Source organism: Streptomyces sp. NPDC058872 (assembly GCF_042743065.1).
Classification (GTDB): domain Bacteria; phylum Actinomycetota; class Actinomycetes; order Streptomycetales; family Streptomycetaceae; genus Streptomyces.
On record NZ_JBHYMK010000010.1, the window covers coordinates 1 to 166,609 of the forward strand.

149 protein-coding genes, 4 tRNA genes, 1 pseudogene and 1 riboswitch are annotated in these 166,609 nt (G+C 69.9%); of the genes and pseudogenes, 80 read left to right on the forward strand and 74 right to left on the reverse strand.

The genetic code is table 11. The features are described 5' to 3' along the window. Positions 1 to 325: 325 nt before the first annotated feature. The 5 genes from ACFW22_RS08395 (at position 326) to ACFW22_RS08415 (ending at position 3,872) form a co-directional block, all read left to right on the forward strand. The gene (locus ACFW22_RS08395; RefSeq protein ID WP_384879201.1) at positions 326 to 490 is read left to right on the forward strand and encodes a hypothetical protein; all 165 of its coding nucleotides are present in this window, start codon (positions 326 to 328) and stop codon (positions 488 to 490) included. Between the two features lie 9 nt (positions 491 to 499). Then, a complete protein-coding gene (locus ACFW22_RS08400) occupies positions 500 to 793 on the forward strand; it encodes a Dabb family protein (protein ID WP_384879198.1) in 294 nt (97 codons plus the stop codon). A 211-nt stretch (positions 794 to 1,004) separates the two neighbouring features. After that, entirely contained in the window at positions 1,005 to 1,853 is an 849-nt protein-coding gene (locus tag ACFW22_RS08405) for an RNA polymerase sigma factor SigF (protein ID WP_386400582.1), read from the forward strand. A gap of 235 nt (positions 1,854 to 2,088) precedes the next feature. Continuing rightward, on the forward strand, positions 2,089 to 3,003 hold the full coding sequence (locus ACFW22_RS08410; protein WP_386400584.1) for an RNA polymerase sigma factor SigF: 915 nt from the start codon (positions 2,089 to 2,091) through the stop codon (positions 3,001 to 3,003). A gap of 62 nt (positions 3,004 to 3,065) precedes the next feature. After that, positions 3,066 to 3,872 carry a hypothetical protein gene (locus ACFW22_RS08415; protein ID WP_386400586.1) on the forward strand — a complete coding sequence of 269 codons (807 nt, stop codon included), beginning with the start codon at positions 3,066 to 3,068 and terminating at the stop codon, positions 3,870 to 3,872. Between the two features lie 142 nt (positions 3,873 to 4,014). Here ACFW22_RS08415 and ACFW22_RS08420 read toward each other — a convergent pair whose 3' ends face one another. Further along, on the reverse strand, positions 4,015 to 4,248 hold the full coding sequence (locus tag ACFW22_RS08420) for a hypothetical protein (protein WP_384879186.1): 234 nt from the start codon (positions 4,246 to 4,248) through the stop codon (positions 4,015 to 4,017). A 158-nt stretch (positions 4,249 to 4,406) separates the two neighbouring features. On the opposite strand from ACFW22_RS08420, the gene ACFW22_RS08425 reads away from it, so the two are divergent. Continuing rightward, positions 4,407 to 4,850, forward strand: coding sequence for a MarR family winged helix-turn-helix transcriptional regulator (locus ACFW22_RS08425; protein ID WP_386400589.1), 444 nt, complete (start codon positions 4,407 to 4,409; stop codon positions 4,848 to 4,850). Positions 4,851 to 4,865: 15 nt separating this feature from the next. Next, entirely contained in the window at positions 4,866 to 6,488 is a 1,623-nt protein-coding gene (locus ACFW22_RS08430) for an MDR family MFS transporter (protein ID WP_386400590.1), read from the forward strand. A 114-nt stretch (positions 6,489 to 6,602) separates the two neighbouring features. On the opposite strand, the gene ACFW22_RS08435 is transcribed toward ACFW22_RS08430, so the two are convergent. The 10 genes from ACFW22_RS08435 to ACFW22_RS08480 all read right to left on the reverse strand — a co-directional run bounded on the left by ACFW22_RS08435 (position 6,603) and on the right by ACFW22_RS08480 (position 18,793). After that, complete coding sequence (locus ACFW22_RS08435; RefSeq protein WP_386400592.1) at positions 6,603 to 7,382, reverse strand: TetR/AcrR family transcriptional regulator; 780 nt, start codon at positions 7,380 to 7,382, stop codon at positions 6,603 to 6,605. Positions 7,383 to 7,409: 27 nt separating this feature from the next. Then, positions 7,410 to 8,927: an MFS transporter gene (locus tag ACFW22_RS08440; RefSeq protein WP_386400855.1), complete on the reverse strand. Its 1,518-nt coding sequence runs from the start codon at positions 8,925 to 8,927 to the stop codon at positions 7,410 to 7,412. 93 nt (positions 8,928 to 9,020) lie between these two features. Further along, positions 9,021 to 11,258, reverse strand: a complete 2,238-nt coding sequence (locus ACFW22_RS08445; protein WP_386400594.1) for an ArnT family glycosyltransferase — start codon at positions 11,256 to 11,258, stop codon at positions 9,021 to 9,023. Next, positions 11,255 to 12,547, reverse strand: a complete 1,293-nt coding sequence (locus ACFW22_RS08450) for a glycosyltransferase (protein WP_386400596.1) — start codon at positions 12,545 to 12,547, stop codon at positions 11,255 to 11,257. Before ACFW22_RS08450 ends, ACFW22_RS08445 begins: the two co-directional genes overlap by 4 nt. Before the next feature lie 288 nt (positions 12,548 to 12,835). Then, positions 12,836 to 14,290, reverse strand: coding sequence for a sensor histidine kinase (locus ACFW22_RS08455; RefSeq protein WP_386400598.1), 1,455 nt, complete (start codon positions 14,288 to 14,290; stop codon positions 12,836 to 12,838). Positions 14,291 to 14,340: 50 nt separating this feature from the next. Then, positions 14,341 to 15,084 carry a response regulator transcription factor gene (locus ACFW22_RS08460; RefSeq protein WP_386400600.1) on the reverse strand — a complete coding sequence of 248 codons (744 nt, stop codon included), beginning with the start codon at positions 15,082 to 15,084 and terminating at the stop codon, positions 14,341 to 14,343. A 190-nt stretch (positions 15,085 to 15,274) separates the two neighbouring features. Continuing rightward, the gene (locus ACFW22_RS08465) at positions 15,275 to 16,123 is read right to left on the reverse strand and encodes an amidohydrolase family protein (RefSeq protein WP_386400857.1); all 849 of its coding nucleotides are present in this window, start codon (positions 16,121 to 16,123) and stop codon (positions 15,275 to 15,277) included. A 280-nt stretch (positions 16,124 to 16,403) separates the two neighbouring features. Beyond that, positions 16,404 to 17,270, reverse strand: a complete 867-nt coding sequence (locus tag ACFW22_RS08470; RefSeq protein WP_386400602.1) for a DUF2797 domain-containing protein — start codon at positions 17,268 to 17,270, stop codon at positions 16,404 to 16,406. Between the two features lie 186 nt (positions 17,271 to 17,456). Continuing rightward, entirely contained in the window at positions 17,457 to 18,275 is an 819-nt protein-coding gene (locus tag ACFW22_RS08475; protein ID WP_386400604.1) for a BRO family protein, read from the reverse strand. 152 nt (positions 18,276 to 18,427) lie between these two features. Continuing rightward, positions 18,428 to 18,793, reverse strand: coding sequence for a PH domain-containing protein (locus ACFW22_RS08480; RefSeq protein WP_384879204.1), 366 nt, complete (start codon positions 18,791 to 18,793; stop codon positions 18,428 to 18,430). A 146-nt stretch (positions 18,794 to 18,939) separates the two neighbouring features. Between ACFW22_RS08480 and ACFW22_RS08485 the strand changes: the two genes are divergently transcribed. The 5 genes from ACFW22_RS08485 to ACFW22_RS08505 all read left to right on the forward strand — a co-directional run bounded on the left by ACFW22_RS08485 (position 18,940) and on the right by ACFW22_RS08505 (position 24,249). Next, the gene (locus ACFW22_RS08485) at positions 18,940 to 19,887 is read left to right on the forward strand and encodes an RNA polymerase sigma-70 factor (RefSeq protein WP_386400607.1); all 948 of its coding nucleotides are present in this window, start codon (positions 18,940 to 18,942) and stop codon (positions 19,885 to 19,887) included. A 101-nt stretch (positions 19,888 to 19,988) separates the two neighbouring features. Beyond that, positions 19,989 to 21,200 (forward strand): NAD(P)/FAD-dependent oxidoreductase, encoded by a 1,212-nt coding sequence (locus ACFW22_RS08490; RefSeq protein ID WP_386400609.1) that lies wholly within the window; start codon positions 19,989 to 19,991, stop codon positions 21,198 to 21,200. Between the two features lie 296 nt (positions 21,201 to 21,496). After that, positions 21,497 to 22,687 (forward strand): ThiF family adenylyltransferase, encoded by a 1,191-nt coding sequence (locus ACFW22_RS08495; RefSeq protein ID WP_386400611.1) that lies wholly within the window; start codon positions 21,497 to 21,499, stop codon positions 22,685 to 22,687. After that, entirely contained in the window at positions 22,684 to 23,289 is a 606-nt protein-coding gene (locus ACFW22_RS08500; RefSeq protein ID WP_386400614.1) for a GNAT family N-acetyltransferase, read from the forward strand. Before ACFW22_RS08495 ends, ACFW22_RS08500 begins: the two co-directional genes overlap by 4 nt. Before the next feature lie 237 nt (positions 23,290 to 23,526). Next, on the forward strand, positions 23,527 to 24,249 hold the full coding sequence (locus ACFW22_RS08505) for a hypothetical protein (protein WP_386400616.1): 723 nt from the start codon (positions 23,527 to 23,529) through the stop codon (positions 24,247 to 24,249). Between the two features lie 289 nt (positions 24,250 to 24,538). Here the strand turns inward: ACFW22_RS08505 and ACFW22_RS08510 are convergent, their stop codons facing one another. After that, positions 24,539 to 24,805 (reverse strand): hypothetical protein, encoded by a 267-nt coding sequence (locus ACFW22_RS08510; RefSeq protein ID WP_386400618.1) that lies wholly within the window; start codon positions 24,803 to 24,805, stop codon positions 24,539 to 24,541. Between the two features lie 236 nt (positions 24,806 to 25,041). On the opposite strand from ACFW22_RS08510, the gene ACFW22_RS08515 reads away from it, so the two are divergent. Continuing rightward, positions 25,042 to 26,025, forward strand: coding sequence for a tetratricopeptide repeat protein (locus tag ACFW22_RS08515; protein WP_386400620.1), 984 nt, complete (start codon positions 25,042 to 25,044; stop codon positions 26,023 to 26,025). A 111-nt stretch (positions 26,026 to 26,136) separates the two neighbouring features. Here ACFW22_RS08515 and ACFW22_RS08520 read toward each other — a convergent pair. Then, positions 26,137 to 26,209 (reverse strand) — tRNA-Arg (locus ACFW22_RS08520). Positions 26,210 to 26,520: 311 nt separating this feature from the next. Next, positions 26,521 to 26,611 (reverse strand) — tRNA-Ser (locus ACFW22_RS08525). Positions 26,612 to 26,864: 253 nt separating this feature from the next. Here ACFW22_RS08525 and ACFW22_RS08530 point away from each other — a divergent pair. Both ACFW22_RS08530 and ACFW22_RS08535 read left to right on the forward strand, forming a co-directional pair. After that, on the forward strand, positions 26,865 to 27,290 hold the full coding sequence (locus ACFW22_RS08530) for an SSI family serine proteinase inhibitor (protein WP_386400622.1): 426 nt from the start codon (positions 26,865 to 26,867) through the stop codon (positions 27,288 to 27,290). 110 nt (positions 27,291 to 27,400) lie between these two features. Further along, the gene (locus tag ACFW22_RS08535; protein ID WP_386400625.1) at positions 27,401 to 31,117 is read left to right on the forward strand and encodes a PAS domain-containing protein; all 3,717 of its coding nucleotides are present in this window, start codon (positions 27,401 to 27,403) and stop codon (positions 31,115 to 31,117) included. Between the two features lie 175 nt (positions 31,118 to 31,292). Here ACFW22_RS08535 and ACFW22_RS08540 read toward each other — a convergent pair whose 3' ends face one another. The 11 genes from ACFW22_RS08540 to ACFW22_RS08590 form a co-directional block, all read right to left on the reverse strand. Continuing rightward, entirely contained in the window at positions 31,293 to 32,945 is a 1,653-nt protein-coding gene (locus tag ACFW22_RS08540) for a long-chain fatty acid--CoA ligase (protein WP_386400627.1), read from the reverse strand. A 146-nt stretch (positions 32,946 to 33,091) separates the two neighbouring features. Next, positions 33,092 to 33,637: a SigE family RNA polymerase sigma factor gene (locus ACFW22_RS08545; protein WP_386400629.1), complete on the reverse strand. Its 546-nt coding sequence runs from the start codon at positions 33,635 to 33,637 to the stop codon at positions 33,092 to 33,094. A gap of 230 nt (positions 33,638 to 33,867) precedes the next feature. Next, positions 33,868 to 35,184: a DUF1906 domain-containing protein gene (locus tag ACFW22_RS08550; RefSeq protein ID WP_386400631.1), complete on the reverse strand. Its 1,317-nt coding sequence runs from the start codon at positions 35,182 to 35,184 to the stop codon at positions 33,868 to 33,870. A gap of 52 nt (positions 35,185 to 35,236) precedes the next feature. After that, the gene (locus ACFW22_RS08555; RefSeq protein ID WP_386400633.1) at positions 35,237 to 36,403 is read right to left on the reverse strand and encodes a lipid-transfer protein; all 1,167 of its coding nucleotides are present in this window, start codon (positions 36,401 to 36,403) and stop codon (positions 35,237 to 35,239) included. Beyond that, positions 36,400 to 36,798 (reverse strand): MaoC family dehydratase, encoded by a 399-nt coding sequence (locus ACFW22_RS08560; protein ID WP_386400635.1) that lies wholly within the window; start codon positions 36,796 to 36,798, stop codon positions 36,400 to 36,402. The genes ACFW22_RS08555 and ACFW22_RS08560 overlap by 4 nt, the downstream gene beginning before the upstream one ends. Then, positions 36,795 to 38,021: an acyl-CoA dehydrogenase family protein gene (locus ACFW22_RS08565; protein WP_386400637.1), complete on the reverse strand. Its 1,227-nt coding sequence runs from the start codon at positions 38,019 to 38,021 to the stop codon at positions 36,795 to 36,797. Before ACFW22_RS08565 ends, ACFW22_RS08560 begins: the two co-directional genes overlap by 4 nt. A gap of 1 nt (position 38,022) precedes the next feature. Beyond that, complete coding sequence (locus tag ACFW22_RS08570) at positions 38,023 to 39,066, reverse strand: bifunctional MaoC family dehydratase N-terminal/OB-fold nucleic acid binding domain-containing protein (protein WP_386400639.1); 1,044 nt, start codon at positions 39,064 to 39,066, stop codon at positions 38,023 to 38,025. Next, positions 39,063 to 40,229, reverse strand: a complete 1,167-nt coding sequence (locus ACFW22_RS08575) for an acyl-CoA dehydrogenase family protein (RefSeq protein ID WP_386400642.1) — start codon at positions 40,227 to 40,229, stop codon at positions 39,063 to 39,065. The genes ACFW22_RS08570 and ACFW22_RS08575 overlap by 4 nt, the downstream gene beginning before the upstream one ends. Positions 40,230 to 40,414: 185 nt before the next feature. Continuing rightward, positions 40,415 to 40,720 carry a hypothetical protein gene (locus ACFW22_RS08580; RefSeq protein WP_386400644.1) on the reverse strand — a complete coding sequence of 102 codons (306 nt, stop codon included), beginning with the start codon at positions 40,718 to 40,720 and terminating at the stop codon, positions 40,415 to 40,417. A 447-nt stretch (positions 40,721 to 41,167) separates the two neighbouring features. Then, positions 41,168 to 41,686, reverse strand: a complete 519-nt coding sequence (locus tag ACFW22_RS08585; protein ID WP_386400646.1) for an O-acetyl-ADP-ribose deacetylase — start codon at positions 41,684 to 41,686, stop codon at positions 41,168 to 41,170. A gap of 127 nt (positions 41,687 to 41,813) precedes the next feature. Beyond that, positions 41,814 to 42,011, reverse strand: a complete 198-nt coding sequence (locus tag ACFW22_RS08590; RefSeq protein WP_386400648.1) for an antitoxin — start codon at positions 42,009 to 42,011, stop codon at positions 41,814 to 41,816. A 634-nt stretch (positions 42,012 to 42,645) separates the two neighbouring features. Here ACFW22_RS08590 and ACFW22_RS08595 point away from each other — a divergent pair. Next, entirely contained in the window at positions 42,646 to 43,890 is a 1,245-nt protein-coding gene (locus tag ACFW22_RS08595) for a hypothetical protein (protein ID WP_386400650.1), read from the forward strand. Between the two features lie 115 nt (positions 43,891 to 44,005). On the opposite strand, the gene ACFW22_RS08600 is transcribed toward ACFW22_RS08595, so the two are convergent. Both ACFW22_RS08600 and ACFW22_RS08605 read right to left on the reverse strand, forming a co-directional pair. After that, on the reverse strand, positions 44,006 to 44,305 hold the full coding sequence (locus ACFW22_RS08600; protein WP_386400652.1) for a hypothetical protein: 300 nt from the start codon (positions 44,303 to 44,305) through the stop codon (positions 44,006 to 44,008). 521 nt (positions 44,306 to 44,826) lie between these two features. Continuing rightward, positions 44,827 to 44,997: a hypothetical protein gene (locus ACFW22_RS08605; RefSeq protein WP_386400654.1), complete on the reverse strand. Its 171-nt coding sequence runs from the start codon at positions 44,995 to 44,997 to the stop codon at positions 44,827 to 44,829. Positions 44,998 to 45,430: 433 nt separating this feature from the next. On the opposite strand from ACFW22_RS08605, the gene ACFW22_RS08610 reads away from it, so the two are divergent. Continuing rightward, positions 45,431 to 45,964, forward strand: coding sequence for an NUDIX hydrolase (locus tag ACFW22_RS08610; protein WP_386400656.1), 534 nt, complete (start codon positions 45,431 to 45,433; stop codon positions 45,962 to 45,964). Here the strand turns inward: ACFW22_RS08610 and ACFW22_RS08615 are convergent. Beyond that, on the reverse strand, positions 45,942 to 47,291 hold the full coding sequence (locus ACFW22_RS08615) for a hypothetical protein (RefSeq protein WP_386400658.1): 1,350 nt from the start codon (positions 47,289 to 47,291) through the stop codon (positions 45,942 to 45,944). The genes ACFW22_RS08610 and ACFW22_RS08615 overlap by 23 nt on opposite strands. 323 nt (positions 47,292 to 47,614) lie before the next feature. On the opposite strand from ACFW22_RS08615, the gene ACFW22_RS08620 reads away from it, so the two are divergent. From ACFW22_RS08620 to ACFW22_RS08635, 4 genes are all read left to right on the forward strand, one after another. Then, positions 47,615 to 47,944: a hypothetical protein gene (locus ACFW22_RS08620; protein WP_386400660.1), complete on the forward strand. Its 330-nt coding sequence runs from the start codon at positions 47,615 to 47,617 to the stop codon at positions 47,942 to 47,944. Between the two features lie 193 nt (positions 47,945 to 48,137). Further along, positions 48,138 to 49,262 carry a radical SAM protein gene (locus ACFW22_RS08625; protein WP_386400662.1) on the forward strand — a complete coding sequence of 375 codons (1,125 nt, stop codon included), beginning with the start codon at positions 48,138 to 48,140 and terminating at the stop codon, positions 49,260 to 49,262. Continuing rightward, positions 49,259 to 49,423 carry a hypothetical protein gene (locus ACFW22_RS08630; RefSeq protein ID WP_386400664.1) on the forward strand — a complete coding sequence of 55 codons (165 nt, stop codon included), beginning with the start codon at positions 49,259 to 49,261 and terminating at the stop codon, positions 49,421 to 49,423. Before ACFW22_RS08625 ends, ACFW22_RS08630 begins: the two co-directional genes overlap by 4 nt. An 88-nt stretch (positions 49,424 to 49,511) precedes the next feature. Beyond that, positions 49,512 to 50,378 carry a GNAT family N-acetyltransferase gene (locus ACFW22_RS08635; protein ID WP_386400666.1) on the forward strand — a complete coding sequence of 289 codons (867 nt, stop codon included), beginning with the start codon at positions 49,512 to 49,514 and terminating at the stop codon, positions 50,376 to 50,378. A 241-nt stretch (positions 50,379 to 50,619) separates the two neighbouring features. Here ACFW22_RS08635 and ACFW22_RS08640 read toward each other — a convergent pair. Further along, a tRNA-Ser gene (locus tag ACFW22_RS08640) sits at positions 50,620 to 50,704 on the reverse strand. 573 nt (positions 50,705 to 51,277) lie between these two features. Between ACFW22_RS08640 and ACFW22_RS08645 the strand changes: the two genes are divergently transcribed. Then, a complete protein-coding gene (locus ACFW22_RS08645; protein ID WP_386400668.1) occupies positions 51,278 to 51,817 on the forward strand; it encodes a hypothetical protein in 540 nt (179 codons plus the stop codon). 105 nt (positions 51,818 to 51,922) lie between these two features. Here the strand turns inward: ACFW22_RS08645 and ACFW22_RS08650 are convergent, their stop codons facing one another. Further along, complete coding sequence (locus ACFW22_RS08650; RefSeq protein WP_386400670.1) at positions 51,923 to 53,401, reverse strand: S1C family serine protease; 1,479 nt, start codon at positions 53,399 to 53,401, stop codon at positions 51,923 to 51,925. 201 nt (positions 53,402 to 53,602) lie between these two features. Between ACFW22_RS08650 and ACFW22_RS08655 the strand changes: the two genes are divergently transcribed. The 3 genes from ACFW22_RS08655 to ACFW22_RS08665 all read left to right on the forward strand — a co-directional run bounded on the left by ACFW22_RS08655 (position 53,603) and on the right by ACFW22_RS08665 (position 56,300). Beyond that, positions 53,603 to 54,424 (forward strand): glycerophosphodiester phosphodiesterase, encoded by an 822-nt coding sequence (locus ACFW22_RS08655; RefSeq protein ID WP_386400672.1) that lies wholly within the window; start codon positions 53,603 to 53,605, stop codon positions 54,422 to 54,424. Positions 54,425 to 54,615: 191 nt separating this feature from the next. Further along, a complete protein-coding gene (locus tag ACFW22_RS08660; RefSeq protein WP_386400674.1) occupies positions 54,616 to 55,131 on the forward strand; it encodes an ATP-binding protein in 516 nt (171 codons plus the stop codon). Between the two features lie 191 nt (positions 55,132 to 55,322). Beyond that, on the forward strand, positions 55,323 to 56,300 hold the full coding sequence (locus ACFW22_RS08665) for a DUF5926 family protein (RefSeq protein WP_386400676.1): 978 nt from the start codon (positions 55,323 to 55,325) through the stop codon (positions 56,298 to 56,300). A 220-nt stretch (positions 56,301 to 56,520) separates the two neighbouring features. Here ACFW22_RS08665 and ACFW22_RS08670 read toward each other — a convergent pair whose 3' ends face one another. Both ACFW22_RS08670 and ACFW22_RS08675 read right to left on the reverse strand, forming a co-directional pair. Then, complete coding sequence (locus tag ACFW22_RS08670) at positions 56,521 to 57,117, reverse strand: hypothetical protein (RefSeq protein WP_386400678.1); 597 nt, start codon at positions 57,115 to 57,117, stop codon at positions 56,521 to 56,523. Between the two features lie 249 nt (positions 57,118 to 57,366). Continuing rightward, entirely contained in the window at positions 57,367 to 58,047 is a 681-nt protein-coding gene (locus ACFW22_RS08675; RefSeq protein ID WP_384872291.1) for a bifunctional DNA primase/polymerase, read from the reverse strand. Positions 58,048 to 58,568: 521 nt separating this feature from the next. Between ACFW22_RS08675 and ACFW22_RS08680 the strand changes: the two genes are divergently transcribed. Then, the gene (locus ACFW22_RS08680) at positions 58,569 to 60,020 is read left to right on the forward strand and encodes a PP2C family protein-serine/threonine phosphatase (RefSeq protein ID WP_386400680.1); all 1,452 of its coding nucleotides are present in this window, start codon (positions 58,569 to 58,571) and stop codon (positions 60,018 to 60,020) included. A 229-nt stretch (positions 60,021 to 60,249) separates the two neighbouring features. Then, on the forward strand, positions 60,250 to 61,710 hold the full coding sequence (locus tag ACFW22_RS08685; protein ID WP_386400682.1) for an aminopeptidase P family protein: 1,461 nt from the start codon (positions 60,250 to 60,252) through the stop codon (positions 61,708 to 61,710). Positions 61,711 to 61,813: 103 nt separating this feature from the next. Here ACFW22_RS08685 and ACFW22_RS08690 read toward each other — a convergent pair whose 3' ends face one another. Beyond that, positions 61,814 to 62,278: an ATP-binding protein gene (locus tag ACFW22_RS08690; RefSeq protein ID WP_386400684.1), complete on the reverse strand. Its 465-nt coding sequence runs from the start codon at positions 62,276 to 62,278 to the stop codon at positions 61,814 to 61,816. A 420-nt stretch (positions 62,279 to 62,698) separates the two neighbouring features. Here ACFW22_RS08690 and ACFW22_RS08695 point away from each other — a divergent pair, with 420 nt between their 5' ends. From ACFW22_RS08695 to ACFW22_RS08735, 9 genes are all read left to right on the forward strand, one after another. Then, entirely contained in the window at positions 62,699 to 63,466 is a 768-nt protein-coding gene (locus tag ACFW22_RS08695; RefSeq protein ID WP_386400686.1) for a hypothetical protein, read from the forward strand. Between the two features lie 112 nt (positions 63,467 to 63,578). Then, positions 63,579 to 64,343: a YcnI family protein gene (locus ACFW22_RS08700; protein ID WP_386400688.1), complete on the forward strand. Its 765-nt coding sequence runs from the start codon at positions 63,579 to 63,581 to the stop codon at positions 64,341 to 64,343. 36 nt (positions 64,344 to 64,379) lie between these two features. Further along, the gene (locus ACFW22_RS08705; protein ID WP_386400691.1) at positions 64,380 to 65,099 is read left to right on the forward strand and encodes an SCO family protein; all 720 of its coding nucleotides are present in this window, start codon (positions 64,380 to 64,382) and stop codon (positions 65,097 to 65,099) included. Next, the gene (locus tag ACFW22_RS08710) at positions 65,096 to 65,581 is read left to right on the forward strand and encodes a copper chaperone PCu(A)C (protein WP_386400693.1); all 486 of its coding nucleotides are present in this window, start codon (positions 65,096 to 65,098) and stop codon (positions 65,579 to 65,581) included. The genes ACFW22_RS08705 and ACFW22_RS08710 overlap by 4 nt, the downstream gene beginning before the upstream one ends. A gap of 24 nt (positions 65,582 to 65,605) precedes the next feature. Beyond that, positions 65,606 to 67,630 carry a copper resistance protein CopC gene (locus ACFW22_RS08715; protein WP_386400695.1) on the forward strand — a complete coding sequence of 675 codons (2,025 nt, stop codon included), beginning with the start codon at positions 65,606 to 65,608 and terminating at the stop codon, positions 67,628 to 67,630. 5 nt (positions 67,631 to 67,635) lie between these two features. Continuing rightward, entirely contained in the window at positions 67,636 to 68,901 is a 1,266-nt protein-coding gene (gene efeB / locus ACFW22_RS08720) for an iron uptake transporter deferrochelatase/peroxidase subunit (RefSeq protein ID WP_386400697.1), read from the forward strand. A 123-nt stretch (positions 68,902 to 69,024) separates the two neighbouring features. Further along, positions 69,025 to 69,960 (forward strand): prephenate dehydratase, encoded by a 936-nt coding sequence (pheA, locus tag ACFW22_RS08725; RefSeq protein ID WP_386400702.1) that lies wholly within the window; start codon positions 69,025 to 69,027, stop codon positions 69,958 to 69,960. A gap of 483 nt (positions 69,961 to 70,443) precedes the next feature. Continuing rightward, a complete protein-coding gene (gene serS / locus ACFW22_RS08730) occupies positions 70,444 to 71,733 on the forward strand; it encodes a serine--tRNA ligase (RefSeq protein ID WP_386400704.1) in 1,290 nt (429 codons plus the stop codon). Then, positions 71,730 to 72,536, forward strand: coding sequence for an HAD family hydrolase (locus tag ACFW22_RS08735; protein ID WP_386400706.1), 807 nt, complete (start codon positions 71,730 to 71,732; stop codon positions 72,534 to 72,536). The genes serS and ACFW22_RS08735 overlap by 4 nt, the downstream gene beginning before the upstream one ends. A gap of 127 nt (positions 72,537 to 72,663) precedes the next feature. On the opposite strand, the gene ACFW22_RS08740 is transcribed toward ACFW22_RS08735, so the two are convergent. Together ACFW22_RS08740 and lpdA are read right to left on the reverse strand one after the other, a co-directional pair. After that, positions 72,664 to 73,299, reverse strand: coding sequence for a rhomboid-like protein (locus tag ACFW22_RS08740; RefSeq protein WP_386400708.1), 636 nt, complete (start codon positions 73,297 to 73,299; stop codon positions 72,664 to 72,666). 88 nt (positions 73,300 to 73,387) lie between these two features. Beyond that, positions 73,388 to 74,791 (reverse strand): dihydrolipoyl dehydrogenase, encoded by a 1,404-nt coding sequence (gene lpdA / locus ACFW22_RS08745; protein WP_386400710.1) that lies wholly within the window; start codon positions 74,789 to 74,791, stop codon positions 73,388 to 73,390. A 126-nt stretch (positions 74,792 to 74,917) separates the two neighbouring features. Between lpdA and ACFW22_RS08750 the strand changes: the two genes are divergently transcribed. Beyond that, on the forward strand, positions 74,918 to 75,604 hold the full coding sequence (locus ACFW22_RS08750) for a FadR/GntR family transcriptional regulator (protein ID WP_386400712.1): 687 nt from the start codon (positions 74,918 to 74,920) through the stop codon (positions 75,602 to 75,604). A gap of 124 nt (positions 75,605 to 75,728) precedes the next feature. Here the strand turns inward: ACFW22_RS08750 and ACFW22_RS08755 are convergent, their stop codons facing one another. Genes ACFW22_RS08755 through ACFW22_RS08770 form a run of 4 tightly spaced genes read right to left on the reverse strand, consistent with a single transcriptional unit; the run spans position 75,729 to position 79,294 of the window. Beyond that, positions 75,729 to 76,448 (reverse strand): ABC transporter permease, encoded by a 720-nt coding sequence (locus ACFW22_RS08755; RefSeq protein WP_386400714.1) that lies wholly within the window; start codon positions 76,446 to 76,448, stop codon positions 75,729 to 75,731. 14 nt (positions 76,449 to 76,462) lie between these two features. Next, on the reverse strand, positions 76,463 to 77,371 hold the full coding sequence (locus ACFW22_RS08760) for an ABC transporter ATP-binding protein (RefSeq protein WP_386400716.1): 909 nt from the start codon (positions 77,369 to 77,371) through the stop codon (positions 76,463 to 76,465). Between the two features lie 49 nt (positions 77,372 to 77,420). After that, complete coding sequence (locus ACFW22_RS08765) at positions 77,421 to 78,323, reverse strand: ABC transporter permease (RefSeq protein WP_386400718.1); 903 nt, start codon at positions 78,321 to 78,323, stop codon at positions 77,421 to 77,423. Beyond that, positions 78,320 to 79,294, reverse strand: a complete 975-nt coding sequence (locus ACFW22_RS08770) for an ABC transporter ATP-binding protein (protein WP_386400860.1) — start codon at positions 79,292 to 79,294, stop codon at positions 78,320 to 78,322. The genes ACFW22_RS08765 and ACFW22_RS08770 overlap by 4 nt, the downstream gene beginning before the upstream one ends. A 262-nt stretch (positions 79,295 to 79,556) precedes the next feature. Between ACFW22_RS08770 and ACFW22_RS08775 the strand changes: the two genes are divergently transcribed. The 6 genes from ACFW22_RS08775 to ACFW22_RS08800 all read left to right on the forward strand — a co-directional run bounded on the left by ACFW22_RS08775 (position 79,557) and on the right by ACFW22_RS08800 (position 85,989). Then, the gene (locus ACFW22_RS08775) at positions 79,557 to 80,390 is read left to right on the forward strand and encodes a M24 family metallopeptidase (protein ID WP_386400720.1); all 834 of its coding nucleotides are present in this window, start codon (positions 79,557 to 79,559) and stop codon (positions 80,388 to 80,390) included. Next, positions 80,390 to 82,177, forward strand: coding sequence for an SDR family oxidoreductase (locus ACFW22_RS08780; protein WP_386400722.1), 1,788 nt, complete (start codon positions 80,390 to 80,392; stop codon positions 82,175 to 82,177). Before ACFW22_RS08775 ends, ACFW22_RS08780 begins: the two co-directional genes overlap by 1 nt. A gap of 223 nt (positions 82,178 to 82,400) precedes the next feature. Next, a complete protein-coding gene (locus ACFW22_RS08785) occupies positions 82,401 to 83,363 on the forward strand; it encodes a MerR family transcriptional regulator (protein WP_386400724.1) in 963 nt (320 codons plus the stop codon). Between the two features lie 91 nt (positions 83,364 to 83,454). Then, positions 83,455 to 83,997, forward strand: a complete 543-nt coding sequence (locus ACFW22_RS08790; RefSeq protein ID WP_386400862.1) for an RNA 2'-phosphotransferase — start codon at positions 83,455 to 83,457, stop codon at positions 83,995 to 83,997. Positions 83,998 to 84,053: 56 nt separating this feature from the next. Continuing rightward, complete coding sequence (locus ACFW22_RS08795; RefSeq protein ID WP_386400726.1) at positions 84,054 to 84,506, forward strand: hypothetical protein; 453 nt, start codon at positions 84,054 to 84,056, stop codon at positions 84,504 to 84,506. A gap of 619 nt (positions 84,507 to 85,125) precedes the next feature. Beyond that, positions 85,126 to 85,989 (forward strand): Cof-type HAD-IIB family hydrolase, encoded by an 864-nt coding sequence (locus tag ACFW22_RS08800; protein WP_386400728.1) that lies wholly within the window; start codon positions 85,126 to 85,128, stop codon positions 85,987 to 85,989. A gap of 155 nt (positions 85,990 to 86,144) precedes the next feature. Here ACFW22_RS08800 and ACFW22_RS08805 read toward each other — a convergent pair whose 3' ends face one another. The 4 genes from ACFW22_RS08805 to ACFW22_RS08820 are packed head-to-tail and all read right to left on the reverse strand — an operon-like array spanning position 86,145 to position 93,996. Then, on the reverse strand, positions 86,145 to 87,863 hold the full coding sequence (locus tag ACFW22_RS08805) for a GAF domain-containing sensor histidine kinase (protein ID WP_386400730.1): 1,719 nt from the start codon (positions 87,861 to 87,863) through the stop codon (positions 86,145 to 86,147). A 12-nt stretch (positions 87,864 to 87,875) separates the two neighbouring features. Further along, complete coding sequence (cydD, locus tag ACFW22_RS08810) at positions 87,876 to 91,436, reverse strand: thiol reductant ABC exporter subunit CydD (protein ID WP_386400732.1); 3,561 nt, start codon at positions 91,434 to 91,436, stop codon at positions 87,876 to 87,878. Positions 91,437 to 91,467: 31 nt separating this feature from the next. Beyond that, positions 91,468 to 92,469 carry a cytochrome d ubiquinol oxidase subunit II gene (cydB, locus tag ACFW22_RS08815; protein WP_386400734.1) on the reverse strand — a complete coding sequence of 334 codons (1,002 nt, stop codon included), beginning with the start codon at positions 92,467 to 92,469 and terminating at the stop codon, positions 91,468 to 91,470. An 18-nt stretch (positions 92,470 to 92,487) separates the two neighbouring features. Then, complete coding sequence (locus ACFW22_RS08820; RefSeq protein WP_386400736.1) at positions 92,488 to 93,996, reverse strand: cytochrome ubiquinol oxidase subunit I; 1,509 nt, start codon at positions 93,994 to 93,996, stop codon at positions 92,488 to 92,490. Between the two features lie 202 nt (positions 93,997 to 94,198). Here ACFW22_RS08820 and ACFW22_RS08825 point away from each other — a divergent pair, with 202 nt between their 5' ends. Continuing rightward, positions 94,199 to 94,579 carry a cyclophilin-like fold protein gene (locus ACFW22_RS08825; RefSeq protein WP_386400738.1) on the forward strand — a complete coding sequence of 127 codons (381 nt, stop codon included), beginning with the start codon at positions 94,199 to 94,201 and terminating at the stop codon, positions 94,577 to 94,579. Here ACFW22_RS08825 and hisC read toward each other — a convergent pair whose 3' ends face one another. Next, on the reverse strand, positions 94,580 to 95,674 hold the full coding sequence (gene hisC, locus ACFW22_RS08830; protein WP_386400740.1) for a histidinol-phosphate transaminase: 1,095 nt from the start codon (positions 95,672 to 95,674) through the stop codon (positions 94,580 to 94,582). Positions 95,675 to 96,064: 390 nt separating this feature from the next. Here hisC and ACFW22_RS08835 point away from each other — a divergent pair, with 390 nt between their 5' ends. The 3 genes from ACFW22_RS08835 (at position 96,065) to ACFW22_RS08845 (ending at position 99,519) form a co-directional block, all read left to right on the forward strand. Beyond that, the gene (locus ACFW22_RS08835) at positions 96,065 to 97,171 is read left to right on the forward strand and encodes a LacI family DNA-binding transcriptional regulator (RefSeq protein ID WP_386400742.1); all 1,107 of its coding nucleotides are present in this window, start codon (positions 96,065 to 96,067) and stop codon (positions 97,169 to 97,171) included. Between the two features lie 270 nt (positions 97,172 to 97,441). Next, positions 97,442 to 98,722: a metallophosphoesterase gene (locus tag ACFW22_RS08840; protein ID WP_386400744.1), complete on the forward strand. Its 1,281-nt coding sequence runs from the start codon at positions 97,442 to 97,444 to the stop codon at positions 98,720 to 98,722. Positions 98,723 to 98,880: 158 nt separating this feature from the next. After that, on the forward strand, positions 98,881 to 99,519 hold the full coding sequence (locus ACFW22_RS08845; protein ID WP_386400746.1) for a hypothetical protein: 639 nt from the start codon (positions 98,881 to 98,883) through the stop codon (positions 99,517 to 99,519). Between the two features lie 96 nt (positions 99,520 to 99,615). Here ACFW22_RS08845 and thiC read toward each other — a convergent pair whose 3' ends face one another. Then, a complete protein-coding gene (gene thiC, locus ACFW22_RS08850; RefSeq protein WP_386400748.1) occupies positions 99,616 to 101,406 on the reverse strand; it encodes a phosphomethylpyrimidine synthase ThiC in 1,791 nt (596 codons plus the stop codon). Beyond that, a riboswitch (TPP riboswitch) is annotated at positions 101,400 to 101,546 on the reverse strand. (Overlaps the previous gene by 7 nt.) 72 nt (positions 101,547 to 101,618) lie before the next feature. Between thiC and ACFW22_RS08855 the strand changes: the two genes are divergently transcribed. Then, positions 101,619 to 102,941 (forward strand): YibE/F family protein, encoded by a 1,323-nt coding sequence (locus tag ACFW22_RS08855; RefSeq protein ID WP_386400750.1) that lies wholly within the window; start codon positions 101,619 to 101,621, stop codon positions 102,939 to 102,941. 4 nt (positions 102,942 to 102,945) lie between these two features. On the opposite strand, the gene ACFW22_RS08860 is transcribed toward ACFW22_RS08855, so the two are convergent. From ACFW22_RS08860 to ACFW22_RS08875, 4 genes are all read right to left on the reverse strand, one after another. After that, the gene (locus ACFW22_RS08860) at positions 102,946 to 103,386 is read right to left on the reverse strand and encodes an SsgA family sporulation/cell division regulator (protein ID WP_384872435.1); all 441 of its coding nucleotides are present in this window, start codon (positions 103,384 to 103,386) and stop codon (positions 102,946 to 102,948) included. Positions 103,387 to 103,524: 138 nt separating this feature from the next. Then, complete coding sequence (locus tag ACFW22_RS08865; RefSeq protein ID WP_386400752.1) at positions 103,525 to 104,295, reverse strand: IclR family transcriptional regulator; 771 nt, start codon at positions 104,293 to 104,295, stop codon at positions 103,525 to 103,527. A gap of 235 nt (positions 104,296 to 104,530) precedes the next feature. Further along, entirely contained in the window at positions 104,531 to 104,749 is a 219-nt protein-coding gene (locus ACFW22_RS08870) for a DUF5326 family protein (RefSeq protein WP_384872397.1), read from the reverse strand. Positions 104,750 to 105,040: 291 nt separating this feature from the next. Beyond that, on the reverse strand, positions 105,041 to 105,358 hold the full coding sequence (locus tag ACFW22_RS08875; protein WP_384872401.1) for a cupin domain-containing protein: 318 nt from the start codon (positions 105,356 to 105,358) through the stop codon (positions 105,041 to 105,043). Positions 105,359 to 105,408: 50 nt separating this feature from the next. On the opposite strand from ACFW22_RS08875, the gene ACFW22_RS08880 reads away from it, so the two are divergent. The 5 genes from ACFW22_RS08880 (at position 105,409) to ACFW22_RS08900 (ending at position 109,050) form a co-directional block, all read left to right on the forward strand. Continuing rightward, the gene (locus ACFW22_RS08880) at positions 105,409 to 105,786 is read left to right on the forward strand and encodes a phage holin family protein (RefSeq protein ID WP_384872403.1); all 378 of its coding nucleotides are present in this window, start codon (positions 105,409 to 105,411) and stop codon (positions 105,784 to 105,786) included. Between the two features lie 9 nt (positions 105,787 to 105,795). Continuing rightward, positions 105,796 to 106,287, forward strand: coding sequence for a low molecular weight protein-tyrosine-phosphatase (locus tag ACFW22_RS08885; RefSeq protein WP_386400755.1), 492 nt, complete (start codon positions 105,796 to 105,798; stop codon positions 106,285 to 106,287). Then, positions 106,284 to 107,420, forward strand: a complete 1,137-nt coding sequence (locus ACFW22_RS08890; RefSeq protein ID WP_386400757.1) for a cystathionine gamma-lyase — start codon at positions 106,284 to 106,286, stop codon at positions 107,418 to 107,420. Before ACFW22_RS08885 ends, ACFW22_RS08890 begins: the two co-directional genes overlap by 4 nt. Positions 107,421 to 107,638: 218 nt before the next feature. Then, a complete protein-coding gene (locus ACFW22_RS08895; protein ID WP_386400759.1) occupies positions 107,639 to 108,535 on the forward strand; it encodes a LysR family transcriptional regulator in 897 nt (298 codons plus the stop codon). Between the two features lie 35 nt (positions 108,536 to 108,570). Then, complete coding sequence (locus ACFW22_RS08900) at positions 108,571 to 109,050, forward strand: NUDIX domain-containing protein (protein WP_386400761.1); 480 nt, start codon at positions 108,571 to 108,573, stop codon at positions 109,048 to 109,050. Here ACFW22_RS08900 and ACFW22_RS08905 read toward each other — a convergent pair. Together ACFW22_RS08905 and ACFW22_RS08910 are read right to left on the reverse strand one after the other, a co-directional pair. Next, on the reverse strand, positions 109,047 to 110,240 hold the full coding sequence (locus tag ACFW22_RS08905) for a globin domain-containing protein (protein ID WP_386400763.1): 1,194 nt from the start codon (positions 110,238 to 110,240) through the stop codon (positions 109,047 to 109,049). The genes ACFW22_RS08900 and ACFW22_RS08905 overlap by 4 nt on opposite strands. 105 nt (positions 110,241 to 110,345) lie before the next feature. Then, complete coding sequence (locus ACFW22_RS08910; RefSeq protein ID WP_386400865.1) at positions 110,346 to 110,999, reverse strand: HAD family hydrolase; 654 nt, start codon at positions 110,997 to 110,999, stop codon at positions 110,346 to 110,348. Between the two features lie 112 nt (positions 111,000 to 111,111). Between ACFW22_RS08910 and ACFW22_RS08915 the strand changes: the two genes are divergently transcribed. Continuing rightward, positions 111,112 to 111,972: a GNAT family N-acetyltransferase gene (locus ACFW22_RS08915; RefSeq protein ID WP_386400765.1), complete on the forward strand. Its 861-nt coding sequence runs from the start codon at positions 111,112 to 111,114 to the stop codon at positions 111,970 to 111,972. Between the two features lie 31 nt (positions 111,973 to 112,003). Then, on the forward strand, positions 112,004 to 112,456 hold the full coding sequence (locus tag ACFW22_RS08920) for a GNAT family N-acetyltransferase (protein ID WP_386400767.1): 453 nt from the start codon (positions 112,004 to 112,006) through the stop codon (positions 112,454 to 112,456). A gap of 69 nt (positions 112,457 to 112,525) precedes the next feature. Here the strand turns inward: ACFW22_RS08920 and ACFW22_RS08925 are convergent, their stop codons facing one another. From ACFW22_RS08925 to dnaB, 3 genes and pseudogenes are all read right to left on the reverse strand, one after another. Next, positions 112,526 to 113,908: a serine hydrolase domain-containing protein gene (locus ACFW22_RS08925; protein ID WP_386400770.1), complete on the reverse strand. Its 1,383-nt coding sequence runs from the start codon at positions 113,906 to 113,908 to the stop codon at positions 112,526 to 112,528. 210 nt (positions 113,909 to 114,118) lie between these two features. Further along, positions 114,119 to 114,343, reverse strand: a pseudogene (locus ACFW22_RS08930) (TetR/AcrR family transcriptional regulator); the annotation flags it as partial. Positions 114,344 to 114,377: 34 nt separating this feature from the next. Beyond that, positions 114,378 to 115,859 carry a replicative DNA helicase gene (gene dnaB / locus ACFW22_RS08935; RefSeq protein WP_386400772.1) on the reverse strand — a complete coding sequence of 494 codons (1,482 nt, stop codon included), beginning with the start codon at positions 115,857 to 115,859 and terminating at the stop codon, positions 114,378 to 114,380. 424 nt (positions 115,860 to 116,283) lie between these two features. Here dnaB and ACFW22_RS08940 point away from each other — a divergent pair, with 424 nt between their 5' ends. Beyond that, positions 116,284 to 117,621, forward strand: a complete 1,338-nt coding sequence (locus ACFW22_RS08940; RefSeq protein ID WP_386400774.1) for an MATE family efflux transporter — start codon at positions 116,284 to 116,286, stop codon at positions 117,619 to 117,621. Between the two features lie 91 nt (positions 117,622 to 117,712). On the opposite strand, the gene rplI is transcribed toward ACFW22_RS08940, so the two are convergent. The 4 genes from rplI to rpsF form a co-directional block, all read right to left on the reverse strand. Further along, positions 117,713 to 118,159 carry a 50S ribosomal protein L9 gene (rplI, locus tag ACFW22_RS08945; protein WP_386400776.1) on the reverse strand — a complete coding sequence of 149 codons (447 nt, stop codon included), beginning with the start codon at positions 118,157 to 118,159 and terminating at the stop codon, positions 117,713 to 117,715. Positions 118,160 to 118,177: 18 nt separating this feature from the next. Beyond that, positions 118,178 to 118,414: a 30S ribosomal protein S18 gene (rpsR, locus tag ACFW22_RS08950; protein ID WP_005315025.1), complete on the reverse strand. Its 237-nt coding sequence runs from the start codon at positions 118,412 to 118,414 to the stop codon at positions 118,178 to 118,180. Between the two features lie 56 nt (positions 118,415 to 118,470). Further along, positions 118,471 to 119,058: a single-stranded DNA-binding protein gene (locus ACFW22_RS08955; RefSeq protein WP_386400778.1), complete on the reverse strand. Its 588-nt coding sequence runs from the start codon at positions 119,056 to 119,058 to the stop codon at positions 118,471 to 118,473. Positions 119,059 to 119,131: 73 nt separating this feature from the next. Continuing rightward, the gene (gene rpsF / locus ACFW22_RS08960; RefSeq protein WP_015034882.1) at positions 119,132 to 119,422 is read right to left on the reverse strand and encodes a 30S ribosomal protein S6; all 291 of its coding nucleotides are present in this window, start codon (positions 119,420 to 119,422) and stop codon (positions 119,132 to 119,134) included. A 284-nt stretch (positions 119,423 to 119,706) separates the two neighbouring features. Here rpsF and ACFW22_RS08965 point away from each other — a divergent pair, with 284 nt between their 5' ends. The 3 genes from ACFW22_RS08965 to ACFW22_RS08975 all read left to right on the forward strand — a co-directional run bounded on the left by ACFW22_RS08965 (position 119,707) and on the right by ACFW22_RS08975 (position 122,482). Continuing rightward, positions 119,707 to 120,021, forward strand: coding sequence for a hypothetical protein (locus tag ACFW22_RS08965; protein ID WP_386400780.1), 315 nt, complete (start codon positions 119,707 to 119,709; stop codon positions 120,019 to 120,021). 240 nt (positions 120,022 to 120,261) lie between these two features. Beyond that, positions 120,262 to 121,380 carry a lipid II:glycine glycyltransferase FemX gene (locus ACFW22_RS08970; protein WP_386400783.1) on the forward strand — a complete coding sequence of 373 codons (1,119 nt, stop codon included), beginning with the start codon at positions 120,262 to 120,264 and terminating at the stop codon, positions 121,378 to 121,380. Between the two features lie 70 nt (positions 121,381 to 121,450). Beyond that, positions 121,451 to 122,482: an alanine racemase gene (locus ACFW22_RS08975; protein ID WP_386400785.1), complete on the forward strand. Its 1,032-nt coding sequence runs from the start codon at positions 121,451 to 121,453 to the stop codon at positions 122,480 to 122,482. Positions 122,483 to 122,497: 15 nt separating this feature from the next. Here the strand turns inward: ACFW22_RS08975 and ACFW22_RS08980 are convergent, their stop codons facing one another. Both ACFW22_RS08980 and ACFW22_RS08985 read right to left on the reverse strand, forming a co-directional pair. After that, positions 122,498 to 124,078 (reverse strand): glycosyltransferase family 87 protein, encoded by a 1,581-nt coding sequence (locus ACFW22_RS08980; RefSeq protein WP_386400787.1) that lies wholly within the window; start codon positions 124,076 to 124,078, stop codon positions 122,498 to 122,500. 125 nt (positions 124,079 to 124,203) lie between these two features. Beyond that, entirely contained in the window at positions 124,204 to 126,948 is a 2,745-nt protein-coding gene (locus tag ACFW22_RS08985) for a transglycosylase domain-containing protein (RefSeq protein ID WP_386400789.1), read from the reverse strand. Positions 126,949 to 127,319: 371 nt separating this feature from the next. On the opposite strand from ACFW22_RS08985, the gene ACFW22_RS08990 reads away from it, so the two are divergent. The 3 genes from ACFW22_RS08990 to ACFW22_RS09000 all read left to right on the forward strand — a co-directional run bounded on the left by ACFW22_RS08990 (position 127,320) and on the right by ACFW22_RS09000 (position 130,466). Next, positions 127,320 to 128,000 (forward strand): helix-turn-helix transcriptional regulator, encoded by a 681-nt coding sequence (locus ACFW22_RS08990; RefSeq protein WP_386400791.1) that lies wholly within the window; start codon positions 127,320 to 127,322, stop codon positions 127,998 to 128,000. Positions 128,001 to 128,048: 48 nt separating this feature from the next. Next, positions 128,049 to 129,131, forward strand: a complete 1,083-nt coding sequence (locus ACFW22_RS08995) for an inositol-3-phosphate synthase (protein WP_386400793.1) — start codon at positions 128,049 to 128,051, stop codon at positions 129,129 to 129,131. Positions 129,132 to 129,206: 75 nt separating this feature from the next. Continuing rightward, entirely contained in the window at positions 129,207 to 130,466 is a 1,260-nt protein-coding gene (locus ACFW22_RS09000) for an MFS transporter (RefSeq protein ID WP_386400796.1), read from the forward strand. A gap of 84 nt (positions 130,467 to 130,550) precedes the next feature. On the opposite strand, the gene ACFW22_RS09005 is transcribed toward ACFW22_RS09000, so the two are convergent. Continuing rightward, the gene (locus ACFW22_RS09005; RefSeq protein WP_386400798.1) at positions 130,551 to 131,993 is read right to left on the reverse strand and encodes a CCA tRNA nucleotidyltransferase; all 1,443 of its coding nucleotides are present in this window, start codon (positions 131,991 to 131,993) and stop codon (positions 130,551 to 130,553) included. A 181-nt stretch (positions 131,994 to 132,174) separates the two neighbouring features. Between ACFW22_RS09005 and ACFW22_RS09010 the strand changes: the two genes are divergently transcribed. The 7 genes from ACFW22_RS09010 to trxA all read left to right on the forward strand — a co-directional run bounded on the left by ACFW22_RS09010 (position 132,175) and on the right by trxA (position 141,951). Beyond that, the gene (locus ACFW22_RS09010) at positions 132,175 to 134,592 is read left to right on the forward strand and encodes a DUF6049 family protein (RefSeq protein WP_386400867.1); all 2,418 of its coding nucleotides are present in this window, start codon (positions 132,175 to 132,177) and stop codon (positions 134,590 to 134,592) included. 45 nt (positions 134,593 to 134,637) lie between these two features. Further along, positions 134,638 to 136,860 carry a murein biosynthesis integral membrane protein MurJ gene (murJ, locus tag ACFW22_RS09015; RefSeq protein ID WP_386400800.1) on the forward strand — a complete coding sequence of 741 codons (2,223 nt, stop codon included), beginning with the start codon at positions 134,638 to 134,640 and terminating at the stop codon, positions 136,858 to 136,860. 117 nt (positions 136,861 to 136,977) lie between these two features. Next, complete coding sequence (locus ACFW22_RS09020) at positions 136,978 to 138,702, forward strand: protein kinase family protein (RefSeq protein ID WP_386400803.1); 1,725 nt, start codon at positions 136,978 to 136,980, stop codon at positions 138,700 to 138,702. 107 nt (positions 138,703 to 138,809) lie between these two features. Continuing rightward, a complete protein-coding gene (gene sigM, locus ACFW22_RS09025; protein WP_386400805.1) occupies positions 138,810 to 139,520 on the forward strand; it encodes an RNA polymerase sigma factor SigM in 711 nt (236 codons plus the stop codon). Beyond that, positions 139,517 to 140,470, forward strand: coding sequence for a hypothetical protein (locus tag ACFW22_RS09030; RefSeq protein ID WP_386400807.1), 954 nt, complete (start codon positions 139,517 to 139,519; stop codon positions 140,468 to 140,470). The genes sigM and ACFW22_RS09030 overlap by 4 nt, the downstream gene beginning before the upstream one ends. Before the next feature lie 139 nt (positions 140,471 to 140,609). After that, positions 140,610 to 141,575: a thioredoxin-disulfide reductase gene (trxB, locus tag ACFW22_RS09035; RefSeq protein WP_386400809.1), complete on the forward strand. Its 966-nt coding sequence runs from the start codon at positions 140,610 to 140,612 to the stop codon at positions 141,573 to 141,575. A 43-nt stretch (positions 141,576 to 141,618) separates the two neighbouring features. Beyond that, positions 141,619 to 141,951, forward strand: a complete 333-nt coding sequence (gene trxA / locus ACFW22_RS09040; protein WP_386400811.1) for a thioredoxin — start codon at positions 141,619 to 141,621, stop codon at positions 141,949 to 141,951. Between the two features lie 102 nt (positions 141,952 to 142,053). Here trxA and ACFW22_RS09045 read toward each other — a convergent pair whose 3' ends face one another. From ACFW22_RS09045 to rpmH, 9 genes are all read right to left on the reverse strand, one after another. Beyond that, positions 142,054 to 142,671 (reverse strand): GNAT family N-acetyltransferase, encoded by a 618-nt coding sequence (locus ACFW22_RS09045; RefSeq protein ID WP_386400813.1) that lies wholly within the window; start codon positions 142,669 to 142,671, stop codon positions 142,054 to 142,056. 163 nt (positions 142,672 to 142,834) lie between these two features. Next, on the reverse strand, positions 142,835 to 143,863 hold the full coding sequence (locus tag ACFW22_RS09050; RefSeq protein ID WP_386400815.1) for a ParB/RepB/Spo0J family partition protein: 1,029 nt from the start codon (positions 143,861 to 143,863) through the stop codon (positions 142,835 to 142,837). Beyond that, positions 143,860 to 144,936 carry a ParA family protein gene (locus ACFW22_RS09055; RefSeq protein WP_386400869.1) on the reverse strand — a complete coding sequence of 359 codons (1,077 nt, stop codon included), beginning with the start codon at positions 144,934 to 144,936 and terminating at the stop codon, positions 143,860 to 143,862. The genes ACFW22_RS09050 and ACFW22_RS09055 overlap by 4 nt, the downstream gene beginning before the upstream one ends. A 236-nt stretch (positions 144,937 to 145,172) precedes the next feature. Beyond that, complete coding sequence (rsmG, locus tag ACFW22_RS09060) at positions 145,173 to 145,889, reverse strand: 16S rRNA (guanine(527)-N(7))-methyltransferase RsmG (protein ID WP_386400817.1); 717 nt, start codon at positions 145,887 to 145,889, stop codon at positions 145,173 to 145,175. Between the two features lie 117 nt (positions 145,890 to 146,006). Next, the gene (locus tag ACFW22_RS09065; protein WP_384875253.1) at positions 146,007 to 146,519 is read right to left on the reverse strand and encodes a protein jag; all 513 of its coding nucleotides are present in this window, start codon (positions 146,517 to 146,519) and stop codon (positions 146,007 to 146,009) included. Between the two features lie 29 nt (positions 146,520 to 146,548). Further along, on the reverse strand, positions 146,549 to 147,880 hold the full coding sequence (yidC, locus tag ACFW22_RS09070; RefSeq protein ID WP_386400820.1) for a membrane protein insertase YidC: 1,332 nt from the start codon (positions 147,878 to 147,880) through the stop codon (positions 146,549 to 146,551). A 3-nt stretch (positions 147,881 to 147,883) separates the two neighbouring features. After that, a complete protein-coding gene (yidD, locus tag ACFW22_RS09075) occupies positions 147,884 to 148,210 on the reverse strand; it encodes a membrane protein insertion efficiency factor YidD (protein WP_384875257.1) in 327 nt (108 codons plus the stop codon). Continuing rightward, complete coding sequence (gene rnpA / locus ACFW22_RS09080) at positions 148,207 to 148,578, reverse strand: ribonuclease P protein component (protein WP_386400822.1); 372 nt, start codon at positions 148,576 to 148,578, stop codon at positions 148,207 to 148,209. Before rnpA ends, yidD begins: the two co-directional genes overlap by 4 nt. 20 nt (positions 148,579 to 148,598) lie before the next feature. After that, entirely contained in the window at positions 148,599 to 148,736 is a 138-nt protein-coding gene (gene rpmH, locus ACFW22_RS09085) for a 50S ribosomal protein L34 (RefSeq protein ID WP_015659252.1), read from the reverse strand. 396 nt (positions 148,737 to 149,132) lie between these two features. Between rpmH and dnaA the strand changes: the two genes are divergently transcribed. The 9 genes from dnaA (at position 149,133) to ACFW22_RS09130 (ending at position 161,549) form a co-directional block, all read left to right on the forward strand. Beyond that, on the forward strand, positions 149,133 to 150,905 hold the full coding sequence (dnaA, locus tag ACFW22_RS09090; RefSeq protein ID WP_386400824.1) for a chromosomal replication initiator protein DnaA: 1,773 nt from the start codon (positions 149,133 to 149,135) through the stop codon (positions 150,903 to 150,905). A gap of 818 nt (positions 150,906 to 151,723) precedes the next feature. Then, positions 151,724 to 152,854, forward strand: coding sequence for a DNA polymerase III subunit beta (gene dnaN, locus ACFW22_RS09095; protein WP_386400826.1), 1,131 nt, complete (start codon positions 151,724 to 151,726; stop codon positions 152,852 to 152,854). Between the two features lie 110 nt (positions 152,855 to 152,964). After that, positions 152,965 to 153,843 carry a phosphogluconate dehydrogenase (NAD(+)-dependent, decarboxylating) gene (gene gnd, locus ACFW22_RS09100; RefSeq protein WP_386400828.1) on the forward strand — a complete coding sequence of 293 codons (879 nt, stop codon included), beginning with the start codon at positions 152,965 to 152,967 and terminating at the stop codon, positions 153,841 to 153,843. Between the two features lie 59 nt (positions 153,844 to 153,902). Then, positions 153,903 to 155,024 carry a DNA replication/repair protein RecF gene (gene recF, locus ACFW22_RS09105; protein WP_386400830.1) on the forward strand — a complete coding sequence of 374 codons (1,122 nt, stop codon included), beginning with the start codon at positions 153,903 to 153,905 and terminating at the stop codon, positions 155,022 to 155,024. A 5-nt stretch (positions 155,025 to 155,029) separates the two neighbouring features. Beyond that, on the forward strand, positions 155,030 to 155,581 hold the full coding sequence (locus ACFW22_RS09110; RefSeq protein ID WP_386400833.1) for a DUF721 domain-containing protein: 552 nt from the start codon (positions 155,030 to 155,032) through the stop codon (positions 155,579 to 155,581). Between the two features lie 449 nt (positions 155,582 to 156,030). Further along, entirely contained in the window at positions 156,031 to 158,064 is a 2,034-nt protein-coding gene (gyrB, locus tag ACFW22_RS09115) for a DNA topoisomerase (ATP-hydrolyzing) subunit B (RefSeq protein WP_386400835.1), read from the forward strand. A 41-nt stretch (positions 158,065 to 158,105) separates the two neighbouring features. After that, complete coding sequence (gene gyrA / locus ACFW22_RS09120) at positions 158,106 to 160,703, forward strand: DNA gyrase subunit A (RefSeq protein ID WP_386400836.1); 2,598 nt, start codon at positions 158,106 to 158,108, stop codon at positions 160,701 to 160,703. A gap of 106 nt (positions 160,704 to 160,809) precedes the next feature. Beyond that, entirely contained in the window at positions 160,810 to 161,373 is a 564-nt protein-coding gene (locus ACFW22_RS09125; RefSeq protein WP_386400839.1) for a DUF3566 domain-containing protein, read from the forward strand. A gap of 99 nt (positions 161,374 to 161,472) precedes the next feature. Further along, a tRNA-Ile gene (locus ACFW22_RS09130) sits at positions 161,473 to 161,549 on the forward strand. A gap of 55 nt (positions 161,550 to 161,604) precedes the next feature. Here the strand turns inward: ACFW22_RS09130 and ACFW22_RS09135 are convergent. The 4 genes from ACFW22_RS09135 to ACFW22_RS09150 are packed head-to-tail and all read right to left on the reverse strand — an operon-like array spanning position 161,605 to position 164,699. Beyond that, positions 161,605 to 162,762: a tyrosine-type recombinase/integrase gene (locus ACFW22_RS09135; RefSeq protein ID WP_386400841.1), complete on the reverse strand. Its 1,158-nt coding sequence runs from the start codon at positions 162,760 to 162,762 to the stop codon at positions 161,605 to 161,607. Then, positions 162,762 to 162,947 carry a helix-turn-helix domain-containing protein gene (locus tag ACFW22_RS09140; RefSeq protein ID WP_386400843.1) on the reverse strand — a complete coding sequence of 62 codons (186 nt, stop codon included), beginning with the start codon at positions 162,945 to 162,947 and terminating at the stop codon, positions 162,762 to 162,764. The genes ACFW22_RS09135 and ACFW22_RS09140 overlap by 1 nt, the downstream gene beginning before the upstream one ends. Further along, complete coding sequence (gene repSA / locus ACFW22_RS09145; protein ID WP_386400846.1) at positions 162,940 to 164,370, reverse strand: replication initiator protein RepSA; 1,431 nt, start codon at positions 164,368 to 164,370, stop codon at positions 162,940 to 162,942. The genes ACFW22_RS09140 and repSA overlap by 8 nt, the downstream gene beginning before the upstream one ends. After that, positions 164,367 to 164,699 carry a hypothetical protein gene (locus tag ACFW22_RS09150; RefSeq protein WP_386400848.1) on the reverse strand — a complete coding sequence of 111 codons (333 nt, stop codon included), beginning with the start codon at positions 164,697 to 164,699 and terminating at the stop codon, positions 164,367 to 164,369. Before ACFW22_RS09150 ends, repSA begins: the two co-directional genes overlap by 4 nt. Before the next feature lie 207 nt (positions 164,700 to 164,906). Here ACFW22_RS09150 and ACFW22_RS09155 point away from each other — a divergent pair, with 207 nt between their 5' ends. Both ACFW22_RS09155 and ACFW22_RS09160 read left to right on the forward strand, forming a co-directional pair. Further along, complete coding sequence (locus ACFW22_RS09155) at positions 164,907 to 165,680, forward strand: GntR family transcriptional regulator (protein ID WP_386400850.1); 774 nt, start codon at positions 164,907 to 164,909, stop codon at positions 165,678 to 165,680. After that, a complete protein-coding gene (locus tag ACFW22_RS09160; protein ID WP_386400853.1) occupies positions 165,677 to 166,234 on the forward strand; it encodes a GNAT family N-acetyltransferase in 558 nt (185 codons plus the stop codon). The genes ACFW22_RS09155 and ACFW22_RS09160 overlap by 4 nt, the downstream gene beginning before the upstream one ends. Positions 166,235 to 166,609: the final 375 nt, after the last annotated feature.

Consider the following 166,609-nt stretch of genomic DNA (forward strand, 5'->3'; position numbering starts at 1 on the left):
GGCCCGGCGGGGGGGCGCGGCCGGGGCCTCTTCCGTGGGACGGGGGGAGCGGCATCGGGGGGACAAACCGCTCCCCCCGATGAGAACCGGACCTACCGGTCCACGCCGCAGTCAGGGGGAAGGTGCGCGGCGCGGACCCCGCAGTGCGGGCCGGTTCCAGGAGCCCGGTGGATTCCTGCCAGATCCGCTGGGCTCGACATCCATCCTGCGGGCCCGTCACCCTTCCGGGGGGCGGCGAAAGACCCCGATCGACGGGCCCTTGGTCCATAAAGGCTCGGTTAGAGTGGCGCGGTCGTACGGCGGGGGAACCGGGGAGGGCTGGGCAGTGGCGCAAGCGAAGAAGATCGCGCTGTACGCGGTCGTGGTCTTTGTGCTGTACACGATCATCAACTCCCCCGCCCGGGCCGCCGATCTGGTGCAGGTAGGGTTCGAGGGCATTTCCAGCGCCGCCCAGGGTGTCGGCGAGTTCATGACCGAACTCATCAACTAGGAGCCCTCCGTGATCCGCCATCTCGTCCTCTTCAAGCTCAATGACGGCGTCTCGCGCGACGAGCCGCGCGTGGTCGCCGGTGCCGAGGCGTTCCGTGCCCTCGGCGGGCAGATCCCCGAGCTGAAGTTCTGGGAGTGCGACTGGAACATCACCGACCGGCCGATCGCGTACGACTTCGCGATCAACTCGGCCGTGGAGGACACCGACGCGCTCCAGCGCTACCTGGACCACCCCGCGCACCAGGCGGGCGTCGCCCAGTGGCGCGAGTTCTCCACCTGGGTGATCGCGGACTACGCCTTCTAGGACTTTCACGCGTGAGGCCCCCCGCCGCTCCGGTGGGGGGCCTCACGGGCTTCTGGCCTCTGCTTTTTCGCCCCTCACGCCCTCAACACGTCACTATGCGGTGCTTGCACACAGTGGACATGTCTTGTGATGCTATGACCGCTTTTGACGGATGAGTTGACCGTAGTTGACCCGGTCGACCAGCAAGACCAGGCGAAGGGGTGGCGTGAACGTGCCGGCCAGTACAGCACCTCAGGTCCCGCCCCAGCACGAGGCGGGCGGGGCCGTGGACGCCCCTCGCGCCCGACCGCAGAGCAGTCGGGGCGCCGACACCCGGGCCCTCACCCAAGTCCTCTTCGGCCAACTCAAGGACCTCGAACCGGGAAGCCCCGAGCACCACCGGGTGCGCGGGGCGCTCATCGAGGCGAACCTGCCGCTGGTGCGGTACGCGGCGGCCCGCTTCCGCTCCCGCAACGAGCCCATGGAGGACGTCGTCCAGGTCGGGACCATCGGCCTGATCAACGCCATCGACCGCTTCGACCCGGACCGGGGCGTGCAGTTCCCGACCTTCGCCATGCCGACGGTCGTGGGCGAGATCAAGCGGTACTTCCGCGACAACGTCCGCACGGTGCACGTGCCGCGCCGGCTGCACGAACTCTGGGTCCAGGTGAACGGCGCCACCGAGGACCTGACGACCGCCCACGGCCGCTCGCCCACGACCGCGGAGATCGCCGAGCGGCTGCGGATCGGCGAGGACGAGGTGCTCGCCTGCATCGAGGCCGGGCGCTCGTACCACGCCACCTCCCTGGAGGCCGCGCAGGAGGGCGACGGACTGCCCGGGCTGCTCGACCGACTCGGCTACGAAGACCCCGCCCTGGCCGGGGTCGAGCACCGCGACCTCGTGCGACACCTGCTGGTGCAGCTTCCCGAGCGCGAGCAACGAATCCTGATGCTGCGCTACTACAGCAACTTGACCCAGTCTCAGATCAGTCAGGAGCTCGGCGTCTCGCAGATGCACGTGTCAAGGCTCCTCGCCCGCAGCTTCGCACGCCTGAGATCCGCAAATAGGATCGAAGCGTAACCAGAACGGGTAGACCGCTTCGGACTAGTCTCACGGCCCCTCAGAACCCTTACACCCCTTGCTTCCTGCGGATATGTGCTTCCTCTGTGTCGACAAGTCACTACAGCGTGTTGCCGACATGTGACATTCTGCTGGAACCGAGTTTGCCGCAGCCCCACCGCCGGTATTCAGGTGGAGGCTGCGTTCCTCAGACGGGCGCGGCCACCGCGACCGTCCGCGACCTCAAGGGGGTGGCATGTCCACAGAACTGGGCAGCTCGAAGGTGCTCACGCTCACGCCCGTTCCCGTGCCCACGCAGACGACGGCGTCGACCGCGACCGACACCGCGGAGACCGACGCGACCGCCTCTCCGCCGATGGTCGCCACGTCCGGATCGCTCGACACCCGCACTCTGTCCCGCTCGCTGTTCCTGCGACTGCGCGCGCTCGACGCCGAGGGTGCCGCCGCCGACAGCCCCGAGCGGACCTACGTCCGCGACACCCTCATCGAACTCAACCTCCCCCTCGTGCGGTACGCGGCGGCCCGCTTCCGCTCCCGCAACGAGCCCATGGAGGACATCGTCCAGGTCGGAACCATCGGCCTGATCAAGGCGATTGACCGCTTCGACTGCGAACGGGGCGTGGAGTTCCCGACGTTCGCCATGCCGACGGTGGTCGGCGAGATCAAGCGCTTCTTCCGCGACACCTCGTGGTCGGTGCGCGTCCCGCGCCGACTGCAGGAACTGCGGCTCGCCCTCACGAAGGCCAGCGACGAGCTCGCCCAGCGGCTCGACCGCTCGCCGACCGTTCCCGAACTCGCCGCCGCCCTGGGGGTGTCGGAGGAAGACGTGGTCGACGGCCTGGCCGTCGGCAATGCGTACACCGCCTCCTCCCTGGACTCGCCCTCGCCCGAGGACGACGGCGGCGAGGGATCGCTCGCGGACCGCCTCGGCTACGAGGACTCGGCGCTCGAAGGGGTCGAGTACCGCGAGTCCCTCAAGCCGCTCCTCGCCAAACTGCCGCCCAGGGAACGGCAGATCATCATGCTCCGCTTCTTCGCCAACATGACGCAGTCACAGATCGGCGAAGAGGTGGGCATCTCCCAGATGCACGTCTCGCGGCTGCTCACCCGCACCCTCGCCCAGCTGCGCGAGGGCCTGATCTCCGACTGACTCCCTCCTGACTTCCTCGAAACCCCAGTCTGACTGACGATCCGTCAGTCAGACTGGATCGCATGAGGCGAAAGAAGCCGGGACTGGTGGCGGTGGCGCTCTGCCTCGGCGGGGCGCTGACCGCGTGCGGCGGCGGGGACGGCGAGGGGTACGCGGCCGTGGGCGCCGGCCGTCCCCCCGAGGGCGCGGCCGGCCCGTCGGGCGCGGTCGTCCTGGTTCCCCTGGAGAGCCCCACGGACCCCGCCCTCACCTCCAGCACCTCCTCCCCGTCACCCGCGCCCCCGGGGGCGTCACCGTCGACGGACGGGGCCGCCCCGGCTCCTTCCGGGGCCTCCGCGCCCCGGGGGTCCTCCCGCGCGGCCCCGGGCGCGGAATCCGGTGCGGGCACCACCACGGGCGGCGGCCCGACCACCGGGCCCGGGAGCACGGGCCCCGGCCGCGGGACCGGGAGCACGGCTCCGAGCACGGGCGGCGGCACCCCGCCCCGCACTCCCTCCACCACGCCCGGACCCACCTCCCCCGGCACGCCCGCGCCGTCACCCACGCCGACCACCGCACCCGGGCCCGCCGTGCTCACCGTCTCCTCCCCCGTGCTCGCCGACGGTGACCGGCGCTGGTGCGAGCGGGTCACCGTGACCTTCCGCAACACCGGTGGATCGACGGCCGCTTCGGGAACGGTCACCTTCGCCACGCACGTCATCGGCGTCCTCGGGACCGATTGGGCGACCGTCACCACCCGGCAGCCGCTACCGGCGCCGATCGCGGCCGGGGCGGCGCGCACCCACACCTACACGGTGTGCGTGGACTCCTGGCGCGTGCCCCTCGGCATGCGGGTGGAGACCCGCAAGGTCACCGCCGTCTGGCAGTGAGCCCCCCTTCACCGGCGGGTGCGGGGGCGATGCGGGGGCGAAGGGCCCGCTGCGCTGCCGCCCCGCCCCTCGGCCCGGGAAAAAGGGCGGGCCGGCTCCGCGGGGTGCGGAGCCGGCCCGTCGGCCTCGGGATGCGGAGCGGTCAGCCCAACGCCAGCCAGGCGACGGCCGCCAGGACGACGACCACCGCGACGACACCTGCGATCAGGCCGACGCGCGGGCCGCTCTTCGCGGCTGCGACCTGCGACTCCTGTCGCTGCCGGGTGCCTTCGTCGACGAAGGCGCGGAACATCTGGGTGCTGCCGGCCGGGTCGTAGTCCTCGGGCCCCTGGGGGCTCTGGCCCTGGCCGTACGGTGCTTGGGGGTTGTGTGCCATGGCCCGGACACTAGCGAAAGCGGGGCACGGCCCCCAACCCCCCGGTCCCCCCGCTCTCCTTTGCCGATTCTTTAGCGCCGTTTGACCGATTTAGTTTGCCTGGAGCAACCAACCATCTCTATGGTTGCCCTAAGCAACAAGATGAACGGGGGTGCCCGATGGAGACACGGAGCCGGTACGAGGACCTCGCCCGTTCGGTGAGCGCGATCGGAGCCGTGAAGCGCGGCCTCGCCCGCGCCCTGCCCCTCGAATGCCAGGGCGGCCCGGCGGCCGTACTCGCCCTGGTCAAGCACCACGGCGACATGCGCATGAGCCGGCTCGCCGAGCACATGGCGGTCGACCTGTCCGTGTGCAGCCGCCACGTGGCCCACACCGTGGAGCACGGCTGGATCGAGCGGCTGCCCGACCCGGACGACAAGCGCTCCCGCATCCTGCGGCTCACGGAGTCAGGTCACGCGATGCTCGGCGAACTCGACCGCCGAGTGACCGAAGCCTTCTCCCGTCACCTCGCGGAGTGGTCCGACGACGACGTCGAACTCCTCACCCACCTGCTCGCCCGCCTCCGCGACTCCTTCGGGGACTGTCGGGCCCACCACGCTTGAGAACAAAGGAAGTCCATGGCTACGACCACGCCCGACACCGGTGTGCGGGACGGCCTCGCCGACGGCGGAGGCGGCGACACCGCTCCGATGACCCACCGGCAGATCATGGAGGCGCTGTCCGGGCTGCTGCTCGGCATGTTCGTCGCCATCCTGTCCTCGACGATCGTCTCCAACGCCCTCCCCCAGATCATCACCGACCTCGGCGGCGGACAGTCCGCCTACACCTGGGTGGTGACCGCCGCCCTCCTGGCGATGACCGCGACCACCCCGCTCTGGGGCAAGCTCGCCGACCTCGTCTCCAAGAAGCTGCTCGTCCAGATAGCCCTGATCATCTACGTCGCCGGCTCGGTCGTCGCCGGCCTCTCGCAGAGCACCGGCATGCTCATCGCCTGCCGGGTCGTCCAGGGCATCGGCGTCGGCGGTCTGACCGCCCTCTCCCAGATCATCCTGGCCGCGATGATCTCCCCCCGCGAGCGGGGCCGCTACAGCGGCTACCTCGGCGCGACCTTCGCCGTCGCCACCGTCGGCGGCCCGCTGCTCGGCGGCGTCATCACCGACACCGACTGGCTCGGCTGGCGCTGGTGCTTCTACGTCGGCGTGCCCTTCGCGATCATCGCGCTGATCGTCCTGCAGAAGACCCTGAAGCTCCCCGTCGTGAAGCGCCGGGTGAAGGTCGACTGGGCCGGCGCCCTCTTCATCAGCGCCGCCGTCTCCCTGCTGCTCATCTGGGTCACCTTCGCGGGCGACAAGTACGACTGGATGTCCTGGCAGACGGCCGTCATGGTCATCGGTGCGGTGCTGCTCGGCGCGGTCTTCGTGCTCGTCGAGTCGAAGGCGAGCGAGCCGATCATCCCGCTCCGGCTGTTCCGCAACCGGACCATCTCCCTGGCCTCGCTCGCCTCGCTCTTCGTGGGCGTCGCGATGTTCGCCGGCACGGTCTTCTTCAGCCAGTACTTCCAGTTGGCCCGGAACGAGTCGCCGACCATGTCCGGCGTCCTCACCATCCCGATGATCGCGGGCCTCTTCGTCTCCTCCACGGTCTCCGGCCTCATCATCACCAAGACCGGCCGGTGGAAGGCGTGGCTGGTCACCGGTGGCGCCCTGGCCGCCGGCGGCCTCGGCCTGCTCGGCACGATCCGCTACGACACGGAGTACTGGCACATCGCGCTCTTCATGGCGGTCCTCGGCCTCGGCCTCGGCATGATGATGCAGAACCTGGTGCTCTGCACCCAGAACCAGGTGGCCCCCGCCGACCTCGGCGCCGCCTCCTCCGTCGTCACCTTCTTCCGCTCGCTGGGCGGCGCGGTCGGCGTCTCGGCGCTCGGAGCGGTCATGGCCCACCGGGTCACGACCTACGTCCAGGAGGGCCTGACCGAGCTCGGTCCGAAGGCCGCGGGCGCCCTCGGCGGCGGTGGCGGCGGCATCCCCGACATGGACAAGCTGCCGGCCCCGATCCGCACGGTCATGGAGGACGCGTACGGCCACGGCGTCGCCGACGTCTTCCTCTACTCGGCGCCGTTCGCGCTGCTCGCCTTCGTGGTGACGCTCTTCATCAAGGAGGTCGCGCTGAAGTCCAACGCGGCGAAGGCCCCCGAAGGGGAGCCGGCCGCGGTGAAGGCGGCGACGACGGGCGGGTGAGAAGCTCCCGGTCGCACTTCGAGCGGAGGCGCGACCGGGTCGGGAACGGAGCGGCGGGCAGGGGACGGCCCGCCGCTCCGTCACGTCTGTCGCTCCGTCACGTCTGTCGCTCCGTCACGTCTGTCGCTCCGCGGCCTCGCGCGCCACCATGACCTCGATGCCGGCGACGAGCACGTCCAGGGCGTAGGAGAAGTCGCGGTCCCAGACGACGCTGAGGCTGCCGTGCGAGATCCGCTCGTCGAGGACCTCCCGCAGGCCCTCGATCCGCTCCCCGAAGCCCGGCTCGTCCCGGAAGGCCTTCACCGAGTCCGCGTAGAAGTCGTCCTGTGACATCCCGGCCTCCGCGGCACGCCGACCGAACCGGGACTCCAGCGTCCCGTAGCCGTAGACGAACTGGAACACCGCGGACATCGCGCTCGGCCGCCGTTCCAGGGAGAGGCCGGTCTCCCTGATGGTGTCGTGGATCTTGTGCCCGACGGCGATCGCCTGCGGACCGATGTTGAGGTACTGGCCGGCGCTCGGCGACATCCACGCGTGGCGGACCAGCATCTTCCGGTACTCCAGGGCCAGCACCCGGATCCGGGCCCGCCAGTCCTCGGCGGCGTCGACCGCCGCGAGGTCGATCTCTCCGTAGACGCTGTCCATGGCGTACTCAAGGATGTCGTCCTTGGTGTCCACGTACCAGTACAAGGACATCGCGGTGACCCCCAGCTCGGCCGCGAGCTTGCGCATCGACAGCTTGCCCAGGCCCTCCTCGTCGAGGATCCGGATCGAAGCGGCGACGATCCGGTCCCGGTCGAGCCCGGCCGGACCACCACCGCTGCGGGCGGCCCGGCTCTCCAGCCAGACGCTGGAACGCGCCGGGTCCTTGGCCCGATCGGCTGCCTTGACCATCGCGTTCCTCCGTCTGTCAGCGGTTCGTCACCATGCTAGGCAGCGACCGGCCGCTCGGGGCCCCTCTCCTTCTCCCCCGCGCTCGGCCCGCCGGAGCAGGAACGCCGCGAGCAGACCGCCGGCGAAGACGGCGACCGCACCGACCAACTGACTGGTGCGGAGCCCGGAGGCGAAGGCCCCGGCGATCTCCGCCCGCTCCGCCGCGCCCCCGACCGCTGCGAGGGCCGCCGGCAAGGAGGTCGCGGTGACGGCGACGAGGGCGGCGAAGCGGGCGTTGAGCACGGCCCCGAGGACGGCGACGCCCAGACCGTTGCCGAACTCGGCCAGCGTGCCGTTGATCCCGGCGCCCACGCCCGCCTTCTCCGGCGGGATCGCGCTCATGAGCGCACTGGCCATCGCCGGATTGGAGACGGCGATGCCGCCGCCCATCAGGACCAGGCCGAGCAGCACGCCCCCGTAGCCGCCGTCCGTGCCGCCGCCGAGCAGTGCGATCGAGGCGAGCCCCGCGGCGACGAGGGGCATGCCGAGGGCGACGGTGCGCGGGACGCCCAGTCCGATGACGACCTTCGGTCCGATGCCGCTCAAGTTGAGGGCGACGACCGTCAGGGCGAGCGGCGCCATCCGGAGACCGGCTTCGAGCGGCCCGTAGCCGAGGACGAACTGCAGGTGCTGGGTGAGCAGGAAGAGCGAACCGCCCATGCCGAAGACGACCAGGATCGAACCGCTGACGGCACCGACGAACTCCTGGTTGCGGAAGAAGCGCATGTCGAGCATGGGGTGGGGGGTGTGCAGCTCCCAGCGGGCGAAGGCGCCGAGGCCGAGCAGTCCGACGGCCGCCGGGACCAGGACCCGGAGGGAGAGCCAGCCGTGTTCGGGGCCGGTGATGATCGCGTACACCAGGGCGGTCATGCCGAGGGTGGAGAGCAGCGCACCGAGCAGGTCGGGGCGCTCGCCCCGGCTGTTCTTGGACTCCGGCACGAGCCTGAGGACGGCGACGAGCGCGACGAGCGCGACCGGAATGTTGACGAGGAAGATCATTCCCCACCAGAAGCGGTCGAGGATCACCCCGCCGATCAGCGGCCCGCTGGCGAAGCCCAGCGAGGCGACGGTGGACCAGAGCGCAATGGCCTTGACCCGCTCGGAATCGTCGAAGATCTGCATGACGACGGCGAGGGTCGTGGTCATCAGGAGCGCGCCGCCGACTCCCATCCCCGCGCGGGCGGCGATCAGCTGGGTCGTGGAGGCGGCGAGGCCGGCGGCGAGCGAGCCGAGGCCGAAGAGCACGAGGCCGACGGCGAGGAGCTTCTTGCGGCCGTAGCGGTCGGCGGCGTTGCCCGCGCTGAGCAGCAGGCCCGACTGGACCAGCGAGTACGCGTTGATCATCCACTGGATGTCGCTGGTGGACGCGTGGAGCTCGGAGGTCAGCGAAGGGATGGCGACGCCGAGGACGGTGTTGTCGAGCAGCACGGTGAGTTGGGCGAGGCAGATGACGCCGAGGATCAGCCAGCGCTGCGGATGGCTGCGCGTGGCGGTCGGGGCGGTCACGGTGGTCGACGCCGTCACGGCAGACCTCCTTGTACGGTGTACGGGACCAGGTCTCGTACACCGTACAAGAATCTCTCGTACGCTGTATGGGGATTACTTCCGGGACGTCAGGTCATAGAAGGTGGAGCTGCCGAGGGTGACCTCCTCGAAGGTCTCCGACACCCAGGTGGAGATCTCCGAGTTGCCGCCGCGACCACCGCCGGCTCCCCCTCCGCCACCGATGAAGTAGTGGATCTTCCCCTCGGCGACGTACTGCTTGAACTGGTCGAGCGTCGGAGACGGATCGCTGCCGTTGAACCCGCCGATCGCCATCACCGGCTTCTCGGTGGCCAACTGGTAGCTGGCGGCGTTCTGTGCGCCGACCGTGGCCGCGACCCAGGTGTAGTCGTCGGCGTCCGCGAGGAGGGCGCTCTTCGCCTCCTCGTCGACACGGGCTCCGTTGAGCAGCCCGCCCATGCCGCCCCCACCGGTACCGGCGTCCCGCGCCGCACCCTGCGGCAGGCCCTGCTGCTGCATGCCCGGGGGAAGGCCCTGGGGCGGATTGCCACCGGGCACACCGCGCCCCTGGCCCTGGCCCTGACCCTGACCACCGGGCAGCTGACCGCCCGGAATCTGACCGCCCTGACCCTGACCGCCCGGAAGCTGACCGCCCTGACCCTGACCGCCCGGAATCTGACCGCCCTGACCCTGACCCTGGCCGCCCGGCGGCATCATCCCGGCGCCGCCGAAGGGCCGACCGGCCCCCGGCCCCCGGCCCCCTTGGGCGCCGCCCGCCGGACCCGCCGTCACGATCGAGCCCTGGTGGGCGGTGTTCACCGTCTCCACGGTGTACGCGAAGGGAGCCGCGAGCCCCGCCACGAGGCCGAGTCCCGCGAACCCGAGCCCCCACCGCCGGTCGACCCGGCCCACGAGGAGAAGGCCGAGGGCGGCAACGGCACCGGTCACCAGAACCACCCACCGCAGCCACGGCAGCCAGTCCGGCGTACGGCCGAGCAGCGTCCAGGCCCACCAGGCCGTCACCGCCACCGTCACCGCGAGCACCACCGGGGCCAGCCCGTGCGCCCGCTCCTCCCACAACACGGCCGCACCCATGCCGATCAGCGCCGCCAGGTACGGGGCCAGGGCCACCGTGTAGTACTCGTGGAAGATGCCGGCCATGAAGCTGAACACCACGAGCGTCATGAGCAGCGCGCCGCCCCACACCAGGAACGCGGAGCGCGCCGTGTCGGTCCGCGGCGCCCGCCAGGTGATCACGAGCCCCGCGACCAGCAGGATCAGCGCGGCCGGCAGCAGCCAGGAGATCTGACCGCCCACCGCGTCGCCGAACATCCGGCCGATGCCGGTCTCTCCCCAGCCACCACCGGGTCCGCCTCCGCCGCGAGCGGGCAGGTCCATGCCGGCCGGCAGGTTCTCGGCCATCCCACCGGGACCGCCGCGCCCCCCGCCGCCGACGCTCCCGACCTCGTTGCCGTTGATGCGGCCGAGTCCGTTGTAGCCGAAGGTCAGCTCCAGGAAGCTGTTGTCCTGCGAGCCCCCGACGTACGGACGGGAAGACTCCGGCCACAGCTCGACCAGGGCCACCCACCACCCCGCCGAGACCACCATCGCGAGCCCGCCCAGGGAGATCCGGCCGAGCCGCCGGCCCAGACCACCGGGCGCACACACCACGTACACGAGCGCGAGGGGCGGAAGGATCAGGAAGGCCTGCAGGGTCTTCGCCAGGAAGGCGAACCCGAAGGCCACCCCCGCCCACACCAACCACCGTGCGCTGCCCCGCTCCTGCTCCAGGGCACGCAGCACGCAGTACACGGCGACCGTCATCAGCAGCGCGAGCAGGGCGTCCGGGTTGTTGAAGCGGAACATCAGCGCGGCGACCGGCGTCAGCGCGAGGACCGCGCCGGCGATCAGCCCCGCGCCCGCACCGAAGCGGCGGCGTACGGCCGCGTAGAGCACGGCGACCGTGCCCACGCCCATCAGGACCTCGGGCAGGAGGATCTGCCAGGAACCGAGCCCGAAGAGACGGACCGAGAGGGCCATCGGCCAGAGTGCGGCCGGCGGCTTGTCGACGGTGATGGCATTGGCCGCGTCGAGGGAACCGAAGAAGAAGGCCTTCCAGCTCTCGCTGCCCGCCTGCACGGCGGCCGAGTAGAAGGAGTTGGCGTAGCCGGAGGCGCTCAGGTTCCACAGGTAGAGCAGTCCGGTGGCGACGAGCAGGCCCAGAAAGGCGGGCCGCACCCAGGTGGCGTCCTCGGTGCGCCCGCGCCAGAGCCGGGCGAGCCAGCCGCTTCCGGGTCCGGCGTGGGCCGGGGGCGTGGTGGGCGAGGTGGTCATCGTTCGTCGTTCCTTGAGGTCGGCCGCTCGGGGAAGACCCAGAGCCGGAAGAGGAGGAAGCGCAGGACGGTCGCGGCGAGGTTGGCGACGATCAGGACGGCGAGCTCGGTGGAATGGGCCGGATCACCGGTGGCCGCGCCGAGGGCGGCGAGCGAGCCACTGGTCAGGGCCAGCCCGATGGCGAAGACCACGAGTCCCTGTGCCTGGTGGCGGACGGCCCGGTCCCGGCCGCGCACGCCGAAGGTGAGGCGCCGGTTGGCCGCCGTGTTGGCGATCGCGGAGAGCAACAGGGCAGCTGCGTTCGCGAGTTGCGGCCCCAGGCCGAGTCGGAAGGCCGAGTACAGCGCGAGGTAGAAGAGCGTGGACAGGGCTCCGACCGCGCAGAAGCCGACGAGCTGGCGGGCCAGCCCGCCCGGCACCCCGCTCAGCTCGCGGTCCCGGGGGTCGTCCCCGAAGGGCCGGGCGAGTCGGTCGAGCGGCAGCGAACCGGTCGCGAGGGCCCGCCCCACCCGCCAGACGCCCTTCAGGTCGTCCGTGGCGGTCCGCACGATGTGCACGGTCGAGTCGGGATCGTCGACCCAGTCGACGGGCACCTCGTGGATGCGCAGCCCGGCCCGTTCGGCGAGGACCAGCATCTCGGTGTCGAAGAACCAGCCGGTGTCCTCCACCATCGGCAGGAGCCGCTCGGCGACCTCGCGCCGTATCGCCTTGAAGCCGCACTGGGCGTCGGAGAACCGGGCGGCGAGTGAGGACCGCAGGATCAGGTTGTACGCACGCGAGATGAACTCCCGCTTCGGCCCCCGCACCACCCGCGAGGAGCGGGAGAGCCGGGAGCCGATCGCCAGGTCGGAATGACCGGAGATGAGGGGGGCGACCAAGGGGAGCAGCGCATTGAGATCGGTGGACAGGTCCACGTCCATGTAGGCGAGGACGGGGGCGTCCGAGGCCGACCACACCGTCCGCAGCGCCCGACCGCGCCCCTTCTGCTCCAGCCGCACGGAGCGCACTTCGGGCACTTCGGCGGCGAGGGCCGCGGCAACGGCGGGGGTGGTGTCGGTGGAGGCGTTGTCGGCGACCGTGATGCGGAAGCCGTACGGAAAGGTCCTGAGGAGGTGCTCGTGGAGCCGGCGCACGCACGGCTCCAGGTCCTTCTCCTCGTTGTAGACGGGAATCACCACGTCCAGGACGGGCCGTCCGGCGACGTCCACCGGCAGGTGCTCCCGGGCGGGGAGGGCATCGGGCCTTCCGGAGGCCGTGGACGCGGGCCCCGCGATCATTGGAGTTCGCATGCCCTCGACACTCGCCGGGGCCGCTGTCACGGCTGTGTGATGAGGCTGTGCCCCGCCTGTGAGTCCCGCCGCGGGGCGCTGCCGATGGGGCCCCACGGCCCCTGCGGTGCATCCTCCACGGGTCCCGCCGGTGGGTTCGCGGGCCCACCGGTGGGACCCGTACCCGAGTCCTGCCGGTGGGTTCCGCCCCTGAGCCCCGGTGGTGGGCCCCGGGGCGGGACCGCCCGGTCAACCGTACGGACCACCCGTGGTCGGGTGCCGTGTGCGCCCCGTCGGCCGGTGCTCCGGTCAGACCCGGGCCATGGGCAGCCGGACGGTGAACACCGTGCGTCCCGGGGCGCTTTCGACGTCCACGTCCCCGCCGTGGGCGAGCACGACCGCCCGGACGATGGCGAGGCCGAGGCCGGTGGAACCGGCGTTCCGGGAGCGGGAGGCGTCGCCGCGTGCGAAGCGCTCGAAGACGGCGGGCAGCAGCTCGGGCGGGATGCCCGGACCGTCGTCCTCCACCTCGACGACCGCCGTCGAACCCTCCGTGCGCACCCGCGCGGTGACCTTGGTGCCGGGCGGGGTGTGGGTGCGGGCGTTGGCGAGGAGGTTGACCAGGACCTGTTGGAGCCGAGCCCCGTCGGCGGGCACGACCGTTCCGTCGGCGGGCAGTTCGAGGAGCCAATGGTGGTCGGGGCCGGCGACCCGGGCATCGCTGACGGCGTCCACGACGAGCGGGACCACCTCCGTGTCCCCGTACGACAGGGGACGACCGGCATCGAGCCGGGCGAGGAGCAACAGGTCCTCGACCAGTCCCGTCATCCGGGTCGCCTCGGACTCGATCCGGCCGAGCGCGTGCCGGGTGTCGGGACCGCACTCCTCGCGACCGCGCCGGGTGAGCTCCGCATAGCCGCGGATCGAGGCGAGCGGGGTGCGGAGTTCATGGCTGGCGTCCGCGACGAACTGTCGGACCCGGGTCTCGCTCTGTTGGCGTGCGTCTAGTGCCGAGTGGACGTGGTCGAGCATCCGGTTGAGGGCCGCACCGACCTGGCCGACCTCGGTCCGCGGGTCGGCCTCGGCCTCCGGAACCCGCTGGTGGAGCGCCACCTCTCCGCTGTGCAGCGGAAGCCCGGTGACCTGGCGGGCGGTGGCGGCGACCCGCCGGAGCGGACGCAGGGCGACTCCCACGAGCACGGTTCCGGCGAGCGAGGCCGCGACGAGTCCGGCCCCGGTGAGGCTGAGTTCGACGAGGACGAGGGTCGAGAGGGCGTCCTCCACCTCGGTGAGCGGAATCCCGACGAGGAACTCTCCGTGGACGCCGGCGGTGGGCTCGACCCGGTAGGAGCCGAGCCCACCGGGCATGTCCACGGTGTGCGGGCGACCGTCGCGGGGGACGGCGGCGAGGGCGGAGCGCTGTGCCCCGTCGAGCTCGGCGATCCGGACGTTCCGCTCGTACGGGCCGCTGTCCACGGCCTCCGCCGAATATCCGGCCGCCGTCGACTCGCCGTCCACGAGGACCGCGCCGAGGGTTCCTATCGGGGTTCCGGGGGCCTGCAGGAAGGCCAGTGGTTCCTTCGGACGGGCCGCATCGGGCGGGCGGAACGCGGAAGGTCCGGCGACCGGCGGCCCCGACACCCGGTCCGCGACGACGCGGAGCTGTTCGTCGGCCTGGTCGTACAGGTACGACCGGAAGGCGATGGTCGTCACCGTCCCGATCACGGTCGCGACGACCGCGATCAGCGCAACCGCCGACACCACCAACCGCGTTCGCAGCGACCACGGCCGCCTCGCGCCTCCGAGCACGGACGCTACTCCCCCGGCTTGATGAGGTAGCCCGCCCCGCGCCGGGTGTGGATCATCGGCGAGCGACCGGCGTCGATCTTGCGGCGCAGATAGGAGATGTAGAGCTCGACGACATTGGCCTGGCCCCCGAAGTCGTACGACCAGACCCGGTCGAGGATCTGCGCCTTGCTGAGCACCCGTCGCGGGTTGCGCATGAGGTAGCGCAGCAGCTCGAACTCGGTCGCGGTGAGGTGGATGGAGTCGCCGCCCCGGGTGACCTCGTGGCTGTCCTCGTCGAGGGTGAGGTCCCCGACGGCCAGCAGCGACTCACTGCGCGTCTGCGCGGCCCCGGACCTGCGGATGAGGCCCCGCAGCCGGGCCACGACCTCCTCCAGGCTGAAGGGCTTGGTGACGTAGTCGTCGCCACCGGCGGTGAGCCCGGCGATCCGGTCCTCGACGGCGTCCCTCGCCGTCAGGAACAGCACGGGCACATCGGGCAGCTCGCGGCGGATCGAGCCGAGCAGGCTCAGCCCGTCGACGTCCGGGAGCATGACGTCAAGGATGACGGCGTCGGGCCGGAACTCGCGCGCGGAGCGCAGGGCGGAGGCCCCGTCCCCGGCGCTGCGGACCTGCCAGCCCTCGTAGCGCAGGGCCATGGACAAGAGCTCGGCGAGCGAGGCCTCGTCGTCGACGACGAGGACCCGGACGGCGGTTCCGTCGGCGCGGAGCATGTCGGCGTGGGTGCCGGTGCGGCGTGTGGTGACGGTCATGACGCCCACGTTCTCGGCCACTGCTGAGAGGCCCCTTGCCCTTTCCTGTGAATTCCCTGAGAAAGGCGCGGGGGCCTCACGGAGGTGCGAAGGCGCGGCCGAGACCGCCCGGTCCCGTCTTCGGCTCCACGGCTCCACGGCTCCACGGCTCCACGGCTCCAGAAGATCACGGTTTCACGGCTCCAGAAGATCACGGTTTCACGTGAAACATCGCGGCACCGTTCTCGTAGAACACCTTCCGGAGCCAGTCCTCGCCGAGGCCGAGGCGTTCGAGGGCGTGGAGCTGGTGGGCGTACGGATACGGGATGTTCGGGAAGTCGGAGCCGAGGAGGATCCGGTCGCCGAGGGCCAGGAGCCGCTTGCGCTCCTCCTGCGGGAAGGGCGCGAGCCGCTCGCTGAAGTCGGTGAAGGCCATGGTGGTGTCGAGACGGACGCCCTCGTACCGCTCGGCCAGGTCGAAGAAGTCTCCGTACTCGGGCATCCCCATGTGGGCGACGATCAGCCGCAACCGGGGGTGCCGGGCAAGCAACCGCCCGGTCGGCACCGGCCCGGTGAAGTTCCCCGGGGCCGGTCCGGAACCACAGTGGATGACGACCGGCGTACGGCGGTCGGCGAGGGTGCCCCAGACCGCGTCGAGCATGCTGTCGGACGGGTCGAAGCCGCCGACCTGGAGGTGCACCTTGAAGACCCGGGCGCCGGCCTCAAGCGCCTGGTGGACATAGGCGTCGACCCCCTCCTCGGGGAAGAAGGTCGCCGTGTGCAGGCAGTCGGGGGTCCGGGCGGCGAAATCGGCCGCCCAGGAGTTCAGCCAGGCGGCCATGCCGGGCTTGTGCGGGTAGAGCATCGCGGTGAAGGCGACCACCCCGAACCCGCGCAGCAGGGCGAGCCGACGGTCCTCCTCCTCGCGGTAGGTGATGGGCCACTCCGTGCCAGTCAGAGGGCCTACGGCGTCGAAGTAGGCCCAGACCTTGTCGAGGACGTTCTGCGGCATGAAGTGGGTGTGCACGTCGACGAGCCCGGGAAGCCCGAGCCGCCGCATCAGTCCGGCACCGTCTCCATCGGGCTTTCCTCCCCCGTCGGTGGACCGCACGCCGTCCCGGGGGAGCCGTGGGTCGCCCGCCGCGGGCCTTTCGCCGTCACTCGTGCTCACAACCGTCACTCCGCTCGACCCTGCCGATGGGGATGCCGCAACCGCCGTACCCGCGCTTCCGCCCGCGCCCGGAACTCCGGCTGCGCGGGGTGGAGGTGCCGGGGTCCGGAAACCTCCGGACCCCAGGAGCACACGGCGGTGACGACTCTACGAAGCGCGCCCCGGGCCTTCAGAAGAGGCCCTCCTGGGCGCCGGCGACCGCTCCTCCCCACGGCCTCAGCGGCACCGAGAGCACCCGTTCCCCAGCGGCGGCTTCGAGGATCCATCCGCCCATGAGTCGGGCGTCAAGGACGAGACAGCGTCCGTCGGGGGCGAGGAGGTGCAGATCGGGACCGGCGGCGGCGAGCAGCCGTCCGGTGACGACGCCGTCGCCGACGAGTTCGGCGACCACGCCGTCGAGCGGTGGCAGCCCGTCGAGGTGGAACGCTCCGGCGTGGTCCCGGACCGCGCACTCCAGCGCTTCCAAGGTCTCGGCCCAGCCGTCGACCGACCGGGCCCGTCGGTACAGCTCCTCGACCTCCCGGGCCCGGTCCGCAGTCGGCGGCAGGGCGTGCCGGGCGCCCCGCTTCCGGTCGTAGGGCACCCGGTCGGGCACCCCGAGGGCCTGCCGCAGGATCTCCTCGGTGCGCCGGGCGGCCATCAGCGGACCCCGACCGAGCCAGCTGAACGCGACCGCCCCCTGCTCCAGCAGCCGGGTCGCGCCGCGGGCTTCTGCGGTGATCCCCACCTTGGTCAGGCCGGGCCCGAACCAGGCCAGGTAGACGCGGTAGGGCTGCGGGTCGTCGACGAGGGTGTCGGCTGCGACGGAGTGGGCCCGGTCAAGCCGTGCGCACTCCGGACAGCGGCCTCCGGTGGCCCGCCCCGGCACGGCGGCCTCCAGCGGGCAGGGATTCCCCCGGGCCCCGGGACACCTCCGGACCCCGACGGCCCGGAAGGCGAGCTGCTGGCCGTACGCCAACGGACTGGCCCTCCCGCCCCGCCACCGCAGCTCGGGCGCCCCTCCTCCCCAGCCGATCCCCCGGCACCACCACTCCACGGCCCGCACGCTCCCTCAACCCGCTTCGACCTCCAGTCTCCGGCACGTCCGCTTCGGCCCGGAAGCCCTGCGGGGCCCTCACGCCCGGGCGTCCCGAGGGAGTGCACGGCCCCTCGACGCGCGACCGGAGTCGGCAGCCCCGGATCCTGCCCGCGGGCGGCCACCGGAGCTCGGTGGGCCGGGTGGTCACGGCAGGACGTAGACCCGGGAGCCGTCCGCGGCGGGGGCTCCCACCTCGCGTATGCAGCCGCGTTCGAGGAGCATCCGCAGGCAGTCCCGGACGCGCTCGGGAGGGAGGCCGGTGCGGAGGGCGACCTCCTGGGCCCGGTAGCACGCCCCGCCCCTGACCAGGGCGGGGGCGAGGAAGCAAGCGACCGTCCGGACGTCCCCGGTGATGGCCCAGGAATCGACGAGCTCCTGCGGAGTGAGGGGGACGGCGACGCCGGTGCGTTGGCGGGGTACGGCGAGCCTCTCCAGGGAGTCGACGACCCTGGAGAGGCTCTGCCGGGTCTCCCGGAGCAACTCCGCGTACCCGGTGTGCCCGGCCTGCGCGGCGGCCCGTTCGTCGAACCGCCCTTCAAGGCGTACGAGGGCGTCGACCAGTTCCGGTGGCAGTACGTACCCGTTCGACACCGGCGAGGGTTCGAGTCCGTACCCCCCGTAGCGCTGGACCGCCGCCACGACGCCCGCCGTCCATGCCCGGAACGGCCCGGCCTCGGGTCTCCGGCACGCTCCGACGATCTGGACCAGCCCTTCCAGACTGACCATCCGGGTCGACCCCCGGATTCCGCGCCGGCCGCGGAATCCGACGGAGAGTTCCCGTGCGGAGGCCAGGCACTCCGCGGGCAGCGTCACGGTCCGCAGCGCCTCCCGGCTCCCCGCGTACCCCAGCCGTCTGGCCACGTCCACCAACGGGAACCAATGGGCACCGTCCGGCGCGGTCAGCCTGCGCAGCCGGGATCCGGTGGCGACGTGCACCAGGTCATCGATGTCGATCGCGTCCATCGACCATCACCTCCGCCACGCAAGCTAGGTCGAAGGCATATTCAAATGACATGCACATCAGATGAGTTCACCCAAAAGGGGAGAACCCCGGGCATGTCCCGAGGGCCCTCCCCTCCGCTCCCGCCGTCCGGGCGGCTCGGAGCCGCTCCCGGCTACTTGGCGACGAACTGGGTGAGGATCGCCTGGACTTCGTAGATGTCGACCCCCTTGGTGAAGGTCTTCTGGATCGGGGTGGCACTGCCCGAGATCCAGATCTTCAGCTCGGCGTCCAGGTCGAAGGTGCCGGCCGTCTCGACGGCGAAGTGCGTGATGCTCCGGTACGGGATCGAGTGGTACTCGACCTTCTTCCCGGTGATGCCCTGCTTGTCGACGAGCACGAGCCGCCGATCGGTGAAGAAGATCGTGTCCCGGATCAGCAGGTACGCGGCGTGCACCTGCTCCCCCTGGCCGAGCAGCCGTGCGTAGTCCTGCTGCGCCTGCGCCGGATCGACCGTGTGTGCGTTCCCGAAGAGTGCCATGCCCCAAACCCCCCTGTTCGATGCGGACGAACGATCATCCGACCCTAACGCCCGCACCGAAGCCCCCGCCATGACACGGCCCCTGCGGAAACGGCACGCCCCCGGCGCCCTGCCACTGCGCACCCACCCGGACTAGGATCCGGACCATGCCGCTGACCGTGCAGGACGTGGATCGGTTCGAAGCCTCCCGACCCCGTCTGGAAGCGATCGCCTACCGACTCCTCGGTTCCGCGAGCGAGGCCGAGGACGCCGTGCAGGACACCTTCCTGCGCTGGCAGGGGACCGACGTCGACCGCATCGAGGTCCCCGAGGCATGGCTGACCAAGGTGCTCACCAACCTGTGCCTCAACCAGCTCACTTCGGCCCGTGCCCGGCGCGAAACCTATGTGGGCCAGTGGCTCCCCGAACCGCTCCTCGCCGGCGACCCGATGCTCGGCCCCGCCGACACCGCCGAGCAGCGCGAATCGGTCTCGTACGCGGTCCTCACCGTCATGGAGCGCCTCTCCCCCAACGAACGCGCGGTGTACGTCCTCCGGGAGGCCTTCGCCTACCCGCACCGGGAGATCGCCGAGATCCTGGACATCAGCGAAGCAGCAAGCCAGCAGATCCACCACCGCGCCAAGAAGCACCTCGCCGACGGCAAGACGCGCACCGAAGTCGACGAGGCCGCCGCCCGGCAGATCGTCGAGGAGTTCCTCGCGGCCGCCACCAGCGGCCGCACCGAGCCTCTGGTGCGACTGCTGACGGGTGACGCCGTCGCGGTCGGCGACGGCGGCGGGAAGATCCCGGCGCGCACCAGGGCGTTCGAGGGAGCCCTCGCGGTCGCGACCTTCCTGCGCGGCCTGTTCAAGCCGAGCAAAGCCAAGCGCGCCCTGGCCGGCGGATCGCCCGAGATCCACGCCACGACCGCCAACGGTGTCCCCGCCGTCGTGGCGGTGCTCGACGGCCGGGTCATCGGCGTCATGTGCCTGGAGGTCACGTCCGAGGGGATCAGCGCCTGCCGCAGCCAGGTCAACCCGGACAAGCTGGAGCGCGCCACCCGACACTGGTCGGCCTCCGCACACGGAAACCCCCTCGTGGAGGCCGCCTTCTAAGCCCCCGTCCGCCATGTGATCCAGCTCACGCCGCACACCTGTCAGGAATCGACGGGCCGCCCGGTTCAAGGGGCGAAACCGCGCGAGACAGGAGCAGGCACATGCAGCAGCACCGCATCATCGTCCTCGGGGCCGGCTATGCCGGAGCCACCGTCGCCGGACGCCTCGCGAAGCGGCTCCACCGCGAGGAGGTCGCCATCACCCTCGTCAATGCCGAGCCCGACTTCGTCGAGCGGGTCCGGCTGCACCAGGTGGCCACCGGGCAGGAGCTCGTGCGCCGTCCCCTCGCCGAGATGTTCGCGGGCACCGGCGTCACGCTGAGGACCGCCGTGGTGACCGGTGTCGACGCCGACCGCCGGACCGTCACCGTCACGGCCGGGGACGGTGCCGAGGAGCTGGCGTACGACACCCTGGTGTACGCCCTCGGCAGCGGTTGGAACCCCCGGGGCGTTCCCGGCACCGCCGAGCACGCGCACGAGATCTCCAGCCGCCCCGGAGCACTCCGGCTGCGCGAGCGCCTGGCCGTCCTGACGCCCGGGCAGTCCGTGGTCGTGGTCGGCGGGGGCCTCACCGGCCTGGAGGCCGCAACCGAGATCGCCGAGGCCCGCCCCGACCTCGACGTCGCCCTCGCCGCTCGCGGCGGCCTCGGCGACTGGCTCTCGCCCAAGGGCCGGCAGCACGTGCGGAAGGTCTTCGACGGCCTCGGCATCACCGCGCACGAGCACACCGCCGTCACCGGTGTGGAGGCCGACCGGGTCACCACCGCCGACGGCGGATCCGTACCGGCCGCGGCCACCGTGTGGACCACCGGCTTCGCGGTGCACCCGATCGCCGGGGCCAGCACCCTGGACGTCACCGACACCGGTCAGATCGTCGTCGACGGGACCATGCGCTCGGTCTCCCATCCGGACGTGTACGCCGTCGGGGACGCGGCCCTGGCCATGGGCGCCCACGACAAGCCGCTGCGGATGTCGTGCGCCTCGGGCACCCCCATGGCCTGGCAGGCGGCCGATGCCATTGCGGCCCGCCTGACCGGGGCCAAGGTGCCGAAGACGACGCTGCGCTACTTCAACCAGTGCATCTCGCTGGGCCGCCGAGAAGGCCTCATCCAGTACGTCACCGCCGATGACCGCTCCGTCCGGGCGGCTCTGACGGGACGGCTCGCCGCCGGTTACAAGGAGCTCGTCTGCAAGGGCGCGGCCTGGGGCGTGGCCAACCCGACGCTCGGTGTCCCCACCCGCCGTCGCCGGGTCCTGCCCCAGCAGGCCCCCGAGGGCCGGCCGCAGTCCTCCCGCCCGAAGACCACGGCCTGACGGCGCGCGGGGGACTCCGGGGCGCGTTCGGGGGGGGCGCCCCGGGGCCCGAGGCATCGGGCCCGGTGACGGGGGGCGGACGACGGGTGGCGGATGACCGGTGACCGGTGACGGATGACCGATGGCCGGACACGCCGTCGGGGATCCGCACGGTCTCCGACGACAGGAGTGCTCCAAGGGGGCGCGCGCACGCACAGGGGTAGTGAAAGGAGCGAAAAGGTCGCGCATCAATTCGAGCGTGCGCTCCGGTGTGACAAGGGCTTTCCAAGATCGTCTGACTGCTAGCTTCCCGTTCCGTGACCCATTCAGAGACCCCTCCCGAGGACGGCTCCCGCTTCCCTTCCCCGTCGGCTTCCCCGTCGATTCCCTCCCCGGTGTCCACCGGGGAGGACGCCCCGCACCCCCTTCTCATCGACCTCACGGCACCCGGGGGAGAAGCGACCCTGACCGCGCTGCTGGATTCGGGCGCCGTGCGAGAAGTCCACGACCGCATGGACGAGCAGCTGGAGGAGTTGGTGCGCTGTCTGCGGCCCGGAGAGCCGCTGGACGCCCGGGCCCTCGAAGCCGCCGTCGCCGACGTGCACGCCGGGACCCCGCGCCGGCACTACGGCACCTGGGTCTGGTACCCCTGGTCGGGACGGCTGGTGCACCTGCTGCCGGTCGAAGAGTTCCGCCTGGTCCGCACCGACCGCAACCGGGACAAGATCACCCGTGCACAGCAGCAGGGCCTGCTCGGCCGCCGCATCGGCGTGCTCGGTCTGTCCGTGGGCAACAGCGCTGCGCTCACCTGCGCCATGGAAGGCGTAGGAGGATCGTTCCGCCTGGCGGACTTCGACCGCTTGGGCCTGTCCAACCTGAACCGGCTGCGCGCCGGCGTCCACGACCTGGGCGTGGAGAAGACGGTCCTCTGCGCACGTCAGATGTACGAGATCGACCCGTACCTCGACATCGAGATCCACCGCGAAGGGATCACGGAGCAGAGCATCGAGGAGTTCTTCGGCACCGGTCCCGGCTCGGGGCTCGACCTGCTGGTCGAGGAATGCGACACCCCATGGGCCAAGTTCGCCGCCCGCGAGCACGCCCGCGCGCACCGCATCCCGGTCCTGATGGACGCCAACGACCGGGGCCTGCTGGACGTGGAACGCTTCGACGAAGAGCCCGACCGGCCCCTCTTCCACGGCCGGACCGGCACGACCACCTCCCGGGACGTCCGCGCGCTCGATGCCGCCGCATCGCTCGACCTGCTGCTGCAGATCGTGGACGCGGACCGGCTCAGCCCGGCCATGACCGACGCCATCGGCCGGATCGGCCGCACCCTCACGAGCTGGCCACAACTGGCGAGCGGCATCATGCTCGGCGCGGCCCTGGTCACCGACACCGCCCGGCGCATCCTCCTGGGGGCTTCCGTTCCCTCCGGGCGCTACTACACGGACCTGGAAGCCCTCATCAGCGCCGACCGCACCGTCCTCCTCGGAGCCGCGTCATGACGCACCTCCCCGAACTGCACGGCGACCACCTCTGGTTGCGCGAACTGCGGGCCACCGACCTCGCCCCCTTCGAGCGCATCCACACCCACCCCGTCCTGACCCGCTACCTCGGCATCGACCGCATGGACGCCCGCCAGGCACAGGACGCCTTCGCCCAGTGCCTCGCCCAGCCCTACACCCACCCGCGCCGCAGGCACACCCTCGCCATCTGCGCACCGGGCGACGACACCATGGTCGGCACCATGGGGCTGCTGGTCGAGGAGTACGGCAGCAATGCCATGCTCACGGGACTCGTCCTGCTGCCCGACGCCCCCGTCCGCGGTCACGGCCACGAAGCCGGGCGCCTGCTGATGGCCTACGGCTTCGGCCCGCTCGGCCTACACCGCATCTGGGCCGGCCACCGGGCCGACCACACCCGCATGCGGGACGTCATGCTCGCCGCCGGCCTCCACCCCGAGGCAACGCTGCGCGAGCTGTTCCGCACCGGAGGCCGCTGGCACGACGTCACCACGTACGCCGCCCTCGCCCCGCAGTGGCAACGCTCGGCGACCCCGGCCGAACGGGCCGTCCTCACCGGCGGACACCGCCTCCAAACGGCCTGACCCCCCGGCCCGCCCGCCCCGACGCGCCCCGGGCTTCCGGGACCGGCCGGTGCCAGCGGCCGACGGCGATCAGCGCCCTCGCACCGCTCCCCCGCGCCACACACCCCCACGGCACGAGGGGCCCGGACACGTGTCCGGGCCTCCCGTCCGCGCACACCCGACCGGATACCAGCCCGCGGCCCACCGCTCGGTAGGTCTGGCGGGATCGGTGCCCGTCGCCCATGCCATCATCCTGACGTGCTGAAGATCCCCGGATACGAAGGCGGCCCTCTGGTTCAGGGCTCTCCCCACCTGGACGACCCGTTGTTCTGGCCGGTGCACCTCGGCACCTCCCTGCGCGGCGAGGACGCACAACGAGCCGCGTTCGGCGCCGACTGGGACGCGGCCACGGACTTGTACCGTGCGCTGTCCGCTGAACACGAATGGCCGGTGTTCAGCGTGCCCCTGCGCTCCGGGCACACCATCCACGTCGTCTACCGCAACCTCGACGGAGAACGCGGGGTGGACTATCTGATGCACCACCCGGCATGGACGGCGGCGGAGACCGTCGCCGTGGACGACGGTCACTTCATGGGGCCCGGAATGGCCTGGCCGGAACTGCTGTCCGCCGCCCGGCAACCGGCAGCGGAGGGCGTCGACGACGTCCACGCCCGTCTCTTGCTGCTCTTCCCCGCGCTCGGCGACGCCCTGCTTCCCGAGGACGCGGGCATCGCCCTCACCGCCGCACTCGCCGCCCTCACCGTGATCGAAGAGCCCGCCGAAGTGGCGAGCATGCTCCTCGAGAACCAGGGCCCCTGGGCTCCTGCCCGCTGGAGCCGGGTGGACGGTGTCTGGATCAACGACGGAGGACACTCCCACCGCAACCCCCGCAACGCCTTCGCTCTCCCCCAGGACCGTCTTCTGGAGATCGGTAACGCCTTGAACGGCGGGGGAGCCACGGCTCAACGGACGCCCGGCTGAAGCCGCGGGCTCGGGGAGCTCGGCGTCGACCACGAGGGAAGAGGACGCCGACCGCGAAGGGGGGTGTCAACCACGGGGAGGAGAGGGGCCGGACCTCGGCTTGGAAACCGCCGATCTCGAAAACCGTGGTGGCGTGCGCCTCCGCGGGGGCACGTCCCCCATCCACCGCCGGGTGGAACGAGCCGTGACCGGCTGGATCGCTCAGGGGTCCTTCACTTCTCCGGGTGGTTCCGCAGCACGGTTCCCCGTGGCACTCTGCCTGGCCGGGCACGCGAGGGGCTCGTCCGGGTCAGCCCCGAGACACCCGCTCGAACGTCAGGGGTGCCGCCGATCCAAGGTCGATGGTGTCTCCGTCGTCCTCGGAAAGAGCCTCATCGGGGTGGTCGGCGGGCACCACGACCAGCATCGTGTGAGGGCGGGGAAGCCAGCCCACGTCCTGCGGAGGGTCGTAGCGGCCGATGTCGCCGATCCGCACCAGCGTCTCGGGCACGCCCACCAGACAGCCGTCACCGACGCGCAGGTGCCACGGTTCGGGATCGGTCTTGAACAGGCTCATGGCCCGTTCCGGGGAGTCGGGTGACGTCCCGAAGGCCCTCCGACCGTTCCACCGGATCTGGGACTGCGGATCGATCTCGGCCCATGGCCACTCGACCGAGACGTGGAAGCGGGACGCCGCGGAAAGGGCACCGGCCCCGATGTGGGGGCGGGCCCGCCACCCCGGATCCGCACCTCGGCTGCACCACCGTGTGGGCAGAGGGCGCCCTGGCCTTTGGCCATGGCTACTCTCCAGTGATGGAGAATCAGTCAGTGACCGCGGGAGTCGCACTCGCCGGCGTGATGGCGCACTGCGGCGGTAGCCCGGTCCGCGCCGTACGGTTCCTGGTGGGGGCCATAGCCTCCGCACCTGCCGCCCCGGAGCCCTATGCGGCCCTCGCCGAGTTGTGGCAGTCACGGGGCCCGGAGTTGAAGGAGGGCCTCGAAGGGGACGGCTCCTTGAGCTCGGTGCTGGCGCAGGCGTACTTCCTGTTCCTCGACGGGGACGTGGACGACGCGGTGATGGCCCTCGGCTCGGTCACGGGGGCGCGACCCGACGTGGCGTGGGGAGCGGCCCCGTGGTTCGGCGATGCCCGACTGCTCGACGTGGTGAGCGCCGAGGCACTGGCCGAGGCGTGCCTGCGGACCTTGGACTACGGCCACGACCTGGACACCGAAGAGATGCGGGAGCGGTTCGCTCCTTGGTTCCACGCCCTCGACGTGGTCTCCGAACGCAGTCCCGTGCCGGAATCACTGGCCGCCATGGCCCGACTTCCCCGGGCCTGCGGCCGGTACGAACTGGCTCTCGCCCTCTGCGACCGCGCCGATGCCGTCGATCGGGTCATGTGGACCGCGGTCGCGCGAGCGAGCACGTGGCGGGCGATGAACGACCTGGACCGGGCGGCGGCGGCCTTCGAACAGGCCCTGGCACTGGACGCCACCAACTGGTCCCTCTACCTGGACCTCGCCGACGTACGAGCCCTGCAGGGCGACTTCGCCGCGGCGGTGGCCCTCGTCGAACGGGGGCTGCAGCACGAACCCCACGAGACCTCCCTGCGCGCGGCGGGTGCCGCCTATCGCGCACGCCTGTCCGGATCGTCCGACGATCTGCGGGCACTGATCGGCCTGGCACCGGAACTCGTGAACGCCTCGTACCGGAACCTACTGATCGACTACGCGTGCGCGGGACCGGGTCTGCCCCGGAGCCTGGTGGCCGAGGCCCGCCGCATCGGCACGCGCTGAACACGGCGTGCCCAGCCCTTGCCGTGCGCCCGGGCCGAACTCCGTGTCCACGGCGGTCGTCCACCCCACAACGCAAGAGGCCCGGACTCTCGTCCGGGCCTCTTACCTGTGTGCACTCGGCAGGATTCGAACCTGCAACCTTCTGATCCGTAGTCAGATGCTCTATCCGTTAAGCTACGAGTGCTTGTTTTTAGTTTTTGCCTTCGCTCCCCGGCCTTTCGGCCCGCTCGCGGCGACAGGAAGAACATTACATGACTGCCGCCGTCATGTGAAATCCATTCCCTCCACCCATTGTGACCTGCGAAAACATCGACCGGGAGGGGGAGGCGGGAGAGGTGGGCGGGGCGGGACGGGACGGTCTCTCAGGGCGAAAAACGCGGGAAAGAGACCGGGGTCACACCTTGCTCGGCGACGACTCGCGGACGGCGCCCCGGGAGGGTTCGCGGTCCGGGAACGGCCGAAGCCCCGGCCGTGGGGCCGGGGCTTCGGTAGGGGCGGAGGCGGAGGGATTTGAACCCTCGATGGGCTTTAAGACCCAAACCGCATTAGCAGTGCGGCGCCATAGACCGGACTAGGCGACGCCTCCTCGCACCGCGCGCCTATGCGAGTGGTGCGTGCAGATGATGACACAGGCGAACCGGCTGTCACCAATCGATTCTCACCGTACTAGTTTTTCGGGGTCCAGGGCAAAGCCCCGGGCGCCGGCCGTGCCGTCCCGGAGTCCGCCCCCCGGGCCGGGGCGCGCCCCGCTTGCGCAACGCCACGGCGCCCGGAGCGTTAGAGGGGGCGGGCGCGGTGCACCCGCGCCCGCCGTCATCCCCGTGCTCCTGGAGATCCGCATGCTGCGCAGTCTCGTCCTCGCCGCCCTCGCCACCACCGCCGTCGGGACCGGCGGCCTCGGGCCGCTTCCGCCGCTGAACCTGTTCGCAACACCCGACGCGTTGACCGTGGTCGTCGACAAGAGCGGCAATCCGCAGGCCGACGGCACCTTCGAGGTGACCTGCGGGGACCGCGCCGAGGGGAGCCACCCTGCTGCCGCGGACGCCTGCAAGCGCCTGGGCCAGCTCGCGAAGGAGCGGGCGAATCCCTTCCTGCCGGTGCCGCGGGACCAGATCTGCTCCCAGGCGTACGGGGGCCCCGTCGTCGCCCACGTCACCGGCACCTGGCAGGGCCGCAAGGTCGACGCCCGTTTCTCCCGGGCGAACGGCTGCGAGATCAACCGTTGGGAAAATCTGGAGCCTCTCCTTCCCCTCGTCCGGGGGTGACGCACGGAAGCTCCCTTAGACTCCCCTCAGTGACAGGCCGCGGCCCGCGGGGCAAGATGGGGCCGGCCGATGAACCAGCACGTGCAGTGCGTCAGGGAGGAAGCGTCGTCGTGAGCAGCAGGCCATCCCGAGGCGCTGCTCGCCTCGCAGCCATACTCGACGCCCTCCCCGACGGCCTGGTGCTCGTCAATTGCAACGGCACGGTCGTCAACGCCAACACCATCGCCCTCGGCATGTTCGAGACGCCGGGGACCGCACTGGTCGGGCGCGGGCTGCTCGATCTGCTGCCCGCCTTCGACTCGCGCCTCATCCCGGGCTCCATGCGCCGCCCGGAGGGCGCCGACGAGCGGGGCCGCACCAAGCCGAACCGGATGATCGCCCGCCGCACGGACGGCAGCGAGTTCCCCGTCGAGGTGACCAGCGCCAGCCTGGAGGACGGCCGCGAGGCCTACGACTCCTACGGCGGTTACACCGGTGACGAGCTGCTCATGCTCGTCGTGCGGGACCTCACGGGCACCCTCGACACCGAGGCCGAACTCGCCCGCTCGCAGCGCCAGACCGAGATGATCCTGCGCGCCGCGGCGGAGGGCGTCGTCGGCACCGACACGGACGGCCGGGTCGTCCTCGTGAACCCCGCCGCCGCACAGATCCTCGGCTATCGCGCCGGCGAACTCGGCGGCCAGGAGCTGCACCCGCTGATCCTCGCCAAGCGCTCCGACGGCGACCCCTTCCCGTACGAGGAGTCCCCGCTCGCCGACACCCTCAAGTCCGGCCGCAAGCACCGGGTGCGCGGGCAGGTGCTGTGGGCGAAGAAGGGCGACCGGGTCCCGGTCGACCTGACGACCGCTCCGGTGCGGGACGGTGACCAGCTCGTCGGCGCGGTGATGACCTTCACCGACCGCAGGCCGTACGAGGAACTGGTCGAGAAGCACGCCGCCGAACTCGCGGACCTGGCCGAGCGACATGCGGCGGAACGCGAGCAGCAGGCCGAGAAGTACGCCTCCTTGGCCGCTCGCCACGAGCAGCTGACCGCCGTGCTCGCGGAGTCCTTGCGCGGGCCGCTGGAGGAGCTGCGGACCGAGCTGGGCACCCTCGCCGCCGACGACGCCGGACAGCTGTGGCCCGAGGCCAACCAGGTCCTGCACCACCTGGCCGCCGGGTACGCGCGGATGACGGCGCTCGTCGACAACGTCCTCGGCTTCCAGCGGCTCGACGCCGGCGTGGAGGAGCTCGACAAGGACGTGGTGCTGCTCGACCGGATCGTCACCGGCGGCATCGACGCGGCCGTGGAGCTGATCGGCCCGGGCCGCGTCCAGTTCGCCGTGCACACCCCGCCCATCGAGGCCGAGGTGGACGCGGCCCGGCTGACGACCGCGCTCGCGCACCTGGTCGCGGACGTGGCGGGGGTCGACGCGACCGGCAAGAACAAGGCCGACCGGGCCCCGAGCGACTCCACGATCGTCGTCGCGGCGGCGCAGCGGGGTGACGTCGTGCGGATCGAGGTCCGCGGGCCGCACGCGGGCGGAGACCCGGTCCACGGGCCCGTGGTGCGCGGGATCGTGGCGGCGCACGGCGGTGTCGTGCAGACCCACGAGGTGCCGGGGACGAACGGCAGCGCGTACGTGCTCGAAGTGCCGCTCGGTTCGGGTCGGGGCACGGTTCCCCCGCCCGCACCCGAGGACACGGCTCCGAAGGGGGGCCGCGAGGCGCTCGCGCTGCCCGCGCAGGCCTCCGCTCCGGCCCCGGTTCCCGGCCCCGGTCCTGACGGGTCCTCCGACGGCGGGGCATCGGCTGCGGTCGCCGAGGCGGCCGGCGGAGGACGACGCCGGGCCCGGCGCAGTTCCACGGACGCCTTCCTGGAGAGCGCCGTCGCGACCGGGGCGGAGGCGCCCCCCGTCGAGCCCAGCGGGCGCCGCCGGGCCCATGCGGCCGAGGTGACCGCTCCCGCCGAGTTGATCCCCGCCCAGCAGAACGGGGCGGTGGCCCCCTCCGTGCCGACCCCCTCCGCCCCGGTCCCCTCCGCCCCGGCGCTCTCCGCCGTACCCGCAGAGCCCACCGGGCGTCGTCGGGGCCGGCCCGCCGAGGGGTCCGTCGTGACCGCCGCCGAGGGCGCACAGGGACGTGCCGCGCTCGGTGCGGCCGTGCCCCCGCAGGGCGTCGCCGTCGATCCGGCCGGAACCCATGCGCCGGCCCCCCACGCGCCGGCCCGTGCGCTGCCCTCCGTGGCCTCCGCGACTCCCGAGGACGCCCCCGCACAGCCGAGCGGGCGCCGGCGGCGGGCGCTGGCCGCCGCACAGGAGCGGGCGGCCGCCGCCGAGGCCGGGCCCCGAACCCCGTTCGCGCTGCCGCCCGCCGATGCCGAGCGCGCCACCGGGACGAACCCGCCCGCCGCGCAGGACGGGCCGCTGCCGGTCTCCGACGAGGGGCGCCACGAGGCCGTGCGGGGCGTCCCGGGCGCCGACCACACCCCGCCGCAGCCCCATCCGCACGTGGAGCCGCAGGTCCCCGCCCGGGGCGCGGTGGCCGTGGAACCGACCGGTCGCCGCCGGGCCGTGGCGGTTCCGCCGCCGGAGCCCGCACCGCAGCGGCCGACGGAGTCGACGCCGCAGGACAGCACCGGTTCCGGGACGGGCACCGGTTCCGTGCCGCTGCCGCCCGCCATGCCGATGCCGATGCCGATGCCGACGGACTCGACCGAGGGTCGCGCCTTCAGCGTCCGGAGCCTCGGGCAGGGCGTTCCCCTCGTTCCCCCGACCGGGCCCGCGGTGCCCCCGACCGGGCTCGCGATGCCCGCAGCCGAGGGTGCGTCCGGCGCGCCCTCCAACGGCTCGGGGCGGCGGCGCAGGCTCGCCACGCCGCCCGAGATCGACCCGCCGGTTCCGGCCGCGCTCCCCGAACCGGTCGCGGCCGGGCCGCACCCGGAGCCTTCGGCGCCGGTCTCCGCCGCGGCCCTCGCCCAGCCCGAAGCCGCGCCGGAGGGCCGGGCGTACGCGATAGGGGCACCCGCCGAGGGTTCCGCGGAAGGGCCCGAGCCGCTCGACGGCCCGGGCGGCGCGGTCGAGGTCGCCAATCGGCCCGCACCGCGGCCCGTCGACGACGAGCTGCCCCCGGAGCCCCTCGACAACCCGCGCCGGCTGCTCGTCTGGCCCGCGCCCGACGTCTCCACCCAGCAGGCGCTCAGCGACCGCGGCTACCGGCCGGTGATCGTGCACTCCCGCGAGGAGGTCGACGCGCAGATCGCCGCCTTCCCGGCCGCCCTCTTCGTCGACCCGCTGACCGGTCCCATCACCCGTACCGCCCTCCAGTCGCTGCGTCAGGCGGCCGTCGCCGCCGAGGTTCCGGTGTTGTTGGCGGCCGGGCTCGGGCAGGCGACCCGGGAAGCGGCGTACGGCGCCGACCCGGCCGTGCTCCTCAAGGCGCTCGCGCCCCGGGACAGCGAGCAGCACCCGTCCCGCGTCCTGCTGATCGAGGAGCACGGGGCCATCGCGGAAGCGATGGCGGCGGCCCTGGAGCGGCGCGGGATGCAGGTGTCGCGGGCCGCCACGGACACCGAAGCGGTCGCGCTGGCCACCCAGAGCCGGCCGAACCTGGTGGTGATGGACCTGATGCAGGTGCGTCGCCGTCGGGCCGGAATCATCGACTGGCTGCGTGCGAACGGGCAGTTGAACCGCACCCCGCTCGTCGTCTACACCTCGGGCGACCTGGTCGAGGAGGAACTGCCGAAGCTCGCCTCCGGCGAGACGGTCCTCTTCCTCGCCGAGCGGTCGAACAGCACCGAGGTCCAGGCCCGGATCGTCGACCTGCTCGCGAAGATCGGCACCAACTGATCGGCGCCGACTGATCGGCCTGGTTGACCTGGTTGACCTGGTTGACCTGATCTACCTGATCGGCACCACCCGACCAGAACCGACCGGGGCGTGTTCCGAAGGCTTCTCCGGCCACCCGGAGGAACCCTCGAAACACGCCCCGGCCCCGTGGGGCCCGTGGGTGTCGGAGGGGGAGCTACAACCGGGTCACGTCCAGCTCGCCCTGCGCGTACTGCTTGCGGATGACCTTCTTGTCGAACTTGCCGACGCTCGTCTTCGGCACCGCCGGCACGACCGCCCACCGCTCCGGCAGCTGCCACTTCGCGATGCCGCCCTCGTCGGCGAGGAAGGCCTTCAGCGTCTCGTAGTCCGTCAGCGCGCCCTCCTTGAGGACGACGGTCGCGAGCGGACGCTCTCCCCACTTCTCGTCCGGCACCGCGACGACCGCGGCCTCGGCGACCTCGGGGTGCGCCATGAGCGCGTTCTCCAGCTCCACGCTGGAGATCCACTCGCCGCCGGACTTGATGACGTCCTTGGCGCGGTCGGTGAGGGTGAGGAAGCCGTCCGGGCTGATCACCCCGACGTCACCGGTCTTGAGCCAACCGTCCTCGCTGAACTTGTCGGCGGGACGGATCTCCTCGGCGTCGATGCCGCCGAAGTAGGCGCCCGCGATCCAGGTGCCGCGCACCTCCAGCTCGCCGGCCGACTCGCCGTCCCACGGGAGGTGTTCGCCGCCGGGGCCGACCAGCCGGGCCTCGACGCCGGCGGGGAAGCGGCCCTGGGTGATCCGGTACGGCCACTCCTCCTCGGCGCCCAGTCCGGCCGGCGGATGGGCCATCGTGCCCAGCGGGGAGGTCTCGGTCATGCCCCAGGCGTGGCAGAGGCGGACGCCGAGCTTGTCGTAGGCCTCCATCAGGGAGGGCGGACAGGCGGCGCCGCCGATGGTGACCTGGGTCATCGAGGAGAGGTCGCGGGGGTGGGCGGTGACCTCCGCGAGCAGGCCCTGCCAGATCGTGGGGACGGCAGCCGCATGGGTCGGCTTCTCGCGCTCGATCATCTCGGCCAGCGGGGCCGGCTGGAGGAAACGGTCCGGCATGAGCATGTTGATGCCGGTCATGAAGGTGGCGTGCGGCAGGCCCCAGGCGTTCACGTGGAACTGCGGCACGACGACCAGGGTCGTGTCCCTGTCGGTGAGGCCCATCGATTCCGCCATGTTCACCTGCATGGAGTGCAGGTAGATCGACCGGTGGGAGTAGACGACGCCCTTGGGGTCACCGGTGGTGCCGGAGGTGTAGCACATGGCGGCGGCGGTGCGCTCGTCGAGCTCGGGCCAGTCGTAGCTGGTCGGGCGGCCGGCGATCAGCTCCTCGTAGTCGTGCACGCGCGGGGCCGTTCCGTCCAGTGCGGAACGGTCGCCGGGGCCGGCGACGACGACGTGCTCGACGGTCGGCAGGTGCGGCAGCAGCGGGGCGAGGAGCGGGAGCAGGGAGCCGTTGACGATCACGACCCGGTCGGCGGCGTGGTTGACGATCCACACCAGCTGCTCGGGGGGCAGACGGAGGTTCAGGGTGTGGAGCACCGCGCCCATGGAGGGGATCGCGAAGTACGCCTCGACGTGCTCGGCGTTGTTCCACATCAGGGTGGCGACCCGCTGGTCGCCGGTGACGCCGAGTTCGTCGCGCAGGGCGTTGGCCAGCTGGTGCGCGCGTGCTCCGGCTTCCGCGAACGTGCGGCGCTGCGGCTCGGGCTCGCCCGTCCAGGTGGTGATGGTGGACCTTCCGTGGATCGTCATCCCGTGCTTGAGGATGCGGCTCACGGTGAGTTGTACGTCCTGCATGGTGCTGTACACGGGGCGTCCTCCCGATGGGCGCTACGTGGCAGAAGGGGTGGGGAGATTCTGCGCACGTACCGCGCGGTATGTCACTACCCGGGAGTACGTAAATTGCCAGTGATTACTGGCGGAAGCCCACCACGGGCCCCGACGGTTCCGCGCGCCTACCGCACGGGGGTCAGCTCCGGGTCCTCGCGGAGCTTTCCGAGCGCCCGGGACACGGCGCTCTTGACGGTTCCGACCGACACCCCGAGCACTTCGGCCGTCTGGGCCTCGCTGAGGTCCTCGTAGTACCGCAGCACCACCATCTGGCGCTGCCGCTCCGGAAGCTTCAGGACCGCCCGCCACATCGCGTCGTGCAGCACCTGGTGCTCCGCCGGGTCCGCGTCCGGGAGGCCCGACGGCTCCGGCAGCTCCTCGCAGACGTACTCGTCGACCTTGCGCTTGCGCCACTGCGACGTGCGGGTGTTCACCAGGGCGCGGCGGACGTAGCCGTCCAGGGCGCGGTGGTCCTCGATGCGCTCCCAGGCCATGTAGGTCTTGGCGAGCGCGGTCTGGAGGAGGTCCTCGGCATCCGAGGGGTTGGCGGTGAGGGAGCGTGCGGTCCGCAGGAGCACGGGGCCGCGCGCCCGGACGTACGAGGTGAACGTCGGGTACGACGCGTACTGCGAGGCACCGGCGCAGACGGGGCCAGAAGGTGGCGGGGTCATGACTCCACGCTAGGAGCGGACCGGTACCCGCGGATCGGCCCCAGGTCCCGAACCGCCGTCCGCCTCAGGTTGTAGGGGCACGGACGCTCCCACCTCCTCTGGGTGGAGGCCCCCGACCCCCCGGTCAGGGTCCGGGGGTCGGGGCCCGAGCCCGGGGCGCGGGGACGGCGTCCGGGCCTCGCCACGGGCGCGGTGCTGCCGGGGACGTCAGGGGCGGTGGTGCCGGGCCGTCAGGGGCGGTGCCCCTCGACGAACCTCAGGGGGACCGGGACGTGGGGCGCGAGCCGGCTGGTGGTCGAGACCCGCGCGACCGGTGCGTCCATCGCATTGCGGTCGATGACCATCGTGCGCCCGCCGTACGACTCGGTGACGTTCCCCGCGTACTGGTGGATCCGGGCGTTCGGGGTCCATGCCTGCGGCTGCAGCACCGGCTCCGTGAGCAGTGCAGGCTGGCCCCGCCAGCGCGCGAACCACATGACGTCCGGGAGGTCCGCCGTGCCCGCCCTGCGCTGCGCCTCGATGTCCCGCACCCCCGTCTCGGCGCTGCTGTAGAAGCCGGGCAGGTAGCCGAGGCGCCGGACCTCCCGGTTCCACGCCCGGACGAAGGAGAGGGTGGTCGCGGCACAGTCCGCGTCACCCTGCCGGTAGGCCTCAATGTCCAGGTAGAGCGGGCTGCTCGTGCCGATGCCGAGGGCGCGCGCCGCCTCCACCGCATCGCCGCCCTCCTGGGTGCCCTGGCTCCAGGGCGTGCTGCCGATCGCGAACTTCCGCTTGGCCGAGGAGTCGACGCACGGCGCCTGCGAACCCACGAAGAGCGGCAGCAGCCGCCAGCCCATCGCGTGCGCGGAGGCGACCCAGGCGGGGGTGAGCTCCTTCTGGACCGGGCAGCCCCGTCCCCGGCCGCCGAAGTAGATCCCCACGGCCCCGTACGGCGAACTGCGCCAGGCCTGCATCACCGCGAGGGACGGCGCCTCACAGGTGTCGAAGGCCTTGCCGGCGAAGTGGACGGGACCGTCGGAGGCGGAGGCTCCGGAGGCCGCGACCGGGGCCGGTACGACGGACGCGAGGGAGAGGGACGCGGGGGAGACGGACGCGAGGGACGGGAACTGCACCGATCCGGCCGGCACGAGGGGCGGGACCGGAACCGTGAGGGGCGGGACCGGAACCACGGGGGACGGGACCGGAACCACGGGGGACGGGACCGGAACCACGGGGGACGGGACCGGAACCACGGGGGACGGGACGGCCGTCGTTCCGGCGGGTGCGGCGGCCTCCCGTTCGGCCCTCGCCACGGCGGGGGACGGGGCGTTGAGGAGGACTGCCCCGGCGAGGGCCAGCAGCACGGCGGCGACCGTGGTCCGCGCTCCGGGAGGAGGCGCGGACCGCGGCCGGGGCGGTGCGGAGGGCGGTTCCGGCCGGGGCTGCGGCGAGGCCCCCGCCACGGAGGACCGGGCGGGGCCGGAGACGGGCGGGTGGCCGGGCGCGGAAGCGGGGCCGGAGACGGGCGGGTGGCCGGATGCGGAAACGGGCGGGTGGTGAGTGCTCATGGCGCGAGTGAAGAACCGCTCGGCCCGCCCGGCCACCGCTCAGGCCCTCGCCTCAGCCGTCCGTGCCCAGGATCAACCCGGACGTGGGAACCCCGGTGCCCGCCGTGACCAGGGTCCGGCCCGCGCCGGCGACCTGGTTCGCCGAAGTCCCGCGGAGCTGCCGCACCGCCTCCGCAATGCCGTTCATGCCGTGCAGATAGGCCTCCCCGAGCTGCCCCCCGTGGGTGTTCAACGGGAGCGCGTCGGCCGCGACGAATTCGGCCGCCTCGCCCGGCCCGCAGAAGCCGAACTCCTCCAACTGCATGAGCACGAAAGGGGTGAAGTGGTCGTACAGGATGCCCACGTCGATCTCGGAGGGCGTGAGCCCGGACGTCCGCCAGAGCTGCCGGGCGACCACGCCCATCTCCGGCAGCCCGGTCAGGCCGTCCCGGTAGAAGCTGGTCATCGCCTCCTGCTTCCGCCCGGCGCCCTGGGCAGCGGCCAGGATCACGGCGGGCGGGCGCCGCAGGTCGCGGGCGCGCTCGACCGAGGTGACCACGACCGCCTGGCCGCCGTCGGTCTCCTGGCAGCAGTCGAGGAGCCGGAGCGGCTCGACGATCCAGCGCGAGGCGGCGTGGTCGGCGAGGGTGATCGGCTTGCCGTGGAAGTACGCGGCGGGGTTGCGGGCTGCGTGCCGCCGATCGGTGACGGCGACGTGGCCGAAGGCGTCCGGCGTCAGCCCGTACGCATGCAGGTACCGCTGGGCCGCCATCGCGACCCAGGAGGCCGGGGTGAGGAGCCCGAAGGGCAGCTGCCAGCCGAGCGCGGCGCCCTCGGCGGAGGGCTCGCGCTGCTGGACCCCGGAACCGAAGCGACGGCCCGAGCGCTCGTTGAACGCCCGGTAGCAGACGACGACCTCGGCGATCCCGGCGGCGACGGCGAGCGCGGCCTGCTGCACGGTGGCGCAGGCGGCCCCGCCCCCGTAGTGCACGCGGGAGAAGAAGGACAGTTCGCCGATTCCGGAGGCCTGGGCGACGGTGATCTCGGGGTTGGTGTCCATGGTGAAGGTGACCAGGCCGTCGACGTCGGACGGAGCGAGACCGGCGTCGTCCAGGGCCGCCCGGACGGCCTCCACCGCGAGGGAGAGCTCACTGCGGCCCGAGTCCTTGGAGAACGCGGTCGCCCCGATGCCCACGACGGCCGCCCGGCCGCCGAGCCCGTCCCGGGTGCGGAGGCTCATCGCGGCACCTCCAGGGTGACCGTGACCGTTCCGGTGACGTGGTGTCCGAGGCCGTTGGCGCCGGTGATCCGGACGCTCGCCGTGGCTCCGGACACCTCCGTGACCGTCCCGGTCAGGACCATGGTGTCGCCGGGGTGGTTGGGGGCGCCGAGCCGGATGGCGACCTTGCGCAGGACGGCCCGGGGGCCGAAGTGGTCGGTCACGTACCGACCGACCAGGCCGTTGGTGGTGAGGATGTTCATGAAGATGTCCGGGGAGCCCTTCTCCCTGGCCAGTTCGGCGTCGTGGTGCACGTCCTGGTAGTCGCGGGAGGCGACCGCGCCGGCGACGATCAGGGTGCGGGTGATCGGGATCCGCAGCGGCGGCAGTTCGTCACCGGGTTTCACGGCGGTCATGCCGGTTCTCCCCTCGTGGGCGGAACGGTGAGCGGGGCGGTGAGCGGGGCGGTGAGCGGGGCGGTGAGCGGGGCGGTGAGCGGGGCGGTGAGCGGGGCGGTGAGCGGGGCGGCGGACGACCGGGCGGACCCGGCGGACCCGGCGGACCGGGCGGGAACTCCAAGGGGGAGCTCGGCCGCGGACGGTTCGGCGAGCAGGTCGCCCAGTTCGGCGAGGAGTTCGGTGCCGCAGCCGAGGTACGCGTCCAGTTGTCGGCCCCACAGGAAGTGCCGGTGGACCGGGTGGTCGAGGTCGGCTCCCGCGCCGCCGTGCAGGTGCTGACCGGTGTGCACGACCCGCTTGCCCGCCTCGGAGGCCCACCACGCGGCAGTCAGTGCGGCGCCGGCCGCATCGAGGCCCGCGTCGAAGCGCCAGGCGGCCTCGTAGGCCGTGACCCGGATGGCTTCGGTGTCCATGTGGGCCTCGGCGGCGCGCAGTTGCACCGCCTGGTGGGTCGAGAGCGGCCGGCCGAACTGTTCCCGTACGGACGTGTGCTCCACCGCCCTGGCGAGGGAGCCGGCGCACACGCCGGCCTGGAGCCCGGCGAAGGCGGTCCGTGCGGCGATGAGGACGTCCCCGTGGGCCCCGGGGCCGCCGGTGCCGAGCCGCTCCGCGGGGGTTCCGTCGAGGACGAGCCGGGCGGCGGCCCAGGGTGCGGTCAGCTCGACGGCCTCGACGGCTGCCGCGTCCTCCGTCCGGACCAGCCACAGGGTCCGGTCCCGGTCCGGCACGAGGACGTGGTCGGCGTCCCGCAGCCACGGCACCCCGTCGGCGACCCCGCTGAGGCGACCGCCACCGGCGCCGCCGCCCGGGGTGATCGTCCCCGTCCCCGTCCCCGGGAAGGCTCCCGTCATCACCGTCGTACCGGCCCTGAGGCCGGGCAGCAGCCGGGCGCGCTGCTCCTCCGTGCCGTGGCGGGACACGGCGAGGATCCCGTACGCACAGCTGGCGGCGAACGGCACCTGGGCCGTCCTGCGCCCCTGTTCCTCCAGCAGCAGGACCAGACCGAGGAGCCCGACCTCCTCGACGGCGCCGGGGAGACCGGCCGCGCAGAGCGCCTGCCAGAGTTCGACGTCCGTGCCGGTCCCGGCGGCCCGGAGCCGCTCGTGGGTGGCGAGGTCGGCGAAGACGCGCGCGGCCAACTCCCGGGCCGCCTGCTGCTCCTCGGTGGGCGTGAAGTCCATGTCACTCCTCCCCTGCCACGCGGAAGACGGGGAGCTCCAACTCCTCGTCGACCCGCAGGAACTCCAGCCGCACCGGCATCCCGATCCGCACCCCGTCGTGCGGCACGCCCACCACGTTGCTGACCATCCGTACGCCCTCGGCGAGTTCGACCAGTCCGACCGCGTACGGGGGGTCGAAGGCAGGGAAGGACGGATGGTGCACCACCACGTACGAGAAGACCGTCCCGGCACCGCTCGCCTCGACCGTGTCCCACTTCCCGGAGCCGCAGTCGGCACACCCCGGCAACCAGGGGAAGCGCAGGCTCCCGCAGCCGGTGCAGCGCTGGATCAGCAGCCGGTGCGCGGCCACGCCCTCCCAGAAGCCGGCGTTGTCCCGGTTGACGACCGGCCGGGGGCGGCGGGGCCCGGACTCCGGCCCGGAGGGGCGGGTCCCTTCGGGCGGGGCGGTGTCCGTTCCGACCCCGGGGTTGCGGGTCGGGGCCCGCTCGGCCCCGATCGTCGCGGAGGCGGAGGCGGAGGCGGAGGCGGCGCGGTGCGGCCGGGCGGCGGGGGCGTACTTCAGGATGCGGAAGCGGTGGGTGCCCACGAGCACGTCGCCCACCCGGACGTCCGTGCGGGTGGTCACGAAGTATCCGGTGCCGAGCTTGGTGGACTTCCGTCCGGACACCGCCTCGATGACCGTGTCGAAGCGGATCTCATCGCCCGGACGGAGCGGATGCAGGTACTCCTGCTCGCAGTCGGTGGCGACCACCGAGGTGTACCCGGCCCCGTCGAGGAGGGCGAACAGCTCTTCGTACGCGGACGACCGGTCCGCGTGCCCCGAGAGGCCGCCCATCGTCCACGCCTGGAGCATCGTCGGCGGCGCGACGGCGTCCGGCCCGGCGTAGGCGGGGTGGGCGTCACCCATCGCCTCGCACCAGTGCCTGATCATGGGCAGGTTGACCGGGTCCTTGCCGGTCCCGGCGGTGGCGGCGGCCCGGCCCACGTGGACCGCGAGCCGCTGCTGCAGCAGGTCCGGCCCCCGGGGCTCCTCCGTGCCGCTCATCGCCGCCCCCTCCCCTTCATGCCGAGCCGCATCCTGGCGACGATCTCGCGCTGCACCTCGCTCACCCCGCCTCCGAAGGTGTTGATCTGTGCGGCGCGGTTCATCCGCTCCAGCTCGCCGCCGTCGAAGGCACCCGGCGATCCGGCCCGTACCGTGCCCGCGCCGCCGGCGATCTCCTGGCAGATCCGGTACACCTCGACCGCCGATTCGGTTCCCGCGAACTTCACCCCGCTGGCGTCCCCGGGGGCCAGCCGGCCGGCGCCCACGTCTCCCACCAGGCGCCAGTTCAGCAGGCGGGTCGCGGCCAGCCGGGCGTGTGCCTCGGCGGCCCGGAGCCGGACCCACGGCTCGTCGATGCGACGCCGTCCGGTCACCGGATCGGGGGTGCGCGCCCGGTCGAGGACGGCGGCGAAGAAGTCCTCTGCCTGCATGCCGATCGCGGCGAGGGCGACCCGCTCGTGGTTGAGCTGACTGGTGATGAGCCCCCAGCCGCCGTTCTCCGGCCCGACGAGGTTGCCCGCGGGGACCCGCACGCCGTCGTAGTAGGTGGCGGTGGTGGTGAGGCCGCCGACGGTTTCGATGGGGGTCCAGGAGAAGCCCGGGGCGCTGGTCGGCACCAGGACGAGGGAGATGCCGCGGTGCGGAGGCGCCTGGGGGTCGGTGCGGCAGGCCAACCAGATCCAGTCGGCGTTCTGGGCGTTGGAGGTGAAGACCTTCTGTCCGTCGATCAGCCAGGAGTCCCCGTCGCGCACGGCCCTGGTGCGGAGCGAAGCGAGATCGGTTCCGGCCTCGGGCTCGCTGTAGCCGATGGCGAAGACGGTCTCGCCGCGCAGGATCCGGGGGAGGAAGCGGGACTTCTGCTCCTGGGTCCCGTACGCCATCAGCGTGGGTCCGACGGTGTTGAGGGTGACCATCGAGACCGGGGCGCCCGCGCGGTACGCCTCGTCGAAGAAGACGAACTGCTCGTCGGGCCCGCGCCCCTGCCCCCCGTACTCCTCGGGCCAACCGAGGCCGAGCAGTCCGTCGGCGCCGATCCGGCGGAGCAGCCGCCGTTGGGCGGCGGTGTCGGTGATGGGGGGCGGTCCGTCGGGCATCGTCTCCCGGAAGTAGGCACGGAGTTCGGCGCGCAGCCGTAGCTGCCGCTCGGTCGGGGCGAGGTGCACGACGACGGCCTCCCGTGGGACGACTAAGGTTTCTGACTGTCCGTCAGTTTTGGGATTCCTGTCAAGGTCGTCGTCGCGCGCAAAAGCACGGCGCCCCGCGCCCCGATGCCGAAGCACCGGTGCACGGGACGCCGCTCACACCACCGTCACGCTCCCTGCCGGACCTGCCTGCGCGCCGCCGGCGGTCACCACCACGGGTGGAAGTTGACCACCGTGGTGGACTGGCCGATGTGGGTGAAGGCAGAGCCGTTCACGCTCGCGGTGTTGTTCTGGTTGGACGCGCCGGTGCCGGTCGCCACCTGCTGCGTCGTCGTCGAGTTGCCGAAGTTGTCCCCTCCGACGCCGCTGCCGGTGATCGAGGCGACGCTCGTGTTCGATCCGTCGTCCGCGAACCCGCCGTTGTCGGCCTGGGCCACCCCGGTGAAGAGCGCGGCGGCGAGGGGCAGGGCGGCGACGACGGCGAGGGTGCGGGCGGTACGGATGCTTGCCATGTCTGTTCCTCCGGGAACTGAAAGTCATTGCTGGTGCACGGAACTGCTCTGGGAACCGCATCAGGGAGCAGCGCTGCGGAATCTTCCGAAGTGCGCTTCCCTCCAAGGCAGTTGGCCGACCGCCTTGGGTCTTCGTGCTCGACGTCGCGCCATCAGAGTTGCCCACCGAATCCCCTGCGAACCAGACCGGAGTGCCTGATTCCCTCGCAAGCGTGAGGACAAGCAGATAAACCCCGGCAAGTCGAAGGAAGTGCCAGCTCAGCCGGCCGGAAGGGCACCGGCGCCTGCGCAACCGGTGTGCCGCAAGGGAGGAAGCGTTCCGGCAGATCCCGCACCGACGCCCCTCGCCCAAAGGCCACACCGGCGAGTCCCCGCTGCCGAGGAGCCGAACGCACCCCCAGGAGAAGAAAGGGAATTCGACCACGCGGAAGGGTGGGGGGCCACGGGCTACGGGGCGGATCCCACGGCAGCCTCGAAAGCCCCGTGCGCAGCCGCGTCGAAGAGCACGAACCGCACCTCCTCGACCTCGGTCCGGGCCGTCCGCACCGTCTCCACGGCGATCCGCGCGCCATCGGCCATCGGCCAGCCGTAGACACCGGTGGAGATCGCCGGAAACGCAACCGTGCGGTCCCCCAACTCATCGGCGACCCGCAGGGCTTCGCGATAGCAGGAGGCCAGCAGCTCCGACCGGTCCTCGTCCCGCGACCAGACCGGGCCGACCGTGTGGATCACGTGTCGTGCCGGCAGCCGTCCCGCCGTGGTCGCCACGGCCCGCCCGGTGGGCAGCCCCTTGCCGTAATGGGACCGGCGCAGGTCCTGGCAGGCGGCCAGGATCTCCGGCCCGCCCTTCCGGTGGATGGCCCCGTCGACCCCACCCCCTCCGAGGAGGGAGGAGTTCGCGGCGTTGACCACCGCGTCCACGGCCTCGGTGGTGATGTCTCCCTGGACGAGCACGATGCGCACCACGGGAAGGGCTCCTTTCCTCCGACTCACCGGAGTCAAGCCGATCCGCCCCGGCCCGCCAACCGGAAAACGGGGCAGGGGTGCCCCGGGACGGACTCCCGGGGCACCCCTCACGAGCGGCGCACCCCCGCTACTGCTGCGGCGGCGAACCCTGCCCCTGACCGGGATCGCCCAACTGCTGCTTGAGCTTCTCCTGCGCCGTGTCGACCTGACCCGCGTACTTGCCCTGGGTCTTCTCGTCGACCATGTCACCCGCCTTGTCGATGCCCTGGGAGGCCTGGTCCTCGTGACCCTTCAGCATCCCCTTGAGCTTGTCGAACATGGACATCCTGACCCTCCTCGACGCTGTTCCGGCCCCTCCAGCATCACGGCGGCCCCCGAGAACCGCATCCGCAACGCCCCGGGCCGCACCACGGCGCGACCACCGTGCGCAACCGCAGGACCGCCCCTCCCCCGGCGCCCGAAGCACGACCGGGAGACAAGGCGTGCGAACCGCACTGCCCACGGCATCCGTTGGCCGGGAAGAAGACGTGTGTCGAGGGCCCCCCGGACCGTCCCTCCCGGACCGCACGGTGTCCCCGCACGCGTTCCGATACCACTTTCCGGCCGCATCGGCGCGCCGCGGCGGGGCATTCGACAACGGACGCCCGAAGTGATGTACACGTACGGGGTGACGCCCCTCAGCGCGACATCACACGTCTGGGTGAGTGTCGGGGCTCGGTCACGGGGATACGAAGCAGCTGTCCACGCATGAGCGGAGGACCGGGGCACCTCACCGCCCGGGAGCCAAAATGCCTGGCAGCGGCGATGCAAAGGAAAGAGAAAGGTGACACGGAACGCGCTTCCGGTCACCTTCGATCACCGGCGTGCGCGTGTCTACCCTGACCCAAACGTCCTGATTGTTCAGAATGTTGCCAACTGCCCCGTTGGAATGATGAAGTTTCCTTGCCGAGGAGCATGACATGCAGGTTCGCAGGTGGCTCCCAGACCAGCCCACCCGTATCGGCCGGCACGACTGGCCGAGCGAGGGGGACGACGGAACGCACATGCAACTGCGAGCCGGCTCCATCGTGGTACTCGACCGGCAGGCGTGGCGCATCTTGGACATCAGCGGCTACCCGGGCGACCGGTGGCCGGATTCCTTCGAGAAGGCATGGCGCGACCACGTGGAACTGTGGTGGCACGCCAACGAACTGCGCCGGGCCAACAACCAACCGGTCAACCAGGCCCCCGAACGGGGCGACTTCTACAAGCGCCCGGTGGTCCTCGTGCTGCGCAACGAGAACCTGCCCCGCTCCGCCCCGAAGCACTGGTGCGCCCCCGCCAGCCACGACTGGCAGGTCCTGCCCGAGCACCACGCCGTCTGCCGCGCGTGCGGCGAGCTGCCGCCCTGCCGCCACGGGGAGTACCGCTGGGAAGGCGGCCCCCGCTGGCCGGAGCAGAACGGCGGCATCTCGCTCATCGTGCCCGAGGACTGCTGCATGGGGTGCGCCGAGCCGATCAAGCCGCGGGTGCGGACCGTTCGTTTCCCCGGCCCCAACCTCTGGTACCCGGACCTCGGGGAGGACACGGCGGTCTTCCACGCCCGGGCCTCCTGCGCCGACCAGGTCGACCGCTACCGCATGCAGTGGCAGACCGAGTACAACCCGCGTTCCGCCACGCCCCCCGCCACTTCCGCGTTCCCGGGCTTCGAACACTTCGTGGTCCCCCGGACGCGACAGGCCCAGGAGGTGCCCCCGCACCACTCCCGGGCCTCCTCCCCGGACCCCGGCCCCGTGCATGCGGTGCCGTCCCCGGCGCAGTCGGAGAAGGAATGCGCCCCCATGACCGGAGACTTCGGCCCCCTCCCGCCCCCGTTGTTCCCCGGGCACCGGGAGGGCGCGGGAAGCACTGCGCCGACGGCCACCCAGGCGCCTGCCGTCCCGGCGTACCGACCGGCGCCCACCACCCCCGGCGCACCCCCGGCGGAGCCGGTGGCCCCGGAGCCCCCCGCTGTCACCGAGCCCCCCGCATCCGCGCCCACCGACCCCTCCGCCATGGGCGTGGAGCCCGCCCTGCGGTCCGCCCGGGAACTGGGCCTGGCCCTGGCGGAGCGCCCGGCCTTCCACAACGCGGAGCAAGCGGCCAGGGTCATCGAGGAACTCACCGCCGCGGTCCGGAACATCGCCCTCTGCCTGAACAACCCGGCTGCCCGAGAACGCTTCTGAGACCCGAGCGACCGCACCGGGGAGGTGCCCCGGGGCGAGACGGAGCGAACACGGAGGGCGGGCCACGGATTTCGGGGCCCGCCCTCCGCACTGCTCCTTGAGGGGCTCGGCCCCCTCACGATCCGTTCCACACTCCCAGCCGCTTGAGCCGACGCTGCCTGAGCCGCTCCGAAAAGGCCGTGAGACCGAAGCCGAGCCAGATGAGCAACCCGAAGGCCACAGCGAACAGGGGAACCCCCGGCTCCTCGTGCGACAGCAGCACCATGAAGAGGAAGAAGGGCACGGCGAGACAGAGGCCGGCGCGGACCGGGTGTCGAGCCGCCCACTTCTGGAACCTCGTCGGACGCCGCTGCCCGCCCAGGAGCCGGTCCAGGGCCCAGAATCCATCGGCCAGAGACCGCCGCCAGTTCGCCATGGCGGAAGGCTACGGCAGTCGATCGGCTGCCCCGGCCGGGTCCTCCCCGCTGAGCAACGGCCTGCGGCCGACAGACCCAACCCTGCAGCGGTCCCCGTGCCGTCACCGGTGAAGCCACCCGTCAGGCGTCGACTGACCTCGGACGGTCAGACAGCCCGTCCGGTACGGAGCCGTCCGCCCCACGGGTCCCCTCAGGTCCTGTCCGCATGAGCGGTGTCCCTTGGGGGCCGCTCCGGAAAGCAACGCCTCTCGTGCCTCCCTGCGTGCCCGGTGGGGAGGGGAAAACGGGGAGCACCGGGTGGCCACGATCGCCGGACAAGACGACGACCCCTGACCGTCACTGCTGGTCAGGGGCCTTCTATCTGCGGTGGGTGTGGGATTTGAACCCACGGTGACTCGCGCCACGACGGTTTCCAAGAGAGTGCTGTGGGAAGCCGCTCCCCCGTGCCTGACCTGCTCGTCCCCCGCCCTCCGGGTCCATCGCCGCCGTCGGCGGTCCACACCTGGTCCACCGGGTCGGCTCAGTCGCCGGAGAAGCCCCAGAAGTAGATCTCCTGCGGCTCCCCCTGGTCGTCATGGAGCACGGCGCACCGCCCGTACCAACGCCAGTGGTCGAACTCCTCGAACCTCGGCACGTGCGCCCGGGTGAGCTTCCGCGTGTCCAGGACACGCAGCGCCTCGTCCTCGGTCACCTGCTTCATCGTGGAGTAATCCGGCTCCTCGTCCGGTCCGATGATCCGGAAGATGTCGAGGATCGAGTGAGTCCCGGCTTCCTGGGCGAACTCATCAGCCCACAGCTCCTCCTCGGTCCCGGGCCACGGCAGCCGTTCCTTCTCCGGCCTTCAGTCAGCGCCGGAAACCCAGTAGTACTCCCGCTCCTCGAAGACGCTCCGCCGCAGCGCGTCGAACGCCCCGACGAGATCCTCCTGATACGGCACCGAGTAGTCCCACCCCGACGCGCCCATGTACCGGCCCCTCCCCACCGCTCTTCCAGAACGGCCGGACGCTAACAGCGGCCACTGGCATCACCCCCTATTCGTCACCCTGACATGACTCCTGGCCGAACCCCGCCCTGGCCATCCCTCTCTCTGCGATGCTGAAGGCCGATCGAGAGGAGCCGCAGCGATGCAGTGGAAGATCCACGGGGAACGTCCGATCTACGAGAACAGCTGGGTGAACCTGTGGCTCACCGACGTCGAGACGCCGGACGGGAACCGCTGGGAGCACCACGTCGTCAAGCTCCGGCACCTGGCCGTGGCCGCCGTCATCAACGAGCGGCGCGAGGTGCTGATGATGTGGCGGCACCGCTTCATCACGGACGCCTGGGCGTGGGAGCTGCCCATGGGTCTGGTCGAGGAGGGCGAGACGCCGGCCGACGCGGCTGCCCGTGAGGTGCTGGAAGAGACAGGCTGGCGGCCCGGCCCGATCAAGCCGCTGATCTACGCCGAGCCGGCCAACGGCATCACCGACTCGCAGCACCACATCTTCCGGGCGGACGGGGCGACGTACGAGGGTCCGCCGACCGAGAAGAACGAGTCGGACCGGATCGAGTGGATCCCGCTGGCCGACGTGCGGGGCATGATCGACCGCCGCGAGATCGTCAGCAGTGGCTCCCTGGTCGGGCTGCTCTACGTCCTCATGGACGAGGCGATCCGCTGATCTGGCGGGGCAGTATCTCCCGGAGTCGGGCCTCGAATGCCACCGCGGCCGGTTCCCGGCGGAAGGGCTCCAGCTGCTCGTAGAACTCCCGGAGGTGGCCGGCGACTCGTTGCGAGCTGACGGCCGCCGCTGGGGCCAGAGCATCCATGGCCGTGTGGCACGCCTCGTCGAGTTTGCCGCGCTGGAGCTGGGTGCGGGCGAGCCAGAAGGCGTGGAAGGCGCGGCCCCGGTGATTCGATACGTGTTCGCGACGGAGGGCGTCCGCGATGAGGGGTTCGGCCAGGGCGGCTTCGCCCAGGCGGCCGTGCGCAATCCCGGTGTCCACGATCAGCTTCGGCTCGTCGAAGTAGGCGACCCAGGCCGGGTCCGGATCACCGGTACTGATCCGTCCGAAGTGGGTGTGGGCTTCCGAGATCGCGGTGTGGGTCGCGCCGTGGTTGCCCAAGGTGGCGTGGGCGAAGGCTTCGCGCATCGCGAGCATGGCCAGTACGCGCGGTGTCGTCCCCGCGGCCGTTCGAGCCTGGTCCTGGGCGGCCGTGACGAGTGCGAGGGCGTCGCCGGGCTTGTCCTGGTAGGTGGCCTGGAGACTCATGCAGGCAAGGACGTTGGCCATGAACTGGCGGTCGTCGATGGCCTTGGCCAGGCCGAGGGATTCGGTGAAGTAGGCGCGTGCCTGGTGGTACTGGCGGGCGTCGAAGTAGGTCCATCCGGTGAGCCGGGCCAGTTCGGCCGCGATGCTGTGCAGGCCGTCCCGTAGAGGAGCCGGCCGCTGCTCCTTGAGGAGATCGACGACGTAGCGGAGCTGGCCGACGACCGCCGGCCGTAAGGTCTCGCCGCCGTGCTCGTCGTCCCGGCGCCAGTAGTCCGCGATCGACGAATGCAGCGCGTCCAGCGTCGACGCGCTGAGATCCCGCTCGGCCGCCAGGGCGAGGATGCTGTCGACGTCCGCCCCCGGCAGTCCGGCGACCAGCGGCTCGACGGCTGAGGGGGCCGGCACCTCGGCCGGTTCGCGGGGCGTGACCGTCAGGCTGGGCGGCGTCTCCCAGGAGCGTCGGGCAAGACCGAGCATGTGTCCGGGGATGCGCAGTCCGTCCGAGATCCGTTCGATCACGTCCATGTGCAGCAACTGCCGCCGTCCGGCGATCACCTCGCCCACGCGGCTCGGGGTCAGGTCGCAGCGGCGCGCGATCATCGACGGGTAGATGCCTGCTCGTGCCCTGACCAGTTGGAAGATGCGGCCGAAGTCTCTGGCCTGGCATGCCTCGATCATCACCGGGTCCGTGAGCAGGCTGACCGGGAGTTCCTTCGAGCGAGATGGCTCGGGCATCGGGCACGCTCCGGCATGAGGACTACGGATCGCTGCACTTGGTCAACCGAGGGTGATGTTACCCAAGTTGGGTAATCCGCCTGGCCTTTCTGGCCGGGCATGCGGATCGCGATGCTCCTGGCCATGGCGAACGGACAGGACGACGTACGGATGACGTTGCGGGTCTCCCGCGACTCCGGCCAGACATGGGGGCCTCTCACGGAGGTACGCGTGGGCGAGGACCCGACGGTCCCGGAGAACCCGGGCCGCTACCCGCCGTGCGTCTGTCCCCGGTGCTCGCAGCAGGCCCGGAACGCCGTCGCATCCTTCCGGATGGTGTCGTGATGCGGTGCGTGCACTGGCGCAGGGTGCCCCTCGACCTGGCACGGGAAGCGCGGGAGAAGTCGGCCGCCCCGTACGTCGACAGGGCGGTGCAGTGCCAGCTGTCCGCGCACGACGAAGGTGAGCACTTCGGTCTCCTCACCGACGCCGGCGCATACGGGACCGCGCTGTGGCTCCGCTGGCACCGGGCGGACGAGCCGGAACTTGTCGTACTGCCGGACTGCCCGGTGGCCGCCCCGGGTCCTGACGGTGAGGGCTGCTGTCTGTTCGCCGACCACGCCAAGCAGCACACCTGGGAAGACGCCCTGGAGGAGGTCTCGTGCACCAACTGATCGCGAGCCCGCACAAGACCCGGCGCCCTCGCTCACCTCGCAACGAACAGTGCGGGAACTGCGGTGGCAGCGGAGCCAATTCGTCTGGCAAGACCTGCGGCACCTGCAACGGGCTTGGCGAGATCCACTGCCGCGCCGGCCGCCAGGAGTCCCGTGTGCTGTCCCGCCCCGTGATCCGGAAGGAGGGCCACCGATGGCCCACGCTCTAATCGCCTCCCCGTTCCTCGACGGACACCTTCTCCTCAAGCCGGGAGCACGGGCCGGCGCCCGCATCTCCGCCGACCACTTCGAGGGCCTGCGCCAGGCCGCCGCCGACGGTGAGTCGCTTCCCGCCTGGGCGGTGCAGACCGCCGCCGACGTGTGGGGCCTGGACCTGGGCGGCCAACTCGTGCAGGGCACCGTGCTCGTGCGTGAGCCGTCCCCGTACGGCTACTGCCGGGCTTCCTGGGAGATCAACCTCGGCTGCAACTTCGGCTGCAAGCACTGCTACCTCGGCGAGCGCCCCTTCTCCGGACTCGGCTGGGAAGACAAGGTGCGACTGCTGGACATCATGCGCGAGGCCTGCGTCCTCTGGCTCCAGATCACCGGCGGTGAGCCCGCCATGGACCCGGACTTCCAGGGCGCCTACCGGTACGCCTGGCAGGCCGGGATGATGCTCACCATCTCCACCAACGGCTCACTGCTCTGGCGGCCCGACCTCCTCAAGCTCTTCCGCGACTGCCCGCCCTACCGGCTGGTGGCCAGCATGTACGGGGCGAGCGAGGAATCCTTCGACACGCTCACCCAGCGCCGCGGGGCGTGGAAGGCGTTCCGGCGCGGCATGGACGCCGCACGCGAGGCGGGCCTGCCGCTGCGTATCAACGTCGTGGTGACCGAGGACAACGCCTCCGAGGCCGACGAGATGGCCGCCCTCGCCGACGAGTGGAACGTCGAAAACCACGCGTACACGAACATGACGCCCACGATCTACGGCGGTGGCGAGCCGCTGCTCGCCCAGTCCGCCGCCCACCTGCGGCAGCGCAAGCCGTTCGCAGGCTGCAACGCGGGACACACCTTCTTCCACGCCGACCCGCACGCCAAGGTCTCGATCTGCAAGGTCGGCCGCGACGACCAGATCGACCTCATGGCCGAAGGCATCGACGGCCTCACCCGGCTCGGCGCCATCGCCGACCGCCTCATGCTTCGCACCGGTGGGTGCGAGGGCTGCGCCCTGTCCGGCACCTGCCGGGTCTGCCGCCCCCTGGCCAAGCACTACCAGGAGGCGAAGGCGCCGCTGCACAGCTACTGCCAGCACGGAGACAAGGAGCACGCCTCATGACCCCGCCCGTACCGGTGACCATCCTCCCCGGCCCGCCGGCCTCGGCCCGCCGCGCCGCCCCGCCCGTCGCGACCGCGTCGATCAGCGCCGTCCAGGACCTCGACGTGATCGTGGAGAGCGCGGAGTGCTCCTGCGACGCCGGGGACGACAACCCCCACTGACCGACACGATCCGGTCAACTCCACTCAGGCTCCGGCGCACTCGCGTCGGGGCCTGAGCCCTGACCGGCCCACCGCTAGGGTGCCGCACATGTTCTTCCGCTGGGACTGGCTCCGGCCCCAACTGACCGCGCCGATCGTGCCCACTCTCGGTCCCGTCCATCCCGACGCCCTGACCGTCGGCCTCTTCGAGGACACACTGCGAGCGGCCGAAACCGGGGAGTTCCTGCCCTACGACAAGGACCGGCGCTGGGGCGGCGAGAAGGACGAGAAAATCCTCCGCGAGGACGTGGTCCACCAGCCCGAGCACACCCTCATCCCCACCCTGACCCGGCGCGGACACGGCTCTGTGAAGGTCTTCGCCTACGGGCTCCGCGACACCGTCGTGGACGAGGCCGCCGAACTGGCCGCCAAGCTCGCCGCGAGGCACGACACGGTCAACGCCCGGGTCGTACGCCCCCTCGCCCCCGAGACCACACGCCCGCGCGGCACCCGCATCCAGCTGAAGGACTTCACCACCGCCCCCTGCCCCGCACCCGATGGCCCGGTCCGCTCCGTCACCGACTGGCCGACCGCCGTGCAGGAGACCTTCGCGCCGTTCGCCGAGGCAATGGCCACCGACGGCCTGGCCTTCCTCCACACCCAGATGCAGGCCGGCCGGTGCGGCCCAGTGCTCACCACAGCCGTCGAGGACCGCATCGTGGGTGCGATCGGCCCCATGGACGTATGCCCCGACGCCATCGGTCGCCCCCAGCTCATGCCCCAGTACTTCGCCGTCCTGCCCGAGGCCCGAGGCCAGGGCCTCGGCCGGGTCCTGTGGCGGGCCGCGATGCATTGGGGGCAATCCCACGGCGCCGCCTACCAACTCCTCCAGACCGAGGTCGACGGCCCCTCCGACCGGCTGTGCCAGGCCGAAGGACTCACCTCCCTCGGCTTCGCCCATACAGCTCTTGCGTAACTACACAGGGCTCTAAGGGAGTCATCGGTGGCACCAGCCACGGACGTCGCCTGACCGCCAGCACCGCACCACGGCACCCATTCCCCTGGCAGCAACGGGCGCTGCGGGCGCCACACGAGCCAGGTCACTGAGCATGATCCAAGGTGGTCCGCGGGCGAGCCAGGGTGAGACAGGACCCCACGACGAAGGGGTGCCCTTGGTCGGGACACCCCTTCTGATCAGCACATCGGCTGACCCACCGCGGTGGGTGTGGGATTTGAACCCACGGTGACTCGCGCCACGACGGTTTTCAAGACCGTTCCCTTAGGCCGCTCGGGCAACCCACCCGCGCCCCGGCTCACCTGCGACGGGGCGGGCAACAGCCTACCGGTTGCGCGCCCCGCGCACGGAAGTCTGACCACAGGTGGACCACGAGGCCTCGAAGCGGACCGCGGAGGCGGCCCTCGCGAGTCCCTTGTGGGGTGGGGCGGCCTCGGCGTCAGGAGATCCGGCCCGGTTGTACGGGGGGGCACCGCTGACCCGTTCCCTCAGGTCCGCCGCCAGGCCGGTGGGGTGGAAGCGGCTTCGTCCCCACCGCCGGTCCGACGGGCGTGAAGTTCCGGACGGCCGAGCCCTTCCCGGGTCCCGGAGTGCAGAAGAACGCCGCGCTCTCCGCGTCTTGAGCTTCCCCTGCATCAACTCTCGGTTGGTGAAGCCGGTTTCAGTGGTCCTGCACGATCTGCGCCACCCGTCGATTGTGCCCCTCGGTCGTAGCGCGGTAGGAACGGCACCAGCAGGTCATCCCGAGCCTTCTCGTTCGCACCGCTCGGGGTGACGGGCGTCGACTCCCCGACCAGGAGCCGTCACAGCCCATGAAGAAGCACCAAGAGAAATGAAGAACGGGAAGAAAACGGGGACCCATGAAGCAGACCACACATATGGGCGGCAAGGCCGTACGGAGCCTTTCCGCCGCCCTCTCCGTCACCGCGCTGCTCGGCGCGGCGGCGTGCGGCGCGGACGAGGAGTCCGGGCCTCCGCCGTCTGCGTCACGCAGCCCGAGCGCAACGGGGTCGGCCCCGGCGGCGACGCCGGACACGAGCGGTGTCGAAGCCGCGAAGTCGGTGCTGGAGGGGGCCTTCGTCGGCATGGAACCCCTCGGTGGCGGGGCCGGCCAGGTGCAACGACAGTTCGGCAACATGCATCCCGCCATGCCGGACGACGTGCTGAGCGTGACGTTCGCGTTCACCTGCACGGGAGGCACCACGGTGGCGCTGCGGTTCACCGTCGCGGGCGAGGAGGTGCCGTCGGCCGCGGGCACCCAGGTGTGTGACGGCTCCGTCTTCCAGCGGATCCTCGACGCGTCCCGGCCCGGCCCCCTCGACTTCTCCATTGCCGCCACCGGCCCCGAGAAGGGCTTCTACGCCTATGCGTACTACCCCGAGAAGAAACGACTCCCCTAAGGACTGACGGGTGCGGATCCGAGCCCCTGCACCGGGTGCAGGGGCTCGGTCGGCGTGTCTACGGGGACGGACGCGGAAGGTCTCCGGCGCGCTTCCCCGAGCCGGTCAGCTGTCCCCGGTGCGCTCGCCCAGGACCACGGTGGCGGTGGCGGTCTTGCCGTCGCGTTCGTAGGTGATCTTCACCGAGTCACCCGGCTGGTGGGTCCAGATCTCGCTGATGAGCGTCGGGCCGCTGTCGATCTGGCGGTCGTCGAAGCCCGTGATCACGTCACCGGCCTTGAGCCCGGCCTTCGCCGCCGGGCCGTCGGGGGTGACCGAGGGCGTGCCACCGGCACCCCGCTCGGCGATCACGGCGCCCTCGCCCCGCTCGTTCATGGTCACGGTGGCACCGATCACCGGGTAGACCGGCTTGCCGGTCTTGATCAGCTGCTGGGCGACGTTCTTCGCCTGGTTGACCGGGATCGCGAAGCCGAGGCCGATCGAGCCGGCCTGGGTCTGGCCGAAGCCGCCGCTGGTCGACTGGATCGCCGAGTTGATGCCGATGACCGCGCCGCTCGCGTCGAGCAGCGGCCCGCCGGAGTTGCCCGGGTTGATCGAGGCGTCCGTCTGGAGCGCGCTCATGTACGAGCTGCTGCCGCCGGAGCCGTCGCCCGAGGCGACCGGGCGGTTCTTGGCGCTGACGATGCCCGTCGTCACCGTGTTGGAGAGGCCGAAGGGCGCGCCGATCGCGATCGTCGGGTCTCCGACCGCCACCTTGTCGGAGTCGCCGAGCGGCAGCGGCTTCAGGCCCTTCGGGGCGTCCTTCAGCTTCAGGACGGCCACGTCGTAGCCCTGGGCCCGGCCGACGACCTCGGCGTCGTACGTCTTGCCGTCCGAGAACGTCACGGAGAGCGTGCCGCCGTCCGCCGCGGAGGCCACCACGTGGTTGTTGGTGACGATGTGGCCCTCTTGGTCGTAGACGAAGCCCGTGCCGGTGCCGCCCTCGCCGTCTCGGGCGCCGGACTTCGCCTGGATGGTGACCACGCTCGGCAGCGCCTTCGCCGCGACCGCCGCGACCGTTCCCGGCTCGCGCTTGAAGGAGGTCGGGGTTTGACCCGAGGACACCGTGGTCGAGCTGAACCCGTTGTCGCCGCGCTCGGCCGCCCAGTAGCCGATGCCGCCGCCGACGCCGCCGGCGACGAGCGAGGCGATCAGGACGGCCGCCACGAGGCCGCCGGTCCGCTTGCGCGGCGCCGCGGGGGGCTGGGGGGCGCCCCAGGCCGGTGCGGGCGGCGGGGGCGGGGGCGGCCAACCACCGGCGGGAGGGGCCGCCGGAGCGACGGGGGGAGCCGCCGCCCCGGCGACGACCGGCTCGGGGGCCGGGGTAGCAACCGGCTCGGGGGCCGGGGTAGCAACCGGCTCGGGGGCCGGAGTGGGGGCCGGCTCGGGGGCCGGGGTCCGGGCCGGTGCCTGTGGTTCGACCGGCAGTACGGCCGTCTGCTCGGCTTCCTCCTCCACCGGTCGGGGCGACGACGGGGGGACGGGAGGCGTCGGAGGGGCGGACGCGGCAGCCGGGTCCGGCCTGCCCTCGTTCTCGGTGCTCACAGCTCGCTCTCCTCGTTCACTGCTCGTTCACTGCACGGGTGGTGGTGCCTCTGTGGCTCCAGGGTGCTGTTCCAGCTTTTCCCAGAGGACGTCAGGCCACTGTAAGGCGGACCTGTGCATCCGACCCCCGACCTTTACATGGGGACAGAAGGGACACCCTCCGGGGTGTTCCCACCGCCGCGCCAATGGCACCATGACGCGGTGACCCACGCACGGCAGCACCTGAACCGCGTCCCCCTCCAGGTCGTCGCCCACCGCGGCGCGTCCGAGGACGCACCGGAACACACCCTGGCCGCTTATGTGAAGGCCATCGAGGACGGGGCCGACGCCCTGGAGTGCGACGTACGGCTCACCGCCGACGGCCACCTCGTCTGCGTCCACGACCGGCGCGTCGACCGCACCTCGAACGGCCGTGGTGCCGTGTCCGCGCTCGAACTGGCCGATCTCGCCGCACTCGACTTCGGCACGTGGAAGGGCCGCGACGAGTCCGGCGAGATCCCCGACTGGGGGGATCCCGGGTACACCTCCGTCCTCACCCTGGAGCAGCTCCTCTCGCTGGTCGCCGACGCCGGTCGCCGGATCGAGCTGGCCATCGAGACCAAGCACCCCACCCGGTGGGCGGGGCAGGTCGAGGAACGCCTGCTGCAGCTCCTCAAGAAGTTCGGCCTCCACGAACCGGCGGACCCGTCCGAGTCCCCCGTGCGGATCATGAGCTTCTCGGCGCGTTCCCTGCACCGGATCGCCGCCGCCGCGCCGACGCTGCCGACCGTCTCGCTCTCCCAGTTCGTCTCGCCCCGGCTGCGTGACGGTCGCCTCCCCGCGGGCGCGCGCATCGCGGGCCCGTCGGTCCGGATCCTCCGGCACCATCCCGCCGTGATCCTGCGGCTCCAGAAGGCGGGTCACCAGGTCCACGTCTGGACGGTGGACGAGCCCGAGGACGTCGAGCTCTGCGAGCGCCTGGGCGTGGACGCGATCATCACCAACCGTCCGAAGCAGGTGCTCGCCCAGTTGGGTCGCGGCTGACTGAAGCACCACCTCTCCAGCCACCCGTTTCCCTCCTGTCACAAGGGGCAACAGCCCCTACGAGGAGTGCACCGGCGCGTTCCGGACGTACGCGATCGTCACGAGTGCCGCATCCCCTGCGGATTGGCCGGTTTCCGGTCCAGTCCAAGGGGGCATTCACACGGTGGCGTGGGGCAAAGGAGGTCTCGGGGGTGACGTTGGTGGTGGCACAGGAGGTGCCCACGTCGTCGAGCATGGCCGTACCCCATGGTCCTGCGGGCGTGGGCGAGGCACGACACCGGATGCGGGCTGAGCTGTATCGCAGCGGAGTGCCCGAATCGGTCGTCGACGACGCGGTGCTGATCCTCTCCGAGCTGCTCAGCAATGCCTGCCGTTACGGCAGGCCGCTGGGCCGGGCGGAGCGGGGCGAAGGGGACGTGCGGGCGGCCTGGCAGGTCGACCCGGCGGGCGGCCTGCGGGTCGAGGTGACCGACGGGGGTGGTCCGACACGGCCCGTTCCATCGACGCCCTCGGTCACCGCACGGGGCGGCCGCGGGCTGAACATCATCAGTGCGCTCTCCCAGGACTGGGGCGTGCGGGACGGTGCGACCGGTGAGGTCACCGTCTGGGCCGTGGTCACCGCGGGACACCGCCGCGAGGACTTCGCGGCGCGCGTCGGCGGCGGCTCGGGCTTCGACTTCCTGGACGCGTACGAGGATCTGGGCTGATCGGCGGAGCGGGCGGGCGGCGGCACGCGGCCGGCGCAGCCGGTGGGTGATCGCGGAGGCGGGAACACCGCCTCCCGGCCCCGTCCGCCGGCGTTGCCGCGCCGCCCCGCCTGAGGGGCGTCGGCGGCGGGTACGACTAGGCTCGCGCCCGATACAGCACCGCACAGCCGCGATCGGGAGAAAGCCACACCATGGCCAAGAAGCGCCCCCAGACGAAGGCCGGCAAGACCGGCCAGGCACAGGTCACGAGCGGGGAGATCCCGGTCGTCGGCGCCCGGGAGCCGTGCCCGTGCGGTTCGGGTCGCCGCTACAAGGCCTGCCACGGCCGTGCGGCCTCGCACGCCGTGACCGAGCTCGTCCAGCGCCCCTTCGAGGGTCTGCCGGGGGAGTGCGACTGGGTCGCGCTGCGGGAGCTGGTGCCCGCCGCGACCGTGCCGCTCGCCTTGAAGGGCGGGCTGCCCGAGGGCGTGCCGTCGGTGACCCTCGCGACCGTACTGCCGATGGCCTGGCCGGCGCTCCGTCGCGATGACGGCTCGGTCCTGCTCGCCCTGCAGAACGACTCCACCTCCGGCGACCTGGCGCGCGACCTCGCCGACACCCTGCAGCGCGCCCTCGCCGTGGAGCCGGGCACCCCGGTCCCCGCGCGCCGCGTGTCGGCCGAAGGGCCGCGGCTGCAGGAGCTGCTCGACGCGGACGCCCCCTTCGAGCCCGAGGTCCACTCGGGCTTCGAGTTCTGGATTCCGCAGTCCACGGACGGTGCGGACCCGGAGGTCGCCGCCTCCCTGGAACGGGCCAACGCCGCCGCCATCCCGACCGCGAAGCTGACCGGTGTCGACTCCGCGTACTGGTGCGAGGTTCCGGACAAGAACCACCTGCGGTGGGTCATGCCGCACCCGGAGGAGAAGCTGCTGGACGCCCTGGCCCGCCTCCAGGCCGCCGGCGGCACCTCGCTCGGCCCGGAGACCCGGCTCGTCGGATCGTTCCGCGCCCACGGCCTGATGGTGCCGGTGTGGGACCTGCCGTCGTCGATGACCGCCGAGGACTGCGAGAAGCCGGCCGCGGAGTTCGCCGAGCGGCTCGTCGAGGCGCTCGCCTCGGAGGCTCCGCTGACCGCGGAGGAGCGTCGGGCCCGCGGTGGCCTCACGAACCGTCAGGTGACTCTCAGCTGATACCCCAGGTGGTATTGGTCACTGACAGACCAACCAGTCGGTGACTTCCACCACAACCTGGTCTTCGGACGGGTAAATCCCTGTCCGAATAACCGAGATCGAATTTGCGAACAGCAGATCTCTTGTTACCGTTCTGGAAGCCCGGTCGCTGGTGCATCCCCCGTCGCCAGCGACCGGGCCTTTCCATGTCCGCTTCCGGTCACGCCGAAGTGTTCGACGCTCAACTTCCTGTGCCGTCAACCCTGTTGCTCCCCGCACGGAGCAGCAGCGGAGTACTGCTCCCTTCGCCGGCACCCGCGAATTCCGCGACCGCGACATAGGACGCGATCGCACCCCTCGCGCGCTCCCGCGGCGTTTCGCAGGTCCCCGGTTCGTCCTGCGCCGGAACCGAACAACCGGCCCGCACGGTCCGCCCGCCGGGCCCCATGAGGGTCAGAAACGCGTCGAGCCGCTGTCCCGTGACGTTGCGGTAGTACGTCCGCGCCCAGACGTCCGGCCCCTCGGCGAGAACGCAGGTCTGCGCCTCGGCACCCTCGGGGGAGACGAGTTCGGGCCCGCAGCGCGTCACGCGCTCCGGCGCGGGGCCGGACGCGGACGCCGGGGCGGCGGAGGGCGGGGCAGGGGCGGTGGCCGCCGTCGTGCGGGGCGCCAGTCCGAGCCCCGTCAGCAGGTCCCCGGCCTTCGCGTCGTCCGCAGCACCCGCACCGGCCGGCCGTGCGGGATCTCCCGCCGATCCCGCCATCGCCACGAGGGGCAGCAGGACGGCGGCCGTGACGGCGGCCCCGAGCCCGATCACGCGGAGGTTCACCGGGCTCATGGGACCCACCTGCTCCTGCTCGGTCGGCGATGCGGAGATCTGGACGGTGGAGTGAACATAGCGGCGGGACCCGGGCACCCACTCGGCCGTGCGCCCGTTTCCCGCAGAAGTCGCACCAGGACGGACCCGTTCGGGTGAACGTCCCGCCCGTGGGGAGCAAGCGCCCCGCCCGTGGGAGCAAGCGCCCCGCCCGGCGCGCACGCCCCGCCGGCAAGGAGTGCCCCGGGGCCGTGCCGTCCGCCAGCCGGCTCAGTAGGCCAGTCGGCTCCCGCCGCCCGGTGCGCTGGTGCTCGCCTCGACCAGGGCGTCGACCACCGCCTCGACGTCGGGCAGCCACGGCCGGGCGGAGCCCGCGAGCGGGGCCCGCTCCCAGCGCACCTGTCCGGTCCCCGCGACCGAGGGCGGAAGCAACAGATAGCCGCCCTCGCCGTGGAACCGGAGCGAGCTGGGCACGCTGTCCTTCGCGTACAGCAGCTCGCCCAGCTGTTCCAAGCCGTACGGGGCCACGAGGATCGACCAACGGGTCGGGGTCGCCACCACCGGGCCGAGTCGCATGCCGGTCGCGTCGAGCGCGGCGAGCGCCCGTGCCCCGGCAACCGCGGGGAGGCTGATCGCGCAGGGCGCACCGCCCCCCGTGGCAAGGACCACCGGGGCGTCCGGCCGCCGGGTCCACCACCAGCGGATCATGCGTTCGTCCGTGGTGGCCGCGAGCAATCCGGGGTCGTAGGGGTGCGCGCCCGGCACCGCGCACCCGGGGTCGGGGCAGGAGCAAGCCGCTCCGGTGGCCGTACGGGTCGTCGCTCTCAGGCCCGCGCCCGGCAGGACGGGCCAGTTCCACTCGACCGCAAAGGCGACCGCCGCGTCGAGCCGGGCAGTCCTCTGCTTGCGTCGGAACCGGAGCCTGCGTCGCCTTCCGAGGATCTCGCGCATGAGCGCTCGTTCCTTTCCATTGAACGCCGAATCCACATCACACCATGTGCAGAACTCTTCACCGTGCGTATCAGCGCGTACCGGGCCGGTGGGTGCCGGTCCCCTCGGAGCGGGGCGCGGGCCGGGCCGGTACCGGGGGATCCCGGTGGTTCCGGATGGAGCCAGGTCGGAGCCGGAGCGGGTCAGAACGCGTTCCCCGCCACCGGGTGGCGGGTTGCATCCTGCGGCGAGAAAGACGCCGGGGCTCCGTGTCGCGTTCCGGGGCGGCTTCAACTGCCCCTGCCTGTCACCGATTACGTACCCAACACGCTTGGAATGACGCGCTTTCAAACGACGTCAGTCGACCGCAAAAGGTGCACATGGAGGGCAATTTTCGGCCAACTTCTCTCGTACTTCAACCCTTGCGCACGACCTCGCTGACACCACAAGTACCGCGGGGACAATGCTGGACATCACTCCTCCAGTGCGTGTACATGTGGATGCATCGAGCGGCCCAGATTGACATGGGGGTTTGCGATGCCATGGCATCAAACGCACCAGTCGGAAAGCCGGCTGACATGAGCGCCCCACACATGCCGAAAGTGGCCGGAATCGATCCAGCTGCTCCGTCTCCCCCGCACACTACGGGGCCCTTGGCGGGCGTCCCCGCAGCAGCACCCCCCTCCGACGCGGGCGTCCCCCCCGGGGCGTTGATCCAGGACCGGTTGGCTTCCTGGGTCTCCGACCTCACCACCCTCCACGAACTCACCGAGCGGCTGATCCGGAGCGCTTCCCTCGACGAAGCCCTCCGTGAGGTGCTGGGCGCCGGCGCCGCCCTCGTCGGCGCCCGCCGCGGCATGGCCGTCCTCGAACCGGCCGATGGCCACGGCCCCACCAGCACCATCGGTCTCGGCCTCGCCCATGCCGACCTCGGCACCATCGAGACCGTCCCGCGCAGCGCCACCAGCTACGGCCGCCTCCTCGACGGGCTTCCCGACCCCGATCGCCCCGCACGCGTCCCCGACCCGATCACCATCCGCGACCTCCGCACGGAGGAGGGCCTCGATCCCCGCCACCGCGAGGTCGCGGCCCGTCTCGGCTACGCCGCCAGCTACGCCCTCCCCCTCGCCACCGAAGAAGCGGGCCGGCTCGGAGCCGTCGTCTGGCTCTACGACGAACCCGCCGAGCCCAGCGAGCGACAGCGCCACCTCATCGGGCTCTACGGGCGCTTCGCCACCGAGCACCTCGCCCGGCTCCTCCAGGTCGAGCGCGCCCGCACCCGGCTCTCCACCATCAGCGAGGAACTGCTCCCCCACCGCCTCCCCCGCGTCCCCGGCGTCCAACTCGCCGCCCGCCACCGCACCGGCCCGCAAGGCGGCGGCGACTGGTACGACGCACTGCCCCTGCCCGACGGAGCCCTCGGGCTGTCCGTGGGCTCCGTCTCCGGGACCGGCCCCAGCGCACTGGCCGCCATGGGCCGACTGCGCGCCTCCCTCCGGGCGTATGCGGTGATGGAGGGCGAGGACCCCGTCGCGGTCCTGTCCGACCTGGAACTCCTGCTCCGGTTGACCGAGCCCGCCCGCTCGGCGACCGCGCTCTTCGCGTACGCCGAACCCGCACAGCGCCACATCGTCCTCGCCGGTGCCGGGCACGCCCCGCCACTGGTCATCGGCGACCGGCGCACCGAGTTCGTCGAGACCTCGCTCTCGGCCCCGCTCGGAATGCTCTCCTGCTGGGAAGCGCCGAGCGTGGAACTGTCGCCCGCACCTGGAGAAACGGTGCTTCTCTACACGGACGGCCTGCTGCGCCGTACCGGTGACCCCGTGGACCGGGCCTTCGCCCGGCTCCACGCCGCCGCCTCGGGCGTCCCGAAGGCGGACCGGAGCGACCCGGACGCCATCGTCGACCACGTCCTGCGGGCCCTCCTCCCGGAGGAAACGGCCCCGGTTCCGGACGGGGAGGACGTGGTCCTGCTCGCGGCCCGCTTCGCATGAGCACCGCCGCGCGGTTCCGCCCCCAGCAGTCCGCCCGCACCCCGCCCCGGCCGCTCCTCTCACCCGTGTACCCCTGCTGATCTGCCCCGATGGATCGAGCGGGCCCCCGTAGAGTGAACAGCAGTAACCGGAGCGTGAGATTCCTGTAATGGGTCTTCCGGCCCTGGGACCCCGACCGCACGACCGTACGATGGAGGGGGTTCAGTGTCGTACCAAAGGAGGCAGACCCGTGGCCGAGGAGCTCACGCCGGAGACCCCGGAAGAGACCGAAGAGCAGGCGATCAAGCAGCGGAAGAACGGCCTGTACCCGGGCGTGTCCGACGAGCTCGCCGAGAACATGAAGTCCGGCTGGGCCGACACCGAGCTGCACGACCTCGCACCGATCCCCCAGGCCGACCGGACCGCCGCGCGCCGCGCCGCGCTGTCCGCCCGCTTCCCCGGCGAACGCCTGGTGATCCCCGCCGGCAACCTGAAGACCCGGTCGAACGACACCGAGTACGCCTTCCGCGCGTCCACCGAGTACGCGTACCTCACCGGTGACCAGACCCAGGACGGCGTCCTCGTCCTGGAGCCGACGGTCGGCGGCCACGAGGCCACGATCTACCTGCTGCCGCGCTCCAACCGCGAGAACGGCGAGTTCTGGCTCGACGGCCAGGGCGAGCTGTGGGTCGGCCGCCGCCACTCCCTCACCGAGGCCGAGCGGCTCCTCGGCATCCCGGCGAAGGACGTGCGCGAGCTCGCCGACGCGCTCAAGGAGGCCACCGGTCCCGTCCGCGCCGTCCGCGGCCACGACGCCGGCATCGAGCACGCCCTGGCCGACAAGGTCACCGCCGAGCGCGACGAAGAGCTGCGCGTCTTCCTCTCCGAGGCCCGCCTCGTGAAGGACGCCTTCGAGGTCGCCGAGCTGGAGAAGGCCTGCGCCTCCACCGCCCGCGGCTTCGAGGACGTCGTCAAGGTCCTCGACAAGGCCGAGGCGACCAGCGAGCGCTACATCGAGGGCACGTTCTTCCTGCGCGCCCGCGTCGAGGGCAACGACGTCGGCTACGGCTCCATCTGCGCCGCAGGTCCGCACGCCACGACCCTGCACTGGGTCCGCAACGACGGCGACGTCCGCTCCGGCGACCTGCTGCTGCTCGACGCCGGCGTGGAGACCACCGAGCTCTACACCGCCGACATCACCCGGACCCTGCCGATCAACGGCCGGTACACCGAGCTCCAGCGCAAGATCTACGACGCCGTGTACGAGGCGCAGGAGGCCGGCATCGCCGCGGTGAAGCCCGGCGCCGCCTACCGCGACTTCCACGACGCCGCCCAGCGCGTCCTCGCCGAGAAGCTCGTCGAGTGGGGCCTCGTCGAGGGTCCGGTCGAGCGGGTCCTGGAGCTCGGCCTCCAGCGCCGCTGGACCCTGCACGGCACCGGCCACATGCTCGGCATGGACGTCCACGACTGCGCCGCCGCGCGCACCGAGGCCTACGTGGACACCACCCTCGAACCGGGCATGTGCCTGACCGTCGAGCCCGGTCTCTACTTCCAGGCCGACGACCTCAGCGTGCCGGAGGAGTACCGCGGCATCGGCGTCCGGATCGAGGACGACATCCTCGTCACCGAGGACGGCAACCGGAACCTCTCGGAGGCGCTGCCGCGCCACGCGGACGAGGTCGAGGCGTGGATGGCTTCGCTGAAGGGCTGATCCCCGCGTAGTTTGGACCCGAAGGGCCCCCGCCGACCGACCGGCAGGGGCCCTTCCCGTGGGCCGTGTTCCGTTTTCCGTGGGCCACCTTCCGTCCGGAGGCTCACGCCAGCAGGAGCGCGGGGCCGTCCCGCCATTTGAGGAGCTTGTCGAAGCTGACCACCGCTCCGCTCCGCCCCGCACGGTTGCCGAACTGGACGTGATCGGCCAACTCCTCGATCAACCGCAGTCCCCGGCCGTGCTCGGCGTCCCCGGAAGGGGCGGCCGGCACCTCGTCACCGGCACCGGGAAACCCCGGGCCCGAGTCCGACACCTCGATCCGGCAGGTCTCGCCGTCCAGGTACGCGGTCACCCGGTACGCCTCCGAAGGCCTCCCGCCCGACCCCCGGGAGCCCCCTCCACCACCGTGCTCGACCGCATTCGCACACGCCTCGGTCAACGCCACCGACAGTTCGTACGACACGTCGGGATCCACGCCCGCCGTCTCCATCGTGCCCAGCAGAAGCCTCCGTGCGAGCGGCACGCTCGCGGCCTCGCGCCGCAGATGGAGTGACCACCAGATGCTCATGCTCCAACCCTCCCGACCGCGGCTCGACATATCGATACCTATTGCCGGAGTGGAGGCACCGTAAGCACGCCCGGGCGTCATGAGCGCTCGTTCGGCGGACGCACGGAGCGGACGGGCTGGTGTATGGCCGGGTGGAGCGCTCCGCGCTCCGATGCGCACCGCCCCGGAGACGGCCGTGCCCCGAGCGCGGAGCGACGCCCCCGGAACCAGAAGACCCGGCACGGAGGACGGATACGGAGAACGGATACGGAGGATGGATGGGGAAGGCGGAACGGCGCGCCACCAGGAACGGAACGGCTCGGCACAGAGGACGGGACGTCCCGGAGCGAGTACCGGACGTCCCGGAGCGAAGGCGCGCAAGAACGACCTTCCGGACCTGCCGCATGGTGGTGGTGCACGTGGTGCGATGATGGGCCAGCCATGAATGCCCCCGCGCTCGCTCCACGGCTGCTGAGGGCCGCGGTGTTCACCGCGGTCTGCGTCGTGCTGTCCGGGCTGGGACACGCCCTCGCCGCCTGCGCGGGCATCGCCCTGTGGACCGTCGCCGCCGGCTTCCTCGGCCTCTTCGGGACCACCGTCCTCTTCACCGACCGCCGGCGCTCCCTCGGCTTCGTCGTCGGCGCCCTCGCCGCCGGGCAGCTCGGCCTGCACGTCCTCTTCGGGCTCGGTCAACGACAGCTCGCGCTGAGCGGCCAGGCCGACGACGCCCTCGTCCGGCTGGCGGCCCGGCTGGTCTGCGGCGCAGGAGCGGAATCCCTCGACCCCGTCGACGCCGCCCGGATCCTCACCGACGCCGGACTCGCCCCGGACGCCGCGCACACCGCCATGGGGCACGCGGCCGCGGCTCCCGGCACCGACCTGCTGCCGGGGCTGCCGATGCTCCTCGGCCACCTGTTCGCAGCCCTTGCCACCGGCTGGCTGCTGCGCCGCGGCGACCACGCCCTCGGCCGGCTCGTGGAGCTCTCCGAGCAGGGCGCCACGGAGATCGCCGCATGCGCGCCCGTCCGCTCGTTGCGCGCCGCCCTCCGCCTCGTACGGGCCCTGCTCACCGGCCTGGGCACCGCTCCAGAACCGCGGCCGGCCCTCCGCACCGCCACCGACTCCTCGCCGCCGCCGGCGACCGAGGCACTCCAGCACACGGTGATCAGGCGCGGCCCCCCGGCCGCCGACTGCGTCCTCGCAGCCTGACGCGGCCGCTCGACGGGAGCGCGCCGCGGCCGTCCGCACGCCCGTGCGGGACTCCGGTCCCTCGGGCGCGCCGACCCCCTACGCCCTTCTCCGAGCTGGAGTGTCTTCTGCCATGAGCATTTCCCGTGTCTCCTCCCTCCGTGCCGCCCTCGCCGGAGGCATCGCCCTCTCCTCGGTCGTCCTGCTGTCCGGCACCGCCTTCGCGCACGTGAGCGTCCAGCCGCAGGGCGAGGCCGCCCAGGGCGGCTACGCCACCGTGAACGTCAAGGTCCCGAACGAGCGCGACAACGCCTCCACCGTGAAGGTCGAGGTCAACTTCCCGCTCGACCACCCGCTGGCCTCCGTCATGCCCCAGCCCGTCCCGGGCTGGAAGGCCGAGGTCACCCGGAGCAAGCTCAGCAAGCCGCTGGAGCTGCACGGCAAGACGATCAACGAGGCCGTCTCCAAGGTCACCTGGACCGCTGACGGCTCGAAGATCGGCCCCGGCCAGTTCCAGCAGTTCCCGCTCTCCCTCGGACGCCTGCCGGAGGACACCGACGCGCTGGTCCTCAAGGCCATCCAGACGTACGACAACGAGGAGGTCGTCCGCTGGATCGAGGAGAAGAAGGAAGGCGCGGACGAGCCGCAGAACCCGGCGCCCGTCCTGAAACTCTCCGCCGCGTCCGCCGACCACCACGGTGGTGCCACGCCGTCCGCTTCCGCCGCGACGGACGGGAAGGCCGGACACGACGAGGCAGCCGACTCTGCCGACCGTCAGGAGACCGCCGCTTCCGCGACCAGTGACACCACGGCCCGCGTCCTCGGCGTGATCGGCATCCTCGTGGGTGTCGCCGGCATCGCCTTCGGCGTCCTCGCCGGGCGCCGCCGCTCGGCCTGACGGCCGCACCCGCATTCGAGATCCGAAAGAAAAAGCATGTCTGAACAGAAGACGCCCGGGGCGGCCACGGCCGGCCCCGGGCGGCGCACCCCCTTGATCATCGCGGCCGTCGCGATCGTCGCCGCGCTCGGCATCACCGCCGCCGTCGGCCTGGGCGGCGACGAGGACAAACCCGCGAGCTCCGGCTCCGCGGTGGCCGAGGTCTCCGGCGGCAGCGACCCCACCGTGGCCGCCGTCGTCCTCGACCGACCGTTCACCAAGCCCGCGCTCGTCCTCACCGACACCAAGGGCGAGAAGTACGACCTGCGGGAACGGACCAAGGGCAAGCCGACCCTCATCTACTTCGGCTACACGCACTGCCCCGACGTCTGCCCCCTGACGATGAGCAACATCGCCATCGCCAAGAAGCAGCTCTCCCAGGCCGACCAGGACAAGCTCCAGGTCGTCTTCGTCACCACCGATCCCGAGCGGGACACCTCCGCCGAGCTCGCCAAGTGGCTGCCGGCGGCCGGCGACCCCTCCTTCACCGGTCTCACCGGCGACTTCTCCGCGATCCAAGCGGCAGCCCGGCAGATCGGCATCGGCATCGATCCGCCGCAGAAGGAGAAGGACGGCTCCGTCATCTCCATGCACGGCGCCCAGGTGATCGCGTTCTCGCCCACCACCGACCAGGGCTACGTCCTGTACGGCGAGGACACGACCGTCGAGGACTACGCCAAGGACCTGCCGAAGATCATCAAGGGGGAGAACCCGTGAACCGCCGTACCACCGCCCTGTCCGCCGCCGTGGCGCTCACCGCCGCACTCGCGCTGACCGGGTGCTCGTCCTCCTCTTCCGAAGCCGCGGGCGAGGGCTCCGCCAAGGACGGGAAGCCGCACCTGAAGGTCAGCGGCGCGTTCATGCCGCAGCCGGTGATGGACATGGCCGGCGGCTTCCTGACCATCACCAACGACGGGGACACGGCGGACAAGCTGACCTCCGTCACCAGCGCCCTCTCCGACGACGTCACCATCCACGAGACGAAGGACCAGAAGATGCGGGAGGTGCAGTCCTTCGACATCCCCGCGAACGGGGAGCTGACGCTCGCCCGCGGCGGCAGCCACATCATGTTCATGGAACTGAAGGAGCGGCCCAAGCAGGGCGAGAAGGTCAGCATCGAGCTCCACTTCGAGAAGTCCGACCCCATCAAGGTCGACGTTCCCGTCGAAGCAACCAACTACAACCCGCAGCATCACTGAGCTCGTTGACGGAGTGAATCAGAGATGACAACCACCGCCCCGCGCCTCGGCAACGCGCTGGCCCGGCTGCTGGTCCTCGCGGCCGCGCTGCTGGGCACGCTGCTCGCCGGTGCCGCCCCCGCCTCTGCGCACGCGGCACTCACCGGGAGCGACCCGAAGGACGGGGCGGTGGTCGCCACCGCACCCGGGGAGGTCAACCTGACCTTCTCGGAGCAGGTCGCCATGGGCACCGACTCCATCCGGGTCCTCGACCCGGCAGGCCGACGTGCCGACACCGGCGAGATACGCAATCTGTGCAGCGGCTCCGTCATCCGCTACGGGGTGGGTCTCCGCACAGGTCTGCCCGACGGCACGTACACCGTGGCCTGGCAGGCCGTCTCGGCCGACAGCCATCCCGTCGCCGGTGCCTTCACCTTCTCCATCGGCGCTCCCTCCCAGACGTCCGTCTCCCTACCCGACCGGGCACCCGGCGGCGGCCTCGTCGGCGCGCTCTACGGGATCGCCCGCTACCTCTCGTACGCCGGATTCGCCGTGCTCGTCGGCGGCGGCGCCTTCGTCCTCGCCTGCTGGCCACGCGGCGCGAGCATCCGCCCCGTCCAGCAGACGGTGGCCCGGAGCTGGCTGGTCCTCACCGCCGCCACCCTGGCGATGCTGCTGCTGCGCAGCCCCTACACCGGCTCCGGCGAGCTCGCCGACGCCTTCGACCTGGCCGGCCTCAAAGCCGTCCTGGAGACGAAGACCGGCGCCGCGCTCACCTCGCGGCTGCTGCTGCTCGGCGCAGCCGCACTCTTCGTGGCCGTCCTCTTCGGCGCCTACGCACGGCGCACCGACCCGAAGGAGAAGAAGGACCTCGCCTTCGGGCTCGGTCTCGGCGGCACGGTCATCGCCGCCGGCATCGCCGGCACCTGGGCACTGGCCGAGCACGCCTCGACCGGTCTCCAGCCCGGCATCGCCATGCCCGTCGACATCCTGCACCTCCTTGCCGTCGCCGCCTGGCTCGGCGGCCTCGCCGTCCTCCTCGTCGCCCTCTACCGGGCGCCGTCCGTGGAGCGTTCCGCCGTCGAACGCTTCTCCAAGGTGGCCTTCGGCTCCGTGATCGTCCTCGCTGCCACCGGGCTCTACCAGTCCTGGCGTCAGGTCGGCTCCTGGTCCGCCCTGACCGGAACCCGCTACGGACAGCTGCTCCTGGTCAAGATCGGTCTCATCGCCGTCCTCATCGGCATCGCCTGGGTCTCCCGCCGGTGGACCCAGCGGCTGGCGGACCCCGCACCACGGGAAGAGGCCCCGGGGAAGAACCGGGGTCCAGAAGCCCGAGATCCGCAAGACCTCGAAGGGGCCCCGGACGCCGAAGGCATCGAAGGCATCGAAGGCACCGAAGGCACCGAAGGCACCGAAGGCACCGAGCACCCGGACGAGGCCCGGGAGGGCACGGATCCCGGGGGCGCGGGGGGTCCCACCGGTGTGACCGACCCGGTGCGGGCCGCCCAACTCGCACGGCAGCAAGCCGCCATCGCCGTCGCACGACGGAAGCAGGAGCGGGACGCCGACCCGGAGCGCTCCGGTCTGCGCCGCTCGGTGTTGACCGAGGCCGCCGTCGCCGTCGTCCTCCTCGCCGTGACCACCGTCCTCACCTCGACCGAGCCCGGCCGCACCCAGGAGGAGACCGGGCGGGGCACCACCGCCGCCGGTCCGGCCGCCGTGCCCGACCGTCCCGTTGACATCCGGTTGCCCTTCGACACCGGCGGCGTCGACGGCAAGGGCACCGTCCGCCTCAGCCTCGACCCCGGCCTCACCGGTGCCAATGCGCTCCACCTCTTCGTCGAGCGTCCCAACGGCAAGCCCCTCGACGTCCCCGAGATCAAGGTCGCCCTCACCCTGGAGGCGAAGGACGTGGGCCCCCTGCCCGTCGCCCCTGACCGGATCCAGACCGGACACTGGAGTGCGAGCGGCGTCCAGATCCCGATGCCGGGCGAGTGGAAGATCCAGGTCACCGTCCGTACCTCCGAGATCGACCAGACCACCATCGACAAGAACGTGAAGATCGGCTGAAGCGCGTGACTGACAGCGACAACCTTGAGCTCTCCCGGCGGCGTCTGCTCGGCACCGTCGGTGCGGCGGGCGCAGCCGGCCTCGTCGTCGGCGCGGCCGGCGGGGCAGGGGTCTCCGCGGCACTGTCCGGGGACGAGGGCGGTACCGGCGCCGACGGCCCCGCGGCGCTGACCACCGTGGGCTCGACCGCGGTGGCGTTCCACGGGGAACACCAGGCCGGCATCACCACTGCACTGCAGTCCCGGGGCCACCTGATCGCCTTCGACCTCGCTCCGGGCGCCGGCCGCAAGGAAGCCACCGCCCTGCTGCGCCGCTGGTCGGCCACGGCGAAGGTGTTGATGTCGGGCAAGGCCCCGGCCTCGGACACCGGCATCGCGCTCGACGCGGGGCCGTCCTCCCTCACGATCACCTTCGGCTTCGGCCGCACCTTCTTCGATCGGACCGGGCTGGTCGCACGCCGCCCCGCTGCCCTGGACCCGCTGCCCGCCTTCTCCTCCGATGCGCTGGATCCCCGACGCTCGGAGGGCGACCTGTGGGTGCAGATCGGCGCCGACGACGCGCTCGTCGCCTTCCACGCCCTGCGCGCCGTGCAGAAGGACGCGGGGGACGCGGCCCGGGTGCGCTGGCAGATGAACGGCTTCAACCGCTCGGCCGGCGCCACCGCGAAGCCGATGACCGCCCGCAACCTCATGGGCCAGGTCGACGGCACGCGCAACCCGAAGCCCGGCGACGAGGACTTCGACCGGCGGATCTTCGTCCCGGCCGGAGCCGGCGGCGCGGACGAGTGGATGGCCGGGGGCTCCTACGCCGTGGTGCGGCGGATCCGCATGCTGCTCGACGACTGGGAGCGGCTGCCACTGGAACGACAGGAGAAGGTGATCGGTCGCCGGAAGTCCGACGGGGCTCCGCTCACCGGTGGCTCCGAAACGACCGAGCTCGACCTCGATGAGTTCGGGCCGGACGGGAAGCCGGTGATCCCGGACAACGCCCACGCACGGATCTCCGCCCCCGAACAGAACGGCGGGGCGGCCATGCTGCGCAGGCCGTTCTCCTTCCACGACGGGATCGGTCCGGACGGGGAGCCGGACGCGGGCCTCCTCTTCGTGTGCTGGCAGGCGGACCCGCTCAAGGGTTTCGTACCGGTCCAGCGCAAGCTCGACCGGGGTGATGCGCTGTCCGCGTTCATCCGCCACGAAACGAGCGGCCTCTTCGCGGTGCCGGGCGGCCCGGCCAAGGGCGAGTACGTGGGGCAGCGCCTCCTGGAGGCCTGATCCCGGTGAGGGCGCCGCCGCCTTCCTTCCGGAAATCGGCGCACCGTCCGGGTGGTGGACCTCGGGGGCCGCCGTGCCGCCGGGACGGCGACCCCCGGTTCCGCCGAGCATTAGGGTGACTGCATGTCCGCCACCCGGTACACGTATCTCGGCCCAGAGGGCACCTTCACCGAAGCGGCGCTGCGCACGCTGCCCGAGGCCGCGACGCGCGAGCTCGTCCCCATGGTCTCGGTCCCGGCCGCCCTCGATGCCGTCCGGCACGGGCAGGCCGCTGCCGCGCTGGTGCCGATCGAGAACTCGGTCGAGGGCGGGGTGACGGCGACCCTGGACGAGCTGGCCTCCGGTGAACCGCTGATGATCTACCGCGAGGTGCTCCTCCCGATCGCCTTCGCCCTGCTCGTCCGGCCCGGCACCAAGCTTTCCGAGATCAAGACGGTCACCGGCCACCCGGTGGCCCAGCCACAGGTCAGGAACTGGCTGCGGGCGCACCTGCCCGATGCGGTGTGGGAGTCGGCCGCCTCGAACGCGGACGGCGCCCGGCTGGTGCAGGAGGGCCGGTTCGACGCCGCCTTCGCGGGGGAGTTCGCAGCGGCGACGTACGGGCTGGAGGCGCTGGTCACCGAAATCCACGACGCGGAGAACGCCGAGACCCGGTTCGTGCTGGTGGGACGGCCGGCCCGGCCGGCGGCTCCGACGGGTGCGGACAAGACCTCGGTGGTGCTGTGGCTGGGTGATGACCATCCGGGTGCCCTTCTCGAACTGCTCCAGGAATTCGCGGTGCGCGGGGTGAACCTGATGCTGATCCAGTCCCGTCCCACGGGTGCGGGCATCGGGAACTACTGCTTCGCGGTGGACGCCGAGGGCCATATTTCGGACCGGCGCGTGGGCGAGGCCCTGATGGGGCTCAAGCGGATCTGTCCCAAGGTGCGGTTCCTCGGCTCGTACCCGCGGGCGGGGGTCGCCGTCGCGGACGTACGGCCGCTGCGGCGCGGTACTTCGGACGGGGAGTTCACGGCGGCCTCCGACTGGTTGGCGAGGGCCCAGGACGGTCGGGCCTGATCTGATGGTGGATGACTGCTCCCTCCCATGAGCGCCGTCATCCACAGGCGCCCACCGCTAGTCCTACCTGCATACTTTTCAGTTACCCACAGAAGTTATCCACAGACCCAGAGGCGTCCTGGGGACAAGTCGACACTCCGTCACGACAAGGTCGACAAATCACCCCACTCACCCTTCGCCGCTCCGTGCGTCATCCACAGCACCTTCCCCACCCCTCGTCAGCGCGCCTCTCTCGACTCACTCGCCAGAGGGGGTCATCGCCACTCAAATGAGTGCGTGCATGGCGTTTGATCACGGAATCTTCAGGGGTGGCCAGAGAAATCCACGCCCCCTTTCCCTTAGTCCACAGAACTTCCACACAGCCTGTGGATAAGTGAATGGAGCTCCCGCCTCCATCCCTCCCTTACAGGTCAATCCGGGCAAATCAATGCGCGCGTCGTTATCTGGTGCGGGCGGGCGAGCACTCCCCGGTAGCCTGGTGGGGTGATTGACCTTCGCCTGCTCCGTGAGGACCCCGACCGTGTTCGCGCCTCCCAGCGCGCCCGTGGAGAGGACGTCGCGCTCGTCGACGCCCTGCTCTCCGCCGATGAGCGGCGCAGGTCGTCCGGCGTCCGCTTCGACGAACTCCGATCCGAGCAGAAGGCGCTCGGCAAGCTGATCCCCAAGGCGTCCCCGGAAGAGCGTGCCGAGCTCCTGCAGAAGGCCGAGCAGCTCAAGACCGACGTCAAGGCGGCAGAAGCCGAGCAGAACGAGGCCGACGACACGGCCAAGCAGCTCCTGCTCCGGCTCGGCAACATCGTCCACCCCGACGTCCCGGTCGGCGGCGAGGAAGACTTCGTCGTCCTGGAGACGCACGGCACCATCCGTGACTTCGCGGCGGAGGGCTTCGAGCCCAAGGACCACCTGGAACTGGGCGAGGCGCTCGGCGCGATCGACGTCGAGCGGGGCGCCAAGGTGTCCGGCTCGCGCTTCTACTACCTGACCGGCGTCGGTGCGCTCCTGGAGCTCGCCCTGGTCAACGCGGCGATCGCACAGGCCACCGAGGCCGGCTTCATCCCCATGCTCACCCCGGCGCTGGTCCGTCCGCGCGCCATGGAGGGGACCGGCTTCCTCGGTCAGGCCGCGGAGAACGTCTACCACCTGGAGAAGGACGACTACTACCTCGTCGGCACCTCCGAGGTCCCCCTCGCCGCGTACCACATGGACGAGATCATCGACGCCGACAAGCTGCCGCTGCGGTACGCGGGCTTCTCGCCCTGCTTCCGGCGCGAGGCCGGCACGTACGGCAAGGACACCCGGGGCATCTTCCGCGTCCACCAGTTCGACAAGGTCGAGATGTTCTCGTACGTCGCGCCGGAGGACGCCGAGGCCGAGCACAAGCGGCTCCTGGAGTGGGAGAAGCAGTGGCTCACCTCGCTGGAGCTGCCGTTCCAGGTGATCGACGTCGCCACCGGTGACCTGGGCTCCTCCGCCTCCCGCAAGTTCGACTGCGAGGCGTGGATCCCGACCCAGGGCAAGTACCGCGAGCTGACCTCCGCCTCCAACTGCGACGGCTTCCAGGCCCGTCGCCTGTCCGTCCGCATGCGGGACGAGCAGGGCGGCAAGAAGGTCGTGCAGCCGCTGGCCACCCTGAACGGCACGCTGTGCGCCGTTCCGCGCACGATCGTGGCGATCCTCGAGAACCACCAGCTGGCCGACGGCTCGGTGCGGGTGCCGAAGGCGCTGCAGCCCTACCTCGGCGGCCGCGAGGTCCTGGAGCCGGTCGCCAAGTGAGCCCCTTCCCCTACCGCCTGGTCGCGACGGACCTCGACGGCACGCTGCTGCGGGCCGACGAGTCCGTCTCGGACCGCACCCGGGACGCGCTGGCCGCCGTGACGGCGGCGGGTGCGGCGCACATCGTGGTGACCGGCCGAGCGGTGCCCTGGACCCGGCACATCCTCGACGACCTCGGCTACGAGGGGATCGCGGTGTGCGGGCAGGGCGCGCAGGTCTACCACGCCGGCGAACACCGACTGCTGACCTCGCTGACCCTGGACCGGCAGCTGGCCGGACTCGCCCTCTCCAAGATCGAGGCGGAAGTGGGCCCGCTGGCGCTCGCGGCCAGCCGTGACGGTCTGGACGGAGAGGTCCTGATGGGCCCCGACTACCGGGTCCAGGAAGGGCCGCTGCCGTACGTGCCCTACGAGGACCCGGCGGAGCTGTGGTCGGCGCCGCTGACCAAGCTGTACATCCAGCACCCGAAGCTCACGGACGACGAGCTGACCCGGATCGCGCGCGAGACGGTCGGCGGGCTCGTGGACGTCGTCCTGGCGGGACCCGGAATCGTGGAGATCCTGCCGCTCGGCCTGAGCAAGGCGACCGGGCTGTCGCTCGCGGCCCGGCGGCTCGGCGTGAAGGCCGCGGAGACGATCGCCTTCGGCGACATGCCGAACGACATTCCGATGTTCGGCTGGGCAGCGCACGGCGTGGCCATGGGCAACGCGCACCAGGAGCTGCGGTCGGTGGCGGACGAGGTGACCGCTTCGAACGAGGAGGACGGCATCGCGCTCGTCCTGGAGCGGCTGTTGTCCGCCTGACCTCCCGGAAACCGTGCGAAGGCCCGCTCCCGGAGGAGCGGGCCTTCGCGGTTCGCGGCCCGCGCAGACCGGGGTCCACGCGCTCGAAGCGGCCGCGTGCGGGGAATCCCCCGTGTCCCCCGCACAACTAGTGTGCGTCGGGGGGACGTTCGGAGGCGACTGATTTTCCCCGGGGTGGTCGCCCCGGGGTCGGCGTCCCACGGGTCAGCGGCCGGCAGGCCAGGCCGACGACCAGGGAGACCGCATGCCCGAGGTCGGTGTAGGTGCGGTCGACGGCGAGCGGTACGAGGAAGAACGCGAGCGCTCCGACGAGGTACGGCAGGCGCCAGGGGTGCGGCAGTCGGTGGGTCAGGATCCCGACCGAGGCGGCGAGGCCGTAGCTGACCCCGATGTCGACGACGTGCGCCATGCTGAGCGGCACGACGTGCAGTCGGATGGCGGCGAGGACGAGCTGCTGGCTGACGAGCGTGGCGGAGACGTGGGCCACGGTCACGGCGAACAGCCATTTCGGGGTGCCCAGCCAACGTTCCACGGGGGCGTGGAAGACCTCGAAGAGCACCGCGTACAGCAGGAGGTCGGTGGGGTCCTCGATCCAGAGCGCGCTGCCCAGCAGGGCCCGTATCGGATGGTGCGCGAGCTGGTGGAGGTTGCTGCTGTTGCGGTGGAGGAGGTAGGCGTCCAGCCCGTCCGGGGCGAACGCGATGACGAGGCTGGTGAGCACGAGGACCGCCAGCCACACATGCGTACCGGGTGACGAACGCACCCACGACCTGATCGGTCGGGACGGTTCGCCACCCGGAGAGGTTCTGCTCGGCACTTCCCGTGCCTATCACCCGGACCCGGGCGGGACCTCAGAAATTGATCATGTGTCCGGCAATGCCGTGGATCGCTTCCTTCACGGCCTCGCCCAGCGTCGGGTGCGCGTGCACGTTGCGGGCGACCTCGTGGACCGTCAGGTCCCACTGCTGGGCCAGCGTCAGCTCGGGCAGCAGCTCGGTGACGTCGGGTCCGATCAGGTGGGCCCCGATGATCTCGCCGTACTTCGCGTCGGCGACGATCTTCACGAAGCCGGTGGCGTCGCCGAGGCCGTGCGCCTTGCCGTTCGCCACGAACGGGAACTTGGCGACCTTGACGTCGTAGCCCTTCTCGCGCGCCTGCGCCTCGGTCCAGCCGAAGCTGGCGATCTGCGGCTGGCAGTAGGTCGCGCGGGGGATCATCGGGTAGTCGAGCTCCATCGTCTCGGCGTCCCCGATGGTCTCGGCCGCGATGACGCCCATGGCCTCGGCGGTGTGCGCGAGCATCAGCTTCGCGGTGACGTCGCCGATGGCGTAGATGTGCGGCACGGAGGTGCGGCAGCGGCCGTCGACGTCGATGGCGCCGCGCTCGGTCAGGGCGACGCCGGTCTTCTCCAGGCCGTAGCCGGTGACGTTCGGGGCGAAGCCGATGGCCTGGAGGACCTTGTCCGCCTCCAGGACCTTCTGGGCGCCGTCCTTGCCGGTGACGGTGACGCGGACCTGCGGGCCGGACTCGTCAATGGCCTCGACGCGGGTCGAGGTCAGGACGTCGATGCCGAGCTTGCGGTACTGCTTCGCGAGCTCCTTGGACACCTCCTCGTCCTCCAGCGGGGCGATCCGGTCGAGGAACTCGACGATCGTGACCTTGGTGCCGTAGTTGTTGAGCACGTAGGCGAACTCGATGCCGATCGCGCCGGCGCCGGCGATGACGATCGACTTCGGGGCGTCCTCCGCGAGGATCTGCTCCTCGTACGACACGACGCGGTCACTGCGGGAGGTGCCCGGGAGCAGGCGCGGGGTGGCACCCGTGGCGATGATGCAGTTGTCGAAGGCGATCGTCTCCGAGGTGCCGTCGGCCTTGGCCACCTGGAGCGTGTTCGCGTCGAGGAAGGTGCCCCGACCGTTGAACTCGGTGATCCCGTTCTTCTTCATCAGGAAGTGGACGCCCTTGACCCGGCCGTCCGCGACCGAGCGGCTGCGGCGGAAGGCCTCGCCGTAGTCGAAGGAGACGGTGCCATCGACCTTGATGCCGAAGGTCTTCGCCTCGTGGTTGAAGATGTGGGCGAGCTCGGCGTTGCGCAGCAGCGCCTTGGTGGGGATGCACCCGACGTTCAGGCAGACACCGCCCCAGTACTTCTCCTCGACGACCGCGACCCGCTTGCCCAGCTGGGCGGCGCGGATGGCAGCGACGTAGCCGCCGGGGCCAGCTCCGAGTACGACGACGTCGAAGCGGTCTGACATGACTGACTCCCGAGGGTGGTGAGGGTTGTTCGATCCGCGTACGGCCCCACAGTAGTCCGGTGTCCCTGGCGAAGTCAGTTGTAGGATGACTGGGCAACCGGGCACATTGAGAGGACGGGGAACCGCATGGCGGCGGCGCTCAAGGCGGCGGGACGGACTTCACTGGTGGACTCCGTGGTGGAACAGCTGCGCACCCAGCTCTCGGAGGGCGAGTGGGCGGTCGGCGACCGGATCCCGACCGAGCACGAACTCGCCCAGCAGCTCGGCGTGGGCCGCAACACCGTCCGTGAGGCGATCCGGGTCCTCGTGCACACCGGCCTCCTGGAGTCCCGCCAGGGCAACGGCACCTTCGTCCGGTCCACCGCCGATCCGGCCGCCGTCCTGCACGGGGTCCGACACGCTGCCGTGGCCGACGTCCTCGAACTCCGGATCTCCCTGGAGGCCGAGGCCGCCCGCCTCGCAGCGGTGCGACGGGACGCCCACGACCTGCTGCGGCTGCGGGCCGCCCTGGCCGACCTGCGGGAGGAGGGCGACCGGAACGCGGACGCGGACCTCGCCTTTCGCCTCGCGGTCGTCGGCGCGACCCACAACGCGGCCTTCATCGAGGTCTACCGCTTCTTCTCCGCCCAGGTGCACGAGGTGTTGGTGGAGGCCCTCGGCGACCGGGAGATGCCCCCCGTTGACATCGACGCACACGAAGAGCTGGTGGCGGCCGTCGAGGCCGGTGACCAGGAGGCGGCAGAACGGCAGGCCCGCGAGCTGCTGCGGGTGCCGATGGAGACGGTGGCCTCCCTGACGGAACAGAAGCGATGAGCAGCGGGGCGCGCACGGCAGAAGGGCCACCGGCTCCTGGACCCTGCCGATCTGCCTGGTCCCCTGCGTCTGTGCGACGACCCTCGTCGTGGGCCTGCTCGCGGCCCGCGACCGCACGGTCTGACTACTCCTCGCCCGCCAGGGTCAGCTTGCGCAGCTTCCGGCCCGCGAACCAGGTCGCCGCGACCGTGACCGCCACCAGGAGCACCACGGCCGTCGGGAGGGCGACCTCGGAGGTGACCAGACCGTCACCGGTGACCTTCTCCGCGAGGGCCAGGGCCCACTGCTGGACGCTCAGGGTCCGGGCGCCCTCGATCAGGGAACCGAAGAGCGTCTCCCACACCAGGGCGTAGACCAGGCCGATCACCACGGCGTGCCGGCTGACCGTGCCGAGCAGCAGGAACAGCGCGCTGTACGCGACGGAGGCGACGAGCGCCGCCACCATGTAGGCCGTGGCCACCTGCTGGCCGTTGCCGTTGAGGATGAAGCCGGCGATCAACGTCGGCACGGCGGAGAAGACCATGGTCACCGCGATCGCCACGAGCAGTTTCGTGAAGATGATCGTGGACCGCTTCACCGGTTTGGACAGCAGGTAGACGATCGAACCGTCGTCGATCTCGGGCCCGATCGCGCCCGTACCCGCGATCACGCCGATCAGCGGCACCATCGTGGCCAGTGCGAAGCCGCCGAGGACATCCGCCGCGACCTGGTCGTCCGCGCCGTTGAAGCCGCGGACCGCGGCCGCGATGAGCAACAGCATGCCGGGGAGGAGGAAGAGGATCAGTGCCCTGCGGCGTCCGAGGAGGGCCCGGTAGGTGAGCCGGGCGACTGTCGGGTTGTACATCGGTCAGGCTCCTTTCAGGCCGCGAGGTACGAGAAGACGGATTCGAGGGACTCGTCCGAAGGGGAGACCGTCAGCAGACGGATCCCGCGCTCTCGGGCAACCTTCGGCAGCAACGCGGTGAACGTCCCGAAGTCCACCGCCTGCACGTGCAGTCCGCCCTCCGCATGGTCGACCTCAATGCCGGCCGTGGAAGGGTCGGCGATCAGCGCCGCGGCAAGGGCCCGGTCGTCACTGGAGCGGATGAGGTAGCGGTGGGGCCGGTCCGTCATCAGGCGGCGGATCTTGCGGAAGTCGCCGGAGGCGGCATGCCGCCCGGCCACGATCACCTCGATGTGGGAGGCGAGTTGCTCGACCTCCTCCAGGATGTGGGAGGAGAACAGGACCGTGCGCCCGTCGGACCCCATGCGCCGCAACAGCTCCATCAGTTGCATGCGCTGACGCGGGTCCATGCCGTTGAACGGCTCGTCGAGGAGCAGCACGGACGGCTCGTGGACGAGGGCGGAGGCCATCTTCACGCGCTGCCGCATGCCCTTGCTGTACGTGGAGATCTTGCGGTCCTGGGCGTACTCCATCTCGACGGTGGCGAGGGCCCGCTGGGCCTCCTTGGCACCGAGGCCGTGCAGTTCCGCGTTGGCCAGGACGAACTCGCGGCCGGAGAGGAAGTCGTACATCGCCTCCCGCTCGGGCACGACCCCGATGTCGCGGTAGACCGACTCGTTCCCCCAGATCGCCTGCCCGTTGAGGGTGACGGCGCCGGTGGAGGGGTCGAGGAAACCGCCCATCATGTTGATCAGGGTGGACTTCCCCGCGCCGTTCGGGCCGAGGAGACCAGTGACGCCGGGGCCCACGGTCATCGTGACGTCGTTCACGGCCACGACGTCTCCGAACCAGCGGGACACGTGGTCGAGGGTGAGGGTGCTCATGGGCGCGGCCCAATCCTTGGAAGGGTGGTGGTGGGCGACGGGACGGCGGTCACAGTCCGACCTTTCGGTAGCGGCGCATCAGAACGCCGTAGCAGCCGGCGATGAGCGCGAGGACGACCAGCAGGTAGACGACGCCGACCCCGGCGCCCGGGCCTTCGCCGCCGGGGAAGTCGGCCGACGCACCGAGGAAGGCGGTCTGGACGCCGTCGATGAGGGTCATCGGCGAGAACAGGCCGAGCCACACGATCGCGTCCTGGTGGTCGGTGGCGTGGGCGATGCCCATCAGGGTCATGACGGCTCCGTACGAGATCGTCAGCACGGCGATCACCGCAGCGACGCCGAAGCCCCGGCGCGGGGTGAGGGCCGCCATGACCAGCCCGATGCCGCCGAGGAGCAGCGAGAGCAGGACGACCGAGACGAGTCCCTGACCGAACATCCGGGTCTGCTCGACGAAGTCCATCTTGGCCAACAACGAACCGATCCAGAGGATCAGGAGCGGGGCTGCGGTGAGGACGAAGAGGGCCGAGGCCATCGCGGCGAACTTCGCCAGGACGTAGTCCACGCGCTCGATCGGACGGGAGAAGTACAGGGGGACCGTCCGGAAGCGAAGGTCCCGGGAGACGGACTGGGGTGCCTGCGCGGCCAGGTAGATGCTGATGACGACCTGGAGGAGGAGGGCGTACTGCGTGTACTCGATCGACAGCGCGGTCTGCTTGGTGACGACCGCGACCGCAACGATGACCAGCGCCGGCACGCACATGATCGCGAAGAGCAGCATCGGCAGCACCTTGGACTTGGCGCTGCGCCCCAGGCCGTACGCCCCCCGCAGCGACTGCGAGAAGAGCGACGTGCGGGCAGAGGAGCGGCCCAGGCGGGGACCGTCGTAGGACCGGTAGCCGATGTTGTGGATCCGGGTCGCATCGGGAGCGGCCTTGGCGGTGTCGGTGCTCATCGGGCCTGCATCTCCTCGTGCTGCGGGGACGCCTCGGCGGCCTCCGGGCGGAAGACCTCGGCGATGTGGTGGCGGCGCTGCTCCATGCGGACGAGCCCGAGGCCGAGCCCGGCGACGGTGTCCCGCACGAGGTCGTAGGTCTCTTCCTCGGCCGCGTCGAGGAGCAGGATGTGGCCGGCCCCCGGCAGGCCGTCCTCCACCCCGGGGTGGACGGTGACGCCGGCGGCGACGAGGGCCTCGCGGAGCGCACCGGTGCCGTCGGGGTGGGCGTCGGAGTCGGTGACCTCGACCGCCAGCGTGGTGGTGGTCCGGGTGAAGTCGCTGGTGGAGCTGGAGCGCAGGAGCCGGCCGCCGTCGATGACCACGACGTGGTCGCAGGTGCGCTCCAATTCGCCCAGCAGGTGCGACGTGACGAGGACGGAGATGCCGAAGTCGGTCCAGACCCGGCGGATCAGTCCGAGCATCTCGTCCCGGCCGACGGGGTCGAGACCGTTGGTCGGCTCGTCGAGGAGGACCAGCTTCGGGTCGTGGACCAGCGCTTGGGCCAGCTTCACCCGCTGCTTCATGCCCGTCGAGTAGCCGCCTATCGGGCGGTAGCGCTCCTCGTACAGACCGACGTGGCGCAGGGTGTCGGCGGTCCGCTCGCGGGCAGCGGTGGGGGGCAGTCCGGACATCCGCGCCATGTGGACGACGAACTCGGTGGCCGAAACGTCCGGCGGGAGGCAGTCGTGCTCGGGCATGTATCCGACGCGCTCGCGGATCTGCGGTCCCTGGGTCCGGACGTCCAGGCCCAGGACGTGGGCCGTGCCCTCCGTGGCGGGGGAGAGCCCGAGCAGGATCTTGATCATCGTGGACTTGCCGGCTCCGTTGGCACCCACCAGTCCGGTCACACCGGGCCCGATGTCCAGGGAGAGCCGGTCGAGAGCGGTCACCCGGGGGAACCGCTTGCTGAGGCTTTCGGTGGCGATCACAGTCACGCTTCGACGGTAGTGGCGCGTGCCACGGCCGTCGTCAGCCCAACGGCCCGGTCCGTGTCCGACTACAGGAGTACGGGCCCGTAGGGGCGTCGCGACGAAAGCCGCTCGCCGCGGGCGGGTCGGCGGTGTTTTCCACAGGCCGTCCGCACACCCCTTGACGTAGCCGTCGAGCATTGTCACATTCATCAGTGTCAAGTTACGGACGCGTAGCGCAGTCGGGCGCTCACACGGGACGGCGGGTGGCATGGCCTCAGCGATGACTGGCGAACTCTCCGCGGAGCTGCGGGGCTTCAGGGAAGTACAGCGGCTCTCCTACGCGTGCGCGGAAGCCGTCGCGGCGCAGCTCAAGCCAGGGGTGACCGAGCGCGAGGCCGCCCGGATGCAGCGGGAATGGCTGTACGAGCGGGGCGTCCGGGACTGGTTCCACCGGCCGTTCGCCTGGTTCGGAGACCGCACGGCCTTCGTGAACTTCAAGGTTCCGCTGCAGTTCTTCCCCACCAACCGGCGGCTCGAAGCGGGGATGCCCTTCATCCTCGACATGGCCCCGGTCTACCGGGGGTACACGGCCGACATCGGCTACAGCGGCTGTCTGGGGCTCGATCCCCTGCACGACAAGCTGCTCACCGATCTGGCGGCGCACCGCGAACTGGTCCTGCGCCAGGTCCGCGAACGCCGCACCTTGCGCGAGATATACGAGGACGTGGACCGGCTCATGGTCCGCCAGGGGTACGCGAACCGCCACCGGGCCTATCCCTTCGGCGTCATCGCCCACAAGATCGACCGGGTGAAGGAGCGCCGCTGGTCGCCTACGCTCTTCGGGTTCGGCACCCAGGCCCTGAAGGGCCTGGTGAGCGACGCCGTGCACGGCCACCGGGACGGCTGGTCGCCGCTCTGGTCGCCGTACACGTTCTCCGACCATCCCCCCGTGCCGGGGCTCTGGGCGGTCGAGCCGCACCTCGGGTTCCGGGGGACGGGCGCGAAGTTCGAGGAGATCCTGGTCGTCACCGACTCCCGGGACCCCGAGCAGAGCGCGTTCTGGCTGGACGACGATCTGCCGCACGTGCGGCGCTGGAACGAGGGGGCAGTCTGATGGCAGCGCTGACAGGCGCACGGGAGCGCTGGGTCCGGACGGGCGGCATCGAGCTGTGCGTCGCCGAGCTCGGCGACGCGGACCGGCCGACCGTCGTGCTGGTGCACGGCTACCCGGACTCCAAGGAGGTGTGGTCGGAGGTCGCGCACCGGCTGTCCGAGGACTTCCACGTGGTGCTGTACGACGTGCGTGGGCACGGTCGGTCGACGGCACCGGCCCCGCTGCGCGGCGGCTTCACCCTGGAGAAGCTGACCGATGACTTCCTCGCGGTCGCCGACGCCGTGAGCCCGGACCGCCCGGTGCACCTCGTCGGCCACGACTGGGGGTCGGTGCAGTCGTGGGAGTTCGTCACCGTGCCGCGGACGGAGGGCCGGATCGCCTCCTTCACCTCGATGTCGGGACCGTCGCTCGACCACTTCGGACACTGGATCAAGCAGCGGATGACCCGACCCACGCCGCGTCGGATCGGCCAGCTCCTCGGCCAGGGTGCCAAGTCCTGGTACGTGTACATGCTGCACACCCCGGTGCTGCCGGAGCTCGCCTGGCGCGGACCGCTCGGCAAGCGCTGGCCGAAGCTCCTGGAGCGGGTCGAGAAGGTGCCCGCCGGGGACTATCCGACGCCCTCGCTGCCGAGCGATGCGGCGCACGGCGCCTGGCTCTACCGGGACAACGTCCGGGCCCGGCTCGGTCGGCCCCGCCCCGACGCCTACGCGCACGTGCCCGTGCAGCTGATCACGCCGACCGGAGACTCCTTCCTTTCCGAACGGCTCTATGACGACCTGGGCGGCTGGGTGCCGAGCCTGACGCGACGGACCCTGCCCGCCAAGCACTGGGTCCCGCGCACCCGGCCGGACCAGCTGTCCGCGTGGATCGGCTCGTTCGTCCGGACGCACGAGGACGGAACGGCCCCGGCCCCCAAGCCGGTCGCTGCGGCGGGAAGCGGGGTGCGAGCGGAGTACGCGGAGCGGTTCGGCGGCCAACTCGTCCTGGTCACCGGGGCGGCCAGCGGCATCGGCAGGGCCACCGCCTTCGCGTTCGCGGAGGCGGGCGCCCGGGTGGTGGCCGTGGACCGGGATGCCGAGGGCGCGGCCCGCACGGCCGAGATGGCGCGCTTGATCGGCGCCCCGGAAGCCTGGGGCGAGACGGCCGACGTCGCCGACGAGCAGGCGGTGGAGAAGCTGTCCGCCAAGGTGGCGAACGAGTACGGCATCGTCGACGTCCTGGTCAACAACGCGGGCATCGGGCTCGCCGGTTCCTTCTTCGACACCTCGGCCGAGGAGTGGAAGCGGGTTCTGGACGTCAATCTGTGGGGTGTGATCCACGGCTGCAGGTTCTTCGGAGCGCAGATGGCGGCACGCGGTCAGGGTGGCCACATCGTCAACACCGCCTCGGCCGCGGCTTTCCAGCCGTCCCGGGCGCTGCCCGCGTACAGCACCTCGAAAGCGGCGGTGCTCATGCTCAGCGAGTGCCTGCGCGCCGAACTGGCCGACCGGGGAATCGGGGTGTCCGCGATATGCCCCGGCATCGTCAACACCAACATCACGGCGACCACGCGGTTCGCCGGAGTCTCGGACGCTGCGGAGGAGAAGCAGCGCCAGCAGAAGGCCTCTCGGTGGTACGGCTTGCGGAACTACCCTCCGGAGAAGGTCGCGGACGCGATCCTGGAGGCGGTCCTGCACGACCGGGCCGTCGTCCCGGTGACCCCCGAAGCCAGGGGCGCCCACCTGCTGTCCCGGCTCAGTCCGGGAGCCCTGCGGGCCCTTGCCCGCTGGCAGCCGCCCGCGTAGTCGAGCGGGGCCGTGCTGTCCGTCCCGACCTGGCACCGGCCCCCGGACGGGACGGTGAGCCGGCCGCGGCCCTGGCGAGGGCCGCGGCCGAGGTGACCCGCCGCGCGAACCGGGTCGCAGCACGAGCCGGTCCGGAGAGCGGGAGCCGACGGGGACGATGGGCACGGGCAGCGGCCGTACGATCCCTCTCGGCAAGGCCCCGGCGACGGGGTGAAGGACGTGGGTGGTGGGAGCGGGTTTGTCCGAGGAGTCAGCACAGCCGGAGTACCGGATCGAGGATCTCGCCCATCACAGCGGGGCCACGGTCCGGACGATCCGCGCTTACCAGGACCGCGGCCTGCTGCCCCGGCCGGAGCGGCGGGGCAGATCGAACGTGTACGGGGACGCGCACCTCGCGCGGCTCCGACAGATCGCCGATCTCCTCGACCGGGGCTACACCCTGGCCTCGATCAAGGAGCTCCTGGACGCCTGGGACACCGGCAGGGGCCTCGGAGGGGTGCTCGGCCTGGTCGCGGAGGTCCACGGACCGTGGACGGACGAGGAGGCGGACCGGATATCCCGTGCGGAGCTGGACGCCCGTTTCGGTGGCACGCCCGACGAGGACGCCGTTCGGGAGGCCGTGGAGCTCGGCGTGCTGGAGCGGCTGCCGGGACGGGAGACCGAGGAGTACCTCGTCCCCAGTCCACAGGAGCTGGCGGTGGCTGTCGAGTTGTACGCGGCGGGTGTTCCGCTCGCGGCGATCACCGGGCACCTGAGGGAGCTTCGCGGCCAGGTCGAGCACATCGCCTCGCGCTTCCTGGAGTTCACGACCGAGTACGTCTTCGCGCGCTATCTGGAGCACCGGCCGCCGACGGACGCGGACGCGGCCGAGGCGGCAACGATGGTGCGACGCCTCAGGCCTCTCGCCCAGCAGACGGTGGACGCTGAACTGGCGCGTGCCATGCGCCTGTTGGCCACCCGACACCTCCAGATCCACCTGTCCCCCGAACTGCCTCCGGCCAAGGAGGAGGAGTCCCGGGCGGTGCCTCTGCCCGCGGCGACGATCCGCGCCGTCCAGGGCCTGGTGGGAGCGGAATCGGCCGCAGCCTTCGTCGCCGCCGCAACCGAACGGGAAATCCACAAAAGAACGTTGGACGTCCTCACCGAGCGGCATCTAAAAACAGGTGAGACCACACAAAAGAACTGAAAGAGTGACTCCCGTTGTCCACAGAATCGCCAATTCGCCTGTGGATAACTCGACTTGCCTGTGGATCAAACCTGTGAGAACGGGGAAAATGATGGATGAGCGGCGCACGGTGAAGGTGTCGAAGTACCTCTCCAAGCATCTGCGCCATCAGCCCGAGCGCATCGGACTGAACCTCGACGCACACGGTTGGACCGAGATCAGCGCCTTGCTCCGGGCCGCCGCAGAGCACGGCTTTCCGATCACTCGGCAGGAGCTCGACCACGTCGTCGCAAGCAACGACAAGAAGCGCTTCGCGATCGAGGGCACCCGCATCCGTGCCAGTCAGGGCCACACCGTCCCGGTCGACCTGGCACTGCCGACCGCCGAGCCACCCGCGTACCTCTACCACGGGACGGTCGCGGGCCGACTTCCTGCCATCCGAGCCGAGGGCCTGCTCCCCATGGCCCGCCACGACGTGCACCTCTCTTCCGATCGAGCGACCGCGACCAGGGTGGGCGCGCGTCGGGGGCGCCCCGTCGTGCTGAGCATCGACACCGGGGCCATGCGGCGGGCCGGGCACGACTTCCGCGTCAGCGCCAACGGGGTCTGGCTGACCTCCACCGTGCCGCCGGAGTTCATCCGCTTCCCCGACTGATCCACTCCTTTCCGCACCGTTTCTTCCGTGATCCCCGCTGCGGCATGATCGATTCCATGGTTCACCCCCACTTGCCCAGCACTGAAGCAGTCGTCACCGCGATCCGGGAGGTTGCCCGGGAGTTCCACCTGGACATCGAGGTGAACGATGACATCGGCGTCGACCAGGTCTCCCGGCGCGCGTCCAGCAACGCGTTCGCCGTGCTCGATCCCGACGGCTCCCTACCGCACGAGGCCCTTGTCGAACTGGGCGGTTCTCCCTCCGTGACCGTTCGCGTCTTCTCCGAGGACGACGCATTGATCACCGTGGACGGCGTCGCCTTCGCCGACGTGCCGCGCGATGCCGTCCCCGCCTTCCTCCGCTCGGTCCACGGCGGCCTCGCCCATGTGAAGGGGCGGTTCTTCCCGCCCGGCTGGTGGCTGGTCGTGCCGTTGGCCGGCGACGAGACCTACAAGGAACTCGTCCCGGGTGCCCTGCTCAGCCCCTGGATGAGCGGCCGGGTGCGCTGAACGGCCGGGTGCGCTGAGCCGCTGCATTCACCGCACTCCGGCCGCAGGGACGAGCAGCGCCGTCAGTCGCCCGGGCCCGACCGGATCCCGATGTCGGCGTCACGACCGGATCGGGCACCCTGCGCCACCACCTGGGTCAGACCCGCGAGGACATCGCCCACGAGTACCGGCTCCCGCGCGGGGTGGGTGGCGCCGGCCCACTCGCATTCCGGACACAACGCCATGCGGAGGCTCGCCACCCATGTCCCGTACGGCGCACCGCAGGAGTCGCACTCCTCGCTTCGCCGGCCCGCGACCATGCCCAGCCCTCCTCGGAGACGCCGTCAGCTTCCGGGAGCATTCCCCCTCTCACGGAAAACGAACGGATGTTTACGGCCATGTCCGGGCACACCGGCGGACGGCCTCGGCGCCGGTCGCGATCAGCCCGGTCCGGAGCCCAACAGAACGAGACAGGAGCAACGCCTAAGAGCTGCAGGCCCATCGTCACGGGCCGCACGGACCGTCGTCACGGGCCGCACGGGCCGTCCGGGTAAACCCCCCGGGGACGCCCGGCCGAGATTTCAGGCTCATATGTGCGGCTCCTCGCACGCCCGTGCGCCGGGTGCGGAAGAATGGAGAGGTGACCTCTCCCCGCTCCACGCTCTCCTCCCCTCCGGCGGCCCGACTGATCGCCACCGACCTCGACGGCACGCTGCTCCGCGACGACAAGTCCGTCTCCGCGCGCACGATCGCCGCGCTCGCGGCGGCCGAGCGGGCCGGGATCGAGGTCTTCTTCGTCACCGGCCGTCCGGCCCGCTGGATGGACGTCGTCAGCGACCACGTCCACGGACACGGCCTGGCGATCTGCGCCAACGGGGCTGCGGTCGTCGACCTCCACTCAGGAGGCACCTTCCTGGAGGTCCGCCCGCTGGAGCGACCGGTCGCACTCGACGTCGTCGAAGCCCTGCGCACCGCGGCGCCGGGCACCTCCTTCGCCGTCGAGCTCACCACCGGCATCCACTACGAGCCGCACTACCCGCCCTTCTTCCTGGACCCCGGTGCCACCGTGGCCACCGCCGAGAAGCTCCTCTTCGAGGAGGCGCCCCACTCCGCGGCCCCCGTGCTCAAGCTGCTCGCCCAGCACTCCGAGCTCGCCCCCGACGCGTTCCTCTCGATCGCGCGGGAAGCCGCGGGTGACCGCGCCGCCTTCACCCGGTCCAGCCCGACCGCCCTCATCGAGATCAGTGCGCTCGGCGTCTCCAAGGCCTCCACCCTGGCCCTGTGCTGCGCCGAGCGCGGCATCACCGCCGAAGAGGTCGTCGCCTTCGGCGACATGCCCAACGACATCGAGATGCTGAGTTGGGCCGGGCGCTCGTACGCCATGGGCAACGCCCATCCCGATGTCATCAGCGCCGCATCCGGTCGTACCGTCGGCAACAACGAGGACGGCGTCGCCGTCATCATCGAGCAGCTCGTCGCCGAAGCCCTGTCCGCCAGCGCTTGAGGCGTCGTTCGGCGTTCGCCACGTCCGCGGCGAACGCCCACGACGGTTTCGTGCCCCCGCACGGGTCCCGTCGACGAGCCGGTCCTCCGTGCCCCGCACCGCGGCCGGGACCGCGGACCGATCCCTCAGGAGCAACGGACCTGCCCCGGAGGGGTTCAGAGCGGGGCCTCCCACACCACCGCCGTGCCGCCACCGTTCTCGCCCAGGCCGGGGCCGCACCAACTGGCCCCGCCCAGCGACTCGGCCCGCCGGGCAAGGTTGCGCAGGCCGCTGCGCCGCCCGCCCGCCGGGAGGCCGACGCCGTCGTCGGCGACCGTGAGGCGCACTCCGGCGGAGCCGTCGGGCAAGGTCACACCGGCGTCGACGACCACCTCGATCCGGCTCGCCTCCGCATGTCGGAACGCATTGGAGAGCGCCTCCCGCAGCGCAGCGATGAGGTTCTTGCCGGTGAGTTCGCCCACCGTGGCATCGATGGCGCCGAGGAAGCGGTGCGCGGGTGTGAAGCCGAGTGGCACGGCCGCCATGTTGATCTCGCGCAGCACCCGGGTGCGAAGCCCCGACGGAGCCTCCGCCGGTCCCTGCTGGAGCGCGAAGATCGCCGTACGAATCTCCTGGATGGTCACGTCCAGCTCGTCCACCGCCTTGCCCACGCCCTCCCGCACGGCCGGCACTATCGACCTGCGCTGCGCGCTCTCCAACATCATGCCGGTGGCAAAGAGCCGCTGGATGACCAGATCGTGCAGGTCACGGGCGATCCGGTCGCGGTCCTCGTAGACTGCGAGGCGCTCCCGGTCACGCTGCGCATCGGCCATCATCAGCGCGAGCGCCGCCTGGGAGGCGAACTGGGTGGCCAAGGTCCGCTCGGCCTCCGTGAACGGCCGGGCTCCCCTCACCCGGGGCGTGGCGAGTGCGCCGAGCACCCGTCCGCCGCTCTGCAGCGGCAGCATCATGCTCGGCCCGTACGCGGAGGTGAACCGGCTGTTCATGCGGGGATCCGTGGATGCGTCGGCCACGAAGACCGCTTCGCCTTCCAGGAGTTCCTTCACCACGGCGCTCTCGGGCGGGAGCACCACGCCCAAGGACTTCGTGGACCGCGGTGAGGAGACGGCAACGATCTCCAGCCCGCCCTCCTCGGCGGGAAGCAAGACGATCCCGGCGTCCGCATCGGCGAGCCGGCGGGCCTGTTCGGCGACGACCGTGAGGGCGTCGTCCGCGTCGCCGCCGGAAAGCAGCGCCGTGGTGACGGCGACCGATCCGTCGATCCAGCGTTCGCGCTGGCGGGCGGCCTCGTACAAACGGGCGTTGCCGATCGCGATGCCGGCCTCGGTGGCGAGGACCCGGACCATGTGGACGTCATAGTCGTTGAACTCGCCTCCCCCGTGTTTCTCCGCGAGGTACAGGTTGCCGAAGATCTCGCCCTGGACCCGGATGGGGACGCCCAGGAAGGTCCGCATCGGCGGGTGGCCGGGCGGGAAGCCCGCGGCGCGCGGATCCTCCGTGAGATCGGCGAGGCGAATGGTCTGCGGATCGCGGATCAACGCACCGAGGAGTCCTGCGTGGCCGTCGGGACGGCGCCCGACCCTGCGGGCCGCTTCCTCGTCGACGCCGAAGGTGACGAAGTCGGAGAGGCCTTCGCCCTCGCCCTCGTCGTCGACGACGCCGATCGCGGCGTAGCGGGCGTCGGCAAGCTCCGCAGCGGTTTCGCAGATGCGGTCGAGGGTCGAGTGGAGTTCGAGCCCGGTGCCGACCGAACGCATCGCCTCCAGGAGCTGCGGCACACGGGCGGTGAGCTCGGTGGAGAGCCCCTGGAGGCTGCGGGTGGCCTGAGTGGCGGCTTCCAGGGGGTCCGGAGACTCGGACGCGGCGGCGGTCATGCCCTGACCCTATTAAGTCCTATTTGACGAGAAAAGTCGGCCGCCCGAAATCGCACCTCCCGGCACGGTGAGGAGATCGGCTTCCGCCTCCTGCTCCAGCATCCGGCGCAGCGGGCCGTCCACCGCTGCGAGCTCGGCGTACGGGCCGCGCTGTACGGTTCTGCCGCCGTCGAGGACCAGCACCTCGTCGACCGCGTCGAGCCCGTGCAGTCGATGGGTGATGAGAAGCGTGGTGCGGCCCTCCGTGGCCCGGAGCAGGTCGTCGGTGAGGGCGTCGGCGGTAGCCAGGTCCAGGTGCTCGGCGGGCTCGTCGAGGACGAGGACCGGGAAGTCCGCGAGGAGGGCCCGGGCGAGAGCGAGGCGCTGCCGCTGGCCACCGGAGATCCGGGACCCGTGCTCACCCACGAGGGTGTCGAGCCCATCGGGCAGCCCGTCCACCCAGTCGAGCAGCCGGGCCCTTCGCAGCGCCTCGCGGAGTTCCCCGTCCTCCGCCCCGACCTTGGCGAGCCGCAGGTTCTCACGGATGGTGCTGTCGAAGAGATGGGCGTCCTGGGCGCAGAGCCCGACGAACCGTCGCACCTCGTCGCTGTCGAGTTCCCCAGCCGCTGTGCCGCCGATCCGGTACGTGCCGTGCTCCACGTCCAGGAACCGGAGGAGCACATGCGCGAGCGTGGTCTTGCCGGATCCGGAGGCACCGACCACCGCGATGCGGCGCCCGGCCTCCAGGGTGAGCCGGAATCCGTCGAGCGCGGGCCGATCCTGCCCGGGGTGCCGAGCCGACAGCTCGGCCAGCTCCAGCGGAAACGGGCTCGCCGGAGGAGCAGCGGGCGTCCGCGGCTCCTGTACGGGAACCGGAGCGTCCAACACCTCGAAGACCCGCTCGGCGCTGCGCTTGACGCGCTGCCGGTACTGCACGGCGAGCGGCAGTCCGGTGACGGCCTCGAAAGCGGCGAGCGGCGTCAGGACCACCACGGCGAGGGCGACTCCGTCGAGCCGCCCGTCCACCACGGCTCGGACTCCCACGAGCGCGGCGGCGACGACCGTCAGGCCACAGATCAGGGTCGAAAGCCCGGCACCGAGCGCCGTGGCCGCGGCCTGCCTGGCGGCGAGGGACGTGAGGGTGCGATCAGCGGCCCGCGTCCGCCCGACCCGGTCCCGGAGCGCACCGGCCACCGTCAGTTCGGCACAGCCGCGCAGCAGATCGGCCACGGTGGTCGCCAGGGTGCCGCGTGCGGGAGCGAGCCGCTGCTCGGCTCGACGGGCGAAGGCCCCGGCCACTGCCGGCACGGCGATGCCCGCGACCAGCAGGCCCGTGGCGAGGACCGCGCCGGCCTCGGGAAGCAGCCATGCGGTGAACCCTGCCGAGGCGATGCCCACGATGAGCGCGGCACCCACCGGAAGCACCCAACGAAGCCAGTAGTCCTGGAGCGCATCGACGTCCTGGACGAGCCGGGCCAGGAGGTCACCTCGGCGGGTTCGTCGCAATCCGGCCGGAGCGATCCGCTCCAGGCGCCGGTAGACGTCGACCCGGAGATCGGCGAGCATCCGCAGGACGGCGTCGTGCGAGACGAGTCGCTCGGCGTACCGGAAGACCGCCCGGCCGATGCCGAAGGCGCGCGTGGCCGTGACGGCCATCATCAGATAGAGCACGGGCGGCTGCTCGGAGGCCCGCGAGATGAGCCAACCGGAGACGGCCATCAGCCCCACGGCAGATCCGAGGGCGAGGCTGCCGAGGAGCAGGGCGAGCGCCATGCGCCCCTTGAGATCCCCTGCCGTCGCCCGCACGCGTGCGAACACGGACCGTCCCGTCCCGGAAGGACGCTTCCCGGACCGGGGCGCCGGCTTCGGCTCTGCCTCCTGCCCCCGTACGGGGGCGCCGCCCGGCGGAACGAGCGGATGAGGGCCCGCAGCAGATCCTCCGGCGCCCTCCGCAGGCTCCGTGCCCCCCACCGTCACCACCCGGTCCGCGACCGCGAGCAGGGCCGGCCGGTGCACCACGAGCAGCACCGTCCGACCCGCCGCGAGACGACGGACCGCATCGACCACTCCTGCTTCCGTCTCCCCGTCCAGAGCGGCCGTCGGTTCGTCGAGGAGAAGCAGCGGCCGGTCTGCCAGGAACGCCCGGGCGAGCGCGAGACGCTGCCGCTGCCCCGCCGAAAGTCCCGCGCCGTCCTCACCGAGGACCGTGTCGAGCCCCTGCGGCAACCCCGCGACGAACCCGTCCGCACCCGCGTCCCGCAAGGCATCCCGCACCGCCCCGTCCGTGGCATCGGGCCGGGCGAGCCGCACGTTCTCGGCGATCGTCCCCGCGAAGAGGTACGGCCGCTGCGGCACCCAAGCGATCCGGGCCCGCCACTCCTCGGGGTCCAGCGCCCCCAAGTCGATGCCTCCGACCCGTACCGCACCCCCCGCCTCCGGCACCGCGAACCCCAGCACCACGTCCAGCAGCGTCGACTTTCCGGCGCCGCTCGGTCCCACCAGGGCCACCGTCTCGCCCGGTTCGACCGTCAGCGTCATCGCGGCGAGCGAGGGCTCGGCGCGCCCCGGGTGCCGTACGGTCACGCCGTCGAGCTCCAGGCGCACGGAGGACGGCACGGCTTCCGTGCCCCCGCCCCTTGCCGGCTGCTCCAGCACCTCGAAGATCTCTTCCGCAGCCGCGAGGCCCTCTGCTGCTGCGTGGTACTGCGCCCCCACCTGTCGCAGCGGAAGGTACGCCTCGGGTGCCAGGATCAGAATGACGAGCCCGGTGTACAGGTCGAGGTCACCGTGGACGAGTCGCATGCCGATGGTCACGGCCACGAGCGCGACCGACAGGGTCGCGAGCAGTTCAAGGGCGAAGGAGGAGAGGAAGGCGATCCGCAGGGTGCGCATCGTCGCTCGGCGGTACTCACCGGTGATCGCCCGGATCGACTCGGCCTGGGCCTTCGCCCTGCCGAAGATCCTGAGGGTGGGAAGACCGGAGACCACATCGAGGAAGTGCCCGGAGAGCCGTGAAAGCAGCTTCCACTGCCGGTCCATTCGGGCCTGGGTGTACCAACCGATCAGGCTCATGAAGACCGGGATGAGCGGCAGCGTGACGACGATGATCGCCGCCGAGACCCAGTCGTCGGTGACGATCCGGGCCAGGACCGCCAACGGCACTACCACGGCGAGGCCGAGCTGAGGCAGATAGCGGGCGAAGTAGTCGTCGAGGGCATCCACGCCCCGTGTGGCGAGGGCGATCAGCGATCCGGTCTTCTGTCCGCTCAGCCACCCCGGTCCCAGCTCCGCGGCCCGACCGAGGAGCCGTCCCCGGAGTTCCGACTTGACCGTGGCGCTCGCCCGATGGGCGGCGAGTTCGGTCAACCAGGAGACGAGCCCCCGCGCCACCGCGATCCCGGCGAGGGCCAACAGGGGAGTGGTCAGGGCGGAAACCGACCGGCCTTGCTGGAAGGCCCCCACCACGATTTCGGCGATGAACATCGCCTGGGCGACGACCAGCGCCGCTCCGACGAGGCCGAGCACGACCACCGCAATCAGAAAGAGACGGGTGGCCCTGGCGTACCGGAGCAGGCGCGGATCGATCGGTTTCACGTGAAACAGGCCCCTCGAGTGAGCGTCCGCCCTAGTGGGCGTCAGCGATGTGCTGCGTGCCGATGCGCTTGCGGAACACCCAGTAGGTCCAGCTCTGGTAGAGCAGCACCAGCGGGGTGGCGATCGCCGCGCACCAGGTCATGATCTTGAGCGTGTACGGGCTCGACGACGCGTTCGTCACGGTGAGGCTCCACTCGGAGTTGAGCGAAGACGGCATGACGTTCGGGAAGAGCGCCAGGAAGAGCATCGCCACCGCAGCAGCGATGGTCACGCCCGAGAGCGCGAACGACCAGCCCTCGCGCCCGGCCCTGATCGTTCCGATCGCACCGACGAGCGCCACCACGGCGACCAGCATCGCCATGAGGCTCCAGCCGCCGCCCGATTCGACCTGCGTCCAGAGCAGGAAGACCAGTGCGAGCACCGCCGTGACGAGGCCCAGTCCGAACGCGAGCGCCCGCGCCCTGGCCCGGATGTCACCGACCGTCTTGAGTGCGGCGAAGACCGCGCCGTGGAAGGTGAACAGGGTGAGCGTGACCAGCCCGCCGAGGAGTGCATACGGGTTGAGCAGGTCCCAGAAGGTGCCGACGTACTCCATGTCGGCGTCGATCTTCACGCCCCGGACGATGTTGCCGAAGGCCACGCCCCAGAGGAGTGCGGGGATCAGCGAGGTCCAGAAGATGGCCTGCTCCCAGTTGCGTTGCCAGTTCTCCTCGGGCCGCTTCACCCGGTACTCGAAGGCAACGCCCCGGACGATCAGACAGATCAGGATGATCAACAGCGGCAGGTAGAAGCCGGAGAACAGCGTCGCGTACCACTCGGGGAAGGCGGCGAAGGTCGCGCCGCCGGCGGTGAGCAACCACACCTCGTTGCCGTCCCAGACGGGTCCGATGGTGTTGATGAGGACCCGCTTCTCAGCCCGGTCGCGGGCAAGCAGTTTGGTCAGGATTCCGACCCCGAAGTCGAACCCTTCGAGGAAGAAGTAGCCGATCCAGAGGACGGCGATGAGTACGAACCAGACGTCGTGGAGTTCCATGCCTCGATCTCCTGGGCCTCAGTACGAGAAGGCCATGGGCCGGTCGGGGTCGCGGGGGTCCCCGCCGATCTTGGTGGGCGGGTTGAGGTCGTCCTCCGTGAGCTCCGGCGGGCCCGCCTTGACGTACTTGACGAGCAGCTTGACCTCGATGACGGCGAGCACCGCGTAGAGGGTGGTGAATACGATCATCGAGGTGAGCACCTCGGCCTGGGAGACACCGGGGGAGACCGCGTCACGGGTACGCAGCACGCCGTAGACGACCCAGGGCTGGCGGCCCATCTCGGTGAAGATCCAGCCCCAGGAGTTGGCGATCAGCGGGAACGCCATGGTCCAGAGGGCGACGATCCAGTACCACCTGCCCCAACGGGGGCTGAGTGCCTTCTGCCGGAACACGACCAGGTTCGGCACCTCGTCCTCACCGGTCCGCAACCCGGGCGCCAGCATGAACTTCTTCCGGGTGAGCCAGAGGCCCAGCATGCCGATGGCCAGTGAGGCCATGCCGAACCCGATCATCCAACGGAAGCCCCAGTAGGCGACGGGGATGTTGGGACGGTAGTCACCGGGACCGAACTTCTCCTGCTCTGCCTTGTTGATGTCGTTGATGCCGGGGACGTACGAGTCGAAGTCGTCGTTGGCGAGGAAGGACAACAGGCCCGGAATCTCTATGGCCACCTTGTTGTGCCCCTTCTCGACGTCGCCGTAGGCGAAGACGGAGAAGGGGGCGGGTGCTTCGCCGTCCCACAGGGCCTCGGCAGCCGCCATCTTCATCGGCTGCTGCTTGAACATCACCTTGCCGAGCAGATCACCGCTGATGGCGGTGCCGAGACCAGCGATGATCAAGGTGATCAGACCGAGCCTCAGCGAGGTCCGCATCACCGGGATGTGCTTCTTGCGCGCCAGGTGGAAGGCGGCGATGCCCACCATGAACGCACCGCCCACCAGGAACGCCGCGGTGATCGTGTGGAAGAACTGGGTGAGCGCGGTGTTCTGGGTGAGGACGCGCCAGAAGTCGGTGAGCTCCGCCCGGCCGCGTTCCTCGTTGATGCGGTAGCCGACGGGGTGCTGCATCCAGGAGTTGGCAGCCAGGATGAAGTACGCGGAGAGGATGGTGCCGATCGACACCATCCAGATGCAGGCGAGGTGGATCTTCTTCGGCAGCTTGTCCCAGCCGAAGATCCACAGACCGATGAAGGTCGACTCGAAGAAGAAGGCGATGAGCGCCTCGAAGGCCAGCGGGGCACCGAAGATGTCACCGACGAAGCGTGAATAGTCCGACCAGTTCATGCCGAACTGGAACTCCTGCACGATTCCGGTCACCACGCCCATGGCGATGTTGATCAGGAAGAGCTTGCCCCAGAACTTCGTCGCCCTGAGGTACTTCTCCTTCTCCGTGCGCACCCAGGCGGTCTGGAGCCCGGCGGTGAGTGCGGCGAGGGAGATCGTCAGGGGCACGAACAGGAAGTGGTAGACGGTCGTGATGCCGAACTGCCAGCGCGCCAGAGTCTCTGGCGCTAGAGCGAGGTCCACGTCGTTTTCTCCTTACATCGCCGTGGTCACATCGGCAGTTTGCCCCGCTTGCTCCCCACGTTTCGGGATGAACCGGGACACGCTTGTGAACGCGTTCACATTCACAAGCATTATGACTCATACGAAATCCGTACCTTCACCTGGGGCCCCTGCCGAAAGCCGCCCCTTCCCGGGGCCTTCAACATATTGTTGAATTCAGGGCATGATCCTTCGGATGCGCATCAGCTGGCCGGCCGGACACACCACGGCGACCCTCGAGGAGACCCCCACGAGCAAGTCGCTCGCGGAAGTCCTCCCGTTCTCCTCCACCGCCCGGACCTGGGGCGAGGAGGTCTACTTCGACACCCCGGTCTCCGCCCCCGTCGAAGACGGCGCACGCCAGGTCGTCGAGCCCGGCACCGTGGCCTTCTGGACGGAGGGCGACGCACTCGCCCTCCCCTACGGCCCGACCCCGATCTCACGGGGGACGGAATGCCGGCTCGCCAGTCCGTGCAACCTCCTCGGCGCACTCGACGGAGACCCTCGGATCCTGGCCACCGTCAGGGACGGCGACCCGATCCGGGTGGAACTCTCGTCGCGCTGATCAGCCCTTGCGGAAGCCCTCCGCCGCCTTCAGGAACAGATCGTTCGCCTCCGCTTCACCGATCGTGACGCGCACGCCCTCACCCGCGAACGGGCGCACCATCACGCCGTGCCGCTCGCACTCCGCCGCGAAGTCCATGGTCCGCTCACCGAGCCGCAGCCAGACGAAGTTCGCCTGGGTGTCCGCCACCGTCCAGCCCTGGGCCACGAGCCCCGCGTGGACCCGCTCGCGCTCGGCCACCAACGATCCCACCCGACCGAGCAGTTCGTCCTCGGCCCGCAGTGACGCGACCGCCGCGTCCTGCGCCAACTGGCTCACGCCGAACGGCACGGCCGTCTTGCGCAGCGCAGCAGCCACCGGTTCGTGGGCGACCGCGAAGCCGACCCGCAGGCCGGCGAGGCCGTATGCCTTCGAGAAGGTCCGCAGCACCGCCACGTTCGGTCGGTCGCGGTAGAGCTCGATGCCGTCCGGGATCTCGGTGTCGCGCACGAACTCGCGGTACGCCTCGTCGATCACCACCAGGACGTCGGAGGGCACCCGGTCGAGGAAGCGCTCCAACTCCTGCCTGCGGACCGCGGTGCCCGTGGGGTTGTTGGGGTTGCAAACGAAGATCAGCCGGGTCTTGTCGGTGATCGCCTCGGCCATCGCGTCGAGGTCGTGCACCTCGCCCTCGGTCAGCGGAACCTGGACCGAGGTGGCCCCGCTGATCTGGGTGATGATCGGGTACGCCTCGAAGGAGCGCCAGGCGTAGATCACCTCGTCGCCCGGGCCCGAGGTGGCCTGGAGCAGCGACTGCGCGACGCCGACCGAACCGGTGCCGGTGGCCAGATGGGAGACGGGCACGCCGAAGCGGTTCGCCAGCTCCTCCACCAGCCCGCTGCAGGCCATGTCCGGGTAACGGTTGAAGCTCTCGGCCGCGGCCAGCGTCTTCTCCATCACCCCCGGCAGCGGCGGGTAGGGGTTCTCGTTGGAGGACAGCTTGAACGCCACGGGGCCGCCCGCGGCAGCGGGCTTGCCCGGCTTGTAGGTGGGGACGCCGTCCAGCTCGGCGCGCAGCCTGGGGCTGCCGGTCCTCGTCCCGCTGGTCTCGCTCACAGTGTGGCCTCCTCGACCGTCCGTACCGCCAATGCTTCTCACCTTAAGAGGATTCGCCTCCCGTGCGAATGGGCTGTGGACAACAGGAGGGACACGCTGTGGCCACGGCCCGTCCGCTCGCCCACACAGGGGGGGCGCGCGAGCAGGTGGCGCGCGCCAGTAGCGAGCGCCGTGGCGCGCATCCCCCGTAAAGGTGAGTTGAGACCTCTTCGAGACCTCGCCCCCTCGCCAGGTTTATGCCATCTGATGGATATGAATCACATGTAAAAGTCATCAACTACCTTTGATTTCATATACGTTGAGTCTCATCGGCCATGCAGAAACGTGCCTGTCAACGCCTGCATATGCGGCCATCTCGACCAGCCCTCATCGCCCTACTATCGGCTCGCCATGACAGCAGCAGGGAAGCATCAGGTGAGCCGGGCACAGACCCGCGGGAACCGGCAGGGCCGGGCAGGCATCCGGGACGTGGCCGCCGCCGCCGGGGTCTCGATCACAACCGTCTCCGACGCGCTCAACGGCAAGGGCCGACTCCCGGACGCCACCCGCCGCCACGTCCGCGAGGTCGCCGACCGGTTGGGCTACCGCCCGTCCGCGGCGGCCCGCACGCTCCGTACCGGCAAGTCGGGACTCATCGGCCTGACCGTGACCACGTACGGGGATGAACCTTTCACCTTCACCGAATTCGCGTACTTCGCGGAGATGGCCAGAGCAGCCACATCGGCGGCACTCGCCCGGGGGTACGCCCTGGTCATCCTCCCCGCCACCTCCCGCCATGACGTCTGGTCGAACGTCGCCCTCGACGGCACCGTCGTCATCGACCCCTCCGACCACGACCCGGTCGTCACCGAACTGGTCCGACAGGGGCTCCCCGTCGTCTCCGACGGGCGCCCCGCAGGCACCCTTCCGGTCACCGCATGGGTCGACAACGACCACGAAGCCGCCGTCCTCGACCTGCTCGACCACCTCGCCGATGCCGGCGCCCGCCGGATCGGCCTCCTCACCGGAACCACCACCGACACCTACACCCGACTGTCCACCACCGCGTACCTCCACTGGTGCAAGCGGGTGGGTCAGGACCCCGTCTACGAGGCCTACCCGGCGCACGACCCGTGCGCGGGCGCCGTCGCGGCCGACCGGCTGCTCGCCCGCCCGGACCGACCCGACGCCGTATACGGCCTCTTCGACCCCAACGGCACCGACCTGCTCGCCGCCGCACGCCGCTACGGACTGCGCGTTCCCGATGACCTGCTGCTCGTCTGTTGCAGCGAGTCGACCGTCTACGCCACCACCGAACCGCCCATCACGACGCTCTCCCTCAAGCCGCGCCGGATCGGCACGGCCGTCGTCCAGCTCCTCATCGACGCCATCGAGGGGATCGACAACGACGGGCCGGTCGAGCGGGTGATACCGACCGAACTGATCGTCCGCACCTCCTCGCAGCGGCGCTCGCCGCGCACCACGGTCAGTCCACCGCGCTCGCCCTCCAACGAGTGACCGCAGGGCTCACCAGGCCCGCTCCGCCGTCCCCGCCCCTGCCCGTGGGCGAGGACGGCGAAACCGGTCCACGAACCGGCTCCTCCCCTGGACTAGACCTTCTCAATTCGGGCGAAACGATCGGTTAACCCGGAGTGGACCCGGATTCATCACCCCTGGTGCGTCACACAGGAGGACCCTCATTCCTATGATGGGCGGACGACACCGCGGACCACCCCGACCAGGCCGGTCCGCGATGTGCAGGGCATCGCGACGGTGGTGGAGGGGTCGATGACTCAGGGGGCCGGTCAGGAACCCGTGGCGCACACGGCGACGCTGCGTGACTTCCGCGTACCGCCGTACGCCCGCGTGCCCGTACAGGGACACGCCGTCGAGCCGCCGGTCCCGGAGGAAACGCTGCTCGCGGCCTCCCCCTCCGAGGTCGTCCCGGTGCCGGCCGCTCCGGTCGGAGCGTCCCCGGCTCCCTTCCCGTCCTCCGCTCCGTCCGCGGACCTGCCCGTCGACCCGACCCTCCAGTTGGGGCGCCGCGTCACCCAGGCGTACGACGCCGCTGCGACCCGTTCCTCCATCGTCGCCGTCGCCACCGGCCACCCGGGCAATGCCTTCCCCGAAGGGGAGATGCCCGAGGGGTACACCCCGACCGAACGCGACCTCCCGATCATCAACCGTGGCGACACCGTGCAGATCGAGGTCGCTCCCGCGCCGGCCGCCGAGCGCTCGAACGGCGACGGCCCCGGTCCCCTCTACGTCGTCGGGGACGTCCACGGATACCTCGACGAACTCCTCGCCGCCCTGCGCGCCCAAGGCCTCATCGACGAGAACGCCAGCTGGGCCGCGGGCAACGCCCGGCTCTGGTTCCTCGGTGACTTCACCGACCGCGGTCCCGACGGCATCGGCGTCATCGACCTCGTGATGCGGCTCTCCGCAGAGGCAGCCGCCGCAGGCGGATACTGCAAGGCCCTCATGGGCAACCACGAGCTGCTGCTCATCGGCGCGAAACGCTTCGGCGACACCCCGGTCAACTCCGGTGCCGGCACCGCCACCTTCCAGGCCGCCTGGTTGCTCAACGGCGGCCAGAAGCAGGACATGGACCGCCTGGAAGACGTCCACCTCCAGTGGATGTCCCGGCTGGACGCCGTGGTGGAGGAGGACGAGCACCTCCTCGTGCACTCCGACACCACCGCGTACCTCGAATACGGCGAGACCATCGAGGACGTCAACGAAACGGTCCACGAGATCATCAACCGGAACGACGCGGACGAGGTCTGGGACCTCTTCCGCAAGTTCACCAAGCGCTTCGCCTTCCGCGACGACGCCGGCCCCCAGGCCGTCCAGGAACTCCTGTCGACCTACGGCGGCCGGCGGATCGTGCACGGCCACAGCCCCATCCCGTACCTCCTCGGCCAGGTCGGCACGGAGGACGGGGAGGACAGCACGGACCCGGTCGTCGACGGACCGCACGTCTATGCCGACGGTCTGGCGATCGCCATGGACGGTGGAGTGACCATGGCCGGAAAGCTACTGGTCGTCCAACTCCCGCTGAACAGATGACGCATAACCCTGTGCATCCAGGGAAGGCGATTTCCGGAAACACCCTGTCAGGCCGCGGCGTCACCGCAATACCATCGGGTCATCCGTAGCAGGCTCTCCTCCGTTTCCGCTCGGACAGCCGTTCCCACGGCCGATCCGGGCCTACGGAGCATCGGGGGATGCACATGAACGTGGCTCCGCACCTGCTGACCGAGGACCGCTCCGAGTACGAGCGCATCCTCGACGACGCACTGAGCACCGCACACACACGTCCGGATCTCGACGGGGTCGGAACGCGACTCACGGTCGCCCAACTGCGCTCCATGGCCATGAATGCGACAGCGCTGATCACCACGGCAGCCGCGAGCGAGTACGGCCACTTCGTGAAGGTGCGCGAGCAGAACCGTGCGGCCCTCAGGACCCGAAGAGCCGGCGCGGATCCCGGTCACGGCGTCGGCGCCATGGCCGTCGTCACCGTGATGGTGCCCGTCCTCGGGGGCACGACCGCCGCGATCCTGCTGCTGATCGGGGCGGTCCTGCACGCCTTCGCCCCCACCACGGTCTTCGGCGAGACCCTACTGACGGCCGGCCTGGTCTTCGCCGCCCTCGCCGCCGCCGGTCTGCTCTGCGCGGGCATCGGCCTCCTGCTGACCGCCCTGCGCAACAGCCCTGCCGCAGTGGACGGAACCGCTACGGTCGACCACGAGCTCTCGCTCGCCCGGGAGGCCTGGCGCCACGCCCTCCTGGAGCGCGGTGTGCTCCCCTTCTTCCGCGACGCCCTCGCCGCGACCACCCCGCCGGACGCACCCCGGCCCTGAGGACGGGCCGGTGAGGAGCTGCGCAACGTGCCCGGGCGACGAACGGCGAAACGCCGCCCCGAGGGCGAGGACCTCAGGGGCGGCGCCGTGTCCGGGTCAGTCCGCCAGCGGCAGGTAGACCCGGTTGCCGCTCGCCGCGAACTCCTTGGACTTCTCCAGCATCCCGGCCTCGATCTCCTCCGGAGTGGCGTCCGCTTCCCCACCGAACTGTTCGGTGATGCTCCTGCTGATCTTCATCGAGCAGAACTTCGGACCGCACATCGAGCAGAAGTGCGCGGTCTTCGCGGGCTCCGCGGGAAGCGTCTCGTCGTGGTACTCCCGCGCGGTGTCCGGGTCGAGCGCCAGGTTGAACTGGTCCTCCCAGCGGAACTCGAACCGCGCGTCCGAGAGCGCGTCGTCCCACTCCTGTGCGCCCGGGTGCCCCTTGGCGAGATCGGCCGCGTGCGCCGCGATCTTGTACGTGATGACGCCCGTCTTCACGTCGTCCTTGTTCGGCAGGCCCAGGTGCTCCTTGGGCGTGACGTAGCAGAGCATCGCGGTGCCCCACCAGGCGATCATCGCCGCGCCGATGCCGGAGGTGATGTGGTCGTACGCGGGCGCGACGTCCGTGGTGAGCGGGCCGAGCGTGTAGAACGGCGCCTCCTCGCAGATCTCCTGCTGGAGGTCGATGTTCTCCTTGATCTTGTGCATCGGGACGTGGCCCGGGCCCTCGATCATCGTCTGCACGTTGTGCCGCTTGGCGATCGTGTTCAACTCACCGAGCGTGCGCAGTTCCGCGAACTGCGCATCGTCGTTGGCGTCCGCGATCGAGCCGGGACGCAGGCCGTCGCCGAGCGAGTAGGTGACGTCGTACGCCGCCAGGATCTCGCAGAGTTCCTCGAAGTTCGTGTAGAGGAAGTTCTCCTTGTGGTGCGCGAGGCACCAAGCGGCCATGATCGAACCACCGCGGGAGACGATGCCGGTCTTGCGCCGTGCCGTGAGCGGCACGTAGGGCAGTAGCACGCCGGCGTGCACCGTCATGTAGTCGACGCCCTGCTCGGCCTGCTCGATGACCGTGTCCTTGTAGATCTCCCAGGTCAGCTCCTCGGCCTTGCCATCGACCTTCTCCAGCGCCTGGTAGAGCGGCACGGTTCCGATCGGCACGGGCGAGTTGCGCAGCACCCATTCGCGGGTGGTGTGGATGTTGCGACCGGTGGACAGGTCCATGACCGTATCGGCACCCCAGCGGGTCGCCCAGGTCATCTTCTCCACCTCCTCCTCGATGGAGGAGGTGACGGCGGAGTTGCCGATGTTGGCGTTGACCTTCACCAGGAACCGCTTGCCGATGATCATCGGCTCGATCTCCGGGTGGTTGACGTTCGCCGGCAAGACGGCACGGCCCGCGGCGATCTCCTCCCGTACGACCTCGGGGGAGACGTTCTCGCGGATCGCGACGTACTCCATCTCCGGGGTGATCTCACCCCGGCGGGCGTACGCGAGCTGGGTCACCGCCTGCCCCTCCCGTCCCCGGCGCGGCAGGCGCGGGCGGCCGGGGAAGACGGCGTCGAGGTTCTTCAGGCCGCCGCCCCGCGGAGAGGTGTGCTTGATGCCGTCGTCCTCGGGGCGGACCGGACGGCCCGCGTACTCTTCGGTGTCGCCGCGCGCGATGATCCAGTTCTCGCGCAGCGGGGAAAGACCCCGCCGGACATCGGTGTCGATGGCGGGGTCGGTGTACGGACCGGACGTGTCGTACAGGGTGACGTCCTTGCCGTTGGTGAGGTGCACCTGCCGTACGGGCACCCGGAGGTCGGGGCGTGAGCCCTCGACGTACCCCTTGTGCCAGCCCGGCGTGCGCTCGCCCTGGCCGTTCTGGTCGGAGGCAGGCGTGCGTGCATCCTGAATGGTCATGAGACCGATCTCCCTACGCCGGCATTACCCGGTAACAGGTTCGGCGGTCGGCGCAGCCTCTTCCCGTACGGACATCGGTCCGTGCGTACGGTGATCAGCGCCCTCTCAGCCCGGTGCTCCGAGCTCCCGCGTGTGCAAAGGTGGCACCACGCTAGCGTCATCCCGGGCGTGCTGAACAGTGGGCCCCCACGCGTTCTTGCGATGATCGGTCAGTGACTTCCCCCCCTCACGCACCCGAGCCTCATGGCCACGGACACTCCCATGCCCACAGCCACGGTCCCGCCGAGCCCGTCTCACGGCATCTGCGCAAGGTGATCGCCGCGGTTCTGATCCCCTTCGCCACCGCCGTCGCGGTGGGGCTGGTCGTCCTGTGGCCGGGCGGCACCCCGGCGCACGAGCGCACCGGGGTCGGCTTCGACCGGCAGACCCAACAGGGCGAGGTCGTCTCCGTCGAGCGCGTCGACTGCGCGGACGTGAACGCCGCCCAGGTGCCGCCGACCGGCGACACCTCGACGCCGGAAGGCCGCGAGGCGGTCAACGCGCAGCAGGAACAGTGCGAGAAGGCGACCGTGGAGGTGACCACCGGCCCGGACAAGGGGCGCACCTTCGTCGAGATCGTGCAGCCGGACGCGCCGCGCCAGCTGCACGAGGGACAGGGCGTGGTGGTGGCGTACGCCCCCGATGCCCCGCACGACCTGCAGTACTCGGTGACCGATGTGAACCGGAAGCTGCCGATGGCGCTCCTCGCCGGCATCTTCGCCGTGGCGGTCGTGGTGGTCGGCCGGATGCGGGGGGTGATGGCGCTCATCGCGCTGGCGGTGAGCTTCCTCGTGCTGACGCTCTTCATTCTGCCGGCCATCCTGCAGGGATCGAATCCACTGGTCGTGGCGGTGGTCGGGTCGAGTGCGATCATGCTGATCGCGCTCTACATGTGCCACGGTCTGTCGGCCCGCACCTCGGTCGCGGTGCTCGGCACGCTGATCTCGCTGCTGCTGATCGGTCTGCTCGGCTCGCTCTTCATCGACTGGGCCGCGCTCAGCGGGAACACCGATGACAACACCGGTCTGATCCACGGCCTGTACCCGGAGATCGACATGTCCGGTCTGCTGCTGGCGGGGGTCATCATCGGCTCGCTCGGCGTACTGGACGACGTGACGGTGACGCAGACCTCGGCCGTCTGGGAGCTGCACCAGGCGGATCCTGGCATGGGTCCGCGCGGCCTCTACCGGGCCGGCATCAGGATCGGCCGCGACCACATCGCCTCGGTCGTGAACACGCTGGTCCTCGCCTATGCGGGTGCGGCCCTGCCGCTCCTGCTGCTCTTCTCCATCGCGCAGAGCAGCATGGGGACGGTGGCCAACAGCGAGTTGGTGGCCGAGGAGATCGTCCGGACGCTGGTGGGGTCGATCGGTCTGGTGGCGTCCGTGCCGGTGACCACGGCGCTCGCAGCCCTGGTCGTCTCCGCGGACCGACCGGGTTCCGAGGGCGGGAAGCCCGCGGCGGCTCGGCGGGGCAGGCGGCGCCGCGCCAAGTGAGGGCTCAGGCCGGGCCGGCGTTCTCTTCGGCCAGGATCCGGCCCAGCGCGGCTTCCAGATGGTCCTCGAAGTCACCGAGCGCCCATTCCTGACCGAGCGGAACCAGCTTGTCCGTTCGGTCGAGGAAGGCGACCAACGGAGGCGCGCTGGCCCGGAAGAGCGCACGATCACCGCCCACTTGAAGCCTGATCGAAACGTCCGAGAGCCCTTCCGGCTCGGTCGGGGCGATGTGGACATCGCCGTCACCGCTCGGCCGGTTGATCCCGTCGAGCAGCAGCTCCCTCCCGAACGCCCAGGTCACGGGCGCGTCCCCGGGGAGGTGGAAGGTCATCCGCACCGCGTAGGGATCCCGGGTCTCATACCGGAGTTCGACCGGGATCTTGAAGGAGAGCTCCTCGGAGACGAGGAAGCTCATCAGGACCTCGGCCTGAACCGACTCTCGCATCATGTACCCCGCAGTAGATGAAGCAGTTGTGTGAGCACAGCTGCTGAAAGCTGTGACCGAAACGGCCAGGAATGATCCACCATGGCCCTCTTGACGCAATCGTGCTGCACCCGCTAGCAGATCACAAGGAGTGATTTTTCAGATACTGATAGAGAACGCGAGCGAGCTGAAGAGCACGCCAATCTCTTTGCGTAGTCGCTCGACTGCGGGGAGCAACTGTTCCTGCTGGTGAAGGGGGAGGGAAATCGCCACTGCGGCCACCGCGGAGCCCACCGTGAGGGGGATGGCGGCACAAACCGTGCCCAGTGCATATTCCTGACGCTCCACCAGGGCATCCATTCGCCCCAAATCGCCCAAACGATCCAAAAGAACACGACGGTTACGCACCGTATACGGGGTGATGGATTCAACCGGGTGGCGATCAAGGTGGTCTTGACGGGATTTCAGATCGAGTTGGCCCAGCAGGCACTGGCCGATCGCATGGGCGTGGGCGGTCTCCCGGAAGTCGGCCCACTCCTCCACGGCGGGGACGGAAGGAGTGTCGGCAACGGCGACCAGCTCCACTTCGCCCTCTCGATAGAGGGCGAAGTAGATGGGGACGCCGATCTCGTCCCGCCAACGGGCAAGAGATTTTTCGATCTTGGTGCGACGATTCTGCACGGCTCCGCCACTGGCCAGTCGGACGGCGGCGTCCCCCAGGACGAACACGCCCTTCTCGCGGACCAGATAGCCCTCGTGCGTCAGGGTGCGGAGTAGATGGTAGGTGGTCGGCAGGGGAAGGCCCGTCTCACGAGCGAGCTGCTTGGCCGGGGCACCCTCCACGTGGGAGGCGACCGCCTCCAGGAGTCTCAGCGCCCGCTGTACCGAGCCGATCAGGGTAGGTGCTGCCGTCTGCGTAGCCGTGGCCAAAGGTCACCCCCAGGCGTGACGACGGATGCAACGCACCCGCCCGCGGGGGCCGCCCCCGCGCACCGCCGGGCCCGGGAAACCGCTGCTCAACACGGAGATCTACGCCCGTAGTCCCCAACACGGCGGAGAGATTCCACTCTAGTGGTAGCCCTGGAGCCCCTCCCTCGATTCGACCAGCGCGTTCCCCCGCCCGGGCTAATGGCCCCGCCGCCTCCACACCGATCGGCAGCGGGTGCTACCAGTCCTCACGGGACCGGGAGGAAGAACTGAACTTCCGCACGACGTAGACCAGTCCGGCAACGAGCGCCACGAAGAGCAGCACCTTGAAGAGAAGCCCGACCACGAAGGCCAGGACACTGGTGATCAGCCCGCCGAACACGATCAGGGCGAGGGCAGGTATGGCGACCCACTTCACCCACCAGGGCATCCCCGTGAGAATCTCCCGTACGGCCATCGTCCCTACCTCGCTCTCGAAGCAATCGCTCCACGCGCTCTGCGCCGAACACCACCAAGGCTAGAGGCGCAGGACCGCCTCTGGAGCACCCGCGGCCCCCGCTCTTCCCTGATCCGCCCCTTAGGGGCTGGGGTCCCTCCCCGCGACGCCCCGTCCGGGGTCGCGGGTCCCCCCGGCCCCGGGTGCCCCCCGGGGCTCGGCCCCGGTCCTGGTGGCGTCCCGCCTTCCCGCTCGGCCGGCCCCGAAGCCCTCCGGCGGCTCTCGTCACCGGCCGATGCCCTCGCCCCGCCTTCAGCCCTCCGGGGGAGAGAAGACCACCATCACCCGCAGGTCCTCGCTGATGTGGTGGAACTTGTGCTCGACCCCCGCCGGCACATAGACCACGCTGCCCCGGGCGACCTGGGTCGTCTCCGTCCCCACCGTGATCGCCGCTCGACCGCTCACCACGAAGTAGACCTCGTCCTGACCGTGCGGCTGCTGTGGATCAAGCTCCCCGGCATCCAGCGCGTACAGCCCCACCGACATGTTCCGCTCGTGCAGGAACTGGAGGTAAGCCCCCTTGTGAGCGGCACGCTCCGCCTCAAGTTCATCCAGCCGGAATGCCTTCATCGCCCGTCCGCCCCTGCCTTGACCCGATCATGTCTGCCACGATCAGACACATGATGAATTTCGTAGTCAAGACGCTCGCCAACGCGGGCGCCCTGGGAGTCGCCATCTGGCTGCTCCAGGACATCACCCTGACCGGTGAGAGCACCGGCAAGAAGGCCCTGACCCTGATTCTCGTCGCCCTGGTCTTCGGGCTCGTGAACTCTTTGGTCAAGCCCGTGGTCAATCTCCTGACGCTTCCCCTCTTCATCCTGACGCTCGGCCTGATCACCCTCGTGGTCAACGCCCTGATGCTGCTGCTCACGTCCTGGCTGGCGGAGCAGCTCAACCTCAGCTTCCACGTGGAGGGCTTCTGGACCGCCGTTCTGGGCGGTCTGATCATCTCCGTCGTCTCGTGGGCGCTGAACGTCGTGCTTCCCGACGGCGACTGAGTGGAGACCATGATCTACCGCGTCTGCTTCGTCTGCACGGGCAACATCTGCCGCTCGCCGATGGCCGAGCACGTCTTCCGTCGACAGCTGGAGGAAGCAGGCCTCGGTGACCTCGTGGAAGTCGACAGCGCGGGCACCGGAGGGTGGCACGAGGGCGACGGAGCAGATCCACGCACGGTCACCGTCCTGGAGGAGAACGGCTACACCTCCGCGCACACCGCGCGTAGGTTCCGCTCCTCGTGGTTCCCCGCCCTCGACCTGGTGATCGCCCTGGACGAGGGGCACCTGCGAGAGCTCCGGAGCCTCGCCCGCACCGAGGACGAAGCAGCGCGGATCCGACTCCTCCGTTCCTACGACCCGGCGGTCGGGGACGTGCTCGACGTCCCCGACCCCTACTACGGGAACCGTGCGGACTTCGAGGAGTGCCTGGAGATGGTGGAAGCCGCGGGCGAGGGGCTGCTCTCAGCCGTGCGCACGGAACTGGAGGAACGAACACCGTGACGGACCAAGACATCGGCGACGGCACGCGCACGGTGCGGGCCGGGCTGCCCGATCCCGTGAAGTACGAGCCGACCCTGCCGGGACCGGTCTTCGCCGCCCACTTCCACCTTCCGGGCGAGCCGACGGGCCCTTACACCTACGGCCGCGACGAGAACCCCACCTGGACCCATCTGGAGCGGGCGATCAGCGAGCTCGAAGCGCCGGGAGAGGACGTCGAGACCCTGGTCTTCGCCTCCGGCATGGCCGCGATCTCGGCCGTCCTCCTCTCCCAGACGAAGGCCGGCGACACCGTGGTCCTGCCGGCAGACGGCTACCAGGCCCTGCCCCTGCTGCACGAGCAGCTGCGGGCGTACGGCATCCAGGTCCGCACCGCCCCGACCGGAGCCGACGCCCAGCTGTCCGTACTGGACGGAGCCGGGCTGCTGTGGATCGAGAGCCCGTCCAACCCGGGGCTCGACGTCTGTGACATCCGTCGGCTGGTGCAGCGGGCCCACTCGGTCGGGGCGCTCGTGGCCGTCGACAACACCCTGGCCACTCCGCTCGGCCAACGTCCGCTCGCCCTGGGCGCAGACTTCTCCGTCGCCAGCGACACCAAGGGCATGACCGGACACGGCGACATCCTGCTCGGCCACGTGACCTGCCGTGATTCCCGACGGGCGGCCGAGGTGCGACGATGGCGCAAGATCGTCGGCGCGATCCCCGGCCCGATGGAAGCCTGGCTCGCCCACCGGTCGCTCGCCACGCTTCAGCTGCGGATCGACCGACAGTGCTCCACTGCCCTGCTGCTGGCGCGGACCCTCGCAGAGCGCGACGACGTCACCGGGCTGCGTTACCCCGGGCTGCCCGGCGATCCCTCGCATGCGGTGGCGTCCCAGCAGATGCGGCGCTTCGGGCCGGTCGTCTCCTTCGAGTTGGCGGACCGGAAGCGGGCCGAGCAGTTCCTCGAAGGGCTGCGGTTCGTGGACGATGCCACCAGCTTCGGCGGCGTGCGCTCCACCGCGGAACGGCGCGGGCGCTGGGGCGGAGATGCGGTCGCGGAGGGGTTCATCCGCTTCTCGGTCGGCGCCGAGGATCCGGAGGACCTGATCGGGGATGTGCTGCGTGCTCTCGACAAAGCCGGTTCGGCCGGCTGAGCCCACACGGAACGGGGCGTTCCGAGCCTCCCCCCTCGTGGCTCGGAACGCCCTCGGTTCCCACACGGAAGCCGCTCGAACAAGGCTAGTTGACTGTGCGTCAGTGTCCAATCACGGTAGCGACAGAGACCTATCGACATATTTATAGTTGGACGGTCTTGGGGCGCAGTCAGCCGACCGCCTGAGTCGAACGACCACGCGGTCGGGAGGGGGCGGGCATGGATCTGGCCCTGCTGCGCACGTTCGTCACCGTGCATCGGGCCGGCTCGTTCACCCGTGCCGCCGTGCTCTTGGGCCTTTCCCAGCCCGCCGTCACCAGCCAGATCCGCACGCTGGAACGACAGCTGGGACGGCCCCTCTTCCTCAGACGGGCGCGCGGGGTCACCCCGACCACCATCGGCGACGAACTCGCCCACCGCGCCGCCCCGCACCTGGACGCCCTCGCGGAGATCGCCGAGGCCGGCCTCACCGAGGAGGGCGGGGTGCACACCCTCCACCTCGCCGGTCCGCCGGAGTTCACCGCACTGCGCGTGCTGCCCGCCCTCACTCCGCTGATCGACCGGGGGCTCTCGATACGGACCTCCTTCCTCGGCCGTGCGGAGGACGTCCTCGAAGGGCTCACGGCCGGCCACCACGACCTGGCCGTCTCAACGGCCCGCCCACGAGGCGGCCTGCTCGCCTCCGTCCCGCTCTGCGACGAGGAACACGTACTGGTCGCTGCCCCGTGCTGGGCGACGCGGGTGTCCTCAGAGGTCCTCCTGAACAAAGGGGCCGTGGCTCTGGAGCAGGTTCCGGTCGTGGAGGTGCACGAGTCGCTCCCCTTCGTCTCCCGCTACTGGACGAGCGTCTTCGAAACCAAACCGGCAGCCACGGCCACCGTCATCGCCCCCGACCTGCGCGCCGTCCGGGACTCCGCCGCTTCCGGGGCAGGCCTCGCCGTCCTGCCCCGCTACCTGTGCGGGGAACTCCTGGAGCAGGGGCGGCTACTGGCCCTGCTCGACCCCTCGGTGCCTCCACTGCGGACCTACTTCCTGGTTGCACGCACCGGGACCCTCGGCTTGTCCCCGATCGCGCGGGCACACGAAGCACTGCTGGGCGCAGCGGAGAAGTGGTGAGTTTCAGGACACCGCAGACGGGCCATTTTCTTCCCATGACCGAACGGCCCGTGATCAAGCGCACCGCACGCGCCATCCTGCTGGACGGGGACGACCTCATCCTCATCAAGCGGACCAAGCCCGGGATGGATCCCTACTGGGTCACGCCCGGCGGCGGGGTGGAGCCCACCGACTCCACCGTCGTCGAAGCCCTGCACCGTGAAGTGCTGGAAGAGCTCGGTGCCAAGATCACCGACGTGGTCCCCTGCTTCGTCGACACCATCGAGCACATCGTGGACGGGGGTGTCTCCGGGGTGAAGGTCCAGCACTTCTTCGTCTGTCGGCTCGGTTCCATGGACGCCTCGCTGCGGCACGGCCCCGAGATGGAAGAACCGGTCGGCGAATACGAGATCGTCCGGGTTCCCTTCAGCAGGGTCGGCATCGCCGCCGTCCACCTCGTCCCGCTCTCCCTACGGCACTACCTCGACGGCAACATCGAGGGCGTCCGCGCGATGCACGCCCCCGACCTGGGCTAACCAGCAGCGGCGGGGGCCAACTCCGCAAGGAAGTCGTGCCGGATCCGGTCCGATGGGACCCCTGCCCCGCGCAAGGCGTCGACTCCTCGACGGACCATGTCGAGCGGACCCGAGAGATAGGCGTCGCGCTCGTTCCACGGCCCGTACTGACAGACGGCGTCCGGGAGCCTTGCCTGCTCTTCGGTGACCGGATGCACGGAGAGCCACGGGAAGGTCTTCTGGAGCCGCAGCATCGTGTCGATGTCGTACAGGTCCTGGCCGCTGCGCGCCCCGTAGAAGACATCGACCGGGCGCCGGTCCCCGTGCTCGGCAACGTCCTCGACCAGCGCCTTGATCGGCGCGATCCCGGTGCCGCCCCCCATGCAGAGCAGACCGGTGTCCGTGGAATGGTCGACCGTCATGGAACCGGCAGGTGGCCCGAGCCGCAGCACGTCACCGGGACGCGCCCGGTGGACCAGCGCATGGGAGACCCAGCCGGCCGGAACTGCTTTGACATGGAGGGAGAGCAGTCCGTCCGGGCGGGGGGCGGACGCAAAGGAGTAGTGGCGCCATATCCGGGGCCACCACGGAGTCTCCAAGGTCGTGTACTGCCCGGCGAGGAAAGGATACGGCTGGTCGGGTCTGAGCGTGACCACGGCGATGTCCGGGGTCCGCAGATCGTGGGAGACCACCTCGGCCTGCCACCAGGCAGGCGCCGACCGCTCGTCCTCCGCGGCTGCGTCGATCATGATCTGGGAGATCGTGGTGTAGGTGCGCACCCAGGCCGCTTCCGTCTCCTCGTCCCAACTCTTCACCGCGTAGCGCACGAGGGCACCGATGAGGGCCTCCCCGACCGCCGGGTAGTGGGCGGCCCGGGTGCCGTACTTCCGGTGCCCCCTTCCGAGGTTCTGTAGGTACGCGGTGAGGACCGGGACGTCATCCATGTGCTCGGCAGCCGTCAGGAGCGCCCTCAGGAGCCGGTCCCTCTGTGCGTCCATCGCCACGGGAAACATGTCGCGCAGCTCGGGGTTTCCCACGAAGAGAAGCGCGTAGAAGTACGAGGTCATCCGGTCCGCAACCGGTGCGATCTCTGCCAGGGTGCGGCGCACGAGCACGGCGTCGGGAGAAGGTCCCTGGGATACAGGGGTTTCCTGCCCGTCCGATGCCGGGGACACCCGCTCGTCCGTCGGGGTGGTCGGAGCATCCATCATGTGCCTCGCCTCACGCTGGCCGGCTTCCGTGATCACAGCATGGCGCTTCTGGCAGGGACTGCGGACAGAAAGTGGCGTTCTCGGGCCGAAAGCCCGGGTTTCTGGCTAGGCTGCGCTGTTTTGAACCAGGGCGTAGGCATCCCGGAGGTCCCCACCGCGGTAGCGGTGGCGGGAGAGCCCGGCGAGGTGATGATCCGCATTCACCGCCACTGCTTCCGCCACAAACGCGAAGAGCTCCGCATCGGACATCGAGTCTCCGTAGGCGACGCAGTCGGCCGGCCCCACTCCGTATCCCTCACAGAGCTCCTGCGCGATCCGTACTTTCGCTCGCGCATTGAGGATGCCCGGCCGGTGGATCGGCTCAGCAAAGGGGACCGCCGGCCAGCGCGAGCCGTGCACGGTGTCGACACCCCAGTCGAGAAGTAGTTCAACGAAGAAGTCAGGCGACAGGGAGATCACCGCACAGCGGTCCCCGCGAGCCCGAATGTCGGCCCAGACTTCGCGGATGCCCGCCAACCATGGGGCCCCTTCGAAGGCCGCCACCACCTGTTCAGGAGTGAGGGCTGACCAGAGCGCACGGGCCCGAACGGCGAATTCGTCCGGTGCGAGCCCCTGGAGGAACCCGTGCTCCAAAGCGGTGATTTCATCGCCCAAGCCCAACTGCAGGGAGATCTCGACCGCGGCGGCCGACCCCCTGATGAGGGTGCCATCGAGATCGAAGAGATGCAGGCGACGTGGGCGGGGTTTCACGTGAAACATCGTCGGTGCATCGCGAGCCGGAATCAACGGCTTCGTAGGTGTCCTCGAAATTGCTGGCCCGATCAGGTAAAGCGTTGGACAGAGAGTTACGGCGTCGGACAGCCTGAGCATCATGCCCCTTTCCCCTTTCCTCACGCAGCTCCCCCTCAGGCGGCTCACCCCGAGGGACCTCCTCGCCTGCGCCGACCTCTCTGAGAACCGGGGATGGCCGCGCGAGGAACACAAGTGGGGACTTCTCCTCACTGCGGGCACCGGTTACGGAATCGACGACCCCGAGGGTCCGGGCCTGGCCGCTTGTTCGGTGGTCACCTCGTACGGCCCGGAGCTCGCAGCAGTCGGGATGGTGCTCGTCGCCCAGCGGTACGCACGCCAAGGGCTGGGACGCCGACTCATGCGGCACCTCGTGGAGGAAGCAGGCGACACCCCGCTCACCCTGTATGCCACGGCCCATGGACAGCCCCTGTACGAGCAGCTCGGCTTCGTCGAGACCGGCCGGGCGGCAATGGTGCGTGGACGCTTCGCCTTCACCGTTCCCGCTCCTGACGTTGCGGTCCGCCCGGCAACAGCGGACGACCTCCCTGCCGTCCTACGACTTGACCACGAGATCTTCGGACTTGATCGCATCCACATGATCACTCGGCTTCCTTCCTTCGCCGACCACATCCGGGTCGCGGAGGAGGACGGTACGATCACGGGCTTCGCCGCTGTCTGGCCCAATATGGACACCCATGTCATCGGCCCCTTGATCGCCCAGAACCCCCGTACGGCCCAGGCGCTCATCGCCTCCCTGGCAGCAGCGACCGACCGGCCGCTGCGTACGGACATCGACCTGCGGCACAGCTCCCTGCTCAACTGGGTGAAGGAGAACGGCATCAACACCATCGCCACCACATCGGTGATGGTCCGCTCGCTGCCCGACCTCCCCGGTGACTGGCGCCGCCGCTTCGCGCCCCTGACGGTCGCAGCCGGTTAGCACCGCCATCGGCGGGCGTACGCTACGAGACATGAGCGATCTTGAGATACGCCCCGCAGTCACGGCGGACCTGCCGTCCATCGTCGCCATGCTCGCCGACGACCCCCTGGGCGCCCAGCGTGAGTCGCCCGATGACCTCGCCCCCTACCTCACTGCATTCGAGCGGCTCGCCAACGATCCGAACCAGCATGTCGTCGTGGCCGTCCGCGAGAGCAAGGTCGTCGGAACCCTCCAGCTCACGGTCATCCCCGGACTCTCCCGCCGTGGAACCACCCGCTCGATCATCGAGGGCGTCCGGATCCACGGCGACGAACGCGGTAGCGGCCTCGGTACCCAGCTCATCGAATGGGCCGTCGAGGAATCCCGGCGTCAGGACTGCCGACTGGTGCAGTTGACCTCTGACGTGACGCGCACCGACGCCCACCGCTTCTATGAGCGGCTCGGTTTTGAACCGTCCCACGTGGGATTCAAGAAGAGCCTCTGAAAGAGCACTCCTCCGCCCAGCCCCGCAGCGTTTCACGTGAAACGAGCATGGCCCGCTTGTGCTGGTGGCTCAGAGGCCCCGCCAGCCCCCTTCGTCCACACCGCCAGGAACCGCATCCCTCGGCTCATACGGTTTCCGAGTGAAGACGAAGGACCCGAGGTCGAGATGGCTCACGCCTCCATCAGGGCGTCGCACCACTCGAAGGGCTTCCCCTGCGTAGTAGCCGTTCAGCCCGACCCAACCGCCTTCGGGCACGGCACGGAAGGCGGCCCGCCGACCGACTCCACTGAGGGGTTCGAGCACCACACCACGCTCGGGTACGAGGCGGAGCACATAGGCGTAGGTGCCCCAGTACCAAGGCCCCGTCAAGGCCAGCAGCTCCTCGTCCACCTCTGCCTCAGGAAGCGGGCGCCACGGCTCTGGCAGCCTCGGCTCCGCCTCCGCCACGATCCGTACGAGATCGGCCGCCACAGCGGCCGTCAGCGGCCCTGAAGTGGCATTGGAAAGGGCGATCCCCGCGAGACCGTCTTCCACGCTCACCCACAGGCAAGCGAGGAAGCCCGGCAGCGAGCCGGCGTGACCCACGAGGGTCCGACCGTCCTTGCGCAGCAACTGGAGTCCGAGGCCATAGCCCGCTTCCCACTCCGCCTCGCCCGCCGGGGAAGCCGGAGCACGCATCTCGGCCACGGACCCCTCGGCGAGCACCCGCTCGTCCCCCGCGGCGAGAAAGGTGGCGAACCGAGCAAGGTCAGCAGCCGTCGACCAGAGCTGTCCGGCCGGCGCCATCAAGCCCAGGTCCTCCAACGGCTCGGGCAGCATGACATCGGCCCAGGGATGCACCGCCCAGCCACCTGCGTGCGGGGCAACAGGGGCGAGCGTCGTACGGCTCATGCCCAGCGGCTCCAAGATCTCGCGCCGGAGGGCTTCCTCCCAGGTCACCCCTCGGACCGCCTCCACCAGCGAACCGAGCAGCGTATAGCCGGGGTTGGAGTAATGATGGTGTCGTCCCGGCGTCTGCAGGAAGGGACGCTGCCCCAGTACGTCCGCAAGCTCCGGGCGCAGCTCGGCAGAGGACCGCTCCCACCACGCCCCGGGGGTCTCGGCTGCGAGACCACCACTGTGGCCGAGAAGTTGGGCGATCGTCACCTCGCCGACCCCCGTTGCCTTCAGGTGCTGCTCCAACGGGTCATCGAGCCCGAGCAGGCCTTCGTCCCGCAGCCTCATCACCAGTACGGCGGTGAACACCTTGGTGATCGATCCAATCCTGAACTGCGTGTCGGCATCGGGTGCACGGCCGTCCACACAACTGCGCGCACCGCTCCACACCAACTCTCCGTCACGCACCACCGCCCCCACGAACGAAGGCGCCCTGCCCTCGGACTGGGCGACTGCGATGCGGTGCACCAAGGCACGCTCGGTACCCGGAAGCAGGGCTTCGAATGATGTCGTCATGCCACCATCCAACTGCAGGAATCCACCTCACACGACCGAGTCCAGCACGGCGGAGCAGGATTCCGTCCCCCGCTCGTGCCGATCTTCCCGAAGACGGCGCCTCGCCTTCGGCACACATCGGCACCGGTCACGCTCGACAGGACAGCCTCCCCATCGCCGCGGTGGAGCCGCCGGATGGTGACCACGGCAAGGATCGAGGCAGCCATGTCCCCTGCCGGCGCCTCCGGCAGTCGCCTCCGCGATGCGGATCGTCTTCTCGTCCGCGGCAAGCAGCGCGATCCGTCCGCGCAGATCCGCCAGGCTGCGGACGTGCGCATGGAGACTCGCGTCCTTCACGCCCAACCGTCGCGCCATCTGCGCCATGGTGACCCGGTCGAGTCCGACCTCGTCCGCCAACAGGGAGTCACCCCCGACCTGTCCGCGCTCGGCCCCCAGACGGTGTCGCCCTCGGGGGAACGCCACGGACCGACTAGGTCTGAGCCATGTCCACGAAGCGGGAGTAGTGGCCCTGGAAGGCCACGGTGATCGTGGCCGTCGGGCCGTTACGGTGCTTGCCCACGATGATGTCGGCTTCACCGGCACGCGGCGACTCCTTCTCGTAGGCGTCCTCGCGGTGCAGCAGGATCACCATGTCGGCATCCTGCTCGATCGATCCGGACTCACGGAGGTCGGAGACCATCGGCTTCTTGTCGGTGCGCTGCTCGGGACCACGGTTCAGCTGGGAGAGCGCGATCACCGGCAGCTCCAGCTCCTTGGCGAGGAGCTTGAGGTTTCGCGACATGTCGGAGACCTCTTGCTGGCGGCTCTCCTGCCGCTTGGAGCCGCCGGACTGCATGAGCTGCAGATAGTCGATGATGACGAGCTTGAGGCCGTTGCGCTGCTTGAGCCGACGGCACTTCGCCCGGATCTCCATCATCGACAGGTTCGGGGAATCGTCGATGTACAGCGGAGCCTGGGAGACGTCCGGCATCCGGCGGGCGAGCCGTGTCCAGTCCTCATCGGTCATCGTGCCGGAGCGCATGTGGTGCAGCGCGACCCGGGCCTCTGCGGAGAGCAGGCGCATCGCGATCTCGTTGCGCCCCATTTCGAGGGAGAAGATGACGCTGGGGAGGTTGTGCTTGATGGAGGCCGCCCGCGCGAAGTCGAGCGCGAGGGTCGACTTACCCATGGCAGGACGAGCCGCAATGATGATCATCTGACCGGGATGCAGCCCGTTGGTGAGCGAGTCGAGGTCGGTGAAGCCGGTGGGCACACCCGTCATCTCGCCGCTGCGGGAGCCGATCGCCTCGATCTCGTCGAGCGCCCCCTCCATGATGTCGCCGAGCGGCAGGTAGTCCTCGGTGGTGCGCTGCTCGGTGACCGCGTAGATCTCCGCCTGTGCCGAGTTCACGATCTCGTCGACGTCGCCGTCGGCGGCGTAACCCATCTGCGTGATCTTGGTTCCGGCTTCCACCAGGCGCCGCAGGACGGCACGCTCGTGGACGATCTCCGCGTAGTAGGAAGCGTTGGCCGCGGTCGGGACGGACTGGACCAGGGTGTGGAGGTAGGAGGCGCCGCCGACACGGGTGATCTCGCCGCGCTTGGTGAGTTCGGCGCCGACCGTGATCGGGTCGGCAGGCTCGCCCTTGGCGTAGAGGTCGAGGATCGCCGCATAGACGGTCTCGTGGGCCGGCTTGTAGAAGTCGTGCCCCTTGATGATCTCCACGACGTCGGCGATGGCGTCCTTGGAGAGCAACATGCCGCCGAGGACGGACTGCTCGGCGTCGAGGTCTTGGGGGGGGACCCGCTCGAAACCGGAGAGCCCCCCGTCCCAGGGGCCCTCGCCGCCCCGCTCGTGCTGGTCGTCGCGGCCGCGACCGCGGCCACGGCCCTCGCCTCGGGTACGGGTGGGCAACCGGTCGCTCGGTCCGCTATCGGCCCAAGGGTCGTCCATGGGCTCGGGAACGCTCACCAAGCCACCTCCTCCCGTCCGCTCCGCGGACCTCGCCGTGCCACTCTTTCTTACGCCACGGCCTTGATCAAAGAGTGGCTTCGCGACCGGTTCTGGCGCGTCGGGCGCCGGACCACGGTAGGCCCGCGGAGGGCATCAGCCAATCTGGTTATCCACAGGCCCTGTGCATGAAGGGCCAGATGCTGTGGAGAACTCGCCAGAACCTGTGCACGGACCGGGGGACAGGCATGTGGACAAACTCATAGGACCCCCCACCTCACTCACCTGACCTGCAACTTTCTCATGCACGGGCTGTGGGGGAGAAAAAGTTCTGGAGCTGCATCAAGATCAGAACAAACGGCCCACACCCGAAGCCTCGCCCCATCGAAAAGTAAGGATCACTAGGCAATTGCATCTATTACCTGTGGAAGATTAGATTGAGCTCATGACCCAGGCCCCCGCAACGACCAAGGCCGTCCGCCGACAGCACGACCGCGAGATCGTCTCCCTCGCCCTGCCCGCCTTCGGCGCCCTCGTCGCCGAACCGCTGTTCCTGATGGCCGACAGCGCCATCATCGGCCACCTCGGCACACCTCAACTTGCGGGACTCGCCATCGCCGCGGCGCTGCTCTCCACAGCCGTCAGCGTCTTCGTCTTCCTCGCCTACGCCACCACGGCCGCCGTCGCCCGACGGGTGGGTGCGGGTGATCTCCCGGCCGCCATCCGACAGGGCATGGATGGAGTCTGGCTCGCGCTGCTCCTCGGCGTGGCCGTCGTGGTGCTGACCCTGCCCACGACGCCATGGCTGGTCGACGCCTTCGGCGCCTCGCACACCGCTGCCCCGTACGCGGTCACCTATCTCAGGATCTCCAGCCTCGGCATCCCCGCCATGCTGGTGGTGCTGGCGGCCACCGGCGTTCTGAGAGGCCTCCAGGACACCCGCACCCCGCTGTACGTGGCGATCGCCGGCTTCGTGACCAACGGCGCGCTCAACCTGGTCCTCGTCTACGGGGCCGGGCTCGGCATCGCGGGCTCCGCCTGGGGCACGGTCATCGCCCAGTACGGCATGGCCACCGTCTACCTCATGGTGGTCGTCCGTGGCGCCCGACGCCATGGCGCCTCCCTACGACCCGACCCTGCCGGCATCCGCGCCTCAGCCCAGGCCGGCGCTCCGCTCCTGGTCCGTACGCTATCGCTCCGCGCGGTCCTGATGATCGCCACGGCAGTCGCCGCCCGGCTGGGGGACACCGAGGTCGCCGCCCACCAGATCATCCTGTCCCTGTGGAGCCTGATGGCCTTCGCGCTCGACGCGATCGCCATTGCAGGGCAGGCCATCATCGGCCGCTACCTCGGCGCGGCTGACACCGAGGGCGCACGGCAGGCGTGTCGCCGCATGGTCCAGTGGGGAGTGGTCTCCGGGGTGGTGCTCGGTGCACTCCTCGTCGTCACCCGTTCCCTGTTCGTCCCGCTCTTCACCCATGACACCACCGTGCAGGAGACCCTGCTCCCGGCACTCCTCGTCGTCGCGCTCTCCCAGCCGATCTCCGGCGTGGTCTTCGTCCTCGACGGTGTCCTCATGGGCGCGGGAGACGGCCCCTATCTGGCCCGGGCCATGCTGTTCACACTGGCCGTCTTCGCACCCGTTGCCCTGCTGGTCCCGACGTTCGGCGGTGGGCTCACCGCACTCTGGTGGGCCATGACCCTGATGATGTCGGTACGCATGGGAACCCTCTGGCTCCGGACCCGTTCCGGCGGCTGGATCGTCACGGGTGCCACCCGCTGACCAGAGAAGTTTCACGTGAAACGGCGGAAGGGCCGCACCCCGAGGGGTGCGGCCCTTCCTCACTGCTGAGCGCAGACTGCCAAGGGCAGCGTTACGCGGCGACGACCTCGACGCCGAGCTTCGCGGCAACCTCGGGGTGCAGACGCACGGACACCTGGTGGGCGCCCAGGGTCTTGATCGGCGAACCGAGCTCGACGCGACGCTTGTCGACGTCGGGGCCACCCGCGGTCTTGATCGCCGCGGCGATGTCGGCCGGGGTCACGGAGCCGAAGAGACGGCCGGCGTCGCCGGAGCGAACGGCCAGGCGCACCTTCGTGCCCTCGAGCTGAGCCTTGATCTCATTGGCCTGCTCGATGGTCGCGATCTCGTGGATCTTGCGGGCGCGGCGGATCTGCGCCACGTCCTTCTCGCCACCCTTGGTCCAGCGGATCGCGAAACCACGCGGGACCAGGTAGTTGCGAGCGTAGCCGTCCTTGACGTCGACGACGTCGCCAGCGGCACCGAGGCCGGAGACCTCGTGGGTGAGGATGATCTTCATTTTTCGGTCACCCTTCCCTTATCGCGCGGTGGACGTGTAGGGCAGCAGCGCCATCTCACGGCTGTTCTTGACGGCCGTGGCGACGTCACGCTGGTGCTGCGTGCAGTTGCCGGTGACGCGGCGGGCACGGATCTTGCCGCGGTCGGAAATGAACTTCCGCAGCATGTTCGTGTCCTTGTAGTCCACGTACGCGGTCTTGTCCTTGCAGAACGCGCAGACCTTCTTCTTAGGCTTGCGCACAGGCGGCTTCGCCATGGTGTTTCTCCTGTGTGATCAAGAAGTGGGGTTACGAGCTGCTTCGAGGGCGTGCCCTAGAAGGGGGGCTCGTCCGAGTAGCCGCCGCCGGAGTTTCCACCCCAGCCGCCACCGCCGCCGCCCTGCTGCTGGCCGCCGCCGGAGGGGCTGCCGGTCGCCCACGGGTCGTCGGCGGGAGCCCCGCCACCACCCTGGGGACCGCCGGAGTTTCCACCCCAGCCGCCACCGCCGCCGCCCTGCTGCTGCTGGCCGCCGCCGTACCCACCCTGGCCACCGCGACCGGTGGTCTTGGTGACCTTGGCCGTGGCGTTCTTGAGGCTGGGGCCGACTTCCTCGACGTCCAGCTCGTAGACCGTGCGCTTGACGCCCTCACGGTCCTCGTAGGACCGCTGCTTCAGCCGGCCCTGCACGACGACGCGCATGCCTCGCTGGAGCGACTCGGCGACGTTCTCCGCCGCCTGACGCCAGACCGAGCAGGTGAGGAAGAGGCTCTCGCCGTCCTTCCACTCATTGGTCTGACGGTCGAAGGTGCGGGGGGTGGACGCGATACGGAACTTCGCGACCGCCGCACCGGACGGGGTGAAGCGCAGCTCGGGGTCGTCGACAAGATTGCCGACGACCGTGATGACGGTCTCGCCTGCCATGGGGAACCTCTCGGCGGGTTTGCTTCTGGCTGCTTCGTTGCTACTCGAACCCGATGACCTCTGAGCTAGAAGCTCAGTGGGTCTCGGGGCGGAGGACCTTGGTCCGGAGGACCGACTCGTTCAGGTTGAGCTGGCGGTCGAGCTCCTTGACGACCGCAGGCTCGGCCTGCAGGTCGATGACCGAGTAGATGCCCTCGGGCTTCTTCTTGATCTCGTAGGCGAGACGACGACGGCCCCAGGTGTCGACCTTCTCGACCTTTCCGTTGCCCTCACGGACGACGGAGAGGAAGTTCTCGATCAGCGGGGAGACAGCGCGCTCCTCGAGATCGGGGTCGAGGATGACCATCACCTCGTAGTGACGCATGTGGAACCCACCTCCTTTGGACTCAGCGGCCACGGTCGTTCCGTGGCAGGAGGGTCGTGATGCGTGAGCGACGGTATCGGCCCCCACTGACAATCCACCTCGACGGGCGAGGAGCACGGTCGGGATCCCGGAAGGGCCTGGGCAGACACCGGCGCAGCTGTACAGAGTACCCGCACACCGGCTTCCGGTTGAAATTCACCGGTGAGGGGACGCAATCTGTACACAACGGAAGTCGGCGGCGCTACGATGCGCCGCCTTCCGGCAGCTACGCCAGGAGGTGCCCCATGGCACAGGCAATGCGACCCGACCCCGGCCACTCCCTCTTCGCCACCGACGGCAAGCCCCATCCGATCCAGGACACCCTGGTCGGCGTGACACTGGTCCTGGGGACCCTCGCCTTCGTCAGCTCGTTCTTCCACAACCTCCACCTACTGAGTTCCTGGTCGGGGCTGATCGGCATCCTGACCGGGGCCTACGGACAGTTCATCTCCGTGACGACCCGCGAGCGCTTCGCACTGATCGTCGGACTCGGCGCATCAGCGCTGGGCTTCTACCTCGGCATGGCCCACGGCGGGCTCTTCGGCGGCGTCGTCAGCTGAGCGGGCATCGGCGACGGACACGCCCGACGGATGACCCCGGCGCCACTGCCGGACGTCCCGGCGACACCGTCGGGCAGCACCGGCGCCACCGTCCGATGACCCCGTCGGCGGCGCCGGCCCGTCCCCCGCGGCACGTCAGCGCGCACGCACCCATTCGGGGCGCTCCTCGGTCACAGTAGGCTTCGGCGCGAGAGCCGGACCCCTGACCGATGGGGACACACCTGCCGAGGAGCGCCCCGCATGAGCCTGACCCTGAGGACCATCAGCCGTGAGCAGCATCTGGCATTCATCCAGAGCCAGCCCGCCGCGAGCCACTGCCAGGTCCCGGCGTGGGCTGATGTGAAGACGGAGTGGCGCTCGGAGAACCTCGGCTGGTTCGACAAGGCCGGTGAGCTGGTCGGCGCCGGTCTGGTGCTCTACCGCCAGCTCCCGAAGATCAAGCGCTACCTGGCCTACCTGCCCGAGGGCCCAGTCATCAACTGGTACGCACCCAACCTCGACGACTGGCTGCAGCCGATGCTGGCGCACCTGAAGCAGCAGGGTGCCTTCTCGGTGAAGATGGGGCCGCCGGTCGTGATCCGGCGCTGGGACGCCGCCGCGATCAAGTCCGGCATCCAGAACCCCGACGTCAAGCGCCTCAAGGACGTCGAGGCCACCCACATCGAGCCGCGCGCCTTCGAGGTCGCGGACCGACTGCGGAAGATGGGCTGGCAGCAGGGCGAGGACGGCGGCGCCGGCTTCGGCGACGTGCAGCCCCGTTACGTCTTCCAGGTCCCGCTGGCGAACCGCTCGCTCGACGACGTCCTCAAGGGCTTCAACCAGCTGTGGCGCCGCAACATCAAGAAGGCGGAGAAGGCCGGCGTCGAGGTCGTCCAGGGCGGCTACGAGGACCTGGCGGAGTGGCAGCGGCTGTACGAGATCACGGCCGTGCGCGACCGCTTCCGGCCCCGTCCGCTCTCCTACTTCCAGCGCATGTGGACCGTCCTCAACAACGAGGACCCCAACCGCATGCGGCTCTACTTCGCACGCCACAACGGGGTGAACCTCTCGGCCGCGACCATGCTCGTCGTCGGCGGACACGTCTGGTACTCGTACGGAGCCTCCGACAACATCGGCCGTGAGGTCCGGCCGTCGAACGCGATGCAGTGGCGGATGCTCCGCGACGCCTACGCGATGGGCGCGACCGTCTACGACCTCCGGGGCATCTCGGATTCCCTCGACGAGACCGACCACCTCTTCGGGCTCATCCAGTTCAAGGTGGGCACGGGCGGCGAGGCCGTCGAGTACATCGGCGAGTGGGACTTCCCGCTGAACAAGTTGCTCCACAAGGCGCTCGACATCTACATGTCGCGCCGTTGACGGTTCCGTAGGCTCGTAGTCTCGTACACACCTTTGACACCGCTGCCATCAGAAAGGTTCCGGGCCGGCCATGGCGCTCTCCCTCTACGTCGACACCGCTCGCTGGCGGGCGCACCAGAAGTCCGTCCTCGACCAGTTCCCGGGACTCATCCCGGTCTGCAAGGGCAATGGATACGGTTTCGGGCACGAGAAGCTCGCTGACGAGACCGCCCGGCTCGGAGCCGACGTGCTCGCGGTGGGCACCACCTACGAGGCCGCGAAGATCAAGGACTGGTTCGGCGGCGACCTGCTGGTCCTCACCCCCTTCCGCCGGGGGGAGGAGCCGGTGCCGCTGCCCGACCGGGTGATCCGATCCGTATCGTCCGTGGACGGCGTCCACGCGCTGGTGGGCGCCCGGGTCGTGATCGAGTGCATGAGCTCGATGAAGCGGCACGGGGTGCGCGAGGAGGAGCTCCTGCAGCTGCACGCCGCCATAGAGGACGTGCGCCTGGAGGGCTTCGCGCTGCACCTGCCCCTGGACCGTCAGGACGGCACCGACGCGGTCGAGGAGGTCATCTCCTGGATGGATCGGCTGCGGGCCGCCCGGCTGCCGCTGCACACCATGTTCGTCAGCCATCTGAGGGCGGAGGAGCAGGCCCGGCTGCAGCAGCAGTTCCCGCAGACCCGCTTCCGGGCCCGGATCGGCACCCGGCTGTGGCTGGGCGACCACGAGGCCACGGAGTACCGGGGTTCGGTGCTCGACGTGACCCGGGTCTCCAAGGGCGACCGGTTCGGCTACCGCCAGCAGAAGGCCGCCTCCGACGGCTGGCTGGTGGTGGTCGCCGGCGGCACCTCGCACGGTGTGGGCCTGGAGGCTCCGAAGGCGATGCACGGCGTCATGCCGCGCGCCAAGGGCGTGGCCAGGGCGGGTCTGGCGACGGTCAACCGAAACCTTTCGCCGTTCGTCTGGGGCGGGAAGCAGCGCTGGTTCGCCGAGCCGCCGCACATGCAGGTGTCGATCCTCTTCGTGCCGGCCGACGCCGAGGAGCCCCGGGTGGGCGACGAACTCGTGGCGCACCTGCGCCACACCACGACGCAGTACGACCGGCTCGTGGAGCGCTGAGCCGGCCGGATCCGCTCACCCCCGGGAGCGCTGCTCCCCGGGGGTGGCCGACGGCCCGCCCGGCTCCTCGGGTGCGCCCCACGGGTGGTCTGGGGCGTCCGGGACGTCTGGGGCGTCCCGGACGCCCCAGCTCACCCGTGGGCCCTCCACCGCCGCCGGAGCGGCGTGTCGGGCCTGCCGGGCGGCCCTGCCCGCCACGAAGACGTCCTCGGCGCTGTCCAGGACGCCCCCCGAGGGATCGTCCGCACCGTCCTGCCGGACCGGGTCCTTCTCCGGCACGAGGACGTCGTGCACGACCATCGCGCACAGGTAGAGCGTGCCGAGCAGGTGGAGCACGATCGCGAACTGGTAGCCCTCCATCGGCAGGCCCTGCTTGTTGCCGCCCGTGGTGAAGGCCAGGTACATCCAGATGCCGAGGAAGTACGTGACCTCGCAGGCCTGCCAGATCAGGAAGTCGCGCCAGCGGGGACGGGCGAGCACGGCCAGGGGGACCAGCCAGAGGACGTACTGCGGCGAGTAGACCTTGTTGGTCAGCACGAAGGCGGCGACGACCAGGAAGGCCAACTGGGCGAAGCGGGGCCGGCGGGGGGCGGTGAAGGCCAGGAAGGCGAGTCCGGCCACCGCGACCGCCACCAGCAGCAGCGCGTACAGGTTGGCCCGGCCCGGCGGGATCGCGTCTCCCGTCCGTTGGCTGACCAGCAGCCAGATCGAACCGAAATCGACGTTCCGGTCCCGGCTGAAGAGGTAGAACTGCTTCCATCCCTCCGGCGCGAGCAACATCACCGGCAGGTTCACGACCAGCCAGGCACCCGCGAAGCCGAGCAGCGCGGTCCCGTACGCCCGCCATTTGCCGGCCCGCCAGCAGAGCAGCAGCAGCGGGCAGAGGAGCAGTATCGGGTAGAACTTGGCAGCGGTCGCCAGGCCGAGCAGGACGCCGAAGGCCAGCGGCCGGCTCCGTGACCACATGAAGACGGCGGCGGCGGTCAGCGCGACGGCCAGCAGGTCCCAGTTGATCGTGGCGGTGAGCGCCACCGCGGGCGCCAGGGCGACCAGGAGGCCGTCCCAGGGGCGCAGCCGGTGCGTCCGGGTCACACAGACCGCGAGTACGGCGGCGCAGACCATCAGCAGGCCGGCGTTGACCAGCCAGTACGCCTGCTCCCGCTGCGTCAGGTCACCGCCGCCCGGTGTCAGCCAGGACGCGACCTCCATGAAGAGGCCGGTCAGGACCGGGTACTCCAGGAACGGTATGTCGCCGCCCAACCGGTCGAAGTAGGGGACCAGGCCGTCCGCGAAGCCCCGCCCGGCGAAGAGGTGGGGGATGTCCGAGTAGCAGGCGTGGGTGTACTGGGAGGTGGCGCCCCGGAACCAGGCCCAGTTGTAGCAGGGCAGCTTCTGCACCATGCCGAGGGCGTACATGCCGAGGGCCACCAGTGCGATCACCCGCACCGGCGTCAACTGTCCGGTGTTCCGCGCCGCCCGACGGCCGTAGGGGCCACCGATCAGCTCGCTGCCCGCGGCGGCCACCTCGTCCCGGTGGGTGGGAACGACCGTCTGTGCGCGGTCTCGCGGTGCGCTCGACTTCTGGAGGCTCGGCATGGGGGACATCCTGCCGTACGTCCCCGGGAAAACGGCGAGGGCCGCCGCGGTCGTTCCGTACGGAAGGTACGGGACGGCCGCGACGGCCCTCGGTGGATTGCCCGGTCAGGCGCCGGACTGCGGGATCAGGGCGTCCCGCCCCCGGGTCTGCCGTTGCCGTTGCCGCCGGAGCTGTCCGTCGGCGAGTCCGTCGGCGTCGGCGAGTCCGTAGGCGTCGGATCCGTGGGAGTGGGCTCACCAGTGTTCCCACCGGGGTCGCCGGGGTTGTTGCAGTTGAAGTCCCAGACGCTGCAGGTCGTCTTGCCGGGCTTCGGCGTCTTGGTCTGTCCCGGAGGAGTGGTCGTCGGGCTGGCCGACTCGGTGGGCGTCGGGCTGGCCGACTCGGTGGGCGTCGGAGAGTCCGTCGGCGTCGGCGTCGGGCTCTCCGCACCACCGCCGAAGATCGCCTTGGCGCCCTCCAGCTTCTCCGGCTCGGGGAAGTCGACCTTGGGCATGCCCTCGACCGCGTCCATCATGTACTCGCGCCAGATCCGCGAGGGGAACGACGAACCGTGGATCGTGGGCTGGTTGCCCGTGCCGTACATCGACTCGAACGTGCGGTCCGGCTTCGTCTCGTCGTCGTCGAAGCGGTACATGTCGATCGCGGTCGCCAGCTGGGCCGTGTAGCCCACGAACCAGGCCGACATGTTGTCGTCGGTCGTACCGGTCTTGCCGGCCACGTCACGGCCGGGGAGCCGTGCCTTGCGGCCGGTGCCCCGGTCGTCCGCGACGACGCTCCGCAGCACGTCGGTGACGTTGTTGGCGACCGCCGGGCTGAAGGCCCTCGTGGGATCGGCATGGTGCTCGTTGACGACGGAGCCGTTCCGCATCACCTTCTCGACGGAGTAGGGGTCGTTCTGCTCGCCCTGGTTGGCGAAGGTCGCGTACGCGCCGGCCATGCGGATGGCGCTCGGGCTGGAGACACCGAGGGAGAAGGAGGGGAAGTCGCCCTTGACCAGGGAGTCCTCGCGGACGCCGGCCTTGACGGCCGCGTTGCGCACCTTGTCGATGCCGACGTCCATGCCGAGTTGCACATACGGCGAGTTGGCGGACTTCATCATGGCGTAGCGCAGCGAGATGTCGCCGTAGCTGGCGTCCTCGTCGTTGCTCTGACGCCACTCGTTGCCCTTGTCGTCGCGCCAGATGTCCCCGTTGTACTTGCGGATCGCCAGGTCGTCCTTGCCGTTGTAGAGGCTCTTGTCCGGGTCGAGGATCGTGCGCTCGGACGCGTCCTGCTGCGGACCGAGCTCCGGGTCCCGCACGCCGTCCGTCATCGCGGCGGCGAGCACGAAGGGCTTGAAGGTCGATCCGACCTGGGCACCGGTGTTGTCGGCGTTGCTGCGGAAGTGCTTGGTGGCGTCGACGCCGCCGTAGATGGCGACGATCTTCCCGGTCGCCGTGTCGACGGACGCGCCGCCGAACTGGACGTGCGAGTCCTCCTTGGGGCGCTTCTTCGGGTCGATGTTCTCCTTGATGACGTTCTTGATCACCTGCTCCATCTTGTCCACCTTCGACTTCTCGAAGGTGGTGTGGATCTCGTAGCCGCCGCGCTCGAGCTCGGCCTCGCTGATGTCGAACTCGTTCTTCATGTTGAGGTTGGCCGTGCTCACCAGGTAGCCGATCTGGCCGCTCAGGTTGGCACTCTTCTTGATCTTCTGCACCTTGGGGAGGGCGGTGTACTTCGCCCGCTCCTCGGCCGAGATGTGCCCGTCCTTCTGCATCTCGTCGAGGATCCACTTCCACCGCTTGGTGAGGCGCTCGGTGTTCGCCTGGGCGGTGGCACTGGGGTCGACGTCCGGATAGCCGGCCGGGTCGTAGTAGGTCGCGCCCTTCAGCACCGCGGCGAGCACCGCCGACTCGCTGGGGTTGAGCTTCTCCACGTCCTTGTTGAAGTACGCGCGGGCCGCCGCCTGGATGCCGTACGCACCACGTCCGTAGTACGAGGTGTTCAGGTAACCGGCCATGACTTCTTGCTTGGTGACCTCGTTGCCGACCTTCATGGAGATGAAGAGTTCCTTCACCTTCCGGGTGACGGTCTGCGACTGGTCGTCCAGGCGGTTGTTCTTCACGTACTGCTGGGTGATGGTCGAACCGCCCTGGGTCTGACCGCCCATGGCCATGTTCCACACGGCACGGCCGATGCCCATGGGATCGACCCCGGAGTCCTCCCAGAAGGTCTTGTTCTCCGCCGAGATCACCGCGTCCTGCATGGCCTCGGGGATCTGCTCGAACTTGACGATCTGGCGGTTGGTGCCGCTGCCCGTCGCGACCATGCGGGACCCGTCGGCCCAGTAGTAGATGTTGTTCTGCGAGGTCGCGGTCTCGGCCTCGTTGGGGACGTCCACCCGCGAGTACGCGAACGCGGCGGCGCCCATCACCGAAGCACAGAAGAAGAGGAAGGTGCCCGTCACGAGCCTCCACGACGGCATCCAGCGACGCCAGCCGTACTTGTTGTGACGCGGGTAGTCGATGATCCGCTTCTTGCCCGGGGGCCTGCCGCCGGAGCCCCGCCCGGGGCCACCGCTGCCGCGTCCGCCACCACCGCCGCCACCACCGCGGCGACCTCCACCGGTCCCACCGGGGCCGGAGTCGGCGCCTCTCCGCCGACTGCCGCGCTGGGCGGCTCGACGGGCCTCGGCACGCCCCCCGTAGGGGCGTTGCTCCTCTCCGTAGGAAGAGGGCGGTCCGTACGAGGCCGAGGGGGCCTCCGTACCGACGTCATGGGCCGGGGCCGGCATGCGGCCCATCGGCTGTTGGGCAGCGCGCCGTGCCGCCGCGCGACCGCCCGTCGGCGGCTGCTGCGGCGGCATTTTGCGACGATGCTCGCTCATCGAACGACTACTCCTCGGGCAGGCGCGTACGCCTGGAAGCGGCAGTTGAGTTCCGGTCCCCCCGAAATGCGCACGGACGGGGCCCCATCGGAGGTCCCCCCGTACCGCAGCCGGTCACCCGCAGCACTGACGCCCCAGGGCATCGCTCGGTTCCCGGTGGTCTGCATGCCGCACAGACTACGCACGGCCAAAACCCTCCTAGAGCTGAACTTCACCTCAAATCGGGCAACTCGATCGTCATGAATTGGTGATGTGATGCCGGTCACGGTGGGTCCGCTTGTCGAGACGGAGAGGCCGTTCTATCGTGCTGATGTATCGACTCGATACATCAGTGCGGCATAAGGCCCCCGAAGCAGAGGAGGAGACGACGAATGAGCAGACGCTCCGGCATCCTCGAATTCGCCGTCCTCGGTCTGCTGCGCGAGGCCCCCATGCACGGGTACGAACTGCGGAAACGCCTCAACACCTCGCTGGGCGTCTTCCGGGCCTTCAGCTACGGGACGCTGTACCCCTGCCTCAAGACGCTGGTCGCCAACGGCTGGTTGATCGAGGAACCGGGCAGCGCCCCCGAGGAAGCCCTCGCCGCTTCCCTCGCAGGACGCCGCGCCAAGATCGTCTACCGGCTGACCCCGGCAGGTAAGGAGCACTTCGAGGAGCTCCTCTCCCACACCGGTCCGGATGCCTGGGAGGACGAACACTTCGCAGCTCGCTTCGCCTTCTTCGGGCAGACCGAGCGCGAGGTGCGGATGCGCGTCCTGGAGGGCCGTCGCAGCCGGCTGGAGGAGCGTCTGGAGAAGATGCGCGCCTCCCTGGTACGGACGCGGGAGCGCCTGGACGACTACACGCTTGAGCTACAGCGCCACGGCATGGAGTCCGTGGAGCGCGAAGTGCGCTGGCTGAACGAGCTCATCGAGAGCGAGCGGGCGGGACGGGATCAGCGATCCGGTCCCGAGACCCCCGCTCTGCACGACAACGATTCTGGAGAAACGGGCGGCCTGCCCCGGCACGGGGGCAGTACCCGGCCGGATCCGTCCGATGACACCGCCAAGTGAAACCCTGCGCACAGCAGGGCTTCCACGATCACACAGGGAGCAACCGGAATGGGTTCGGTTCGCGTAGCCATCGTCGGCGTGGGCAACTGCGCCGCCTCGCTGGTGCAGGGCGTCGAGTACTACAAGGACGCCGACCCGGCGACCAAGGTGCCCGGCCTGATGCACGTCCAGTTCGGCGAGTACCACGTCGGTGACGTGGAGTTCGTCGCCGCCTTCGACGTCGACGCCAAGAAGGTCGGCCTCGACCTCTCCGACGCGATCGGCGCCAGCGAGAACAACACCATCAAGATCTGTGACGTCCCGAACAAGGGCATCACGGTCCAGCGCGGTCACACGCTCGACGGTCTCGGCAAGTACTACCGCCAGACCATCGAGGAGTCCGCCGAGGAGCCGGTCGACGTCGTCCAGGTCCTCAAGGACCGCGAGGTCGACGTCCTCGTCTGCTACCTGCCCGTCGGCTCCGAGGACGCGGCGAAGTTCTACGCCCAGTGCGCCATCGACGCCAAGGTCGCCTTCGTCAACGCCCTTCCGGTCTTCATCGCCGGCACCAAGGAGTGGGCGGACAAGTTCACCGAGGCGGGCGTCCCGATCGTCGGCGACGACATCAAGTCCCAGGTGGGCGCGACCATCACGCACCGTGTGATGGCGAAGCTGTTCGAGGACCGCGGTGTCCGTCTTGAGCGCACGATGCAGCTCAACGTCGGCGGCAACATGGACTTCAAGAACATGCTGGAGCGCGACCGCCTGGAGTCCAAGAAGATCTCCAAGACCCAGGCCGTCACCTCGCAGATCCCGGACCGCGAGCTGGGCGACAAGAACGTCCACATCGGCCCGTCGGACTACGTGGCCTGGCTGGACGACCGCAAGTGGGCGTACGTCCGCCTGGAGGGCCGCGCCTTCGGTGACGTCCCGCTGAACCTGGAGTACAAGCTCGAGGTGTGGGACTCCCCGAACTCCGCGGGTGTCATCATCGACGCCCTGCGCGCTGCGAAGATCGCCAAGGACCGCGGCATCGGTGGCCCGATCCTCTCGGCCTCCTCGTACTTCATGAAGTCCCCGCCGGTGCAGTACTTCGACGACGAGGCCCTCGCCAACGTCGAGAAGTTCATCAAGGGTGAGGTCGAGCGCTAAAGCGCCCCTCTCCTGTCGATCGAGGGTCCCCGCGGCACTGCCCGGGGACCCTCTTCGTATGTGAGTCTTGCTGCCATGTCCGTCGTACGTGATCTGCGCGTACTCCTGCGCCTGACGAACTTCCGCCGACTGCTCGCCGTCCGGCTGCTCTCCCAGTGCGCCGACGGCGTCTACCAGGTGGCCCTGGCCACGTACGTCGTCTTCTCCCCCGAGAAGCAGACCTCGCCCACCGCGATCGCCTCCGCCATGGCGGTGCTCCTGCTCCCGTACTCACTCGTCGGCCCCTTCGCCGGAGTGTTCCTCGACCGCTGGCAGCGGCGCCAGGTCTTCCTGTACGGAAACCTTCTGCGCGCCCTGCTCGCCTGTGGCACCGCCGTCCTGGTCCTCGCTTCCGTACCGGACTGGCTCTTCTACGGCTCCGCCCTCTCCGTCACCGCCGTCAACCGCTTCGTACTCGCCGGGCTCTCGGCCTCGCTTCCACGGGTCGTCGACGACGAGCGCCTCGTCGTGGCGAACTCCCTCTCGCCCACGGCCGGCACCCTCGCCGCAACCCTCGGCGGCGGCCTCGCCTTCGGCGTCCGCTTGCTCTCCGACGACTCCGACGCGGTCGTCGTGACCTTCGGCGCCGTGCTCTACCTCTGCGCCGGCCTCGCCTCCCTGCGAATGTCACGGGAACTCCTCGGTCCCGACCCCGGCCTCGTTCCCCAGCCCCTTGCCTCCGCCGTGAAGTCGACGGCCCGAGGCCTGCTCGCGGGACTGCGGCACCTCGCCGAGCGACGGGACGCTGCCCGGGCCCTCGCGGCAGTGGCCCTCATGCGCTTCTGCTACGGTGCCCTGCTCGTCATCGTCCTCATGCTCAGCCGCTACGCCTGGAGCTCCACCGAATCAGAGGGGCTCGGCCTCCTCGGACTCGCCGTCGCGGCTTCGGGTGCCGGCTTCTTCGCAGCCGCCGTCCTCTCCCCCTGGGCGGTCGGACGGTTCGGCCCCTTCGGCTGGATGATCGTGTGCACGGCGACGGCTGCCGTGCTGGAACCGGCGCTCGGCCTCACCTTCGCCCCGACACCGTTCCTCGTCGCCGCCTTCTTCCTCGGGCTCACCACCCAGGGCGCGAAGATCGCCACGGACACCGTCGTCCAGACGGCAGTGGACGACGCCTACCGAGGACGGATCTTCTCCCTCTACGACGTGCTGTTCAATGTCGCCTTCGTGGGCGCGGCAGGCGTCGCGGCCCTGATGCTGCCGCCCGACGGACGGTCGCCGCTGTTGATCGTCCTGGTGGCCGCGATCTACGCGGCGATCGCCCTCACCCTGTACCGGGAACACAAGAAAGGGTGATGTTTCACGTGAAACATCACCCTCCGTGAGCAGACGGGGTCGTGTTTCACGTGAAACACGACCCCGCACGAACAGCGCTTGGGCTCAGCCCCGCGCTTCCCACCACTCCTTGAGGGCGACGACGGCCCGATCGTGCTCCATCGGCCCGTTCTCCAAACGGAGCTCCAGCAGGAACTTGTACGCCTGGCCAATGGCAGGACCGGGGCCGATGCCCAGGATCTCCTGGATCTGATTGCCGTCGAGGTCGGGGCGGATCGCGTCCAGCTCCTCCTGCTCCTGGAGCTGGGCGATCCGCTCCTCCAGACCGTCATAGGTCCGGGAGAGCGCCGCCGCCTTGCGCTTGTTGCGCGTGGTGCAATCGGAGCGGGTCAACTTGTGCAGACGGGAGAGCAGGGGCCCCGCATCACGGACGTAACGACGCACCGCCGAGTCGGTCCACTCGCCGCTTCCATAGCCGTGGAAGCGCAGGTGCAGCTCCACGAGACGCGAGACGTCCTTGATCATCTCGTTGGAGTACTTGAGCGCGGTCATGCGCTTCTTGGTCATCTTCGCGCCCACCACCTCGTGGTGGTGGAAGGAGACGCGGCCGTCCTTCTCGAAACGGCGAGTGCGGGGCTTGCCGATGTCATGGAGAAGGGCGGCAAGCCGCAGCACCAGGTCGGGGCCGTTCTCCTCCAGGCCGATCGCCTGCTCCAGGACGGTCAGGGAGTGCTCATAGACGTCCTTGTGGCGGTGGTGCTCATCGCTCTCCAGCCGCAGAGCCGGCAGCTCGGGCATCACGTGCTCGGCGAGCCCCGTTTCCACGAGGAGCCCGAGCCCCTTCCTGGGGTGGGTCGAGAGCAGCAGTTTGTTGAGCTCCTCACGGACCCGCTCGGCGGAGACGATCTCGATGCGACCGGACATCTCCTTCATGGCGGTGACGACCTCGGGGGCAACCTCGAAATCCAGCTGCGCGGCGAACCGGGCGGCCCTCATCATGCGCAGGGGGTCGTCGGAGAAGGACTCCTCCGGTGTGCCGGGGGTCCGCAGGATCCTGGCCGCAAGGTCTTCCAGACCACCGTACGGATCGATGAAGTCCTTCTCGGGGAGGGCAACGGCCATGGCGTTGACGGTGAAGTCACGCCGAACGAGGTCTTCCTCGATGGACTCGCCATAGGACACCTCGGGCTTCCGCGAGGTCCGGTCGTACGCCTCCGAGCGGTACGTCGTGACCTCGATCTGGTAGCCCTCCTTCTGGGAGCCGACCGTCCCGAAGGCAATGCCCACCTCCCACACCGCGTCGGCCCACGGGCGGACGATCTTCAGCACGTCCTCGGGGCGGGCGTCGGTGGTGAAGTCCAGGTCGTTGCCGAGCCGCCCGAGCAACGCGTCCCGTACCGAGCCGCCAACCAGCGCGAGGCTGAACCCGGCCTCTTGGAAACGGCGGGCGAGATCGTCGGCGACGGGCGACACGCGCAGCAGTTCACTGACCGCGCGGCGCTGCACCTGGCTCAGTTCAGTCGGGGTGTCTTCGTTGGCGTTCGGCACAACAGAAGAGGGTACGTGCCCCGGATCGCCCCGACGCCACCGTTTTACCCCGGGCAGCACGCCCACGCCCATCACCTGGAGCAGTCCCCGGCACTTGCTCCCAGCAAGCCTCGTTACCATGCCTGGACACAGCAACCGAGCAACCACCGACACCACAGACAACGACGAGGACGGGCGAGGCGTGGCCGAGGCGGCAGACATCCAGGGAACCCGTCCCTCACCTGCCCGCCGATGGCTGCGGCGTACGGTCACCGTCGCCTTCGGGGCACCGCTCCTCGCCGGCCTGCTCCAGGCGCCCGTCGCTTCCTCCCCGGCGAGGGCGGCCGAAGACGGCACCGGTTCCAAGACCGTCGATGTGTCCCTCGACACGCTGACGCCCAGCGCGCCCGTCGAAGGGGACACCGTCACCGTCACCGGCACGTTGACCAACCGGGGCAAGAAGGCCATCACCGACGCAACCGTGAATCTGCGCGTCGGACCACAGATGACGAGCCGCAGCGAGATCGACCAGGTCACACGGCGCACCGGTTACCGGAGCGACAGCGACCCGGCTCCCCTGAGCGGCGCACCCACCCTTGAGATCCCCCGCCTCGGCGCCGGCCTGAGCGCAGAGTTCTCCCTGTCGGTACCCGTCTCCAAGCTCGGATTCGACAAGGAGGGCGTCTACCAGTTGGGCGTCTCCCTCACCGGGCAGACCTCGGACAAGCGGTACGACCGGGTGCTCGGCATCGAGCGGACCTTCCTGCCGTACCAGCCCGAAGCCACGGAGAAGAAGACCCAGCTCACCTACCTCTGGCCGCTGATCGGCTCCGCGCACGTCTCGGCGGAGACGGCCACGGACGATCAGCAGACACCGGTCTTCGAGGACGATGACCTGGCGGCCGAGTTGCGGCCGGGCGGGCGACTGGAACAGCTGGTCTCCCTGGGCAAGGACCTTCCGGTGACCTGGGTGATCGATCCGGATCTGCTGGCCTCCGTCGACGCCATGGCGAACGGGTACCGCGTCAAGGACGGGGACCGGAACGTCCCCGGAAAGAACCAAGCCGCAGCCGAGCAGTGGCTGGGTGAGCTGGAGAAAGCCGTTCAGGGGCGCAAGGTCGTAGCCCTTCCCTTCGCCGACCCCGACCTGGCCTCCCTGGCCCATCGGGGCAAGGACGTGCCCGGCTCTCTCAGGCACCTCCAGTCGGCGACCACCCTGGCAAGCGTGACGGTCGAAACCGTCCTCCACGTAGAGCCGTCCACTGGCGTCGCCTGGCCGGTCAACGGTGCCGTCGACCCGTCCATCGTGTCGGTCGCCACCTCTGCGGGTGCCGACACGGTCATCGCCCGCAGCGACAGCGTGCGCGACGAGCTCCCCTACACGGCGACGGCGGCCCGCCCGCTGGGCAGCGGGAGCACCACGGCCGTGGTCAGCGACGCCCTCCTGTCCACCGCCTTCGAAGGAGACATGGTCCGCGCGGAGAACTCTACGCTCGCGGTCCAGGAATTCCTCGCCCAGTCGTTGGCCATCACCCTGGAACGGCCGGAGGACCAGCGGAGCATCGTGGTCGCACCGCAGCGGGTCCCGACCGCGGCCCAGGCACAGTCGATGGCGACCGCGCTGCGCGGCCTCTCGGGCCGGCGCTGGTCCCAGCCGAGCGACCTCCTCGCGGCTGCCGCGACCAAGCCGGACCCGGACGCCTCCACCACGGTGCCGAGCAGTTCCCGTTACCCGAAGCAACTGCGTGAGCAGGAACTTCCGGTCCAGGCCTTCCGCGACATGAAGACGACTCAGGACGAGCTGAACGACTTCAAGATCATCTTGACGCAGCCGGAACGCGTCGTGCCGCCGTTCGGCAACGCGATCAACCGCGAGATGTCGACCTCTTGGCGCGGTGAGCCCCGGGCTTCCGCCATCTACCGGGACAACGTCCTGAACTATCTGCAGAAGCTGACCAAGGGCGTCCAACTCGTCGACAAGTCGGACCTCACCCTCTCCGGCCGGAGCGCGACGATCCCCGTGACCGTCCAGAACCAGCTGCTCCAGGGAGTGGACCATCTGGTGCTGCGCCTCACCTCTCCCAACAAGAGCAGGTTGGAGCTCAACGGCGCCCGGTACACCGAGCTCCCCGTGAAGGTCAGCGCCGGGCACAGCCAGTCGGTGAAGTTCACCGCCTCGGCCAATGTCAACGGCCAGGTACCGATGACGGCGCAGCTCTACACCGAAGACGGAACGCCGTACGGTCAGCCCATGTCCTTCACCGTGCGGGTCTCCGAGATCACTCCCACGGTGATGCTGGTGATCGCCGGCGGTGTCCTCCTCCTCGTCCTCGCCGGTGTGCGGATGTACAGCCAGCGCAAGCGGGTGGCTGCCCGGAACGCCGAAGCCGAGGCAGCAGGGACGACCGGGGGAGAAAGCGCCCCGGAGTCCGGAACGTCCGAGGACGTTCCGTCGGACGGCACCGCGTCGGACGGACCGGAGGAGAAGGAGCTCGGTCGGGACCTGCCCGCCGAAGAAGATCCCACCCGCAACGGACCCGCGCAGCCGAGTGACCCGACATCGGACACCGGAGCCGAAAGCGGCGACCCGTCGGGCCCGGGTGAGAAAGTGGACCGTTGAGCGATGTCGTGGCCGGTTGGCCGGAAACGATGAGGTGGGGTAACCATGAACGCGCCGTACGACGGTGACCGCGGCCAGGGCACGGGCGGCCACGCGCCGTCCGGTGGGACGCCCGTGCCGCCTCCCGGTTCCGGCCACCCCCCGGTGCCCCCTTCGCAGCAAGGCGCCCACGGGCCGCAGGGGCAGGATCCCTACGGGCAGAACCCGTACGCCCAGGACCCCTACGTCCAGGACGCCTTCGCCCATGACCCCTACCGGTCCCAGGACGTGTCCGCGCAGGACCCGGTGGCCGAGGCGCTCTACGACCGCGCCGCGCACCCGCCGCCCCCGCCCGGCACCTACCAGGACCCCCAGGCGCTCTACCAGCAGCCGGCCGCTTCCCAGCACGCCCCCGACCCCCGGGTGTGGGCCCAGACCCCGGCACCCGAGCCGGACGGCCCCTCGCGCCACCTGCCGTACGGGGACGACGCCCGCACGGTGCAGTTCACCGGGGTCGACGACCTGGTGACCCGGGCCAGCGAGGAGACGCCCGAGCCGGACGCGTTCGCACACTTGTACCGGGACCAGCAGGCGCCCGGTCAGGTGCCTCCGCCCGCCCCGGAGCCGGACCCCCTGCCCACACCCGCCCCCAAGAAGTCGGGCCGCGCTTCGGGACTGCTGAAGTCGAGCGCCGTGATGGCGGCCGGCACCCTGGTCTCACGACTCACCGGTTTCGTCCGCAGTCTGGTGATCACCGGTGCTCTCGGCGCGGCCCTGCTCGGCGACACGTTCACCATCGCCTACACCCTGCCGACGATGATCTACATCCTCACCGTCGGCGGTGGCCTCAACTCGGTTTTCGTGCCCCAACTCGTCCGTTCCATGAAGAACGACGAGGACGGCGGCGAGGCCTACGCCAACCGTCTGCTGACCCTGGTCATGGTGGCACTCGGCCTCATCGTGGCCGTGGCCGTCTTCGCAGCGCCACTGCTGATCCGGCTGATGTCGAACACCATCGCCGACGACGCCGCAGCAAACAGCGTGGCCGTGACCTTCGCCCGCTACTGCCTGCCCACGATCTTCTTCATGGGCGTGCACGTGGTGATGGGCCAGATCCTGAACGCCCGTGGCAAGTTCGGCGCGATGATGTGGACCCCGGTCCTCAACAACATCGTCATGATCGTCACCTTCGGCCTGTTCATCTGGGTCTACGGCACCTCTGCCGAGTCCCACATGGGTGTGCAGACCATCCCCGACGAGGGCGTTCGTCTGCTGGGCATCGGCACCCTGCTCGGCCTGGTCGTCCAGGCCGTGGCGATGGTCCCGTACCTGCGCGAGACGGGGTTCCGCTTCCGCCCCCGCTTCGACTGGAAGGGCCACGGACTGGGCAAGACGGTGAAGCTGGCGAAGTGGACCGTCCTCTTCGTGCTCGCCAACCAGGCGGGAGTCCTGGTCGTCACCCAGCTCGCCACGGCCGCCGGTGAGGCGTCCGGGAAGAACGGTGCCGGTTTCCTCGCCTACTCCAACGCCCAGCTGATCTGGGGCATGCCGCAGGCCATCATCACGGTGTCCGTCATGGCCGCGCTGTTGCCGCGGATCTCCCGCGCCGCACACGACGACGACCCCGGCGCCGTCCGGGACGACATCTCACAGGGCCTGCGCAACTCGGCCGTGGCGATCGTCCCGGTCTCCTTCGCCTTCCTGGCCCTCGGCGTGCCGATGTGCACCTTGCTCTACGCCTCCAGCGGCATCGAGGCAGCCCAGGGCATGGGCTTCATCCTGATGGCCTTCGGCCTCGGTCTGATCCCCTACTCCGTCCAGTACGTCGTGCTGCGCGGCTTCTACGCCTACGAAGACACCCGGACGCCCTTCTACAACACGGTGATCGTTGCCGCCGTCAACGCAGCCGCCTCGGCACTCTGCTACGTCGTCCTGCCCGCCCAGTGGGCCGTCGTCGGCATGGCCGCCTCCTACGGGCTCGCCTACGCCGTCGGCGTCGGCATCGCATGGCGTCGGCTCAGCAAGCGCCTCGGCGGCGATCTGGACGGCACCCAGGTCCTCCGAACGTACGCACGGCTCTGCATGGCCTCCGTGCCCGCCGCCATCGTCGCCGGCGCAGCCGGCTTCGGTCTGCTGAAGCTGCTCGGCGAGGGGGCCCTGGGCTCGCTCGTCGCTCTGGTGATCGGCGGTGCGGTCCTCCTCGGCGTCTTCTTCGTCGCGGCGAAGCGCATGCGGATCACGGAGCTGAACACCCTGGTCGGCATGGTTCGCGGACGCCTGGGACGCTGAACCGGCAGTCGCGCACAACCATCGACGGGAACCGCGTGTCGTGCACAGCGTCCAACTGTGGGCACAATTGGCATGGCTGTTGGATATGGCACAACGGATGGGGAGGCAGGAACGACGGTGGCGGAACGTAGCACGGCTGCCGTCGACGTGGCCGACAACAGCGGTGACGACCCGCTGACCGCCAAGGCGGACACGGCCGCGACCGACGGGGTGGCGGAAGAGCGGAAGGCGGCGGAGAAGACCGCCGAGGTCACGGGGAGCAAGGCGGTCGAACGAAAGAGCGGCGATCAGCCGTCCATTGCGGCACCGGAACTGCACAGCGGCCACAAGCTGGCCCGGCGCTACCGGCTGGAGGAGTGCGTCACCCGACTGGACGGCTTCAGCAGCTGGCGTGCCGTCGACGAGAAGCTCCGCCGTGCCGTCGGGGTCCACCTGCTGCCGGCCGATCACCCCAGAGCACGCTCGGTGCTGGCCGCGGCGCGTTCCTCAGCCCTCCTCGGCGACCCCCGGTTCGTCCAGGTCCTCGACGCCGTCGAGGAGAACGACCTCGTCTATGTCGTGCACGAGTGGATTCCGGACTCCACCGAGCTGACCACGCTGCTTGCCGCCGGCCCGCTGGAGCCCCACGACGCCTACCAACTCGTCAGCCAGGTCTCCCAAGCCATGGCCGCCGCCCACCGCGAAGGCCTCTCCCATCTGAGGCTCACCCCGAGTGCCGTCCTGCGCAGCTCCACCGGCCAGTACCGGATCCGCGGCCTCGCGGTGAACGCCGCTCTGCGCGGCATCACCGTCGAACGACCCCAGCGGACCGACACCGAGGCCATCGGCGCGCTGCTGTACGCCGCACTCACCCAGCGCTGGCCGTACGAGAGCGACGCACACGGGCTTTCCGGCCTGCCCAAGGGCATCGGGTTGCTGCCGCCGGACCAGGTCCGCGCCGGCGTTCACCGCGGCCTCTCCGAGATCGCCATGCGCGCCCTCGCCAACGACGGTGCCACCGCCTCGCGCCAGGAGCCTCCCTGCACCACCCCTGACGAGCTGGCCAAGGCCGTCGCGGAGATGCCCCGCGTCAAGCCGCCGGAGCCGGAGTTCCCGACCCCGCCCGAGTACCAGCGCACCACCTACCAGCAGGGCAGCTACGGTCGCCCGCAACCGCACCCCGCAGTCACCCAAGCGGTCGTCGTCCCGCCTCCCCCGTTCCAGAGCCGCACCGGCAAGGTCCTGAAGTGGACCGTGGCCGCCCTGCTCATCGCGGCGCTCGGGCTCGGCAGCTGGCAAATCGCCGATCGGTTCCTCAACCAGCCTTCCAACGACCGCAGCCCGGTCACCACGCCGACCCTCGACGACGAGAAGCCCCCAGCCCCGAAGCCGCTCGCCATCCAGTCGGCGAGGGAGTACGCCCCTGACGGCTCCCCGCAGAACTCTGCCAAGGTCTCGAGCACCTACGACGGCGACGGTTCCACCTACTGGCGGACCAAGACCTTCGTTGAGGGTCCGGTCTTGGCCCCCTACAAGAAGGGCGTCGGCATCGTCTACGACCTCGGCAGCGAGCAGAACGTCTCGTCCGGGTCCATAGCGTTCCGCTACGGCGGACCGAGCACCACGGTCACTCTGTACGCGGCCGACTCCCTGTCGCCCTCGGGCACCCCGGAAACCATGAAGAAGATCGCCAGGGTCGAGACCTCGGAGTCGACGGCGAAGCCGGAGGCGAAGACACCCGTCAGGACGCGCTACGTCCTGCTCTGGTTGACCGCACTTCCCTACTCCGGCGGTGACCAGTACTTCGGGGCCGGCTACAAACAGGCCATCACGAACGTCGCCTTCCAGGGGACGAGCCCGTAACTGCCACTCGCCCCACCCATGAGCGCCGAGCCCTGCTCGGCGCTCATTTACTTCCGGGCATGGACCGGCTTGAATGCCTGCACAGCTGCCGAACGAGGAGGGGAACCGTGGGGCCTGCGGCTGACGCCCCCCAGACGGCGACGGACGAGGAACTGCTCGCACGCCACGTCGCTGGAGACCCCGACGCCTTCGGCGAGCTCGTGCGACGCCACCGAGACCGGCTGTGGGCCGTTGCCCTGCGCACCCTGGGGGACCGCGAGGAGGCCGCTGACGCCGTCCAGGACGCGCTGATCTCCGCCTTCCGGGCCGCCCACACCTTCCGCGGCCAGTCGGCCGTTACGACCTGGCTGCACCGCATCACGGTGAACGCCTGCCTCGACCGGGTTCGCAAGTCCGCCTCCCGCAAGACCTCCCCCGTCGAGGACACCGACCGCTTCGAGCAGCTCCTCGACCCGCACGAGTCAGCCGAAGCCCCCGTCGAGCGCCAGGACCTGCACCGCCAGGTCCTCGCCGCGCTCGCCTCGATCCCCGAAGACCAGCGTGCCGCTCTGGTGCTCGTCGACATGCAGGGATATCCGGTCGCAGAAGCGGCCCGTATCCTCGGCGTCCCCACCGGAACCGTAAAGAGCCGCTGCGCACGAGGGCGGGCCCGCCTCCTTCCGATGGTCACTCATCTGCGCGTCGACACTGTGGGTAACGAAGCCACCGAAGGGGGAAGGAACCGGACGCCGGGGACATCCGTCCCACCGGTGCCGGGAGCACAGGACACCGGACCGACAGATCCAGCTGCTGTGAAGGGCGGAGGTGGGCGCACGTGACTTCCACGGCCGACAGGGCCGACACCACACAGCACCCGGACGTCTCGGAGATCTCCGACCTGACCGAGGGACTGCTCCCACCGACCCGTTCCGCGGCTGTGCGGCGCCATGTGGACGGCTGTGCTCTCTGCGGGGACGTACGGACCTCCCTGGAAGAGATTCGGAGCTTGCTCGGCACGCTCCCCGGTCCGTCCCGGATGCCTGCTGACATCGCCGGCAGGATCGATGCCGCCCTCGCCGCCGAGGCCCTCCTCAGCGCTACCTCGCCCGAGGACAACACCCCTGTTTCACGTGAAACACCGCCTGTCTCTGACGAGGGCCCCTCTCCCACTGCGCCCGCCCCGGCAACGGACCGCCCGACGCAGACCCGGCCGGCCGGACACCCGCGCGCAACCACCGGCCCCGGACGCTCCCGTGCACCCCGTCGTCGCCGGATCGCACTGCTCTCCACGATCGGTGCTGCCTTCGGAGCCGTCCTGCTCGGAGCGAGCCTCTACCTCAGCCACACGGGCACGGTGACTGCCGGCAGATCGGCCGACACCGAGAAAGCCGACACCCTTACTGAAGCAGCCGCCACTGGCTCCTTCTCCGGCGCCCTGATCGAGGACCGTGTCCACGACCTGCTGGCCGGGGAACACGCGCCCAAGACCCCACAGGGGCTCAGCAACGAATCCACGTCGGCTCAGGTCGAAGGCAATACCCCCCGGAGCAGCGGGACGGGCGACGTTCCCGAGTGCGTCTTGGCGGGCACCGGCCGCAGCGACGAGGTGCTCGGGTACGAGCGGGGTGACTATCAGGGAGCACCCGCCTACCTCCTCGTGCTGGCAGACCCAGGGGACAGCACACGCGTACGCGCCTACGTACTTGCTGCCTCCTGCGCCAATGGGTCCGGGCAGGACGGACAACCGGTCGCCGAGCTCCTGGTAAGCCAGACGTATCCCCGTTCCTGACCTCCCTCTCTGTTCGGCCGCCGTGCCGCGCGGCGGTCTCGGGAATGCATGCCCCTTAGGATCCGTTGGGTGGGGTGAGAGCCACCGAGACAATCGCCCCCCTAGGCAGTGGCAGTCTGCAGAGACGAGGAAGAAACCCGTGAGCGACGTCCGTAACGTGATCATCATCGGCTCGGGGCCCGCGGGTTACACCGCTGCGCTCTACACGGCCCGAGCGTCGCTGAAGCCCCTGGTCTTCGAGGGAGCCGTCACCGCAGGTGGCGCCCTGATGAACACGACCGAGGTCGAGAACTTCCCCGGCTTCCGTGACGGAATCATGGGTCCGGACCTGATGGACAACATGCGCGCCCAGGCCGAGCGCTTCGGCGCCGAGCTGGTCCCCGACGACGTCATCTCCGTGGACCTGACCGGTGACATCAAGACCGTCACCGACACTGCCGGTACCGTGCACCGCGCCAAGGCCGTGATCGTCACCACTGGGTCCCAGCACCGCAAGCTCGGTCTGCCCAATGAGGACGCGCTCTCGGGCCGTGGCGTCTCCTGGTGCGCCACCTGCGATGGGTTCTTCTTCAAGGACCAGGACATCGCGGTCGTCGGCGGCGGCGACACCGCGATCGAGGAAGCGACCTTCCTCTCACGGTTCGCCAAGTCCGTCACGATCGTCCACCGCCGCGACGCCCTCCGCGCCTCCAAGGCCATGCAGGAGCGTGCCTTCGCCGACCCGAAGATCTCGTTCGCCTGGGACAGCGAGGTCACCGAGATCCACGGCGAGCAGAAGCTCAGTGGCCTCACCCTGCGTGACACAAAGACCGGAGAAACCCGAGAGCTCCCCGTCACTGGCCTCTTCATCGCCGTTGGTCACGACCCGCGGACCGAGCTCTTCAAGGGCCAGCTGGAGCTGGACGAGGAGGGCTACCTCAAGGTGGCCGCACCGTCGACGCGTACGAACGTCACGGGCGTGTTCGGCGCGGGTGACGTCGTCGACCACACCTACCGCCAGGCCATCACGGCCGCCGGCACAGGCTGCTCCGCCGCGCTCGACGCCGAGCGCTTCCTGGCCGCTCTCGCTGACAGCGAGAAGCTGGCCGAGACCCCTGCGGTCTGATCCCTCTTCCCCACCCACACCCCGCGAGATCAAGGAGGCCGCTGTGGCCCTGAAGACCGTGACCGACGCTTCCTTCGAAGACGACGTCCTCAAGAGCGACAAGCCCGTCCTGGTGGACTTCTGGGCGGCCTGGTGCGGCCCGTGCCGTCAGATCGCCCCGTCGCTGGAGGCCATCGCCGCCGAGCACGGCGAGATCGAGATCGTGAAGCTCAACATCGACGAGAACCCGGAAACGGCCGCCAAGTACGGCGTCATGTCCATCCCGACGCTCAACGTCTACCAGGGTGGCGAGGTCGTGAAGACCATCGTCGGCGCCAAGCCGAAGGCCGCCATCCTGCGCGACCTCGCGGACTTCGTCGAGCCCGCCAAGGCCTGACACACACCACCGTTTCACGTGAAACACCGCGTGGAACACGAACGGCCCGTCCCCTGCAGGGGACGGGCCGTTCGTCTTTCTGCTGCACCGGGCCATGCGGAACTAAAGAGGACGCAGCGCGGGCTCCTTCTTCACCACACCGAACAGACGGTCCCATGCCATCTCCACGTCTTCCTTCCAGGAGAGCGCGGTCCTGAGCTCCAGCCTCAACCGGGGGAAGGCATGATGGGGGCGCACGGTCTTGAAGCCCACCGCAAGGAGATGGTCGGCCGGCAACACACAGGCCGGCTCCTTCCAACGGGCGTCACCGAAAGCCTCAATCGCTTTGAAGCCCCGCCTCATCACGTCCTTGGCCACGGTCTGCACCATCACGCGCCCCAGCCCCTGCCCCTGATAGCCCGGCATGATCCATGCCGTCATCAGCTGAACGGCATCGGGCGACACCGGACTCGTCGGGAACGCAGTCGACCTCGGCACATAGGCCGGGGGAGCATAGAGGACGTACCCGACCGGCACCTCGTCGACATAGACCACCCGGCCACAGGAGCCCCACTCCAGCAGAACGGCCGAGATCCAGGACTCCTTCTCCTGCTCCGAGCGCCCGACGTCCGCAGCGGCCTCACCGCTGACCGGGTCGAGCTCCCAGAAGACGCACGAGCGACACCGCTTGGGCAGATCCGGAAGGTTGTCCAGCGTGAGCGGTACGAGCCGACGCCCCACAGCTGCTCCTCACTTCCTTCGGCATCGAGCACGGATACGCCTCTTGGAATCGTATCGATCGGGCGATCGAGGGGATACCGCCCACAGCCAAAGGGCGGGCCATGTTCCGGTCAGCACCGGTACATGGCCCGCCCTTTGCAGCCTCCGCAAGCGGGAAGGAAGATCAGCCCTCGTCATCCTTGCGGCCCAGGACCCGGCCCTCTCCGGGAGCCAGCGTGGAGAGGATCCGATCCAAGTCGTCCATGGAGGCGAACTCGACGACGATCTTCCCCTTCTTCTGCCCCAGGTCGACCTTCACACGGGTCTCAAAACGGTCCGAAAGCCGAGTGGCAAGGTCCATGAGCGCCGGCGAGACCCGGGCACCGGCACGCGGCCCCTTCGGCTTGACCGCAGCCGCAGGCTCCTCGGAGCCCATGAGACTCACGATCTCCTCGACGCTCCGCACCGACAGGCCCTCGGCGACGATGCGGGACGCCAGCTTGTCCTGGGCCTCCGAATCCTCCACGCCGAGCAAGGCCCGTGCATGCCCGGCCGAGAGCACCCCGGCGGCGACCCTCCGCTGCACCGGCAGAGAGAGGCGAAGCAGACGCAGCGTGTTGGAGATCTGTGGGCGGGACCGCCCGATCCGCTCCGCAAGCTGGTCATGAGTGCAGCCGAAGTCCTTGAGGAGTTGCTCATAGGCGTGAGCCTCCTCGATCGCGTTCAGCTGAGCCCGATGAAGGTTCTCGAGGAGCGCGTCCAAGAGCATCTTCTCGTCATCGGTATCCCTGACGATCGCTGGAATCCGGTCCAGGCCGGCTTCCTTCGATGCCCGCAGACGACGCTCGCCCATGACGAGCTCATAGCTCTCCCCACCGGTCTTGCGCACCACCACGGGTTGCAGCAGACCGACCTCCTTGATGGAGGTGACGAGCTCAGCCAGCGCGTCCTCGTCGAAAACCTCACGCGGCTGATGCCGGTTCGGAGCGATGGAGCTGACCGGAAGCTCGGTGAAGTAGGCACCTGCTGGAGGCTCCGGCAGAACGACCGACTCGACCTCGTTCCACGATGCTGTGGATTCCGGGGGCTGCGGACTCTGCGGCAGTGTCGCCAGCTTCGCGGCGGCCACCCCCCGCTCCACCTGCCGCTCCTGAGGTGCAGCGGGAATCAGTGCACCGAGCCCCCGCCCCAGTCCCCTACGTCGCTCACTCACTGGATGCCCTCCGACATGCTGCGCTGGTTGTTCTGGTGCCCTACGCGGGAGTGCTGCGGGTCGTACTGGACGGCAACCCCCCGCAGGGCGATCTCGCGGGCCGCTTCGAGATAGGAAAGGGCACCGCTGGAGCCGGGGTCATAGGTGAGAACCGTCTGCCCATAGCTCGGCGCTTCCGAGATGCGAACGGATCGAGGAATGCTGGTCCGCAGCACCTCCTCGGCAAAGTGGCTGCGCACCTCGTCAGCGACCTGAGAGGCGAGTCTCGTCCGGCCGTCATACATCGTGAGCAGAATCGTGGAGACGTGAAGGGCCGGGTTGAGATGGCCTCGCACCAGATCGACGTTCCGCAGGAGCTGTCCCAGGCCCTCCAGCGCGTAGTACTCGCACTGGATCGGAATCAGGACCTCCGCGCCGGCCACCATGGCATTGACCGTGAGGAGGCCGAGCGAGGGCGGGCAGTCGATCAGGATGTAGTCCAGTGGCTGCTCATAGGCCTGGATCGCTCGCTGGAGACGGCTCTCCCGAGCGACCAGCGACACCAGCTCGATCTCTGCTCCGGCGAGATCGATGGTGGCGGGAGCGCAGAAGAGGCCCTCGACGTCCCTGACCGGCTGAACCACGTCGGAGAGCGGCTTGCTGTCCACCAGAACGTCATAGATCGAGGGGACCTCGGCGTGGTGGTCGATGCCGAGAGCAGTGGAGGCATTGCCTTGTGGGTCCAGGTCGACGACCAGGACCCGGGCCCCGTGTAGTGCCAGGGACGCAGCAAGGTTGACCGTCGTGGTCGTCTTGCCCACGCCGCCCTTCTGGTTGGCAACCACCATCACGCGAGTCTGGGCCGGACGAGGGAGTCCCTCACCAGCGCGACCCAGTGCCTCTACTGCCAGTTGGGCAGCACGACCGATGGGGGTGTCGTCCATCGGGGGCGGTGTTTCACGTGAAACATCTTCCCCCGCCGATTCGGTTCGGGGACCGGGGACCGGATCGGTCATCGGTCCCGCGATGTTGGCGTCGGACCGCAAGGATTCACTCTCCTCGGCTTCAGGCTCGCGATGGGGAGAGCCTGCCATGCTTTCGGGGTCACGAACCAGCGAGGTCGGTGGTTCTGTGGGCGAATCCACCTCTGTGGACAACCCGGTACCCCTCGCGAGTGGTTTCACGCGGGGCCTACGGTCCCGTGGCACGGCTGCCGCGCGGCCGCGGCTGATGATCCCCTGCAGCAGTGAGCGACGTTTCACGTGAAACACCATGCCGCTGCTACCCAGCCGAAACCGCTCGACACTCCGAAATGGTACGTATGCGACGCTTAGCGGCGCCTTCGGGTCTTACTGGTCCGTGCAGCCTTGGCCCGCTTGGCTGCGAACCGCACACCGCCGGGGCTCTCGCCCACCTCTACCCGGACAACCGTGGACATCGGATCGACAATGCCCTCGCCCACCTGAAGCACAGAGGTCTCCACTGCCCCGAGCCGAGAGAGCGCGGCACGAGCGCCATCGACCTCTTCCTGCGCGGTGTCACCCTTGAGCGCCAGCATTTCCCCGTAGGGACGCAGCAGGGGGACACCCCAGCCAGCCAGCCGGTCAAGAGGAGCCACGGCACGCGCGGTGACCACATGTACGGGGGTGATCTTTCCGAGCATCTCCTCCGCACGCCCCCGAACCACGGTCACATGGTCCAGACCGAGCAGCTCGACGACTTCCTGGAGGAAGTTCGTCCGGCGAAGGAGCGGCTCCAGCAGAGTGATCTTCAAGTCCGGCCGGACCAGAGCCAGTGGAATGCCGGGCAGCCCGGCTCCCGAGCCCACATCGCACACGGTGACGCCCTCGGGAACGACCTCCGAGAGGACGGCACAGTTCAGCAGATGGCGTTCCCAGAGACGTGGAACCTCACGCGGACCGATCAGGCCGCGCTTCACACCCGCATCCGCAAGGAGCTCCGCATACCGCACGGCCTCCGGGAAGTACTCTCCGAAGACTGTCCGCGCCTGCTCCGGTGCCTCAGGGAGCTCCGCTGCCTCCGTCACGGGAACCGTCCTTCCGTACCGCACGCCTCGCGTGCGAGCACACTGTGATGGCTGACTATCAGGCTGACAAAGATCGGCCCCGCCTGCGAACAGACGGGGCCGACACTGCGTGGGGGTTCAGGCCGGGAGCACGACGACGAAGCGCTGCGGCTCCTCGCCCTCGGACTCGCTGCGCAGACCGGCCGCGGCGATCGCGTCATGCACGACCTTGCGCTCGAACGGCGTCATCGGGTCCAGCTTGACCGGCTCGCCGGAAGCCTTCACTTCAGCGGCGGCCTTGGCTCCCAGCTCGGCGAGCTCAGCCCGCTTCTTGGCCCGGAAGCCGGCGATGTCGAGCATCAGACGACTGCGGTCACCGGTCTCCCGGTGCACTGCCAAGCGGGTCAGCTCCTGGAGCGCCTCCAGAACCTCACCGTCACGGCCCACGAGCTTCTGCAGGTCACGACTTCCGGAGTCGCTGATGATCGAGACCGCAGCCCGGTCCGCCTCGACGTCCATGTCGATGTCGCCGTCGAGGTCAGCGATGTCGAGCAGACCTTCGAGGTAGTCGGCCGCGATCTCACCCTCCTGCTCCAGGCGGGTCAGGGTGTCGCCACCCTCGGCGGCGGCGGAGGTGGTGCCTTCCGTCACGGATGGACTCCTTCTTGCTTCGGGGAGGCTTACTTCTTGGAGGACGGGTGCTTGGGCCGCTGCTGGCCCTTGCGCTGACCGGACTTGCCCTGATGCGAGCCACCGGAGTTGGCACGGCTCGGACGGGCGGGCCTGTCGCCCTGGGTCTCGTCCTTCACCTCGTTCTTCGCGTCGGCTGCACCGGCGCTGGACGGCCCCTGGGGCTTCTTCTCCAGCGAGGGGGTCGCCTTGCCGGCGGTCGACTCGGAGTCTTCCTCGGCTTCCTTCGCCGTGGCCTGCTGAGCTCCGGCCGCCTGGCGCTGGGCCTTGGTCTGACGCTTGGGCTGCTGGCGCTTGGCGGTGGTGCCGCCCTCGGCCTCGGCCACGAGGGTGTCGCCCTTGATCACGGTGCCGTCGGCCTGGGCGGCGAAGCCTGCCTTGGAGAGGCCCGCGAAGAAGCGACGCTCGTTCTCGTTGCGGTCGCCGCCCTTGGCGACGATCACCTTGACGATGCTCTTCCGGCGGCGTCCGCGGACCTCACCGTGATGGCTGATGTTCTTGAGCAGGCGCTGCAGGTACGCGTCCTGCGCCTTGCTTCCCGGCGTCGGGTTCTGGTTGATCACGTACATCTGCTGGCCCATGGTCCACACGTTGGTGGTCAGCCAGTAGACGAGGACACCGACGGGGAAGTTGATGCCCATGACGGCGAAGATCACCGGGAAGATGTACATGAGCATCTTCTGCTGCTGCATGTACGGGGTCTTCACCGTGAGGTCGACGTTCTTCATCATCAACTGGCGCTGGGTGAAGAACTGCGAGGCCGACATCAGGATGATCATGACCGCGGTGACGATGCGCACATCGGTCAGCGAGGCGTCGAGCGCAGCGACCTTCTCGGCGCTGTCCGTGAACTTGGCGGCCAGCGGGGCGCCGAAGATGTGGGCCTGACGGGCGCTGGCGAGCAGGGGACCGTCGATGACGCCGATCTCCTTGCCCGAGGCGATCGACGAGAGCACGTGGTACAGGGCGAAGAAGAAGGGCGACTGCGCCAGGATGGGAAGGCACGAGGAGAGCGGGTTGGTGCCCGTCTCCTTGTACAGCTTCATCATCTCTTCGGACTGGCGCTGCTTGTCGCTCTTGTAGCGCTCCTGGATCGCCTTCATCTTCGGCTGGAGCGCCTGCATGTTCCGCGTCGACTTGATCTGCTTCACGAAGAGCGGAATCAGGCAGATACGGATCAGCACCACCAGGGACACGATGGACAGTCCCCAGGCCCAGCCCGTGTCAGGGCCGAAGACGGCCCCGTACATCTTGTGGAACTGGACGATGACCCAGGAAACGGGCCAGGTGATGAAGCTGAACAGACTGGCAATCGTGTCCACTAATCAGGCTCCTTGAGCATTGGGCGAGGTCTCGGCGGCCGGGCTCGTCTCGGCGGCGGAGCCGCCCTTGTCGCCGCGCAGCGCGTTCCTCAGCATCTCGTGCCAACGGGGACGCTTACGCGGGGGGACGTGATCCACGCCGCCGGGCGACCACGGATTGCACCGCAGGATGCGCCAGGCGGTCAGGGCCGTGCCCTTGATCGCGCCATGCCGGTCGATGGCCGTGAATCCATAGTGGGAACACGACGGGTAGTACCGGCAGACGGGGCCCAGGAGCGGGCTGATCGTCCACTGGTACAGCTTGATGAGAGCCAGCAGCGGGTACTTCATCGCGTGCCCCCTCCCAGCAGCCGCCGGAGAGCGGCGTCCAGGTCTCGGGCCAGCTGTGCATGATCGGCGTCGCCGGCTCCGGGCAACGCCCGTACGACCACCAGGCTACCGGGGGGCAGCTCGGAGAGGCGTTCGCGGACGAGATGGCGCAGGCGTCGCTTGACCTGGTTGCGTACGACCGCACCGCCCACGGCCTTGCTCACGACGAAACCCGCACGCGTCGGGGAAGCGCTCTCCCCAGGCGCGTGCGGGTCCGTTGCACCGCTGTGTAGGTGGACGACGAGGAACGGGCGACCGGCCCGGCGACCTCGGCGTACCGCGGTTGCGAAGTCCTCGCGCCGCCTCAGCCGATTCTCGGTAGGCAGCACGTCATGACCTGTTTAGTGGATCAGGCGGACAGGCTCGCGCGACCCTTGGCGCGGCGGTTCGCCAGGATGGCGCGGCCGGCACGGGTGCGCATGCGCAGGCGGAAGCCGTGGGTCTTCGCGCGACGACGGTTGTTCGGCTGGAAGGTGCGCTTGCTCACTCGGGGGCTCCAGAAATGATTCGTAGATGGCGGGACATCGCCTGGCTGTCACCGTGCGCCCACGAGTAGCTCGCAATACGCCCGAGTGCACCGCTTCACGATCACTGACCATGATCTTTGCCCATCGGAGGCAGGCGGCAGCAGCCATCGACAACTCGACCTGGTTACGGTACGCGCGGCTACGCCATCCGGTCAAACCGACCTGTCGTCACCCCCCATTGTGCACAGCCTGTGGACAACAACTTGAACCACGTCATCTGCCCCGACTACCGTGGACGGTCTCCACAATCTTTTCCGTTCTGTCCTCACCTGTCCTCAACGGACACGTCCTCATGGACTTCGACCCACCGTCCCCGAGCACCACTCCATCGCGGGACCTGCGAGAAAGCGTGCCCTGTGGCTGACGTACCTGCCGATCTTGCCGCAGTGTGGCCACGCGTCCTGGAGCAGTTGCTCGCAGAGGGCCAGCAGGGGATCGAGGCCAAGGACAAACAGTGGATCGAGCGCTGCCAGCCGCTCGCCCTCGTCGCCGACACCGCTCTCCTCGCCGTGCCCAACGAGTGGGGCAAGCGCGTGCTGGAAGGCCGGCTCGCCCCGCTGATCAGCGAGACCCTCAGCCATGAGTGCGGACGGCCGATCAGGATCGCGATCACCGTCGACGACTCCGTCGGCGGCGAGCCCGCGCCGCCCGGGCCCCCCTCCCCGCAGCCGCAGCAGCCGCGCTACGACGAGCGCGGACAGTCCGATGCCTACGAGGGGTACGGCCACCGGTCGATGCCCGACGACGGGCTGCCGACCGCGCGTCCGGCCTACCCGGACTACCAGCAGCCCCGTCCCGTCCCCGGGTCCTGGCCGCGCGCCCAGGAAGACCTCTCCTGGCAGCAGCCGCGGCTCGGCGGCTACCAGGAGCGCGCGCCGTACACCGGCCCGGAACAGTCGCGGCAGCCGCGGTACGAAGAGCCGAGCCGCGGCTACGAGCCGCAGCGGCCCGAGCGCGCCGAGCTGGCCGACCCGCAGGGCCACGTTCCCCGGCCCGGTCCCCGACCGGGCGGTCCGGTGCCCGGGTCGATCGGCGGCCCGGGGGGCGGCCCCGGTTCCTCGCCCTCGGGGCAGGGCTCCGGTGCGCCGAACGAGCAGCACGCACGGCTCAACCCCAAATACCTCTTCGACACCTTCGTCATCGGTTCCTCGAACCGGTTCGCGCACGCCGCCGCCGTCGCGGTGGCCGAGGCGCCGGCGAAGGCGTACAACCCGCTCTTCGTCTACGGGGAGTCGGGGCTCGGCAAGACCCACCTGTTGCACGCGATCGGGCACTACGCACGGAGCCTCTATCCGGGCACGCGCGTGCGGTACGTGAGCTCCGAGGAGTTCACCAACGAGTTCATCAACTCGATCCGTGACGGCAAGGGCGACACCTTCCGGAAGCGGTACCGGGACGTGGACATCCTGCTGGTCGACGACATCCAGTTCCTGGCGAGCAAGGAGTCGACGCAGGAGGAGTTCTTCCACACCTTCAATACGCTGCACAACGCGAACAAACAGATCGTGCTCTCCTCGGACCGGCCGCCCAAACAGCTGGTGACCCTGGAGGACCGGCTCCGCAACCGCTTCGAGTGGGGCCTCACCACCGATGTGCAGCCGCCGGAGCTGGAGACGCGCATCGCGATCCTCCGCAAGAAGGCGGTGCAGGAACAGCTCAACGCCCCGCCGGAGGTGCTGGAGTTCATCGCCTCCCGGATCTCACGGAACATCCGCGAGCTGGAGGGCGCGCTGATCCGGGTGACGGCCTTCGCGAGCCTCAACCGGCAGCCGGTGGACCTCGGACTCACCGAGATCGTCCTCAAGGACCTGATCCCGGGGGGCGAGGACAGCGCCCCGGAGATCACCGCACCCGCGATCATGGCGGCCACCGCCGACTACTTCGGACTGACGGTGGAGGACCTCTGCGGGTCCTCGCGCAGCCGCGTCCTGGTGACGGCCCGGCAGATCGCCATGTACCTGTGCCGTGAGCTCACGGACCTGTCGCTGCCGAAGATCGGCGCACAGTTCGGCGGGCGCGACCACACGACGGTGATGCACGCGGACCGCAAGATCCGTGCCCTGATGGCGGAGCGCCGCTCCATCTACAACCAGGTCACCGAGCTCACCAACCGCATCAAGAACGGCTGACACGGGCCCCTGCGACCTCCGCACGGCCTCTTCGAGGGCGCCCCGGGACACCTCCCGGGGCGCCCTCCGTCGTTCTCAGGGTCCACAGCCGTCTCAGCCCTGTTCGATTACTCCCACTCGGTGGCAAGTTCTCCACAGATCGGGGGATGACCGCCCATCCACAGGGTGGGGACTGTCGAGTTATCCGAGCTGTGTCCACAGGTAGACCTGACGGCAGATCATCAGCCCAGGTCAGCCCCTTGTGGATTTGTGAGCAAACGATCCCCACAGCCTGTGGATGAATCCTTCGTCCACAGGCAGCCGGGATAGTTGTCCACTGGCTGCCCACAGGCGGTAGTCAGTTGCCCACAGCTTCTCCACACCGCTGTCCACTGTTCGGCAACGCAACACCCTCGCTCACCGAGTCGAGTGAAAGCGGTCACATCGAGAGGGAGGTTTGGGCTGTGGGGAACCTGGGGAAAGCTGGGGACAGCACTGGGGAGAACTCCCCCTGTCCTGTGTATCGGGTGTGCAGAACTTTCGTGTGTCCACAGAGACCCCTGGTTGTCCACGGGTTCTGCCCACAGGCGCAGTGGACAAAAAATCGGTCCTGACCTGCGATGACGACGTTATCCACGGTTTCCACAGGCCCTACTACTACTCCCACATAGAGTTAGCCCGGAATTCGCTTCGAAGTGGGACCTGTGCACAACTCGGCGCCGGAGCTCCGGCAGGCCCTTGTCACGACTTGACCCCGAGCCGCACCGAGTGTCGGTGGCGTACGTCAGACTGGTTCCCGCAGTCGACGAAGAGCCAGCAACAAGCAGGAGGCGGTTCCGGTGAAGATCCGGGTGGAGCGCGATGTACTCGCGGAGGCGGTGGCCTGGGTGGCCCGCAGCCTCCCGGCCCGTCCGCCGGCGCCCGTGCTCGCGGGCCTTCTCCTGAAGGCCGAGGACGGCGCGCTGAGCTTCTCCAGCTTCGACTACGAGGTCTCCGCCCGGGTCTCGGTCGAGGCCGAGGTGGAAGAGGACGGCACCGTCCTCGTCTCCGGCCGGCTGCTCGCCGACATCTGCCGCGCCCTCCCCAACCGCCCCGTTGAGATCTCCACAGACGGTGTACGGGCGACCGTGGTCTGCGGCTCCTCCCGCTTCACCCTCCACACCCTGCCTGTGGAGGAGTACCCGGCACTGCCGGCGATGCCCACCGCGACCGGCACCGTTCCCGGTGAGGTCTTCGCCTCCGCCGCCGCGCAGGTCGCCATTGCCGCCGGTCGTGACGACACGCTGCCCGTCCTCACCGGCGTCCGCATCGAGATCGAGGGCGACACCGTCACCCTGGCCTCCACCGACCGCTACCGCTTCGCGGTCCGCGAGTTCCTGTGGAAGCCGGAGTCCCCGGACGCCTCCGCGGTCGCCCTGGTGCCCGCGAAGACCCTCCTGGACACGGCCAAGGCGCTCACCAGCGGCGACACCGTCACCCTGGCGCTCTCCGGCTCCGGTCAGGGCGAGGGCCTGATCGGTTTCGAGGGCGCGGGCCGTCGCACCACCACCCGCCTGCTCGAGGGCGACCTGCCGAAGTACCGGACGCTCTTCCCCACCGAGTTCAACTCGGTCGCGGTGATCGAGACCGCCCCCTTCGTCGAGGCCGTCAAGCGCGTGGCCCTGGTCGCCGAGCGCAACACCCCGGTCCGGCTCAGCTTCGAGCAGGGCGTGCTGATCCTGGAGGCGGGCTCCAGCGACGATGCACAGGCTGTGGAGCGGGTCGAGGCCCAGCTCGAGGGCGACGACATCTCGATCGCCTTCAACCCGACCTTCCTCCTGGACGGTCTGAGCGCGATCGACTCGCCGGTCGCCCAGCTCTCCTTCACGACCTCCACGAAGCCGGCGCTCCTGAGCGGCAAGCCGGCGCTCGACGCGGAGGCGGACGAGGCCTACAAGTACCTGATCATGCCGGTGCGTCTCAGCGGCTGACGGCCTCCACCGGGGACATCGCCTGAGCGGCTGACCCCACAGGTGTGCACCCGGGTCCGGGCGTAGGCTCGGACCCGGGTAAACCGCACACGACGCTTAAGGAATCTCTGATGGAGCTCGGTCTCGTCGGTCTCGGCAAGATGGGCGGCAACATGCGCGAGCGCATCCGCCGCGCAGGCCACACCGTCATCGGATACGACCGCAATCCGGACCTCGCCGATGTCCACAGCCTGGAAGAGCTTGTGGGCGGGCTGAAGGGGCCGCGTGTCGTGTGGGTCATGGTTCCGGCCGGCGCCGCGACCCAGTCCACCATCGACGAGCTGGCGAACCTGCTGTCCCCCGGCGACATCGTCGTGGACGGCGGGAACTCCCGCTGGACCGATGACGAGAAGCACGCCGAGGAGCTCGCCGCCAAGGGCATCGGTTTCGTCGACTGCGGCGTTTCCGGCGGTGTCTGGGGCCTGGAGAACGGCTACGCGCTGATGTACGGCGGCGACGCCGAGCACGTCGCGCGGGTCCAGCCGATCTTCGACGCGCTCAAGCCCGAGGGCGACTTCGGTGCGGTGCACGCGGGCAAGGTCGGTGCCGGTCACTTCGCGAAGATGGTTCACAACGGCATCGAGTACGCCATGATGCAGGCCTACGCCGAGGGCTGGGAGCTCTTGGAGAAGGTCGACTCCGTCACCGACGTGCGTGAGGTCTTCCGCTCGTGGCAGGAGGGCACGGTCATCCGTTCCTGGCTGCTCGACCTCGCGGTGAACGCGCTGGACGAGGACGAGCACCTGGAGAAGCTGAGGGGCTACGCGCAGGACTCCGGTGAGGGTCGGTGGACGGTCGAGGCCGCCATCGACAACGCCGTTCCGCTGCCGGCGATCACCGCATCGCTGTTCGCGCGGTTCGCCTCCCGCCAGGACGACTCCCCGCAGATGAAGATGATCGCCGCGCTGCGCAACCAGTTCGGTGGCCACGCGGTCGAGACGAAGAAGTAATCCACAGGCTGTGCACCCCGCGGTGCACGGCCGCCGGGGGAAGAAGGTCAGCGCCCACCATGCACGTCACGCACCTCTCGCTGGCCGACTTCCGCTCCTACGCCCGGGTCGAGGTCCCGCTCGATCCGGGCGTCACCGCTTTCGTGGGTGCCAATGGCCAGGGCAAGACCAATCTGGTCGAGGCCGTGGGCTACTTGGCGAACCTCGGGAGCCATCGTGTCGCCTCCGACGCCCCGCTGGTCCGGATGGGGGCCGAGCGGGCCGTCATCCGGGCCGCGGTCACACAGGGCGAGCGCTCCCAGCTGGTCGAGCTCGAACTCAACCCGGGCCGGGCCAACCGGGCCCGGATCAATAGGTCCTCGCAGGTCAGACCTCGTGACGTACTGGGCATCGTGCGCACCGTCCTGTTCGCCCCCGAGGACCTCGCCCTGGTCAAGGGCGACCCGGGTGAGCGCCGGCGCTTCCTCGACGAGCTGATCACGGCGCGTGCGCCGCGCATGGCGGGCGTGCGCTCCGATTACGAGCGCGTGCTCAAACAGCGCAACACGCTCCTGAAATCGGCCGCGATGGCCCGGCGCCACGGTGGCCGCGGCATGGACCTGTCCACCCTGGACGTGTGGGACCAACACCTGGCCGGGGCCGGAGCCGAACTGCTGGCCCAGCGCCTCGACCTGATCGGCGTGCTGCAGCCGCTCGCCGACAAGGCCTATGAACAGCTCGCACCCGGTGGGGGGCCGATCCTGCTGGAGTACCGCCCCTCCGCTCCGGGCGGTGGGCACACCCGCGAGGAGCTGTACGGGCAACTGATCGCCGCCCTCGCCGAGGTCCGGAAGCAGGAGATCGAGCGGGGCGTCACGCTGGTCGGACCGCACCGGGACGAGCTCCTCCTGAAGCTGGGCGAGCTGCCGGCGAAGGGGTACGCGAGCCACGGCGAGTCCTGGTCGTACGCGCTCGCACTGCGGCTGGCCTCGTACGACCTGCTGAGGGCCGAGGGGAACGAGCCGGTCCTGGTCCTCGACGACGTCTTCGCCGAGCTCGACGCACGGCGCCGCGAGCGGCTCGCGGAACTGGTGGCACCGGGTGAGCAGGTGCTCGTCACGGCGGCCGTGGACGACGACGTGCCGGGCGCGTTGGCGGGCACCCGGTACGCGGTGTCCGGCGGCACGGTGGAACGGGTGTGACGGGGATGAGCGAGCAGCCGGCCGACCGGCCCGCGGCGCCCGTGGCGGCCGAACCCTCGGGAGTCGACCTCGCCCGGGTCGCACTGCGCGCCGCCAAGGAGCAGGCCCGGGCGCGCGGTGCGGCCGCCCAGGAGAAGAAGCAGGCCCGGCGCGGCGGGGGGTTGCGCTCCGGCGCGCGTGCCGACGGCCGCGACCCGATGGCGCTGGGTGCCGCGATCAACCGACTGATCACCGAGCGGGGCTGGGAGACGCCGGCCGCGGTCGGCGGGGTGATGGGTCGCTGGCCGCAGATCGTCGGCGAGGACGTGGCGAAGCACTGCGTACCGCTGAAGTTCGACGACGAACCCGATGTGCGGGTGCTGACGGTGCAGTGCGACTCGACGGCGTGGGCCACGCAGCTGAGGCTCCTGGCACCGCGGCTCGTCGCACGGCTCAACGAGGACCTGGGACACGGGACCGTGCGGATGATCAAGGTGCTCGGGCCCGGTGCGCCCCGGCGGGGCTACGGGCCGCTGCGCGCGCCGGGGTCCGTGGGGCCGGGCGACACGTACGGGTAGGGCGTCCGCTCCCCGGAGGCAGCCCGCACGGGGCCTGCGCGATGCGGGGCCGGCCCCCCGTGTCGGGACCCTTGTCGGCCCCGTGCCGGGACCGTGCCTGGACCTGTGCCGGGACCGTGCCTGGACCCCAGGGCGGGGGCCGTGCCGGCCGTCGATGGTGCCCTTTCCTTCCGTGCCCGCCCGATCCGAACGCATGCCCGAGGCATGGTCCCGGAACAGTTGCCCACAACGCGCTACGGCTCGAAGCGCTGGGTGGTGGTCAGGGCGCCCTGGAGCCCCTATCCGAATATGGGGAGTCGTCTCGCGTCCGCCCAGGGCGGCACATGCGCATTCAGGTACCGGCAAACCCCCATGACTGTCAGCGCTACCGGTAGACTGGGGGGCAATCCCGCCATCCTGCGGAACATGTCGAATGACGCAGCCGCTCCCGTATGCCCGGAGAACGGCCTGTGCTGTGCCAGAAAGGGCGCTTCGTGGCCGATTCCGGCAACCCCAACGAGAACAACCAGTACACCGCCAGCAACATCCAGGTACTCGAGGGCCTGGACGCGGTGCGCAAGCGCCCCGGCATGTACATCGGCTCGACCGGCGAGCGCGGTCTGCACCACATGGTGCAGGAGGTCGTCGACAACTCGGTCGACGAGGCCCTGGCCGGTCACGCGGACACCATCGACGTGACGATCCTGGCCGACGGCGGCGTGCGCGTCGTGGACAACGGTCGTGGCATCCCGGTCGGCATCGTCCCCTCCGAGGGCAAGCCGGCCCTCGAGGTCGTGCTGACCGTGCTGCACGCGGGCGGCAAGTTCGGCGGCGGCGGCTACGCGGTCTCCGGCGGTCTGCACGGCGTCGGCGTCTCCGTCGTGAACGCCCTGTCCACCAAGGTCGCCGTCGAGGTCAAGACCGACGGTCACCGCTGGACGCAGGAGTACAAGATGGGCGCCCCGACCGCGCCCCTCGTGAAGCACGAGGCGACCGACGAGACCGGCACCTCGGTCACCTTCTGGTCCGACCCGGACATCTTCGAGACCACCGAGTACTCCTTCGAGACGCTCGCGCGCCGCTTCCAGGAGATGGCCTTCCTCAACAAGGGCCTCACCCTGACGCTCACGGACGAGCGCGAGTCCGCGAAGGCCACGGTCGGTGCGGACGACCCCGAGGCCGCGGCCGCGGCCACCGAAGCCACCGCGCGCACGGTGAAGTACCACTACGAGGGCGGCATCGTCGACTTCGTGAAGTACCTCAACTCGCGCAAGGGCGAGCTGATCCACCCGACCGTGATCGACCTCGAGGCCGAGGACAAGGACAAGAGCCTGTCCCTCGAGGTCGCCATGCAGTGGAACAGCGGCTACAGCGAGGGCGTGTACTCCTTCGCCAACATCATCCACACGCATGAGGGCGGCACCCACGAGGAGGGCTTCCGCGCGGCGTTGACCTCGCTGATCAACAAGTACGCGCGCGACAAGAAGCTGCTCCGCGAGAAGGACGACAACCTCACGGGCGACGACATCCGCGAGGGCCTGACCGCGATCATCTCGGTCAAGCTGAGCGAGCCGCAGTTCGAGGGCCAGACCAAGACCAAGCTGGGCAACACCGAGGTCAAGACCTTCGTGCAGCGGGCGGTCTACGAGCACCTCAACGACTGGCTGGACCGCAACCCCAACGAGGCTGCGGACATCATCCGCAAGTCGATCCAGGCGGCGACCGCCCGCGTGGCCGCCCGCAAGGCGCGCGACCTGACCCGTCGCAAGGGGCTGCTGGAGTCGGCCTCCCTCCCGGGCAAGCTGTCCGACTGCCAGTCGAACGACCCCTCCAAGTGCGAGATCTTCATCGTCGAGGGCGATTCCGCCGGCGGTTCGGCCAAGTCCGGCCGCAACCCGATGTACCAGGCCATCCTGCCGATCCGCGGCAAGATCCTGAACGTCGAGAAGGCCCGCGTCGACAAGATCCTGCAGAACACCGAGGTCCAGGCGCTGATCTCCGCCTTCGGCACCGGTGTGCACGAGGACTTCGACATCGAGAAGCTCCGCTATCACAAGATCATCCTGATGGCGGACGCCGACGTCGACGGCCAGCACATCAACACCCTGCTGCTGACCTTCCTCTTCCGCTTCATGCGACCGCTGGTCGAGGCGGGGCACGTCTACCTCTCCCGCCCGCCGCTGTACAAGATCAAGTGGGGTCGGGACGACTTCGAGTACGCCTACTCGGACCGGGAGCGGGACGCGCTCGTCGAACTGGGCAAGCAGAACGGCAAGCGGATCAGGGAGGACTCGATCCAGCGCTTCAAGGGCCTCGGCGAGATGAACGCCGAGGAGCTGCGGATCACCACCATGGACGTCGAGCACCGCGTCCTCGGCCAGGTCACCCTGGACGACGCCGCCCAGGCCGACGACCTCTTCTCGGTGCTGATGGGCGAGGACGTGGAGGCGCGCCGCTCGTTCATCCAGCGCAACGCCAAGGACGTTCGCTTCCTCGACATCTGAGTCGGTCTCAGCTGACCGTACGAAAGGACTGACGACCAGCAATGGCCGACGAAAACACCTCCGGCACCACCGAAGAGCAGGAGCCCGTGCTGCGGATCGAGCCCGTCGGGCTCGAGACCGAGATGCAGCGCTCGTACCTCGACTACGCGATGTCCGTCATCGTGTCCCGCGCGCTGCCCGACGTCCGGGACGGACTCAAGCCCGTCCACCGGCGCGTGCTGTACGCGATGTACGACGGCGGCTACCGGCCCGAGAAGGGCTTCTACAAGTGCGCCCGCGTGGTCGGCGACGTCATGGGCACGTACCACCCGCACGGCGACTCCTCGATCTACGACGCGCTCGTCCGCCTCGCCCAGCCGTGGTCGATGCGGATGCCGCTCGTCGACTCCAACGGCAACTTCGGCTCCCCGGGCAACGACCCGGCCGCCGCCATGCGCTACACCGAGTGCAAGTTGGCGCCGCTGTCGATGGAGATGCTCCGTGACATCGACGAGGAGACCGTCGACTTCACGGACAACTACGACGGCCGCAACCAGGAGCCGACGGTCCTGCCGGCCCGCTTCCCGAACCTGCTGGTCAACGGATCGGCCGGCATCGCCGTCGGCATGGCCACCAACATCCCGCCGCACAACCTGCGCGAGGTCGCGGCCGGCGCCCAGTGGGCCCTGGAGCACCCCGAGGCCAGCCACGAGGAGCTCCTCGACGCGCTGATCGAGCGGATCAAGGGCCCGGACTTCCCCACCGGCGCGCTGGTCGTCGGCCGCAAGGGCATCGAGGAGGCGTACCGCACCGGTCGCGGCTCCATCACCATGCGCGCGGTCGTCGAGGTCGAGGAGATCCAGAACCGCCAGTGCCTGGTGGTCACCGAACTGCCCTACCAGGTCAACCCGGACAACCTCGCGCAGAAGATCGCCGACCTGGTGAAGGACGGCAAGATCGGCGGCATCGCCGACGTCCGCGACGAGACCTCGTCCCGGACCGGCCAGCGACTGGTGATCGTCCTCAAGCGCGACGCCGTCGCCAAGGTCGTCCTCAACAACCTGTACAAGCACACCGACCTGCAGACGAACTTCGGCGCGAACATGCTGGCGCTCGTCGACGGAGTGCCGCGCACCCTCTCGCTCGACGCGTTCATCCGCCACTGGGTGACGCACCAGATCGAGGTCATCGTCCGCCGGACCCGCTTCCGGCTGCGCAAGGCCGAGGAGCGCGCCCACATCCTGCGCGGCCTGCTCAAGGCCCTCGACGCGATCGACGAGGTCATCGCCCTCATCCGGCGCAGCGAGACGGTCGAGGTGGCCCGCGGGGGCCTGATGGACCTGCTGGAGATCGACGAGATCCAGGCGAACGCGATCCTGGAGATGCAGCTCCGCCGACTCGCGGCCCTGGAGCGCCAGAAGATCATCGCCGAGCACGACGAGCTTCAGGTCAAGATCAACGAGTACAACGCGATCCTGGCCTCGCCGGAGAAGCAGCGGGCCATCGTCAGCGAGGAACTGACTGCGCTCGTCGAGAAGTTCGGCGATGACCGTCGCTCCAAGCTGGTGCCCTTCGACGGTGACATGTCCATCGAGGACCTGATCGCCGAAGAGGACATCGTCGTCACCATCACGCGCGGCGGCTATGTGAAGCGGACGAAGACCGAGGACTACCGCTCGCAGAAGCGCGGTGGCAAGGGCGTCCGCGGCACGAAGCTGAAGCAGGACGACATCGTCGACCACTTCTTCGTCTCCACCACCCACCACTGGCTGCTCTTCTTCACCAACAAGGGCCGGGTCTACCGGGTCAAGGCGTACGAACTGCCGGACGCCGGTCGGGACGCACGCGGTCAGCACGTGGCCAACCTGCTGGCCTTCCAGCCGGACGAGCAGATCGCCCAGATCCTCGCGATCCGCGACTACGAGGCCGCTCCCTACCTGGTGCTGGCCACCAAGGCCGGTCTGGTGAAGAAGACCGCGCTGAAGGACTACGACTCCCCGCGGTCGGGCGGCGTCATCGCGATCAACCTGCGCGAGCGCGAGGACGGCAGCGACGACGAGCTGATCGGCGCCGAGTTGGTCTCGTCCGAGGACGATCTGCTGCTCATCTCCAGGAAGGCGCAGTCGATCCGCTTCACCGCCACCGACGAGGCGCTTCGCCCGATGGGGCGGGCCACCTCGGGCGTCAAGGGGATGAGTTTCCGCGAGGACGACGAACTGCTCTCGATGAATGTCGTCCGGCCCGGTACGTTCGTCTTCACCGCGACCGACGGCGGGTACGCGAAGCGCACCCCCGTCGACGAGTACCGCGTCCAGGGCCGTGGCGGTCTGGGTATCAAGGCTGCCAAGATCGTGGAGGACCGCGGCTCGCTCGTGGGCGCGCTGGTGGTCGAGGAGACCGATGAGATCCTCGCCATCACGCTCTCCGGCGGTGTGATTCGTACGCGAGTCAACGAAGTCAGGGAGACCGGCCGTGACACCATGGGCGTCCAGCTGATCAACCTGGGCAAGCGCGATGCCGTCGTCGGCATCGCACGGAACGCCGAGGCGGGTGGCGAGGACGAGGACATCGACGACGTCGAGGGCGCCGTCGAGTCGGTCGAGGTCGAGGCCGAGGTAGTCGAGGGCACGGAGCCTTCGGCCGGCGAGCACGAGGAGTAAGAGCGTGAGTGGAGCCACGGGTACCGGATCGGCGGCTGCCGGAGCTTCTGCTGGTGCCGGAGCGAACGGTGCCCGTGGCCCCGCCACGGACTCCCAGGGGGTTGCGGTGACGGACACTCGGGGGCAGCAGCCCTCGTACGAGACGTACAACGGGCCACTGCCCGGCGAGCGCGCTGGTGCGCAGCAGCCGAGCGGGCCCTACCACCCGCCGCAGGCGTACACCGGTGCGTCGGGCGGTACGGCGGGTGGTCAGACCGGTGCCGTGCGCCGGCCGCGGACCGGGGCGCGCACGACGCCCCGGACGCGCAAGGCGCGGCTTCGGGTGGCCAAGGCCGATCCGTGGTCGGTGATGAAGGTGAGCTTCCTGCTCTCCATCGCGCTGGGCATCTGCACGGTGGTGGCCGCGGCGGTGCTGTGGATGGTCATGGACGCCATGGGCGTCTTCTCGACGGTCGGCGGCACGATCAGCGAGGCCACGGGGTCGAACGAGTCCAATGGCTTTGACCTCCAGTCGTTCCTGTCGCTGCCGAGGGTGCTGATGTTCACCTCGGTGATCGCCGTGATCGACGTGGTTCTGATGACCGCGCTCGCGACGCTGGGCGCCTTCATCTACAACCTCTCGGCCGGTTTCGTGGGCGGTGTGGAGCTCACGCTCGCCGAGGACGAGTAGTCCGCCCGGGGCCGGTCCCGAGTATCGATTTTGGGACTGGCCCCGACGTGCGCTAATCTTCAGGAGTCAGCGAGCGGGACACACACCGCGAAGCACGGCGGGGCTATAGCTCAGTTGGTTAGAGCGCATCCCTGATAAGGATGAGGCCACAGGTTCAAATCCTGTTAGCCCCACCAGTACAAAGACCCCCAGCCATTAACGGTTGGGGGTCTTTGACATCTACGGCTGACATCAGCCGATCAGCGGGTCCTCCAGTAGCTCAGCGAGCATTGACACGGCTTCCCGCTCACCGTCGCCCACAACGTGGGTATAGACATCCATCGTCATGCTGATCTGACTGTGTCGCAGGATCGCCTGAGCGACCTTGGGATGAACCTTCAGGAAGGCGAGCAGTGTGCCGCAGGTGTGCCGGGCGAGGCGGACTGTGATGCGGCGCACGCCAGCCCGAGTCACGAGCCGGTCAAAGGTCCGGGAGAACCCCACCGGGTCGGTCAGGCCGCCACGCTCGGACGAGAAGATCACGTCATGATCCGGCTCCTGAGCCCAGTCGTCACCCACGATCTTCCGCTCCAGCTCTTGCAGCTCCCGGCGCTCCTCCAAGGCCCGAGCACAGAACTCCGGAAGCGGCAGCACGGCCTGTGAGGACTCGGTCTTGAGATCCTTGAGGACCAGGCCCACGCCCTTCTCCCGCTGCACCTGCTTGACCGGCGTGAACTGGCGATTCTCGAAGTCGATGTCCTGCCAGCGAAGGCCCAGAACCTCACTCCGTCGGAGGCCGAGGACGAGCACCAGGACACCGGCGGCGTAGAAGCGATGAGCCCGAGTCGACCGCAGGAAGGTGATCGCCTCCCGGGCGTTCCACGGCTTGGCCTTGTCCTTGCTGACCTTGGGCATGTCCACGAGCAGCGCGACGTTCCGCGTCAGCAGCTCCTCGCGCATGGCCCGATTGAGTGCGTTCCGGAGGATGCGCAGCACCTCGAAGCGGGTCGCGGCGCCAACCTTCTCGCGCTTCAGGGCGGCCATGAACGTACGAATCTGGGCGGGCGTGAGCTTGACCAATGGCTTCTTACCGAGGTGCGGCGCCAGGTAGATTCTCACCTTGGACTCGTACTTGGCGTAGGTGTTGTGCTCGCGCTCCGGCTCCACGATGTGCTCAAGCCAGTAGGCAAGCCACTCACCGAGGCTCCACGAGCGGGAGGGCACGGGGACGCCATTGCGTTCTTGGTCCTGGAGCTTGCCCAGCTTCTCGGATGCTTCGTCGTATGTGGCGCCGTAGACGAACTTCCGAACCCGGTGGCCGTCGGTGTTGGTGACATAGGCGGCGCCCTGGTAGCGGCCGTCCTTCCGCTTGGTGATCGTTCCCCCACCGTTGGGGCGGCGCTTGGCCATCAGGCAGCCTCCTCGTACTGAAGTCGCGAAGCGAGATAGACCCGCAGGCCCTCAGCCGGAATGCGGCGGCTCCGGCCGATGGTCAATGAGGGCAGTCGGTGTGTGCGGATCAGGTCATAGACGGTCGTACGGCCGACCTTGAGCCGGACCATGACCTCCGGGACGGTCAGCAGTTCGTCAGTCATCCCAGCCCCCCATGTCGTTGTGGTCGGGAAGGTCGCTGAGGGCCTCCCGTGCGGTGTCTCGGTTGGTGCGGATGTCTCGGGCGATGCTGGCGGCGAGCCAGGACTCTCCCGGGGTGTGGCCGTGGCCTGCGTAGGTCCAGTGGGCGATCACGAGGGTGGAACCCTCCGTGTCGTCGTCCAGCTCGGGCAGACCGCGTTCGCGTCGCTCTTGGGCGGCGCGGTAGTCGGCGCGGGTCTGGCGCAGGGCCCCGAGGGTGGTGGAGTAGGCGCGGGACTTGGTGGAGAAGTGGCCGCGGAAGCCGAGCATGTGGGACCAGCGCGCCAGCATCCGGCCGGGATAGTCCGCATCGAGGGTCCAGCAGGCTTCGATCAGGCGCCGGGTGTGCTCAGGGACGTCGAGCTTGGCCAGCTCCGCCGGTTCGCCAATGCGGCGGTCGACCGTGCCGGTGGTCTCGGCGGCCTTGGTGGCGTACTTGGCAACGTAGGAGGCCACAGCCTGTTCGGTCAGCTCCTCCTTGCCCAGGGCACCGATCGGCTGCACGTCCACCTGCGTGCCCCACCTCAGAGTGCGGGCGGGGTGGGTGCCGGCGGCGGGGACCGAGACGGCAACGCGGGCGGCAGCCGCGCGAATCGCGTCATCCAGGAGGCCGACCGAGGCCCAGGTGGGCGGGGTGGTGTCCGGGCCGCCGGGGCCGTCGAGACGGACCACGGCGTGGAAGTGGATCGCGCCGCGTTTCTGGAACTCGGCGACCTTCCCGAAGGAGACCCGGCACGCGTCCTTCAATTCGGTCTGGGTGATCCCGACGCGGGCAGCGATCTCGCGGCGCAGGTAGATCGTGAAGCGCTGCCAGAGGTGCCCGGCGTGGTTGTTCCACAGCACCGCGCCCGCGTAGTCGTAGCGGGCCGGGTCCAGAGCCGTACCGAGTTCGGGGGCGTTCTCCGGGTGCTGGACGCCGCAGCGGCAGCGGCCGGAGGCGGGACGGTTGTGCACCGGGCCGAAGGACGGGGCGGTGAGAGTGGCGAAGACCCGGGGGTGATCCCGCACCGTGGCGGGGACGTTCTTCCGCTCGTCGCCGGTGATCCCGGCCCGGATCAGGTGGTAGGTGTCCCCCGCGTAGGTCCAGGCGCAGGAGGGGCAGCGTGAGGCCCTGCGGTTGCCGCAGGCGACCCGTAACCGGCCCCCCGGCTCATCAGCCGTCGAGTACGCGTACAGAACGTCCCCGGTGCGGCGGTCGCGGGTGACGGTGGTGCCGGACAGGTGGATCGGGTCCGAGCAGCCACCTGTACGCCGGATCTGCTCGCGCCAGCGGTCGAAGCCCGGGGTGTTCGCCACCCGCAGGAGGTCCGCCAGGGCGAGGGGGTCGGTGCCCAGGGAGGCCGCGACACCGGCCACGGCCTCCGGGGCGACGGGGAAGACCGTCACGCGGCCACCCCCATGCGGGTGGCGAACCGGGCCGCCGTGTTGTGCTCGGGGCACGGCCGGTAGACCGGGGCGTCCTCCGGGGCGCTACGCAGCTCCGTACGGGTCAGCTCGATCCAACCCGTGAAGCCGTCGTTCAGCGGCCAGCCGATCATCTCGCAGGCGCACAGCGGGCCGTCCAGGACCGCACAGCCGCACGGGATGACCTCACCGACCAGACCCGTCATCGAACCGTCGTCCGAGGCCAGCAGCGAACCCTGGCATTCACTGCAGACGTCCGACCCGACCAAAGCGAACTGCGTGCTGAGCGCGGTGGAGAGCATTGCGGGCATGATGGAAGCTCCCTCAAGGGACTGGGGAGCGGCTGACTGCTTGGCGGTAGGTGGCCGCTCCCTAGCTGTGCAACGAGCCTCTTGGCCCGCTTGCTCAACTTGTTGGGACAAGTTGATAGAGATGATGCTGCATCCCGCGACGTGAGGCGTCAAGCACTTTGCACTTACATGTACCAACAAGTTGACTGAGTGCGTCATGATGGACCCATGAGCAAGCAGCCGAAGTACCGACAGGTGGCCGACGCACTGCGTCGTGAGATCGACAGCGGCGCCTACGGACCCGGCGCGCGGCTCCCCTCAGAGGCCGAACTCTCAGCCCGTTTTGATGCCTCCAGGAACACGGTCCGTTCCGGCCTGAGTCTGTTGGTCGGCGAGGGACTGATCACGTCCAGCCAGGGGCTTGGGTACGAAGTGCGGGAGCACGAAGTCTTCGAGCTCAACGCATCCCGGTTCGAGAACCTGACCTTCCCGCAGAACGGCGACGCGTACTCCACGGACGTCACGAACGCAGGGCGCCGGCCACACCAGACCTTCCGGGTCGAGCTGACGACCGCACCCGCCTACATCGCCGAGCGACTGAAGGTCGAAGTCGATTCGCGCGCGGTGCTCAGGTTCTGCCACCGCTTCGTTGACGATGTGCCGTGGTCCACTCAGGCCACGCACTACCCGGACTGGCTCGTGGAGATGGCACCCCGGCTGACCGAACCCGGAGACATCGCCGAGGGAACCACGCGGTATCTGGCGAGCCTCGGCATCGAGCAGGTGGGCTACGCGGACGAAATCGCGACCCGGATGCCGACACCCGACGAGGCCCGCCTCTTGGAGATCGGCGCGGGGGTTCCGGTTCTCCTGTGGACCCGGACGGGCTACTCGACTGAGCGTCCGATCCGCTGCACCGTGACGACCTTCCGAGGCGACCTGAACCGGATGAACTACGAGATCGGCGACCTGTCCGCCCGAAGCGAGAACGAGCCTCAGTGAGAATTACTCCTGCCGTCCCCAGCGACCTGTCTCGTCTCCTCGCATTCCGTACGGAAGCGGCGTCCTGGCTCAGCGAGCTGGGCAGCGACCAATGGAGCCGCCCATACCCGGCTGACAAACTCCTGGCGACGATCGAGGCCGGGACGGTGTTCATGGTCCGCGATGGCGAGCACACCGCAGGAACGATCACCCTGACTCCCGATGCGGAAGACGGTCTGTGGTCGGAGGAAGAACTGAGCGAGCCGTCCATGTTCGTCAACAAGCTCACGGTGGCCCGCGAATACTCAGGGAAGAACCTCGGCGGCAGGCTGCTCGACTGGGCGGGAGACCGTGCCTACCAGTCGTCGGCTAAGTGGCTCCGACTTGATGCGTGGACGACGAACACGGCCCTTCAGCGCTACTACTTGGGGCAGGGCTTTGAACATGTCCGGACCGTCCTTGAAGGCAGCGCCGTTAACGGCGGACCACGTGTCTCAGGATGGCTCGCACAACGTCCGGCGCGGCAGACTGACCACGGTTTGACGGACGAGACGCCGAGTCCGCAGCCCATCTAAGAGTGAGCCTGTTACAGATTTCTCTACCTCATCAAGGCACCCGCCGCACACGGCGCGGCGCGTGCGGCCCGTCGCCCGGGCCGCCGCTCCTGTCTTCGCCCCGCTCCGGCCCGGCCGCTGGCCGCACGCCTGACGGCTCGGGTTGATGGGGCGAGGGGACCACGTGGGGCCGGGACGTTTGCCCAAGGTGCGAGTCAGGGAGATGCCTCCGGCGGGGGCGCTCAGGCTCCGGGATGGAGGGGCCCGTGGGCGACCGCGGGAAGTGTCGTGGTGAAGGTGGGGGGGTGCCTCTATGTCCTTCGTCAAGGTCGAGCGCGTCATGCGGCGGCCGGTTCGGGGGTGCGGGTCTCGTAGAAGGTCCCGTCGCGGAGCATG

What these genes read in the sequence shown, in the direction of transcription:
- ACFW22_RS08410 (WP_386400584.1), top strand. Translation starts at nt 2,089, where the DNA reads ATGTCCACAGAACTGGGCAGCTCGAAGGTGCTCACGCTCACGCCCGTT.
- ACFW22_RS08415 (WP_386400586.1), top strand. Translation starts at nt 3,066, where the DNA reads ATGAGGCGAAAGAAGCCGGGACTGGTGGCGGTGGCGCTCTGCCTCGGC.
- ACFW22_RS08420 (WP_384879186.1), bottom strand. Translation starts at nt 4,248, where the DNA reads ATGGCACACAACCCCCAAGCACCGTACGGCCAGGGCCAGAGCCCCCAG.
- ACFW22_RS08425 (WP_386400589.1), top strand. Translation starts at nt 4,407, where the DNA reads ATGGAGACACGGAGCCGGTACGAGGACCTCGCCCGTTCGGTGAGCGCG.
- ACFW22_RS08430 (WP_386400590.1), top strand. Translation starts at nt 4,866, where the DNA reads ATGGCTACGACCACGCCCGACACCGGTGTGCGGGACGGCCTCGCCGAC.
- ACFW22_RS08435 (WP_386400592.1), bottom strand. Translation starts at nt 7,382, where the DNA reads ATGGTCAAGGCAGCCGATCGGGCCAAGGACCCGGCGCGTTCCAGCGTC.
- ACFW22_RS08445 (WP_386400594.1), bottom strand. Translation starts at nt 11,258, where the DNA reads ATGACCACCTCGCCCACCACGCCCCCGGCCCACGCCGGACCCGGAAGC.
- ACFW22_RS08450 (WP_386400596.1), bottom strand. Translation starts at nt 12,547, where the DNA reads ATGCGAACTCCAATGATCGCGGGGCCCGCGTCCACGGCCTCCGGAAGG.
- ACFW22_RS08460 (WP_386400600.1), bottom strand. Translation starts at nt 15,084, where the DNA reads ATGACCGTCACCACACGCCGCACCGGCACCCACGCCGACATGCTCCGC.
- ACFW22_RS08465 (WP_386400857.1), bottom strand. Translation starts at nt 16,123, where the DNA reads ATGCGGCGGCTCGGGCTTCCCGGGCTCGTCGACGTGCACACCCACTTC.
- ACFW22_RS08475 (WP_386400604.1), bottom strand. Translation starts at nt 18,275, where the DNA reads ATGGACGCGATCGACATCGATGACCTGGTGCACGTCGCCACCGGATCC.
- ACFW22_RS08480 (WP_384879204.1), bottom strand. Translation starts at nt 18,793, where the DNA reads ATGGCACTCTTCGGGAACGCACACACGGTCGATCCGGCGCAGGCGCAG.
- ACFW22_RS08485 (WP_386400607.1), top strand. Translation starts at nt 18,940, where the DNA reads ATGCCGCTGACCGTGCAGGACGTGGATCGGTTCGAAGCCTCCCGACCC.
- ACFW22_RS08490 (WP_386400609.1), top strand. Translation starts at nt 19,989, where the DNA reads ATGCAGCAGCACCGCATCATCGTCCTCGGGGCCGGCTATGCCGGAGCC.
- ACFW22_RS08500 (WP_386400614.1), top strand. Translation starts at nt 22,684, where the DNA reads ATGACGCACCTCCCCGAACTGCACGGCGACCACCTCTGGTTGCGCGAA.
- ACFW22_RS08510 (WP_386400618.1), bottom strand. Translation starts at nt 24,805, where the DNA reads ATGAGCCTGTTCAAGACCGATCCCGAACCGTGGCACCTGCGCGTCGGT.
- ACFW22_RS08515 (WP_386400620.1), top strand. Translation starts at nt 25,042, where the DNA reads ATGGAGAATCAGTCAGTGACCGCGGGAGTCGCACTCGCCGGCGTGATG.
- ACFW22_RS08530 (WP_386400622.1), top strand. Translation starts at nt 26,865, where the DNA reads ATGCTGCGCAGTCTCGTCCTCGCCGCCCTCGCCACCACCGCCGTCGGG.
- ACFW22_RS08545 (WP_386400629.1), bottom strand. Translation starts at nt 33,637, where the DNA reads ATGACCCCGCCACCTTCTGGCCCCGTCTGCGCCGGTGCCTCGCAGTAC.
- ACFW22_RS08550 (WP_386400631.1), bottom strand. Translation starts at nt 35,184, where the DNA reads ATGAGCACTCACCACCCGCCCGTTTCCGCATCCGGCCACCCGCCCGTC.
- ACFW22_RS08555 (WP_386400633.1), bottom strand. Translation starts at nt 36,403, where the DNA reads ATGAGCCTCCGCACCCGGGACGGGCTCGGCGGCCGGGCGGCCGTCGTG.
- ACFW22_RS08560 (WP_386400635.1), bottom strand. Translation starts at nt 36,798, where the DNA reads ATGACCGCCGTGAAACCCGGTGACGAACTGCCGCCGCTGCGGATCCCG.
- ACFW22_RS08565 (WP_386400637.1), bottom strand. Translation starts at nt 38,021, where the DNA reads ATGGACTTCACGCCCACCGAGGAGCAGCAGGCGGCCCGGGAGTTGGCC.
- ACFW22_RS08570 (WP_386400639.1), bottom strand. Translation starts at nt 39,066, where the DNA reads ATGAGCGGCACGGAGGAGCCCCGGGGGCCGGACCTGCTGCAGCAGCGG.
- ACFW22_RS08580 (WP_386400644.1), bottom strand. Translation starts at nt 40,720, where the DNA reads ATGGCAAGCATCCGTACCGCCCGCACCCTCGCCGTCGTCGCCGCCCTG.
- ACFW22_RS08590 (WP_386400648.1), bottom strand. Translation starts at nt 42,011, where the DNA reads ATGTCCATGTTCGACAAGCTCAAGGGGATGCTGAAGGGTCACGAGGAC.
- ACFW22_RS08595 (WP_386400650.1), top strand. Translation starts at nt 42,646, where the DNA reads ATGCAGGTTCGCAGGTGGCTCCCAGACCAGCCCACCCGTATCGGCCGG.
- ACFW22_RS08600 (WP_386400652.1), bottom strand. Translation starts at nt 44,305, where the DNA reads ATGGCGAACTGGCGGCGGTCTCTGGCCGATGGATTCTGGGCCCTGGAC.
- ACFW22_RS08610 (WP_386400656.1), top strand. Translation starts at nt 45,431, where the DNA reads ATGCAGTGGAAGATCCACGGGGAACGTCCGATCTACGAGAACAGCTGG.
- ACFW22_RS08615 (WP_386400658.1), bottom strand. Translation starts at nt 47,291, where the DNA reads ATGCCCGAGCCATCTCGCTCGAAGGAACTCCCGGTCAGCCTGCTCACG.
- ACFW22_RS08620 (WP_386400660.1), top strand. Translation starts at nt 47,615, where the DNA reads ATGCGGTGCGTGCACTGGCGCAGGGTGCCCCTCGACCTGGCACGGGAA.
- ACFW22_RS08625 (WP_386400662.1), top strand. Translation starts at nt 48,138, where the DNA reads ATGGCCCACGCTCTAATCGCCTCCCCGTTCCTCGACGGACACCTTCTC.
- ACFW22_RS08630 (WP_386400664.1), top strand. Translation starts at nt 49,259, where the DNA reads ATGACCCCGCCCGTACCGGTGACCATCCTCCCCGGCCCGCCGGCCTCG.
- ACFW22_RS08635 (WP_386400666.1), top strand. Translation starts at nt 49,512, where the DNA reads ATGTTCTTCCGCTGGGACTGGCTCCGGCCCCAACTGACCGCGCCGATC.
- ACFW22_RS08645 (WP_386400668.1), top strand. Translation starts at nt 51,278, where the DNA reads ATGAAGCAGACCACACATATGGGCGGCAAGGCCGTACGGAGCCTTTCC.
- ACFW22_RS08665 (WP_386400676.1), top strand. Translation starts at nt 55,323, where the DNA reads ATGGCCAAGAAGCGCCCCCAGACGAAGGCCGGCAAGACCGGCCAGGCA.
- ACFW22_RS08670 (WP_386400678.1), bottom strand. Translation starts at nt 57,117, where the DNA reads ATGAGCCCGGTGAACCTCCGCGTGATCGGGCTCGGGGCCGCCGTCACG.
- ACFW22_RS08675 (WP_384872291.1), bottom strand. Translation starts at nt 58,047, where the DNA reads ATGCGCGAGATCCTCGGAAGGCGACGCAGGCTCCGGTTCCGACGCAAG.
- ACFW22_RS08680 (WP_386400680.1), top strand. Translation starts at nt 58,569, where the DNA reads ATGGCATCAAACGCACCAGTCGGAAAGCCGGCTGACATGAGCGCCCCA.
- ACFW22_RS08690 (WP_386400684.1), bottom strand. Translation starts at nt 62,278, where the DNA reads ATGAGCATCTGGTGGTCACTCCATCTGCGGCGCGAGGCCGCGAGCGTG.
- ACFW22_RS08695 (WP_386400686.1), top strand. Translation starts at nt 62,699, where the DNA reads ATGAATGCCCCCGCGCTCGCTCCACGGCTGCTGAGGGCCGCGGTGTTC.
- ACFW22_RS08700 (WP_386400688.1), top strand. Translation starts at nt 63,579, where the DNA reads ATGAGCATTTCCCGTGTCTCCTCCCTCCGTGCCGCCCTCGCCGGAGGC.
- ACFW22_RS08705 (WP_386400691.1), top strand. Translation starts at nt 64,380, where the DNA reads ATGTCTGAACAGAAGACGCCCGGGGCGGCCACGGCCGGCCCCGGGCGG.
- ACFW22_RS08715 (WP_386400695.1), top strand. Translation starts at nt 65,606, where the DNA reads ATGACAACCACCGCCCCGCGCCTCGGCAACGCGCTGGCCCGGCTGCTG.
- pheA (WP_386400702.1), top strand. Translation starts at nt 69,025, where the DNA reads ATGTCCGCCACCCGGTACACGTATCTCGGCCCAGAGGGCACCTTCACC.
- lpdA (WP_386400710.1), bottom strand. Translation starts at nt 74,791, where the DNA reads ATGTCAGACCGCTTCGACGTCGTCGTACTCGGAGCTGGCCCCGGCGGC.
- ACFW22_RS08750 (WP_386400712.1), top strand. Translation starts at nt 74,918, where the DNA reads ATGGCGGCGGCGCTCAAGGCGGCGGGACGGACTTCACTGGTGGACTCC.
- ACFW22_RS08755 (WP_386400714.1), bottom strand. Translation starts at nt 76,448, where the DNA reads ATGTACAACCCGACAGTCGCCCGGCTCACCTACCGGGCCCTCCTCGGA.
- ACFW22_RS08760 (WP_386400716.1), bottom strand. Translation starts at nt 77,371, where the DNA reads ATGAGCACCCTCACCCTCGACCACGTGTCCCGCTGGTTCGGAGACGTC.
- ACFW22_RS08765 (WP_386400718.1), bottom strand. Translation starts at nt 78,323, where the DNA reads ATGAGCACCGACACCGCCAAGGCCGCTCCCGATGCGACCCGGATCCAC.
- ACFW22_RS08775 (WP_386400720.1), top strand. Translation starts at nt 79,557, where the DNA reads ATGACTGGCGAACTCTCCGCGGAGCTGCGGGGCTTCAGGGAAGTACAG.
- ACFW22_RS08780 (WP_386400722.1), top strand. Translation starts at nt 80,390, where the DNA reads ATGGCAGCGCTGACAGGCGCACGGGAGCGCTGGGTCCGGACGGGCGGC.
- ACFW22_RS08790 (WP_386400862.1), top strand. Translation starts at nt 83,455, where the DNA reads ATGGATGAGCGGCGCACGGTGAAGGTGTCGAAGTACCTCTCCAAGCAT.
- ACFW22_RS08795 (WP_386400726.1), top strand. Translation starts at nt 84,054, where the DNA reads ATGGTTCACCCCCACTTGCCCAGCACTGAAGCAGTCGTCACCGCGATC.
- ACFW22_RS08805 (WP_386400730.1), bottom strand. Translation starts at nt 87,863, where the DNA reads ATGACCGCCGCCGCGTCCGAGTCTCCGGACCCCCTGGAAGCCGCCACT.
- cydB (WP_386400734.1), bottom strand. Translation starts at nt 92,469, where the DNA reads ATGGAACTCCACGACGTCTGGTTCGTACTCATCGCCGTCCTCTGGATC.
- ACFW22_RS08825 (WP_386400738.1), top strand. Translation starts at nt 94,199, where the DNA reads ATGATCCTTCGGATGCGCATCAGCTGGCCGGCCGGACACACCACGGCG.
- ACFW22_RS08835 (WP_386400742.1), top strand. Translation starts at nt 96,065, where the DNA reads ATGACAGCAGCAGGGAAGCATCAGGTGAGCCGGGCACAGACCCGCGGG.
- ACFW22_RS08840 (WP_386400744.1), top strand. Translation starts at nt 97,442, where the DNA reads ATGACTCAGGGGGCCGGTCAGGAACCCGTGGCGCACACGGCGACGCTG.
- ACFW22_RS08845 (WP_386400746.1), top strand. Translation starts at nt 98,881, where the DNA reads ATGCACATGAACGTGGCTCCGCACCTGCTGACCGAGGACCGCTCCGAG.
- thiC (WP_386400748.1), bottom strand. Translation starts at nt 101,406, where the DNA reads ATGACCATTCAGGATGCACGCACGCCTGCCTCCGACCAGAACGGCCAG.
- ACFW22_RS08860 (WP_384872435.1), bottom strand. Translation starts at nt 103,386, where the DNA reads ATGCGAGAGTCGGTTCAGGCCGAGGTCCTGATGAGCTTCCTCGTCTCC.
- ACFW22_RS08870 (WP_384872397.1), bottom strand. Translation starts at nt 104,749, where the DNA reads ATGGCCGTACGGGAGATTCTCACGGGGATGCCCTGGTGGGTGAAGTGG.
- ACFW22_RS08875 (WP_384872401.1), bottom strand. Translation starts at nt 105,358, where the DNA reads ATGAAGGCATTCCGGCTGGATGAACTTGAGGCGGAGCGTGCCGCTCAC.
- ACFW22_RS08880 (WP_384872403.1), top strand. Translation starts at nt 105,409, where the DNA reads ATGATGAATTTCGTAGTCAAGACGCTCGCCAACGCGGGCGCCCTGGGA.
- ACFW22_RS08885 (WP_386400755.1), top strand. Translation starts at nt 105,796, where the DNA reads ATGATCTACCGCGTCTGCTTCGTCTGCACGGGCAACATCTGCCGCTCG.
- ACFW22_RS08895 (WP_386400759.1), top strand. Translation starts at nt 107,639, where the DNA reads ATGGATCTGGCCCTGCTGCGCACGTTCGTCACCGTGCATCGGGCCGGC.
- ACFW22_RS08900 (WP_386400761.1), top strand. Translation starts at nt 108,571, where the DNA reads ATGACCGAACGGCCCGTGATCAAGCGCACCGCACGCGCCATCCTGCTG.
- ACFW22_RS08905 (WP_386400763.1), bottom strand. Translation starts at nt 110,240, where the DNA reads ATGATGGATGCTCCGACCACCCCGACGGACGAGCGGGTGTCCCCGGCA.
- ACFW22_RS08910 (WP_386400865.1), bottom strand. Translation starts at nt 110,999, where the DNA reads ATGTTTCACGTGAAACCCCGCCCACGTCGCCTGCATCTCTTCGATCTC.
- ACFW22_RS08915 (WP_386400765.1), top strand. Translation starts at nt 111,112, where the DNA reads ATGCCCCTTTCCCCTTTCCTCACGCAGCTCCCCCTCAGGCGGCTCACC.
- ACFW22_RS08920 (WP_386400767.1), top strand. Translation starts at nt 112,004, where the DNA reads ATGAGCGATCTTGAGATACGCCCCGCAGTCACGGCGGACCTGCCGTCC.
- ACFW22_RS08925 (WP_386400770.1), bottom strand. Translation starts at nt 113,908, where the DNA reads ATGACGACATCATTCGAAGCCCTGCTTCCGGGTACCGAGCGTGCCTTG.
- ACFW22_RS08940 (WP_386400774.1), top strand. Translation starts at nt 116,284, where the DNA reads ATGACCCAGGCCCCCGCAACGACCAAGGCCGTCCGCCGACAGCACGAC.
- rplI (WP_386400776.1), bottom strand. Translation starts at nt 118,159, where the DNA reads ATGAAGATCATCCTCACCCACGAGGTCTCCGGCCTCGGTGCCGCTGGC.
- rpsR (WP_005315025.1), bottom strand. Translation starts at nt 118,414, where the DNA reads ATGGCGAAGCCGCCTGTGCGCAAGCCTAAGAAGAAGGTCTGCGCGTTC.
- ACFW22_RS08955 (WP_386400778.1), bottom strand. Translation starts at nt 119,058, where the DNA reads ATGGCAGGCGAGACCGTCATCACGGTCGTCGGCAATCTTGTCGACGAC.
- rpsF (WP_015034882.1), bottom strand. Translation starts at nt 119,422, where the DNA reads ATGCGTCACTACGAGGTGATGGTCATCCTCGACCCCGATCTCGAGGAG.
- ACFW22_RS08965 (WP_386400780.1), top strand. Translation starts at nt 119,707, where the DNA reads ATGGCACAGGCAATGCGACCCGACCCCGGCCACTCCCTCTTCGCCACC.
- ACFW22_RS08970 (WP_386400783.1), top strand. Translation starts at nt 120,262, where the DNA reads ATGAGCCTGACCCTGAGGACCATCAGCCGTGAGCAGCATCTGGCATTC.
- ACFW22_RS08975 (WP_386400785.1), top strand. Translation starts at nt 121,451, where the DNA reads ATGGCGCTCTCCCTCTACGTCGACACCGCTCGCTGGCGGGCGCACCAG.
- ACFW22_RS08980 (WP_386400787.1), bottom strand. Translation starts at nt 124,078, where the DNA reads ATGCCGAGCCTCCAGAAGTCGAGCGCACCGCGAGACCGCGCACAGACG.
- ACFW22_RS08985 (WP_386400789.1), bottom strand. Translation starts at nt 126,948, where the DNA reads ATGAGCGAGCATCGTCGCAAAATGCCGCCGCAGCAGCCGCCGACGGGC.
- ACFW22_RS08990 (WP_386400791.1), top strand. Translation starts at nt 127,320, where the DNA reads ATGAGCAGACGCTCCGGCATCCTCGAATTCGCCGTCCTCGGTCTGCTG.
- ACFW22_RS08995 (WP_386400793.1), top strand. Translation starts at nt 128,049, where the DNA reads ATGGGTTCGGTTCGCGTAGCCATCGTCGGCGTGGGCAACTGCGCCGCC.
- ACFW22_RS09000 (WP_386400796.1), top strand. Translation starts at nt 129,207, where the DNA reads ATGTCCGTCGTACGTGATCTGCGCGTACTCCTGCGCCTGACGAACTTC.
- murJ (WP_386400800.1), top strand. Translation starts at nt 134,638, where the DNA reads ATGAACGCGCCGTACGACGGTGACCGCGGCCAGGGCACGGGCGGCCAC.
- ACFW22_RS09055 (WP_386400869.1), bottom strand. Translation starts at nt 144,936, where the DNA reads ATGGCAGGCTCTCCCCATCGCGAGCCTGAAGCCGAGGAGAGTGAATCC.
- yidD (WP_384875257.1), bottom strand. Translation starts at nt 148,210, where the DNA reads ATGAAGTACCCGCTGCTGGCTCTCATCAAGCTGTACCAGTGGACGATC.
- gnd (WP_386400828.1), top strand. Translation starts at nt 152,965, where the DNA reads ATGGAGCTCGGTCTCGTCGGTCTCGGCAAGATGGGCGGCAACATGCGC.
- recF (WP_386400830.1), top strand. Translation starts at nt 153,903, where the DNA reads ATGCACGTCACGCACCTCTCGCTGGCCGACTTCCGCTCCTACGCCCGG.
- ACFW22_RS09110 (WP_386400833.1), top strand. Translation starts at nt 155,030, where the DNA reads ATGAGCGAGCAGCCGGCCGACCGGCCCGCGGCGCCCGTGGCGGCCGAA.
- gyrA (WP_386400836.1), top strand. Translation starts at nt 158,106, where the DNA reads ATGGCCGACGAAAACACCTCCGGCACCACCGAAGAGCAGGAGCCCGTG.
- ACFW22_RS09135 (WP_386400841.1), bottom strand. Translation starts at nt 162,762, where the DNA reads ATGGCCAAGCGCCGCCCCAACGGTGGGGGAACGATCACCAAGCGGAAG.
- ACFW22_RS09140 (WP_386400843.1), bottom strand. Translation starts at nt 162,947, where the DNA reads ATGACTGACGAACTGCTGACCGTCCCGGAGGTCATGGTCCGGCTCAAG.
- ACFW22_RS09150 (WP_386400848.1), bottom strand. Translation starts at nt 164,699, where the DNA reads ATGCCCGCAATGCTCTCCACCGCGCTCAGCACGCAGTTCGCTTTGGTC.
- ACFW22_RS09155 (WP_386400850.1), top strand. Translation starts at nt 164,907, where the DNA reads ATGAGCAAGCAGCCGAAGTACCGACAGGTGGCCGACGCACTGCGTCGT.